Below are 227,465 nucleotides of genomic sequence, written 5' to 3'. Positions count from 1 at the left end.
TGCGCCGCACGACCCACGGCACGAGGTACTCGCGCGCCCATGAGATGTCGTCGACACGTGCCTGGCGCCACGTGCCCGACGGCAGGGGCTCGGGTCGCAGCGGCTCGAGGTCGTGCTCGACGTTCAGCGCGTCGATCACCATGCGCGCGACCGTGTGGTGGCCGAGCGAGTTCAGGTGCAGCCGGTCGGGCGCCCACATGCGCTGGTCCTGAATGGCGGTGAGCGCCCACTGGTCGGCCACGATGCAGTCGTACTTCGCGGCGATCGTGCGCAGGTTCTCGTTGTAGATCGCGACCTTGCCGCGGATGCCGCGGAACACGGGGGAGAAGCCCACGTCGACGCCCGTGAAGATGACGATCGTGGCGTGGTCGCGGGAGAGGCGCTCGATCGCGTACTCGAAGCGCGCCGCGATCTCGTCGGGGTCGGTGCGCGGCCGGATGACGTCGTTGCCGCCCGCGGAGATCGTGACGAGGTCGGGGCGCAGCGCGAGCGCGGGCTCGATCTGCTCGTCGATGATCTGCTGGATGAGCTTGCCGCGCACGGCGAGGTTCGCGTACGCGAAGTCCTCGGTGCCCTGCGCCAGTTCTTCGGCGACGCGGTCGGCCCAGCCGCGGTGTCCGCCGGGCGCGGTCGGCTCGGGGTCGCCGATGCCCTCCGTGAACGAGTCGCCGAGGGCGACGTAGCGGGACCAGGGATGCTGCTGCGTGACCATTCCTCCATTGTGCCAACTCGATGCCGGTTCGGGGATGTCAGGCGCCTCCGCTACGCTCGGATCCAGTGAGTACCGCGATCCCTTTCGGCCCCCAACCGGGCACGTCAGCCGCCGAGCACCTCTCACCCTCGTTCCCCGAACGCGCAGCGTGGGGCACCGCCTCGAAGCTCCGGGCCTGGCAGGCCGAAGCCCTCGAGCAGTACCTCGCCGAGCTGCCCCGCGACTTCCTCGCCGCCGCGACACCGGGCGCAGGCAAGACGACGTTCGCCCTGCGACTCGCGGCCGAGCTGCGTGCGCGGCGCATCATCGACCGCATCACCGTGGTGGCGCCGACCGACCATCTGAAACGCCAGTGGGCGGATGCCGCGGCGCGCGTCGGAATCCGGCTCGACCCGGATTTCCGCAACGCCCACGGGCGCAGCTCCCGCCACTATCACGGCGTCGCCGTGACGTACGCGCAGGTCGCGATGCGGCCGGGGCTGCACCGTGAGGTGACGCTCTCGGGCAAGACCCTCGTGATCCTCGATGAGGTGCACCACGGCGGTGACACGCTCTCGTGGGGCGACGCGATCCGCGAGGCGTTCGAGCGCGCCGAGAAGCGGCTCTCGCTGACCGGCACGCCGTTCCGCTCCGACACCGCGCCGATCCCGTTCGTGCAGTACGCGCCCGACGCGCAGGGTGTACGGCTCTCGAAGACCGACTACGACTACGGCTACGGCCGTGCCCTCGCCGACGGCGTCGTGCGTCCGGTCCTCTTCATGGTCTACGCGGGCCACATGCGCTGGCGCACGAAGGCCGGCGACGAGATGGAGGCGAAGCTCGGCGAGGACAACACCAAGGACATCACCTCCTCGGCCTGGCGCACGGCGCTCGAGCCGAGCGGCGAGTGGATCCCCGCGGTGCTGGCTGCGGCCGACCGGCGTCTCACCGAGGTGCGGCACGGCATCCCCGATGCCGGCGGCCTCGTCATCTCGACCGACCAGACCGTCGCTCGCGCCTACGCGCAGATCCTCGAGCAGATCTGCGGCGAGAAGGTGACGATCGTGCTCTCCGACGAGAAGGAGGCGAGCGCGCGCATCGAGGAGTTCTCGGCGAGCACGACTCGGTGGATGGTCGCCGTGCGCATGGTGTCCGAGGGCGTCGACGTGCCGCGACTCGCGGTGGGCGTCTACGCCACGAGCGCGTCGACGCCGCTCTTCTTCGCGCAGGCGATCGGCCGCTTCGTGCGGGCCCGTCGCCGCGGTGAGACGGCCTCGGTCTTCCTGCCCAACGTGCCCACCCTCATGAACCTCGCGTCGCAGATGGAGCTCGAACGCGACCACGCCCTCGATCGGCGCGGCGGCGATGCCGACGACGACGGGCTCGACGACAGCCTGCTCGAGTCGGCCAATCGCGAGGAGCGCGCCTCCGAGGAGCAGCTGGAGTTCGGCACCTGGGAGGCGATCGGGTCGGATGCCTCGTTCGACCGGGTGCTCTACGACGGCACCGAGTTCGGCACCCTCGCCGAGCCCGGCAGTGACGAGGAGTTCGACTTCATCGGCATCCCCGGCCTGCTCGAGCCCGAGCAGGTCTCCGAGCTGTTGCGGCACCGGCAGGCGCGGCAGGCACGACGTGCGGGGGAGCGGCGCAAGCACGTGGTCGCCGACGAGGACCCCGAACCGGTCGCGCTCTTCCGCACGCTGAAGGAGCAGCGGTCGCTGCTCAACAGCCTCGTGGGCCTCTGGGCGCGGCATACCGGCGAGGCGCACTCGCAGGTGCACGGCGAGCTGCGCCGCGTGTGCGGCGGCCCCGCGGTCGCGCAGGCCACGGTGACGCAGCTGCAGGCGCGCATCGAGTTCCTGCGCAAGCGGCTCGGCAGTCGCTGAGCCGACGACGCAGACCCGGGCCGATCCACCCGAGGGAGCGCGATTTGGACATGTTTTCTACAGCGTGTAGAAATAGAGCGGAATCGGCCATCAGGTCCCGGTTCGACGCTCGAAGGAGAAACGATGCTGTCTGAGAAGTCCCGCCCCGTCATCGAAGCCACACTGCCCGTCATCGCGGGACGCATCGACGAGATCACCCCGAAGTTCTACCGCCGCCTGTTCGCCGCGCATCCCGAGCTGATGGACGGCATGTTCAGCCGCGCCAACCAGCAGAACGGCACCCAGCAGCGGGCCCTCGCCGGCAGCATCGCCGCTTTCGCATCCCACCTGATGGCCCACCCGGGCACGCTTCCCGAGGCCGTGCTGTCGAGGATCGCGCACAAGCACACCTCGCTCGGCATCCCCGAGTCCGGCTACCCGATCGTCTACGAGCACCTCTTCGCCGCGATCGCCGACGACCTGGGCGAAGCCGTCACGCCCGAGGTCGCCGAAGCGTGGACCGAGGTCTACTGGCTCATGGCCGATGCGCTGATCAAGCTCGAGAAGGGCCTCTACGCCCAGCAGGCGAACGATGAGATGTGGACGTCGTGGCGCGTCACCGCGAAGGATGCCGCCGGTGCGGGATCCATCACCTTCCGCCTGACTCCCGCTGACAGCACGCCGGTCACCCGCGCCACCCCCGGCCAGTACGTCTCCGTGCGAGTGCGCCTCGCCGATGGCCTTCGCCAGGCACGCCAGTACTCGCTGTCGGACAGCGTGGACTCGCTCACCGAGCGGGTCTTCACGACCAAGCTCGACGAGGGCGGCGAGGTCTCGCCCCACCTGCACGGCTCGGTGAACGTCGGCGACGTCGTCGAGCTTTCGAACCCGTACGGCGACATCGAACTCGACGACTCGGATGCCCCGATCGTGCTCGCCACCGCGGGGATCGGCTGCACTCCGAGCGCGTCCATCCTGCAATCCCTCGCGCAGCGGGTCTCCGACCGCCGAGTCCTCGTGCTGCACGCCGAGCAGCGCGCCGGGAACTGGGCTCTCGAAGGCCAGATGCGCTCCGCGGTGGAGCAGTTGCCCAACGCCGAGCTGCAGCTCTGGCTGGAGGAGGCCGCGGCGGGTGTCGACGCCGAGTCCGGGTTCATGGACCTGAACGGCATCGACCTGCCGACCGGCGCCAAGCTGTACCTCTGCGGACCGCTGCCCTTCATGCGTTCCATCCGGTCGCAGGCCATCAGCGCAGGCATCCCGGCGACCGACATCCACTACGAGGTGTTCGGGCCCGACGTCTGGCTGGCCGCCTAGCGAGGCCCGCTCCGCGGAGGGCGGTGGTGGCCGGGTCCGGCCGCCACCGCCCTTTTGGCGCGGGCTAGCATGACGAGTATGGAACGCCGCTCCCGGGTGCTCGTCGTCGCGATCGTCGTCGCCTTCATCGCGTTCCTCGACGGTGCGGTCATCAATGTCGCGCTTCCCGCGATCGAGGCGGAGCTCGGTGGAGGGCTCGCCCTGCAGCAATGGGCGGTCGACGCCTACCTGCTGACGCTCGGCTCGCTCATCCTGCTCGCCGGGTCGCTGTCGGACTCCTACGGGCGGCTGCGGATCATCCGGATCGGGCTCTACGGCTTCGCCGCCACCTCGGTGCTGTGCGCCGTCGCGCCCGACGGGCTCGTCTTCGTCATCGGCAGAGGGCTGCAAGGGGCAGCCGGCGCGCTCCTCGTGCCGAGTTCGCTCGCCCTCATCATCGCGACGTTTCCGGCGGCGGAGCAGGGCAAGGCGATCGGGCGCTGGACGGCGTGGACCACCGTCGCGTTCCTCGTCGGACCGCTCCTCGGCGGTCTGCTCGTCGACCTCGTCTCGTGGCGACTCGTCTTCTGGATCAACCTGCTGCCGATCGCATTCGCGCTCGTGCTCATGCGCGTGCTCGGTCGCGACGCGGCCAATCCCGCCAAGGAGCGCATCGACTGGCTGGGCGCCGCCCTCGGCGTCGTCGGCCTCGGCGGCACGGTCTTCGCGCTCATCGAGCAGGGCCGGTTCGGCTGGTCGTCGCCGGTCGTCTACATCCCGCTCATCGTCGGTCTGGTCGCCCTGGTCGTCTTCGTCTGGTGGGAGCATCGGGCGCCGCAGCCGATGCTGCCGCTCAGCCTCTTCCGCGCACGCAACTTCGCTGCTGGCAACCTCGCGACGCTCTTCATCTACGCCGCGTTCTCGCTCGGACCGTTCGCGATCACGATCTTCCTGCAGGAGTACGCCGGATTCTCGGCGACGCTCGCCGGGCTCGCGACGCTGCCGCCGACGATCATGATCGTCTTCCTCGGCTCCTGGTTCGGCGGGTTGTCGACCCGCCTCGGGCCGCGCATCTTCATGACGCTCGGACCGATCACCGTCGCCATCGGGTACCTGCTCACCCTGACAGTCACGACCGAGGTGTCGTACTGGACCCAACTCCTGCCCGGCATCATCGTGATGGGGCTCGGCATGGCGATGACCGTGGCGCCGCTCACCGCGGCGATCCTCGGCGCGGTCGATCCGGCGCGCGCCGGCATCGGCTCCGCCGTCAACAACGCCGTCGCGCGCATCGCAGGACTCGTCGCGATCGCCTCGATCGGCGTCATCGTCGGCGCACAGCTCGACGTCATCGGGTTCCACCGGGCCGCGATCGCGACGGCCATGTTCCTCCTCGTCGGCGGCATCGTGTCGTGGATCGGGATCCGGAACCCCGTGCACACGACCACGATGCCGTCACCCGAACCGGCGCGCGACTGATCCCGAGCGCCGGTCGGGTGACACTTCAGCGGACTTCGACGCGCTCGCGGTCGGCGTCGTCGCTCGGTACGGCCTCGATCCCGCCGAGCTCGGCCGCACGGTCGAGCGCCGCCATGAGGTCGCTCGTGAGATCGTCGACGTGCTCGAGCCCGATCGCGAGGCGCACGATGCCCGCGCCGGGCTTCGCCTCGCCGGCGACCGGTCGATGGGTCAGCGATGCGGGGTGCTGCACGAGCGAGTCGACACCGCCGAGCGAGACGGCATGGGTGACGAGCTCGCAGGACTCCGTGAATCGTGCCGCCGCGTCGTAGCCGCCGACCAGGTCGAGGGCGATGATCGAACCCGGCCCCTCGAGCTGGCGGCCGAGCAGGCCGGCCGGGTCCTGGCCGGGCAGGCCGGGGTAGTGCACGCTCGCCACGGCCGGGTGGGCGAGCAGTCGCTCGGCGAGCACGGCGGCGGTCGCCTGCTGCGCGCGGACCCGCAACGGCAGGGTGCGGAGTCCGCGGTGCAGCAGGTACGCGGCCATCGGATGCAGCAGTCCGCCGGTCAGGGCACGCACCTGTCGCAGTCGCTCCACCCACGCCTGGTCGGCCGCCACGACGCCGCCCATCACGTCGCCGTGACCGCCGAGGTACTTCGTCGCGCTGTGCAGCACGAGCGTCGCGCCGTGCTCGACCGGGCGCTGCAGCACCGGCGTCGCGAACGTGTTGTCGACGAGCAGGGGCACGTCGCCCGCGGCATCCGCGACGGCCCTGATGTCGAGGAGTTCGAGCGTCGGGTTCGCGGGCGTCTCGATGACGACGAGCCCGGTGTCGGGCCGGATGGCACTCGCGATGCCCGCGGCATCCGTCCAGGTCACTTCGGTGCCGAGCAGGCCGCTCGCGAGCACGTGGTCGGTGCCGCCGTAGAGCGGGCGCACCGCGACGACGTGCGGCCGACCGGCAGAGGCCGTGGCGATGAGCGTCGCGGCGAGCGCGGCCATGCCGCTCGCGAAGGCGACGGCGCCCTCGGTGCCCTCGAGCCCTGCGAGCGATTCCTCGAAGCGGGCGACGCCCGGCTGCCAGAGCCGCTGGTACACCGCGGAGCGGCCCTCGCCGAGGTCGTGCCCGGTCGCGAGCTCCTCGTAGGAGGCACCGCCGGTCTCGACGTCGCCGAGCGGATTCGTGGTGGAGAAGTCGATGACGGGCACATGGGATCCGCTCTCTCGAACGCCCGCCATGCCGCCGTGGACGGCGCGGGTCTCGAGGTGCGACGACGATGTCTGCATGGCTTGAATCAAGCAGAATCTGTGACATTCAGCAAACCACGGTGAAGCTTCGATGGGATATGCTCGAAATCTCGAATGTTCTGCATTCCCGATCCCTCAGGAGACCACCAGTGGCGCAGAAACCAGAACTCGACCGCGTCGACCGTGCACTGCTCCAAGCGCTCTCGACCAACGCTCGCGCGTCGGGTGCCGCCCTCGCCGCCGAGGTCGGTGTCGCCGAGTCCACCGTATCGCTTCGTCTCCGCCGGCTGCAGTCCCTCGGCACCGTGCGCGGCTACCGGGTCGACGTGGACCTCGCCTCGCTCGGCGTCTCGCTGCAAGCGCTCATCGCGATCCGGCTCGTCAAGCACGACCGCAGCGAGATCGACGCGTTCCGCCAGGCCGTGCCGCACCTGCCCGGCGTCATCGGCGTCTTCCACATGGCCGGAGCCGAGGACTACCTGATCCACGTCGCGGCACGCGATGCCGAAGAACTGCGCGAGTTCGTGCTCAACTACCTCACGGGGCATCCTGCCGTTGCCCACACCGAGACGAATCTGATCTTCGAGCACGTCGACGGCGACGGCTGGAACAAGCTCGTCGGCTGAACCCGGTTCGGCGCTCCGAAAAGCTGCCAATCCGGGCGAGTCCGGCGCTCGCGACGCACACGCCCGATAGCGTGGCTGAGGCCGCGCGGGCGGCCGCATGCGATGGCGCGGGACGAGTTCAGCCGCGACAGCCGGGCGCCCGCGATGAACGGGAGCACCATGAACGACGTACAGCCGGCAGGCACCGCCGCCGACCGGGCGCGGTGGCGCCGCTACCTCGCCGACGAGCGTGCGGAGGCGGCCGTCTACCGCGAGCTCGCGGCACGGCGTGACGGTGAGGAGCGCGACATCCTCCTCGCCCTCGCCGCGGCGGAGGGTCGCCACGAAGCCCATTGGCTCGCCCTGCTCGGGGGCGACGACAGCGGCGTGCCCCGCGCCGACGTGCGCACGCGCCTGCTCGGAGCGCTCGCCCGCCGATTCGGCTCCATCTTCGTGCTCGCCCTCGCGCAGCGCGCCGAGGCCCGTTCCCCGTACGCCACCGACCCCGACGCGACCGCGGCCATGGCGGCCGACGAGCGCATCCACGGCGAGGTCGTGCGCGGGCTCGCGTCGCGTGGGCGTCGCCGCCTCGCCGGCACGTTCCGCGCCGCGGTCTTCGGCGCCAACGACGGACTCGTCTCGAACCTCGCGCTCGTGCTCGGCATCGGCGCCACCGGCGTGCCTGCGGCCGTCGTGCTGTTCACGGGCATCGCGGGCCTGCTCGCCGGCGCGCTGTCGATGGGTGCGGGGGAGTACGTCTCTGTGCGGTCGCAGCGCGAGCTGCTCGAGGCATCCGCCCCAGACCCCACTGCGCGCGAGGCGCTGCCCGACCTCGACATCGACGCCAACGAACTCGCGCTCGTCTACCGCGCGCGCGGCATGGACGAACAGGATGCCATCGAGCACGCCGCCTTCGTCGTCGCGCGGGTGCACGCCGCCGAACAGGTGCAGGCGCCGACCGACGCGCTCAGCATCGTCGAGCACGACGACGAAGCCGTCGGCACCGGCCTCTCGGCCGCGGTCTCGAGCTTCTGCTTCTTCGCGTCGGGCGCGCTGATCCCCGTGCTGCCGTACCTCTTCGGCATGACGGGCCTGCCGGCGATCCTGACGGCGACGGTGCTCGTCGGCATCGCACTCCTCGCCACCGGAGCGATCGTCGGACTCCTCTCGGGCGCATCACCGCTGAAGCGGGCACTCCGTCAGCTCGGCATCGGCCTCGGAGCTGCGGCGGTCACGTACCTCCTCGGCCTCGCCTTCGGCACCACCATCGTCTAGGAGTCCCATGTCACGACCAGTCGCACTGCTCACCGGCGCCGGCCGCAGCAACGGCATCGCCTGGGCGATCGCCGCCACCCTCGCCGCCGACGGCTGGGACGTCGCGTTCAGTCACCTCGGCGACTACGACCGGCGGATGTCGCTGGGCGGCGACCCCGACCGGGATCCGGCGGCGCTCGCGGCCGCACTCCGCGCACTCGGCGCCCGCACGATCGCCCTCGACACCGACCTCGCCGACCCGGAGGTCCCGGGCCGGCTCGTCGCCGAGGCATCCGCTGCTCTGGGGCCGATCAGTGCGCTCGTGCTCTCGCACGCCGAGGGCGTGGACTCGGGGATCCTCGACACCACGATCGAGAGCTTCGACCGGCACTTCGCGGTCAACACCCGTGCGTCGTGGCTGCTGCTGCAGTCCTTCGCCGCACAGGTGCCGAGCGGCGGCGGCCGTGTCGTCGCCCTCACGAGCGATCACGTCGTCGGCAACGTGCCCTACGGCGCGAGCAAGGGCGCGCTCGACCGCATCGTCATCGCCGCCGCCCGCGAGCTCGCGCCGCTCGGCATCACGGCGAACCTCGTGAACCCCGGGCCGGTCGACACCGGCTGGATGGACGACGAGACGCGCATGGCGCTCACCGCCGCCCAGCCGAGCGGCAGGCTCGGCACGCCCGACGATGCCGCACGCCTCGTGCGCTTCCTCGTCTCCGACGAGGGCCGCTGGGTGACGGGTCAGCTGATCATGAGCGACGGCGGCTTCTCGATCTGACTCGCCGCGACCCGCCGTTGCGACGGCTGCGTCGTCAGCCGGCGGGTGCGGTCACGAAGTCGATGAGCTCCTCGACACGGCCGAGCAGGGCCGGCTCGAGGTCGCCGTAGCCGCGCACCCGGCCGAGGATGTGCTGCCAGGCTCGCGCGATGTCGGCCTGCTCGGCGTGCGGCCAGCCGAACGCGTCGCAGACGCCGTGCTTCCACTCTGTGCCCCGGGGGATCACGGGCCAGGCCTCCTTGCCGAGGCGGGCCGGCTTCACGCCCTGCCAGATGTCGATGAACGGATGCCCCACCACGAGCACGTTCGCCCCGTGCGGGCCGCGCATGACGGCATCGGCGATGCGCTGCTCCTTCGAGCCGGGCACGAGGTGGTCGACGAGCACCCCGGCCTTGCGACCGGGGCCGGGGCGGAACTCCGCGAGCGCGTCGGCGAGCACGTCGACACCCTCGAGGTACTCGACGACGACGCCCTCGATGCGGAGGTCGGCGCCCCAGACCTTCTCGACGAGCTCGGCGTCGTGGCGCCCCTCGACGAAGATCCGGCTCGGCAGCGCGACTCGCGCCGGCGCGGACTCGACGGCGAACGAGCCGGATGCCGTGCGAAGTCGCCCGGCGGGCGCCTTCGGCCTCGGCGCGACGAGCTGCACAGCCTCGCCGTCGACGAGGAAGCCGTGGCCGAGCGGGAACATGCGCTTCGCGCCGAAGCGGTCTTCGAGCACCACGATGTTCTTCTCGATGCCGATCACGGCACCGCAGAACCCGCTCTCGGCGAGCTCGACGACGAGGTCGCGCTCGGCCTCGACCGTCGGGACCACCTTGCGCCCGCGCGCCTTCCAGTCGCCGGCGAGCACATCACCGCTGTACCGGTCGTGGGGGTCGCTGCGGAAGGAATCAGGGGGCGTCGCGGGCACCGATCGAGGCTAACGGATGTCGCGGGGTCGGCGGGGTCCGACACGGGGATGCGGTGAACCTCGCGTGCCGACCTCGCGAGCCCGCGTCAGGCGGGCAGGTTCGTCTGCGGGCGCCGGGCCGACGCACCGGCGCTGCGGAAGAGGAGGAGCGTCCAAACTGCCCCGATACCGGCGACGGCCGCTCCGATGCCGAAGGCCCACGGGAGCCCTGCGGCGTCGGCGACGATGCCGAGCACGATCGGTCCCAGTCCGAGCCCGAGGTCGATGGCGGCACTCGCGGTGCCGGATGCCACGCCGCGCTGCGACGGCGAAGCGGTCGCGAAGATCGCCCCGAAGAACGCGGGAGTGCTGAAGGCGACCCCGATCGCCGCGACGCCCGTGCCGAGCATGAGGCCGATCGGCGATGCCCACGACGCGATGATCACGAGGCCGACGCCGATCGTGAGGAGCGCTGCAGCGCCGAGGGCAAGCGGGGGCAGCCGGTCGGGGACGCGGGCGAAGGCGATGCGGCACACCACGACCACCCCGCCGTAGACGAACAGTGCCGTGCTCGCGTTCCCGGAGCCGACCGCTTCGCCCTGCAGTGCCGCGAAGGCGAGGAAGCCACCGATCGGCACGAGCGACGAGAGGAAGCCGAGCGAGATCGGCAGCGCGGGGCGGTGGATGATTCGTCGATCCGCCTTCGCGGGCGGCGGCCCCTCCCTCGTCTCGCCGATGAGGAGCGAGAGCCCGGCGGCGAGCACGGCGAGCACCGCCGCGCCGTTCCACGCGAGGGCGAACCCCGAGACGCCGACGAGCGCCTCGCCGAGCGGCGGACCGAGGGCGATGCCGAGGTAGAGCCCGAGCGAGTTGTACGACAGCGCCTCGCCCATGCGGTCGCGCGGCGCAAGGTCGGCGAGCGCCGCGAACCCGGCGACGAAGAACGCCGCCTCGGCGACGCCCGCGAGGAGGCGAAGCACGATGATCGTCACGATGTCGCCGGCGATCGCGAGCAGGGCCAGGCTCAGCGCGGCGATGAGCGCGCCCCCGAGGAGCAACGGCCGCCGGCCGAGGGTGTCCGCGAGGCGCCCGGCGACGGGACGCAGCACCAGGGCCGACAGGGCGAACGCTCCGAACGCGAGGCCGGCCATCGCCTCGTCGCCGCCGATCGGACCGGTGATGGTGAGCGGCAGCGCGTAGATCGACACCCCGACGGCCGTGAAGTAGCAGAGCTCCGCGACGCCCAGCGCGATGAAGGCGGGTGAGAACAGGCGCTGCGAGACGGCCCGGCGCGTCATCGCGGGGCGCCTCGGCTCGGCGGTCGTGGATCGCAGCAGTCCACGACCTCAGGCTATTCGCTGGGCCGCTCTTCGGCACGCGAGCGTTCTCGGATGCCGTGCACGATTCTGCGAGGACTAGCTAATCTGGCTATATCGATTTACCATCGACTGCAGTGGACAACTGCTCCGACTGGAATGAGGAACGATGCACCGAGCACGTCAATGGGGAGTGCTCACCACGCTGGCCGTGGGGGCCGGCCTCGTATTGACGGGCTGCAGCAGCCCGGCCCCGGAACCGACGACGTCGCCGGTCGATGAAGGGCTCAGCCTGTCGCCGGCGTCGAACCAGGTCTACGAGTGCTTGACCGTGAGGGGCTGGGACGTCACCATTTCGTGGGACGGCGGAATCGGCACAGACAGTGACAGCATCCCGGCCGAACAGATGGAGTTGTACAAAGCGGACTCCGACGAGTGCTGGGCGCCGATCAACGAGGCCAGCCTGAACATGCCGGTCTCGGACATCGAGACGGTCTACCTCCAGGAGCTCGAGACGCGTGACTGCCTCATCGAGCTCGGCTTCGACGACCTCGACGAGCCGCCGTCGGAGCAGGAGTTCATCGACTCGTTCCCGGGCGCCGGCCGGTGGTCCGCGTACAGCGCCAGCGCCGGCGTCATGGGTATGCCGGACTCGAAGTGGCGTGAGGTCAACGAGGCCTGCCCGCAGCCGGCCTGGTCGTTCGGAACCTGGTAGCGGCGCCCATGCTCCGTCTGCATGTCAATTCGAGGAGGCACATGTTGAACCGCACGCGTCGGAATCTAGGTTGGGTCGTTGCGGGCACCGTCACGTTCCTCGTCGCCAGCTACGCAGGCCAGCCCGCCGACGCGAAGCCGATCCCAGACGCCCTTTCCGCATCGGAATCCGAGCAGATCGTGGAAACCGAACTCGCGGCAATGTGTACCTCTACCGGTACCGGGCGGGTGAGATGCGGCAATGCCTGATCGACCTCGGCCACGAGATCTCCGAACCCACCTCGGAGCAGGTCTTCCTCGACGAGTACCCACGAACGGGCGGGTACAACCCGATCAACGAGGTCGACATGTCGTCCTTCGCTGGGGCCGATGAGACGTGCCCCCAGTTGCCAAAGGGCCTCTGGGGGTGACTGGATCCTCGCGAGAGCCGCACCGGGGGCCCTTCGTCGTCATGGCGCTGGTCGGCGTTGTCGCGCTCAGCGCCATCCCGCTCACGGCGTGCTCAGTGGACGAGTTGCCGCCCGTGCCATCCGTCGCTCCGCTGAGCGAGTCGCAGTCAGAAGCGCTGGCCGCGAGCATCCTCGAGGAGAAGGGGGGGAGAATTCTGTCGCTGTATCCCGGTGCCGTGCTGCCGACCCCTGACCGGGTGCGGTTCGTCACGCAGAGCGAGATCGCTCACGTCAAGGCTGACTGCGTCACCGAGCAGGGATTCCCTGCCCATCCGAATGACGAAGGGGGTATCACCTACTCCCCGGTACCGCCGGATGAGCAGGCAGAAGCTCAGACGCTCGCTGCATACGCCTGCGACGTGATGTACCCACTCGACCCCCGGTTCATTCGCCCGTACACCGAGGCCGAGCTTCGCTACATCTACGCGTACCAAAAGCACACGGTCATCCCCTGCATCGAACAGGCAGGGTCGTCGGCGTCGGCGCTTCCGAGCGAACAAGTCTTCATCGAGGACTGGGAGAACGGTCGGCCCTGGATTCCGTACGGTGACGACGATGCACTGACGATGGAGGAAGCGTCGGAGATTCCCGAGTTGTGCCCGATGGTTCCGGCGGAACTGCACCGGCAGTAGTCGGTGCCGGTGAGGTGGCGAGAGACGAAAACCGGATGTCTCGCCGCACGCGAGGACTCCATATACCGACGCGAGATGCTAGCTAATCCGTCTATATCGACTTACCATCGACCGCAGCGAACGACTGCTCCGACTGGAATGAGGGACGATGCTCACAGCACGTCGAAGGGGAATGCCGACCATGCTGGCGCTCAGCGCCGGGCTCGTGCTGACCGGCTGCGCCGGCCAGAGTGAGAAGCCGGAACCGACCACCTCTCCGGTCGATGAAGGGCTCAGCCTGTCACCGGCGTCGAACGAGGCGTACAGGTGTCTGATCGAGAAGGGTTGGCCCGTCACGATCTCGTGGGACGGGGGCGTCGGCACGGACGCCGGCGACATACCGGACGACCAGTACGAGCTCTACCGTGCAGATGCCGACGAGTGCTGGGCGCCGTACGACGACGCCATCACGAACATGTCGACCGCCGACATGAAGAAGGTCTACGCCCAGGAGCTCGAGACGCGTGACTGCCTCATCGAGCTCGGCTACGACGACATCGACGAGCCGCCGTCGGAGCAGGAGTTCATCGACGCCTTCCCGGGCGCAGGGCGCTGGTCCGCGTACGCCGCAAGTTCGGGCGTCATGGGCATGCCTGACTCGAAGTGGCGCGAGGTCAACGAGGCATGCCCGCAACCAGCCTGGTTCTTCGGTACCTGGTAACAGGGGCGCATTCTTCCGGCACGTCAGGCCTCGCCTCGGAGGCGGCATCGATCCGGTAGACGACCACCCATATTCGACTTATATTGGGTCGCAAGCTGCTGACGAACCGGCTGCCGGTGGGAACCACAGCGCCGAAACAGACAAGAACGCAGGGCCATCTCACCGATGAGTCGCATGAAGGAGTGTCGTGACCGACAATGGCCCGATGAACATGAACGCCGAGAAGCCTCGGCGGCGCTGGTGGCGCATCCCGGTGTTGGTCGTCAGCCTGCTCGCGGTCGGTGCTGTCGCAGGGTGGGCGGTCACCGCGGTGTTCGCGCCGCCGCGTGACGTGCTGTCGGAGACGCCGTATACGTACGTGGAGCTCGTGGACGGTGAGGTCGGCTCGTCGATGCAGCTGAACACGGTCGCGGAGTGGCAGCCGGCGCTTGCCGCTACGAATCAGGCATCGGGAACCGTGACGTCAGTGACTGTCGCGCCTGGGGACGAGGTGCGGGCGGGTTCGGTGCTGTACTCGGTGAACCTCCGGCCGGTCGTCGTGGCGGCCGGTGCGACGCCGGTGTTTCGGCCGCTGAGTCGGGAGGCGAAGGGCTCGGACGTGCAGCAGCTGCAGCAGCTGCTGACCGAGCTCGGGTTTTACTCCGGTGCGGTCGACGGCGAGTTCGGCAGCCGGACGGAGGCTGCCGTGAAGGACTGGCAGGACTCGCTCGGGATTGGGGACGACGGGGTCGTGCAACCGGGTGACGTGGTCTTCGTGCCGACGTTGCCGACCCGGGTCACCCTCGACCCGGAGATCGTGTTCAGGGGCGCGTCGCTGAGCGGCGGCGAAGCGGCGGTGTCGGCGCTGTCTGCTGAGCCGGTGTTCACGATCCCGGTGACGGTGTCGCAGGCGGGGTCGATGCCTGTCGGCACGGCGGTCGAGGTGCAGGCGCCGGACGGAACCGTGTGGGCGGCGGAGGTGGCGAGCCAGAAGCCTTCGGAGGAGTCCGGCGATCAGGTCGATGTCGTGCTGCAGGGCGTGGGCGGCGCGACGATCTGCGGCGCCGGGTGCGGCACCCTCCCTGCCGAAGGCTCGTCCCGGCTGCTGTCGAAGATTGTGACCCAGCCGACGGTGACGGGTGTCGTCGCCCCGTCGGCGGCGCTCCTGTCAGCGACCGACGGAACCATCTCGGTCGTCGACGACGAGGGCGAGCGGCACGAGGTTGCCGTCGTCGCGGCGGCGAAGGGCATGTCGGTCATCGACGGCGCACCGGCCGGCATGCGAGTGCGGGTTCCCGCGTCCGGCGAAGAGGCTGCCGGCGGGAAGTCGTGACCGCGCTGCTCGCCGCTGACGGGCTCTCCTTCGGGTACGATCCGCGTTCCCTGCTCCTCGACGGCTGGTCGGCCGACTTCCATGCCGGTGAAGTCGTCGCCGTCACCGGTCCGTCGGGCCGAGGCAAGTCGACCCTGCTGTACCTGCTCGGCATGATGCTGAAACCAGTCGGCGGGCGAGTGCTCGTCGACGGTGAGGCTGCGCAGGGCCTGCCGGACCGGGACCGCGCGGCACTTCGGAGTTCGACGTTCGGCTTCGTGTTCCAGGATGCTGCGCTGGACGCGTCCCGCACCGTGCTCGACAACATCCTCGAGACGGTGCTGTACCGCGGCGACGACCGCCGCGCCGCGACCGGACGGGCGCACGAGCTGATGGACCAGTTCGGGGTCGCACTCCGCGCCGGCGCCAAGCCCGGGCAGGTCTCCGGCGGCCAGGCGCAACGCATCGCTCTGTGCCGGGCCCTGCTGGGCGACCCTCGGATCCTCCTCGCCGATGAGCCGACCGGTAACCTCGACCCCGCGTCATCCGATGTCGTCGTGACCGCACTGCACGAACAGGCCAGGCGCGGCGCGGCCGTCATCGTCGTCACGCACGACCCGGCGCTGGTCGCCCGCTGCGACCGGGAGCTGATGCTGTGACCACGACCGAGCGAGAACTCGCCGCGAACCCATCGGGCGCGACCGCAAGCGGCGGCCGCGTGCGAAGCACAGGGCGACGCACGCCGTCGTGGTGGGCAGTCGTGCGGGAGGCGCTGGTCTCCGCGCTCACCCAACCGGTCGCATCCGTGCTCACCCTTGTCGTGATCGCCGGGATGTGCGCCGCGGTGCTGCTGACCTCCGGCCGCGCGGTCGGCGCCGAACAAGACGTCATCGGGTCCATCGACTCCGCCGGCACCCGGTCCATCATCGTCCGCGCCGAACCCGCCGCAGGCCTCGACACGACCGTGCTCGACCGGATCAGACACCTCGACGGCATCGAATGGGCCGGCGCATTCAGCCTCGCCCAAGACGTCCGCAACGCCGCATTCGACGACGGCACCCGGGTCCCGCTCCGACAGGTCTGGGCCGACGACTGGACACAGCTCGGCCTGCCGGAGACGCTCCCAGGCGACGGGGATGTCGCGTACGCGTCCGACACCGCACTCGCCCAACTCGGGCTCGACGAACCCATCGGATCGGTCGAGCTCACCGACGGCACCGGCGGCTACGCCGTCGGCGGCCGCATCGCCGTCCCCGAGCACCTCGCGTTCCTCGAACCACTGCTCCTGGCCCCGCAACTGGGGGACGCCCCGCCCGCGCCCGTCGGCGCGCTACTCGTCATCGCCGAACGTCCCGACCTCGTCGCACCCGTCGCCGAAGCTGTCGGCTCCGTGCTCGGCGTCGACGACCCGACGAAGGTCAGCGTGCAGACCAGCGAAGACCTCGCCTCGCTCCGCGCGATCATCGAGGGCCAGCTCGGCAGCTTCGGCCGCACCCTCACCCTCGGCATCCTCGCCGTCACCGCGTTCCTCGTCGCGGTGCTCCTCTACGGCATGGTGATGCTGCGGCGGAAGGACTTCGGCCGCCGCCGTGCACTCGGGGCGTCGCAACGACTCATCGTCGCCCTCATCACCATCCAGACCGCAGCCGTCGCGACCGTCGGCGCCGCCATCGGCTCCGCGACCGCACTCATGGTGCTCGCCGTCACCGGTGACCCGCTCCCGGGATGGAGCTACGTCGCCGGAGTCTGCATCCTCGCCGTGCTCGTCGCGACCGTCTCCGCACTCCTGCCCGCGGTCGCCGCATCCCGGCGGGAGCCGATCAGAGAGCTCCGGGTGCCGTGAACTCGAGCAAGGGACGGCAGCCGTCCGCAGCGCAATCGCGGAAGGACTCACGATCCAGTGGAATGCCTGCGATGATACCGAAGCCGGGTACCGGGCCGTGGCAACGAACGCAGGCTCCGAGATGTTCGGTGCAATCAGGATCTGCATGCTGTGCGGTCGCGTCCCGGACATCGTTGTGCAGGCCCACCCAACCGCTGAGGAGAGTCACGATGACGACCGCCGATGAGCCCAGGAAGCTCCCATCATGGCTGCTCACCTCGACGACAGCCGAACTGCTTCCGCACCTCCGCAAGCTCTGGCCCGACGACGACGACAAGCTCAGGCACGCCCTCAACCGGAAAGTCAGCGGCGAGACCACCTACCTCACGAACGACCCGTATGAGGGCGCGGAGGCAGGACTCCTGGCGGTCTGGGATGCTGGCCAGATCGAAGCCTGGCAGGCGCCGGCCGCCGACACGGAAGAGCGCCGCATCGCGTTCGACCGCTGGCTCCGAAACGTACGAGCAGAGGTCGCAGCCGAACTCGCCCGGGACTTCCAACTCATGAGCAAGGGCGGCGCGCCGGAAGGCATCGATCACGCGAAGGAATGGACGGAGAGCCGCGCGTCAGCAATGCGGGAAGGTCGCGACACCGCAGGCGCGGCACCGACGTTCGCGGAATTCCTCGACGCGATACAGGATCCCTCGGACCCGGCGGCCGGCTGAGGTCGGCTACAGCGGCTTCCTCGACAGGTCATCGTCGATCGATGGTCCGCGCTATTCTATATAGGTCGAGACAGCTGGTACCGTAGCTGAACGCTTGGGACGACCCCTGGCAAGAAGGGCACGAACCATGATCACCGACGCCCAGATCGCACCGGCCGAGGAGGCCCCGAAGCGAGAGCGACCTCGCGACGAGCCACGCACGGGTGGGGCCCTCAGGTTCCTCCGCGACATCCTCGTCATCTTCCTCGTCGCGGTGCTGGTCTCCTTCCTGATCAAGACGTTCGTCATCCGGTCGTTCTACATCCCGTCCGGGTCGATGTCCCACACACTCGAGGTCGACGACCGCATCATCGTGAATCAGCTCAAGCCCGAGGTCAGTCCCATCGAACGCGGCGACGTCGTCGTGTTCAAGGACCCGGGGGAGTGGCTCCCGTACCGCGGGGAAGCCCCCGTCCAGCCGCCCATGGCCGCCGCGTTCGACTGGCTCACCGCGGCCGTGGGCGTGTCCGCACCGGACTCCGACGAGCACCTCGTCAAGCGCGTCATCGGGCTGCCCGGCGACCGGGTGGTCTGCTGCAACGGGCTCGGCCAGATGAGTGTCAACGGGGTGCCGCTCCGGGAGCCGTATGCCATCCACTCGCCGGACGTGACCGAAGCGTCAAGCGTTGACTTCGATGTCGTCGTGCCAGAGGATTCGCTCTGGGTGATGGGCGACAACCGCGAGGACTCCCAAGACTCGCGTTTCCACGCCGACACCCCGACGCACGGCTTCGTCCCCATCGACGACGTCGTCGGCGCCGCGTTCCTCGTGAGCTGGCCGCTGGACCGGTGGGCATGGCTCGGCAACTACCCCGACGTCTTCGACGGCGTCGATCCGACGCGGTAGAGGCGACGACCCACGGAACCTGTGTCGCCGGTACGGGCGAAGTAGCCGGCGGGGCCCGAATCGTGACACTGATGGATATCGGCGGGAATCCATAAAATAGTCACCGCCTCTTATGAAAAACGGCGATTTCCCATAAAATGAGTGCAGTGGGTTATGAACCCGCACGAGGAGAGCGATGAGCGCATTCGACCCCGGGAAGCACGCGCGAGGCCACGCGAGCAACGCGGGCTCGTTCTCCGAGCGAACCCGCTCCGACCCAAAGGCCGCGCTCGGTACGCCGGACTCCTGGCCGGCCATCGGCTCCGAAACCCTCGATTGGGAGAGCCAGTACGCGGAGCCTTCCGCGCTCGAGCGGTACAGCCCCCGCCCGCAGACCTACGACGCCGCCGTGCCGCCGTTCATCTCCGAGCGCGCGCTCCGGCTGAGCCCCCAGACCGCCGCGCTCTCGCGCACCGCCGAGAACGAGCTCATCCGCTTCGACGCGTCCCTGAACGATGAGATGACCGGATTCGCGCCGCTGCTCCTCCGCTCCGAGGCCGCCGCGTCATCGCAGATCGAGCACCTCTCAGCCAGCGCCCGCGCCATCCTCACCGCCGAGATCGGCGACACCGGCAAGCGCAACGCCACCGAGATCGTGGGAAACACCCGAGCGATGCAGTCTGCCCTCGCCCTCGCCGACGAGCTCACCCCGGACTCCGTGCGCAAGATGCACGAAGTCCTCATGGACGGCACGAACCACACACCCGGCGACTGGCGGACCGAACCAGTCTGGATCGGCACGAGCGCGCGCAGTCCCGTCGGCGCCGCGTTCGTCGGCCCCAGGTACGAACGCGTGCCAGCACTCATGGACGACGTCATGACCTTCGCGCGACGTGACGACCTTCCCGTCCTCGCTCAGATCGCCATCGCCCACGCCCAGTTCGAGACCATCCACCCCTTCACCGACGGAAACGGCAGGACCGGCCGTACGCTCGTCCAGTCGATGCTCCGAGGCAAGGACATCACCCGCTCCGTCACCGTCCCTGTCTCCGCAGGGCTCCTCACCGACGTGAACGCGTACCATGACGCGCTCACCGCGTACCGAGCCGGCGACGTCGAGCCCATCGTCGAGCAGATGGCGGTAGCCAGCGACGACGCCATCCGGAACGCCCGGACCCTCGTCGACCAGCTCCGGGAGACGATCACAGGGTGGCGTGAGATGGCGAAGCCTCGCACCGGCTCGCAACTCGAGAAGCTCCTCGACTACGCCGCCCGGCAGCCGGTCTTCACCGCCGCCACGGCGTCCGCGGACCTGGGCATCGGCACGACGAACATCTACCCGCACCTCCGGAAGCTCGCCGAGCTCGGCATCCTCGAGCAGAAGTCCGAGTACAAGATCGGTCAGGTCTGGCGCTCGGACGAGGTGCTCGGTGCGCTCGACCAGTTCGCGGAGCGCGCCAGCCGGCGGCGCAGCTGACCGTGCATCGACGAGGATGACAGCACGTCGCCCGCGCCCGGCGCCCGGCGCCCGGCAGGACCTTACTCATGACCGACGTCTCGTACCGAAGCAAGTCCGCCGCTCTCGCGTTGCAGGCCGCGCGCTTCCGAGGTGGTCACTCCGCCCGAGTGACGACCGACGCCTGACACCGCAGAGCAGGTGAGCGGGCGCTCCTCACCAGTCCCGCCCTTCACACCTACAACCCGGAGGACACCCGCGTGATCCGCACTGCATCATCGCCCCGACCCGACTGGCGCCAGCGCTTCGACAGCATCGGATTCACGTTCTACGACATGGAGTCCGAAGGCGGCAGACCCTACTGGCAGGAGGAGGCCGCCTACGGGTTCACGAGCTCGGAGATCGACCAGCTCGAGCAGGCCACCGCCGAGCTCTTCCAGCTCTGCATGGACGCGTGCGAGCACATCGTCCGCAACCGCCGCTTCACCGAGTTCGGCATCCCGGCCGCCCTGCACGACCTCGTCGCGAAGTCGTGGGACGAAGAAGACCCGACCGTCTACGGCCGATTCGACCTCGGCTACGACGGCCACGGCACCATCAAGATGCTCGAGTTCAACGCCGACACCCCGACCTCGCTCATCGAGTCCGCGGCCGCGCAGTGGCAGTGGCTCGTCGAGACCCGCGGCGAGGACGCCGACCAGTTCAACCTCATCCACGAGCTCCTCGTCGAGCAGTGGGCGCACGTCCGCACCGAACGCCTGGGCCTCCCCGAGGGTGCTCGTCTCCACCTCGTGTCGCTGCACAACAGCGGAGACGGCGAACTCATCGTCGAGGACGCCGACACCGTCGCGTACATGGCGGAGACCGCCCGGCAAGCCGGGTTCGACACCAAGCAGATGTTCATGGAGGACGTCCAGTTCGACACCGCCGCCCACCGCTTCGTCGACGCGGACGGCGAGCCCGTCGAGCGGATCTTCAAGCTGTACCCGTGGGAGTGGATGGTGCACGAGCAGTTCGCCGGCTTCCTCAACTCCACCCGCGACACCACCGTCTGGATCGAGCCGATCTGGAAGATGATGCTCTCGAACAAGCAGCTCCTCGTCGTGCTCTGGGAGCTGTTCCCGGGCCACCCGCTGCTCCTGCCTGCGTTCGCAACCCAGGAGCCGCTGGCCGGTGTCGCACACGTCCAGAAGCCGATGCTCGGCCGCGAGGGCGCCAACGTCACCATCTTCACCGAGCACGGTGACGTGGACGCGCTGAACGGCGGCGACTACGGCGCCGAAGGCTTCATCTACCAGCAGCGAGCCGAACTCGGCCGCGTCGACGGGAAGACCGTCATCATCGGCTCCTGGGTCGTCGGGGAGACTCCTGCCGGCATCGACATCCGCGAAACCAGCGGCCCCATCACCGGCGACCTCGCCGAGTTCGTGCCGCACTACATCATCGACCCCAAGGAGGCCGCGTGAGCGCCGAAGCCCCGACCCGCCGCCGAAGCGGCACCGTGACGCTGTCCGGTGCGACCCGCCCGTCCGCCACGAAGACGGTCGCCGCCATCGGAGTCGCAAGCGCCGTACTGCTCTTCGCCGGCTGCAGCACTTTCCCATCGGACGGCGAAGTGGTCACCGGTGCCGACGGCGAGCAGTACATCCTCCCGGACGGGACCGAACGCCCCGTCTACGCCTCGCGTGATGACTGTATCGCCGACGTCGCCGAACAGCTCGAGAAGCTCCGCCAGGAAGGAGAACCAGTCGATGACTCGCCCGAGAGCCTCTGCGAATCCTCCGACACCTACAACGGCCACTACTCCTCCGGTGTGTGGCTCGGCCCGCTGCTGTTCGCGTCGTCGCGATGGGACAGCCCGCGCGTCTCGTCATGGGCGCCTGTCGCCGGCGGCGGGTTCGCGGCACCAGGATCCGCAGCGCACAGCGACGTCGTGGAGAAGGCGCCCGCAGGCTCGAAGGTCGGCACACGAGCGCCGCTGACCGGCGGGTTCGGCTCGTCCGGCAAAGGCGGGTTCGGGTCCAGCGCGAAAGCCGTCTCCGGAGGGCATGGCACCTTCGGCGGCTGACCGGGCTGTGCCACCTGATCCCATCCGCAGCGATCCGATAGCGCGTCGCGGAGTGGGGTATCAGGTGGGTGATGTTTCGTTGCGCCCCATCACGAACGTTCGACTGAACCGTCTCTCCCATGAGGCCACCGCTGCCATGGCGGTGCGCGTGAAGGAGAGAGATGAGATCGAGAAGTATCAGCAGACGGCCCGGCAAGGTGGGGAGCGCCGTACTCTCGGCTCTCGTTCTCGGTGCCGGGCTCGTGGCGCCGACGTTCGTCGCGCTCGACGGCGCCGGAACCGCGGCACACGCGCTGCCGCCCGGCCCTGGCACGCGCGGGCAGCCCGCTGCGCCGGTGGCCCTGTTCCACGAGGACTTCGAGAACGCGCCCGACAGCGGGCCCTCGACGGACCTGGTGGACTATGTGTCCGCGCCGGACGGGTACCAGTACACCGCTGACGGGGAGTGGGAGGACCCGGTGGCATCTTGCAACGGGTTCGTCCTGTCGGGAGGGAACGACCTGACCGGGCTCTGTGGTGATTCGGCGTCCTCACAGGGTGGCCTGCGCAACCTCACCGACGTGCTCGGCCAGGTCAATGGGTCGGACCCGAAGGCGAACAGCGCGGTCGCCGCCTACACCTCAGGGCGGTCGTATGCACCGGACCAGGTCCAGTTCGCAACCGACGGTGAAGTGATCCCGCTGCCCGCCGCGAACCGGTTCGTGACGTTCTCGGTCAACGCGGCGGCGACGTCATGCTGGGCTGCGCATCCCGAGATGCGGTTCTCCGTCCTCGCCGGCGGTGTCGAGACGCCCATCTCGGGCGGCGGCATCAACCCGTGCACCGACCCGCGTGCTGAGGTCGTCGCGCCGACGCAGCAGCCCGACAGCCCTGTCTACTACGGGGGTGAGTTCGCATCCGACGGCTCGTTCCTGACGAGCGGCTCGCCCGTGGGCATCGTGATGCGCAACGGCAGCGGTGCCACGGCCGGCAACGACGGCGCATTCGACGACATCCGTCTGCTGGATGTGACGCCGCAGCTGGACAAGGCGTTCAGCCCGAAGCGTGTCCCGGTCGGCGGAGTCTCGACCCTGACGTTCACCGTGACGAACACGGCCGAGCTCGCAGCGAAGGACGGCTGGCAGTTCACCGACACGCTCCCGGATGGCCTCGTCGTCGCCGACGACGCGAACGTCGGCGGCACCTGCGACGCGACGACGACCGCGACTGCCGGCGGCAACGCCGTGACGATCACCGGCGGCAAGCTCGACGCAGGCGACGTCTCCTGCACGATCACAGTCGATGTCACCTCCGACGCCCCGCGCGGCGCCGATGCACCGTCGAAGACGTTCGAGAACTGCGCTGCGAACATCGACGGCGTCGTCGGCCTCGACCTTCCCGGCTGCGCGAGCGTCGAGTTCTACAGCGAACCGAAGCTCACGCTCCAGAAGACCTCCGACGCCGTCGCGCCCGGCAAGCCCGGCGACATCGTCACCTACGAAGTGACTGCGACGAACTCCGGAACCGGCGACTACACGGCGGAGCACCCGGCAATCGTCACGGACGACCTCACCGGAGTGCTCGACGACGCCGCGTACCAGAGCGACGCGACCAGCGACCGCGGCGCAGTCACCTTCACCGACCCGAAGCTGCGCTGGTCCGGTGCGCTGCCGGTCGGCGAGTCCGTCACGATCCGGTACTCGGTCGAACTCGGCGCCGAAGGTGACCTGCTCGTGCGCAACGTCGCCTTCGCCGGCGAACCCACCGACAAGACGCCCAAGTGCGATGACCCGACCGATTCGCCGACCCCGTGCGACGCGGTCGAGTTCCCGGTCAAGCTGACGCCGATGCTCGTCATCGACAAAACCTCCGACCAGGCCGACGGCGCGCGAGTGGGCGACACCGTGCACTACACGGTCAAGGTCACGAACGTCGGCGATGGCCCGTACACGGGCGGCGACCCTGCCGCGTTCGTCGACGACATGACCGGCGTCCTGGACGACGCGGACTACAACGGTGACGCGACCGTCACCGACGGCAGCCTGACCTACTCGGAGCCGAAGCTCATCTGGAACGGGCCGCTGGCAGCAGGGGAGTACGTCGAACTCCGGTACAGCGTGACCCTCCACGACGGCGGCGACCAGTCGGTGCGCAACGTCGCCTTCACGGGCCTGCCCACCGACCAGACACCTGAGTGCGCTGACCCGGCCACGTCGGATGTCCCGTGCGATGTCGTCAAGTACCCGGTCAAGCCAACGCCTGTCGTGCCTGGGGTACCTGCGAAGCCCGCAGCGGCCGGTCTGGCAAGCACTGGCGTGAGCCTCGGCGTCTGGGCCGGGATCGGCGGCGGCATCCTCGCTGTCGGTCTCCTGCTGACGCTCCGACGAGTCCGCCGGGCGTAACAGACCCGGGGGAGAAGGTCCCATCCACCCTTCTCCCTCGGCCCATCGAGGCGGGCGGCAGTACATGCCGCCCGCCTCTCGCATGCCCGCGGCAGGTCAGGCAGCTCTCACCGCGGCGACTCGGTCGAGCGTAGGCCGACCTATGTTGGACAGATCGAATTCGTGGGCGATACTACCTCTCGACCCGAGGAATTTCCCTCGAGCACGAGAGGAACAACGATGTCGAAGAAGACCCTGATCGGCGCGGCGCTCATCGCCGGAATCACTATTCTCGGCGCCGCCGCGCCGGCTACCGCAGCACCCCAAACGACTGTGGCCGCGGCCGAGTCAGAAGCCGACGCGCCCCTCGAGAACGTCCACGTGACGCTCGACCCCGCCACCGGCGCCGTCGTCGCCGTGACGGAGCTGATGGTCGCACCTGCCACCATTTCCGGGGCGTGCACCAGCAGCACCGTGTGCCTGCGCAGCAACTTCGGGACGGCAGTCGGGTTCCAGGGGTCCGGCACGACCACAGGCTCATGGAGCAACCGGACCTCCTACGACACCGGCTCATGGACGGCGCAGCTGCGGTGGATCTACAGCGGAAGCACCGTGACCGGCCCGACCCTCGGCCCGGGCTCGAGCGCAGGCTGGGGAGGCTCGGCCGTGACCGTCACGTCGGTCAAGATCTTCTAACCCGAAAGCGAGGCTGCGGCCCATCTACTGCTGCGGCCTCGCTTCCTTCGACCTATTCCGTCCCGATGATCGCGCCGGTCGCAGGGTCGATGATGTAGGTGTTCTTCGTCGGCTTCGGCGGCTCATTCGCACCGGCGGGAGGCTGGTAGACGTTCATCCCAACGATGACGAGCATGGCGGCGAACCCAGGCAACAGCACACCGACGACGAGCAGTCGCATCCGGTCGACGCCTGACCACATTTTGGTGACCTCCGCGGTTGCCGCCGTCCAACGGAGTGAGAACGCGGCGCCGGCAAGCGAGGTGAGCAGCGAACGCTTGGACATGCCGAGCTCCTCGCAGGAGCTGAGGTCTGCCGACCATTCCGCCATCCAACGCTCTCGCCGCTCTCGTGGCACGAGGAGCGCCACAAGCGCGAGGAGCCGCTGGACCCGTGGAGTCATGCCCGCGCGCCTCGCAACACCGCGCCCCGTTCCGGGCTCTGTACCCGGCTCCCGGCGCGTTCCAGCAGCAGCTTGACCGCAGCCTTCCGGCCGTCGGCCGTCAGCTCGTAATAGTGGCGGCGCGGACCGCTACGCTCAGGCTCCGCAGGCCAGTCCGACGTCAACCAGCCCAGTCCCTCGAGACGCTCGAGGATCGGGTAGACGGTACCCGGGTTCCGGCCGGAGTCCTTGATGATCTGGAGGCCCCACATCGGTGACGCCGACTCCACGAGCGCGACAAGCACATCGAGGGTCGGTGGTGTCACGCGTTGGATCGGCTCCATCCGCCCATGATACCGAACGTCACCGCGATTCCGGATGTCGCCGGCAGCGAAGTTCCGCACGCAACCACGGTCGAGTAGCTCGTCCGCATCAGTTTGAAGGCTGCAACAGTCCGGCACGCCATTTTGTCGGCGAGCTCACCTTCGAGACGACCATCGCTGGGGTTGTCGACGAGTATCCGTGCCTTCGGCATGCGCAAGTTCAGTGCGGGCTCCTCGCCGCACGGGACCTCGCCACCGCGGAAGCAGCGGGCCCTCGGTGCTCTGCCCGACCCGCGAGATCGAAGACGCATTCCGCTGGTCGGAGGAGAACCCGCACCTGCAGCGGAAGGCCGAGATCGTCCTCAGCTACTACCGCGGCGACGACCCCCTGAAGCGGAAGGTCGCGTCCACGCTGCTCGAGTCGTTCCTCTTCTACTCGGGCTGCTACCTGCCGATGCACTGGTCGTCGTGGGGCGAAGCTCACCAACACCGCCGATCTCATCCGCCTCATCATCCGCGACGAGGCCGTCCACGGGTACTACATCGGCTACAAGTTCCAGCGCGCGCTCGAGGCGGAGAACCCCGAGCGGCAGGCGGAGTTGAAGGACTACACCTTCGACCTGCTCTACGAGCTCTACGAGAACGAGGTCCGCTACACCGCCGACCTCTACGACCCCGTCGGTCTCACCGAGGACGTGAAGAAGTTCCTCCACGACAACGCGGACAAGGCGCTCATGAACCTCGGGTTCGAGGCCATGTTCCGAAGGAGACCACCGACGTGAACCCCGCCATCCTGTCCGCGCTTTCACCGAACGCGAACGAGAGCCACGACTTCTTCAGCGGGTCGGGAAGTGCCTACAAGATGGGTGCGGCCGCCTCGGAAGCGACGTCCGACAGCGACTGGGCATGGTGATTCGCGGACTACTATTGGGGCGACTTTCGCGGCTGTGAGGTCATCGCTGGGCGCACCCCTCCTGGCTGCCCGGCCGGCGCCCATTCACCGGTCCCCTTTAATGAGGACTGACCCATGAAAGCGGATCACTGCTAGCGTCACAGAACGATATAGCTCGACCAGCTTCGATCCGAGTCGCGATTCGTTCACTTCGTCGGCTCAGGAACATGGCACGCAGAACCGTTCAAGGGAGAAATCGTGCGTAAAATCCGGCGGGAATCGCTGCAGCCGGAGTGGGGCTAGTCTTGGCGGGCGTTGGAGTTTCAGCGCCAGCATGGGCAGACTATTCCACTGCTCGGACGCGGCACAATTGCAGTCAGACGACCCAGATCCGCGTCTCCACGAGTTCCAGCGGTTCCGGCTGGCACGAGTACGACGGTGACGGGCCGCACTGGTCGCGAGAGTACATCGGAGAAGGGTCCCAGATCACCCGGGGCTACACCGGGGCCGGACAGTGGTATTGGTACACGAATGGATTGCCGAACGGCGGGGGTGCTAGTTGCGCGCCGCTCTAGCTCTCCGCCGAACCGCTCTGGCTGGCTTGGCGGGCCTCGCTCTTACCTTGGCAGCTTGCTCCTCGCCGGCGAACGGTCCTGGTTCCTCGAGTATCTCGAGTGCCGTTCCGACCACGATTCAGATGGATCCCGCTCTGTTGAACGAGATTCAAGCGGGATTGGAACGACGGGAACAGGTGTTTCGTGACGTTCTTGCGTGCATGGAAGAGAACGGCTGGCCGGTCGAAGTCGCAGGCAAGGAATCGTTCACGGTGATTGGCGAGACAGAAGAGCAACGTCCAATCGTGGCTGAGGTGTATCGGACGTGCTCTGAGAGTACCGGTTGGAGTGGTCCGGAGGAGGTCGATCCACGTGCCCTCTCAAAGCTGTACTCATATGAGCTGGCAACCCGTGACTGCCTCAGTAGTCTCGGCCTCCCGGTTGACACGCCGCCGTCAGAAGAGGCGTTCATCGAGCGATTCACAACGACCGACCGCTGGTCCGCCTACTCCGGGTTCATTGACGATTTCGGGGTGCTAGAAGCACAAGGCAAGGCACCACCTTGGGATGAGATCAACGCTGTATGTCCTCAGCCCATCCGCTACGTGGATTTGGGGTAGCACTGCTAGCTTTGCCAGGCGTAGTGGGCGCCAGGACTGCGCTCGCTGGCGCGGCGGTAACCGCCCTGTTCTGTCTACTGCTGGCGGGATGCAGCACAGCCGCGCCCGAAGCCAACGAACCAGACGCACCGACCACCGAGGTATCCGAGATCGACCAGCTTGCCGAGTGCGTTCGGGAGGCGGGATTCGACGTGACCGTCTTCCCTCCTGATGGGATGTCCGTCGACGCCCCGCCCGAGCAGCAATCGGAGGTGGCGGCAGTCCAGGAAGCGTGCCGCCAGAGTCTTGGTGTCTTCCAGTTCGAAGAGTTGACCGACGCGGACTATGACACTCTCTACGAGTTGACCTTGGAGAACGCGAAGTGTCTGACTGAGCTCGGATATGACATTCCTCCGGCGCCGTCACGGCAGGTGTTCCAAGACACGTACGACAGCGACCCGTGGCTTCCCTATTCGAGCCCTGAGCTTGCAGAGCTCGGCCCCAAGGAGTTCGCGAAGGCGGAGGAGAAGTGCCCTCAGTCCAGAGTTGAGTAGCGGCCAGCTGCGGTCGATGCCGGCGACGGTCGTCTGACTCGGGAGTTGGAATCGCCTGTGTCGTGGCTTCAGCGCTCGCCGGCGTCGGTCCACGCGTACGTCTCGCCGCTGCGGTCGACGACGATGAACTCTCCGCAATCGAGGGCGTCGTACTGCTCCGGGCCGAGCCGAATCATCTTCTCTGCGAACGCCGGGGGCTCCGGGCTGATGACGCGCTCGCACCCCTCTGGCGGTGGTGTGGCCGTGGTGGAGTTCCATGCCATGGCGGCGGCGCCCGCCGCCGGCTGCCAGATGAGACGGATGTCACGAGACGAGTCGGAGAGCAACTCCACGATGGGCTGTGCTCTCGGCTCCTCATCCAGTTTCGAGAGGGAGTACGCGTAGACGGAGTAGACGCGCTCGGGCTGCGACGAGAACGCGAGGTCGGCGGCTACGAGCAGGCCACCGACCGAGCAGGAGACGATCGCCAGCCAGACGAAGGTGCTCTGCGCGCGGCCGAGCTGCGCGGGACCTTTCGGCGCGCTGACGCCTGGTGGAGGTGAGTCCATCGGTACGCCTTCCGTCCTGGTCGAACTACGAATGGGGGGAGAAGCCGGCGCTGGTGTGGGGAGTACCAGCGCCGGCCCCCGTGGGATCTCACGCGCGGGCCGTGACCGGTCACGGGTGAGACGCCCTGGGTTCGCGCACGTCGGCCGTCGGGTCGGTCACGTGCGCGGGCGCATCCGCTGGATCGCGTGGGGCACGTTCCCGCGGATGCGGCTTGAAGACAGGCCCGCCAGGGGGGAGGGAGTGTGGCGGACCTGCCAGTCCGAGGTCGGCGGCTGAGGCTTCAACCGCGAAGGTGTCGAACTCCTGGCACAGTGCACGCGACTTGAGCGTTTCGAGACGCGGACAGGGCACGCCGCGGACGCGGCGAACGCCATTCCCCGTGCTCGATGCATGTGATCCCCCAGATCTCGCCGCGACGCGGCGCAGAGTTCGGTCCCTACCGAGGAGACGGGGCACCGCGGCCACTATGACGCCCCCGAAGGGCTGCAGCTGCGAACATCACCCACCGAATCACCCACCCGTGCGTGGGAATCGGCCGACGGGGGTGGGATCGATTACGGTACGGGTATCCGGGGGGACCATGCGCTTGATGCCGAGCTCGCGCTGCCCTCCGCCCGGGAACCTGAGGCCACCGCTGTTCCGCCGGCCCGACATCCGATCACGATGAGGTGCGCCATGACCAGACCAGATGACCTCGACGCTGCCCGGCTCGACATGCCGTCTGGCGAGGAGGTCCCTGACGAGGTCGTGCGCGCGACGCTCCGTTCAGGCGACTGGGCGAAGATCGAAATGCTCATCGACGTGATGTGGTACGACCTCCCGGCGCGATTCGCTGATGAGTTCATCGCCGTGCTCGAGGAGGCCTCGCCGGATGAGATCGCCAACCGGCCACGAGTGGTGAGCACAGGCATGCTCGCGTACCAGTTCCGTTCCGGCCGGAGCGACCTGCACCTTCGCAGTCTCGAGCAGTTGTTCATCGCGAGCACTCGGAAGCATGCCGGTCGAAGGCGGCGCACATCGGAGCATCCGCATGATCAGCTCACCGTCGGCCTGACGTCCCTGGCTGCTGCACGCCTCTACGGCGACCTTCAACAAGCGCGAAAGATCGGCGACAACGTTCAAGCGCGACTCGACCACTCGGCGCAGGCGGCACTTCCATGGGAGCCGTCGTTCATCGCCATGCGGCCCGGTCAGCTCAGCTGCCAGCGGGGCCTCACGCTCACCCTCATCGGCGACTTCGGCGGGGCGATGCAGCTGTACCAGCGGGCCATCACCGAGGCCGGCCCAGCGCCCTACCAGCACTACGCCGGCGTCAACGCCGCAGCGAACATGGCGATGCTGACCGCGCAGCAGGGCCATCAACCGCTCGCGCTCGCCTGGCTCGGCCGGCACGCCGAGTTCGGACCCGTTCCGGCTCAGGTGGAGCACCTCACGAACCTCGGCGCGAAGATCGCCCGCGCCCAACTGGCCATCGACCAGCTCGACCGCGCCGGCGCCGAAGCCGCCCTGAGAGAGGTCGGACCTGCAAGCGACTCGGTCGAGCTCTGGCCGTTCGCAGCAGCCGTCCACGCCGCTTTCGACATCGCGTTCGACCGGGCGCCCGCCGGTTTGGAGCGGATCAAGGCGACCGCGCTCGCCCACAATCACCGGCTCGACGGTTCGACCATCGCGGGCCACATGCTGCTCCGCGCCTACCTCGACCTGCTGGTCGAGACCGGTGAAGGGACCATGGTCCTCACGCTCGCTGAGCGGGCGGGAAGACCCGTCGTGATGAAGGTGCCGGTCACGCGGACGAACCTGCTCGCCGGTCGCGACTCCGAAGTCATCCGCATCGCCTCGCGAGCGCTCCGGCGGACCACCCTCAACAGCCGCGACACCCTGGAACTCCGGCTGATGCTCGCAGTGGCTCTGCTCCGACTCGGACGATCCGAGGAAGCGGTGGATGCGTTCGGCGCCGCCCTTCGGCTCGGCATGCCCCAGGACCACCCCGCCGTGTACGCGCGAATCCCGCACGCGGAACTCTCGACACTGCTCGAGACCTCCGGGCACGCCGACGCGACGTCGCTGCCGACCACGCGGGATGCACGGCACGTGCAGTTGGTGCTCCTCACCCCTCGAGAGCTCGAGGTGCTCCGCGCTCTCGCCGGCGGCCTCACGACGAGGGGGATTGCAGACCGCTCGAGCGTCTCGGTGAACACGGTGCGCACACAGGTCAAGCACATCTACCGGAAGCTCGACGTGTCGAGCCGCCACGAGGCCCTGATCCAAGCAGACCGCCATGGGCTCCTGAACGAATAGTCGTTCAGCGGAAGTCGCGCGATCGGTGCGGGGCCGTCACCGTGAGGGGCTCGAATCGATCGGCGACGAGATTGGTGACGCCTTCGCGCGAGCGTTCGAGGATGCCGCGCACGATCATCGCCGGCGCCTCGCGGGCGATGCGGCGGTAGCGGTTCCACACCCCGACGCCCGCGATGACGTTCAGCGTGCCCGACTCGTCTTCGAGGTTGAGGAAGGTGATGCCGCTCGCCGTCGCGGGCCGCTGCCGGTGCGTGACCACTCCGCCCACCTCGATGCGCCGCCCCGACTCCGCCTGCTGCAGCAGATCGATGCGGATGACCCCGCGCTCGTCGAGCCGTTCGCGCACGTGCCTGATGGGGTGGTCGTCGGGCGAGATGCCCGTGGCCCAGAGGTCGTAGACGACCTGCTCGGCCGGGCTCAGCATCGGCAGCAGCGGCGGCTGCACGACGACGACGGAGCCCGCGAGGTACTCCTCGCGGTCGAGGGCCGCCTCGCCAGCCATCCAGAGCGCCTCACGCCGCTCGAGCCCGAAGCCGTCGAACGCGCCCGCCGCGGCGAGCGCCTCGAGCTGCGTGGCGTCGAGTGCCCCTCGGCGCGAGACGTCGGCCATGTCGCGGTACGGGCCGCGGGCCTCGCGCTCGGCGATGAGGCGTTCGGCGACGGTCCGGCCGATGGAGGAGACGTCGGCGAGGCCGAGCCGCACCACGAATGCGCCGTCACGCCGGTGCTCGGCTCCGCGGTCGGGTTCCCGGCGATCGAACTTCCCGACGGGCGGCTGCACGGGCTCGGCGCACGCCTCGAAACCGGTCGGCGCGCGGCATCCGTCACCGAGGTCTGAGACCGCACCGTCTGCGGCCTCGAGCCCAGCGTGCACCCCAGACCGCAGGATGTCTGGCCGTAGCATCTCCACCCCGTGGCGGCGTGCGTCGGCGGTGAGCGTCTGCGGTGAGTAGAAGCCCATGGGCTGGGCGCGGAGCAGCGCCGCGAGGAACGCCGCCGGGTAGTGCAGCTTCAGCCACGAGCTCGCGTAGACGAGCAGCCCGAAGCTCAGCGCGTGACTCTCGGCGAAGCCGAAGTTCGCGAAGGCCTCGATCTTCTCGTAGATCGAGTCGGCGACCTCGCCCTCGATGCCGTTCTCGGCCATTCCGGCGTAGAGCTTCGCCTTCAGCCGCTCGATCTTCTCGACGCCGCGCTTGGAGCCCATGGCGCGCCGCAGCAGGTCGGCGTCGGCGGCGCTGCAGTTGCCGACCGCGACCGCCATCTGCATGAGCTGCTCCTGGAAGAGCGGCACGCCCAGCGTGCGTTCGAGCACCGGTTCGAGCTTCGGATGCAGGTAGCTGACGGCCTCTTCGCCGGTACGACGGCGGATGTACGGATGCACCGCGCCGCCCTGCACCGGACCGGGACGGATGAGCGCGATCTCGACCACGAGATCGTAGAAGCACCGGGGCTTCAGCCGGGGGAGCGTGCCCATCTGCGCCCTGCTCTCCACCTGGAACACGCCGATCGAGTCGGCGCGGCAGAGCATGTCGTAGACCGCGGCCTCCTCCTTCGGCAGGCTCGCAAGCTCCCACACCTCGCCGGTCGAATCGCGCACGAGGTCGAAGGTGTACTGCAGGGCCGCGAGCATGCCGAGGCCCAGCAGGTCGAACTTCACGAGACCCATCCACGCGCAGTCGTCTTTATCCCACTGCACCACGGTTCGGTTCTCTTTGCGGGCGTGCTCGATCGGCACGACCTCGCCGACGGGCCGGTCGGTCAGCACCATGCCGCCCGAGTGGATGCCGAGGTGGCGCGGGAAGGTGAGCACCTGCCCGGCGAGCTCGACGACGGCGTCGGGGATGTCGTGGTCGTCGGTCTCGACGACGGCGCCCCAGCGCTCCACCTGGCGCGACCAGGCGTCTTGCTGGCCCGTGGAGTAGCCGAGCGCCTTCGCCATGTCGCGCACCGCGACCTTCGGCCGGTAGCTGATGACGTTCGCGACCTGCGCCGCGTTCTGGCGGCCGTACTTCGCGTAGACGTACTGGATGATCTCCTCGCGGCGGTCGGAGTCGAAGTCGACGTCGATGTCGGGCTCCTCGTCGCGGAGCGCGGAGAGGAAGCGCTCGAAGGGCAGCCGGTACCCGATCGAGTCGACCGCGGTGATGCGCAGGGCGTAGCAGACCGCCGAGTTCGCCGCCGAGCCGCGGCCCTGGCAGAGGATGCCGCGCCGCCGTGCCTCGGCCACGATGTCGTGCACGATGAGGAAGTAGCCCGAGAAGTCCTTCAGCTCGATGATGTCGAGCTCGCGCTCGAGCCGCTCCCGCACATGCCGGGGCACGCCGGGGTAGAGCTCTTCGGCGCCCTGCCAGACGAGCACCCGCAGCCAGCTCATCGGGGTGTGCCCGGCCGGCACCTCCTGCTTCGGCAGCTTCGGGCGGGCGCTGCGCAGGGTGAAGGCGAGGTCGTCGGCGAGCGTCACCGAGCGCGCGACGGCGCCGGGGTAGCGGGCGAACCGGGCGGCCATCTCGGCGCCGCTGCGGAGGTGCAGCTGGTCGGAGGCCGGGAGCCACCCGTCGAGCTCGTCGAGGCTGCGCCGCGCCCGCACGGCCGCGAGGGCGGCCGCGAGACGATGCTCGGGCGGCGTCGCGTAGTGCACGGCGTTCGTCGCGAGCAGTGGCAGGCCCGCGCGTTCGGCGAGGCCGGCGAGCGCGTCGTTCGCCTCCTGGTCGAACGGATGCCCGTGGTCGAAGAGCTCGACCACGACGTTGTCGCGGCCGAAGAGCGCGGTGAGGCGGTCGAGCTCGCGCGCCGCGGCATCCGCCCCGCCCTCGGCGAGCGCACGGCGCACGGCGCCCTTGCGGCACCCCGTCGGCACGATCCACTCGCCGCCCGCCTGCTCGGCGAGCTCTTCGAGGGAGTACACCGGTCGCCCTTTCTCACCGCCGGCGAGCTGCCCCGCGGTGATCGCACCGGCGAGCCGGTGGTAGCCCGCCTCGCGCCGGGCGAGCACGAGCAGGTGCTCGCCCTCGGGGTCGGCGAAGCCGTTCTGCGGCCCCTGCAGCCCGAGCGAGAGCTCGGCGCCGAAGACCGTCTGCAACTCGGGGAAGCTCTCGGCGGCCTCGGCGAAGTGCACGATGCCGTAGAAGCCGTCGTGGTCGGTGACGGCGAGTCCGGTGAGCCCGAGGCGCTGCGCCTCCTCGACCAGCTGCTCGGGCGAGGAGGCGCCGTCGAGGAAGCTGAAGTTCGAGTGCGCGTGCAGCTCGGCGTAGGGCACGATCGGCCCGGTGGGGGCGGCGAGCCCCTCTGCCGGACGGTACGGGTGGCGCTTCCGGCTCCATGCCGGCGAGTCGCCGCCGTCGCCGATGGTCTTCGGCGCACCCGGCCGGCGCACGTCGGAGAGCTTGCGTTCGAGCTCCGACCACGGGATGCCCGGGTTGTTCCACCCCATCAGCCACCGCCCCCTTCTTCAGCCCCGCCTTCCAGATGATCAGCTCGGCTCAGTCGTACCTCGCCTCGGCCCACCAGCCCTCGTCGTCGCGCACGAGGAGCCACGCGCACCCGTCGTCGTCGACGATCTGGAAGCGGTGCACGCGCCGCGCGTGCTCGGCGTCCCACCAGCGTTCGACGACCGGCCAGGGGCCCGCCCAGGCCCGCACGGGCGCGGCTGCGGCGCCGGCGAGCGCGAAGCGTTCGGGCTTCGCCGAGATCGCACCGCGGGCATCGATCGTGACGACCGCCCCTCCGGCGTCGAGCAGCCCGATCGGCAGTCGCTCGCGGAACACGCTCGCGGGCGCCAGTACGGGCAGACTGCCGGGCCACGGTGCGCCCTCGCCGACGCGTTCGGGTGCCCGGTCGCCCCAGGGCACGAGCACCTGCCGGTCGGCGAGCATGCGGCCCCCGCCGATCGCCGCGGTGACGACCGCGTCGTGGCCGAGCATACTCTGCACCCGGGTGAGCCCGTGATGCACGCGCTCGTCGGGTCCGCCGCCCCAGAGCCCCTCTTCGTGATTGCCGGTCGAATCGATGCGCTCGGGCACCACGCGCAGGCGCACGATCGGCGAGGTGAGCGCGCTGTCGGCGGTGCCGGCGCCCTGCAGCTGCCAGCGCACGCGGTCGACGACGTCGGCGGGGGTGAACCAGCGCGGGTGCAGCCAGCTGCGGCTGGAGTGGCCGCCGGCCTCGTCGTCGATCTCGACGCGGATGCCGGTGCACACGAGCCGCTTCGCCCGCATGCGTTCGATGAACTCGGAGGCTTGCACGCGGAACGCGAAGGCGAGTTGGTCGATGCGGTCGAGCGGCGGCTCGAACTCCTGCGCGACCTCGAACTCGGGCGGCGGGGTGCGGGCGAGCACCCTCGCCTGCTCGCGACCGGCGGCCCGATCGTGCGCGAAGGCGCCGGCCGCGCCGAACCGGCGGCGCACATCGGCCTCGGGCAGGGCCGCGAACTCGCCCAGGGTGCGCACCCCGAGCCGGTTCAGCAGGGTGCCGATGCGGGCATCGACGACGAGGCCCACCGGCAGCGGTGCGATGAAGGCAGCGGATGCCCCGGGCGCGACGATGCCCACGGGCGACCCGCCCGCGGCACCTCCGCCGCCCGCCGCCCGGGCCGCCTGCTCGGCCGCGAACGGCCCGTCGGCGACCCCGACCCGTGCGCCGACCACGTCGAGTGCGGCGACGGTGTCGAGCAGCGCCCGCGCCGCGGCATCCTCACCGCCGTAGTAGCGTGCCGGACCGCGGGCCCGCATGGCGAGCGTGCCGGGCCGGATGAGCTGCACTCCCGGCACCGTCTCTTCGACCCGCCGCACGACCGGCTCGAAGACGCGCATGTCGAGCGAGGCGTCGTAGTCGAGCAGGGCGAGCCCGGGGGAGCGGTACTGCGCCTCGCGGAGCCTCAGTCGGCGCACCACCCCGTCTCGACGGGCTGCCGCCGAGCAGGCGAAGATCTGCCCGCCCTCGGTGAGGGCGACGGGCGTGGCCGGGTCGAGCCCCGATTCGCGGCACGCCGCGAACACGGGCCAGTCGGGGCACCAGAGCACGATCGTGCGGGTGGGATCGACGTGCACCGGGTCGACCGCCATCAGACGGCCCGCCGAACGTACTCGTCGAGTCGCACCGGCTCGTTCAGGGGCGCCGATGCGCCCTGGGGAACCGCCGCATCGGCGGCGACCCGGAACTCGAGGGAATGCCCCGGCAGCTGGAGCCGGGAACGGCCGCGGCGGCCGAACTCCCCGCGCCCGCCCGCCGAGACGACGACGTCGCGGTCGCTGAGGTGCCCGTGCCCGAGCTCGAGCCCGTGCCACTCGCTCGTCTCGACGCCGAGGCTCGCGTCGCTGCCCGGCCACTCGCCAGCGACGAGCAGCACGGTGCCGCGCTGCCTGAGCCGGGCGGTCAACCGCGACGCCTCGGCGGAGGAGACCCGGCCGACCGGTCGCACGGCGACCACGGGGATGACGTCGGCGAGCGCCGCGACCACGGTGAGCCACTGCCGCCCGGGGTCGGGCACGAGCGCGAGCCGCTCGAGGTCGATGCCGAACCGCGAGGCCGCCTCGACGCCGAACTCGGGCATGCCGGCGACCGCGACCCAGCGCCCGCTCGCCGAGGGACCGGCGAGCAGCGCCATGAGCAGGGTCGTCGACCCCTCGACCGAGACGACCGTGCCCTCGCGGAGGCTGCCGCCGGGCAGCACCTGCTCGAAGGCCGGATGCGTGGGCACCGCCTTCGAATCGAGCCGCGTCGCCTGCATGCCCCGGATGCGCGCCTGCAGCTCCTCGACGCGCGACGGCGCTTCGGTCGGAGCGAGGGGAGCGGTCATGGTCACCCTCACAGTTTCGAACACATGTTCGAATACGGCAAGTCGGCAGTGCCGACTGTCCGGAACGTCGGATGACCTCGCGACAGACGTCGGATGAGCGACGAGAAGATGTGCGAAAAGAACTTCGCACCCGCCCCCGGAAATGCGAAAAGGCCGGATCAGAAACTGATCCGGCCTTCTCGACACAAGCGTGCGCGAGGGGGGACTTGAACCCCCACGCCCGTTAGGGCACTAGCACCTCAAGCTAGCGCGTCTGCCATTTCCGCCACCCGCGCTCGTGTCAGGCCATTCCGATCACTCGGTGGCCCGAGAGAAGACATTAGCACGGTTTCAGAGGTGCCTTCGACCACGGTGGCCAACCACGGATGCCCCGGCTACCGTGAAGGGCATGGCCCCGTCTCCCACTGGCACTCCTTCCGATGCAGAACTCGATGAGACGGCGATCGTCGCGCGCGACCTGATCCGCTTCGACACCTCGAACTACGGCGAAGGCCGGGCCAACGGCGAGCGCGAGGCCGCCGAGTACGTCGAGGCGCGCCTGGCCGCGCTCGGGCTCGCCCCGCAGCTCTTCGAACCCGAGCCGCGTCGTACGAGCGTCATCGCACGCGTGCCCGGGCGCGATTCGTCAAAGCCCGCCCTCATCGTGCACGGGCACCTCGACGTCGTGCCCGCCGACGCGCGCAACTGGAGCGTCGACCCGTTCGCGGGCGAGGTGCGCGACGGCATGCTCTGGGGCCGCGGCGCGGTCGACATGAAGGACATGGACGCGATGATGCTGACCGCACTCGGCGACATCATCGGCTCGGGTTCGCAGCCGGCGCGCGACCTCGTGGTCGCCTTCTTCGCCGACGAGGAGGCCGGCGGCGGCGCCGGGTCCGGCTGGCTCGTCGACCACCACCCCGAACTCTTCGACGGCGCCACCGAGGCGATCAGCGAGGTCGGCGGCTACTCGATCACCGTCGACGGCCGCCGCGCCTACCTGCTGCAGACCGGCGAGAAGTCGCTGCTCTGGGTCCGTCTCGTCGCGAAGGGCACCGCTGCGCACGGCTCGCGGCTCATCCGCGACAACGCGATCACGAAGCTCGCCGAAGCGGTCGCGACGCTCGGGCGCACCGAATGGCCGATCCGCCTCACCGGCACCACCCGCGAACTGCTCGCCGAGATCGCCGGCGTGCTCGGCGTCGACCCCGAGCAGGTCTCGCCCGACGAACTCGCCCTCGCCACGGGCTCGGCTTCGGGCTTCATCACCGCGACGTTGCGCACGACGACGAACCCCACGCTCCTCACCGCGGGCTACAAGCACAACGTCATCCCCGATCGCGCCGAGGCGCTCGTCGACATCCGCACCCTGCCCGGCGAGGAGGACGCGGTGCTCGCCGAGGTGCGTGAGCTCGTCGGCGACGAGGTCGAGGTCGAGATCGTGCACCGCGACGTCGGGCTCGAGGCCGCGACATCCGGTGCCCTCGTCGACGCTGTGAAGCACACGCTCGGCGTGCACGATCCCGGTGCCCCGGTCTTCCCCTACCTGCTCTCGGGCGGCACCGACAACAAGGCGCTCAGCCGACTCGGCATCGCCGGCTACGGCTTCGCCCCGCTGAAGCTGCCAGAAGGCTTGGACTTCCCGGCGATGTTCCACGGTGTTGACGAGCGGGTGCCGCTTGACGCATTAGTCTTCGGTAGGCGGGTTCTGCGCGACCTCCTCCTCGACTACTGACCGTATGGGTCGGTCTTCGGCAGGCAGGCGGGCTCAGCGCGACCGCCTCCTCGACGACTGACCGAACTCAGCCCTCTGCTTCGCGGAGGCGGAAGGCGGATGCCACACGTGATCGAAGCGCTCATCCTCGGCCTGGTTCAGGGCCTCACCGAGTTCCTGCCGATCTCCTCGAGCGCTCACCTGCGCATCCTGGGGGAGTTCCTGCCCGGTGCGCAGGACCCGGGAGCCGCCTTCACCGCGATCACGCAGCTCGGCACCGAGACGGCCGTCGTGGTCTTCTTCTGGCGCGACATCGTGCGCATCGTCTCGCACTGGTTCGGCTCGTTCACCGGCCGGGTGCCGCGCAATGACCCCGATGCGCGCATGGGCTGGCTCATCATCATCGGCTCGGTGCCGATCGTCGTGCTCGGCGTCCTGTTCCAGGACCAGATCGAGACGAGCCTGCGTTCGCTCTGGATCGTCGGGACGATGCTCATCGTGTTCGGCCTCATCCTCGGCCTCGCCGACTGGGCGGGCGCCAAGCGCCGCAAGCTCGACGACCTCACGGTGCCGCACGGCATCTTCTTCGGACTCGCCCAGGCGCTCTCCCTCATTCCCGGTGTCTCGCGATCGGGCGGCACCATCACGATGGGGCTCTTCCTGGGCTACGAGCGGGCCGCTGCGGCGCGCTACGCCTTCCTGCTCGCGATTCCTGCGGTCTTCGGCAGCGGATTCTTCCAGCTCGTGAAGAGCCTCGACGAGCCCTCCGTCTACGACCCGATCGAGACGGCCGCGGCGACGCTCGTCGCGTTCGTCGTGGGCCTGCTCGTGATCGCGTTCTTCATGAGCTACATCTCGAAGCGCAGCTTCCTGCCGTTCGTGATCTACCGGGTGCTCCTCGGCACGACGATCCTCGTGCTGCTCGGCACCGGGGCGATCAACGCCTGATCACCCCGGCTCAGCCGAGTACCCGATGCGCGGCGGAGTGCCGCGGCATCCGATCGCATCAGGTGCTCCAGCGCCCAACGGGTACTCCGCAGTGAGCGATGTCTCAGCGCGGCCCTTCGCCGCGTCCGTCGGCGCGGCCGCCCGGCTCCTCGCCCCGACGGCGGAGGTAGCGCTCGAACTCCTGCGCGATGGCCTCGCCGCTCGCCTCGGGGGCGTCGACCGCGTCGCGGGCCTGCTCGAGCTGGGTGATGTAGCCGGCCATCTCGTCGTCTTCGGCGGCGAGGGCGTCGACGCCGGCCTCCCACGCCTTCGCGTCGACCTCGAGGCTGCCGCGGGGGATTGAGAGCCCGATGAGCTCCTCGACCTTGCCGAGGAGCGCCAGCACCGCCTTCGGCGACGGCGCGTTGTGCACGTAGTGCGGCACCGACGCCCAGAGCGAGACCGTGGGGATGCCGGCACGCTCCGCCTGGTCTGCGATGACGCTGAGAATGCCGACGGGGCCCTCGTAGTTCGAGCGTTCGACGCCGAGCGCCGAGCGAACATCGGGGTTCTCGCTCGAGGCGAAGACCGACAGCGGGCGGGTGTGCGGCGCGTCGGCGAGCATGGCGCCCAGCAGCACGATGCCCTCGATGTCGGCGGCGAGCGCGGCGTCGATGAGTTCGGCGGCGAAGCCCTTCCAGCTGCGGGCCGGCTCGGCGCCGATCAGCACGTGCAGCGTTTCGGCGCCCGGGCCGGTGACCCGAGCGTCGTCATCGTCGCCCGCCGGCAGGCCGCCCGGACCCATGATCGCCGCACCCGGCCATTCGAGCCGGCGTGCACCGTCGTCGCCGACGACGATCGTGGGGCGCGTGAACTGGTAGTCGAAGTAGAGTTCGGGGTCGACCGCGGCGATCTCGACGAGGCCGAGTCGCTCGACGAGGAGCTTCGCCGCCCCGGTCGCCGCCTCTCCGGCGTCGTTCCATCCTTCGAATGCGACGACGAGCAGCCTTCCGCCATCGAAACCGGCCGGCTGATTCACTCCTGGTGCCCCGCTTCCCGCCCCGGATCTCCGGGTTCACCTCCACAATAGGCCGTGCCCGTAGACTTGACGGTTGTGACCACTCGCCTCCCCGCCGCAGTCCTCTGGGACATGGACGGCACCCTTGTCGACACCGAGCACTACTGGATGGCCGCAGAGACGGAACTCATGGAGGCCTTCGGACTCCCGTGGAGTCACGACGATGCGCTCGAGCTCGTCGGCAGCGGCCTCTGGGACGGGGCGGCGTACTTCCAGGCGAAGGGCGTCGACCTCGACGCCGACACGATCGTGAACCGCCTCACCGACCGGGTGCGCGAGCAGCTCGAGGAGCACGGCGTGCCGTGGCGGCCAGGGGCCCGCGAGTTGCTGCTGGCGCTGCGCGAGGCATCCGTGCCCACCGCGCTCGTGACCATGTCGATCCGTTCGATGGCTGACGACATCGTCGGCGCCATCCCGTTCGAGGCGTTCGACCTGATCGTCTCCGGCGACAGCGTCGAGAACGCGAAGCCGCACCCCGAGCCCTACCTCACCGCCGCGGCGAAGCTCGGCGTCGACATCGCCGACTGCGTCGCCATCGAGGATTCGCCCACGGGCCTCGCCTCCGCGCACGCATCAGGCGCGATCGCCCTCGCCGTGCCGAACTTCATCCCGCTCGACGGCCTGCCGGCCGCGGCTCTGTGGCCGACGCTCGACGGCACGACCGTCGACGACGTCGCCGCACTCATGACGATTCGCGAGGTCACGGCATGATCGAGAGCAGAGGCGAGCAGAGCGGCCCGTTCCGAGTGGGCGACCGCGTGCAGCTGACCGGTCCCAAGGGCCGGCTCCACACGATCACGCTCCAGCCGGGCGCGCACTTCCACTCGCACAAGGGGCTGCTCGCGCACGACGACCTGATCGGTCGCCCCGACGGCTCCGTCGTCGCGAACCAGGCCGGCGTCGAGTACCTGGCCCTCCGCCCGCTGCTCACCGACTTCGTCATGTCGATGCCGCGCGGCGCCGCGATCGTCTACCCGAAGGACGCAGCGCAGATCCTCGCGCAGGCCGACATCTTCCCGGGCGCCCGCGTGGTCGAAGCCGGCGTCGGATCCGGTGCGCTCTCCCTCTGGCTGCTCCGGGCGATCGGCCCGGCCGGTCATCTGTACTCGTTCGAGCGGCGCGACGACTTCGCGAGCGTCGCCCGCGCCAACGTCGCCACGTTCCACGGCGCCGACCCCGAGAACTGGTCGATCACGCTCGGCGACCTCGCAGAGGTGCTGCCCGAGACGGTCGACGAGGCATCCGTCGACCGTGTCGTGCTCGACATGCTCGCGCCCTGGGAGTGCCTGCAGTCGGTCTCCGCCGCGCTCAAACCCGGCGGCGTGATGCTCTGCTACATCGCCACCGCGACGCAGCTGTCGAGGGTCGCCGAGGCGATCCGCGCCACGGGGGAGTACACCGAGCCGCAGTCCTCCGAGACGATGGTGCGCGGTTGGCACGTGCAGGGTCTCGCCGTGCGCCCCGACCACCGCATGATCGCCCACACGGGCTTCCTCATCACCGCCCGGCGTCTCGCACCCGACACGATCCTGCCCGAGCTGAAGCGCCGCCCGTCGAAGACGGAGTTCAGCGACGAGGACGTCGAGGCCTGGACGCCCGGCGCGCTCGGCGAGCGCAACGTGAGCGACAAGAGCCTGCGAAAGCGCGTTCGACAGGCGGATGCCGCGGCGACCCGGTCGCGCGCCGGCGACGAGTCCGAGGTGCCTGAGACGGCCGGCGACGAGTCGCCCGAGACGGAACCGTCCGGTCTGGACGGGTAGGCTTTCATCGCCCCTCACCGATCACCCAAGAATCGAGGATCAGTGCGCTCGTCATTCGCGCTCATCGCCACGGCCGGCATCATCGCCCTGACGCTGTCGGGTTGCTCGTCGGCACCTGCCGCTCCAGCGGCGGAGTCCGGTGATTCCTCTGACGCTGTCACGGTGACGGGCGACTTCGGCGACGCGCCGCGTGTCGAGTTCCCCACGCCGCTCGTGCCCGCAGAGACGCAGTGCACCGAGATCATCGCCGGCGACGGCGAGCCCCTCGTCGAGGGGCAGCAGACACTCATCGGCCTCGCCCTCTACAACGGCGCCACCGGCGAAAATTTGCAGGTGACCGGCTTCGGCGGCAAGACCGGTGAACCCGTGCAGCTGGCAATCTCCGATGCAGTCACGGGGCTGCCCGGGCTCACCAAGGGCCTCACGTGCGGCTCGGTCGGTTCCAGGGTAGCCGTCGTGATTCCCGCTGAGGACGCCTTCGGGGCAGGTGGCAACGCGCAGCTGGGGGTCGAGCCTGAGGACAGCCTCGTGTTCGTGCTCGACATCCAGCGCGCATTCCCGTTGCGTGCCGACGGCGCGGTGCGTCTCAGCCGTGACGGCTTCCCCGCCGTGGTGCTCGCACCCGACGGACGCCCCGGCATCACGGTGCCGAAGGCCGCTCCGTTCGAGACCACCGAGGTCGAGGTCCTGAAAGAGGGCTCGGGCGAGGTCGTCGAGTCGGGTGACACGGTCGTCGTGCAGTACACGGGCGTGACCTGGGCCGATGGCAAGGTGTTCGACTCGAGCTGGGAGAAGGGCGTACCGGCCATCATGACCGTCTCCGACGGCGCCGACAGCCAGGTCATCCCGGGCTTCTCGAAGGCGATCATCGGGCAGAAGGTCGGCTCGCAGGTCGCGGTCGTGATTCCGCCGAGCGACGGCTACGGCGACCAGGCCAGCGGAAAGATCCCGGCGAACTCGACCCTGTTCTTCGTGATCGACATCCTGGGCGTCATCTGAGCCCCTCGAGGCGGCCTTCGCCGTCACCGCGGTTCAGTAAGATCGCACCTGTGGCAAGCGGCGGAGAGAGCAAGGGCGTGTCGAAGATCCCGGTCGAGGATCGCCTGTTCAGCCTCGTGCTGGCGCTGCTCGCCACCGAGACCGGGCTCCTGAAGTCCGAGATCCTCTCGACGGTGCGCGGCTACGCCGAACGATTCGATTCCGCCGGTCAGAATGCGAATCTCGAGCGTCAGTTCGAGCGCGACAAAGACGACATCCGCGAGCTCGGCATCCCGCTCGAGACCGTCGAGTCGCCCGATCGACCCGGCGACAACCAGGCGCTGCGCTATCGCATCCCCAAGGGCCAGTACGACCTGCCGGGCGACATCCGTTTCACTCCCGACGAGCTCGCCCTGCTCGGCCTCGCCGCCGAGGTCTGGCGCGAGGCATCGCTCTCCGCGGACTCGCAGCGCGCGCTCACGAAGCTCCGCTCACTCGGCATCGAGCCGCGTGAACCGGTGATCGGCTACGCTCCGCGCCTGCGCGTGCGCGACACCGCCTTCGAGCCGCTCCGCCAGGCGCTCGATCGCCGTCAGTCGGTGCGGTTCCGCTACTTCAAGCCCGGTGAGGCCGAGCCCCGCCAGCGCACGGTCGATCCGCTCGCAGTGGTGCTGCACGACGGTCGCTGGCACCTGCACGCCTACGATCACGACGCAGCGGGCTCCCGTACTTTCCTGCTGTCGCGCATCCTCGGTGACGTGACGCCGGTGCCCGGGTCTTCGTTCGAGGCGCCGCCGCTCGGCGTTCAGGACCGCATCATCGCCGAACTGCAGGAGCTGCACGAGCGCAACGTCGCCGACCTCGCCGTCACCAGCGGCAGCGACGCCGAGGTGCGGCTCGGCAAGCGCGCGATCGAGGGCGATGAAGACGCCGGCGTCATCCGCCTGCACTACACGGATGCCGCGGTGTTCGCCGATGAACTGGCCGCCTATGGGCCCGAGGTGCGCGTGCTGTCGCCGGCATCGCTGCGCGACGCCGTGCGCGACCGACTGCGCGCCGTCGCCGTGGCGCATCGCGATGGAGCCGCCGGTACGGCAGGGGAGGGGCAGCGATGATGGCCAAGCGGTCGAAGCCGTTGAAGGCACCCGACAAGCTCGTCTTCCTGCTCTCGTTCGTGCCGTACCTGCTCGAGCAGCGCGTCGTCGACGTGGCAGAGGCGGCGACGCACTTCGGACTCTCCGAAGACGAGATCCGTCACGCCGTGCGACTCATCGCGACGTCCGGGCTGCCCGGTGAGACCGGCACCTACCAGCCGAACGACCTCTTCGACATCGACTGGGACGCCTTCGAGGAAGACGACGTCATCGTCATCGTGCATCACGTCGCGATCGATGACGCGCCGCGACTGTCGGCCCGCGAGGCCGCCGCACTCATCGCCGGCCTCCAGTACCTCTCGGCGTCGCCCGAGAACGCCGGCCGGGCGTCACTCGCCTCCCTCATGGCGAAGCTCACGGCCGGGGCATCCGCTGCACCCAGCCGCCTGGCGGTCGCAGAATCCGAAGCGGATGCCTCGCTGGCACTGATCCGCGAAGCGGTGACCGGCGGTCGCCAGCTCGAGTTCGACTACCGCAACGCGCTCGGCGTCGCGGGGCGTCGACGTGTCGACCCGCTGCGCATCCTGTCGCAGGACGCCGACTGGTACCTCCAGGCGTACTGCCACACCCGCGAAGACGTGCGCAACTTCCGCGTCGATCGCATGAGCGAGCTGCTCGTCTCCGATACGCCGATCGAAGACCACTCCGACCGCATCGTGCCCGACACGCTCTTCCAGAGCTCGGATTCCGACCTCGACGTCGTGGTCGACGTGGCGCCCGAGACGTTGCCGCTCCTCGCCGACTACCTCGCCGACTCCCGCACGGAGCAGGTCGACGGGCGCCTGCGCGTGACGTTGCGCCTCGCGCACGTGCACGGTCTCAAGCGCCTGGTCGCCGGGCTTCCGGGGCTCGTGACCGTCGTGTCGCCGGCCGAGGCACGAGCCGTCGTCGCGGAGTGGGCGGCAGCCGGTCTGGCAGGCTACGCTGATTCCGTACCCTCCGATGTCGGGCGGCAACAGCCTGACATCGACGACAGGTAGACTGTCGTCACCCTCACCGACGAAACGGACGAACCCCCATGTGGCAAGGCTTCACTGGTTGGCACGCGCTGATCATCCTCGTGGTCATCCTCTTGCTTTTCGGAGCTCCCAAGCTTCCCGCGCTCGCCCGTAGCCTCGGACAGTCGATGAAGATCCTCAAGACGGAGGTTCGCTCCGACAAGGCCGATCCCGACGTGCCCGGCGACGAGACGCCGAAGGCCGACGCCCCGGATTCCGGCAAGAACTCCTGACTACGGTGACCGCGGTGAAAGATCGCGGTGAGAAGGACCGCGAGAAGCGGATGTCGCTCGGTCAGCATCTGATCGAGCTCCGCAAGCGCCTCTTCATCTCTGCGATCGCGATTGTGGTCGGTGCTGCGCTCGGATGGTGGTTGACCGACCTCTTCGTTTGGGATGCGCTGCAGGAGCCGGTGAATCGGGTCGCAGAGGCTCGAGCGAACGAGACGTCCCTCGTCTTTCCGACGATCTCAAGCGGTTTCGATCTGTACCTCCAGATCGCGTTCACGCTCGGGATCGTTCTCTCGAGTCCGGTCTGGCTCTACCAGATCTTCGCGTTCCTGGTTCCCGGGCTGAACAAGAAGGAGCGACGCTTCACACTTGTATTCTTCGCCACCGCGATTCCGCTGTTCTTCGCGGGCTGTGCGGCCGGTTGGTTCGTGCTGCCGAACATCGTGAAGCTCATGACGGGATTCGTTCCCGAAGGATCGTTGTCGCTGCTCACCGCGAAGGAGTACATCGACTTCGTCTTGAAGCTCGTCGTGGCGATCGGCATCGCATTCGTCGTGCCCGTGTTCGTCGTGCTGCTGAATTTCGCCGGCGTCATCAGTGCCGCGTCCATCATCAAGTCGTGGCGGGTCGCGATCCTCGTGATCGTGCTCTTCACCGCCGTCGCGACGCCGTCGGCCGATGTCGTGTCGATGTTCATGCTCGCGATCCCGATGATCGGCCTGTACTTCCTGGCCTGGTTCATCGCGCACCTGCACGATCGTCGTGTCGCACGCCGTAACGTCCTCGAATTCGGGGAGCCTGTCTAGGCTGGAGTGGTGATGAGCCTCTCGCCGGCCGAGCGTTACGCGCTCTCTCGCCAGCAACGCCGCCAGCCGCGTCTCGCCGACTTCGTCGCGGGTCAGCGATTCGACCTCGACCCGTTCCAGCTCGCCGCCTGCGGTGCGCTCGACGAGGGACGCAGCGTGCTCGTCGCGGCGCCGACCGGTGCCGGCAAGACGGTCGTCGCCGAGTTCGCGGTGTTCCTGGCCATGCAGGAAGCCGGCGCGAAGGTGTTCTACACGACGCCGATCAAGGCGCTCTCGAACCAGAAGTACCAGGAGTTCGTCGACACCTGGGGGGCCGATTCGGTCGGCCTCCTCACCGGCGACACCAACGTCAACTCGGGTGCCCGCATCGTCGTGATGACGACCGAGGTGCTGCGCAACATGCTCTACGCCGACTCGCCGCTGCTCGACCGGCTCGCGTACGTGGTCATGGACGAGGTGCACTACCTCGCCGACCGCTTCCGCGGGGCCGTCTGGGAAGAGGTGATCATCCACCTGCCCGAGGCGGTGCGACTCGTCTCCCTCTCGGCCACCGTCTCGAACGCCGAGGAGTTCGGCGACTGGCTGCAGGCGGTGCGCGGGGACACCGACGTGATCGTCTCCGAGGAGCGGCCCGTGCCCCTCGAGCAGCACGTCATCGTGAAGTCGAAGATGCTCGACCTCTTCGACTCATCCGGCCAGGCATCGACGAACCGGGTGAACCCCGAGCTCAAGCAGCTCGCACGCGCCGGCGGGCGCTCGATCTCTGGCCGGTCCACCCGCGGGCAGCGGGGCGGCGACCGCGGCCGATACCACCGCGACGCGCGCAGCGGCAGCGGCCGTGCGGACCGCCCGGAGGTCGTGGCGATGCTGCAGGGCAAGAACCTGCTGCCGGCGATCGTGTTCATCTTCTCTCGTGTCGGGTGCGACCAGGCGGTGCGGCAGGTGCTGCGCAGCGGCATCCGTCTCACCGAATCCGTTGAGCGCGCCGAGATCCGGCAGATCGTCGAGTCCCGTGCGCGCATGCTGCGCGATGAGGACCTCGCGGTGCTCGGCTACTGGGAGTGGCTCGAGGGACTCGAACGCGGCGTCGCCGCTCACCACGCCGGTATGCTGCCGGCGTTCAAGGAGATCGTCGAGGAGCTCTTCCAGCTGAAGCTGCTGAAAGTGGTCTTCGCGACCGAGACGCTCGCGCTCGGCGTCAACATGCCGGCGCGCTCGGTGGTGCTCGAGAAGCTCGAGAAGTTCAACGGCGAAGCACGGGTGCCGATCACGCCGGGGGAGTACACCCAGCTGACCGGCCGAGCGGGTCGACGCGGCATCGACGTCGAGGGGCACTCGGTCATCCAGTGGGTCGACGGGCTCGATCCCGAGGCAGTCGCTGCACTTGCGTCTCGCCGCAGCTACCCGATGAACTCGAGCTTCCGGCCGACGTACAACATGGCCGTGAATCTCATCGACCAGTTCGGGCGCGAGCGCACCCGGCAGATCCTCGAGCTCTCGTTCGCGCAGTTCCAGGCCGACCGTGCCGTCGTCGACCTCGCCCGCACCCTGCGCAAGCAGGAGGAGTCGATGGCGGGCTTCGAGCAGGCCATGAGCTGCCACCTGGGCGACTTCGGCGAATATGCGGCCCTCAGGCGACGCATCGGCGAGATCGAACGGCAGTCGTCGAAGGGCAATCCCACGCACGCCCAGCGCGATCGGATGCAGCGCGATCTCGCCGCGGCACGCAAGGCCATGCGCGCGCACCCGTGCCACGGCTGCGCCGAGCGGGAATCGCATGCGAGGTGGGCCGAGCGCTGGTGGCGGCTCAAGCAGGAGCACGAGCAGCTCTCCCGCCAGATCCGCACCCGCACCGGGCAGGTCGCCAAGCGCTTCGACCGGGTCACCGAGGTGCTCGAGTCGCTCGGCTACCTCGACCGCGACGCATCCGGTGTGCTCGTCTCGACCTCGGCCGGCCGCGTGCTGAAGCGCATCTACGGCGAACGCGACCTGCTGGTGGCCGAGTGCCTGCGGCGCGGCATCTGGGACGGCCTCGACGAGGCCGGGCTCGCCGCCATGGCGGCCTCGCTCGTCTACGAACCCCGTCGCGACGACAGCGGCGTCGAGTACCGACTGCCGCGCGGCCGGTTCCGAGAGGCGTTCGAGCGCACAACCGACACCTGGAGCGTGCTCGACGACCTCGAGCGCGATCACCGGCTGCCGGGCAGCGAGGTGCCCTCACCCGCCCTCGCCTCCGCGATGCACGCCTGGGCGCGCGGCGCCGGCCTCGGCACGGTGCTCGCCGACACCGAACTCGCCGCCGGCGACTTCGTGCGGCTCACGAAACAGGTCGTCGACCTGCTCGACCAGGTGTCGATCGTCGCCGACGCGGAGCTCGGGGCCACGGCGCGCGCTGCGATAGATTCGGTGCGGCGCGGGGTCGTGGCGTACGGCGCCGTCACATGAGCGGCACCCGCGGTCGCCTAGGCTGAGCTGGTGCCCGAGAAGACCCATCGCCCTCTGCTGCCGCTGTGGGGCGCGGTGCTCGCCGCCGCAGCCGGAGGATTCGCGTACGACCTCGGCTTCCCGGGCGCGAGCATCTGGCCCCTCGCGTTCCTCGGCATCGCCCTGGCACTGATCAGCCTCATCGGCCGCTCCTCATGGGGTGCGGCGCTCGTCGGCCTCGTCTTCGGCCTCTCGTTCTACCTGCTGCAGGTCTCATGGACCTCGCTCTACCTCGGCCCGGTGCCCTGGATCGCGCTCTCCGTGCTCGAGGCCCTCTTCGTGGCCGGTGGCGGTGTGCTGATCGCGCTCGCCTACCGATGGCTGCCGCGGGTCAGCGGTTCGCAGTGGATCCGGCTGGTCGCTCTGCCTCTGCTCGTCGCCGGCCTCTGGTGCGTACGCGAGGCCGCCACCGGCAGCATGCCCTACGGCGGGTTCCCTTGGGGCAGGGCGGCGCTCAGCCAGTCCGAGAGCCCATTCGCCCAGGTCGTGTCGTGGGTCGGCTCCACCGGCCTGAGCTTCGTGATGGTCGCCATCGTGGCCGGCGTGATCGAGTGGGTGCGGCTTGCCGGGTGGCGTCGGCCGGTCACCGTGCTGCCGGTCGTCGGGCTCCTCGCGGTCACGATGCTCGTGCCCGCCTGGCAGACCACGCCCGCCGGTGAACTCCGGGTCGCGAGTGTGCAGGGCGACGGGCCCTCCGGCTACTTCGACGAGCGGGAGCCGGGCGATGTGCTGGCCGCGCAACTCGCGGCGACCGAGCCGATCCTCGACGAGCCCGGCATCGACGTGCTGCTCTGGCCCGAGGGCGGCTCCGACATCGATCCGACGCGGAGCGCCTCCGTTGCCGGCATCTTCGACCGACTGAGCGAAGAACTCGACGCGCCACTCGTGCTGAACACGGTCACGGTGCGCGCCGACGAGTACTTCAACACCTCGATGCTGTGGCGGGCGGGGGAGGGCGCCGTCGACCTCTACGACAAGCGGCACCCGGTGCCCTTCGGCGAGTACATCCCCGACCGGGACTTCTGGTACGCCCTCGCGCCCGACCTGATCGGCCTCGTGCAGCGCGGATACACCCCGGGCACGAACGCGCCGGTCTTCGATCTCGGTGACGCCGTCACCGGCCTCGCGATCTGCTTCGATGTCATCTACGACGACGTCATCTGGGAGGGCGCCCGCGATGGCGCCCAGCTCTACATGCTCCAGACGAACAACGCCGACTTCCGCGGCACCGACGAGAACCAGCAGCAGCTCGCGATCGCCCGGCTCCGGGCGATCGAGACCGGTCGCTCGGTCGTGAACATCTCGACCGTCGGCACGAGCCAGGTGATCGACCCGTCAGGGAGCACCATCGATTCGCTGCCGGCCTACGAACCGGGTGCGATGGTGACCGATGTCGAGCTGCGCGACGGATTGACGCCGTCGGTGGTGCTCGGCTCGAGCGTGCCGTTCGTGATCGTGATCGGTTCGCTGGCAGCACTCGTCGCAGCCGGAATCATCGCGCGCCGACGGTCTCGCGACCGGGGCGGCGATTTGCCGTCGGATCGGATGCTGCCTAAGCGCCGATCTTCTGCTGGCCGCGACGGGCTCGCAGGTAGCTGAGCCGCTCTTCGAGAAGCTCTTCGAGCTCGGCACGGGTGCGACGCTCGAGCAGCATGTCCCAGTGGGTGCGGGCGACCTTCTCGCCCGAACGGTCGATCTCGACCGGCTTCGAGTCCACGAGCAGCACGGCGGATGCGCCGCAGTGCTTGCACTCCCACGACTCCGGCACTTCGGCCTCGGCCGAGAACGTCATCACGGTCTCACGACCGCAGGTCTCGCAGCGATAGGCGTACTCCGCACGGTCCGCGAACACCACGCCGTCTTCACTCTGCAGGCTCTGTGCGCCGATGCGCATGCCTCGAAGGCTCCTGTCCGCCATGGCGTACTCCTCTCGCTCGCTACATGTCTAAACGATCAAGCTGGGCATTCCCTTTCCGGACCCTGAGGTTTACCGGGGAATTCTCAGCTTCGTGCGGCGATGAGGGGGAGTGCGAGGTCGGCGCGGTCGGTCACGAGCCCGTCGACACCGAGGTCGAGCAGTCTCGTCATGTCAGCGGTGTCGTTGATGGTCCAGACGTGCACCTCTGCGCCCGCGCGATGCACCGCGGCCACGAACCGCTCGGTCACGAGCGGCACGGCGCCGAGCCGCTCCGGCACCTGCAGGGCGCGCGCGCCGCGGAGTGCGTTCTCGAGCAGACTGCTCGAGCCGAGGAGCGAAGCCAGACGAGCACGGATGACTCCGGCTCCGCCGGCCGAGGTCACCGCATCGGGGACGAGTCCGGCGAGCCGGAGCCGCCGGCGTTCGGAGAAGCTCGTGAGGAGCACGCGAGAATCGGCCCGCACCGCGGCGATCGCCGCGACGGTCGCCTCGACGGCGTCTTCGGACTTCACGTCGATGTTGAACCGCGTCTCGGGGAAGGCGTCGAGCGCCTCCTCGAGCGAGCAGAACCCCTGGCCGTGACCGAGGTCGATGCGGCGCAGCTCGGCCATCGTGAGCTTCGAGACCTCGGCCGCGCGGCCGGCGACGCGGTCCAGCGTGGGGTCGTGTGCGATGACGGAGACGCCGTCCGCGGTGAGGTGCACATCGGTCTCCACGAACTCGGAGCCGATCGCGACCGCCTTCGCGAAGGAGAGGAGGGTGTTCTCTGGTGCGTCGAGCGCGAGGCCGCGGTGCGCGAGCACTCGCGGCCTCGGAGGCGCGAAATAGGTGGAGACCACGAACCGGCTCTCAGAGACGTGGACCGGTCGCCCCTGGGGCGTCCGGCGCGGCCTGGGCCGGTGCGGTGGGAGTGAACGCCTTGCCGATGCCCTTGAGCGCCTCGGTGAGTTCGCTCGGCACGATCCAGAGCTTGTTCGACTCGCCCTGGGCGATCTGCGGCAGCATCTGCAGGTACTGGTAGCCGAGCAGCTTCGGGTCGGCGTCGCCCTTGTGGATGGCGTCGAAGACCGTGAGGATCGCCTCGGCCTCACCCTGAGCCCGGAGCACAGCGGCCTTCGCATCACCCTCGGCCTCGAGGATGGCGGCCTGACGCGCACCCTCCGCGGTGAGGATCGCGGACTGCTTGGTGCCCTCGGCGGTCAGGATGAGCGCGCGGCGGTCCCGCTCGGCGCGCATCTGCTTCTCCATCGAATCCTGGATCGAGTGGGGCGGGTCGATCGCCTTGAGTTCGACGCGCCCGACACGGATGCCCCACTTGCCCGTCGCCTCGTCGAGGACGATGCGCAGCTGGCCGTTGATGTTGTCGCGCGAGGTGAGCGCCTCTTCGAGGTTCAGCCCGCCGACGACGTTGCGGAGGGTCGTCGTGGTGAGCTGCTCCACGGCGCCGAGGTAGTTCGCGATCTCGTAGGTCGCTGCCCGGGCGTCGGTCACCTGGAAGTAGACGACCGTGTCGATCGAGACGACGAGGTTGTCCTCGGTGATGACCGGTTGCGGCGGGAACGAGACGACCGTCTCGCGCATGTCGACGAGCGGGCGCAGCCGGTCGATGAACGGCACGAGGATGTTGAGTCCGGGGCTGAGGGTCTTGTGGTAGCGGCCGAGCCGCTCGACCACGCCCGAGTACGCCTGGGGGATGATGCGGATCGACTTCGCCAACACGACGATGACGAAGATGACGATCGCGACGATGACGACCGTCGCGATGATCGTGGAAACTTCCATCAGGCCCCAGTGCTCCTCTCCATCGGGACGACGACGGCCGTCGCCCCGTCGATGCCGGTGACGAGCACACGCTCGCCGACCGCGACATCTGTCTGCTCGGTGATGGGCGACAGTCGAGCCGTCCACACGTCGCCGTTCTGCAGGCGCACCTGTCCGCCGGCCGGGGTCACGGTGCGGACCACCTGGCCGTCGGCGCCGATGAGCGCGTCGATGTTGCTCCGTGCGGGATCGCCGCCGCGCCGCAGCATCCGCAGCAATGACGGCCTGAGCGTCAGGATCAGCGCGACCGCGACGAGCGCGGCGATGATGAACTGCGCCCACCACGGGATCCCGAAGAGACCGGAGAGCAACCCGGCGACGCTGCCGAGAGCCAGCATGAGGAACGTCATCTCGAGCGTGAAGACCTCGATGGTCGCGAACGCCAGTATCAAGACCAGCCAGACGATCCACGCGTACTGGGTCAGCACATCCAATTCGTTCTCCTTCGCACGGCCTGTACTGAAACTATCAGGGCGCCTGACCCAGTGGGACGCCCCTGCGGACTTGATAGTCTCGGTTCGCCTGTTCCGTGCGGACCGTCGTCCGTCAAGCCTCGAGGAGTTCCACTGTGACCAACCCGCTCGCCCCCGGATCGCTCGACGGCCGCGTCGCCCTCGTCACCGGCTCCTCGCGTGGAATCGGCGCCGACACCGCCCGCTACCTCGCGGCGGCCGGCGCCTCCGTCGTCATCAACTACCGCAGCAAGGCGCCCCGCGCAGAGAAGGTCGTCGGCGAGATCACCGCGGCCGGCGGCACGGCAATCGCCGTCGGCGCCGACCTCACCGACGCGGCATCCGTCGCCTCGATGTTCGAGCGCGCCGCGGCCGAGCTCGGACCGATCGACATCCTCGTGCTCAACGCCTCGGGCGGCATGGAGACCGGCATGGGCGAGGACTACGCCATGCGGCTGAACCGTGACGCGCAGGTCAACGTCGTCGAGGGCGCGCTGCCGCACCTCGCACCCGGCGCGCGGATCGTGTTCGTCACGAGCCACCAGGCCCACTTCATCCGCACCACCCCGACGATGCCCGAGTACGAGGCCGTGGCGCTCTCCAAGCGCGCCGGAGAAGACGCGCTGCGCGCCAAGCGGCCCGAGCTCGAGGCCGCCGGCTTCGAGTTCGTCGTCGTCTCGGGCGACATGATCGAGGGCACCATCACGGCGACCCTGCTCGAGCGGGCGAACCCCGGTGCGATCGAGGCCCGCAAGCAGGACGCAGGCCGGCTCTTCAACGTCGCCGAGTTCGCAGCCGAGGTGGCGTCGGCCGCGGTCGACCCGGTGCCGGCAGAGAACACGCGCTATGTGGGCGACACCTCGGGCTTCGCTCGCGAGGGCGACGCCTGATCATGCTCTGCTGAGCCGGCTCAGCCGAGACGGCGAAAGGCCCGCCGAAGCGATCGCTCCGGCGGGCCTTTCGAGTGTTCGGGCTATTCCGCCGCAGGCGTGACGCCGCGTCCGAAGGTGAACGCGCGCACGATCTGCACGATGCCGAGCACGATGAGGCTGATGCCGGCGATGATGAAGAGGATTGCGATTCCCCACAGCGGCGAGAACAGCACCACGATGCCGGCGACGATGCTCAGGATGCCGAAGAAGATCGCCCAACCGCGTGAGCCTGCGTCACCCGACTGAGCCAGGGTGACGATCCCCTCGACGATCCAGAGGATGCCGACGAGGATGCCGAGGAAGATCCCGAAGAAGACCGCGGATTCGCTCGGGTTGGCGAGCACGATGATGCCGCCGATCACGAACAGCAGGCCGAGGATGATGTCGAGCGTGCGTGCGCCGCCCGAGATGCCCTTCGAGAAGACACCGAGTCCGAGGTAGGCGATGCCGGCGATCAGGAAGTAGAGGCCGAACAGCACCGTGATCACGACGGCGGAGTTCTTCGGCCAGAAGGTGATCAGGAGGCCGAAGATGAGCGCGACGGCGCCGCTGATGCCGAGCGTCGCGCGGATGGTGTTGATCGCCGACTTCGTGAGCGACGAAGCGTCGAGCGAGAATGACGCGAAAACCCCACTGGGTTGCGACGTAGACATGGTGTGTCCCCTTCCGGCGGCGGGTGCCGCGCAAGGGTCAGGCTATGGCCGACCGTCGGCTGAGTGTTGGATGTGAATCCGCGAGTCTTCGGATGTCCCGGCACCGACCGTGCTCGGGTGCGAGGATCGGGAGATGGATGAAGAGCTCCTGAGCGGCGGAAACATGGAGCCCGTTGTGCGGGTCGGCGACACCGTGCGCCGAGTGCCGGGCGAGTGGACCCCGACGGTGCACGCATGGCTGCGGGCGCTTCGCACCGGCGGAATCGTGGAGGTGCCCGAACCGCGGGGGAGCGACCACCGCGGTCGGGAGGTGCTCAGCTACCTCTCAGGATCGATGCTCGACCGCGCCGACCCGGCCGTGCGCTGGTCGCCGGGGGTGCTCGAGCAGGCCGGCCGTCTGCTGCGACGGATCCACGACGTTGACCTGGCGTTCGACGCCGAATCTGCCGTCTGGAGATCACCGGCGCACGAGCCGGTCGAGGTGATCTGCCACAACGACTTCGCGCCGTACAACCTGCTGGTCGACGGCGATCGACTCGTCGGTGTGATCGACTTCGACATGGCGTCGCCGGGGCCGCGCATCTGGGACCTGGCGTACCTCGCCTATCGGCTCGCGCCATTCGCCGAGGATGCCGAAGGGTTCGACGAGCTCGAGGCGAGCGGCGGTGAACCGCGGATGGCGCGGTTGGATCGGCTGATCTCGTCGTACGGCGTGCCGTACGAGGCATCCGCTGTGCTGGCGGCCGCGGTCGAACGGCTCCTGGACCTCGCCGCATTCACCGATGCCCGCGCGGGGGAGACCGGGCGCGCCGACCTCGCAGCGCACGCCGCGATGTACCGCCGTGACGCCGAGCGCCTCCGTCATCTTCTCGAGGGGTCGGCACGGTGACGGCTGAGACCGCGACCGTGCTGGCCCTGCCGTTCACCGGGCTGTGGATGGCACAGAACAGCCCTGCCCGCCGGGTGCCGAGCCACGGGGTCGACCTCTTCGGCGAGCGGTACGCCATCGATTTCGTGGCGGTCGATGAGCGGCGTCGATCGGCGGAGCGGCGTGACTGGCGCACCCTGTTCTCGACCGAGCCCGCCGAGCGGTTCCGCGGGTTCGGGCGCCCCGTCCTCGCGCCCGCCGACGGCGTCGTCGTCGGCCTCCACGACGGCGAGCCCGATCACGAGGGCCGTCGATCGCAGCTCGCGCTGGTGCCGTACGCGATCGGGCAGGCAGCGCGCCTTCGGCAGGGTTTGCACGCCATTGCAGGAAACACGGTGACGATCGCACTGAACGACGGACGGGTGTTCGTCTCACTGGCACACCTGCGACTCGGTTCGATCCGAGTCGAGGTCGGCGACACGGTGACGAGCGGGCAGGCGATCGCCGAGTGCGGCAACTCCGGCAACTCGACCGAGCCTCACGTGCACCTGCAGGTGATGAACCGGGCAGATCCCTCGAGCGCCGAAGGTCTTCCATTGGCGTTCAGGAGCTTCAGGGAGTGGCGAAGCGACTCGGCGCAGCCGCTCACCGTCGAGACCGGTATCCCCGGCGAACGGTCGATCGTCGAGCCCGTCGCCTGAACCAGGCAGGAATCGAGAAGCGGTAGCGGCAGCGGGCGGCTAGCGTGACGCCATGGACATCACGATTCACTCGAGTTTCCTGCCGCACACGGACCCCGACGCATCCGTGGCCTTCTACCGCGACGCCCTCGGATTCGAGGTCCGCAGCGATGTCGAGTACGAGGGGATGCGCTGGATCACGGTCGGTGCGCCCGATCAGCCCGCGACCTCCATCGTGCTCGAACCGCCGGCCGCGGACCCCGGGATCACCGACGACGAACGCGACCTCATCGTCGAGATGATGGCCAAGGGCACCTACGCCGGGATCCTCCTCGCCACGAGCGATCTCGATGTCGCGTTCGCGCGGCTGCAGGAGGCCGGTGCGGAGATCGTGCAGGAGCCGCTCGAACAGGGGTGGGGCGTCCGCGATTGCGCGGTGCGCGACCCGGCGGGCAACATGATCCGCATCCAGGAGGCGCGCTGAGCGATGCTCGGGCGGTCTACTCCGTCGCTGCGAGCGCGCGATCGAGTGCCGCGCGGATGTCGTCGGGAGACGTCAGCGGAACGAGCTCGTCGTTGATGAAGATCGTCGGTGTGCCCTGGGCGCCGAGCGCCACGGCGGCATCGAAGTCGTACTGCACCCGCGCTTCGGTGGCGGGGTCGGCGACGGCCTCGTCGTAGGCGTCCATGTCGACCCCGAGGTCTGCGGCGTACTGGCGGAACACGTCGGCCTTCGAGACCTGCTGCTCGCCCCACTCGGCCTGGGTCTCGAACATGCGGTCGTACATCTCCTCGAACTTGCCCTGCTGTGCAGCGGCCTCGACGGCGATCGCGGCGGTGCGCGAGTTCGTGTGCCCGGGCATCGGGAAGTACCGCGTCACGAAGGTCACCTCGCCGGCGTAGTCCGCGCGGAGCTCCTCGACGAACGGGTTGACCGCGCCGCACACCTCGCACTCGAAGTCGAGGAACTCGGTGAATGTCACGGTGCTGCCCTCGGCGACATCGAGGCGGTGGCTGTTCTCGGCGACGACGGGGGTCGTCGGAGCCGGGGTGCCCGGCGCCGCCGCCGGAGCCTGGTTCGCGGTGACGGCGATGATGATGCCTGCAGCGGCGAGCACGAGACCCCCGATCACGGCGAGCTGGATCTTCGTGCTGTTCTTCATCGCCATGGGGAGTGCCTCTCACGCCGGTGCAGGGCGGATGCCTCGGAGAGTCGCTCTTCCGAGGCATCCGTTGGTCTCGATACAGCGTACGGGAGCGGCCATCGAGCCAGCAGGGCGGATCGGATCGCGCTATTCCGCCCAGCGCTCTCTCAGCCATTCCATTCCGGCGACCGCCTCGCGTCGCTGGAATGCGCGGAGCGTCGGCATGTTCTCCGGCGAGGGGAGTCGGGCCTTGTTGAAGAACGCGCCGGTCGTCGCCGCGAGCACGGCGTCGAGATCGCTCGGAGCGACGCCGTCGAACATCGGGTGGGTGGCGATGACTGAGTCCGCGTCGAACGTCTCGCCGCGGAGCCGCGCATCGAGCAGGTAGCTCATGCCGTCGAACCACGGCGCACCGATCGCGGCCCACGGCCAGTCGACGAGCCAGACACGGCCGCCATCGTCGAGCAGCATGTTGTCGGCGCGGCAGTCGAAGTGCACGAGGTGATCGCCCGCGACCGCCGCTCCGGCTCGGCTCGAAGTCGTCGCGAGCCGGTCGAGGTTGGTGCGAGCCCACTCGGGCAGGTGGTCGACCGCGCCGTCGGCGACGATCGCGTCCCAGCTCTCGCTGTCGGCCGAGACCTCATCGGCGATGTTCGGCAGCTCGATCGACATGCTGCCGCGAACACGTGGCAGGGCGTGCAGCATGTCCAGCACGCGGTGCACATCCGATCCGTCCAGACGAGCGCCGGGATGGGAACCTTCGATGTCGGAGAAGACGAGCGCGACCCAGCCGTCGTGCTCGATCCCGCCGAGCAGCTCAGGGGAGGGCAGGCCGCTCGGGGCGGCGCGCATGAAGGCGAGCTCTTGCCGGTGCAGCGCTGTCGTTCCCGCGTTGTGATCGACGTGCGCCGCCTTCACGAAAGCGCGAACCCCGTCGCCGGTCCGGATGCGGTCCGCACTGCCGGAGGAGAAGCCGCTCGGCTGGCTGCGCGCCTCGACGACCGGTGCTCCCAGCAGGCTCTCGATCTCACCGGTGAGCTCGGGCGGCAGCGCCGCCCATTCGAGGCGCTGCTGCACGTGATGGTTCATCGCACCATCGTAGGGGGCACTCGCGCGACCGGCACCCGGCCTGACAGCCGCGTCGCTCAGTCTTCGGGGATGACCCGCCCGGACGTCGCGAGCGTGATGTGCTCAGGCTCGGGGCCGCCGCGCACGCCCGTGTCGAGCGCATCGATCGCGGCGAGCTGTTCGCCAGTCAGCTCGAAGTCGAACACGTCGAAGTTCTCGGCGATGCGCTCAGCGCGTACCGACTTGGGGATCGCTGAGCGACCCTGCTGCAGATGCCAGCGCAGCATCACCTGCGCCGCCGACTTGCCGTACTGCTCGCCGATGCCGACGATGACCGGCTCATTGAAGGTGCTGCGGCTCGAGTCGCCACGATAGGAGGTGATGCCGCCGATGGGGGACCACGCCTGGGTGAGGATGCCGCGCTCGGTGTCGGCCGTCCGCACGGCCGGCTGGCTGAAGTACGGGTGCATCTCGACCTGGTTCACGGCGGGCACGACCTCGGTGCGCTCGAGCAGCGTGTCGAGGTGATCGGGCATGAAGTTGCTGACGCCGATGGCGCGCACCCGACCTTCAGCGAGCAGGCGTTCGAGCGCGCGGTACGCGTCGACCGTCCTGTCGAACTCGCTCGGCAGCGCCTGATGGAGGATGAACAGGTCGATCGTGTCCACGCCGAGTTTGCGGGCGCTCTTCTCGAACGCGTGCAGCGTCTCGTCGTAGCCGTAGTCGCTGATCCAGACCTTGGTCTCGATGAAGACGTCGTCGCGGGCCAGGCCGGAGTTGCGGATGGCGTCACCGACGCCGCGCTCGTTCCCGTATGCGGCTGCCGTGTCGATGAGGCGGTAGCCCGTGGCGAGGGCGGTCACGACCGCCTGCGTCGTGACCTCGGGCGGGGTCTGGAAGACGCCGAAGCCGAGCGCCGGCATCGTGACGCCGTTGTTGAGGGTGACGGTCGTGGGAGTCATGGCTCCATCAGACACCCCGCGGAAATACCGGGGGAGTCCCCGTCGTGACGAGTACTGGCAGTACCTCCCTCACGGCGACACGGCGGCATACGCTCGTGTCATGGACAACCGAGGCGAGGTGCGCGAGTTCCTTCGCACGAGACGCGCCCGCATCACGCCTGAGGAGGCGGGCCTACCGGCGTACGGCGGCAACCGCAGGGTGTCAGGACTGCGCCGCGAAGAGGTGTCGATGCTCGCCGGTGTGAGTGTCGACTATTACACGCGTCTCGAGCGCGGCAATCTCGCCGGGGCATCCGACACTGTGCTCGAATCACTCGCCAGGGCGCTGCAGCTCGACGACGCCGAGTCCGCCCACCTGTTCGACCTCGCCCGGGCCGCCAACGCCTCGCCGACCTCGCGCCGCCCGCGCGCGAAGACGGGTGAGATTCGCCCGAGTCTGCAGCGCGTGCTGGATGCGATCACCGAGGCGCCCGCGATCATCAGCACCGCCCGCACCGACTACCTCGCCGCGAATCCGCTCGGTCGGGCCCTCTATTCCGTGGTCTTCGCCGCGTCGCAGCCGAATGGCGCGAGGTTCGCCTTCCTCGATCCGGTCGCTCAGGAGTTCTATCCCGATTGGGATCGCGTCACCCAGGACGTCGTCGCAGCCCTCCGCGGCGAAGCCGGCCGCAACCCGTACGACAAGCGGCTCACCGATCTCGTCGGCGAGCTCTCGACGCGGAGTGAACACTTCCGCACGCTCTGGGCGGCTCACAACGTGCGCTACCACCGCACCGGGGTCAAGCGCCTCCACCATCCCGTCGTCGGCGACCTCGAGCTGAGCTTCGAGGCGATGGAGCTCCCCGCCGACCCCGGGCTCAAGCTCTCGATCTTCACCGCCGAGCCGAACTCGGTGTCGGACGACGCACTGAAACTGCTGGCGAGCTGGGCTGCAACAGCGGATGCCGCGGCTCACGCCCCTCGTGTCGACGGGGCCTGAAGGAAAGCGGCCGTCGGGGGAGCGGCCGTCATAAATAGTCCTTGACGTGAATATTCATGATGATGAATACTCAGGCTATGCACGAACAGCTCGCCGCACTCGCAGACGCCGCCCGGTGGAGGATCATCGAACTCCTCGCGGAGCGACCCCGCTCGGTCGGGGTGGTGGGGGAGCTCACCGGATTGCGACAGCCGCAGGCCAGCAAGCACCTGCAGACCTTGGAACGGGCGGGGCTCGTCATCTCGCGGCGATCCGGCCAACGGCGCATCTACGCACTGCAGACCGAGGTGCTGCACGCGGTCATCGCCGAGTTGAGGCGGGTCGCGGCCCTCGCCGACACCAATCGCGGCGGGCGCGACGCATTCGTTCAGTACGTCGCCGCGATCGATGCGGAAACCACAGCGGCCGCCGACGAGGGATGGGCAGACGAACGCGAGTACGTGTTCCGCCGAAGGCTCCGGGCATCTCGCGAGGTGATCTGGAGCCATCTCACCGACCCGGCACTGCTCGCCGAATGGTGGACGACCGGGGATCTTCGGCTCGCACGCATCGAGTTCGGCACCCACCCGGGCGACCGACTGCTGCAGGAGTACACCGACGTCGACGATCGCTCCGGAGCCGACGGCGTGATCGGACGCGCCGAGGGGGTCATCGAGGCCGTCACGGCGAACGAGCGACTCGCGTTCCAGCTCTCGCCAGTGCTGCCCGATGGCGGTGCGGCCTTCACCGGGCACTACACGTACACTCTCGCCGCCGCGGGGGAGTCGACCGACCTCGAGGTGCGCCTGCGCATCACCGACAGCACGGTTCCATCGGCGGAGTTCATCGCAGGCATCCGTCTCGGGTGGGAGCAGTGCTTGCACAACCTTGCCGCGATCGTCGCGGCGAACTCGATCACCAATGAGGAAGAAGCATGAACACCACCGAACGCCGTGTCGTCGTCAACACCTGCCTCAGTATCGACGGTTCCTATATCGGGCCGGGAGGCCCGCAGGACTTCGGCTGGGCGATGCCGTACGTGACGCTCGACGTGTCGCGCGATCACCTGACCAGGCTCTGGGAGCCCGCCACGACGGCACTGCTCGGCCGCACGAACGCCGAGGGCTTCATGAGCTACTGGCCGGCGGTCGCCGAGCAGGAGGACGCGGAACCGCGCGATCGCGCGTACGGCGCCTGGCTGCGCGACGCGGAGAAGGTCGTGCTGTCCAGCACGCTCTCCGAGGCGCCATGGGAGCGAACTCGCATCTTCGACGAGCCCGCCGCGAACGTCGTCGACCGGTTGAAGGCCGAGGAGGGCGGCGACATCGTCGTCTTCGCGAGCGCGAGCGTGATCAAGGCCCTGCTCCTCGCCGACAGGGTCGACCGGCTCTCGTTCATGGTCTTCCCCGAGATCCTTGGCGGCGGTCTGCGCTTGTTCGACGAGGGACTGCCGGCCACGAGCTGGAGGCTCAGCAGCAACGTGACCGGTGAGCGCGGCGTCATCGCCCTCACCTATGACCGGTTGCGCACCGCCGACTGAGTGGCGACGGTGACCGTGTCGCGCACGAGCCGAGGTCGGCCAGCAGCCGAGAGGTTATCCTGGGGCTATGCGAGACGAGGATGACTCAGCACGGCGCAGCGACCCGATCACGGGTCAGGCCGAGCCGCCGTACCAAGCGCTGCTCCCGAACCTCGACCGCATGTCGCATTCCTCGTTCGCCGCAGGAACGGTGAGCAGGCGCCGCATCACGCGAGCGCTGCTCGTCCTCGCGGTGGTGACAGTCGCGATTCTCGCTGCAGTCGTCGTGGCGCCGATCGTCGGTCTGTGAGTCTGCGCCCGGGTTCTGATTCGCCCCGATAGTGTGCGGCCATGGATACCCACTTCACGGTCCGGCCGGCCCGGGTCGAAGACGTCGCCGCCATGGCGCGAGTGCTCGTCGCGTCATGGCGAGAGACCTACCGCGGGTTGATGTCCGACGATGTGCTCGACGATCCGGGTCTCGTCGCGGCTCGCGAACGGTTCTGGACGGCCGCCCTCGTCGATGAGCGGTATCGGGCGAACCGAGTCGCGCTGGCCGAACGCGACGGTGCGGTGATCGGAGTCGCGATGGCGGGCCCGCCGGAGGCGCAGGCATCCGAATGGAGTTCGCATCTCTACGTTCTGTACGTGCTCGCGGCCGAGCACGGAACCGGCGCCGGGGCGGCCCTGCTGAACTGCGTCGTCGAGCCGCACGAATCAGTGGCGCTGTGGGTGGCTGATCCCAATCCGCGAGCGCAGGCGTTCTACCTGAAGCACGGCTTCGTTCGCGACAGTGCTGTGCAGAACGTGGAGGGAGTGCGGTCGATCCACATGGTCCGGGGCGCTCACGGTCGCGACTGAACACCCGCGAGCTCGTGGCGACGATGGGGGAGAGGACCATACAGTTGGACCGTGAGCCCGCGCCCCGTGACATCCTCTGTCGTGTTCTGGGACTTCGACGGGACGCTCGCTCGGCGTGACGATCTGTGGGCTGGGGCGCTCCTCGACGCGCTCACGGTGGTGGACCCGAAGGCGAACGTGACGCTCGATCGTCTTCGACCAGGGCTCTCGACCGGGTTCCCCTGGCACACGCCCGATGAGGTGGTCGATGCGCGAACTCCTGACGGATGGTGGTGGTCACTTCGACCGACGTTCCTCGCGGCGTACCACGGCGCCGGGGTACATCCGAGCACCGCCCGCGCTGCGGCGGATCGAGTCCGTGAGGAGTTCTACCGCCAGGACGCGTGGGAATTGATCGACGGTTCCCTCGAGGCGCTTTCGACCACGCGCAGCGCCGGATACCGCAATGTGATTCTCAGCAATCACGGTCCCGAGCTTCCGCAGCTGGTCGAAGCCCTCGGACTGGCGGACTTCGTCGACCTGACGATCACGAGTGCCGCGGTGGGCGCCGAGAAGCCCAATCCGCGCATCTTTGAGTTCGCGCTTGCGAAGGTCGGCGTGCACGCCCACAGCGACGTCTGGATGGTGGGTGACAATCCGATTGCCGACGTGGAGGGCGCCGAACGGCTCGGGATCCGCGCTATCCTCGCCGATGGCGCCGGCCCCGGCTCGAGGGGGCGCACTGTGCTCAGCGCAGCTGAGCACATCGCGAGCGAAAGCGAGTGATAGTCGCTTCGCCAATGCGCGCAGATACGGGCGATACCGGCGCCTGCGAGGCCGATAGCATCGCGGCATGCGCCCGCCAGCTCACGTCCTCGATGCGTTCGGCGCCACCGGCCCGGCTGCGAGGCTGACAGGCGGTAGGGGGACTGCGTGGCGTGTCGGGAACGTCCTACTCAAACCTCTCGATGTGCTGCCCGAAGAGCTCGACTGGTTGCACCTCGCGTCGAGGAACGTGAATGCCGCGGAGATCCGACTGAGCCTACCGATCATGAGTCGGGCGGGGGAGCTGGTCGTCGACGGGTGGACGGCGTCTCCCGTGCTCGAAGGCGAGCACCGAGCGGGCAAGTGGACAGAAATCGCGAGGGTCGCTTTCGAGTTTGCAGACCAGTTCCGAGGAGTCGATCGACCGGCCTTTCTCGATGAGCGGACTCACGCATGGTCCCGCGCTGATCGTCTCGCGTGGGGTGAGCGCGAACCCGCCGATATCGACGGCGCACCGTTTCTCGCGGATCTGCTCGCCGCGCGTCTGGCCATCTCGGAGCCTCCGGGCATCGTCCATGGAGATCTCAGCGGGAACGTCCTGTTCGATGAGATGCATGTGCCGTCGGTTATCGATCTCACACTGTACTGGCGGCCCGTCAAGTACTCCGTAGCGATCGTCGCTGTGGACGGAGCGTGCTTCGAAGGAGCGCCCGTTTCGTTGCTCGAGACGATCGAACCTTCCGAACATTTCTCGCAGTACCTCGTGCGTGCACTGATCTTTCGGATCGCGACCGATTGGTTCAACAAGCTCACCGCTTCACAGCTGACCATCTACGAGGACGTCAGTAGGCGTGTGCTGGAACTTGTGTCCGCTGACGGTCGGATCCGACACGAGTAATGTGCCACTCATCAGGTGAAACTCGCAATCATGCTTCCGAAAGAGCCTCGTACTCGAAAAGAGGCGCTCGAGTTCGGCGACGGTGTGATCACTGCAAGGCTGCGATGTGCTCCGTCAGCGTCTCGACCAATGACGGCACATCCACCGCCGTTGTCGTCTCAACTGCGATCACAGGCAGGCCTGAGATCGGAGCTGCGGACGAGCTGAGCGCCTCCCACTCTGGAAGGCGCCCAGCGTCGGAATGCGCAATGTGGCGATCACGCGTGAGGAACCGTTCCCGTGCAACTTCGAGCGAGGTGTGGCACCAGATCTCGACGCCACGCGGTGCACCCAGCGCGGTGAAGCCGCGACGAAAATACGAGTCGTCGCGACCTGCCGCCCAGAAGGATTCGACGATGACCGTTCCGCTGAGCATCCCAGCGATCGCCCAGACGTTCTCAGCGGCGACCGCTCCCAGCTGTGACGTCGGCAACGGGACATTCATCGCGTCGCTGAGCGCCTCTTTGATCGCATCCTTTGCGACCAAAGGAAGCGCGAGGTCTCGTGCGAGCGAACTGGCCAACGTCGTCTTGCCTGCACCCGGAATGCCGTTTACAACGATCAAGAAGTCGATCATGATTTCGAGCGTAGATGCTTCCTAGCCGCAGCTGCGCAGGTGGCTTGAACCGGCTCTGTGATCCCGTCCAATTGAACGGTCAGATCAGCTGTCGCTCACTGATCATGTCGCTATCTCGGAGCGCCGATAATGCACATTATGTCGGAACGAGAAGAGGCAAAGGTCAGGTTTTGCACTTTGTTGAAAGCCCGTGCGCACGTACCAGGTCGAGGCGTTCTGCAGCTTCTCCACGAGCCCTGCGTACGACTCGGCTGAGCAATCCGCGGCGATGTTCGGTCAGGTGTTCTCGCAGGTGATCACTGAGTTCACGCTCTGGATGAGCTCGGGTTCCCCGCCGGCTTGGACTTTCACTCGCTGCGTCGCTCGTACGCGACTCACCTCCTGACGGAGTTCCGATACGACCTGAAGTTCGTACAAATGCAGCTCGGCCACGAACATGCTGCAACCACGTCGATCTACACACTGCCCGCCGCGGACTTTCAAATCGAAGAACTCGCGCGAGTCCATCGTGAGTCTCTCGCCGCTACGGGGTCCACTCCCCCACTTCCACCGAAGAGACTCAAGCTCCCGCCGCTGCCGCCGCTGCGGCACAGTCGAAAGCAGAAGAAGGGCGGCTCATGAGACGCGAGATCGAGTACCAGTGGCGCATCCGCGAGCTGATGGCAAAGCGCCGGATCAAAAACAGCACCGAGCTCGTCGAGCCACTCCGTGAACGCGGCATCACCCTCTCGACGTCGCAGGTATACCGCCTCGTGGCCCAAGACCCCGAGCGCATCGCGTTCAAGGTCTTGGTTGCACTGTGCGACATCCTGCAGTGCGAAGTGAACGACCTCGTGACGTTCACGGCCGTCGGCACCCGCACGATGTGCCGACTGCGGTCCCACTGGGTCGAGCGGGTCGTGGGGGGAGCCTCCGATGCTGAGTTTGACGTGCTTCGCGGTGAGCTCGTCGACGATGTCCTTCGCGTCACGGAGTGAGCGCGCGAGCCGGTCGAGCTTTGCAACGACGAGGGTGTCGCCGTTTCGGCAGGCGGCGAGGGCTTCGCGGAGGCCGGGCCGGGCACGGTTGGTTCCTGTTAGCCCGTGGTCGGTGAAGATGTAGTCGGGATCGACGCCGAGTCGCTCGAGGGCGATCCGTTGTGCGGTGAGGTCTTGTTCGTATGTGGACACGCGTGCGTATCCGATCAGTAGTGCGTTCATGCGCGAAGTCTCGTCTCGGACATCGTCGCCGGCCAGAGCCAACGCCGATGAGAGGTCCGGTGGCGGACCGGCAACCGGGCGAGCGGCGATCGCTCGGCGTTCAGCCGTTTGGGCGAAGCAGACGCAGGTACAGGGGCCTGATCGAAGCCGACGCCCGCGCGGCGGCACTGGTGCGGGTCTATGCTGACGGCGTCGAAGGAGGATCACCGTGACTGTCGACATCGAGGTCGTCCCGCTCGAGAAGCCGGACGACGTGAACGTCATCGTCGGTCAATCTCATTTCATCAAGACGGTCGAAGACCTGCACGAGGTGCTCGCCGGGGTCGGCGGCACCCTGAAGTTCGGAGTCGCGTTCTGTGAAGCTTCCGGTGCGCGGCTGGTCAGGCGCACCGGCAACGACGGCCCACTCGTGGACCTCGCGGTCGCGGCAGCGATGGCCGTCGGTGCCGGGCACTCCTTCGTGATCATGTTGCGTGACGGGTTCCCCGTGAACGTGCTCAACCAGGTCAAAGCGGTGCCAGAGGTGTGCTCGATCTACTGCGCCACGGCGAATCCGGTGCAGATCCTCGTCGCCGTCACCGACGCCGGCCGCGGCGTGGCAGGAGTGATCGACGGCGAACCCCCGGTCGGTGTCGAGAACGAGCAGGATGTCGCGGACCGCAAGGACCTGCTGCGCGCGATCGGCTACAAGCTCTGACGCGGGTCAGACCGACGGGCGCAGAGGGACCCCCTTGCGGCGTCCGAGACGGCCACGTAGCGTCGCGAGAACCTGGCCATTTGTCGTAGTGACTCACAGTTGATGGAGCGCTGAGGTCGAGACAGTTACCGCTCCCGGACGGCGTAGGTCAGGTGCGTCACCCTCGGGGAGGGCTCCGCGCGGACCGGGACCAGGGCCACGCGGCCCGCGTCCACGCCCTCGAAAAGGCGGATTCCGGAGCCGAACAGCACGGGTGATAGCGCAATGGTGAACTCGTCGATCAGGCCGGCGTTCACGTACTCCAGGATGGTCGCGCCGCCGCCGGCGATGCGGACGTCTCGGTCGCCGGCGGCCTCGCGGGCCTGGTCGAGCGCGGGCACGATGCCGTCGTTGACGAAGTGGAATGTGGTCCCACCCGGCCGCTCCCAAGGGTCACGCTGCTCGTGCGTCACGACGAAGACCGGCGTGTGGAACGGCGCCTCCTCCGGCCACATCTGCTCGCCGGCGTCGAACATGCGCTTGCCCATGATGCTCGCGCCGGTGCGCTCGAACGTCTCCCGCGCGATGTCGTTGTCACGTCCCTCCTCGCCGCCCTTGCCGAGCTTCAAGTTCTCCCGGAAGAACCGCAGCGGGAAGGCCCACCGCTGCAGTTCCACCCACTGCTGCCCCATCAAGTCCTCGGTGGACTCCGGCGCGATAAACCCGTCCAGCGACATCGACACGCTGAAGAAAACCCTGCCGGCCATTAGCTTTCAGCTCTCTTCCGAACAATCTCGGTGACGTAGGCAACCAGGTTGCTCAGGGTCTGCTGGCCGCCCTCGATCGCGTGGTACTTGTCGACCGCCTCGTCGCGCAGCTCCTTGGTGGGGAACACCGTGCGCATCTCGATCCGGGTCTCGTCTCCGGCCGGCTCGAACGTGAGCATCGACTCGAAGGCGTTCGGGTCGTCTCGGGACTCGCCGTGGAGCCACGCGATCCGCCCCGACGGGACGATCTCGGTCCAGGTGATCCACTCCTGGTAGTCCGTCCCGTCCGGTCCGTGCATCACGAAGTCCCACTCCCCGTCGACGCGGAACTCGAAGAACCGCGTGGTGGTGGTGAATCCTTCCGGCCCCCACCACCGCGACAGATGCCGCACCTCGGTGAACGCCTCGAACACCAGCTCCCGTGGGGCGTCGATGACCCGGGAGATCACAATCTCGCGGTCGGCCGTCGCGGACTGCGCCGGCATTCCTTGTTCTGTCCTGTTCATCAGCTACTCCTCCTGCTTTGCCTGCTTGATGTCCTGCAAATACGTGTCCAGCCGGTCGAAGCTCTCGTTCCAGAACCGCTCGAACCCGCCGGTCCACTCATGAACCGCTCGCAGCTCGCGGGCGTCAAGGCTGTACAGCCGCTGCTTGCCTGACTTGCGGTCCCGCACCAGCCCGACCTCCCGAAGCACCCGCAGGTGTTTGGACGCCCCAGGCTGGGGCATCCCCAGCTCCTGGGCCAACTCGGTCACCGGCCGCTCACCCGCCCGCAACAGCACCAGGATCTCCCGGCGCCGCGGCTCGGCGATCGCGTTGAAGACATCCGACGTCGTCGCTGCTCGTGCCATGCAGTCATCATATACCCATATGGGTACGCGTCAAGCCGAGAGGAATCAACTCCCTGGCGGTTGTCACGACCGCCAGGATCGCGATTAAGACGAGGGCCCTAACACTGCGCTGGCTCCGTCCTGCGACGCGCGGCGGTTGACCCGGAAGACCACGCGCGCCACAGTGGAATCGTGCAGTGGGCGCTGGCCATCGTCACCGTCGTCGCGTACGTGACGCTGCCGCTCGGGTCCGCGAGCTTCGAGCAGCAGCCCTTGGCGACGCTGCTCGTCGGGCTCGTGTATTCCGTGATCGCGATCTTCGGGTTCTGCTTCGTCCAGGAGCGCTCGGTCTGGTGGGCGGTGGGATTCGTCTGCGTGCAGCTGCCGCTCGGCTTCGTGGTGTTCTCGCTCTCCGGGGCGGCGGTCGGCGCCGTCCTGCTTCTCGTGGTCCTCGTCTCGCAGAGCGTCCTGCTCCTGCCGCTGCCGGTCGCGGCCGTCGTGGCTGCCGTGATCCCGCTCGCGCACCTCGGCATGGAGTGGCCGCACGTCCTCCGCGAGGGCCTCGGGACTCTCGCCGTCACGACCTTCACGGTCGTGGTGACAGAGCTCCTCGTGCGAGAACGCAAGGTCCGGGCTGAGTTCGCTGAGCCGCACGAGCGGTTGCGCGGCAGACCCTCGCCACCGAGGCGACCGAGGCGGGCGTTCCGACCGAGCTCGAAGTGCGCGGTCGGCCACGCCCGATCCGTACGGAGGCGGACGAGTCGCTGTTCCGGGCGGCTCAGGAGGGTCTCACGAACGTCCGCAAGTGCGCGGACGCGAGCACGAAGACACGCGTCCTAGAATCAGACGATGTCGATGCCCGCCTCTCTGCCCGACGACGGCATCGACCATGACTGGGTTCATCGCGGAACGCGAGTATCGCCGTCAGGAACAGCGCCGCGGGCGACGCCATGCCTACGAGCACGTTGATCCGCGGCGAACCGCTCTCGTGGTGATCGATCTCGTCCCGTTCTTCGTTGAGCAGTCTCGGTATGCTCGCGGAATCGTGCCGAGGGTGAACCGGCTCGCCGCAACAGTCCGCGACACTGCGGGCACCGTGGCATGGGTCGTCCCGGGATATCGCGCGCCGACCGCGAAGGATCTCGAGTTTCTCGGCGAAGAGGCCGCCGAAGTCTACGCACGTTCCGGCGGCACCGGTGATCCGAGCACGCGGCTCTGGCACGAACTGGCATACGCCGAAGGTGATCTCGCCGTGGAAAAGACCGCACACAGCGCGTTCGCTCCCGGTCGCAGTCCGCTCCCCGACCTTCTCGCGGCTCGCCACATCGAGACCCTCGTTGTCACGGGTGCCGTAACCAACGTCTGCGTCGAAGCGACTGTGCGCGACGCCAGCACTCAGGACCTCCGGGTCATCCTGGCTGCTGACGCGTGCGCTGCCGCGCGCGACGAGGACCACAATGCCTCGCTCCACACCGTCTACCGCAGCTATGGTGACGTCCGCACCACTGACGAGATCATCCGTCTGCTTCACGCGTCCCGGTGACGATTACAAGAAGGGAACTCCGCTCAGCTCGGCTCGAGTCACGTCAGCCAGATATCGAAGGCCATGCTGGCGTGCCCGAGCAGGCGCCGCACGACATTGGGAGTCACGCCCTAGGACAACCAGCCGGCCGAGATTCCCGTATGACCCGCCCGCGACGATGCCCCGGTGACGGTGCCCTTAACGCGTCAAGCGTGAGCGAGCTTTGTGGAAAATCGGTTGTGAGACTTCACCATCAGTAGATCCCCTAACTGCGAGAAATGCAGATTCGGGAAGGCTGGTTACGGTCGGCATGGACGTTTCGGGCACCAGCGGACATGTATGTGTAAGTCGAACGAAATGGACGGGGCCACGCGGTGACCGATGATCTGGACGAACTGCTGCGTCGCTCGCAGCCCGAGCTGGCCGAGCGCAGCCCAAATCTGACCTTTGCGCTGGATGACCTGGTGAGCGCACATCCGGTCACCGTCAAACGTCGATGGCGTCCGATGATAGCCGGCAGCTTCATCGTGTTCGCACTTGCGGGTGGCGCCTCGATCGCCGCGGCGACGCCCGGCGTGCTCGCGTGGTTCGGGTGGACGGACAACACGACGTCCTACTCGCGGGGCGAAGAGCTCTGCAATGAAGGATTCCGCGTCGTGTCAGCCTCGAAACAGGACTCGGATTCGGACTCGCTACACGCTGCTCGGGAGTACCTCGCGACTCTCGATATCCGCGCCGTCGACATCAGCGCGCAACTTGCCGAACAGATCCAGGACGGTGGAGGACCGAGGAACCCTGAGTCCGTGGCGCGCAGCACGGCCATCTACGAGCTGACCGTCGAGCACGTCGCGAGCCTAGGCCTCCCAACCAAGGATCTGTCCATCGAATCGGGCGGCCTTTGCGACGGGGGCGAGCGATGACCCGGGCATCGAGCCACCGCGAGGCAGAGCTGACCAGCGCACTTCGCGCCAATTCATCCGATCTGCTCGCCTACTTCGAACGACGCACCGAGCCCCGTGCCGACGCGGCCGATCTGCTCAGCGACACCATGATCGTCGCTTGGAAGCGAGTCGACCGCCTCCCCGCCGACGAAACAGATGCCCGAAAGTGGCTATTCGGGATCGCGTCCCGGGTCCTGTCTGCTTCCCACCGCGCAAGCCGGCGCCGGCACGCTGCCGTCGAGCGGCTTCGCGATGAACTCACCCGCGCAAGGCTGGTCACACCGAGCGAGGTGGAGTCGCTCGAGGAGTCCGAGCACATACGTGCCGCGATAGCGAGACTGCCTCGCCAACTCCAGGAACTTGTCCGACTGGTGCACTGGGACGGATTCAGCCTGGTCGACGCGGCCACCGTGACAGGAACCCCCGCATCGACCGCGCGCTCACGGTACGCCCGCGCCCGTGAGCTGCTGCGCGACCATCTCGGCCAAACAGCCACTGAGATGCGAACAACGACCGCCGTGACCGAGCAGTAGCAACACTCGACGCACACAGGAGTCCACACATGAATGTTCAGCCGATCGATCCCGCCGCTATCGACCTGCCCGCCACCCAGCCAATCGATCTGACCGCCTACCTGCGAGAGGCTCTCGTCGCTGATGCAGCCCGACCCGCATTCACTGACGATGGAGTGTGACGCTGTCAAACTGCTTCGTGATCTCTTCGACGTCCACGTCCGACAGTTTGTCGCGCATCGCGTTCAAGAAATCCACACGAGTGGCCCGCTTGAGATTCGGCAGGACCCTCAGCGAATAGTTGAAGGCCCAGTTGCGATTCCAAAGCGCGGGATCATCATCAAACAACTCTGCCTCAGCCTGCCAAGCGTCGAACCTCTTCCTCGAGGTGGGATCGCCTTCGCGAGCGGCATTCAAATCGTCGTTCAGTAAAAGCAATCCGTCGTGGACCAACTCCTCAGGTCCGTAGTCGGCAATGCGAACATCGATGAACTCGGCAGTCATTGCGTGGTCCGCGTCGCCCTCCAGAAACGCGGTCCATAGGGCGACAAGCTCCTGGCCATACGGATTCGGGCTTGCTGGAATGAAATTCAGCTTAGAGACGTCCGCGCGCGAACTCCTTCAGAGGATTGGCCGGTCAAGAATTCGCCGGGGCGACAACGTTCGTGACTGAATGCCGCCCACGCCGCAAAGCTCGTCCCACCGCCCAGTAGGATCCCGCAAGCCGATCGACCATCGGGCAGAATCACTCCATGACGAAGTGGCGAGCCTACCCGGCGTGGATTGGTCGATCGCATCGGCGGCGGTACGGAAAGCTATTGCTCGCGGCATCCGTCGCATTGCTCATGGCCGGATGCGCTCCGTACTGGGCTGCCAGTGGCGACACGTTCGTCGAGTACAGCGGAAGCGATCAGGGCAAGGTTCAGGCTTGCGCCGATTTCTCCGCCGACCCTGAGCACGGAGCGAGCACGGAAATCCCCTTGTACGAAGTGGTCACCGACATCCAGGTCGAGCGGGCGGACCGAGTCTGGGAGATCTCCGGCACCACGCTCCTCGCCAAAGACGATGACGAGTATCTCGATTGGTCATGCCGAGTGAGCGTCGACGTCGACAGCCGCACCATGCGTGCCGAACTCGTCGATACCGGACCTGGACAGGAAGTCTCCGTCTGCGGGACGACCTGCTCGGAACCGTCGCGCGACTCGATCGACATCGAAGAATCGGACGATCTCGTCAACCGTGACAGCTCTCTGCCGTGCATCGACCTCGCCGCTGCGGTCGCATCACCCGATCGCGTCGAGCCTCTTCACGCAACGGTGAGAGGCGATCATGACGCGCCGACCCGACGGTTCCACGGGACGCTGGAGGTTGATTCGCACGCGGCGTACGAGTGGACCTGTGAGCTCTCCAAGGCCTACGATCCGTGGGCGCTCGATTACGTGCTGACTTCGTTTGAAGCGATGTGATCCATCGCCGCGCTTGAAAGTCATGCGCCCCATATCCGCTCCCCCACCGGCGCTCACCTGGAGGTCGAGCCCGCCGAGACCCGCCAGACCTACCAGACGATGCCGCCCCCAACCGAGATGCCGCCCCAGGTGAGCGCGATGAAGATTGCGGCGAACACGACGGGCGCGATGCCCTTGCCGCTGCGCGCGAGCCCCTTGAAGAGGGCGATCACGGCGAGGATTGCGGCGATGATCGAGAGGACACCGCCGAGGATCAGCCCGATGAACAGCGGGATGGGCATGAGTACGAGGCCGGCCAGCGCGAACCAGAACGCGGCCCAGGCCGCCGGATTGGAGCGGCGTTCGACGGAGGAAGACATGCTTCATTATCTCGAGTCCGCAGTCCGCAGCCTGTGAGACCCGCGGTGTGCGGGTCGCAGCGTGGCTGGAACAATCTGATGGAGACGCGGACGTTTCCCGGCGGGGTCGTCATGACCAGGTACGAGACGAAGTGCTAGACGCGGCAACTCCAACCGGAACTCCCCCGCATGTCACCCCTCATCGCGCATGTTCGACGGCGAATCACCGACTCTGCGCGTGGTGGTCCCTAGCTCCGCCGCATCAGTAGCTTCACGGGCAAACGCGAACCCTGCGTCCATCGAAGCTGACGATGTCTCCGAGCTGCAGCTGTCGTCCGCGTCGGCGATCGACCTCTCCGTTCACGGCCACATTGCCGTCGATGATGGCCTCCTTCACGTTTCCTCCGGAGTCGAAGAGCCCAGCGAACTTCAGGAACTGCCCGAGGCGAATGACCTCACCACCGATTGGGACGTCGTCGATAGGAGCCGGATTCGTCATCCCCGAATGTTAGTCGACCATGTGCCCGTGACCCGGTCCCCCACCAACGCACACCCGGTGCCGGCCCGACGGTCGAGCTCCGCGTGCGACCCGACCGCGACGAGGACCGGTGAGCGCGTCCCGAATGACGCAAGCCCGGAGCGAGCTTTGTGAAGTCTGTGCGGAATCCGTTCACCACGATGTGGCTCGGGGTCGGCATGTGCGACGGATAACGACGCACACAGTGGCGCGGAGCACCCTCCAATGATACCTTGCAGCTCTAGGTATCTAGATGCTCTAGGTATCGCTGAAGTAGCGTTGGAGCTCGCATGCGCATCGGCAAGGACCTGGTGGCTGCGGCGGCCACCCCGGTGGTCCTCGGCATCCTGGCCGAGGGCGAGTCGTACGGCTATGCGATCCTGCAGCGGATCACCGAGCTTTCAGGCGGTGAGCTCGAGTGGAGCGACGGCATGCTCTATCCCCTGCTGCACCGGCTCGAGCGACTCGGCCACGTCGACTCCGAATGGCGCCAGTCCCCCGGCGGTCGGCCGCGCAAGCACTATCGCCTGAGCGAGCAGGGCGCGTCGACGCTCGCCGAGCATCGCCGGCAGTGGTCGACGATCGGTGGGGTGCTCGACCAGATCTGGCCCGACGCTCCCGACAACCGGCGGCCGCGGCTCGCACTCGGACTGGACTGAACGATGACGACCGAACAGTCCCCCGCGCTCGACGAGCTCATCGCTTCATGGCGCGCCTGGATCGAGCGGCGCGACGCCCTGAGCCTCTGCGACGTCGACGAACTCGAATCGCACCTCCGCGATCGTGTCGAGGCCCTCACGACAGCGGGGCTCACCGATGACGAGGCGTTCCTCATTGCCGTCAAGCGACTCGGCAGCATGGATGAGCTCTCGCGCGAGTATGCCGCGGAGCATTCGGGCCGGCTCTGGAAGCAGCTCGTTCTCCATGACTCGTCGGACATCGAGGGCGCGGATGCCGCGAACGGCACGATGCCGTTCGTGCGCCGCGCCAACGGGCTCGTGGTCGCCCTCCTGCTCGGCGTCGGCGCCGGGATCGCGGTGAAGGCGACCGAGCTGCTCACCGACGATCCCGAACTCGTCTTCCGGAACATCGCCGTCCTCGTACTCCCGTTCCTGGCCGCGTGGTTCGCCTGGCGGCGGCGACCGCCCGTCGGCACGCTTCTCGGCGTCGCCGCGGCCTTCGCAGTCGCGGCGCTCGCACTGAACTTCTACCCGTTCGACGGAGGATCTTCGACCGTCACGGTCGCAACGCAGAACTCCGCGACCGCCGTGCTCGCGACCATCGGCTCGATCGTCGGACTCTGGCTCGTCACGGGCATCGTCGACGCCGGTGGCGTCTGGCGGAGCGATCGCACCCGGATGGACTTCCTGCGCTTCAGTGGCGAGTGGCTCGTCTATTACGTGCTCATCGCGATCGTTGGCGGTGCCCTGAGCGGGCTCACCATCGCCGTGTTCGCTTCGATCCAGGTCGACGTCACGCCGTTCATCGGCGAGTGGGTGCTGCCGTGCGGTGCAGCGGGCGCGGTCCTCGTCTCCGCCTGGCTCGTTGGCGCGAAGCAGCACGTCATCGAGAACATCGCCCCGGTGCTCACGAAGGTGTTCACCCCGCTCTTCACACTCATGATGCTCGCGCTCATCGTGGCATCCGTCATGCAATGGAACCTCGTCGACGGCAGCCGCGACCTGCTCATCGCCTTCGACCTCGTACTCGTCGTGGTCGTCGCGCTCCTCGTGTACTCGATCTCGGCTCGCGACCCCGCAGCTCCTCCCGGCTGGTTCGATCGACTGCAGGTGCTCATGCTCGCTGCCGCGCTCGTCGTCGACATCATCGTGCTCGTCGCGATGATCGCCCGGACCGGCGAGTTCGGGTTCAGCGCGAACAAGACGGCCTCGCTCGGACTCAACCTCATCCTCCTCGCAAACCTCGCATGGGCCACGTGGCTGCAGATCGGCTTCGTGCGCCGGCGCGTGCCGTTCGGACGTGTCGAGTCCTGGCAGACCGGATACCTCCCGGTCTACCTCGGCTGGGCGGCGATCCTCGTGTTCGCCTTCCCGCCGATATTCGCCTTCGCATGACCGGTGCGGCTCAGCCGCCTGTGGTCGAGAAGATCGCGAGTTCGGAGAGATTCGATGCGCACGCTTCGCGCACAGGGGTGAGTACCTCGTAGTACCCAGGGGCGGTGGGGGTGAACCTGGCTCCGGTGGCGGTGGCGGTGGCGGTGGCGGTGTCGGGGTTGTCTTCGATGAACGCCACGATCGCCTCGAACTCATCGCGAAGGCCGCGTTGCGATTCGGGGAATGCCGTCAGGGATGCATAGCCGGTGTAGACCGACTCGATGAGGGCGTTGTACTGCTCGGGGGTGATCGTGCCGAGCGAGAGATCTTGGCGGGCGTTGCGTCGTACCCCGTTCTCGTCTTCGGTCAGGTGAGACGAGTATGCCGAAGTGAGGGGCGCTCTCGGGCAGGTATCGAGCGATGCGGAGAAATTCCCTCGATCGTCGACCTTTCTTCGCGACGTGGCTCGCCACCCGTGGCGCGGCTGGCTATCGCGGCGATCCGCTGCTCGAGACCCGCCTTGACAGTGGGCCACTCGTCCGCCAGCACGGAGTAGACGGCTGTGTCCCGCCAACTGCCATCCGCTCTCTTCTGGTCGCGCCGCAGGACTCCCTCGAACTCGGCGCCCAGTCGTTCTATCGCGCTGCGGGATCGTGAGTTCACTGAATCCGCTTGTATCTTCACCCGACTGAAGCCGTGGCCGAACGCGAGCCCGAGCGTCAGCAGCTTGGTTTCGGGGTTCACGACCGTTCCCCATTCCTCTGGACTGTATGCGGTGGCTCCGAGGTGCACACTCTCGTTCCCGAGATCGAACTCCCCCATCCAGGTTGCCCCGACGATCCTGGGTTCCCCTGTCCCGGTCAGATTCCGGATGGTCCAAGCCAGCGACGGCGCAGCACCGTCGAGATAGTACGCGGCGACGAACGCCCGGAAGGCGACGAGATCGGTCGGCAGTGCCGCGATGCCGCCACCGTATCCGCCCTCGAAAACCTCCCTGCGGGCGAGGGCCCGGTAGAGGCCGGGGATGTCCGCAGCCGACATCGGAGTCAGTTTCACGGCGGAACCGACGAGGTCGATCGGCTCGGGCAGGATGGCGGTCATCGAACCAGTTTCACACTCCAACGAGGCAGCCCCATCCCCAACGCGGCCGGAGCTGCTCCCGAGCAAGTTCGATCTCCTTGATCTGCTGAGTCCGTGACGTCCCACCGTTCCGTCAACGTACGCTCACTCCCCCGGCGATCAGATGACGATGAAGCCCGACGCGAACAGGGTCGCGATCATCGCGATGACGCCTGCCAGCACGACGGCGATCATCGCCGTGGTCATCGCCCGATATCGCCAACGGAATGGTACGGCGTACGTCGATACGACCCCGGTGGTGGCCACGACAGCGACCAGGAGCCCGACGCCCACGGCGGTCGATCCCCGCGCGTCGGAGCGGCAGCTCGCTGGTGCGGGATCGATCGCCGGGCAGATCTCCGGCATCAGCGAGATGAGGAACACCGTGACCATCATGACTGCGGCGGTCGCCGCGATCGGCTGCCACACCCTGCTCGCCTCGGTGATGGACGTCACGCCCCCAGCTTGTCGAGCCGTCGAAGCTCAGTGTGCGCTTTCACAGCTTCCGTTACGGGATCGTGAGCCGCTCCCCCGCGTGAGGTCAATCTCTGAACGCCGCCAGGAACACGCGAACGCCCGACTCCAACCCGGACTCGACCTCCGCTTCGGAGATGGCATCGAACCGGCCGGTCATCATGATCCGGTTGCTGGGGATCCAGAGCAGCAGCCCGGCCAGCTGATTCGCAGCGATTCGCGGCTCGTCGATGTGCAGCAGGCCCCGCTCGCTCGCACTGGCGAGCAGGTCGGCCATGCGGCCGAGCGTGTGCTCGAACGCTCCTTCGTAGTACGCGCGGCCGATGTCGGGGAAGCGAGCAGCCTCAGCGATCACGAGGCGACGGAATCGTTGGACACGACGGTCGAGCACCGAGTCGGTGAGCAGCCTGGCAAGCGCCCGCACGACCGCTTCCCCATCCTCGTAGGCGTCGATGTCGAGGCGCACGATGGAATCGTGCACCCGGTCGACGACGTCTGAGATCAGCGCTCGGAAGAGCCCCTCCTTGTCGCCGAAGTACTTGTAGACGGTCTGCTTCGATGCCGCCGCAGCTGCTGCGATCACGTCAGTACTCGCGCCCGTGTACCCGTCGAGGACGAATGCATCCAGGGCGGCGTTCAGGATTCGGGCCCGCGTCGCCTCGACACGTGGATTGGTAATCATCACTTGACTCCTCCGGTACCTGCCAGTACTGTACCACTCAGTACCGTACTGAACGGTACCGTTCATATGAAGGGAAGTTCTCATGACTCAGTTCATCCACTCCGCAGATGGCACGCGGATCGGGTTCGACGACCTCGGCACGACGGATGCCCCTGTGGTGATCTATGTGCACGGTGCAACTGCCTACCGAGCCATCTCCTCCGGTCCCGCGGCGCTGGCCGCGACCGGTGGTCTCCGCGTCCTCACCTACGATCGCCGCGGTCGCGGCGAGAGCGGTGATGCCGAGACGTACGCCATCGAACGCGAGATCGAGGACATCGCCGCGCTCGTCGAACACGTCGGCGGAAACGCGATCCTGCTCGGCGAGTCCTCCGGTGCCGTCCTCGCGCTCGAGGCCGCGCTCGCCGGTGTGCCGGTCGCAGCGGTCGCCGCCTTCGAGCCGCCGTTCATCGCCGACGACGCGCGTCCGCCGATTCCGGTGGACTACATCGCGCGGCTCGATGCGTTCGCAGCCGCCGGCGATCGGCTCGGAGCCCTTCGGTACTTCTCGCTCGAGGCAGTCGGACTGCCGCCGGAGATGGTCGACCAGATGATGGCGTCACCGTTCATCGCCGCAGTGGAGCCCTTCGCCGGCACCCTGCGCTACGACGCACGCATCATGGGCGACACCATGTCGGGCGATGTCGCCGCGCTCGAACGCTACGTGCCGATCCCCGTTCCCATCACGGTCCTGGTCGGCGAATCGACGTTCCCGTCCATCCGATCCGGCGCTGAGGCATTCGCCGAGGTCGTACCCGGAAGCGAGCTGGTCATCGTGCCCGGTGGAGACCACCAGCTTCCGGCAGACGCGGTCGCTCCCGTCATCCGTTCGATCGCTGTGAGTGCCTGACATGACCAGGACGATCACCGCGGAACTGTTCGCGAGCCTCGACCTCGTCGTCGAAGCCCCCGAGACATGGCACTTCCCCTGGGTGGGCCAAGAGATGCTCGCCGAGGTGACACGCGAGCAGGGCGAGGCATCCGCGCTCTTGCTGGGCCGCCGAACCTACGAGGTGTTCGCCGGCTCGTGGCCCGATCGCGGCGACGACGTGCCCCTCGCCCGTCAGCTCAACGCGATGCCGAAGATCGTCGTGTCGAGCACGCTCGGCTCTCCGACCTGGCACAACTCCGAGGTGGTGGGCTTCGACGACCTCGCTGCGCTGAAGGAGAGCGGGGAAGGCCGGGTCACCGTGGCTGGAAGCATCCGTCTCGTCGAATCCCTGATCGCGGGCGGCCTCCTCGACGAGCTCCGCATCCTCACTCACCCGGTCGTTCTCGGCGAAGGCCGACGCCTGTTCGACACCTACGCCGGGCCGCGTGTCGACCTCGAACTCGTCGAGTCGCGCACGCTCGAACGCGGCGTCCAGCTGACTGTCCACCGCCCGAGCACGCACCACGAATAGGAGCACGAACATGTCCAAAGGACAGGCATACCTCGACAACGTCGAAACCTCGACGGGCCTCACGCCGCGCCGCTTCATCGAACTCGCCGATGAATGCGGACTCGGCAGCGCCGGCACCAAGACCGGCGAGGTCATCGCGTGGCTGAAATCCGAGTACGCACTCGGGCACGGCCACGCCATGGCCATCGCCCAGGTCATCAAGCACCGCGACACCATCGACATCAAGAACGCCGAGACGACGCCCGAACCGCCGACCAGCATCGGCCGGCTCTGGCTCGACGGCAAGGACACCAGGCCCTGGTGATGCCGACCACCGCTCCCCCGCTGTCCCTGCTATCGTCGCGACCATGACCGGCGAGCTGATCATCTTCGACTGCGATGGCGTACTCGTCGACAGCGAGCGACTGCTGCAACGGGTCGATCTCGAGATGATCGCCGAGCTGGGGTGGCCGATCACCGTCCCAGAGATCTACGACGAGCATCTCGGCCGGAGCACTGGTGATTTCGTCGCCAACGTGGAGCGGCACATCGGCCGGGCGGTTCCCGACGGCTGGCTCGAGCTGCGGCGGAATGCGCACCGGGCCCTGTTCGAACGCGAACTCGCACCTGTTCCGGGAATCAATCAGGCGATCTCAGCGCTGCAGGCCGCCGGATCGGCGACGTGCGTCGGGTCTTCTGGAAGTCACGACGCGATCAGGCACTCGCTGAACCTGACCGGACTCTGGGACAACTTCCGAGGCCGCATCTACAGCGCGGAAGATGTCGAGCGCGGCAAGCCGGCACCCGACCTCTTCCTCCACGCCGCGGCTTCGATGGGGTATCGGCCCGGAGCCTGCGTCGTCGTCGAAGACAGCCCGGCCGGAGTCGAGGCCGCCCGGGCAGCTGGGATGACCGTCGTCGGGTACGCGGGTCTCACGCCGGCTCCGCTGCTGGGCAAGGCGGACGTGGTGATCACGCGGATGAGCGACCTGACGACCGCGATCACCTCGACCGCGGTCCGGTCGTCATGAAGCTCCGCCGACGCCCGTAGGCGCCACGAAACGCTCGTCACCGACGATCGGCGGCCGAGAGTTCCCGCTAGTTCACGGCGTGGCGTTCGGCGTACTTCTCGAGTCGCCGGCCGGTGGCCGGCATTCCGAGCTCGTTGTACGGTCCCTCGACCTCGTGCTCCGGCAGCCGCTCGTCGGTCGGGCAGACCAGCACGGTGTTGGAGGAGGAGTGATCGATGACGTGCTCGAACATGGGGTGTCCGCAGATCGGACACGCCTTTCCATCGTTCGGCTCGAGCACCCCGTCGTCCGCCGTCAGCGGCGGCGGACCGAACACGGGCAGCAACGCCCGGTCGATCCGGTCGAAGAAGTGCGTGAACGCATTGCCGTCTTCGCGGCTCGCTGTGTCGCGTGCCATGCGCCCGATGGTACGCCCGCGATGTGGGCGCGCGCCAGTGTCATCTGGCCAGGGCAGGCGCGTGCAGGTGCCGGTACGCGCGAATAGGGTGAAGGCATGACGGATGTCCCAGCCACACGCCCGGTCACGATCATCACCGGTGCGAGCCGCGGAATCGGCGCTGCGATCGCCGAACGCCTCGCCGCAGACGGTCACGATCTCGTGCTGACGTTCCGTGAGCGCCGCGACGAGGCCGACGCGGTGGCGCGTCGATGCGCGGCATCCGGTGCGCGAGTGCTGCTCCTGCAGATCGATCTCGGCGACCTCGAGGCCGCAGCCACGGTCATCCCGGCGGCGATCGCCGAGTTCGGCCGCGTGACCGGTCTCGTCAACAACGCCGGCATCACCGGCCGCATCAGCGGGTTCCTCGACGCGAGCATCGAGGAGAGCGACGAGTTGTTCCGGGTGAACGTGCTCGCGCCCATCGTGCTCACTCGCGCGGCGATCGCGCACATGGCCACCGATCGCGGCGGGGCCGGCGGCAGCATCGTGAACATCTCCTCCGGAGCGGCGCGGAGCGGCGCTCCGAACACGTACATCCCTTACGCCATGAGCAAGGCGGCGCTCAATGCGCTCACGACCGGCACCTCGAAGGAGTTCGGTCCGGTCGGCGTACGGGTGAACACGGTCTCCCCCGGCACCACGCACACCGAGATCCATGCTGCGGCCGGTCGTCCGAACGCGCCCGAGGAACGGGCTCCGAACATCCCGATGCGACGGGCCGGCGAGCCGCACGAGATCGCCGGCGCAGTCGCCTACCTCTTCTCGGCGGATGCCGCCTACACCTCGGGTGCCGACATCCGCGTCGCCGGCGGCAACTGACCGGCTCTGCGGTCAGGCCTCCCCGAAGCCCGATTCGGCGAGTGCCGCCAACGCGTCGACCGCTTCACGTCCGCTGAGGTCCTTGCTCGTGATGTCGACCTGGGCTCCCTTCGTGAGTCCCAGCGACATGATGCCGAGCAGGCTCTTGGCGTCGGTGCCGTTCACGGTGACCTTCTGCGGAAAGGTGCTCGCGAGTTTCACGAGTTCGGCAGCCGGTCGCGCGTGCAGGCCGTCGGAGTTCACGAGACGGATGCTTCGGGTGTAGCCGGATGCCGCGGGCTGGGGTGCCGCGGTATCCGTCGTTCCTCCCGCATTCGCGCCGACCACTGTTGCACCGGTCGGTTCACCGTCGCCCGCGGCCCATCGCGCGGACTCCGCCGCGGCGACGACGCGATCGAGCGCATCGCCCGATTCGGCGGCCACCGCGGCTGCGACGCCACCCTCCACGAGCGGTGCGTCGACGATGCGCACGCGGTCGCGGCTCTCGTCGTCGAGGAAGTCGAGGGCGGTCTCCGCCGTGAGGATGGCAGACCCGAGGTCGCACAGCACGACCACGCCCGAGCCGGAATCGGCCTCGGCGATGCCGGCGGTCACGAGATCGAAACTCGTGCCGATGCGGCCGTCGTCGGTGCCACCGGCGGCGAACAACGTCGCCGTCGGCGCCATCTGGCGCGCGAGCTGGACGAGCCCGTCGGCGATGCCCGCCGAGTGCGAGACGAAGACGATGCCGACCTTGCCTGGCGTGCCCATGTCAGGCCCCAGCGGAAGCCGCCGCTGATTCGGCGGCCGCTCTGAGGAGGAGCGCACTCGATTCGGCACCCGGGTCGCGATGTCCGGCCGAGCGCTCGCCGAGGTAGCTGGCGCGACCCTTGCGAGCGACGAGCGGTTCGGTGGCCAGTGCGCCGGCCTCGGCGGCCTCGGCGGCGGCGTCGAGCACCCCGGCCGAATCGGTGCCGGCGGCCGCTGCGGCATCCGCTGCCTCGACGGCGGGAGTCCACGCGTCGATCATGGTCTTGTCGCCGGATTCCGCTTTGCCGCGGGCCACGACGCCATCGCGCGCCGCCCTCAGGATGGCGGCGACCGCCGGGCCGTCGAGCGAGACGGCGCTTCCGGCGGCCGCAGCGGCCTTCAGGTACGCCGTGCCGTACAACGGCCCGGCCGCGCCGCCGACCGTCGAGATGAGCGTCGTCGCGACGAGCTTCAGCACATCACCGGGCGTCGAACCGGCGGCGAGGTCGTCGAGCTTCGGCAGCACCGCCTGAAAGCCCCGATCCATGTTCTCGCCGTGATCGCCGTCGCCGATCTCGCGATCGAGCGTGATCAGCGCGACACGATGCTCCGAAATGACCTGCGCGCTCCGTCTGACCCAGTCCACCGCCCAGGTGATGTCCAATCCCACCGAGATTCCCCCTTCGATCCGTCTATCTGCCCCATCGCAGTGCAGCCGTCTGCACCGGGGCATCCCACAATTCGACCATCTCGTCGTCGAGCTTCAGCAGCGTGATCGACATGCCCTGCATCTCGAGCGACGTGATGAAGTTGCCCACGAGCGAGCGAGCGATGTCGATGCCGCGCTCCTCGAGCACCTCCGCCGCTCGCCGATACGCGAGGTACAGCTCGATCTGCGGGGTGCCGCCCATGCCGTTGACGAACAGCAGCGTGCGTTCGCCGCGCTCGTACGGCAGGTCCTCGAGGATCGGCTCGAGCAGCCGGTCCACGAGCCGGTCGGCCGGCTCGAGCTTGACGCGCTCGCGACCTGGTTCGCCGTGGATGCCGATGCCGATCTCGATCTCGTCTTCGGCGAGGGTGAAGCTCGGCTCGCCGGCGTGCGGCACGGTGCACGGCGTCAAGGCGAGGCCCATCGACCGGGCGTTGGCGTTCACGCGTTCCGCGACCGCGACGACCTCGTCGAGCGAGTCACCCCGCTCGGCCGCGGCACCGGCGATCTTCTCGACGAGGACGGTGCCCGCGACGCCGCGGCGGCCCGCGGTGTAGAGCGAGTCCTTGACGGCGACGTCGTCGTTGGTGACGACGGCACGCACCTCGATGCCATCGGCGGCCGCCAGATCCGCTGCCGTCTCGAAGTTGAGCACGTCGCCCGTGTAGTTCTTCACGATGTGGAGCACGCCGGCCCCGCCGTCGACCGCCTTCGTCGCGGCGAGGATCGGGTCGGGCGTCGGTGAGGTGAACACCGCGCCGGGCACGGCGGCATCGAGCATGCCGAAGCCGACATAGCCGGCGTGCAGCGGCTCGTGCCCGCTGCCACCGCCGCTCACGATGCCGACCTTGCCTGCGACCGGCGCGTCGGCGCGCACGACATGGACCGGATCGAACGCGATGCGCACGATGTCGGCATGGGCGAGACCGAACCCGGCGACCGACTCGTCGACGACCCGCTTGGGATCGTTGATGATTTTCTTCACGACATCCCTTCCCCTCAGCTGCCGGGCGCGGTGCAGCCGTGCATCGACGTCGACGCAGCATTCCCCCGCCAACCTACGCCCGACGTGCTCTCAACCGTAAGGGGCTGTGCGAAATCTCGCCGCCCCCATTCCCCGCCGATGCCGGTCTGAGTATCGTGGGCAGTGTTCCGCCCCTGGGCGAAGCCCTCGGGCTAGCGAAAAGGATGGATGGTCAACGTGGACAATCTCGGAGTGTTGTTCCTCAGCGAGCTCGTCGGTACCGCGATGCTCGTGCTCCTCGGCTGTGGTGTCGTGGCCAACGTGGCCCTCGCCAAGACGAAGGGCTTCAACGGCGGATTCCTCATGGTGACCATCGGCTGGGGCCTCGCGGTCTTCGCCGGTGTCATCGTCGCGTACGCATCGGGCGCGCACATCAACCCCGCAGTCACGCTGGGTCTCGTCGCAAACGGCGCCACCGAGTTCGGCAACGCAGGGCTCGGCCTCACTGTGCCGGTCGACCCCGTCTCCGTGAGCGCCTACATCGGCGCCCAGTTCATCGGAGCGATCATCGGCGCCGTGATCGTGTGGCTCGCGTACAAGCAGCACTTCGATGCGGAGCCCCAGCCGGCCTCGAAGCTCGGCGTCTTCTCGACGGGCCCCGGCATCCGCAACTACGCCTGGAACCTCGTGACCGAGATCATCGGCACCTTCGTGCTGGTGTTCGTCGTGATCGGCTTCGGCGGCGGCAGGCAAGGCGACGGCGGACTCGCCGCGCTCGGCGCGCTGCCCGTGGCGCTGCTCGTGATCGGTATCGGCGTCTCGCTCGGTGGCCCGACGGGCTACGCGATCAACCCGGCCCGTGACCTCGGACCGCGCATCGCTCATGCGATCCTGCCGATCCACGGCAAGGGCGGCAGCGACTGGTCGTACTCGTGGGTGCCCGTGGTCGGCCCGGTCATCGGCGGCCTGCTCGCCGGATGGCTGGCGATCCCGCTGCTTCCCATCATCACCTGATGAGGGCGGGGCCGACCCGACGGGCCGGCCCCGCCCTCATCCCCGGTACGTATGCCGGCCTCGGCCGGCTGAGCAGATTGAGAGAGAAACCGAATGGCCGACTACATCCTCGCGATCGACCAGGGCACGACCTCGTCGCGCGCGATCATCTTCGACAAGGCCGGGTCCATCGTCTCGACCGGGCAGCTCGAGCACGAGCAGATCCTCCCCAAGGCAGGCTGGGTCGAGCACGACCCGATGGAGATCTGGCACAACACGCGCGAGGTGATCGGCCAGGCCCTCGGCAGGGCCGACCTCACCCGGCACGACATCGCCGCCGTGGGTATCACCAACCAGCGCGAGACCTCGGTGGTGTGGGACAAGAACACCGGTGAGCCGGTGTACAACGCGATCGTCTGGCAGGACACGCGCACCCAGTCGATCGTCGACCGCCTCGCGGCCGACGGCGGCGTCGAGCGGTTCAAGCCGATCGTCGGACTGCCGCTGGCGACCTACTTCTCGGGCACGAAGATCGTCTGGATCCTCGAGAACGTGCCCGGCGCGCGCGAGCGTGCCGAGGCCGGCGACCTGCTGTTCGGCACGACCGACACCTGGGTGCTCTGGAACCTCACGGGCGGCCATGAGGGCGGCGTGCACGCGACCGATGTCACGAACGCGTCGCGCACGATGTTCATGGACCTCGAGACGCTCCAGTGGCGCGACGACATCCTCGCCGCGTTCGGCGTGCCGAAGTCGATGCTCCCCGAGATCAAGGCGTCCTCCGAGGTCTACGGCACGGTCGAGCCGTCGAGCCTCCTCCGCGAAGTGCCGGTCGCCGGCATCCTCGGCGACCAGCAGGCCGCCACCTTCGGCCAGGCCGCATTCGACGCGGGCGAATCGAAGAACACGTACGGCACGGGCAACTTCCTGATCTTCAACACGGGCGAGGAGATCGTCCACTCGAAGAACGGCCTGCTCACCACGCTCGGGTACAAGCTCGGCGACGACGCCCCCCATTACGCGCTCGAGGGTTCGATCGCGGTCACGGGTTCGCTCATCCAGTGGCTCCGCGACAACCTCGGCATGTTCTCGAGTGCTCCAGAAGTGGAGGAGCTCGCGAAGACGGTCGAGGACAACGGCGGTGCGTACTTCGTGCCCGCGTTCTCGGGCCTGTTCGCGCCGTACTGGCGCTCCGACGCCCGCGGCGCGCTCGTCGGCCTGACCAGGTTCGTGAACAAGGGTCACATCGCCCGCGCTGCACTCGAGGCGACGGCGTTCCAGACGCGCGAGGTCCTCGACGCGGTGAACGCCGACTCCGGGGTCGATCTGACCGAACTCAAGGTGGATGGCGGCATGATCGCCAACAACACCCTCATGCAGTTCCAGGCCGACATCCTCGGCGTGCCCGTTGTGCGACCGGTCGTGGCGGAGACGACCGCGCTCGGCGCTGCGTACGCGGCCGGTCTCGCGGTCGGTTTCTGGTCGAGCCTCGACGAGCTGCGTGCCAACTGGCAGGAGGACTCGCGCTGGGAGCCGACGATGGATCCCGCCGAGCGCGAACGTCAGATCCGGCTCTGGAAGAAGGCCGTCACGAAGACCTTCGACTGGGTCGACGACGACGTGCGATGACGGATGCGGCGGCGGGACCGGGTTCGGTTCCGCCGCCGCTTTCCGTGACCGGTCAGGACTTCGTGGCCGTGATCCACTCGTCGAGCTTGCGCGCCGCTGCGCCGCTGTCGATCGCCGCTTCGGCGACGGCGATCTTCTCGGTGAACCGCTCGAGGATCGCGCGCTGGAACTGACTCGGGTCCTTGGCCAGTTCGAACGCGACGAGTCCGGCGGCTGCGTTCAGCACCACGATGTCGCGAACCGGACCGCGGGCCCCGGCCAGGACGTCGCGCACGACGCCGGCGTTGTGCTGGGCGTCGCCGCCCGCGAGCTGATCGATCGTCGCGCGGGCGATGCCGAGATCACGCGGGTCGAGGTCGTGCTCCTTGACAGTGCCGAGCGAGACCTCCCACATGTGACTGTGTCCGGTCGTCGTCAGTTCGTCGAGTCCGTCGTCGCCGCGGAAGACGAGCGCCGTCGCCCCACGGGTCTGGAAGACGCCGACGATGAGCGGAACCCGGTCGAGCTGCGCCACCCCGACCGCCGAGGCCTCCGGACGGGCGGGGTTGACGAGCGGACCGAGGAAGTTGAAGACGGTCGGAACGCCGAGCTCGGCGCGGACCCGACCGGCATGACGGAAGCCCGGATGGAACGCGGCCGCGTAGGCGAACGTGATGCCCGCCTCGCCGAGCACACCGGCGACCCGCTCGGCCGGCAGGTCGAGATCGAGGCCGAGTGCGGCGAGCACGTCCGACGAACCCGATGACGAACTCGCGGCGCGGTTGCCGTGCTTGATCACCGGAACACCGGATGCCGCTGCGACGATCGATGCCATCGTCGACACGTTGACCGTGCCGAAACGGTCGCCGCCGGTTCCGACGATGTCGAGCGCCATGGGGTCGACCGGCAACGCCACCGCGTGGTCGAGGATCGCGTCGCGGAAGCCGACGATCTCGTCGACGGTCTCCCCCTTCACGCGGAGGGCGATGAGGAATCCGGCCAGCTGGGCTTCGCTGATCGCGCCCGTCATGACCTGTTCCATGCACCACGCGGCATCCGAAACACTCAGATCGGACCCCTCGAGAAGGGAATTCAAAACGTCTGGCCAGTTCTGTCCTGCGGGCATGCGTCGATCCTATCTGCGGGATTCACGGCGGATTCGCGGCCTTCGCACAGCGCAACTTAGGTTCGCCTTACCCGACGAGAGCGACACGACTCCCCCGGATGACGAAAACTCAGCCCTCGTTTCAGCCATAATAGGAGGGTGACGAGCACCTCAATCACTTATCAGGCGAGCGCGCCCCTGATCAAACGACCGAACACCGTAGCGGTGGGAACGATCGTCTGGCTCGGCAGCGAGGTCATGTTCTTCGCGGGACTCTTCGCGATCTACTTCACGCTGCGGTCGACATCACCAGAGCTCTGGGCCTTCGAGGCGGATCGGCTGAACCTTCCGTTCTCGCTGACCAACACGATCATCCTCGTGCTCTCCTCCTTCACCTGCCAGTTCGGCGTCTTCGCGGCAGAGCGGCTCCAGCCGTACGCCACGGGATGGAAGCCGACCCAGTGGGGCGTGGTCGAGTGGTTCTTCCTCACCTACGCCATGGGCGCGATCTTCGTCGCCGGCCAGATCTGGGAGTACGCGACCCTGGTCTCCGAGGGCATCGCGATCGACTCCAACGCCTACGGTTCGGCGTTCTACCTCACGACCGGCTTCCACGGCCTGCACGTGACCGGTGGTCTGATCGCCTTCCTCTTCGTGATCGGCCGCGTCTTCGCGGTCAAGAACTTCGGACACCGCGAGGCGACCAGCGCGATCGCCATCTCGTACTACTGGCACTTCGTCGACGTCGTGTGGATCGGGCTGTTCCTCGTCATCTACGTCCTCAAGTAAGTCGCATCAGGAGCGTCAGCACAGCATGCCCGTGAACAGGAAGATACCCATGACTCGCCAGAAGCGACGCACCGGACGTCGGCACCCGCTCGCCACCGTCGCGCTCCTCGCACTCGGCCTCGTCTTCACCGGTGGTGCATACGCCGCGCTGAGCAGCGGCACCATCGCGCAGGCCGAAGTGGACCCGAACTCGCAGCAGACCATCGAAGAGGGCAAGAAGCTCTTCCAGGCCAACTGCGCGACCTGCCATGGAATGTCCGCCGAAGGCACCGGCGAAGGCCCGAGCCTCATCGGCGTCGGCGCGGCCGCCGTCGACTTCCAGGTCGGCACCGGCCGCATGCCGATGCAGATGCAGGGCCCGCAGGCGCAGCAGAAGCCCGTGCAGTTCACCGACGAGCAGATCCAGCAGCTGGCCTACTACGTCGCGTCGCTCGGCCCCGGCCCCGAGATCCCCAGCGACCACCTCGTCAACGGCGGCGGCGACGCGGCGAACGGCGCAGAGCTCTTCCGCATCAACTGCGCGATGTGCCATAACGTGGCCGGTGCCGGTGGTGCGCTCACCGAAGGCAAGTTCGCTCCCCCGCTGACCGACGTCTCGGGCGTGCACATCTACGAGGCCATGGTCACCGGCCCGCAGAACATGCCGGTCTTCAACGACCTGAACATCTCGCCCGAAGACAAGCGCGATGTCATCACGTACCTCAAGTACCTGCAGGACAACCGCTCGCCCGGCGGTATCGAACTCGGCTCCCTCGGGCCGGTCGCAGAGGGTCTGTTCATCTGGATCTTCGGTCTCGGCGCGATCGTCGCGATCACCGTGTGGATCACGGCGAAGTCCAACTAGCGCACGCCCCGGCACAGAAGTACTGAAGAAGGAGAACCATGGCACAGGACGACCACAGCGGCGCAGAGCTCGCCGCTGCCGACTCGTCGCACGCCGCGCACGACATTGCCGTCTCGCCGGGTACTGCGGTCATCGCAGCCGACTCGTTCGAGAACCCCGGCTTCCCGCCGCACCGCACCCGAGTCACCGACGAGAACCCGAAGCGTGAGAAGCGTGCCCAGCGTACCGTCTACACGCTGTTCTACCTGTCGATCCTCGGAAGCGTCTGGGCGATCGCTGCGTACATGCTGTTCCCGATCGAGTCGAACGACGTCGGCGCGGTCCGCCTGAACAACATGTTCTTCGGCCTCGGTGCCACGCTCGCCCTGCTCGCCATCGGCTTCGGCGTTGTGCACTGGGGCAAGGCGATCATGGCGGACGTCGAACTCATCGACGAGCGTCACCCGATCGGCGGTTCGCCCGAGACCCAGGCTGCTGCGGTCAAGGTGTTCACCGATTCGGACCAGGAGTCCGGCTTCACCCGCCGTGCTGCGATCCGCAACAGCCTCATCGGTGCGCTGCTCGTCTTCCCGCTGCCGGCCGTCGTCCTCTTCCGCGGCTTCGCACCGCAGGACCAGGTGCCGGTCGAGCTGCTCAGCCACACGATGTGGAAGAAGGGCACCCGCCTCGCGCTCGACCCGTCCGGCGTGCCCATCAAGGCCGCCGATGTCACGATCGGCAGCGCGTTCCACGTCATCCCCGAGGGCCTCCAGGACCTCGAGCACGGCAAGCTCGAAGAGAAGGCCAAGGCAGCGGTGCTGCTCATGCGCCTCGAGCCGAGCGAGCTCAACGAGGCTCCCGGCAAGGAGAACTGGTCGTACGAGGGCATCGTCGCGTACTCCAAGATCTGCACCCACGTCGGATGCCCTGTGGCACTGTACGAACAGCACACGCACCACCTGCTGTGCCCGTGCCACCAGTCGCAGTTCGACGTCGCCAACCACTGCGAGGTCATCTTCGGCCCGGCAGCGCGTCCCTTGCCCCAGCTTGCGATCGCCGTCGACGATGAGGGATACCTCATCGCGCAGCACGACTTCAAAGAACCCGTCGGCCCGAGCTTCTGGGAGCGCAATTGACCACCGCACCGTCCGCAACCGCGCCGCAGAAGCGGTCGTTCACGTCAGCTGCGTCCGTGTACGTCAACGAGCGCACGAGCATCGCGGGATTCGTCAAGGAACTCGGTCGTAAGGCCTTCCCCGACCACTGGTCGTTCCTGCTCGGCGAGGTTGCGCTCTTCAGCTTCGTCGTCGTGCTCATCTCGGGCACCTTCCTGACGTTCTTCTTCCAGGCCTCGATGGTCGAGGTGCATTACGACGGTTCGTACGTGCCGCTCAAGGGCGTCGAGATGTCGGTCGCCATGGCGTCGACACTCGACATCTCCTTCGACATCCGCGGCGGCCTCTTCGTGCGCCAGATGCACCACTGGGCTGCGCTGCTCTTCGTTGCGGCCATCGGCCTGCACATGCTGCGCATCTTCTTCACGGGTGCGTTCCGCAAGCCGCGCGAGCTGAACTGGGTGATCGGATTCACTCTCTTCATCCTCGCGATGGCCGAGGGCTTCACCGGCTACTCGCTCCCCGACGACCTGCTCTCGGGCAACGGCCTCCGCATCATCGACGGCATGGTCAAGGGCATCCCGCTGATCGGAACCTGGACCTCGTTCCTGCTCTTCGGCGGCGAGTTCCCCGGCACCCAGATCGTCGGCCGTCTCTACACGCTGCACATCCTGCTGCTTCCGGCGCTCGTCGTCGCCCTGGTCGCGCTCCACCTGGTGTTCGTCGTCGTGCACAAGCACACGCAGTACGCCGGCCCGGGCAAGACCCAGCAGAACGCGGTCGGCCCGCCCATCCTCCCGATCTACGCGGCCAAGGCCGGCGGGTTCTTCTTCATCATCTTCGGTGTGCTCGCGCTCATCGCCTCGATGTTCACGATCAACCCGATCTGGAACTACGGCCCGTACGACCCCTCCCCCGTCTCCGCCGGTACCCAGCCCGACTGGTACATCGGCTTCGCCGACGGCGCCCTGCGACTCATCCCGCCGGGCTGGGAGTTCGTCTGGCTCGACCGCACGTGGTCGTTCAACATCCTCGTGCCGCTCATCGTCATCGGTGTGTTCATCGTGCTGGTGCTGATCTACCCGTTCATCGAGGCCTGGATCAAGGGCGACAGGCGCGAGCACCACATCGCAGACCGTCCGCGCAACGCTCCGACCCGCACGGCGATCGGTGCAGCAGGTGTCACGTTCTACGCAGGCCTCTGGGCTGCGGCGAGCTCCGACATCCTGGCGACGCACTTCTCGCTCACTATGGAGGGCGTCATCCACGCACTCCAGGCCGTCGTCATCATCGGCCCGTTCGTCGCCTACTTCATCGCGAAGCGCGTCTGCATCGCGCTGCAGAAGAAGGACCGCGAGATCGTGCTGCACGGTTACGAGTCCGGACGCATCGTGAAGCTGCCGGGCGGCGAGTTCATCGAGGTGCACCAGCCCCTCGACGAGTACGACCGCTGGAAGCTCGTCAGCTACGAGAGCTACGCGCCGCTCATGATCCGTCCGAACGCGCGTGGCAAGATCACGGTCGGACAGCGTCTGCGCGCATCGTTCTCGCGCTGGTTCTTCGAAGACCGCATCGCGCCGGTCACGAGGGGCGAGCTCGAGTCCGGCCACGACACCCACCACTGACGATCCCGTCAGACGGATTCGGGCACCGCGCCATGTCGATCGACTCGACGTGGCTGCGGTGCCCGAACTGCTTTCACGACCTCGAACCGATCACCGACCGGGTCCTCGGCTGCTCGCTCGGGCATCGCTTCGACCTTGCCAAGCACGGCGCCGTCACGCTGCTTCCCCCGAAAGCGCCTCGCACCGTCGGCGATGATCGTCACATGCTCGAGGCCCGCGCCGGCCTTCTCGAGTCCGGCGCCTATGCGCCGATCGTCGACGCTCTCGTCGCATCCGTGCGTGGTTCGATCGCGCGCGGAGACGACGACGCTCCTCCCCCGATCGGGTCGAGTGCGGATGCCGACGTCGTCGGAACGCAGTCCGACCTGAGGATCGCAGATCTCGGTTGCGGCACGGGCTACTATGCTCACGGCCTGGCAGCAGCGGTGGAGAGCGGCTCCGTGCTGCTCGCCGACCGTTCACCGACGGCCGTACGCATGGCCATGCGCGCCGTGCCCGGCTCGACCGGAGTCGTGCTCGACCTCTGGCGTCCGCTCCCCCTCCGCGACGTCAGCGCCGATGTCGCCATCAACGTCTTCGCCCCACGCAATCCTCCCGAGTTCGCGCGCATCGTGCGCACTGGTGGCCTCCTGCTCATCGTCGTGCCGACAGCCGACCACTTCATCGAACTGCGACGTCTGGGCGCTGCGCTCGACGTCCCCGAGGGCAAGGCCGAGCTCGTCACGACGCAGTTCAGCGCGGTGGGCTTCACCCCGCTGCAGACGACGAGGGTCGAGTACCGACTCACCACCGATGTCGGCATTCGCGAGTTGCTGGTCGACATGGGACCGGCCGCACATCATCGCAGCGATGGCGGGACTTCCCATGGTGACCTCGCCGTCACCGTATCGATCGACGTCGTCGCGTTCGCACGGGCGTAGCCGGCACCTCGGCGAGAAGCGGACGACCCGACCTGATTCCTATTCGGGGCCGTACTCCTGCGCGCACTTCGTCGGGTCCAGACCTGATTCGAGGATCTGCGCCCAGACGTCCTCGGTTGTCGTCTTCGGTGTCACACCGGCTGCGGTCAGGCACGCTCGGTTGGCACGATTCGCGACGGATTCGTCCTTGTTCAGGAACTGCCACCGCTCGTCGACCTGCTGGAACTCGGCGATGTAGCACCGGTCGCTCACGCCTGCGTCGTACGCCTCAGCCCGCATCGAGTACTCGATCATGGAGTCGTTCCGGTGAACCCGGACCAGAGGAGAGCCGGCGTCGTCCATGCATGCTTCGAACCGGGTGAAGGCTGCGCGATACTCCTCTTCCGTCACGCCGTCCTCCAGCTCGCTCTCCTGCTGCGATGATGCCTCGATCGACGGCAGGGCTTCGCGGATGAGCGGCGCGACACCGGCGGAAGCAGCCGCCTCTGCGCATCCTGCGAGAACGACCACCGCGCACAGCGCTGCAGTCAGGTTCGAGAGTCGCCGTCTCATCATGATCTCCTTGCAGGCCGAGAATGCTGCCATGCCGATGATTCGCTCTGGATGCGACCGGGCTGCACACTGACCCACCAGTGCGAGGTCAACACGACCGCGAAACGGACGTTACTCTCCCGTTCATGCCGCCGTCAATGAGCCCACACACACACGGAAAACGGCCCCGTGCGCGATGCGCACGGGGCCGTTCGATCAGCCGGCTGAGATCAGCGGGCGAAGTTGCCGCGGTAGTACTCGTACACCCAGCCGACGAGGGCGATGATGCCGAGTCCGACGGCGATGAACGAGATCCAGAAGCCGACAGCGAGTCCGAGGAACATCAGCGACGCTGCGCCGGCGAGCACGATCGGCCACCAGCTCCACGGGCTGAAGAAGCCGAGCTCGGGGTCGCCGTCGTCGATGTTCGCGTCGAGGCGGTCCTCAGGCAGCTCGGCGCCCTGTGCCTTGTGCACACGACCGAGGTAGAACGCGATGAACGCGCTCAGTATCGCCGTGAGGGCGATGGTGATGGTGCCCGCCCACTCGGGCTGCCCCGTGACCGACTCGGCTGCCGACCAGAAGCCGTACACCGCCGCGACGATCGCGAGGAAGACCGTCAGGATCCAGAAGAGGTTGACGTTGGCGCGCATTACTTGATCTCCTCCGAAGCAGCGTCATACGTTGGCGACTGCGGTGCATCCTTCGCCGGACCGATGCCGACCGGGATGCCGGCCTCGGGGTGGTTGAGGTCGAACGCGGGACGCTCCGAACGGATGCGCGGAATCGACGTGAAGTTGTGACGCGGCGGCGGGCAGCTGGTCGCCCACTCGAGCGATCCGCCGTAGCCCCACGGGTCGTTCACGGTCACCTTCGGTGCCCGACGAGCAGTGATGTAGACGTTCAGGAAGAACGGGATCATCGAGACCGCCAGGATCCCGGCGCCGATGGTCGACAGCTGGTTCATCCAGGTGATGTTGTCTTCAGGCAGGTACGAGTAGTACCGGCGGGGCATCGCCACGACTCCGAGCCAGTGCTGGATGAGGAACGTGGTGTGGAAGCCGATGAAGAGCAGCCAGAAGTGCCACTTGCCGAGCGTCTCATTCAGCATCTTGCCGGTCCACTTCGGCCACCAGAAGTAGAAGCCGGCGAACATCGCGAACACGACGGTACCGAAGACGACGTAGTGGAAGTGAGCGACGACGAAGTACGTGTCGGACACGTGGAAGTCGAGCGGCGGCGACGCGAGGATGACACCGGTGAGGCCACCGAACACGAAGGTGATGAGGAAGCCGAGCGACCAGATGAGCGGCGTCTCGAACGTGATCGAGCCCCGCCACATCGTGCCGATCCAGTTGAAGATCTTCACACCTGTGGGCACGGCGATCAGCATCGTCATGAGCGCGAAGAACGGCAGCAGGACCGAACCGGTGACGTACATGTGGTGCGCCCACACCGTGACCGAGAGCGCGGCGATCGCGATGGTCGCGTAGATCAGCGTCTTGTATCCGAAGATCGGCTTGCGGCTGAAGACCGGGAAGATCTCGGAGACGATGCCGAAGAACGGCAAGGCGATGATGTACACCTCGGGGTGGCCGAAGAACCAGAAGAGGTGCTGCCACAGGATGACGCCGCCGTTGGCGGGGTCGTACACGTGGGCTCCGAAGATGCGGTCGGCACCCGCGGCCAGGAGCGCCGCGGCGAGCACCGGGAAGGCCATGAGCACGAGGATCGAGGTCACGAGGGTGTTCCACGTGAAGATCGGCATGCGGAACATCGTCATGCCCGGGGCACGCATCGTGATGATGGTGGTGATGAAGTTCACCGCACCGAGGATCGTGCCGAAGCCCGAGAGACCGAGACCGAGCATCCAGAGGTTGCCGCCGACACCTGGTGAGAACGTCGTCGATGCGAGCGGTTGATAGGCGAACCAACCGAACGACGCGGCGCCCTGCGGGGTGAAGAAGCCGGCCACGGCCATCAGCGAACCGAAGTTGAAGAGCCAGTACGCGAAGGCGTTCAGTCGCGGGAACGCGACGTCGGGCGCACCGATCTGGAGCGGCATGAGTACGTTCGCGAAGCCCGCGAAGAGCGGGGTCGCGAACATCAGCAGCATGATCGTGCCGTGCATCGTGAAGAGCTGGTTGTACTGCTCACGCGTCTGGATGATCTCGAGGCCCGGCTCGAAGAGCTGTGCCCTGATGATCAGCGCCATGACGCCGCCGATGCAGAAGTAGATGAACGCGGTGATCAGGTACATGTACCCGATGACCTTGTGATCGGTGGACGTGATCCACTTGACGAGGATGTTGCCCTTGCGTTCGACCTTGGAAGCGCCGAACGGAAGCGTGCTCGCTGAGGGGCGAGCCGGTGCGGTCGTGGTGCTCATCGCGGCTTAGTGCTCCTCTTTCAATTCGGGCGCGCCCGTTCCGGGCAGGTTCTGGTTGCGGTCGTACTCGTTCGACAGCTGGCCTTCCTGGCCGGCGTCGCGAAGCGACTCGATGTAGTCGTCGTACTCGGCCTGAGAGACGACCTCGACGTTGAAGAGCATGAGCGAGTGGTACTCACCGCAGAGCTCGGCGCACTTGCCGGCGAAGGTGCCCTCGCGCTCGGGCACGAACGACATGTAGTTGGTCTTGCCCGGGAACATGTCCTTCTTGTAGAGGAAGTCCACGACCCAGAACGAGTGGATGACGTCGCGCGATTCGAGTTCGATCTCGACGTTCGCACCGACGGGCAGGTACAGGGTCGGCAGCTCCTCCTGGACGAGCGAGCCCTTGGGCCCCTCTTCGGAGAGCTGGCCCTGGATGCCGGGCGAGTACACGTCTTCGTTGACGTAGTTGAAGTCCCATGCCCACTGCTTGGCGATGACCTCGACCTTGACGTCGATGTCCTCTTCAGCGAAGCGCTGCTCGATCGCCTGCTGGTCGCGTGCCGTGAAGGCGAAGAAACCGAGCACGAGGATCAGCGGGATCACCGTGTAGAAGATCTCGATCGGCATGTTGTAGCGGAGCTGGACCGGCAGGCCGGTCTGGCCCTTGCGGCGACGGTAGGCGATGACGGCCCAGATCGTCAGACCCCAGGTGATGACACCCACGATCAGCAGCACGATCCACGAGGTGACCCAGAGGCCTGAGACACGCTCGGTATGGTTCGTTACCGGCGCCTCCCCCTCGACGAATCCGGGGAGGAATCCGTTCAGCTGGGCCTGTGTGCACCCTGCGAGGACGAGACTGAGCGACGCTGCGATCGGGATTGCAGCCCATCGGAGACGGCGGTTGTTGCGCACCGGTAACCTTTCGGGAGACTCGAAGGCGCTTCACAGTGAAGCGCGGTGATCGTTGTCTAGCCTACTCCGACTCGACCCCCGGGGTGTGCACTCAGGCCCGGTGTCGGGCGCGTCGAATCACCGATTTCCGGCTCGATCGGCGGAAACAACGAAGGGAGGTCGCATCAGCGACCTCCCTTCGGAGTGTTTCCCGGTGGCTCAGTGGAACGAGTCACCACACGCGCAGCTGCCCTGAGCGCTCGGATTGTCGATCGTGAATCCCTGCTTCTGGATGGTGTCCTCGAAGTCGATCGAGGCACCGTCGAGGTACGGCACGCTCATCTTGTCGACGACCACCTCGACGCCCTCGAAGTCCACGACGGCGTCGCCGTCGAGCAGGCGCTCGTCGAAGTAGAGCTGGTAGATGAGGCCCGAGCAACCGCCGGGCTGCACCGCAACGCGCAGACGGAGGTCGTCGCGACCCTCCTGCTCGAGAAGGCTGCGCACCTTGTCGGCGGCGGGGTCGCTCAGCTTCACGCCGTGCGCGGTCTCGGTGATCGTGTCGCTCATGTCTCTCCTCGGTGCGTCAGGGAACGCGGAACCTTCTTCTATGGTAACCGCCGGAGCGGAGACCGCATCCTGCGCGCTCTCAGGAATCTTCGGACCGCGCGTCGAGTCGGGCGAGGAACAGCGCCTCGCTCAGCAGCGCACGCTGGAAGACGCCGAGGTGCAACGACTCGTTGGGGCTGTGCGCCCGCGAGTCGGGGTCCTCGACGCCGGTCACCAGGATCTGCGCGGCGGGGAACTCGGCGACGAGCTCCGCGATGAACGGGATCGAGCCGCCGACGCCGATCTCGACCGGCTCCTTGCCCCAGGCCTCCGCCATCGCCGCGTTCGACTCTGCGACCGCCCATCCCGAGGTGTCCACGAGGAACGGGTTGCCGAGCTCGACCGCATCGAACTCGAGCTGCGCGCCGAACGGCGCGTGCTGCTCCAGGTGGCTGCGGATCGCCGCGAGTGCGTCGACATCGCGCTGGCCGGGCGCGACTCGGGCGCTGACGCGCACCGCGACGCTCGGGACGAGCGTGTTGGAGGCATTGGCCACTGTGGGCGCGTCGATGCCGGTGACGGTGATCGCGGGCTGCGCCCAGATGCGCGAGAGGATCTCGCCGCGCCCGATCGGCGAGACGCCGTCGAGCAGGCCGGTCTCGGCGCGGAGCTGCGCCTCGTCGTAGGCCGGCGTCTCGAGGTCCGCCGACGTCAGCCCGGCCACCGCGACGGAGCCGTCGGCGTCGTGCAGCGTCGCGAGCAGCTGGATGGCCGCAAGCATCGCGTCGGGCACCGCGCCGCCGTACATGCCGGAGTGCGAGGCGTGCGCGAGCGTGGACACCCGCATGCGGAAGGCCACGGCTCCGCGGAGCGCGACCGTCAGCGCGGGCGTCTCGAGGTCCCAGTTGCCCGAATCGGCGACGACGATCGCATCCGCCTCGAGCAGCTCTCGGTTCTCGCGCAGGAAGTTGGCGAACGAGAGCGAGCCCGACTCCTCCTCCCCCTCGATGAAGAGGGCGATGCCGAGGTCGAAGTCGGTGCCGAGCACCTCGGTGAGCGCGCGGATGGCGCCGATGTGGGCCATCACGCCGGCCTTGTCGTCGGCCGCGCCGCGTCCGTACAGGCGGTCGCCGCGGAGCGTCGGCTCGAACGGCGCGGACTCCCAGTCCGCGTCCTCTCCGGGGGGCTGCACGTCGTGGTGCGCGTAGAGCAGCACCGTCGGCCGCCCGTTGCGGGCGGCGCGGCGCGCCACGACCGCAGGCTTGCCGAGCGGGGCATCCGCGCCCTCGCCCTCGCCGATCGCGGCACGGCGGATCTCGACGAGGTCGAAGACGCCGAGCCCGCGCACGAGCTCGGCGACGGCATCGGCGCTCGCCTCGACGTGCGCGTCGTCGAACGCGGCCCACGACACCGAGGGGATCTTCACGAGCCGCGTGAGATCGGCGATCGTGGCTGGGAAGGCGGCTTCGACGGCACCGCGCAGGGCGTCGCTCGTGGAGGAGGGGTCGGAAGTTCCGCCGGCGGCGGGATGAGACTCGGTCATGCCGGTAATCTTAAGGGGAACCGATTCGAGGAATCCCGTGGCCAAGAACCCGAACAACACCGAAGAACCGAGCGCCGAGACGCTCGAAGAGACCCAGGCTCGCCTGAAGGCCGGCAAGGGTGCTCCCACGCCGAGCCGGGCGCAGCAGGAGGCGGCGCGCAAGCGTCCGCTCGTGCCGAACGACCGCAAGGAAGCGGCGAAGCAGGCCCGTGCCAAGGCGGCGGAGTCGCGCGAACGCGCCCGCGTCGGCATGGCTGTCGGCGACGAGCGCTACCTGCCGGCTCGCGACCGCGGCCCGCAGAAGAAGTTCGTGCGCGACTACGTCGACGCGCGGTTCAGCATCGGCGAGATCCTCATCCCCGTGATGTTCGCCGTGATCCTGCTGACGTTCGTGCCGAGCCCCGAGGTGCAGTCCATCGGCATCCTCTCGCTCTGGGCCTTCTTCCTCGTCGCGGTCATCGACTCCGTCGTGCTCGGCTTCATCCTCACGAAGAAGCTCGCCGCGAAGTTCGGCGCCGACAAGGTCGAGCGCGTTCGCTGGTACGCCGCGATGCGCGCGCTGCAGCTCCGCCCGCTCCGCCTGCCGAAGCCGCAGGTCAAGCGCTGGAACTACCCAGAATGATCCGGATGGCTCGGGGCGGCGTCATCGCCCGCCTCGAGCTTCCGTGAACGTCCCCCGCATCAGTTGCGGCTGAAGACTCCCCCGCGGATGAGCGGCACCCGGGTCTCCTCGTCGCTGAGCGACCCGTGCTGCCCGATCATGGCCTCGGCCTGACGGTTCGCCTCCCTGCCGTCGTAGTACGCGATGCCCGCCCGTGCGGCGACGATGACGTCGCCGATGCGATCGCGCACCTCGTCGTCGACGGGACCGTAGAGCCCCGCCTCGATCGCCTCGTCGCGGCTCAGCACCCACGAGCGGTGCCCTTCGGCTTCACGCCAGCGCTCGACGAGCGCGGTGCGAGCGGATGCCTCGAGCCCGGGTTCGAAGTAGAGGGCGAGGCACCGCGGCTCTCCCCCGACATACCGCACGCCGACGAGCAGCTCGGGCCGGTCGTCGACGAACACGTGGCGATGCGCCGGCACGTCGACGACGCCGTGGTCGGCGGTGACGAGGAGACCGGCGCCACGGGGCATCCGTCGCTCGAAGGCCGCGAGTTCGCTGTCAAGCGTCTCGAGCTGGCCCAGCCACTTGTCGGACTCCCAGCCGTGCGCGTGCGCGGCCTGGTCGAGTTCCGGGACGTACAGGTAGACGACCGCGTGCTCGCCCGTGGCGAGGATGCGATCGGCCTCGGCGAAGCGGTCGGCGATCGAGGCTCCCGAGCGGTATTCGGCCCCGCGCAGCACGGCGTTCGTGAAGCCCGAGTCGGCGTAGCGGGCCGCGCCGATCGCGTAGCTCGGGATGCCCGCCGCCCGCATCGTCTCGAAGAGGGTCGGCACGCGCTGCCAGACCTCGGGGCGCATGCCGGCGTCCCATCCGCTCAACTGGTTCACGAGCCGATCGTGGGCGGCGTCGAGCACGCGGTAGCCGACGAGTCCATGTTCGCCGGGTGCACGGCCCGTCGCGAACGTCGCGATCGCCGCCGCGGTCGTCGACGGGAAGACCGTGCGGAGCACATCGCGCTTGGCCATGCGTGAGGCGAGGAACCTGGCGTGACCCGCCCGCGTCTGGATGTTCGAGGCGCCGAGCCCGTCGACGAGCACGACGACGACGGCCGTCGCCTGCGGCAGGCCCAGATCGTTCGGGACGCCCTGGACGGCGGACATCGAACTGCCGAGCACTCCGGCAAGGCGCGGGGCGGTGTCGGCGGGCACCGGTAGCATGGCAGACATCGCGCCCAGTCTGGCATAGGCCGGGCGCGCCCCTGTTCCCTGCGTGCACGGCACGCCCGCCCCAGAGACGACGGATGACCCGAGCAAAGAATCAGCCCGCTGAAGACCCGATCGTCGAGCGCATCGAAGACGTCGACGTCGCCGCAGAGATGCAGGGCTCGTTCCTCGAGTACGCGTACTCCGTCATCTACTCGCGAGCGCTGCCCGACGCCCGCGACGGTCTCAAGCCCGTGCAGCGGCGCATCCTGTACCAGATGAACGAGATGGGGCTCCGGCCCGATCGCGGCCACGTGAAGTCGGCGCGCGTCGTCGGCGAGGTCATGGGAAAGCTCCACCCGCACGGCGACACGGCGATCTACGACACCCTCGTGCGCATGGCGCAGGCCTTCACCCTGCGAGTGCCGCTCGTCGACGGTCACGGCAACTTCGGCTCGCTCGACGACGGCCCCGCCGCGTCGCGCTACACCGAGGCCCGCCTCGCCTCCCCCGCGCTCGCGATGACCGAGGGACTCGACGAGAACGTCGTCGACTTCGTGCCGAACTACGACAACCAGCTCACCCAGCCCGAGGTGCTCCCCGCCGCCTACCCGAACCTGCTCGTCAACGGCGCCAGCGGCATCGCGGTCGGCATGGCGACCAATATGGCCCCGCACAACCTCATCGAGGTCGTCGGCGCCGCACGGCATCTCATCGCGCACCCGAACGCGACGCTCGACGAACTCATGGAGTTCGTGCCCGGTCCCGACCTTCCCACGGGCGGCACGATCGTCGGCCTCTCGGGCATCAAGGACGCCTACGCCACCGGCCGTGGCAGCTTCAAAACCCGCGCCAGGGTCAGCGTCGAGTCGATCACCGCCCGCAAGACGGGCCTCGTCGTCACCGAACTGCCCTACCTCGTCGGCCCCGAGAAGGTCATCGAGAAGATCAAGGACGGCGTCAACGCCAAGAAGATCAACGGCATCTCCGACGTCACCGACCTCACCGACCGCACGAACGGGTTGCGGCTCGTCATCGGTATCAAGACAGGCTTCAGCCCCGACGCCGTGCTCGAACAGCTCTACCGGCTCACGCCGCTCGAGGACTCGTTCAACATCAACAACGTCGCACTCGTCGACGGCGGCCCGCAGACGCTCGGCCTGCGCGAGCTCCTCCAGGTCTACGTGGCGCACCGCATCTCCGTCGTCACCCGTCGCTCCGAGTACCGGCTCGCCCGCCGGCGCGAGCGTCTGCACCTCGTCGACGGCCTCCTCATCGCGATCCTCGACATCGACGAGGTCATCCAGCTCATCCGCGGCAGCGACGACACCGCCGCCGCCCGTGCACGACTGATCGAGGTCTTCGACCTCAGCCAGGTGCAGGCCGACTACATCCTCGAGCTGCAGCTGCGCCGTCTCACGAAGTTCTCGCGCATCGAACTCGAGGCCGAGCGCGACAAGCTGCGCGCCGAGATCGAAGAGCTCGAGGCGCTGCTCGCCAGCCGCCACCGCATCGAAGCCCTCGTCTCCGACGAGCTCGCCGAGATCGCCGAGCGCTTCGGCACCCCACGGCGGACGCTCCTCACCGACGCTCGCCCGAGCATCGCCGGCGCCGCCGCCAAGCGCGCCGCCGCCGTGCTCGAGGTCGCAGATGTCCCGTGCCGGGTCTTCCTCTCGGCCACCGGGCGCATCGCACGCGTCGACCTGCCGGTCGGCGACGAGGGCGCGCCCGTCATCACCGTTCCCGCCCGTCGCAGCAAGCACGACGCGATCCGCTCGACCCTCGACACGACGAGCCGCGCCGAGATCGGCGCCGTCACGAGCCTCGGCCGACTCATCCGCTTCACGCCCGTCGATCTGCCGATGCTGCCGCCGACCTCGGTGCAGCTCGGCGCCGGCGTCAAGATCGGCGACTACCTCGCGTTGCCGAACCGCGACGAGAAGGTCCTCGCGATCGTCTCGCTCGATTCCGACCGCTCCATCGCGCTCGGAACGAAACAGGGCGTCGTCAAGCGTGTCGCCACCGGGGCATACCCGAACAAGCCGGAGTTCGAGGTGATCGGGCTGAAGGCCGGCGACGAGGTCGTCGGAGCCGTGCAGGGCGATGAGACCGACGAGCTCGTGTTCGTCGCCACCGACGCGCAACTGCTGCGCTTCCCCGCCGCGATCGTGCGGCCGCAGGGCTGCCCCGCCGGCGGCATGGCCGGCATCAACCTCGGCAGCGGCGCGCATGTCGTGCACTTCACGAGCATCGCAGCAGACGACGTGCCCGAGGCGGTCGTCGTCACGATCGCGGCGACGACCGACACCCTGCTCGGCACCGACCCTGGCAGCGCGAAGGTCAGCGACTTCGACGAGTTCCCGGCCAAGGGCCGCGCGACCGGTGGCGTGCGTGCACAGCGCTTCCTGAAGGGCGAGGACGCATTGCACCTCGCCTGGGTCGGCCGCTCCCCCGCACTGGCGGTCGGTCCCGACGGCACGGCGCGCACCCTGCCCGACAGCGGCGCGAAGCGTGACGCGTCGGGCCAGCCCCTCGAGGCGGTCGTCGGCGCGATCGGTACGCGCATCGGCTGACGCCGCGCTCCAGGGCTTGACGCCGGCGCGGCAGAGGGGCATATTCGGCCGTGCCGGCCGACGAGCGCCTCACTCGTTCATGCACCCGGCTCACGGGGAACGGGAGAGCCATTCATGGCGCACACGACCTTGCGCGACATCGCCGGCACCGTGTTGGAGCCCGGGCATGACGGCTACGACGCGGCCCGTGCCGTCTGGAACGGCATGATCGACCGGCGGCCGCGTTACATCGTGCGGTGCGCAGACACAGCCGACGTCGCCACCGCCGTGCAGTTCGCCACCCGGAACGAGCTCGAGATCGGCGTGCGCTGCGGCGGGCACGGGATCGTCGGACATGCCGTGCCCGACGACGGCGTCATGATCGACCTTCGGCCGATGGGCGACGTGCAGGTCGACCCGACCGGGCGTCGCGCGCGAGTGCAGGGCGGCGCTCTCCTCGGCGCGCTCGACCGCGAATCGCAGCGGCACGGCCTCGCGACGACGGCGGGGAACGTCTCGCACACCGGTGTCGGCGGACTCACCCTCGGTGGCGGAATGGGGTGGCTCGCGAGACGTCACGGGCTCGCCTGCGACAACGTGGTCGCGTTCGAGCTCGTCACGGCGACCGGTGAGCGACTGCGAATCGACCGCGACTCCCATTCCGAACTCGACTGGGCGTTGCGAGGCGGCGGTGGCAACTTCGGCGTCGTCACCGAGTTCGAGTTCGCCCTGCACCCCGAACCCGGCGACGCGATCGCCGTCGAGTTCCACTACCCGATCGAGCATGTCGCGGACGCTGTGGCGGCCGCGACCGCGATGCGCGCCTGGCGCGACCTCAGCATCGACGCGCCACGCGAATCGACCTTCACCGCGACGATCTCAGGCGGAACGGTGGCGCTCGGGTTCGTGTGGGTCGGTGATCCCATCGTTGCTCGTGAGGAGATCGTCGAGCTCGAGCAGCGCCTCGACCGGGCCGCCGCGCCCGCTGCGAGATCGGTCGATTCGCTCAGCTACCTGCAGCTGCAGACCCGCGAGGACGACACCGAGGGTCACGCATGGCGCCGCTATTGGAAGGGGCACTACTTCCGTGCGCTCGACGACGACCTCATCGAGGCACTCCTCGCTCGCGACGGCGAGCTGCTCCCCGACGTCAGCCTGCAGGCATACGGCGGGGCCATCGCAGATGTTCCCGGGGACGCCACCGCCTTCTCGAGGCGCGACACGGCGTTCGAGTTCGTGGCCGCCTCCCGCTGGCGCTCGCCCGACGAGGATGCGCCGCGGATGGCGGCCGCTCGACGCTACGCGAGCACGATGGACGAGTACTCGAGCGGCGCGTATGTCAACGTGCTCGGCGATGATGGAGACGCAGGGCTCCGGCGTGCGTACTCGACCGATCAACTGACACGACTGACCGCCGTCAAGGACGCGTACGATCCCGGCAACGTCTTCCACCTGAACCAGAACATCCGACCGACGGCGGGGTGAAACGTCACGCGTCGATGCGGACGAGCGGCACGCCCTGAAATCCTTGACACGATCGAATCGTGCAGGCTACGTTGTGCCTACTTCGGGGGACAGGCAACGACGCCCGTCCACAGGCAACGACGCCTGTTCTCTGGATCCGAAGCCGCTCGCCGACCAGGCGAACGGAGATCGCTCGTTTCAGAAGGAGCACACTGCATGCGAATCACGAGAACACTCGCGCTCGCCGCCACCGCGGCCGCCGCGCTCGCTGTCGGCACGGTAATCCCGGCCGCCGGCGCAACCCCGCTCGACGACTCCGACGTTCCCTCCTACCAGGAGTTCGCGGAATCGACCTACCGAGACGTCGATGGCAGCTACATCGTCAACGGTGACGAGGTGATCTCGGACAAGGGCGACCTGCGGAAGTTCTACGACCTGCTCGCCGGTCCCGAGACGCCGACCGACGGTCTCATCGTCAACACGGTCAACGGCGCCGACGACAAGTGGTCGGCCTCGCAGGTCGGCGACCTCACCTATTGCGTCAGCACGAAGTTCGGCACGCGTCACGCCGACGTCGTCAACGCGATGGCGAGCGGCGCGGCCCTCTGGGAGTCCGCGTCATCGAAGATCGACTTCGTGTACGTGAGCAGCGCCGACGGCCAGTGCACGACGCGCAACAAGTCGGTACTGTTCTCGGTCGAGCCGGTGCAGACCTCGCAGTACATCGCCCGCGCGTTCTTCCCGAGCACGCCCGACCGTCAGCAGAACGTGCTCATCGACGACTCGATCTGGGGCTCGGGCGCCTGGACGCCGACCAACATCCTCGGCCACGAACTCGGCCACACCCTCGGGTTCCGGCACGAGCACACGCGCCCTGAATCGGGCACGTGCTTCGAAGACAACAACTGGCGTCCGCTGACGCCGTACGACTCGGCATCGATCATGCACTACCCGCAGTGCAACGGTTCGTCCGACGATCTGACGATGACGAACTCCGACCGCACTGGGGCCGTCGCACTCTACGGCAACTGAGTCACCGCTCTCGTCGGAGCGCTGTCAGAGTCCGCTGGGCTCGGTCGTATTCGACCGGGCCCAGCGGCACGTCGTGAAGCGGGGCGAGTCGACGCCGTACCTCACGCGTCGATGCGGTCGCGCTCGAGCGTGTCGGAGCTCTCGATGATGAACTCCTTGCGCGGCGCGACATCCGTGCCCATCAGGAGCTCGAACACGCGCCCGGCGTTCTCGGCATCGCCGATGCCGACACGGCGGAGCGTGCGGTGACGACGATCCATCGTGGTCGTCGCGAGCTGGTCGGCATCCATCTCACCGAGGCCCTTGTAGCGCTGGATCGGGTCCTGATAGCGCTTCTTCTGCCGGTCGAGCGTCGCGAGCACGCCCTTCAGCTCGGCCTCGGAATAGGTGTAGATGGTCTCGTTCGGCTTCGAGCCGGGGTTCATCACCACGACGCGGTGCAGCGGCGGCACAGCGGCGAACACCCGGCCGTGCTCGATCATCGGCCGCATGTAGCGGAAGAAGAGCGTGAGCAGCAGCGTGCGGATGTGCGCACCGTCGACGTCGGCGTCGGCCATCAGGATGACCTTGCCGTAGCGCGCCGCCTCGAGGTCGAAGCTCCGGCCCGAGCCGGCGCCGATGACCTGGATGATCGAGGCGCACTCGGTGTTCGCGAGCATGTCGGCGACGCTGGCCTTCTGCACGTTGAGGATCTTGCCGCGGATCGGCAGCAGCGCCTGGTGCTCGCTGTCGCGGGCGAGCTTGGCGGTGCCGAGTGCGGAGTCGCCCTCGACGATGAACAGCTCGCTGTGCGCGACATCGTTCGAGCGGCAGTCGACGAGCTTCGCCGGAAGCGAGGAGCTCTCGAGCGCGTTCTTGCGCCGCTGGGTCTCCTTGTGGGCCCGCGCGGAGATGCGGGACTTCATCTCGGCGACGACCTTGTCGAGCAGCAGCGAGGACTGCGCCTTGTCATCGCGCTTGGTCGACGAGAATCGTGCGCCGAGCTCCTTCGTCAGCACGCTGGCGACGATGGCGCGCACGGCGGGAGTGCCGAGCACCTCCTTCGTCTGGCCCTCGAACTGCGGTTCGGGCAGACGCACGGTGACGACGGCGGTGAGGCCCGCGAGCACGTCGTCCTTCTCGAGCTTGTCGTTGCCGGCCTTCAGCCTCCGCGCGTTCTGCTCGACCTGCTGGCGCAGGAACTTCAGCAGTCCCTGGTCGAATCCGGCCTGGTGCGTGCCGCCCTTCGGCGTCGCGATGATGTTCACGAACGAGCGGATGACCGTGTCGTAGCCGGTGCCCCAGCGCAGGGCGATGTCGACGACGCACTCGCGCTTCAGCTCGGTCGGCACCATGGCGCCGCCCTCGGTGAGCACGGGAACGGTCTCGGTGAACTGGCCCGTTCCGGTCAGGCGCCACACGTCGGTGAGCGCAGCATCCGTCGCGAGGTGCTCGACGAACTCGGAGATGCCGCCGTCGAACTGGAACGACGTCGTGTGGGGTGCCTCGCCGCGCTCGTCGGTGACGTCGATCGCGAGCCCGGGCACGAGGAAGGCCGTCTGCCGGGCGCGGCCGAGGAGCTCTTCGGTCTGGAACTCGGCCCCCTTCGTGAAGATCTGGCGGTCGGCCCAGTAGCGGATGCGCGTGCCGGTGACGCCCTTGGCGACCTTGCCGACGACGCGCAGCTCGCTGCGGTTCTCGAACGGCGTGAACGGCGCATCGGGCGACGGTGCGCCCGAATCTGCGAAGTTACCCGGCTCTCCGCGGTGGAACGACATGGCCCAGGTCTTGCCGTTGCGGTCGACCTCGACGTCGAGGCGCTCGGAGAGCGCGTTGACCACCGATGCGCCGACACCGTGCAGACCGCCGGAGGCGGCGTAGGAGCCTGAGCCGAACTTGCCGCCGGCGTGGAGCTTCGTGAACACGACCTCGACGCCCGACAATCCGGTCTTCGGTTCGATGTCGACGGGGATGCCCCGGGCGCGGTCGCGCACCTCGACGCTGCCATCGGGGTGAAGGGTCACCCCGATCTCATTGCCATGGCCGGCGAGCGACTCGTCGACCGAGTTGTCGATGATCTCCCAGAGGCAGTGCATGAGGCCACGGGAGTCGGTCGAACCGATGTACATGCCGGGTCGCTTGCGCACGGCCTCGAGGCCCTCGAGCACGGAGAGATGGCGGGCGGAATAGTCGGAGCTCACGTCGAACAAGCCTACTGAGCCGCGCCGACACATCCGCTCAGCCACTACGCGCTGAGCGAAATGCCCGGCCCAACGGAAGGAACAGGGCCGCTCTCGTGTTTTCATTGATGAACGGAACACCGAGCATGAGCACGAAGGAGGAGCCATGACCCAGTCCACCGAGACCACCGGTGCGGTCGATGAACTCGAGACCCCTTACGAGCTCACCGCGCTCGACCGATGCGATGCGTGCGGCGCCCAGGCGTACATCCGCGTCGTCGTCGCGAGCGGCGAACTGCTGTTCTGCGCCCACCACGGCCGCAAGCACCAGGAGAAGCTCTCGCAGATCGCGCACAGCTGGCACGACGAGTCGAGCAAGCTGCTCGCCGACGACCGTCACTGACCGACCGACTCCACGAACGCCCCGGCTCGCCGGGGCGTTCGTCGTTTCCGGCTCAGGCCTCGGGAATCGAGACGCCGGCTGCAGTCAGCTGCGCAGCACGAGCGGCCGACGCGTAGGCATCGACCGTCTGGGCACGCGCGCCCGGCATGTACTCGAGCCCGGCACGAGTGGCCATGGTCTCGAGGAGCCGGTCGGCGAACTCGGGGTTCTTCGCGAGCACCGGTCCGTGCAGGTGGGTGCCGTAGACGTCGCCCATGACCGCACCCTCCTGGCCCGAGTCACGCCCGTTGCCGTGCCCGGCACGGAGGCGACCCAGCGGGGACGCCTCGGCGCCGACGTAGTCGCGTGCGTGGTTCTCGAAGCCGACGAGCACGCCGAAGCGCGGGCTCTTCACCACCACATCACCGGTCACGCGGTTCGCGCGCGGAACCGCGCGGCCGGGCAGGATGCCGAGACCCTCGATGCTGCGGCCGCTCGCGAGCTCGATGCCCCAGCTGAGCAGCTCCCAGCCGGTGCCGATCGAGAGGATCGGGACGCCCTCGGTACCCCACCGGCGGAACTCGTCGTGCATCGTGAGGAGCAGTTCGCGGCTCTCGTCGAGCGACGAGTCGCTGCCCGAGCCGAGCACGATCGCGTCGACCCGCTGCGGAAGCTGCTCCGCCGTCTCGACCTCGACGACCGTGGCGTCGAGCCCGGCCCATCGAGCCCGCGTCGCGAGCACCCGGGCGTTCTCGGCGTCGCCGTTCGTGTTCTGCAGTCGGGGAAGCAACGAGACGATCGTGAGGGTCATTCTGCTCCAGCGAGTCCGAGGTGGGTGCGGGTGCGCCGCATCGCATCGGCGGTGAAGACGATCGTCTTGACGCCGGATGCCGGCGCCGGCATCGCGAGGAAGTCGTCGAGGGCACTGCCGAGGTCGGGCTCCACACGGTCGATCTCGACACCGTCGTAGGCGAGCATGAGCGCCGCCTCGGCGGACTTCGAGCCCGTCACGATCGAGACCCGCTCGAGTGACGCTGCATCCGTCGGCCAGAAGTACGACGGGTCGCGCACGTCGGAACCGATCGCGAAGAGGATCTGCTCGGTGCCCGGTGCGATGCTGTCGACGTTCAACTGATAGCTCGACGGGTTCTGCACGAGCACGAACTCGACGTCCTGTCCGCGAACCGTGGTGCGCTCTCCCCGCCCGAACACGGCAGGGATCGCGCTCAGCGCATCGGCAGCTGTCGAGCTCGAGAAGCGTTCGCCGAGCACCGCCTTGGCGGTGGCGTAAGCGGCCGCCGCATCGACGGCGTAGTGCACGCCGCGCGCCGGAAGACCGATCGAGACGGATGCCCCGGCGTCATCGAGCACCGCGGACGCACCGTCGACCGTCTGCACGAGCACGTCGGTGCCGCTCGACAGTCGGGCATCGCTCGTCTGGGTGTAGCCGAGGCCGCGCGGTGATGCCGCGAACACCGCGTCGGTGACGCCGAAGCGGTGGACCGCGACGCCCGGCCGCACTCGTGCGGCGAGCCGTTCGAGATAGGCGTCGTCGGCGTTCACGACGATCGACTCGCCGGCCCGCGCCGCGATGCGGGCGAGCATGGAGGCGACCATCTCGGAGTCGTGGAACCGGTCGATCTGGTCGACCATGACGTTCGTCAGGCACACGACTCGGGCGTCGACGCCCTGCATGACGAGCGCACCATGGCCCTCGTCCATCTCGAGCACCGCGACGTCGCCGGGCACGCGCCCGCGCCAGTCGGCCTGCTCGAGCAGTGCGGAGGTGAGGCCCTGGCTGATGTTCGCCGTCGACGGGTTGGTGAACACGTCGACGTCGTGGGCGCGGAGTATCGCGACGAGCATCTTCGTGGTCGTCGACTTGCCGCTCGAGCCCGAGACGACGACGAGCCCCTGCGGGAAGCCCGAGAGCGTGCGCTTCAGGTACTTCGGGGCGATGCGGTTGACGATGAGGCCCGGAACAGCCGATCCGCCGCCGGGCTTGCGCAGCCGGGCGGCGAATCGGGTGAGTCTGCCGACGAGGATCGCCGGCGCGTAGCGCACCGGCGGCCTACTCGAGGTAGTCGCGGAGCGACTGCGAACGCGAGGGGTGACGAAGCTTCGCCATCGTCTTCGACTCGATCTGGCGGATGCGCTCGCGCGTGACGCCGAACGTGTCGCCGATCTGGTCGAGGGTCTTCGGCATGCCGTCGCCGAGACCGAAGCGCATGCGGATGACGCCCGCCTCGCGCTCGCTCAGCGAGTCGAGGAGCGACTCGAGCTGCTTCTGCAGCATCGTGAAGCCCACGGCGTCGGCCGGCACGACGGCCTCGGTGTCCTCGATGAGGTCGCCGAACTCGCTGTCGCCGTCTTCACCGAGGGGCGTGTGCAGCGAGATGGGCTCACGGCCGTACTTCTGCACCTCGATGACCTTCTCGGGGGTCATGTCGAGTTCGCGGCTCAGCTCTTCGGGCGTGGGCTCGCGGCCCAGGTCCTGCAGCATCTGGCGCTGCACGCGGGCGAGCTTGTTGATGACCTCGACCATGTGCACCGGGATGCGGATCGTGCGGGCCTGGTCGGCCATGGCGCGCGTGATCGCCTGGCGGATCCACCAGGTGGCGTAGGTCGAGAACTTGAAGCCCTTGGTGTAGTCGAACTTCTCGACTGCACGGATGAGGCCCAGGTTGCCCTCCTGGATCAGGTCGAGGAACTGCATGCCACGACCCGTGTAGCGCTTGGCGAGCGAGACGACGAGACGGAGGTTCGCGCCGAGCAGGTGGCTCTTGGCGCGCTGGCCGTCCTTCGCGACCCACTGCAGTTCGCGACCGAGCTGCGAACGCTTCTCGGCGTCGGTCATGTGCGAGAGCTTCTCTTCGGCGAAGAGGCCCGCCTCGATGCGCATCGCGAGCTCGACCTCTTCGGCCGCGTTGAGGAGCGCGACCTTTCCGATCTGCTTCAGGTAGTCCTTGACGGGGTCGGCCGTCGCACCGGTGATGGCGCTCGAGTAGACCGGGACCTCGTCTTCGTCGTCGACCGCACGCAGCACGAGCGCACCGGTGGGGTGCGGCTCGACCGCGACGGGCTTCGCGTCGTCGTCATCGGTGTCGGTGGAGGTGTCGTCGCCCTCGTGGAGCTCCACGACCTCGACCTCGTCTTCGTCTTCGTCGCTCTTGGCCTTGGCCTTCGCGCGGGGCTTCGTCGCGGTCTTCGCGGTAGCGGCGCGCGGCGTCTTGGCTGCGGGGGTCGCCGCAGCCTTCGCCGTCGTCTTCGCGGCGGTCGACTTCGCGGCGGTCGCACGCTTCGCAGCAGGCTTCTCCGCCTCGCTCGCAGCCTTCGTCGCGGCTTTCGTCGTTGCCATTCGTTGAACCTCTCCTACCGTCGTGCCCGTGTGCCCTCGCGGACTCGGCTCATGCACTCGGCCCGGTCGTTTTCGGACACTATGAGGACCCATGTCAAGTCCGCTTCATCGGCACGGTGTTCACCACGCCAGCGGACCAGAACGGGTCCTGCCACCATTATACAGACCTGCGCACCGCATCACGCCTGATCGAGGCTGTCTCGCCCTGCGTTCTCTACAACAGTCGAGCCCCGGCGGGCATTCCCCTGGCGCTACAGCCCGCGCGGCGTGTCGTCGTCGGTGGCCCGTCGGAACGCGAGGAACTTCTCGAGCTCTGCGGCGATCTCGTCGGCGGAGGGCAGCTCACCGTCTTCATCGGTGAGCGGCGATCGAAGCGTCGTGCCCTCCATGTAGGCGTCGTGGCGTTGTTCGAGGGTGCCGACGAGCTTGGCCAGCTCGCCGTTCTCCGCAACCTGCTCGTCGATGCGGGCGACGAAGTCGCGCCCCTGCTCGCGCAGTGCATCGGTCGGGAAGATGCGACCGGTCGCTGCACTGATCGCCTCGAGCGCGGTGATCGCCGCAGAGGGGTACTCGGCGTCGGAGAGGTAGTGCGGAATCAGCAGTACGAATCCGGTGGTCGGGTGGTCCAGCTCCTGGAGCCGGAACTCGACGAGATGCAGCACGTTCGCCGGAACCTGCGTCGTCGGCCGCCAGATCGACATCGCCTCGATCAGCTCGGTGCGGTTGCCGCTCACGGTGACGCCGACGGGCCGCGTGTGCGGCACCGGCATGGGGATGGAGTTGATCCACGTGGTCGACGACACCTCGAACCGCTCGATGAGTTCGAGCACGGCCGAGCTGAACCGCTGCCACTGGTAGTCGGGCTCGAAGCCGGTGAGCAGCAGGAACTGCTGGCCGAGCTCGTCGACGGCCAGGTCGAGGCTCAGCCGCGGCGGCGTGTAGTCGGCGAGGTGGTCGGCCTCGAAGAGGATGATCGGCCGGCGGGCACGGTAGTCCAGCAGCTCGTCGGCGTCGAAGGAGGCCACGACCGTGCTGTCGAGCGTCGAGAGCAGGTACTCGGTGGTCTGCGCGACGGCGGCACCGGCATCGGCGTAGCCCGTGAGCCCCGCGACGAGCGGCAGCCCGGTGGGCACCGACACATCGGGGTTCAGCTCGTACAGGGAACGGGGATCGCGCATGGTTCCAGCCTACTGAGGCCCGCCGGGACCTCCCCCGGATCGACGTCCGACGCCGTGATGCCCAGAGCGAACACGTACGATCGCTCCATGGCTGTTCCCACCCTCACCGTGACCGACTCCCCCGCCTCCGCATCCGACGCCGACGTCGTCCTGCTCGCTGCCCGGAAGGGCACCGACGGGCCCGAGCTCCTCGCCGAGGCGGGTTTCGAATGGGTGGCTCCCGTGCTCGAGGCGCTCGACGCCGGCGGCGCTGCCGAAGAGCTCATCCGCGTTCCCGGGCCGGCAGACGGACCGCGCGTCGTCGCAGTGGTCGGGATCGGCGATCGAGCGGATGCCGCGAGCCTCCGTCTCGCCGCGGGCAGCGCGCTGCGCCAGCTGAAGGGTGCGGTCGCAGTGGCGATCGCCATCCCGACCGACGACGCCGATGCCGCCGCGGCCCTGCTCGAGGGCGCCGCTCTGGGCGCCTACGGCTATGACGGGTTCCGCTCCGAGACGAAGCCGCGGCCGACCCGGATCGCGCTGCACTCCGCCTTCGACGAGGCCGCCGTCGGCATCGACCGCCTGCGTGCCGTGACCGCCGCGGTGGCCCGCACGAAGGACCTCGTCAACATGCCGCCCGCCGACCTGTTCCCCGCCCGCCTCGCCGACATCGCTGTGGAGGCCGCAGCGGCCGCCGGCATCGGCTCGAAGGTCTGGGACGAGGCGGCGCTCGCCGCCGACGGGTTCGGCGGCATCCTCGCGGTGGGCCAGGGGTCCAGCCGCGGGCCCCGGCTCGTGCGCCTCGACTACACGCCGGCCGGGGCATCCGTTCACCTCGCCCTCGTCGGCAAGGGCATCACCTACGACTCGGGCGGCATCTCGCTGAAGCCGATGACGGCGCTCGTCGGCATGAAGACCGATATGGCCGGCGCAGCAGCCGTGCTCTCCGCGATGGTCGCCCTGGCCGAGCTCGAGGTGCCGATCCGGGTCACGGGGTGGCTCTGCATCGCCGAGAACCTGCCCTCCTCGACCGCCGTCCGGCCGAACGACGTGCTGCGGATCCGCGGCGGCAAGACCGTCGAGGTCATCAACACCGACGCAGAGGGCCGCCTCGTGCTCGCCGACGGCCTCGTCGCGGCGAGCGAGGAGCAGCCCGACGCGATCGTCGACGTCGCGACGCTCACCGGCGCGCAGATGGTGGCACTCGGCCACCGCATCGCGGGCCTCATGGGCGACGATGCGCTCGTCGGGCAGGTGCGTGCGGCCGCCGACGCGGTCGACGAGTCGACCTGGCCGATGCCGCTGCCCAACGACCTCGCGCAGTACCTGAAGTCGGATGTCGCGGACCTCGCGAACACCAAGCTCGGCATGACGGTGCCCGGGATGCTCCTCGCCGGCGTCTTCCTGCAGGAGTTCGTCGGCGTGCGCGAAGGCGCCGACACGCGCATCCCGTGGGCCCACCTCGACATCGCCGGCCCCTCGCACAACACCGCGGCAGGGTACGGGTTCACCGGTTCGGGGGCTACGGGTGCCGCAGTGCGCACCCTCGTCCGGCTGGGCGAGCAGCTCGCCGCAGAGTAGTAAGGTCGTATGGGCGAGAACCTCGCCCATACAGCCTGTCCCGGCAACGAACCGGGAGCAGTCCGTGTCGCAGATCTGGTGCGCAAGGGAGAGAGCGTTTGTCCGAGCAGAACTTTGACATTGTCGTCCTGGGTGGAGGCAGCGCGGGCTACGCCGCTGCGATCCGCGCCGTCGAACTCGGCATGACCGCCGTGGTGATCGAGAAGGACAAGCTCGGCGGCACATGTCTCCACCGCGGCTGCATCCCCACGAAGGCCCTGCTGCACTCCGCAGAGGTCGCAGAGGTGGCGCGCGAGTCCGCGAAGTATGGCGTCAAGACCGCGTTCGAGGGCATCGACATCGCCGGGGTCTCCGCCTACCGCGAGGGCATCGTCGCGAGCAAGTGGAAGGGCCTGCAGGGCCTGCTGAAGGCACGCGGCATCCCCGTGGTCGCCGGTGAGGGCCGACTCGTCGGCGCGAACACCGTGGCCGTCGGCGACGACCGCTACGTCGGCAAGAACGTCGTGCTCGCCACCGGTTCCTACTCGCGCTCGCTCCCCGGTCTCGAGATCGGCGGCCGCGTCATCACGAGCGAGCAGGCCCTCGAGCTCGACTTCATCCCCAAGAAGGTCGCCGTGCTCGGCGGCGGCGTCATCGGCGTCGAGTTCGCCAGCGTGTGGAACTCCTTCGGCGCCGAGGTCACCATCATCGAGGCACTGCCTCACCTCGTGCCCAACGAGGAGGAGACGATCTCCAAGCAGCTCGAGCGCGCCTTCCGCAAGCGCGGCATCGAGTACTCGCTCGGCGTCCGCTTCCAGAGCGTGACCCAGAACGACGAGGGCGTCGTCGTGACGCTCGAGAACGGCACCACCTACGAGGCCGAGCTGCTGCTCGTCGCCGTCGGCCGTGGGCCCGTCACGCAGAACCTCGGATACGAAGAGGCCGGCATCACGATCGACCGCGGCTTCGTCATCACGAACGACCGCCTCGAGACGAGCGTCCCGGGCGTCTACGCAGCCGGCGACATCGTCCCCGGCCTCCAGCTCGCGCACCGCAGCTACCAGCAGGGCATCTTCATCGCCGAGGAGATCGCGGGCCTCGCCCCGATCGTCGTCGAAGACGTGAACATCCCGAAGATCACCTACTGCGAGCCCGAGGTCGCGTCGGTCGGATACACCGAGGCCAAGGCAGCCGAGAAGTTCGGCGCCGACCAGGTGTCGTCGTTCGAGTACAACCTCGCCGGCAACGGCAAGAGCTCGATCCTCGGCACGTCCGGCTCGATCAAGGTCGTCCGGGTGAACGAGGGACCGATCGTCGGCGTGCACATGATCGGCGGCCGAGTCGGCGAGCTGATCGCCGAGGCGCAGCTCGCAGTGAACTGGGAGGCGTACCCCGAGGACATCGCCCCGTTCATCCACGCCCACCCGACCCAGGGCGAGGCGTTCGGCGAGGCCGTGCTGAAGCTGGCCGGCAAGCCGCTCCACGCCATCTGATCCCGTCGCCCCAATCCACGACTGCAATAAGCTAGAAAGCGTTCCCACGCTGTGAAGGAGACAAGCGCATGAGCGAATCCGTCAGCCTCCCGGCACTCGGAGAGAGTGTCACTGAGGGCACGGTCACCCGCTGGCTGAAGAATGTCGGCGACCGTGTCGAGGTCGACGAGCCGCTGCTCGAGGTCTCGACCGACAAGGTCGACACCGAGATCCCGTCGCCCGTCGCGGGTGTCATCGAGGCGATCCTCGTCCAGGAGGACGAGACCGTCGAGGTCGGCACCGCACTGGTGACCATCGGCGATGGTTCGGGTGCAGCTGCTGCTCCGGCCGCCCCCGAGGCCGCAGCGACCGTGGCCGAGGCTGCTCCGGCAGCAGCCCCCGCACTGCCCGCGGCTCCGGTCGCGGAGCCCGTCGCCCAGGCGCCGGCAGCTCCGGCGGCTCCCGTCGCGGAGCCCGCTCCGGTGGCCCAGCCCGTGGCACCGGCGGCTCCGGTCGCGGAGCCCGTCGCCCAGGCGCCGGCAGCTCCCGTCGCTCCGGCGGCTCCGGTCGCGGAGCCTGCTCCGGTGGCCCAGCCCGTCGCACCGGCGGCACCCGTCGCCGAGCCCGTCGTACAGGCGCCGGCAGCTCCGGCAGCCCCGACCGGCGGCTCGCACGCCGGCCCCGCCGGCTACGTCACGCCGATCGTCCGCAAGCTCGCCAACGAGCAGGGCGTCGACCTCGCGAGCGTCACCGGCACCGGCGTCGGCGGCCGCATCCGCAAGCAGGACGTCATCTCGGCGAACGTCGCTCCCGCGGCATCCGCTGCAGCTGCGCCCGCGCGCCAGGAGCTCGAGGTCTCGCCGCTGCGCGGCACGACCGTGCCCATGACGCGTCTGCGCAAGGTCGTCGCCGAGCGTGCCGTCGTCTCCATGACGTCGACCGCTCAGCTCACGACCGTCGTCGAGGTCGACGTGACCCGCGTTGCGCGTCTGCGCGACAAGGTCAAGGGCGACTTCCTCGCCAAGACCGGCAACAAGCTCTCGTTCCTGCCGTTCTTCGCGATGGCCGCCGCCGAGGCGCTGCGCGCGTACCCGATCATCAACTCGACGGTCGACGGCGACAGCATCGTCTACCCGGCTCAAGAGAACATGAGCATCGCGGTCGACACCGAGCGCGGCCTGCTCACCCCGGTGATCCGCGACTCGGCCGAGCTCGACATCGCCGGCCTGGCCGCGCAGATCGCGGACCTCGCCGAGCGCACGCGCAACAACCAGCTGAAGCCCGATGAGCTCTCGGGGGGCACCTTCACCCTGACGAACACGGGTTCGCGCGGCGCGCTCTTCGACACGCCGGTCGTGTTCCTGCCCCAGTCGGCGATCCTCGGCACCGGCACCGTCGTGAAGCGCCCCGTGGTCGTCTCGACCGACGGCGCCGACGCGATCGCCGTTCGCTCGATGGTCTACCTGGCCCTCTCGTACGATCACCGCATCATCGACGGCGCCGACGCGGCCCGCTTCCTGACCGCGGTCAAGCAGCGCCTCGAAGAGGGCGCGTTCGAGGCGGACCTCGGCATCTAGTCGAAGATCTCCCGCAGTCGCCAACCGGCCTCGCTTCTCATCACGAGCAGCGAGGCCGGTTCGCGTTCGGCTGTCGCATAGGGAACGGTCAGGAGCACCGCCGACCCCATGTCGGTGACGATGTCCACCCGAGTCGAGTCGAGCTCCGCCGGCACGTCGCCACCGTCGCGTGCCACGGTCATCGCCGAGGCATCCGCTGTCTCGAGTGCCGACCCGGGCTGCAGCACGTCGGCCAGGCACGCCAGGTCGAGCGCGTCGAAGCACGCCTCCCGCCGAGTCAGGAGCTGCTGGGCGGCGGCCACGACGTCATCCTCCGGCCCAGCCGTGGGCCCGACGTCGGACGCCTCATCGGCATCGATCGCTTCGGACTCCGGAGGCGGCACCGGCACGCCATCGGTTCCTCCGACGTGTTCGCCGCCCGCGGCGCGATCATCACCCGCGGTGGCAGGAGGCACCAGCGTCAGGAGGAGCGCGAGCGCTCCCCCGCCCACCAGGCCGGCGACGAGCAGTGCGGGACGACGCAGGCGTACCGCCGCCCTGAGACGCGACCCCGCACCCGCGCGCTCCGCCTCACGACCGGACGCGGTCGGATCGCCGCCGTCGCGGATCCGCCCGGCGAGGAAGGAGGGCCACTGCGCGAGTTCGAGCAGGGTGCGCCTGCTGTTGCGTGCTGCAGCTCCGGATGGTCCGGAGGCGTCGGACGACGTCGCTCGAGTCGGTGGCTCGGACGACGCCGGGTCGAGTGGTGCGGTCATCCTCGCCGGCAGGGAGGTGCGTCGAACGGCCGCTGCGACGCCAGTGACGGGCGTCGGATCGGCAGCCGCGAAGAGCGCACGCTCCAGCTCGGCTTCACACGGAGTGAACGGCCGGGCCGACAGTCGGTCGTGCAGGAGTTCCGCGACGGGAGCGAATTGCACCGGCCGCTCGGTGGCGGCGACGACGACGTCGATCAGGTCGGCGAGGGCGGCGTGTCCGTCGCGGAGCAACGGAGTGCGCTCGTGCGCGCTCGTCGACAGTCTCGCGAGACCGCCGAGTCCGATGAGCCGCGGACGCCCTCGGCCGTCGAGGAGCACGTCACCGGCCGTGAGCCTCGTGTGCACGAATCCGAGTCGTGCGAGTTCGCCGAGGGCGACCACGATCGGAGCGAGGATCGTGACCGCCTCGCCCGGAGCGAGGCGGCGTTCGGCGATGAGACGCGCGAGCGATGGTCCTGCGAGCCGCTCGACGGCCAGCGCGCAGCGCCCGTCGTCGAGAGTGGCGACGTCGAAGAGCTCGGGCAGCGAGCCCGAGGCATCCGTCGACATGGCCTCGACCTCGACGGCGATCGCCTCCCCCGCAGCCGACCCGTCGTAGACCCGCACCACCACGAGCGGCGACGCCTCGTCGGGAGCAGACTCGGCGGGGGCGTCCACGGTGGCGAGGAAGACGTCGGCACGCTCACCGGAGGCGATGCGCCGGAGCAGCCGGTAGCCGGCGAGGGTCGCCTCCATCGGCGCCGGCCGAACGGTCGCCGGTTCAGCGTCTGGAACTCGTCTGCCATGTCGCACCATGCGGTTCAGCCTGTCGGGCGCATGGAGGTCGTCACCTGAACCGGCCATCGAGTGTGGATGACGGCGTGCAACGGACGGATGTCGAGGACGAGTGACCTAAGCTGAATCCCATGCTCGACATCGTCGTCACGGGGCTAAGCGCCAACTCCGTGCCGTACAGCGAGGGTCTCGACCTTCAGCGCGCCGTCCATCGCGCGGTTGTCGGGGGCGAACGCCCCGACACCGTACTCCTTCTGGAGCACCCCTCCGTCTACACCGCCGGGAAGCGTACAACGCCCGACGAACGGCCGACCGACGGGACTCCCGTCATCGACGTCGACCGCGGCGGCAAGATCACCTGGCACGGCCCCGGCCAGCTCGTCGGGTACCCGATCCTGCATCTGCCGGAACCCATCGACGTCGTCGGATACGTGCGACGACTCGAGGGCATCATCATCGACGTGCTCGCCGAGATCGGACTCGAGTCGCATCGCGTCGACGGCAGGTCGGGCGTCTGGGTCGGCCCGCCCGGTCGCGAGAACAAGATCGCCGCAATCGGCATCCGCGTCGAGAGCGGCGTCACGATGCACGGCTTCGCCCTGAACGCGAGCAACGAGCTCGATGCCTACGAGCGGATCGTCGCCTGCGGCATCCGCGATGCCGGAGTGACCACCATCAGCCGCGAACTGGGTCGCACCGTGACCCCGGCCGACCTGGTCGAACCGATCTCCGCGCGCTTCCGCGCCGAGGAGGCGATCGCGGCGTGAGCACGACACCCGAGGGGCGCAGGATGCTGCGCCTCGAAGTCCGCAACGCCCAGACGCCGATCGCGCGCAAGCCCGAGTGGATCAAGACCCGCGCGAAGATGGGGCCCGAGTACCGCGCGCTGCAGTCGCTCGTGAAGAGCGAAGACCTGCACACCGTGTGCCAGGAAGCCGGCTGCCCGAACATCTACGAGTGCTGGGAGGATCGCGAGGCGACCTTCCTGATCGGCGGGGCGCAGTGCACGCGTCGCTGCGACTTCTGCCAGATCGACACCGGAAAGCCGGCCGACTACGACGCCGACGAACCACGTCGCGTCGGCGAGTCGGTGGTGAAGATGCAGCTGCGGTACTCGACGGTCACGGGCGTCGCCCGCGACGACCTGCCCGACGGGGGTGCGTGGCTCTACGCCGAGACGATCCGGCAGATCCACGTCCAGTCCCCCGGCACGGGAGTCGAGATCCTCGTGCCCGACTTCAACGGAGAGCCCGAGTTGCTCCGGCAGGTGTTCTCGGCGGAGCCCGAGGTATTCGCGCACAACGTCGAAACCGTGCCGCGCATCTTCAAACGCATCCGGCCCGCGTTCCGCTACGAGCGCTCACTCGACGTGATCACCCAGGGCCGCGACGCCGGGCTCATCACGAAGTCGAACCTCATCCTCGGCATGGGCGAGGAACGAGCGGAGATCTCGCAGGCTCTGCAGGACCTGCACGACGCCGGAACCGACATCATCACGGTGACGCAGTACCTGCGGCCGAGTCCGCGCCATCTGCCGGTCGCCCGCTGGGTGCGGCCGGAGGAGTTCGTCGAGATCAAGGAGGAGGCCGAGGCGATCGGATTCCTCGGAGTGCTCGCCGGACCGCTCGTCCGCTCCTCCTACCGGGCCGGCCGTCTCTGGGCGCAGTCGATGCAGGCGAAGGGCCGGCCGTTGCCGAGCGAACTCAGCCACCTGGCCGACGCGTCGCTCGGATTCGCGCAGGCCGTCGGGTAGCGGTCGGCCTCGTCTCGGATCGCGTGCACATCGCGGTCCGAGACGGCCCTTCGCGCCGGTATCCTTGAGACCATGGCACGTACCAAGGACGCATCGAAGGCTCAGAAGGAGCCCGGCCGCTTGAAGCAGATGTGGCAGGTCTTCCAGATGACCCGCCGCTACGATTCCACCGCGCAGTGGCTGATGCTCCTCGGATTCCTCGCCCCCGTGCTCGTGGGCCTGGGCTTCGCGCTCTGGCTCGGCGAGGGCAACGGATTCACGATCGCCCTCTGGATCGTCGCGGGCGTGCTCGCCGGCCTCCTCATCGCGCTCGTGATCCTCGGCCGTCGTGCCGAGCGTGCGGCCTACTCGCAGATCGAGGGCCAGCCCGGCGCCGTCGGCGCGGTGCTCCGCAGCGGCCTGCGCGGCGGATGGGTCGGCAACGAGATGCCCGTCGCCGTGAACGGTAAGACGCAGGACGCCGTCTACCGCGCCGTCGGCCGTGGCGGCGTCGCGCTGATCAGCGAAGGCCCCGCGTCGCGCACGAAGCGCATGCTCGACGACGAGCAGCGCAAGGTCGCCCGCATCCTGCCCAACGTGCCGGTCATGCTCATCTCTGTGGGCGACGACGAGGGCTCGATCGCCCTGCACAAGCTCCCGGTGACGCTCCGCAAGACGAAGAAGGCGCTCACCAAGCCGGAGGTGCTCGCCGTGAGCAACCGCCTCAACTCGCTCCAGACCTCCCTGCCGATCCCGAAGGGCATCGACCCGATGAAGGCCCGGCCCCAGCGCGGCAAGATGCGCTGATCCGAGACAGCACGAACGCGGCATCCGTCATCGGCGGATGCCGCGTTCTCGTCTCTGCCGATGGTGCGCGGCGTCCGATCCGTTTGGCCACGCGCGTGTCGCCCGCCTGTAGCCTCTCAGGGTGCGCCTTCTCCCCCTCGCCGTTCCCGTCGTGGCTGTCGTGGCTGTCGTGGCTGTCGCAACCGTCTTCGCCTGGGCTGAGATCGTGCATCTCAGGGCGAGCCGCCGGCGGCTCGGCACTGCCGGTCGGACGGGCACGACCGAGGCCGTCGTCGTGCTCGGCTACCGGAATCGCGGTGCGCGCGCCAATCACCTGAACCGGTACCGGGTGCGCGCCGGACTCCGTTCCCTGCATCCGCACGCGACGGAGAGCGTGCTCGTGCTGTGCGGTGGCGGCGTCGCCGGCACCGTTCCCGAAGCGGAGCTGATGGCGCGCTACGCCCGCCGACGCGGCTGCGCGGGCACGATCCGACTGGACCGCGAGAGCACCACCACATGGGAGAACATCCAGAACGCGATCCCGCTGATCGAGCACGCGGACGCGATCAAGATCGTCTCCAACTCGCTCCACGCCGAGAAGGGTCGGGCGTACCTGTGGAAGTTGCGGCCGGACCTCGCCGCACGACTCGTGCGCGCGGAGGACCACCGGTTCGGTGAGCTCGCACTGGTCAAACCGCTCGCGGCCGTCCTCGGGTTGCGGAGTCTGCGCGGGCAGTGAAACGGGGCTGCAGGCGCGCGGCGCCTAGTAGCGGATGAGCACCGTGCCGGCGACCTTGTCGTGGAAGCCGCGCTGGTCGGAGTCCCAGACGAGGGCGGGAACGACGACGACGAGCAGCGCGGTGCGCACGACGGGGCGCCACAGACCGATCCAACCGCCCTCGAGCGGAATGACCCGCATGCCGAAGAGCCGGTGCCCGAGGCTGCCGCCGATCGTCGGGATGAACACGATCTGCAGCACGGCGAAGACGAGCGGGGTCACCCACGTGTACTCGAAGGATTCGTACGGCGTGAAGGCCAAGGCGACGAGCATCGCGCTCGCCCAGTCGGCGCCCAGAGCGAGAAGACGACGACCGGCGCGGGCGACGGAACCGCGTCCATCGCTCGGCAGCCCGAGCCGCTCCCCCGGCCACCTACTCGGCTCGAGGTCTCCGAAGGTCTGGGGTTTCGCGTCAGGCACCAGATGAGTCTACCGAGCCGGACTGGGCGTAACATGGCCGAAACATTCCGGTCACGGCAGGGAAACGGCACCCGGCTAGCGTCGCTACCGGCTCTGAAAGTCCGTCCGGTTCTACATCCTCTTGGAGACTGCGCAACATGTTCAGCGATTCGTCCGAAGTTCTCAAGTTCATCAAGGAGACGGATGTCAAGTTCCTCGACATCCGCTTCACCGATCTTCCGGGCGTGCAGCAGCACTTCAACATCCCGGCTTCCACCGTCGATGAGGAGTTCTTCACCGTCGGCCAGCTCTTCGACGGCTCCTCGATCCGCGGCTTCGCGAACATCCACGAGTCCGACATGCAGCTCGTCCCCGACGTGACGACCGCGTACGTCGACCAGTTCCGCGCCGAGCGCACGCTCGTCATGGTCTTCGACATCTACAACCCGCGCAACGGCGAGATCTACTCGAAGGACCCGCGTCAGGTCGCCAAGAAGGCCGAGAAGTACCTCGCCTCGACCGGCATCGCCGACACCGCGTACTTCGCCCCCGAGGCCGAGTTCTACATCTTCGACGACGTGCGCTACGAGGTCAACCAGCACTCGAGCTTCTACTCGGTCGACTCCGAAGAGGGCGCGTGGAACAGCGGCCGCAAGGAGGAGGGCGGCAACCTCGCCAACAAGACGCCATTCAAGGGCGGCTACTTCCCCGTCAGCCCGGTCGACAAGACCGCCGACCTGCGCGACGACATCTCGCTCAAGCTCATCGAGGCGGGCTTCCACCTCGAGCGTTCGCACCACGAGGTGGGCACCGGCGGTCAGCAGGAGATCAACTACCGCTTCGACACGATGGTGCACGCGGCCGACGACATCCTGAAGTTCAAGTACATCGTCAAGAACACGGCCGATCAGTGGGGCAAGACCGCGACGTTCATGCCGAAGCCGCTCTTCGGCGACAACGGTTCGGGCATGCACACCCACCAGTCGCTCTGGAACGACGGCAAGCCGCTGTTCTACGACGAGGCCGGCTACGGTGGTCTCAGCGATCTCGCGCGCTGGTACATCGGCGGCCTGCTGAAGCACGCTCCGGCCGTGCTCGCCTTCACCAACCCGAGCGTCAACTCCTTCCGTCGCCTGGTTCCCGGCTTCGAGGCTCCCGTCAACCTCGTGTACTCGGCGGGCAACCGCTCGGCGTGCATCCGCATTCCGATCACCGGCACCAACCCGAAGGCCAAGCGCATCGAGTTCCGCGTGCCCGACGGCGCGAGCAACCCGTACCTCGCCTTCGCCGCACAGCTCATGGCCGGTCTCGACGGCATCAAGAACCGCATCGAGCCCCACGAGCCCGTCGACAAGGACCTCTACGAACTCCCGCCCGAGGAGGCCAAGTCGATCCCGCAGCTGCCGGGCTCGCTGGGTGAGGCTCTCGACGCTCTTGAGGCCGACCACGACTTCCTCCTCGAGGGCGGCGTGTTCACCAAGGAGCTCATCGAGACCTGGATCGACTACAAGCGCGAGAAGGAGCTGAAGCCGCTGGCTCAGCGTCCCCACCCGTTCGAGTTCGAGCTCTACTACGGCGTCTGATCCTGCAGCCCCCTCTGCAGTCCCCAGGATCCGAGCCTGCATCCCCCCTGCAGTCGTAGGATCCGACCTGGATGGGCCCGCACCGCTTCGGCGGCGCGGGCCCATTCGCCGTTCCGGGCGCGAGGATTCGAACCGATCGCACTTGCGGGCACCGACCGGCTGGGCCGGCTCGCCGCGCAAGTGGGCTCGAGGTTCAGCCCGCGGTGGGTTCGCGGCGCGGCTCGACGCCGTAGAAGCCGCGATCGAAGACGGCGCGGGCACGCCGGGTGAGGTGCAGGTAGTCGTGCTCGAGCTGCGTCGCCGACCCGGGCGGATAGCCCATGATGCGCGCGACGCCCTCGAGCTGCGAGCGCTCGACGGGCAGTACGTCGGTCGTGCGGTCGAGCCAGAGCGTGAGCGCCGAGCGCGCACGCGAGGCGAACACCCATGCGGCGCGCAGGGTTTCGGCATCGGATGCCTCGACGAGACCGTGTTCGACCGCCGCCGCGAGGGCGTCGAGGGTCGAGGTCGTGCGCAGGGCCGGAACCGCGGCGGCGTGCTGCAGCTGCGCGAGCTGCACGAACCACTCCACGTCGGAGAGCGATCCGCGACCCAGCTTCAGGTGCCTGGTCGGGTCGGCGCCCTGCGGCAGCCGTTCGTTCTCGACGCGCGCCTTGATGCGCTTGACCTCGCGCACGTCGCGTTCGCTGATCGCCTCGGGGTATCGCACCGTGTCGGCGAGCTCGGTGAACTCGTCGATGAGCGCGGCATCGCCGGCGACGCCGCGCGCCCGGAGCAGCGCCTGCGCCTCCCAGGTCAGCGACCAGCGTGCGTAGTACGCGCGGTACGCGTCGAGCGAGCGGGCCACGACGCCGTTGCGCCCCTCGGGTCTCAGGTCGGCGTCGAGGTCGAACGGCAGGCGCGCGTCCTCGGTGAGGCGCACGAGTTCGGCGACGATGCGCAACGCCCGCGAGTGGGCGGGGTCGGCCGCGGCATCCGTCGCCCGGTAGACGTAGATGATGTCGGCGTCGGAGCCGATGCCGAGCTCGCGGCCGCCGAACCGGCCCATGCCGATCACGGCGAACTCGATGCCATCGGGTTCGCCGCCGCGGATCGCCGCGACGAGGGCGGCGATGTGGTTCTCGGTGACGTCGCTCAGCGCGTGGCCGAGCTCCTCGACCGTGCAGACGTCGAGGATGCCCGAGAGCGCCAGCCGCAGCACCTCACGGCGGCGGATGGCGCGGAAGATCTTGCCCGCGACGTCGGGTTGCTCATGACGGCGGAGCACCGCCCGGGTCTCGTCCTCGAGCGAGGCGAGGGTGCGCGGGCGCAGCTCGTCGAGGTCTTCGAGCCACGCCACGGACTCGGGGCTGCGCTCGAGCAGCTCGGCGGCGAAGCGCGAGCCCGAGAGCACCCGGGTCAGGCGCAGCGCAGCGTCGGAGGAGTCGCGGAGCAGACGCAGGTACCAGTGCGTGGTGCCGAGGGTGTCGCTGAGGCGCCGGAAGGAGAGCAGCCCGAAGTCGGGGTCGGTGCCGTCGGCGAACCACGAGATGAGTACCGGCATGAGATTGCGCTGAATCTGCGCGCGCCGTGAGACGCCGGTCGTGAGCGCCGCGATGTGCGCGAGCGCACCCCGCGGGTCGCGGAACCCGATGGCCGCGAGACGCGCCTCGGCCTGGGCGCTCGTCAGTCCGAGGCCCGACGCCGGCAGGGCTGCGACGGCCGACAGCAGCGGTCGGTAGAAGAGCCGCTCGTGCAGGCCGCGCACCCGATGGCGCGTGCTCTGCCACACGGCCGTGAGCTCGCCCGAGGTGCGGCCGAGACCCGATGCGCGGGCCAGCACGCGGAGCCGGTGCTCGTCGCGCGGCATGAGGTGCGTGCGGCGCAGCCGTTCGAGCTGCACGCGATGCTCGAGCACGCGCAGCACTCGGTAGTCGCGCGCGAACTCGGCCGCCTCGTCGCGGCCGACGTAGCCGAGCTCGGCGAGGGCGGCGAGGGCGGGCAGCGTGCCGCGCTGGTGGATGCCGTCGTCGGAGGCGCCGTGCACGAGCTGCAGCAGCTGCACCGTGAACTCGATGTCGCGGATGCCCCCGGGCCCGAGCTTGATCTGCACGTCGACCTCGTCGGCCGGAATGTGCTGGGTGACGCGCTCGCGCATCGCCTGCACCGACTCGACGAATCCCTCACGACTCGAACTCGTCCACACCTTGGGCGCGACGCCGGCGATGTAGCTGCCGCCGAGCTCGAGGTCGCCCGCGAGCGGACGAGCCTTCAGGAGCGCCTGGAACTCCCAGCTCTTCGCCCAACGGTCGTAGTACTGCAGGTGCGACTCGAGCGTGCGCACGAGCGCGCCGTCCTTGCCCTCCGGGCGGAGGTTCGGGTCGACCTCCCAGAGCGGCGGCTCGACACCGGGCTCGCCGATGATGCGCATGGTCAGCATGGCGAGCCGGGTGGCGATCTCGAGCGCTCGCGCCGTGGAGACGACGTCCTCGTCGGCGGACTCGGCGACGTAGATGACGTCGACATCGCTCACGTAGTTGAGCTCGCGGGCGCCGGCCTTGCCCATGCCGATGATCGCGAGCCTCGTGGCCTCGACCTCGGCGGCCGGATAGCGACCGGGCGATGCCGGCTCCCCCGGCTCTCTCCCGACCACGCGACGGGCGGCCGCGAGGGCCGCATCGAGCGTCGCTCCGGCGAGGTCGGCGAGACCCGCGGCGACGACATCGACCACGTCGACGGCATCGGCGCGGGTGAGGTCGTACACCGCGACGTCGGCGAGGAGTCGACGGTACCTGATGCGGATCGCCTTGGCGGCCGCCTCCGTCAGGTCGACGGGAGCGGAGTCGACCTCGTCGAGCGCCGCGAGCAACGAGGCGCGCGCCTCGGCGACGCTCGGCGGTGCGATCGGGACCTGCGCGAACATCGCGAGCTCGGACGGATGCCGCAGCAGGAAGTCGGCGAAGCCTCGAGACGCACCGACGAGTCTGGCCAGGCGCACCGCGGCATGCTCATGGGCGATCACGCCCGCGAGTTCGGTCGGCGCCTGCTCGTGGAGTCGCGTGACGAGCGCGAGCGCCGCGTCGGGGTCGGCGGCCTGGGTGAACATCGCGAGCAGTTCGTCGAACTCGACGCCGGTCTCGGCCGACAGCGATTCCAGTGACGCCGCGGCGCCGCCCAGATCGGCGAAGCCCGCACGAGCGACTCTTCCGAGCGTGGGGGCCTGACGAGACATCCGCTGCGTCAGAGGATTTCGAGGTTGCGCTGCAGCTCGAACGGCGTGACCTGCGAACGGTAGTCGCGCCACTCGGCCCGCTTGTTCGCGAGCACGTAGTTGAAGACCTGCTCGCCGAGGGTCTCGGCGACGAGCTCCGACTCCTCCATGAACTGGATCGCGTGGTCGAGGCTCGCGGGCAGCGGGTCGTACCCGAGCGCGCGACGCTCGCGATCGGTCAGCGCCCACACATCGTCTTCGGCCTCGGGCGGAAGCTCGTATCCCTCTTCGACGCCCTTCATACCTGCGGCGAGCAGGAGCGAGAACGCGAGGTACGGGTTCGCTGCCGAGTCGATGGCACGGTACTCGACGCGCGCGCTCTGGCCCTTGTTGGGCTTGTACAGCGGCACCCGCACGAGGGCCGAGCGGTTGTTGTGCCCCCAGCAGACGAAGCTGGGCGCCTCGTCGCCGCCCCAGAGACGCTTGTACGAGTTCACGAACTGGTTCGTCACTGCCGAGATCTCGGCCGAGTGGCGCAGGAGGCCGGCGATGAACTGGCGCCCGATCTTCGAGAGCTGGTACTGCGCGCCGGGCTCGTAGAAGGCGTTGGCGTCGCCCTCGAAGAGCGAGAGGTGCGTGTGCATGCCGGAGCCCGGGTACTGCGAGAACGGCTTCGGCATGAACGTCGCGTAGACGCCCTGCTCGATCGCCACCTCTTTGATCACCGTGCGGAAGGTCATGATGTTGTCGGCCGTCGTCAGTGCGTCGGCGTAGCGCAGGTCGATCTCGTTCTGACCCGGCCCGGCCTCGTGGTGGCTGAACTCGACCGAGATGCCGAGGTCTTCGAGCATGCGCACCGAACGACGACGGAAGTCGTGCGCGGTGCCGCCCGGCACATTGTCGAAGTACCCGGCGGAGTCGACGGGCTCGGGGCCCGACGGGCCGTACTTCGACGACTTGAGCAGGTAGAACTCGATCTCGGGGTGCGTGTAGAAGGTGAAGCCGCGATCGGCCGCTCGCGCGAGGGTGCGCTTCAGCACGTTGCGCGGGTCGGAGACCGCCGGCTCGCCGTCGGGCGTCGTGATGTCGCAGAACATGCGCGCGGTCGGGTCGACGTCGCCGCGCCACGGGAGCGTCTGGAACGTCGTGGGATCGGGGTAGGCCAGCAGATCGGACTCGAACGTGCGGCTGAGCCCCTCGATCGCCGAGCCGTCGAAGCCGATGCCCTCGGTGAAGGCACCCTCGACCTCGGCCGGTGCGATCGCCACCGACTTCAGGGTTCCGACCACGTCGGTGAACCAGAGCCTGACGAACTTGACCCCTCGCTCCTCGATCGTGCGAAGAACGAAGTCGCGCTGCTTATCCATCCACACCCTCTCTCGCACCTCTCAGCGTACTGGCTCGTGCACGCCCGCGAGGCCGGACGGGCATGCGGCGTGTGCCAGACTTGCCCCATGTCAGGCGAGCCCCAGAACGCATCATCCGACACGTCGGCCGGCACCGAGCAGAACCCCTACGGCGGTGCCGCCGCAACCGGAGGGCCGAAGCGCGTTCGCACCCGGCACTTCCAGAACGCGAAGCGCGACGGCATCAAGATCACGGGCCTCACGAGCTACGACCAGCTCACCGCGCGAATCTTCGACGAGGCGGGCATCGACTTCCTGCTCGTCGGCGACTCCGCCGGCAACAACGTCTTCGGCTACGAGACCACCCTTCCCGTCACGGTCGACGAGCTCATCCCGCTCACGCGAGCGGTCGCCGGGGCGGTCAAGCGCGCCTTCGTCGTCGCGGACATGCCGTTCGGCTCCTACGAGAACGGCCCCGAGGACGCGCTGCACACGGCGGTGCGCTTCATGAAGGAGACCGGCGCTCACGCCGTCAAGCTCGAGGGCGGTGAGCGCAGCCACAAGCAGATCCGGCGCATCGTCGGCGCCGGCATCCCCGTGATGGCCCACATCGGGTACACGCCGCAGAGCGAGCACGGTCTGGGCGGCCACGTCATCCAGGGCCGCGGCGAAGGCGTCAAGCGCCTCCTCGCGGACGCGAAGGCCGTGCAGGACGCGGGCGCGTTCGCCGTCGTGCTCGAAATGGTGCCGGCAGATGCCGCACGGCAGGTCACCGAACTCCTCGACATTCCGACCATCAGCGTGGGAGCCGGGCCGCACACCGACGGTCAGCTGCTCGTCTGGACCGACTGGGCCGGCCTCACGATCGGTCGCGTGCCGAAGTTCGTGAAGCAGTACGCCGACCTCTCGGGCATCCTGAGCGCGGCCGCGAAGGAATGGCGCACCGACGTCGAAGCGGGCGTGTACCCGAACTCCGAGCACTCCTACGAGTAGCGCCGGGCACGCCGCTCAGTCTTCGGCGGCGTCTTCCTCGGCCCACTTCGCGCTGTTCGCACGCAGGATCTCGAGTGCCCGCTCGGCCTCGGCGCGGGTCTCGAACGGACCCACCCGGTCGACCGACGGCGACACGAATCCCTGCTCCACCTCACCGGTGTTCAGGTTGTACCAGAACATGTGCTCGACATCCTCGGCCATAGGCTGATCCTATGCCCAAGGACGCCTCAGGCCACCTGATCCCCGGCCGTCTGTCGCCGCTTCGCGCGGTGCCCGCGACCATCCCGCGACCCGAGTACGTCGGCAAGCGCGCGCCGGCTCCGTACTCCGGCGGTGACCGCTACACGCCCGAGGAGGTCGAGCGCATCCGTGCGGCCGGGCGTGTCGCGGCCGGGGCGATCGAGGCGGCCTCCGCAGCGATCCGGCCGGGAGTCACGACCGACGAGCTCGACCGCATCGCGCACGACTTCGTCGTCTCGCACGGCGCCTACCCGTCGACGCTCGGCTACCGGGGCTTCCCGAAGTCGTCGTGCACCTCGGTCAACGAGGTCATCTGCCACGGCATCCCCGACGACACGGTGCTCGCCGACGGCGACCTCGTCAACATCGACGTCACGGCCTACCTCGACGGATTCCACGGCGACCTGAACCACACGTTCGTGGTCGGCGAGGCCGACGACGCGACCACCCAGCTCGTCGACCGCACCAGGGAGGCGCTGCGCCGCGGCATCCGCGCCGTCGCACCGGGTCGCGAGGTCAACGTGATCGGCCGGGCGATCGAGGCGTACGCGAAGCGGTTCGGCTACGGGGTCGTGCGCGACTACACGGGTCACGGGGTCGGACGCGCGTTCCACTCGGGGCTCATCATCCCCCACTACGACGCTCCCGAGTTCGACACGGTCATGGAACCCGGCATGGTCTTCACGATCGAACCGATGCTCACGCTCGGCACGATCGAGTGGGACGTCTGGGCAGACGACTGGACCGTCGTGACGCGCGATCGCTCCCTGACGGCCCAGTTCGAGCACACGCTCGTCGTCACCGAACGCGGCGCGGAGATCCTGACCCTTCCCTGAACGCCGCCCGAATGGGCCGCGATAGTGTGGCCGCTATGGCGACACAGCACGCGATCGGGATCGACATCGGCGGCACGGGCATCAAGGGCGCGGTCGTCGACCTCGGCACCGGCCAGCTCGTCTCCAATCGGCGCAAGGTGGCGACGCCCGAGGGCGGCCGCCCCGCCGACATCCTGACCGCGACCGGTGAACTGCTCGCCGGCCTCTCCGACGAGTTCGGCGACGAGCTGCCCATCGGCTTGTGCTTCCCGGCGATCGTCAAGCACGGCCGCACGCTCTCTGCGGCGAACATCTCGAAGGAATGGATCGGCCTGCCCGCAGAGCAGCTCTTCGAGGACGCGTTCGGTCGCGAGATCCACTTCATCAACGATGCGGATGCCGCCGGCTACGCCGAAGCGCGCTACGGCGCAGCGGTCGGCGCCGAAGGCCTCGTCATCCTGACGACGCTCGGCACCGGCATCGGCTCGGCATTCCTCTACGAGGGCGTGCTCATGCCGAACACGGAGCTCGGACACATCGAGCTCGACGGGCGCGAAGCCGAGAAGAGCGCCGCGTACTCGGCGATGGAACGGGACTCGCTCGACTGGCCGGAATGGGCGGCGAGGCTGCAGCGGTTCTACTCGCACGTCGAGTTCATCTTCTCCCCCGACCTCTTCGTGGTCGGCGGCGGCGTCTCGAAGCACCACGCGCAGTTCCTGCCGATGCTCGACCTGAAGACGCCGATCGTTCCGGCGGTGCACCGTAACAACGCGGGGATCCTCGGGGCGGCGTCGCTCGCGGTGCACTGAGCTCGGCCGCACCAGGCGCGACTGAACAGCCGACCGACGCCGTTCTCGGAGCGCACCGAGTTACGACCGCTCTGACGTGTTGTCGCTCGAGGCGTTGCTCGCCGCATCATGTGGCGTGTCGGCGCTGCGATCGATGCGCGACCGCCTGAGCAGGTGGCGACTGACGCCGTCCTCGGTGCGCACCGAGTTTCGACTGCTCCGCCGTCTCTTCGCTCGAGGCGTTGCTCGCCGCACCACGTGGCGTGTCGCCGCTGCGATCGCTGCGCGATCGCCTGAGCGGCGCCACGCCTCGTGGTGCGAATGGGCCGGCTGATACGCCGGGTTCTGTTCACCGGGCGCTTTCGCGACACCGGCTGGACGGCCATCTCTCTCGGGACTACGTTGCCGCAGCCCTCCAGCGGTCTACCCGGGAACGGGACGGGCAGCCCCATCGTTCCCTGTCTGACCTTGCTCCGGACGAGGTTTACCGAGCCGGCCGCGTCACCGCGGCCGCTGGTGGGCTCTTACCCCACCGTTTCACCCTTACCCGGCGCTTGCGCACCGGGCGGTCTGCTTTCTGTGGCACTGTCTCGCGGGTTGCCCCGGGTGGGAGTTACCCACCGTCCTGCCCTGTGGAGCCCGGACGTTCCTCGGCGCACGATCGGAACCGTGCGACGCGACCGTCTTGCCGACCCACTCGCACTCCGAGTCTAGCGTTGGCGGGCGGCACCCGGATCGCCGCGGCATCCGGGTGCCGCCGCCGACAGACTTGATGTCGGTGCGGTCAGAGGCCGGACTCGTCGGTGCGCACCAGGATGCGGTCGCACTCGGGGCACAGCACGACCTCGTCGGGGGCCGAACGTCGCACGGACTCGAGGTCCGAGCCGGTCAGCGTGATGCCGCAGCCGCCGCAGGTGCGGGCGCGCAGCAGCGCGGCGCCGACTCCCCCGCCGCGTACCCGTCGCTGCTCGTAGAAGGCGAGCAGCGGCTCCGCGACGCCCTCGGCGACGACGGCGCGATCGCGCTCTGTCTGCTCTCGTTCCACGCCGAGGCCGCCTGCGGCCGCATCGCGCTCGGCCTCGAGTGCGGCGACGTCGGTGACGATCGCGGCACGCTGGAGGTCGATGCTCGACAGGGCCACCTCCGCCTCATCGACGCGTTCCATGACGACGAGTTCCTGCTCCTCGAGGTCGCTCAGGCGACGACGCAGCGAGACGAGTTCGGCCTCGAGTGCCGAGACGTCCTTCACCGAGGACGTGTGCTGCAACCGCTCGCTGTCGCGTGCGATGCGCGCCTCGACCACGGCGACGTCGGACTCGAGACGCTTCAGCTCGATGCGTGCGTCTTCGAGCGTGCCGAGGGCCTCGGCACGGGTGCCGCGCACGGCCTGGTCGTGCGCGGCGAGCTCTGCGAGCGGCCCGGCCTGGGGCAGCGAACCGAGGCGGTGCGCGAGCTGCGCGAGGCGGGTGTCGAGCGACTGGAGCCGCAGCAGATGTTCTTGTTCGGCGGGGCTGGCCTTCACGTGGTGCTCCTCATGGGATCGGGTCGTCGGTGAGGACGGTGGTCTGGTGTGCTGCTCACTGCACGATCTGGAAGTCCCAGGGGTCGGTGCGGAGTTCGGAGACGATGACGGTGAGCTCGGGGTGCGCGGCGCGCAACTGCGCGGCGGCGACATCGAGCCAGAGCCACTCGCTCGCCCAGTGCGAGACATCGACGAGCACCGGGCCACCGGTGAGCTTCGCCTGCTCGCGGGCTTCGGATGCCGGGTGGTGGCGCAGGTCCGCGGTGATGTACGCGTCGGCGGCGCGAACGGCTGGGTCGCCGAGCAGCGAGTCGCCCGCGCCACCGCAGACCGCGACCGTCTCGACGGGGTCATCGAATCCGCCGGAGACGCGCACGCCCGTCGCCGTCGGCGGAAGGAGCTCGGCGAGCGTCCTGGCGAGGCGCCCGACCGTCGTGGGCTCGGGCAGGCGCCCGACGCGACCGAGGCCGAGCGCGGCATCGATCGACGGCTGGATGGGCTTCGTGTCGACGAGGCCCAGGCGATCGGCGAGCACCGCCGAGGTGCCGTCCGCGACGACATCCGCGTTGGTGTGCGCCGCGACGAGGGCGCAGTCGGCGCGGATGAGTCGTGCGAGGATCGAGCCCTTGTACCGGTCTTCGGCGACCGAGGTGACCCCGCGCAGCAGTAGGGGGTGGTGGGCGATGACGAGGTCGGCACGCTCCGAGATCGCCTCGTCGATCGTCTCGGAGACGGCATCGACGGTGAACAGCACTCGGCGCACTTCGGCAGCGGGGTCACCGGTCACGAGGCCGGAGGCGTCCCACGACTCGGCGCCCGCGATCGGCCAGAGACGTTCGATCGTCGTCAGCATGTCGGCGAGGGTGTCGGTCACCCGCCCAGCCTACCTTCGGAGCGCCCGCCGGCACGGCGCGCCGCTGCGCTGCATCCGCTCTGCAACCGCGTCGATCAGGTGTCAGCGGGGATCAGGTGCCCCATGCGGTCGCGCTTCGCACGAAGGTAGGCGAGGTTCGACGGTCCGGCACCGGTCACGAGTGGCACGCGTTCGACGACGTCGATGCCGTGCTCGGTCAGTTGTGCGATCTTGTCGGGGTTGTTCGTGAGGAGCCGCACCGAGGTCAGCCCGAGATCGGCGAGGATCGCAGCGGCGGACGCGTACTCGCGGTCGTCGGCCGGCAGCCCGAGCGCCGTGTTCGCGTCGAGCGTGTCGAGCCCCGACTGCTGCAGACGATAGGCCTTGAGCTTCGCGATCAGGCCGATGCCCCGGCCCTCGTGGCCACGGAGGTAGATGACGACTCCCCCGGCCGCGATGCGTTCGAGGGCGAGGTCGAGCTGCGGCCCGCATTCGCACTTCTCCGACGAGAACACCTCGCCCGTCAGGCATTCGGAGTGCACGCGCACGAGCGCGCCCTGCGTCACGGGAGCCATCGAGACGATCGCGAGGTGCTCATCGCCCGTGACGAGGTCGCGATAGGCGCGGAATCGGAAGCGTCCGTGGGCGGTCGGGATCTCGGTCTCCACCTCGAACGCGACGCGCTCCGCGATCGTGTGCGCGTGCGCGGCCTCACGAGTGGACTCGGACTGGTGCAGCATCCGTCATCGCCTTTCGGTTCGTGCGGTCTCGAGCGCCGCCGCGACGGTCGCGACGAGTCGGACTCCGGATTCCCGGAACTTGGCGACGCCCTCGCGTTCGAGGGTCGCGGTGACGTCGTCGTAGGAGATGCCGAGGTCGGCGAGGGCGGCGAGCACCGTGCGGGACTCGTCGGCGGTGCCCGTGACCGTGTCGCCGCGGATCCTTCCGTGGTCGAAGACGGCCTCGAGGGTCTTCTCGGGCATCGTGTTGACGACGTCGCGCGCCACGAGCTCCTCGACGTACATGGTGTCGGGCAGTGACGGATCCTTCACCCCGGTGGATGCCCAGAGCGGCCGCTGCACGTTCGCGCCGAGCGCCACGAGGCGCCGCGCCCGATTGCCGGCGAACTCCCGGGTGAAGGTCTCGTAGGCGAGCCGGGCGTTGGCGATGCCGGCGCGACTCCTGAGCGCGTGAGCCTCGCTCGACCCGATCTCGTCGAGCCGGCGGTCGACCTCGGTGTCGACGCGCGACACGAAGAACGACGCGACCGAGCGGATGCCTCGGAGGTCGATGCCCGCCTCGTGGGCTCGTTCCAGTCCCGTGAGATACGCGTCGATCACGGCGCGATACCGGTCGAGACCGAAGATCAGGGTGACGTTGACGCTGATTCCGAGCGCGATCGCCGCTGTGATGGCCGGCACCCCCTCGGCGGTCGCGGGGATCTTCACGAACACGTTCGGGCGATCGATGTGCTCGGAGAGCGACCCTGCCTCGACGAGCGTCGCCAGCGCGTCGTGCGCCGCGTCGGCCCCGACCTCGATCGAGACCCAGCCGTCGACGCCTCCGGTGGCATCGAAGACCGGCCGCAGGATGTCGGCCGCGCGGGCCACGTCGTCCGTCGTGAGCGCGAAGACGACGTCCTCCGCCGACATGTTCCCGTCGGCGAGGGCGGCGATCTGCTCGTCGTAGGAATCGCTCCCGCCCACGGCCGCGGCGAAGATCGTCGGATTGGTGGTGACGCCGACGACGTCGCGCTGCGCGATGAGGCGCTGCAGGTCGCCGCTGAGGATGCGCTGCCGCGACAGGTCGTCGAGCCAGATGCTGACGCCGGCGTTCGCAAGCGCCGCGGTCGGCGTCGGCGGCGGTGGTTGCGAGCCGGCGCGGGCGCTCACAATTCCTCCAGCGGAACGCCCTCGTCGGCGAGACGCAGCGGGTCGACCCGGTCGCCCCGGCTGATGATGCCCTGCACTGCTTCGTTCACGTCCCAGACGTTCACGTTCATTCCGGCGACGACTCGGCCGTCGACGACCCAGAACGAGATGAACTCACGGCGGGCCCGGTCGCCGCGGTAGACGATCTCGGCGCCACGGGTCAGCGGGCCGAAGCCCGAGTACTCCATGCCGAGGTCGTACTGGTCGGTGTAGAAGTACGGGATGTCGTCGTAGGACTCGAGTTCTCCGAGCATCGAACGGGCGGCCGCCGCGCCGCCGTGCAGCGCGTTGGCCCAGTGCTCACTGCGCAACCTCATGTCGGCGAGCGGATGGTAGGCCTCGGCGATGTCGCCCGCGGCGTAGACGTTCGGCAGGTCGGTGCGAAGCGCGGCATCCGTCAGCACCCCGGAGTCGATCGCGGCTCCAGCGCCCCGTGCGAGGTCGAGGTTCGGGCTGGCGCCGACGCCCACCAGCACGAGGTCGGCGTCGAACTGCTCACCGGTGTCGAGCCGCACCCCGGTGACACGGCCGCGCTCCCCCACGATCTCGGAGACGACGACCGACGGACGCAGGTCGACGCCGTGCTCGACGTGCAGCTCGGCGAACATGCTGCCGAGCTCGTCGCCGAGTGCGTTCGCGAGGGGAATGGGGTCGCGCTCGAGCACAGTCACGTCGTTGCCGAGCGTGCGTGCCGTGGCGGCGACCTCCATGCCGATCCAGCCCGAGCCGATCAGCACGAGGCGTCTGCCGCCAGGGGCGAGCTCGGCGTGCAGCGCCTCGGAGTCGTCGAGTGTGCGGAGCGTGCGCACGCCGTGCAGCTCGGCGCCGGGAATCGCGAGCCGTCGCGCGGTCGATCCGGTCGCGAGCAGCACGGCGTCGTACGCGATCGAGTCGCCTGAATCGAGTTCGACGCGCTGGGCGCTCGGGTCGAGCGCGGTGGCTGCTGTGCCGAGGCGGAGGTCGATGTCGTGCTTGCGATACCAAGCGGATGACTCGACGAAGACCGAGTCGCGGTCATCGGTTCCGGCCAGGAACCCCTTCGACAGGGGCGGCCGGATGTACGGGAGGTGCAGCTCGGCTCCGATCAGGTGGATGCCGCCGTCGAAGCCCTCCTCGCGGAGCGTCCTTGCTGCGGTGGCTCCGGCGAGACCCGCTCCGACGATCACGAAGTTCGATGCGCTGCTCACGACCACCCGCCTCCGATGCGACGCGGTCGCACCTCATGCTCTCGACTGTACGAGCGCGAATTTCTTAAGTCAACGATTCTTGTTTTAGATGGATCTCTTTCGTCAAGAAGTGCCGTTTTAGAGTTAAGCTGGCACGCATGGACGACTCCGCACGCCAGGACGACCTCGCGGCCGTCGCCTCGATCGCGGACCCGCAGCGACGGGCCCTGTTCGAGTTCGTGGCGCGGCATCCTGAGCCCGTCGGGCGCGATCAGGCCGCCGGCGCACTCGGCATGGCCCGCGGAACCGCGGCCTTCCATCTCGACCGGCTGGTGGAGGCGGGCCTGCTCTCCACGGAGTTCCAACGGCGTACGGGGAGGTCGGGGCCCGGCGCCGGTCGCCCCGCGAAGCTCTACCGTGCGGTCCCCGGCGAGATCTCGGTGTCGGTGCCCGAGCGTCACTACGACCTCGCGGCGGAGCTGCTGAGCCGTGCGGTCGAAGAGTCCGACCGCACCGGTGACGCCGTCCGTCCGACGCTCGAGCGCGTGTCGGCGAGGCTCGGTCGTGCGCTCGGCAGGACGTCCGACTCGATGACCGAAGTGCTGGAGCGACTCGGCTACGCCCCCGTCGACGACGGCGCCGACGGAATGCTGCTCACGAACTGCCCGTTCCATCGGGTGGCGCAGAACCACACGTCGACGATCTGCGCGGCGAACGCGGCCCTGCTGCGTGGCGCGTCCGAAGGACTCGAGGAGAGCCGGTGCAGGGCCGTGCTCGAGCCTCGCGACGGCTACTGCTGCGTGCGGCTCGTGGCGACCAGGTCGGATGGCACGGTCAGCTCGCGGGCAGGAGGTTGATGCTCGGACGGCTCGAGAGAGACCCGTCCCACTCGACGTCGAACCCCGCCTCGGCGCACGCGGCGACGACACCGTGCCCGGCTTCGAGCATGACGGCCGCTCCTCCATCGGGCGCGCCCCAGAACGCCAGGTCGAGGTGGCCGGTCGCGCGTGCTCTGCTGGAATCCTGTCGCGTATAGAAGCAGAACCCGACGATCTCCGTCGCGCCGAGCCCCCGGGCGTGCACGATCGCCGTGCAGTCGTCGAATCCGTCGGACTGCGTCGTCCCCGCGTCGGCGGCCGTCACGTATCCGCGATCCTCGAGCTGCTCGAAGATCGCGGCGATCTGACGCTCGGCCGCCTTCCACTCGGCAGGAGTGAGTCGCCGCTCGAACCGAACGGGCTGCACCGTGGCAGGAACGGCGCGACCCGTGAGCTCGGCGAGGTACTCGACCACAACGGCGGCATCCGCGTTCTCGGTGATGTGATTGCCGTACTCGTCGCTGACATCCGGGTTCGCACCCGCGGCGATGAGGGCTTCGAGCGGGCCGATCGAAGGAGAGAACTCGGCAGCGAGATACAAGGCCGTACGACCGTCGGCGGTGAGCAGGTCCACCGTCGCGCCGGCGTCGACGAGCGCCTCGATCACGACGGTGGCCGCTTCGGCGCTCGCCTCGGATGCGGCAGCCGCTCGGTGGAGCGCCGTCCAACCGTGTGCATCGACGGCGTCGGGGTCTTCGCCGCGTCCGAGCGCCCGAACAACGCCCGACCGATCGGCCAGCTCCGCGGCGGTGTGGAGTCTCATCGTGCCACCGTAGCTGCAGGGTCGTCCGGCCACTCATTGGGTTCTCTCATGGGGTGAGATGCGATTCGCAAGTTGAATTCAGGTGGTCGCGGCGTTGCAGCGATTCATCAGGAAGTGACCTCGTCATCCGCTCCACCAACAAGATCGTGGGCTATGCGTGGCGCAGCGCATACCCGATCGGCTCCAGGTCCACCCACCAGGCAAGCGAATCACCTTTGTCGAGCACGGGAACCCGGTCCATGCGCACCGCGGTCTCGAGTGAGTCGAAGTAGCCCGTGGATGGCTCGATCGCGATCACCGGTACGGGGCTGTAGGCGCCGGCGTCGAACCAGAGGCCCAAATACGGACATGCCGCCGACCACCGCATACCGAGTTCAGCACCGTCCGGCCGGACGAGCCGCGCCTCATTCACGGGGAACCCGGGATCCGCGTAGAGCTTGCGACATCCGCCGGCAGCGACGGAATCGATGGTCGCGAGCAGCGGATCCCAGTCGACGGTCGGGGTGGCCGGGTCGAGCACGTCCACGACGCGGGCCACGGAGGCCGGCACCTCGACCCGCGTGCCAGCCGGCGCATCGAACTGAGGGTGCGCGGCCCACAGGAACGGCATTCGACGTTCCAGCGCTGTCGCACGGTACTCGAGTCTGAGTCCTGCGATCGTCGGCCGGATGCGCCGCTCGAATCGGTACCCGAGCGAGTCGCCGATGGCACGAACCGTGTCATCGGCGACCTCAAACTCGCGATCCCAGAGATCACCGTGGTCGGGTACGTTCCGCCCGTCGATTCGGCATCCGACGATGGATGGGGCGCATTCGTCCCACCCGCGCATCTCTGCGTCGACGAATACCCGACCTCGACCGGCCGCGCGTTCCGGATCCCCCTGCGACAACCATTCAGTGCCGTCGGCACCGAGCAGCGAGCAGATCTTCGCGCCCCGCGCCGGGTCGATCGTGGCCGTGAGGTCGCCGCCGCGAACCGTGATCACTTTCTGGCCCTCGTAATGGCGTCGAGCAGGCTTCGGGCGGCGACCGCGGGGTCGTCCGCCCGCGTCAATGCCGAACCGATCCCGACAGCAGTGGCTCCGGCGCGAATCCATTCGGGAGCGGTTGTTGGAGACACCCCTCCGGTCGGCACAGTTTCGAGCCACGGCAATGCACGCCGCACCTCGTCGAGCGCCATCGGGGTCCACAGCGACGCCGGGAACAGCTTCACTGCCGTCGCCCCAGCGCGTACGGCGCTGACCGCTTCGGTCGGCGTCGCGACTCCGGGGAGCACGTCGAGCCGCGCCTCCACTGCGCCGCGCACGACCTCGGGGTCGAAGACGGGCGACACGATGAAACGCGCCCCAGCCTCGGCCGCCGCGGCAACCTCGGCCGATGTGAGCACTGTGCCGACACCGATCGCGACGCCCGAGGGCGCCTCTGCGGCGGCGTCGCGCACTACATTGAGCGCGTCGGGGGTGACGAGCGATACCTCTATTGCGCGAAGCCCGGCTTCGATGAGGGTCGCCACGGAGGTCGCTGCAGTCTCGGGCGAGCCTGCACGCACAATCGCAACGATGCCCTGCTCGCGGATGACATCGAGCGCTCGGGGGACGTCACTTGATGCCACGCGGACCGTCATCGCGAATCCTCGGACAGCCGCGGGATGTCCCCGCGCGTGAGCACGACCTCTGCGGCGGCGTGCGTCGCTCGCTTCAACGCCTGCTCCAGCGTCGCCGACTCGAGCATGCCTGCCAGGAACCCTGCCGCGAAGGCATCACCAGCCCCGACCGTGTCGACGACATCGGCGGCGGCGACGAGGGCGCCGACCGTAGCGGTGCCGGAGTCATCGATCGCGACCGCCCCGTCGGGACCTCGTTTGACGACGACGACCCGGCATCCCTGAGCCCGGAGCGCCTCAACGACTGTGTCTACCGCGACGTCTGAGGCTGGCGTGAGACCCGCGAGGACGGCCAGCTCATCGACGTCGCCGATCGCGATGTCGACGCAGCCGCGCAGTGGCGCGAGGGCCGCGGCGAACGCGGCTCGATCGGCCAGCGCGGGTCGCAAATTCGGATCGACCGCGATCAAGGCTCCCGACTGTCGCCCGAGCTCCACGGCGCGCTGCACCGCCGCGGCGGCAGATGCCGATCGAACCGCGGTGATGCCGGTGACGAACACCACGTCGATGTAGGGGGTCCACGCGTTGTCGACGTCGGCGGGGCTGATCGCCTCAGCGGCGGCGCCGTTGCGCAGGTGCACGGCCTCGCCGCGCTCGACACCGCCGATCGTGCGCACGAGCACTCCGGTCGGGCGCGTATCGAAGCCGACGCTCGCGTCGAGGCGGAGTCCGTCGAGCTGATCGGCGACGGCTTGGCCGAGCGCGTCGTGGCCGACACGGGTGACGATCGTCGCACGGTGCCCTGCGGCGACGAACCCTGCAGCCACGTTCACCTCCGCGCCCGAGACGATTCGCGTGAAGCGCGTCGCCTTTGCGAGTCGACCAGGCGGGTCCGCGTGTGCCTCGGCTCCCCCGACGTCTCCGGTCGTCCGGTCTACCGCATCGGCGAGGAAGACGGCGAGCGCCTCGCCGACGCTGAACAGGCGGCGGGTCACGTGGCCACCGTCGTACTCAGACCGCCATCGACCGGCATGACGATGCCTGTGACAAACGAGGCATCGTCTCCTGCGAGAAATACCACCACGGACGCCACCTCTTCGGGACGGCCGAATCGGCCGAGCGTTGCTTGGCGCATGGCGGCGGCACGGTCGGCATCATCGACTGAATCCCAGACCCTCGTCATGATCGATCCGGGCAGCACCGCGTTCACGCGAACGTGCGGCGCGTACTCGAGCGAGAGTTGCCGGGTCAGCGCAACGACCCCGCCTTTCGCGGCCGCATACGCCGGGTGTCCTGGCCATGCGAACAACGCATGCATGCTGGCGACGTTCACGACTGCCCCACGGGCGGCTGTGAGCGAGTCATGGAACGTCCGCACCGATCGATACACGCCACCGAGGGTGACGTCGAGGATCGCATGCCAGGCGGCCGGATCGAGTTCGTGCGCGGGCGCGACCACGTTCATGAAAGCGTTGTTCACGATCACGGCTGGAGCGCGGCCGGCGCCTCGCAATTCGGCGGAGAGGGCCGCCCACGAATCATCCGCTGCGACATCGAGGACGTGCGCGGTCGCGCTGTGTCCCGCATCGCGGAGCTGGCCAGTGACGGCGTTCGCGGCTTCGCCGTCGAGGTCGGTGACCACCACGTCGTCGCCTCGCTCACCGAACGCCCGTGCGATGGCAGCCCCTATGCCGTGGCCCGCTCCCGTGACGAGCACCACGCGGCTCATCGGGCGTACTCCCGGGACACGAGCGCGAGCAGTGCAGGGCCTTGTCCCCACGGCACGACGTAGCCACGGGGCACTGCGAGGTAGTGGTCAGCGACCGTGCTCGCATAGACCGCGGCCGAGACGTCTCGCAGCTGCGCATCGGCATCGAGCGAGCACAGCACCGCATCGCGGGCGCGCCGGGACGCCGGTCGGAGGACCTCGGCGTCGCCGATGCCGAGGGCGACGGCCTCGCTCATCGCGTATGCCATGAACGCGGCAGTCGACGCCTCATCGCCGGTGCCGGGCCGGTCGACGAGCACATCCCAGTGTCCGTCGTTGCGCTGCAGTGCGGCCATCCGATGGAGCAACCGGGCCGCGGATGCCACGAGGCGCTGCTCCCCCGCGTCGAGGTCGCTCAGGGTGCCCGGCGCAACAATGCGATGCGCACGGAGCTCGGCCACCACCTCGAGCAGCCCGAGTGCCGCCCATCCCTGGCCGCGGCCCCAGCCCGGCCCGAACGACCCGGGTTCACCCTGCAGGGCGAAATGGTCGAACAATCCGTCATCGCGCTGCAGCAGCCGGACATATCCCTCGGCCTGGGCGACGCCGTCCCACAGGAGCGTCGCGTCGCCGGTGACGCGGCCCAGCGCGGCGAAGAACGGCGGATCGAAGTGCAGGCAGTCGACGAAGACGCCCGCAGGCGGGTCGTCGAGGAGCGCGCGATCACGGGCAGTCGTCGGAGGGTCTCCGTACGGCTCGAGCAAGGGTGACGTGTCCCACGTCACATACACACCAGCGAGCGTACGCCGCGTACGCAGGTACTCGGCGAGCTCTCGCAGCGTATCAAGGAGCTGCGCATCGGCATGACGTTCTGCGAGCCGGACCAGCGCGCGACCGGGTACCGTGCAGTCGAGCCTCGCGAACGGCTTCGCCCGGGTGGCCCAAGCGCGAGCCCACCCGTGCGCGAACCGTTCCCAGCGGTCGTCGCCGAGGTCTTCGGATGCCGCCATCAGCGCCTCGAACGCGACCGAGTCGCCGAAATCCCAGGTCTTGAACTGAAGGTTCAGGAGGGCATCCGCAACTCGACGCGCGAGCTCCGGAGTATCGGCCTGATCGGCGCGGGGCCCTGCCCGCCGGGTGTTGCGGAGCGCGTCCTCGGCGTGCGATTCGGCGGCGTACTCGTCAGCGCCCCAGGCGACGCCGGTCATCGCGCTGCCCAAACAGCCGCAGAGCCGAGCGCACCGGCCCGGTGCGCGCGGCCGGACTTCACTAGCCGCTCGAGGTGCCCGGCGACGGGGAACGCCAGGGCCCCCTGGGTGCCATGCTCGGGCCAGTCACCGGCGATCGGGTTGAGCTCGGCGACGAGCTCGGCGAGTGTGCGACCACCGGGTCGGGAGATCGCGACAGCCACGAGCGACTCGAGACGCCCGACGAAGGCTCGGCTCTCGGCCAGGAACTCCCGCGCGCGGTCGCCGCGCATCGTCGGATAGTGTGCGGTGAGCAGCAGTTCACGATCGGTCAGCTCGAGCGCGGCAATCGTGTCGAGGTAGTCGTCGACGTAGCGATAGGTCGGCGGGAATGCCGGGGAGCCGTCGGCGAGACGCACCGACGATCCCAGGACGGCATCGGCCACGAGCAGTGCATCTGCCCAAGGGGCATCCACTGCGACGTGCCCGCGCGTGTGGCCGGGCACTGCGCGGATCACCGCGATCCGCCCTCCGCCGAGGTCGACCTCGGCGCCGTCGTCCGCGGTGCCGTCGAGGCGAGACTCCCGGGTCACCGAACGGCACCACTCGAGCACCGCAGGATCTTCATCCCACCCGAAGTCGTCGACGAGGCCGCGTGCGCGATGCGCGAGGTAGTCGTCGAAGTCCTCGATGGCAGCGCGGTCGGCGGGCCCGGCCACGATCCGGGCATTCGCGAATGCTGCCCGCGCGTCGGCGACACCACCGAAGTGGTCGACGTCGCAGTGCGACACGACGACGGTCGTCACGCTCGTCGCATCGATCCCCAGAAGGTCGAGCGCTGGCAGGACATGGTCGGGGATCGTGCCATCGACGCCGGTGTCGTAGAGGAGCGCCGTGTCATCTCCGGCGAGGATGTAAAGACTCGCGTACCGGTCGCCGAGTGGGGTGTCGATGCGATGGACGCCCGGCGCGAGCTCGACAGGATGCGCCTTGTGGTCGACCGTCATCATCGCCCCTTGAACGTTGGTTGCCGCTTCTCGGCGAACGCCGCCTGCCCTTCGACGGCGTCCTCGGTCGTCATCAGGTACGAGAACGAGTCGTTCTCGATGTGCAGCGCCGCGTCGATCCCCACATTCTGGGCGACCCTCACCATGTACTTCGTCCGCTGCGTGGCGATCGGGGCGAGGGTCGCGATCCGCTCAGCGACGTTCGATGCCGACTCGAGGAGCTGCTCGCGCGGCACGAGTTGCTGCACGAGACCGATGCGGTGCGCCTCGTCGCCGTCGATCCGGTCGCCGGTGAGGAGGATTCGCGAGGCGTGGCCCGGGCCGATGAGGCGGGTCAGGAACTGCGTCTGACCCGAACCCCCGTGCCAGCCCCAGCGGATCTCACCCGCGCCGAAAGAGGCGTCGGGACTCGCGATGCGAATGTCGCATGCACTCGCCATCTCGAGGCCCCCGCCGATGCAGTATCCATGGACTGCCGCGACGGCCGGCTTGCGGATCAACCACACGGCCCGGGCGTAGTCGGTGCGGTTGTCGAAGCGGTTGCGGTAGCTCCAGTTGTCGCCGTACTCATCGAGGTCGGTGATGTCGCTGCCGGCGCTGAATGCACGATCTCCCGCGCCGTACAGCAGCACGGCACGGATCTCGGGGTCGTTGTTGATCTCGAAGACGAGATCGTTCATCCGGTGGTCCATCGCGACCGTCATGGCGTTGAGCTTGGCGGGGCGGTCGAGGACGAGGTGCGCGACGTGGCCGTGGCGCTCGAGGCGGACTTCGCCGTCGGTGTGTCCGTTCATCGTGTGTTCTCCAGGTTGCGGTGAGTGTGGATCGAGGGAGCTTCGCGGCGACGCGGTGGCATCCGTCGGGTCAGGCGGGCAGGCCGACGGCGCGCTGTCCGCTGCGCCGCTGCTGGATGACGACCGCGATGACGAGCAATGCGCCCTTTGCGACGTTCTGCCAGAACGGGTTGACGCCGAGGACGGTGAGTCCGTTCGAGAGCACGCCGAGCAGGATCACGGCGAGCACGGTGCCCGTGATCGTGCCTTTGCCGCCCGTGAGCGCAGCGCCGCCGAGCGCCGCGGCGGTGATCGACTCGAGTTCAAGGCCCTCACTTCCGGACACCGGCTGACCACTACCGGTGCGCGCGGTGAGCAGCACGCCCGCGAGTCCGGCCACTGTTCCGACCAAAACGTAGACGCCGACGATGTAGCGATTGAGGTTGATGCCGGACAGGCGTGCGGCAGTCGGGTTCCCGCCGATGGCGTAGATGTTGCGGCCGATGTCGGTGTACTTCAGCACGAGCGCGGCGGCGACCGCGATGAACACGAACAGGTAGATGAGCACCGGGATGCCGAGGAACGTGCCGCGGCCAAGTGCGGTGAAGACCGGGTCGTTGCCGGTGTAGCCCTGCGACCGGCCGCCGGAGAGAATCTGCGCGAGCCCCTTGAAGGCGGCGAGCGTCGCGAGCGTCGCGATGACCGCGTTCACCCGGCCGTACACGATGATGAGCCCGTTCACGAGCCCGCAGGCCAGGCCTGCGGCGAGGGCCGCGCCGATCCCCATCCAGGATGAGGCGGTGCTCGTGAAGACCATCGCGCTCACGACCGAGGTGAGCCCGGCGACGGATCCGACCGAGATGTCCAGCGCACCGAGGAGGATCACGAGCGTCTGCACGATCGCCAGGATGCCGAACACCGTGATCGACGTGCCGATCGACAACAGGTTCTGGTAGCGGAAGAAGTTGGGGTCCTGCCAACCGATGACGGCGATGAGCAGGATGAGGGCGATGACAAGGCTGAGGTTCTGCACGCCGATTCGGGCGAACAGGCTGCGAGCCGGGCTCTTGGGTCGCGGCGGGGATTCTGGGGCGCGCAGAGCGGGCGGCTGGGTGGTAGCGGACACGCGGGTCTCCTTCGATGCGGTCATGCCGAAACGATCGGCTCGGATTTGGGCAATGCGAGCGCGAGGATCGCCTCTTCAGTCGCATCGGCGTGATCAACCTCGCCGACGATGCGCCCGCCTTGCATGACGAGGATGCGGTCGGCCAAGCCGATCACCTCCGGGAGTTCTGACGAGATCACGAGCACGGCGGTGCCGCTGCTAGCGAGCTCATCGATGACGGCGTAGATCTCGGCCTTCGCGCCGACATCGACGCCGCGAGTCGGTTCGTCGAGGATGAGCACCTTCGGCCTGCGGGCCAGCCAGCGGCCGAGGACGACCTTCTGCTGGTTCCCGCCCGAGAGCGTGCGCACCTCGGTCTCCATGTCGGGAGTGCGGACGCGCATCCGATCGATGAGCGCAGCGACGATGCGCCGTTCCTCTCGACGTCGCACGACGCGCACGCGCGAGATGCGGTCGAGGATGGCGAGGCTCATGTTGTCGCGCACCGACCGCTGCAGGAGGAGCGCCTGCGCCTTTCGCTCCTCTGGGGCGAGCCCGATACCGGCGCGAATCGCATCGGCGGGCGAGCCGAGCGTCACCCGGACCCCATCGACCGATACCGAACCCTCGCGGTGTGGGAGGTCGCCGATGATGGTGCGGGCCAACTCGGAGCGGCCGGCGCCGATGAGTCCGGCGAGCGCAACGACTTCGCCGGCGCGCACGGTCAGGTTCACGTCGTGAACGTCGTCGTTCTCGAGACCCTCGACGCGGAGCACCTCGGCGCCGTCAACGACGCGCGTCCGCTGGAAGAGCGATCCGAGATCGCGTCCGACCATCAGCCGCACCAGCTCGGCCTCGTCGGTCTCGGCGAGCTCGCGCACGCCGGCGAGCTCACCGTCACGCAGTACGGCGACGCGGTCGGCGATCCGGAAGATCTCGTGCATTCGATGCGACACGTAGACGACGGCGACGCCATCGTCTCGCAGCCGGCGAATGAGCCGGAAGAGCGCCTCGACCTCGTTCTCGGTCAGCGACGAGGTGGGCTCATCAAATGCGATGACCTCCGGACGGTCGACCAGCCCACGCATGATCTCGACGAGCTGACGTTGCGCGGGCGACAGGGTCCCACCGAGTGCAGCCGCGTCGAGGGTGTCCGAGAATCCGTACTCGGCGAGTGCATCGCGAGTGTTCGCGCGGACCCGGCCCGCCGAGAACGCCCGGGCCCTTCGCGGAAGGTTACCGATGAAGATGTTCTCGGCGACGGTGACGTCGTGGACGATCTCAGGCTCCTGGGCGATGACCCGGATGCCCCGCCGACGCGCATCGATCGAGGAGCGGAGGACAACGTGCTCACCATTCAGGGCGATCGTGCCGTCATCGGGCGCGTAGTCGCCGCTCAGGATCTTGAGCATCGTCGACTTGCCGGCGCCATTCTCTCCGAGCAGGGCCAGCACCTCGCCGGCCCGGATCTCGAGGTTTATGCCGCGAAGCGCGCGGACGCCGGTGAATGTCTTGGTAAGGCCGGAGATGGCAACCGTCGTGGTCATGGGTCGAGTCCCTTGTCAGTTTGCGATGGTCGATCGTGGTGGCGGGCGGATGACGCTCGTCGCGTCTCCGCCCGCTCACGATGGATCAGGTGCAGACGACTCCCGCGTCCTCCCATGTGTCGGGTCCGACGATCGTCGTGTCGGCGATCGTATTCGCCGGGAGTTCGACGCCGTTCTTCACCTGATCGACGAGCACCTCGACGGCCGCCTTGCCGACGTCGACTCCGCTGATGAACAGCGCGGCCTTGTTGCCCGACTCCACTCCGGCGGCCCAGTCCTTGCAGGTGAGGTACGCGCCGAGGCCGACGCCGATGATGTTGTCGGGGCTGAACCCTGCGTTCTGCAGGGCGGTCACCGCACCGGTCTCCGACTCGTCGTTGCAACCCCACACCACCCAGTTCGTGACGTCAGGGTTCGCGGTGATCGCGGCGGCGGTCTTGTCCTGCGCCTCGATGTTGGTAGCGTCGGTGCCGACGCGGACGACCTCGAGTTCGACGCCGGTCGCCTCCGTGAAGGTGTCGTATGCGCCGTCGTTGCGGTCTTCGCAGGTCTGCAGGTCTTCCTTCGATACGCGGATGATCTTCGTGTTCTCCGCGGTCCAGTCGGTCTCCGCGAACAGTCGCGCCGCTTCGGTGCCGACCTGCTCGCCCATCGAGCGGCCATCGAACCCGACGAAGGGCGCCGCATTGCCGTCGGCGTCCTCGATCGCGTCGTCGGTCGCGACGAGGGGAATGCCGGCCTTCTTCGCCGCCTCGATCACCTGAGGACCGATCTTCTGGTCGGGGACGACGATCGCGATGGCGTCGTAGCCCTGCGAGATGATCGTGTCGAGTTGGCTGATGGTCTCGTTGGCGTCGTCGCCGACGTTGATCGCGGTGACCTCAGCGCCGAGCTCGGCGGCTGCCTCCGAGGCACCGTCGATCTCGTCGATGAAGTACTGCTGGTCGCCCTGCTTCTGGATGTAGGCGATCCTGATCGTGCCGTCGTCGCCGGCGTCGTCACCTGAGGCGGCGCCGCCGTCAACCGTGCCACAGGCTGTGAGGGCGGCGGCGAGGCCGAGAATGCCAATCGCGCCGAGGGCCTTCGCTCCTCGACGCCGCGTGTGCTGCGATTGCATGTTGCTCCTTTGCGACATTGAATGCGTTCGTGAGCGGGATCCCTTCCGGCTCATTCATAATATAAACATACAATATGGTTCACGTGCAAGCTTGCCCCGCTTCTGATTTCGAGGACGGCCCTCGAGTCCCGGAGAAGCACACACCGGCGGCCCCGCCGGCCCGCATCGCTGGCGTGCCCCGTCGTCGAGACGCCGTTCACGGCGGGCGGCGACGCCGACGCGGCGGCCCTCGCCGCACTCGTCGACGATCTCTCCAGCGTCGGCACGCCGGGCATCATGCACCCCGGGTTCGCGTTCCGAGGCGCTTGCCTTGAGCGCCTCGGAACGCAACGAGCTCACTTCGGTGATCATCGATGGCGCCCACCGCGGCGGCATGCTGGCCGTCGCCTCCTTCTTCGATCACGCCACGCGGGTCGCCGTCGAACGCGCGGTGAGCGTCGCCGAACGTGGCGCCGATCTCATGAACGTGCTGGTTCTGCATCAACGCGGCGCCGACGCAACATCGGTCCACGAGCACGTTGAGTCGGTGCTCACGGCGATCTCGCCGACGCCGACCATCCTGCAGGTCGTTCCGTCGCAAGACGGCGCTTCGCTCGATGCGGGCCCCATTGCCGCGATCGCGTCGCGCGCGCCGAACCTCGTGTGCGTGAAGGTGGAGTCGACACAGCCCGTCCCACTGATCACGGCGCTGGCCGAGGCGGCGCCGCGGCTCGGCTGCCTTGTCGGCTCCGCCGGCGTGCAGATCATCGACGGACTGCGGCGGGGGCGGTGGGCGTCCAGTCCGGGTGTTCCTTCACCGAGCTGTACCTCGCCTGTTGGCGACGATGGTCCACCGGCGACACCGCCGGTGCGATCGTATTGCACACCCGGGTGCTGCCGAACTTGTCGCATTGGATGCAAGACGTCGACCTCATCGTCGCTGCGGAAGCGGATCTCACGCCTTCGCGGCCGCTTCCTCTCGGAGTTCGAATCCGAGCTCGCTTCACAACGGGGCGCCGCGGACCCTCACCATTCGGCGAATCCGCCGTCGGCGTGATGCCAACGCGGCGATCGCCAGGCATGGCCGCGCCGGTCGGCGTCGCGCACGGCAGTCTCGTCGATCTCAACACCGAGGCCGGCGCCGACGAAGCGATCGAAGGAACCGTCGACCAGGGCGAACGGCGACCGGTCGACGACGTAGTCGAGCAAATCAGCGTCGCCGTTGTAGTGGATCCCCATGCCATGTTCCTGAATGAGGAGGTTCGGGCTGGCGAACCCGATCTGGAGGCTCGCTGCAAGGGCGATCGGGCCGAGGGGGCAGTGCGGGGCGATCCTCGCGTCGAAGGTCTCGGCGAGAGCGGCGATGCGACGCGTCTCGGAGATGCCTCCGGCGTGGCAGACGTCCGGTTGCACGACCGCGACGCCCTGCTGCAGCACCGGCAGGAACTCCTGACGCGAGTACAGCCGCTCCCCCGTCGCGATGGGCACCGTCGTCGCATCGACGACGCGGTGCAACTGAGCGGATGCCTCGGGCACGACCGGCTCCTCGACGAAGAGCGGATGCAGCGGCTCGAGCAGCGGGACAACTCGGCGGCTGTCGGCGAGTGTGAGTCGGCCATGGAAGTCCAGCGCGAAATCGCGGCCCGGCCCGAGAACGTCGCGCGCGACCTGAGCACGTTCGACGATCGCCCGGGTCTCGGCGAGTGCGGCCAGCGGGGGCATCCGCCCGCTGGCATTCATCTTCACAGCGGTCATCCCAGCGGCTATGCGGCGCTCGATGTCGTCGGCGAGGGCCTCGGGCTCATCGCCGCCGACCCAGGCGTAGGCACGGACCCGATCGCGCACCGCGCCGCCGAGCAGCTCGTGCACCGGTCGACCGAGCCGTTTCCCGGCGATATCCCAGAGCGCCTGGTCGACTCCGGCCGCAGCACTGTTGAACACGGGACCGCCGCGGTAGAACCCGCCCTTGGTCATGGCGAGCCAGTGGTGCTCGATGCGACCTTCATCCGTGCCAAGGAGAAGCTCAGCGAACTCGGCGACGGCGACGCGAACGACCTCGGCGTGGCCTTCCACGATCGGCTCGCCCCAGCCGACCAGTCCGTCTTCGGTCTCGATCCGAACGAAGAGCCACCGCGGAGGAACCAGGAACGTCTCGATCCGTCCAATCGCCATGAGCGTCGCCTTTCTCAACCGAAGCAAAACGTGTAATAGTATTATCTTACTAATAAGGAGATGAGATGACCGAATCAATCGCTCAGGCCGGCGCCCTCGACGGGATCCGCGTGCTCGATGCCACTCAGATGCTCGCCGGGCCCCTCGCCGGCACCCGCCTGGGCGATCTCGGCGCCGACGTCATCAAGATCGAGTCGCCCCGCGGCGGCGAATTCAATCGCACGCACGGGTTCGACGACATCCGCGTGCACGGCGAGATGACCACCTTCCTCGCGGTCAATCGCAACAAGCGCTCGCTCGCGATCGACCTCAAGCACGCTGCGTCGCGCGAGATCATCTACGACATCGTTCGCGAGTCCGATGTGTTCCTGCAGAACTTCCGGCACGGCACCGCCGAGCGCCTCGGCATCGGCTACGAGCAGCTGCGCGAGATCAACCCACGGCTTGTGTACTGCTCGATCTCCGGCTACGGCCCCGTCGGCCCGTACCGTGACCGCCCGGGCCAGGACCTCGTCGTGCAGGGCTACTCGGGGTCGATGTTCTCCGTGGGCAGTGCCGAGGACGCACCGGAGCCCGGCGCACTTTGGGCGGCCGATGTCATGACCGGGTACCAGGCGGCGATCGGTATCCTCGCCGCGCTGGCTGCACGGACCCGTCTCGGCGTCGGCCAGAAGGTCGAGGTCGACATGCTCTCGATCGTGCTCGACGCCCAGTTGCAGGAGCTCGTCACCTACCTCAACACCGGTCGGCAGCCCGCCCGCGGCGCTGAGGCATCCGCGCACGCGTTCATCCCAGCACCGTATGGCGTCTACCGCACGAGCGACGGCTGGCTCACGCTCGCGATGGCTCCGTTGGCCTCGCTAGGCGAAGTGCTCGACGACGACTGGCTGCGATCGCTGACCGATTACAACGATGGACACGCGCTCCGCGACGACGTGTACCGGCACATCCGGCATGCCTTCGAGCACCAGACCACCGCGCACTGGATCGAACTGTGCGACCGCGTCAATGTTTGGGCGGGTCCGGTGCACGACTACGCCGGCGTCGCGAATGACCCGCATGTCGTCGAGACAGGCATGCTCGTCGAGCAGCCCTATGGCGAGGACGGGGCAACCGTCCGCACCGTCCGGCCACCCCTGCAGATGTCCGTCACACCGCCGACGATCCGCCGCGGTGCACCGGCACTCGGTGCCGACACCACTGCCATCCTCGCCGAACTCGGCTGGACCGACGAGCAGATCGCCGATGCAGTCCGATCCGGGGCGCTCGGCGTCGCGCCCGACGCCCTTGCACGTGTGTCCCAGTAGGCTCACCTCGTGAACAACTTCGGCGGACGCGGCCTGCACGGGCAGGTAGTCAACGAGCTGGGCACGCGCATCATGCGCGGAGAACTTCTGCCGGGCGACACGATCGATCCCGAACAGATCGCGCTCGAGTTCCAGGTGAGCCGCACCGTCGTGAGGGAGGCCCTGAAGGTACTCACGGCGAAGGGGCTGGTCGGTGCACGCCCCCGGTTCGGAACGTTCGTCACTGACCGCGCGAACTGGCAGCTCCTCGACGGCGATGTGATGAGTTGGCGGTCGTCCGATCAACCTGATCCACGGCTCGTGATGGAACTCGGCGAGGTGCGCCGACTCATCGAACCCGCCGCCGCCGGCATGGCGGCCGAGCGGCGCGACGCCGCGCAGCTCGAGCGCATCCGCGTGGCGTTCGATGCACTCGACCGGTCGTATCGTACCGACGACCCAGATCGCCCCGATCACACCGAGGCCGACCTCGAGTTCCATCGGGCACTGCTCGCGGCGTCGGGCAACGAACTGCTCGAGCGGTTCGAAGTAGTCCTCGCGCCGGCGCTTCAAGCGCGAGACCGCCTCGCCCACCAACACATGACCACGCTCGACTTCCTCGACGGGCATCGCGCCGTATATGACGCGGTCGCCGCGGGTGATGCGGCCGCCGCCGCCGAGCGGATGAGAGAACTGATGGACCTCTCCGCGAGCGACTCCGCCATCGCGCTCGGGCTATCACTCGGTGCCGCCGACCTCGCACACCCTTCGACACTGTCAACGTCGTCCAAAAGGTTGCACCGCTGATTCCTGACCGAAGCCGATGGATGCAGCGGATCCGGGCCAAAGACGTGCCGTTTGGCCAGATCCTGGGTGATGCGTCCACTCACTCGGAACGCGACGAGACATCCCAGTTCTGAGACAGCTGGCGCCGGCGACCTGTGCGTTGCATCGCGGATCTATAGTCCCGCTGCGCCGTTCTAGCCAAACTCGTGCCCTGCCCATGCCCCTCAATGATCGCGAGGTGCGGTCGCTGCGCGAGCCGCAGCCTCCGCTGGTGCAGTTTGATTAGGCCCCGCCAGGTAGTTTGCGGCGCTTCGTGGGTGAGTCGTGGGCGGTGATCGGCTGCTGTTCTCGCGTGTGGTGTCACGTCACCACTGGATAGGGTTGTCGGGTGAGCGAGGAAGCATTGGTCATGGGAATGCGGCTGCTTCCCGAGTCCGCTCGCCGACCAGCGCAGCTTCCGTCCGGAGCGGCGACGATCATCGGCGACATCCACGGCGGCGAGCTCTGGATCGTCGAGCGTGCCGACGGCAGTACCGCGGTCTACGACGAGCGCACTGGACGCGTGGAACGACTCAACACGAATCGCGCCGCGACGTCCGAGTGCCTTGCGGCGTTCGCCGCCTACTTCGATCCAGATCGGGCAGATGAGCCCAGCGTCATGACCGCGGCTCAGGCCGCCGAGCGCCTTGCAGCGCTGCGCGCCGGACGGACCCGTCCGGCAATGCGTTCGCAGAACGGGGACTCGCGCCGTGATCGCGTGACGATCCTGCGTCGTCGTCTGACGCAGATCGACGCGAAGGCGCTGGGACGCGACTCGTGGTGGCGCATCTGCATGGAACAGATCCAGGATGACATCCTCTGATCGACCGGCAGCTCACTGTGTCGCGATGGAACAGGTCGCGTTGTCCGCGGATCTGTTCAGAACCTACCCACCGCTGGGAGCACAGGAGATCACCGGGCGGCGGCGGGAGAGGACACCATGAAGAGAGATGGATCGCACATCCCTCCGGGCTTCGCCGTCGTCTGGGTTCGGCCGGTAGGTGACCTCGCGACGACATCGGCCGTTTTGGGAAGAGCCTTGGGAGGGCTGACTTTCGAGCCGGCCGACCCCGGTATGTTCGACGAGTTTCCCGCTCAGGTTGCGTACTCGGTCGACATGCGTTTCGCACTACTCTCCCCGCCAGAGGATGAAGACCCTAGCGTCGGCTACCAGCTGTACGTCGAGCCGCTGGCCGACGCCGAGTACGACTCCGCTGCGACCATCTCAGACGTGCTGATCTCCCGGATCTCAGCGCAGAGCGACCTGGTTTGCTGGGAGGTTGAATAGGCGGCTATCCCGGCAGCAGACCCAGCCAGTCCTTCAGGCTCGCCGCATCTTCATCGAAGTACCGAGGGCTCAAGTCCCCAAGATCTGAGCTGAATACCCGACCGTCACCATCATTCAAGCTCATCAGAAATCCGCGCCCACCGCTGTCATCCCCGAAGAGAACATATCCGGGAGCGTAGACCTCGATCTCGGCTGTTTCATTTCTCTCAAGAAGAGAACTCGCCTCGTACACAGCAATGCCGGACGGGCTGACGAATCCGTCAGTGAGCTTGTAGAACTCCTCCAGCGGGCATGGCAGATCGGCTCCGATGCGCCGACGTACCCGATCGAGGTCTTCTTCGCTTGCCGGTCTCGTCGCCAATCCCAGCCGAACAACGCTTGAAATATCCATGGGCTCTCTCATTTCTCAGTTCACGCCTCGCGAGCTGTCGCCAAGGCGTCCCTGACAATGGTCCGCGCTGAAGTCGGCTTGCAGCAGGGCTGGGTTCTCCCGCATCAGCCGTTGCCGATAGCGATCGAGCTCCCCCTCGGTGACGAACACCTGGTCATCTCGAACAATCTCATCGCGCTCGTCCTTGTTGATCAACAGCGGCATCACCGCCAACAGATGCTGCGCTGCCAGGGCTCGATCGCTCGGAGCAACTTCCCGCAGGAATGCCCCGATGACATCGACTCCGACGTACTTGTAGAGCAGCTTGACATCATCGCAGTACTGGGATGTCGCACTCCAGACGCGCGCGATCGTAGATCGCGTCCTCCGCATCCATGCGATTGAGGATGGGTAAGAGGTCCGTCACGTCGCGCCGGCGTGCGGCGCCTCCCAGATCATTCATCGCGTCGACTCCGATTCTCCGAGTCCTTCATGTGAACGCGTCGTTGAGGACGCGGATTCGAGTCAACTGACCCAGTTCGGCGCGACGGAGATAGCTCGGTCGGGTCCAACATCAGCATCCGCGACCGCACAGAAGCCGCGCGCGATTCATCGTCATCGCTTCTCCCGTACAGCATCACGACGGTGAATCCGTCGCCACGTCCAGACGCCGAGAAGTCAAGCGAGCGTCCGTTGGCGAACACCACACAGCCGAGATTCTGGTACTCGTCGTCGTACCGGTACACCGAGTACTCGCGGAGACCTGGGTCTGCCATCGTCGAGCAGCGCGATAGGAGTTGCTCGAGCGGAATCTCGCACCAGCACACCTCGATGGCGTCGTGGCGGACTTCTCCGTTGACGGCGTAGAACTTGAAGGCGAACTCGTACTGAAGGCGGCGAAACATTCGCCGACGGTGGAAGAAGAAGATCTCGTGGCCGTCGATACGGTCGGAACCATAGTCGGCGGCGCGCTTGATCTGCTCGTACAACTCGTGCGAATCGGCAAAGACCGGGTCGCATGCCGCCATCGAGCCCGCAGCCAGATATCGGGTCAACATGTCCAACGGTCGCAAACGCGCGGCCGTCCCGATCGCTTGGTCGACGACCGAGCGCGAACGGCGGGCAGCCGCGATCGCTCGCATCGCGGTCAGAGGTCGCATAGAGAGAATTCTCACCTGAATCATGACTCAGAGCCTCAGCTGTGCGCCGAACAAAGCACGGCACGGGCGGCGTCGTCGACGACGCGCGCCGCTCCACCGCCGAATGGGTCGATGTGCTCACGGAAACGGCTCGCAAGGACGTGCTCATCTTCCCTGGCGGCCGGGCAACCAGCGCGGGCTTCGAGGTTCGAGGTGTTCGGTCGACCGTGGTCGACCCAAACATGGATCGTTCCCCTACCCGCGGAGTGTGGTCGCAATCGCGGGCGACCATGCTTCGTCGTCTGCATACGGGCGGCGTCCGAGGCGGCAGCATCGGCGCACGCATCTGTCCGACGGGCGTCGACCCCGCGGTAGTGCTCGGCTCGAAGCTGCCGCGAGTTCGCCCGTGTTTTGGACACCACTCCAACTCGATCGTCGCCGGTTCCGGCCGCTGAGCATTTCCTGAGTGCGCCTTGACTTCGAGTGCACTCAAAGTTTTATGGTGGGCGTGTGAAGTCGGTCGAACACTCAATGTCCATTGCGGAAGCCGCCGAACACACGGGTCTCAGCACGCACACCCTGCGGTATTACGAACGCGCCGGGCTCATGTTGACACCGGTCGATCGTGCCTCGTCGAGGCATCGGCGATACAGCGATGACGACATCGAGTGGGTGGGGTTCCTGACGAAGCTCCGGTCCGCGCTGATGCCGATCGCACAAGTGCGCGAGTACGTCGACCTCGTCCGGCTCGGCGAAGCGACCACGGCGGCCCGGCTCGACATGCTTCAGCGGCATCGCGTGAGCGTCGCCGCGAAACTCGATGACATCTCGCAGGCCCTCACCGCCATCGACGCGAAGATCGCCATCTACTCGAAGAGAAATGGAAACGAATGAAGCACATCGCACTTGGAACGCTCGACGTCTCACGCCTCGGCCTCGGCTGCATGGGAATGTCGGCCTACTACGCGGGGGCCGGCACCGACGACGCAGAGTCCATCCGCACGATCCATCGCGCGATCGACCTCGGCGTCACGTTGTTCGACACAGCCGAAATCTACGGACCGTACGCAAACGAGGAACTGCTCGGGCGCGCGCTCCGCGACCGACGCGACGGTGTCGTGATTGCCACCAAGTTCGGCTCCATCCGCCATCGCACCGACGGTTCGATGGGACTGGACGGCAGCCCCGAGAACGTCCGGCTCTCGGTCGAGGGCTCGCTCGCGCGGCTCGGTGTCGATCACATCGACCTGTACTACCAGCACCGGATGGATCCGGCGACGCCGATCGAGGAAACAGTGGGCGCTCTGGCCGAGGTGATCGGCGAGGGCAAGATCGCGGGCTACGGTCTCTCTGAGGCGGCACCGGCGACGATCCGGCGCGCGCACGAGGTGCATCCGGTGACTGCAGTGCAGACCGAGTACTCGCTCTGGACGCGCGATCCCGAGCAGGAGGTGCTCCCTACAGTGCGCGAGCTCGGCATCGGGTTCGTGCCGTACTCGCCACTCGGGCGCGGCTTCCTCACGGGGGCGATCCGTTCGACAGACGCGCTCGATCCTGGCGACTTCCGGCGCACCACCCCGCGCTTCGCGGGCGAGAACCTCGACCAGAACCTCCGCATCGTCGAGACCGTCGAATCGGTTGCCGCCGAAGTGGGCGCGACTCCCGCCCAGGTCGCGCTCGCGTGGCTCCTCGCCCAGGGCAACGACATCGCACCCATCCCAGGAACGAAGCGGGTGAGCCGGCTCGAAGAGAACATCGCGGCCGACGACATCACGCTGACACCTGCTCAGCTCGCGGCGCTCAATGCCGTGCCCGCACCGTCAGGCGACCGGTACACCGACATGTCGTCAATCAACCGCTGAGTCGACCGCCCCCACAGAGACGACTCGAGCCCGGACGGTTTCAGAGCGCCATCGCAACAACTGGTGCCGTTCGCCCATGTTTCGCACCGGCGTCGCTGCCTCTCCGAGCCGGAGGCCGCTTCCGGAACTGCGTGTGGAGTTTCCTCCCCACCGGCTCGCTATCATGCCGTCTATGGAAAGGCAGGTACTTGAGCAGATCGCGCGCCTCGGCGGGGAAACGGGATTGCCAGGGGGAACAATGACAGAGCAATTGATGTCATTGCGTTTCGATCACGCGCTGCAAAAGCGTCCCGAGCCGCTGCCATGGGACTCGAGTGGTCTGGACATCTTCCGACCCGTGTTCGAAGCCCACCCGGAGATCGAGATCGACGGAAACCTGGATACCGAAGCGCTGATAGGCCATGTCTTCGGGCCGGAAGAGCTCTACAACCAGGTCCGCTACGTTCCACGCATCTTCGCGCCCTTCACAGAAGGCGACCCGATGTTCGGCGAACTCGAGGGGCTGGTGACCGAGGATGCACTGCGACGGACCTTCTCGGTACCGGAAGGTCCGTTGGAGTTCGTCTTCGTCGGCACCTCAGACAGCTTTCCGAATTACTATGTGGTCGCGACTGGAGACCAGAGTCCCGGCAACCCGTCGGTCTTCCAGACGGATCATGAGACGTTCTTCTGGACCGACGTCGACCGGGTCGGTAGCTTCGCCGACTACCTGGCTGGCTTCACCACTGCCGACGAGTTGCGTGCCTACCTGGGGTCGCAGCAGCCGTAGCGCGAAACCCTACGGTGGCGACCGAACAGATGACACTGGCTTGACCAGTAGTTTCAAACGAGCAAGATCGCCCCAAGGTTTGTCACCCGCCGTCCTCCACCTGCCTCTTCCGTAATGAATCCAGTAGCACTCAGGACATCAAGAAGCTCCTCAACCGACGGCGGAACGTTGTCACGGGGAAGTACAGCTACCCCAGGCGTGCGGTGGACGAGCGCACGATCAGCCGGGTCGACAATTCGGTGTGCGCGGTCGGCGCCAGCCCCGCCCGGATCCGGATCAGCAGTTCGACGGCGCCATCGCCCATCTCGGCCAGCGGCTGACGGATCGTCGTCAGCGGAGGATCCGTCCACTGTGAGTACGGCAGGTCGTCGAACCCGATCACGGAAATGTCGTCGGGGACATGCAACCCGCGCTCGCGGATGGCTCGGATCGCACCGAGGGCGCTGTCGTCGCTCGCGGCAAAGATGGCGGTCGGCGGGTCCGCTTCGTTCAGCAGCGCTCGCATCGCGTCGTACCCGTTAGGGATCCCGTAGCCGGAACGATCGACCAGCCCGGGATCGACAGGCTGCCCGGATTGCAGCATCGCGGCTTGAAACCCGGCGAAGCGGGCGATCGCGTTGTCCTGGTCGAATGGGCCGGTGACGGTGGCGATGCGGCGATGCCCGAGCGCGAGCAGGTGGTTGGTCGCATCGAATGCGCCCTGAAAGTTGGTGGCGGAGATCGACATTGTGCCATCGGGCACTCGGTGCAGCGGATCGACGACGACAAGCGGGACACCGCTGTCGGCAAGTCCGCGCCGAGCGTCTTCGCTCGGCACGGCGACGAAGCTCACGAGTCCATCCGTGCCACGCGCCAATGCCCGCCGAACCCAGCCGTCGCAGTCGTCTGGGTCCGGGTCGACGGTGAGGACGAGGTCCTTGTCGTGCCGTCGAGCGGCAGCGGCGGCACCTCGTACGACTGTTTCGGCCCACGCGCCGTCCAAGTTGACGATGCGCGCATCGAGCAGGCCGGTGGTCGCACGCGGGCGGGTTCGGATCGCGAGACCGTGCTGCTCGAGGACAGCAGTCACACGTTCTCGCGTCGTCGGCGAGACATCCGCCCTCGCGTTCAGCACTTTGGAGACGGTGGGGACGGACACCCCGGCCTCTGCTGCGATCTGCGCTAGCTGCGTGGCCATCCAGACTCCTTCGCGGTGACTTTCCGAAAATCCTAGCAAACTTGGCGACGGAACTGTGGCCAAAAGATGCCGAGGATGAGTGGACAGCCTGGGGCGCCGACCCTAAGCTCTTTCGTAATGTGTCATCAAAATTTCGAAGATGCTATCGAAACACAAGGGAGTGAGCATGCGCAGGTTGACAGTCGCTCGGGCCACAGCGATAGCCGTCGCCGCAGCCCTGGTCTTCAGTGGTTGCGGACGTGGCGGCGACGCCGGCACATCGGATGGCGCCGCCGACGGACCCGCGCCCGCAGGGCAGGCATCCGGCGAAATCCAGGTGTGGACCGCGGGCGGACACGCAGACAACCTCAAGAAGCTCGCTGCGACGTGGCTCGAGGCGAACCCGGAGGCATCGCTGACTGTGACGGACGTACCGTGGGACCAGGTGATCACGAAGCTCCAGACGGCCACTGCGGCAGGGAAGGGGCCGGACATCATCATGACCGGCGCGGACCAGACCGCGACCGCGATCGGCATGGGCGCGTTCGACAAGCTGCCGGGAGGCGTCTACGACGACAGCGACTTTTACCCCGCGGCCGTCGACTCCGTCAAGGGCGACAAGGACGCGCTCTACGCGATGCCCTGGTATGTGGAGACGCGATTCCTCTTCTACCGGAAGGACATCGCGAGCCAGCTCGGCCTGTCCGCACCGACCACGTGGGAGGAGATGCAGGAGATGGCGGCCGCGTTCAAGTCGCGTCCGGGTGGGACCTATGGGCTCAACCTTCCGAGGCCCACGGAGCAGCCCGCGCAGGTGATCGTGCCCTTCGTCGCCCAGGCGGGCGGGTCCATGGCCGACGGCAAGCAGTGGACGATCGATAACAAGGAGTTCATCAGCGCACTGGACTACTACGCCGGGTACTTCAAGCGGGGAGAGGCGCCGATTGAGGCATCCACCGACGCGACGTTCGAGAACGGCGGCGCCCCGATGTTCATCTCGGGTCCGTGGATGCTGGACATCTACAAGGACCAGATCGAGAACGGAACCGCGCCCGCCGGGTTCACGATGGACTCCGTCGGCTACGCCGTCGCACCGAAGGGCCCTGCGGGCAACAACAACCAGTACATCGGCGGCGGCAACCTCGGCGTCTTCTCGGCATCCAAGAACAAGGCATCCGCCTGGTCCCTGGTGTCGTGGATGGGGAAGACCCAGCAGCAGGAGCAGTGGTACGACCTTCAGGGCGAGCTTCCTGCGAACACGGGCGCGGCTGATTACAAGCCGATCCAGGACAACCCCGTCACAAGCACGCTGATGACGCAGATGAAGGACACCGTGGCGACGCCGAACTACCCCGCGTGGTCCCAGGTGTCGGATCTGATCAGCAAATACTCCGAAATGGTCGCGCGCGGCACGATGTCGGCGGAGGACGCCGCGAAGGAGATTCAATCGAAGGCGACCGCGATCGGCTTCGGCTGGTGACGATCACCCAGAGGCGGCCGGGGAAAGTGGGTTCCCTGGCCGCCCAGCGGCGGCGCTCGAGTCTGAACGCCTGGATCTTCGTATCGCCATTCGTCCTGACCTTCGGGGTGTTCGGCCTCATCCCGCTCGTGAGTTCGCTCGTGATGTCGTTCACCGACCTCAAGGCGCGCGACATCCGCAACCCGCTCAACGTGGATTTCGTCGGGTTCGACAACTTCGTCACGGTGCTGACGGACGAGACGTTTCAACGCGCGCTGCTCAACACGTTGATCTTCGTCGCGATCGGAGTGCCGACGACGTTGTTCATCGCGCTCGTGCTCGCCGTCATGCTCAACTCGGTCGGTCCTAGGCTGGCCACGTTCTTCCGTGTGGGCTACTACACGCCGGTGATCACCACCATCGTCGCGGTTGCGATCGTGTGGCGGATCATGTACCAGAACACCGGGGTGTTCAACACGATCCTCGGATGGTTCGGAGTCACCGGACCCAACTGGCTTTCGGATCCGAACACCGCACTCCTGGCCATCACGATCATGGCGATCTGGCGCAACATCGGGGTGTCGATGGTGATCTTCCTCGCTGGGCTCCAGGGCATCCCGAGCGACGTCCATGAGGCGGCCGCCCTCGACGGTGTGAACGCAGCCCAGAAGTTCTTCCGCATCACGATTCCCTTGATGATGCCGACAATTCTGCTGAACGCGATCCTCGTGACCACCGGCCATATGCAGTTCTTCGATGAGCCGTTCGTCATGACCGAGGGCGGGCCGCTCGACTCGACGACGTCGGTCGCGCTGCAGGTCTACAACCAGTTCAAGTACGGCAACTACTCGGTCGGCGCCGCGGGGGCCTACGTGCTCTTCGCGCTGATCGGCATCCTTGCGATCGTGCAATTCCGCTTCTTCCGGCAGAGGACCTGACATGACCACAGTTGAGCGACGAGCAACCGCCGGTGCGTCGGCAGCCGTCAGTCGGCGACGACTACGCCCGATCAGGTGGGGCAATCTGATCATCCTGGCGATTCTGGCGGTGGGACTCGCGGCGACGATCCTGCCGTTCGTGTGGATGGTGCTCGGGTCCTTCAAGTCGAATGCCGAGCTATTGGCCCGACCGATCACCTGGTGGCCGCAAGCGCCCACACTGGACAACTTCAAGGCGTGGTTCTTCGAGTTCGACATCCTGCGACCGTTCCTGAACTCCGTCATCGTCGCGCTTGTCACCGTCTTCGCGACGCTGCTGCTCTCGTCGATGGTCGGCTGGGCGCTGGCGAAGATGAACTTCCCGGGCAAGAGGGCGATCACCGTCGTCGTGCTTGCGACCCTGTTCGTGCCGGGGATCGTGATGCTCATCCCGCAGTTCGTGCTGGTGGCGAACCTCGGCATGGTCAACACGTACTGGGGGCTCATCCTGCCTGGCATGGTCGGCGCGTTCGGCGTCTTCCTGATGCGTCAATTCATGCTCGAGATCCCGGACGCACTGCTTGATGCGGCACGCATCGACGGCGCGGGCGACTTCCGGATCTTCTTCCAGATCGTGCTTCCCCTGTGCAAGGCTCCGCTGGCGACGCTGGCGATCTTCACCTTCATGGGTTCGTGGAACGGCTTCGTCTGGCCGCTGATCATCGCCCAAGACGACTCGATGTACACGCTCCCGGTGTCGCTCGCGCTCTTCTCGGCGGAGTCGGGAGGTCATGGCACGGACTTCGGACTACAGATGGCCGGGTCTTTCCTGATCGTGATCCCGGTACTCGTGCTGTTCGTCGCGATGCAACGGCACTTCATCCAGGGAATCACCATGACTGGCATCAAGTGACCATCGAGCCGGTGCCCGACCGAGTCCACTGACTCACCGTGGCCACGTCCGCACCGTGCGGGCAGCCGCATCCCATTCATCCGGAGCCGGAGTGGCTCCGCAGAACGCAGAACTGAGGAAACCGATGACCGGTACCACCAACGTCCCCGAAGGATTCCTGTGGGGAGCGGCCACCGCCGCCCACCAGATCGAGGGCGGCAACGTGAACTCGACGAACTGGGTGGACGAGTACCACCCGCGGGCGACGGTCTCGGAGCCGTCAGGTGACGCCTGCGATTCGTACCATCGCTACCCGGAGGACATCGCGCTGCTCGCCGCGTCAGGTCTCCGCGCCTATCGGTTCTCGATCGAGTGGGCGCGCATCGAACCGGAGGAGGGTATCGTCTCGCTGGCTCAGCTCGCGCACTACCGGCGCATGATCGACACGTGCCGCGAGCTCGGCGTGGAACCGATCGTCACGCTGCATCACTTCAGCTTCCCCCGCTGGTGGCGGGCTCGCGGCGGATGGGCTGCGTCCGACAGTGCGACCGTGTTCGCGAACTTCGCACGCATCGCCAGCAGCATCCTGACAGATGTCTCGTGGGTCATCACGATCAACGAACCGAACATGCTGGTCACCAACCTGGAGACCACCGTCGACACGGGTACCGGGGTCAACTATCCGGACGATCCGGATCCTGTGGTGGCCCGTGCGATCGCCGCTGCACATCGCGCGGCGGTCGATGTCCTCCATGAGGCGCTTCCCGACGCGAAGGTGGGATGGACCGTCGCCAATCAGGTGTACCAGGCGATGCCGGGCTGGGAGGCTCAGCGCGATGCGTGGCAGTACTGGCGAGAGGACTTCTTCCTCGAACAGGCGCGGGACGATGACTTCATCGGGGTGCAGTCGTACCTGCGCACGGTGATCGGACCGACGGACGATGAGCGCGGCTACGGCCCGCAGGCGTGGCCGCAGGGCACGGACGTCACTCTGACCGGGTGGGAGTACTACCCGGAGGCGCTCGGGCATGCGCTGCGCCACACGTGGGAGGTCACCGGCGGCGTCCCGATGATGGTCACCGAGAACGGCATCGCCACGTCTGATGACGAACGCCGGGTCGCCTATACGAGGGGGGCGCTCATCGCCATGAGCGAGGCCATGGACGACGGGTGCGATGTGCGCGGTTACCTGCACTGGTCGCTGCTGGACAACTACGAGTGGGGATCGTTCATGCCCACGTTCGGCCTCATCGCGGTGGATCGCGCAACCTTCGAGCGCACGCCGAAGCCAAGCCTGGCATGGCTGGGTGACATCGCACGGAGCGGCGCTCTGCCGATCGCAGCTCGTTGACGGCCTCGGGGGCGCGCACCGGGCGCGCCGAGACACTCGACTATCGAGATCGACGACTTCCCGTCGCTGACCGCGTGGCCGATCTGATCGGCCGGATGACGCTCGACGAGAAGATCGGGCAGATGATGCAGTTGGACGCCCGGGACGATCTCGAGCGTTCGATCCTGGACATGCATGTCGGATCGCTGCTGCACGCGTCGCCGGATCGGCTGCGCCTGGCGCACGAACTGGTCGCGAGCACTCGGCTCGGGATCCCCCTCCTGGTGGCGGATGACTGCATCCACGGGCACTCGTTCTGGGAGGGGGCGACCATCTTCCCCACACAGCTCGCGATGGCCGCGTCGTGGAACCCGCCCCTGCTGGAGGCGGTTGCGCGTTCGACGGCGGTCGAAGCAGCGGCGACGGGTATCCACTGGACGTTCTCGCCGGTTCTCTGCATCGCACGAGACCTGCGATGGGGGCGGATCGGGGAGACGTTCGGCGAGGATCCGTACCTCATCGGGGAACTCGCATCGGCGATGGTGAAGGGATACCAAGGGCGTGGACTGGCGGACACCTCCGCGATCCTCGCAACGGCGAAGCACTTCGCGGGCTACTCCGAGACCCAGGGCGGACGGGATGCGAGCGAAGGCGACCTGTCGCGCAGGAAGTTGCGAAGCTGGTTCCTTCCGCCGTTCGAGCGTGTGGCGCGCGAGGGCTGCGCGAGCTTCATGCTCGGCTATCAGTCCATCGACGGCGTGCCGATCACGATGGACGACTGGCTACTGGGCGACGTTCTGCGCGGCGAGTGGGGTTTCACCGGAACACTCGTGACCGACTGGGACAACGTCGGCCGGATGGTCTGGGAGCAACGGGTCCACCCGAGTCATGTCGAAGCGTCAGCGGCCGCGGTCCGCGCAGGCAACGACGTCATCATGGCGACTCCGGGCTTCTTCGCGGGAGCACAGGAGGCGTTCCGACGCGGACTGATCCGGGAAGCCGATCTCGATCGTGCGGTCGCCCGCATACTCCGGCTGAAGTTCGAGCTCGGGCTGTTCGAGAACCCGCGTGTCCCAGACGAGGAGGCCATCGCGGTGACGATCGGATGCGATGCCCATCGTGAGGTGAACCTCGAGATCGCGCGTCGCTCCGTCACCCTTCTGCGCAATGACGGGACACTGCCGTTGGCCGACCATGAGCGGCGCGGACCCGCGCGAATCGCTGTCATCGGACCGCTCGCGGACGATGCCCAGAACCAGCTCGGTGACTGGGCGGGCGGATCGGGCCAGGCCGGATGGCTTGAGGGACAGCCGCGGGATCTCATCTGCACGGTGCTCGACGGGCTGCGTGAACGCGCCCCCGCTGGATGCACCGTCGAATACGCGCGGGGCGCGGAGATCGTCGCGCTCATGCCCGATCCCGCAGGCGAGCACTTCCCCGACGGACAGCCGCGGCCTCGCGTGGCCACGTCGGTTCCCGTGGACGAACGTCAGCTCGCGGAAGCCGTCGCGTGCGCCCGTTCGGCGGATGTGATCGTGTGCGTTGTCGGCGACACGATCGATCTCGTCGGTGAAGGGCGTTCGACCGCGACGCTCGAGCTGCTGGGCGGTCAAATCGCGTTGCTGGACGCCCTCGCAGCCACGGGAGTTCCGTTGGTCGTCGTGCTGATGGCGTCGAAGCCGATGGTTCTGCCCGCGTCGGCGCTGAACGCGAATGCTCTGCTCTGGGTGGGCAGCCCGGGGATGGAAGGTGGCAGGGCCCTGGCGGAGGTTCTGTTCGGCGAATGCGAACCGAGCGGGCGGCTTCCGATCTCGGTCGCCCGTCACGTCGGGCAACAGCCCACCTACTACAACCAGGTGCGCGGGCAGCACGGCGATCGGTACGCAGACCTCACCCAAGAGCCTGCCTTCGTGTTCGGCGAGGGGATGTCGTACTCCACGATCGAATACGGGCCTGTGCAGCTCGCGTCCGCAGACGTCGGGGTCGACGATTGCGTGAACGCTTCGATTGAAGTGGTGAACACCGGATCGCGACCGGCGCGCGAGACCGTTCAGCTGTATGTCAGCGATCTCGTCACCTCGGTCAGCTGGGCCGACCAGGAGCTGAAGGCGTTCCAACAGATCGACGTGGCTCCCGGTGAACGGACGACGGTCGACTTCGCTGTCCCTGTAGCGGACCTGACCATCGTGGATGCGATGGGCCGGCGCGTTGTCGAGCCGGGCGAGTTCGAACTACGGGTCGGAGCCTCGTCGCTGGCCGCGACCTGTCAGCGCGCGCGCTTCCGCGTGGTCGCGTAACGAGGTTGCCGCCCGGCGGCCTGCGCTCGGGGCGAAATGGAATGCAGGAAGCGGGCAGGGGTCGATACTGGGCACGACGATCATCACGGGCGTAACGAAGGCCCCGTCGCGCACCTGCCTCCCTGAGCCGATTGGCGAACTCTCCCTGCGCATTCTGGACGGGCTCGATGTGCCCAGACGCTAGCGCCGCATGCACCGACGAATGGAGGCCACGGAAGACCTGCAACTGGCGCCGTTCACCCGGCAAGGAGAGCTGCATCTGTTGCCCGACATATTCGCCGAGGTCAGTACCACGCCGCCGAACGGAATCCCGGACGCGACGCTTCGATGACAGTGACGACGGCAGCCACCAATCTGCGGTCTCCAGGTCGCCTGCATACGCAGCGAGCGCGAACCGAAGGTTGCGCCCGATCTTCATGGAGTTCGGACCCTCGCCGCGCGAGAGTAGGTGGTACATCGTGCTGAGGGGGTCTGCGTGAGGTTGCAGAGCTCTTCGATGCTGAGGAGCTTCGGGATCATGATCTCGACCCCTGAGGCCGGAGCGAGTGCTTTCTTCATGATCCGCATAAGGGCGGCGAATTCTCGAACTCTGCCACCAAATGTCGTTTTCCACTGACACGACACCGACAAATCCAAGTGTTCGCCGATCCCAGCATTTCGGGGATCGAAAAGAAAGTCTGGGTTGACCAGTATTTTCAAACGGTGGGCCCTGCCGGGCTCGAACCGACGACATCCACGGTGTAAACGTGGCGCTCTACCAACTGAGCTAAAGGCCCGCGACCGCGCGCGGCGCACGCCCATGCTATCGCGAGCTGCCTAGACTCACGGCCATGGAGCCGATGCAGCAGCATCCCAGTCGAAGCACGCCGTCGGAGCACCGATGGCCGTCGGTCGTCGCGCTCGTCGTCGTGTTGGGCCTCTACGCAGCACTGCCGAACGCATTCCTCGGGCCGCAGCGCTTCGTCGTCGTCGTCTTCGGCCTGGCGCTGCTGGTGCCGCTCGTGATCGCGAATCCGCACCGGCTCACACGGCGCTCCCCGTTCACGAAATGGGCGTCGATCACCCTCGCGGGCGGACTCGTCGTCGCGAACCAGATCACGCTCGTGTTCCTGCTCGTGGCCCTCGCCGGCGGCAAGGCCGACGATGCGCCCGGCCTGCTCCTCTCGGCACTGCAGGTCTGGGTCGCGAACGTGATCGGGTTCACGCTGCTGTACTGGGAGCTCGACCGGGGCGGTCCGGTCATGCGCACGATGGCGGCACGTGCCGACCTGCCGCCCGCGGACTTGCGGTTCCCCCAGGACGAGGACGACGACGCCGTCACCGAGGTCGCCGCACGATCGTCGGCGGTGCGCGACTGGATGCCCCGCTTCGTGGACTACTTCTACTCGGCACTCTCGAACTCGATGGCGTTCAGCGCCACCGACGCGATGCCGTTGTCGCCGCGGTTCAAGCTCCTCATGGCCCTGCAGGCCTTCGGCGGCTTCCTGATCCTCGCGCTCGTCATCGCGCGATCGGTCAACATCCTCGGCTGACTCGCACGAGCGGCGAGCGGATGTCTCACCTCCCCGCTCAGAGCGCCGTGAGCGCCTCTCGGTACTGCTCGAGCGACCGCGCCTCACCGCGAGGCGTCGCGAAGCTCGCGGCGACGACGCCCTGCGCGTCGATCACGAAGGTCGCCCGCTCGGCGAGCCCCGTGCCGTCGTCGAAGGCGCCATAGGCCGCCGCGACCGCCCCGTGCGGCCAGAAGTCGGAGAGCAGCGGGAACTCGTATCCCTCGCGTTCAGCCCAGGCGCGCAGGGTGTGCTTGGAGTCGACCGAGATCGCGAGGAGTGCGACATCCGGCCCTTCGAACAGGGCGATGTTGTCGCGGAGTTCGCAGAGTTCGCCGTGGCAGATTCCGGAGAAGGCCAGCGGGAAGAAGACGAGCGCGACCGGGCGTCCTCGGAGATCCGAAAGCCGCACAGGCTGGCCGAACTGGTTCACGAGTTCGAAGTCGGGCGCGGCGCTGCCGGGAGCGAGGATCACGGGACGGGTACCTTCCAATGGACGTTCGGTCGAACCGAGGCCCCAGCCTAACCCCCACCCGGCTGGCATAGAATCACTAGGATGGCGTGGTGCCACCCGGCCGCGAACCGGCCCCTTCGGCGTGCGCACATCCCACACCCCGCAGGCACGATCTGCTGAAGAGAGAGGTCGAGTGTGACTGTCAACGACCAGGATCCCTACTCGGTCGAGGCGATGGACGCCGATCCGGAAGAGACTTCCGAATGGGCCGAATCCCTTGATGCGCTTGTCGCCGAGAAGGGACACCAGCGCGCGCGAGAGATCATGCTGAGCCTGCTGAAGCGCTCCAAGGAACTCCACCTCGGCGTGCCGATGGTTCCGACCACCGACTACCTCAACACGATCGCTCCCGAGAACGAGCCCGCATTCCCGGGCGACGAGGAGATCGAGCGTCGCTACCGCGCCTGGATCCGCTGGAACGCCGCCGTGCTCGTGCACCGCGCCCAGCGCCCCGGCATCGCCGTCGGCGGCCACATCTCGACGTACGCGTCGTCGGCCGCCCTCTACGAGGTCGGCTTCAACCACTTCTTCCGCGGCCAGGACCACCCCGGCGGCGGCGACCAGATCTTCGTGCAGGGCCACGCCTCCCCCGGCACCTACGCCCGCGCCTTCCTCGAAGGCCGCCTGTCGACCGACCAGCTCGACGGCTTCCGTCAAGAGAAGTCGCACGCGCCCAACGGCCTCTCGTCGTACCCGCACCCGCGTCTCATGCCCGAGTTCTGGCAGTTCCCGACCGTGTCGATGGGCCTCGGCCCGATCAACGCGATCTACCAGGCGCAGCTCAACCGGTACCTGACGAACCGCGGCATCAAGGACGCCAGCGACCAGCAGGTGTGGGCGTTCCTCGGCGATGGCGAGATGGACGAGGTCGAGAGCCGCGGCCAGCTCCAGGTCGCCGCGAACGAGGGCCTCGACAACCTCAACTTCGTGATCAACTGCAACCTGCAGCGTCTCGACGGCCCGGTGCGCGGCAACGGCAAGATCATCCAGGAGCTCGAGAGCTTCTTCCGCGGTGCCGGCTGGAACGTCATCAAGGTCGTCTGGGGCCGCGAGTGGGACGACCTCCTCGCCCGCGACCACGACGGTGCACTGCGCAACCTGATGAACGTCACCCCCGACGGCGACTACCAGACCTACAAGGCCGAGTCGGGCGCCTACGTGCGCGAGAACTTCTTCGGCCGCGACCCGCGCGCCCTCGAGCTCGTCTCCCACCTCTCCGACGACGAGGTGTGGGGCCTGAAGCGCGGCGGCCACGACTACCGCAAGGTCTACGCAGCCTTCAAGGCCGCGAGCGAGCACAAGGGCCAGCCGACGGTCATCCTGGCGAAGACGATCAAGGGCTACGGCCTGGGTCCGGCCTTCGAGGGGCGCAACGCGACCCACCAGATGAAGAAGATGACCCTCGACAACCTCAAGACGTTCCGCGACCAGATGCGCATCCCGATCACGGACGCGCAGCTCGAGGAGAACCCCTACCTTCCGCCGTACTACACGCCCGGCGACCAGGACGAGGCGATCCAGTACATGCACGAGCGTCGTCGCGAGCTCGGCGGCTACCTGCCGGAGCGCCGGTCGAACCACACGGCGATCTCGCTGCCCGACGACTCGGTGTACGCGATCGCGAAGAAGGGCTCCGGCACGCAGGAGATCGCCACGACCATGGCGTTCGTGCGACTGCTGAAGGACCTCATCCGCTCGAAGGACTTCGGCCACCGCATCGTGCCGATCATCCCCGACGAGGCGCGCACCTTCGGCATCGACGCGTTCTTCCCGACCGCGAAGATCTACAACCCGAACGGCCAGCACTACACGTCGGTCGACCGCGAACTCCTCCTCGCCTACAAGGAGAGCCCGCAGGGCCAGATCCTGCACGTCGGCATCAACGAGGCCGGCGCAATGGCCGCGTTCACGAACGTCGGCACGTCGTACTCGACGCAGGGCGAGCCGCTCATCCCGGTCTACGTCTTCTACTCGATGTTCGGCTTCCAGCGCACGGGCGACGCCATGTGGGCGGCCGGCGACCAGATGGCCCGCGGGTTCATCATCGGCGCGACGGCCGGTCGCACGACGCTCACGGGCGAAGGCCTCCAGCACGCCGACGGCCACTCGCCCCTGCTCGCATCGACGAACCCGGCCGTCGTCTCGTACGACGCGGCGTACGGCTACGAGATCGGGCACATCATGCGCTCGGGTCTCGAGCGCATGTACGGCGGCTCGCACGCCGACCCGAACGTCATGTACTACCTGACGGTCTACAACGAGCCGCTCGTGCAGCCCGTCGAGCCCGAGGGTGTCGACGTCGACGGCATCGTGCGCGGCATCCACCGCCTGAACGAGTCGGGTGCTGCCGGCCCCAAGGCGCAGCTGCTCGCGTCCGGTGTCTCGGTGCCGTGGATCCTCGAGGCGCAGCAGTTCCTCGCAGAGGACTGGGGCGTGTCGGCCGACGTGTGGTCGGTCACGAGCTGGGCCGAGCTGCGCCGCGACGGACTCGCCGCCGACGAGCACAACTTCCTGAACCCCGACGCCGAGCGCCGCGTGCCGTACGTGACGCAGAAGCTCAGCGGGGCGAACGGCCCGTTCGTCGCGGTCTCGGACTTCATGCACGCGGTGCCCGACCAGATCCGCGCCTACGTGCCCGGTCAGTACGCCACCCTCGGCGCCGACGACTTCGGGTTCTCCGACACGCGCCCGGCCGCGCGTCGCTTCTTCAAGATCGACGGTCCGTCGGTCGTCGTCCGCACGCTCGAACTGCTCGCAGACCGCGGTGAGGTCGACCGTTCGCTCCCCGCCCAGGCGATCGAGAAGTACCGCCTGTACGACGTGAATGCCGGAACCACCGGATCGGCCGGCGGAGAGAGCTAGCAGGCGACGAAGTGGCGACGAGGCCCAAGACGAAGGCGGAGACGCTCGCATGGTTGCGCACCATCGCGGGCGAACTCGCGACGGCGACGCTCAAGCGTCTCGAAGACACGTTGCCGTGGTACGGCGACATGCCGCCGAGCCGTCGCTCCGCCGTGGGCCTCGTCGCCCAAGCCGGCATCTCCTCGTTCGTCGCCTGGTTCGACGATCCGCGGTCCACCCCGTGGATCGCGGCGGATGTCTTCGGCGCGGCCCCTCGTGAGCTGCTGCGCTCGGTGAGCCTGCAGCAGACGCTGCAGCTGATCCGAGTGACGGTCGAGGTCGTCGAGGATCGGGTGAAGGACGGCGGTGAGCCGCTGCGCGAAGCGATCCTCCTCTATTCGCGGGAGATCGCCTTCGCGGCAGCCGACGTCTACGCGCGTGCCGCCGAGGCGCGAGGCCTGTGGGATGCACGTCTCGAAGCGCTCGTGGTCGACTCGATCCTCTCGGGCGAGGCCGACGATGAGCTGCCGAGTCGCATCGCGGCCCTCGGCTGGCACGGTCACGGCGAGGTGTCGGTGCTCGTCGGCACCGCGCCGAAGCAGCTCGACGTCGACCACGTGCGCCGAGCGGCCCGCCACATGCACGCCGACGTGCTGATCGGGGTGCAGGGCAACCGGCTCGTGCTCGTGATCGGCCGAGCCGACCCGCTCGCCCGGGAGGCGGACGAGTCGATCGGCACTGCCCCTGCGCTCACCTTCATGGAGATCGCCGCGCAGCTCGAACCGCACTTCGGCCCCGGTCATCTCGTGCTCGGGCATGCGGTGCCCAATCTCGTCGATGCGTCGAAGAGCGCGAAGGCGGCGCTCGCCGGCTTCGCCGTGGCGCGGTCCTGGCGCCACGCGCCTCGCCCGGTGCACGCCGACGACCTGCTGCCCGAACGCGCGCTCGCGGGCGACCCGCTCGCGCGAGCGACGCTCGTGCACCGCATCTACCGGCCGCTGCAGGCGCACTCGACCGAGCTGCTCACGACACTGTGGAGCTACCTCGACAACGGCCGCTCGCTCGAGGCGACGGCACGCGAGCTCTTCGTGCACCCGAACACCGTGCGCTACCGCCTCAAGCGCGTCTCCGACGTCATCGGCTGGGACGCGACGGGTGCGCGCGAAGCGCTCATCCTGCAGTCGGCGCTCATCATCGGTTCGATGAGCGACCACGAGCTGGCTCCGCGTCGGCGACCGACCAACTGATCCGCTTTCTGTACCGTTCGTACAAGGCTTTCGCCGAGAGCTTGTCGCGTGTGCACACCAGTCACCGGCCCATGCTTGGCAGACTGGGGTGGTGATCGTCGTCGTCTGCCCTGGACAGGGCTCTCAGACCCCCGGATTCCTCGCCCCCTGGCTCGCCGAGTCGGCCTATGCCGAACGGCTGTCGGTGCTGTCGGATGCCGCCGGGCTCGACCTCGCGCACTTCGGCACGGAGGCCGACGCCGACACGATCCGCGACACCGCGATCGCACAGCCGCTCATCGTCGCGGCCGGCATCCTCACGCTCGGCACCCTCCTCGCAGACGGCCGTGCCGAACGCATCAGCGGCATCGCCGGGCACTCCGTGGGTGAGATCACCGCTGCGGCGGGCACCGGCGTGCTCAGCGAGGCCGATGCGATCCGCTTCGTGACCGAGCGCGGCCGTGCCATGGCGGATGCCGCTGCGCTCGTGCCGACCGGCATGAGCGCGGTCATCGGCGCCGATGAAGCGGCATTGCTCCCCCGTCTCGAGGAGCTCGGCCTCGAGCCGGCGAACTTCAACGGCGGCGGCCAGATCGTCGTGGCCGGCGCACTCGACGCGCTCGAGGCGCTGAAGACCGAGCCGCCCGCCGGAGCCCGGGTCATCCCGCTGCAGGTCGCGGGCGCCTTCCACACGCGGTACATGCGGCCGGCGGTCGACCGCCTCGCCGACGTCGCGGCCGGCCTCTCGCCCGCCGATCCGACGCTCCCGCTCTGGACGAACCGCGACGGCAGCCCCGTGACATCCGGTGCCGCATTCCTCGACCTGCTCGTCGGCCAGGTCTCCTCCCCCGTACGCTGGGATCGCTGCATGGAGTCCTTCCAGGCGGCAGGAGTCACCGGCATCATCGAGCTCGCCCCCGCCGGCGCGCTCGTCGGTCTCGCGAAGCGCGCACTCAAGGGCGTGCCGACCGTCGCCGTCAAGACTCCCGAAGACCTGTCGGCAGCGATCGAGCTCATCGAGCAGCACGCCTGAGCCGACGAAGCAGACGAAGCAGACGAGAAAGCCGAGCATGACGAACCCCACCCTCCAGCAGTCGCACGGGCCTGCCTTCACGCGCATCTACGCCGTCGGCGCCGCTCGCGGCGAGAACGCGGTGCCGAACGACGACCTGGTCGGCCCGATCGACTCCTCCGACGAGTGGATCCAGCAGCGCACGGGTATCATCACCCGCACTCGTGCCGGCGCCGAGGTCTCGGCGACCGACCTCGCGACCAACGCAGCACGTGAGGCGATCGAGAAGTCGGGGCTCGACCCCGCGCTCATCGACCTCGTCATCATCGCGACGATCTCGAACGTGCAGCAGACGCCGTCGATGGCCGCCGTCGTCGCCGACCGCGTCGGCGCGAACCCCGCCGCCGCCTACGACATGAACGCCGCCTGCGCGGGCTACGCCTACGCGGTCGCCCAGGCCGACGCCCTCATCCGCTCGGGGGCTGCGACGTACGCCCTCGTCATCGGCGCAGAGAAGCTCTCCGACGTCGTCGACCCGACCGACCGCTCGATCTCCTTCCTCCTGGGCGACGGTGCAGGCGCCGTCGTGATCGGCCCGAGCGACACGCCCGGCATCGCACGTACGATCTGGGGCTCCGACGGCTCGAAGGCGGGCGCGGTCGGCATGAACCACACCCTCACCGAGTTCCGCCACGGGGCATCCGAGTGGCCGACGCTGCGCCAGGAGGGCCAGACGGTCTTCCGCTGGGCCGTGTGGGACATGGCGAAGGTCGCGAAGCAGGCGCTGGATGCCGCGGGCGTGACCGCCGACGACCTCGCCGCGTTCATCCCCCACCAGGCGAACATGCGCATCATCGACGAGTTCGCCAAGCAGCTGAAGCTGCCCGAGACGGTCGTCATCGCCCGTGACATCGCGACGACGGGCAACACCTCGGCCGCCTCGATCCCGCTCGCGACGCACCGTCTGCTCGCCGAGCACCCCGAGCTTTCCGGAGGCCTCGCCCTCCAGATCGGCTTCGGCGCCGGACTCGTGTTCGGCGCCCAAGTGGTGGTTCTTCCCTGAACCACCTCCCCCTGTCCATCTAGACTGTCTCTCGGTCAAACGAGACACCCCCAAGGAGAAGAACAATGGCATTGTCCACCGAAGAAGTGCTTGCCGGCCTGGCCGAGCTCATCAACGACGAGACCGGCATTGCGACCGACACGGTTGAGCTGGACAAGTCGTTCACCGACGACCTCGACATCGACTCGATCTCCATGATGACGATCGTCGTCAACGCCGAAGAGAAGTTCGACGTGAAGATCCCCGACGAAGAGGTCAAGAACCTGAAGACCGTCGGCGACGCCGTCACCTTCATCGTCAAGGCCCAGGCCTAACAGCTGCGTGGAGCGGGCCGGCGCCAACGCCCGGCCCGCTCGATCAGTGTGACCATTCTCTCCATCGGAGTGTTTCTCGAATGACCAAGAAGATCGTCATCACCGGCATCGGTGCGACCTCGCCGCTCGGCGGCACCGCCTCTGAGAGCTGGAACGCCCTGCTCGCCGGTGAGTCCGGCGCGCGCACGCTCGAGCACGACTGGGTCGCCGAATACGAGCTGCCCGTCACCTTCGCCGCCGAGGCGAAGGTGCGGCCCGAAGAGGTGCTCGACCGCCCCGTCGCGAAGCGACTCGACCCCTCGAGCCAGTTCGCCCTGATCTCGGCGAAGGAGGCGTGGGCCGACGCCGGCGCACCCGACGTCGCTCCCGAACGCCTCGGCGTCGACTACGCGACTGGCATCGGCGGCATCTGGACCCTGCTCGACGCCTGGGACACGCTGCGGGAACGCGGCCCCCGTCGCGTGCTGCCGATGACGGTGCCGATGCTCATGCCGAACGCCGCGTCCGCGGCGATCTCGATGCACTTCGGGGCACGCGCCTTCGCGCGCACCGTCGCCTCGGCCTGCGCTTCGAGCACCGAGTCGCTCGCGAACGCCTACGAGCACCTGCAGCTCGGCTTCGCCGACGTCGTCATCGCCGGCGGCGCCGAATCCGCCGTGCATCCGATCACGCTCGCCTCGTTCTCGTCGATGCAGGCCCTCTCCCGGCGCAACGACGACCCGGCTCACGCCTCGCGTCCGTACAGCATCGACCGTGACGGATTCGTCATGGGCGAAGGTGCCGCGAGCCTCGTGCTCGAGACCGAGGAGCACGCCCTCGCACGCGGCGCCCGCATCTACGCCGAGCTCGCGGGCGGGTCGGTGAGCGCCGACTCGTACCACATCACGGCGAACGACCCCGAGGGCCGCGGAGCGAGCCGAGCGGTGCTCGACGCACTCGCGCAGGCCGGAGCGTCGGTCGACGACGTGACGCACATCAACGCGCACGCGACGAGCACGCCGGTCGGCGACATCGCCGAGTACACGGCGCTCCGCAGCGTCTTCGGCGATCGCGTGCACGAGATCCCGGTCTCGGCCACCAAGGCGTCGACCGGCCACCTGCTGGGCGGCACCGGTGCGCTCGAGGCGGTGTTCACGATCCTCGCGATCCAGAACCGTCTCGCTCCGCCGACGATCAACCTCACCACTCAGGACCCCGAGATCCCGCTGCTCGTCTCCGGCGAACCGCAGCCGCTCGGCGACGGGCCGCAGCTCGCGATCAGCAACTCCTTCGGCTTCGGCGGCCACAACGCCGTCGTCGCGATCCGCACGCCGTAGGCGTCGCCTGGGCGCACGCCCGCATGAGAAGACCCCGGTCGCAGTCCCTGCGCCGGGGTCTTCTCGTGCACGGTCCGAGGGTTTCGCTCGTGCGCTGCCGGGAAGAGTCATCCGACCTCGCGTCACGCCGCCGGCGGACCGAGGTTCGCTCAGCCCACCTGGTGCAACCAGACGACCGGGGCGAAGTCGCTCGCGTGACGGAACGGTTCGAGTTCGTCGTCCCACGCCTGCCCGAGGGCGAGGCGCAGTTCGCGGTGCAGCTCGATCGGGTCGGTGCCGCCGACCGCCATCGCGTACCGGATGCGGTCCTCGGGCACCACCGTGTTGCCGGCGGTGTCGGTCTGCGCGAAGAAGACGCCCAGTTCGGGCGTGTGCATCCACCGGGCGCCGTCGGAGCCCGGGGTGGGGTCTTCACTCACCTCGAAGCGCAGCTGCTCCCAACCGCGCAGCGCCGAGGCGAGCTTGGCGCCGCTCCCGGCCTCGCCCTCCCAGTAGAACTCCGCGCGCATGGCACCGCGAAGCACCGGCTGCTCGCTCCAGTCGAAGTTCACGGCGACACCGAGCGCACTGCCGGCCGCCCACTCGACATGCGGACACAGCGCCTTCGGCGAGGAGTGCACGAACAGCACGCCTCGCGCGGTGCGCACTGCCCGCGTGGCATTCTTCGTCATCTCATACTCCGTTCTCGAGGTGCGTCTTCCCCAACGACCTCTGACGGACAGATGACGGTATTCGGTTGTCGACGAGCGAGCCGTCATCGCCGATTATGCCCCGCATCAGGCTCATTGACAAGGTTCGAAACCATATACTCGGTGAAACGTTGACTTCGATCGGAGTTCGAATGGCCGTCCGCGACGCACTGCTCGCCCTGCTCTCCGCAGGCCCGGGATACGGGTTCCAGCTGCACGGCGACCTCGCCGAGCGCACCGGAGGGCGGCGCAGCGTGAACGTCGGCCAGAGCTACGCCACGCTCGAGCGGCTCGGCAAGCAGGGCCTCGTGGAGTCGGCCGGCGCCACCGATGACGGGCTCCCTCTCTACCGGGCGACGGCGGCGGGTTCCGCGGCGACGTCGGCCTGGTTCGCCGGCGCGGATGCCTCGGGCAGCGACCCGTGGGACGAGACCGTCGACCGGGTCCTCGTGGCCGCGTCGCTCCCGGGCGTCGACGCCGGTCCGATCGTCGCGGCGGAACGCGTGCGCTGGCGCGAGCGGGAGCGCGAGGCATCCGCTCGCTCACGTCCGACGAGAGCTTCGGAGCAGCCGTCCTCCACTGAGACCGGTGCCTCCGCACGGCTCGCCGGCCTCGCGGCCGTGGCCGAGTCGGCCCGGGCGAGCGCGGCGCTGCGCTGGCTCGACGAGGTGGAGCAGGAGCTCGGCGCGCACGATCTCGCCTTCGCCCCGCGTATGGAGCGACCGCGGCGCGGACGTCGCCCCTCTGCGTCGACGCCCGCGGCGGAGGACGCTCAGGCGTCGGCCGACGCGTAGCTCTCGACGACCGCGAGATCGAGCGGGAACTCCACGGGGAACTCTCCGAAGAGCAGCCGCCCTGCCTCGGTCGCCGCGTCGGCGACGGCGACGGCGACCTGGTCGGCGAGCTCGGAGGGCGTGTGCACGATGATCTCGTCGTGCAGGTAGTAGACGAGGTGCGGCATCCGCTCGAAGGCCGGGCCTGAACGGTGCGCAGCCACGGCGGGCACGGGGGACGCACCTGCGATGGCGCCGAGCTTGGAGCGGAGACCCGCCATCCAGCAGAGCGCCCATTCGGCGGCGGTGCCCTGCACGACGAAATTGCGCGTGAACCGGCCCCAGTCGCGTGCACGCGACCGCGCACGTCGTTCGTCGGCCGACGTCGCCTCGGGCTGCGAGGCCAGTGACTGCGTCGCGCGCCAGTCGACGCCCGGCAGCGGTGACGACCGCCCGAGCAGCGTAGTGACGCTCGCCCCGCGCTCCCCCTCTGCCGCGGCCCGATCGACGAGCGCCATCGCGCGCGGATACGCCCGCGCCAGACGCGGCACGAGGCGACCGCTCTCGCCGGTCGTCGCGCCGTACATCGCACCGAGGATGGCCACCTTCGCCTGGTCGCGGGTCTCGACGACCCCTGCGCCGACGATGCCGCTGTAGAAGTCGCGCCCGCGCCCGGCCTCGGCCATCGCCTGGTCGTGCGCGAGACCGGCGAGGACCCGCGGTTCGAGTTGCGCCGCATCGGCGACCACGAGCGACCAGCCGGGGTCGGCGACGACGGCACTGCGCACGTTCTTCGGCAGTTGCAGCGCCCCGCCGCCCGCGGTCGCCCAGCGGCCGGTGGCCGTGCCGCCCGGCACGTAGTCGGGGCGGAAGCGGCCGTCGACGATCCACTCGTCGAGCCACGACCACGCGTTCGCGCTGAGCAGCCGGGCGAGCTTCTTGTATGCGACGAGCGGCTCGATCGCCGGGTGCTCGTGCTCGCGCAGTTCCCACCGGCTCGTCGACTCGACCTGGATGCCGGCTCGGCGCAGCGCCTTCAGCAGGTCGACCTGCGAGTCGAGGTTCACCGCGGGGGCGCCGAGCAGCGCGCGCACCTCGGTCGCGAGCTCCTCCATGCGGGCCGGCTTGCGGCCCGGCGCGGGCTTCGGACCGAGCTCGGTCGCGAGCACGGCCTCATGCACTCCGCGATGCCACGGCAACCCGGCTGCGTGCAGTTCGGCGCCGATCAGGGCGCCGGCGGACTCGGCCGCGATCAGGAGCCTCAGCGCGCCCGGCCGCTCCGACGCCGCGACGAGCGCGAGCTGCCGCGCGTGCTCGGCGAGCACGGCATCGACCGGAACCGCGAGCACATCGCGCGGGCCTGCGGGCTCGACGGGCTCGGAGGCATTCGTCTCGCCGTCGAAGTCGTCGAATTCGAAGAGGGGCGAATGCACAGCGGATGCCGCGGGCACGACCACACCCGCCTGCCCGGCTTCGGCGGGCCCGGCGGGCAGCCAATCGGGGCGGGCTCTCACCCCATCGCCGCGAGCGGCGGCGGTGGTGGTGGACTGGTCGAGGATCGCTGCCGCGAGCACGAGATCGTGGCAGCGATCGACGCGAACCCCCTCGGCAAGGAGTCGCGGGTACCAACGCCGGGTGTCGGCCCAGATCCATCGCGGACGACGCGACGACTCGAGTGCCTGCACGAGACCAGGGAACTCCCGCATCGTCACCGAGTCGAACGGATCGCTCGAGACGGAGGGGTCGACGAGGGCGACCCGGCCGGGCCCCATCGCACCGACCACGATCCGCATGCTCCCATTCTCGCCGGTGCAGCCGACATCGCGATCGTCTCCATGTCGGTGGCGCGGGCGATGATCTCACCATGAACGAGATCGAACGGCACCGATGGTCGCCGTGAGCTTCCGGTGCGGGCACGGCGCCGAGGCGGGGGCCTCCGGCTCGGTGCAGCTCGCCCGGGTGTGCCCGCTCTGCATGCTGCTGCACGAGACCCAGCGCTCCCGCGCCGAGCTCCTCGGTCGAGTGGCCCCGCCGCAACGCGCCGCGCTCGCCCGCGAGACGCGCATCGGCGCGAGCTACGAGTGGCGGTGCGCCCGCGGCCACGATCGCTACGCGGCGACGGTCGGCGAGGTGCTGACCGGTCCGAGTTGTGCGAAATGCCGGGCGAACGCCGCAGCACCCGGTGCCCGCCGCGAGGCCGGGGTCGCGTTCATGAAGCCCGGACTCAAGGTCGGCACCTCGCAGATCGAGCAGCGTCTGCGCATGCTGCTCGGCGAGCGCATCCGCCTGCACCATCGCGTGAACGCGGTGCGCATCGCCCGCATGTTCTACGGCAAGCAGGAGGTGTGGCCCGACATCCTCGTGCCGCAGCTGCGCATCGCCGTCGAGTACGACGATCCGGGGCGGTCGAGGCGCGCCCATCTCGGACTGAAGGCGGGTTCCGACCTCGAGAAGGACGAGGCGCTGCGCGAGGTCGGTTGGGAGGTCATCCGCATCCGGGCCGGCGGGCTCGACGCCCTCGGCCCCTACAGCATCGTCTGCCGCGGGCTCACGATCGCCGTCGTCGACGAGATCGTCTCGCTCATGCGAACCATTCGCGGCGTCGACGCCGTCGACGCGCTGCTCGTGCCGCAGCAGCACGCGGTCTGAGCCCCGGGCGCTACGATCGGCGCTCGACGCCGCTCCTCGCAACTGCCCTGTGGAGACCAGGCTGCACGGTGTTCGTCCACCCGATAGGGTGGGTCGACCCGAGCACACCTCCCGCCCGGGCTTTCGCGCGCGCAGAGAGGCAGTCGATGCTCCTTCCGTTCCTCATCGTCGGAGGCATCGGCCTCGTCCTCCTCGTCATCTCGCTTGTGCTCGGCGATATCTTCGACCACCTCGAGATCGGCGACGGCGCACTCTCGGGCACCGCGCTCGCCGTCGGCATGGTCGTCTTCGGCGCATCCGGCGCGCTCGTCGCGAGCATGGGACTCGAACTCGTCTGGGTCTACGTGCTGTCGGTCGTGCTCGCCGCGGTCGCCTACGTGCTGTGCGTGCTCGCGATCCGCAACCTGACCCGAAGCTCCGACGGGGTGCCCGCCTCGGCGGTGGGACTCTCGGGCGTCGCGAAGTCGGATGTCACCACCGCCGGTGGCGAGGTGAGCCTCGACGGCCCCGGCGAGGTCGAACGCCGGCTCGCCTACTCCGATGAGCCGATCGCCGAAGGCGCCCGCATCCGCGTCGTCGAGCACGCCGGCAGCCGGGTGAAGGTCGTCGCGGGCTGAGCCCGCGTATCGCGCTCCTTCCCGCCCCACCGTCTCTTCCCGCTCGAACCCTGATCGACCACTGCACCATCACGTCCCAGCGATTCCTCCCGAAAGGAACCCAATGCTCTCCCCCATACTGATCCAAGTCATCTCCGTCGTCGCGATCGTCGTCGCGCTGCTCGCCCTCCTGACGTTCATCGCCCGCCGAATCCGGCGCGTCCCGCCGAACGAGGCGCTCGTCATCGTCGGCCGCGGTGCCGGCCGTGCGGCACCCGAGCAGTCGTCCGCGCAGCGCGTGGTCATCGGCGGGCGCACCTTCATCTGGCCGATCCTGCAGCAGGGCTTCGCGATCTCGCTCGAGCAGCGCCAGATCGGCATCACCGTCGAGGGCGTCGACAAGAACCGCATCAAGATCGCGATCAAGGCCTCGATCAACTTCAAGGTCAGCGGCACCGAAGACGGCGTGCGCCGAGCGGCCCAGCGCTTCCTCTCGCAGCAGAGCCTGCTCACCGAGATCATCAAGGAATCCCTCGAGGGCTCGCTGCGTTCGATCGTCGGCGACATGACGATCGAGCAGATCATCTCCGACCGCAAGAGCCTCTCCGACCGGGTCGTCGCCGAGACGAAGACCGACCTCGTCGAGCAGGGCCTGCAAGTCGACCTGCTGAACATCTCCGACATCTCCACGCCCGGCAGCGAGTACCTCGCGAACCTCGGTCGCGCCGAGGCCGCCCGCGCGCGTCAGGTCGCCGAGGTGAGCGAGGCAGAAGCCGCGCGGGTCAGCGAGTTCGCGCGCATCGAAGCGGCCGAGCAGGTCGCCGAGCGGCAGAAGGCGCTGAGCCTGAAGCAGGCCACGATCAAGGCCGAGACCGATCGGGCCAACGCAGAGGCCGAGGCATCCGGTCAGCTCGCGAAGGCCGAACAGGACAAGCTCGTCGCCGTGCAGGAGCGCGACGCCCTCTCGGAACAGGCGCTCGTGACGCAGGAGCGGCTCGACATCGAGATCCGCAAGCCCGCCGAGGCCGAGGCGTACGCCGAGGTGCAGCGCGCCACCGCCCTCCGCGACGCCGCCAACGCGAGCACCGAGGCCGAGGCCTACAAGCGCACGAAGATCGCCGAGGCCAACAAGGTCGCGGCGGTGCAGGACGCCGAGGCGTCGGCGACCTCCGTGCGCTTCGCCGGTGAGGCCGAGCGCGATCGCCAGGTGGCGCTCGCCGCCGGTATCCGCGCCGACGGTGAAGCCCGCGCCTCGGCGATCCAGGCCGAAGGTCTCGCCGAGGCCGCCGCCACCGACGCGAAGGCCATGGCCCTGAAGAAGTACGGCGAGGCCGCCCTCGCGCAGGAGATCATCTCGCGCCTGCCCGAGATCGTACGGGCCGCGGCGGAGCCGATCTCGAACATCAAGACGCTGACCGTCGTCTCGACCGACGGCGCGAGCGCGGTCACGAAGACCGTCGGCCAGGTGCTCGGCGAGGGCACCGAGGTCGTCAAGTCGCTGACCGGGCTCGATGTCGGCTCGATCCTCGCCGGGCTCGCCGGCGGGCAGCTCGTGAAGGCTGACACCCCGGCGGAGTGAGCCCGGCTTCCCGGGGCGGTCGTCAGGCCGCTCCGGGGAGCCTTCCCATCCCGTCGGCGACCGGAATCGCCGCGAGCAGGCGTTGGGTGTACGGCTCCTGCGGAGCGGTCCACACCCGGTCGACCGGTCCGCGTTCGACGATCCGGCCGGCGTTCATCACCGCGACATCGTCGGCGATCACCCGGACGACCGAGAGGTCGTGGCTGATGAAGAGCAGCGCAGCGCCGGTCTCGAGGGCGAGGTTGCGCATGAGGATCGCGATGCGCGCCTGCAGCGACGCGTCGAGCGAGGCGATCGGCTCGTCGCCGATCAGGAGTTCAGGACCGGCTGCGATGGCACGCGCGATCGCGACGCGCTGCCGCTGACCGCCCGAGAACTGGTGCGGGTACCTCGTGCGGCTGGCGGGATCCATCTCGACGTGTTCGAGCAGATCGGCGACGTTCCACGCGTCGCGATCGGGGTTCACCCGAAGTCCGTCCTCGATCTGACTCCCGATCGTGCGTCGCGGATTCAGCGACGCGAAGGGATTCTGGAAGACCATCTGGATGCGCATGAGCCGCGGATCGCGCTTGCGGAGACCCAGCTTGCCGATCGGGGCGCCGTTGAAGGCGATGCTCCCGCCCGACGTCGGCACGAGCCCGCAGACCGCCTTCGCCAGTGTGGACTTGCCGCACCCGGACTCACCGACCAACCCGAGCACCTGGCGCGGTTCGAGGTCGAAGCTCACACCATCGACGGCTCGCAGCGTTCCCCGGCCCGGCAACTTGTACGAGACCTGGAGTCCATCGACTTCGAGGAGGGTCATGCTGCCGTCTCGCTTCCGGACGCATCATGCAGGAGCGAACCGGTGTCCGTCTCAGGCAGGGCATCGATGAGGGACTTCGTGTAGGGGTGCTGCGGGGCGGTGATGACCTGATGGCGGTCGCCGTGCTCGACGATCTCGCCCATCCGCATCACCGCGATGGTGTCCGCCAGGGCCGACATCACGCCGAGGTCGTGCGTCACGAGGACGATCGCGATGCCGAGCTCGTCGCAGAGCCTGCGCAGCAGCCTGAGGATGCCGGCCTGCACCGTGACGTCGAGTGCCGTGGTCGGTTCATCGGCGATCAGCACCGACGGCTCGCACATCAGTGCGCTCGCGATCGCGATGCGCTGGAGTTGTCCGCCCGAGAACTGGTGCGGGTACTTCCGCAGTGCCGCTCGGGGGTCGGGCACCGCGACGAGACCGAGCATCTCGAGCGCTCGCGTTCGAGCGGCGCGCTTGGAGGCACCTCGGTGATAGCGGTAGTGATCGATCAGTTGCGCTTCGATCGTGAGCATCGGATGCAGGCTCGCGGTGGGGTCCTGGAAGATCATGGCGATCTTCGCTCCGCGGTAGCGATTCATCCGTCGCTGGGAGAGACCGATGAGCTCGGTTCCGTCGAACCGGATGCTGCCGCCGAGGTCCGCCCCGGCTGGCAGGAGCCCGCACACCGCGAGCCCGGTCATGGTCTTGCCCGAACCCGACTCGCCGGCGAGGCCCGTGATCTCGCCGGCCGGGATCACGAGATCGATGCCCCGGAGGATCTCCTTGCGCGCCTCGCCTCGCCCGAAGCCGAGCGTGAGGCCCGAGATGGCGACGCCTCCGGTCGTCGGTGCCGTCTCCGTCACGGTGGTTCCCTTCGTGATCGTCACAGCGATCGCCCCTGAACGGCTTCCTGCGATCGGGGATCGAGTGCGTCCCGCAGCGCATCGCCGAGGAAGTTGAACGCGAGCACGACGGTGAGGATGGCGAGGCCCGGGAACACCGAGATCCACCACGACGAGAAGTTCTGGACGCCCTCGGCCACCATCGCACCCCAGTCGGGTGTCGGCGGGATCGCTCCCAGCCCGAGGAACGACAGACCGGACAGGAGCAGGATGGCCGTGCCGACATCGAGCGTGGCGAGCACGACGACCGGCGAGACCACGTTCGGCAGGATGTCCTTGCGCAACGAGGTGAAGGGCCCGTTGCCGAGCAGGCGACCGGCCACCACGTACTCCGCGTCGCGTGCGCCGAGCACGAGCGATCGGCTGACTCGGGCGTACGCGGGCCACGACACGATGAGCATCGCGATCACCGCGTTCGTCAGGCTCGGGCCGAGTGCCGCAGCGATGACCATGGCGAGGATGATCGTCGGAAACGCGAACACGAGGTCCGCGATCCGCATGATCACTTCATCGATCGCCTTGCCGAAGTAGCCCGCGATCGCTCCGAGCAGCGAGCCGATGAGCATCGCGAACACGACGAGCATGAGCGCGAGCGGGATCGAGACCTGCGCACCCGTGATCACGCGGGAGAGCACGTCGCGACCGACCTGGTCGGTGCCGAACCAGTGTTCCGCATTCGGCGCGAGCAGGCGCGGGAAGTCCTGCGCGAGCGGGTCGTACGGACGGATCCACTGTGCGAACACGGCGACGAGGAGCCAGAACACGACGATCGCGGCGCCGGTGACGGCGAGCGGCGTGCGCAACTGCTTGGAGACGCGCAGTCGGCCCTTCCGCCGTGTCTGCTCCGCGATGACGTCCCGTCCGGCGATGACGTCCCGTTCTGCGATGACCTCGTTCTCTTCGATGACGTCGGTCATGCGACCCTCACTCTCGGGTCGATGACGCCGTACAGCACGTCGATGATGAAGTTGAGTCCGATGTAGACGAACCCGACCACGAGCCCGACGCCCATGATCGCCGGGAGGTCGAGCTTCGTCGCGGCCGAGTATGCGTATTCGCCGAGGCCGTGCCACGAGTAGACCTTCTCGACCAGCACCGTTCCGGAGAGCAACGAGCCGAAGGCGACGCCGAGCACCGTGATGATCGGCACGAGCGCGCCGCGCAGCACGTAGCGGTTGACCACGATGTGCCCGGGCAAGCCCTTCGCCCTGGCCGCGCGCACGTAGTCGAGGTCGAGCACCTCCAGGATGGCGGAGCGCGCGAAACGAGTCAGCAGGCCGATCGTGTAGAGCGCGAGCACGGCTGCGGGCAGGATCAGGTGCGACACGGCATCGGCGAACGTCGCCCATTGGCCGGCGAGCAGTGAGTCGACGGTGTACATGCCGGTGACTTGGGGCGGCGGGACCGCCGCCGGCGAGAGCCTGCCCGATCCGGGGAACCAGTGCAGTTGGGAGAAGAAGACGAAGTAGACCACGAGTGCGAGCCAGAATGAGGGCACCGAGATGCCGATGAGGCTCACGACGCGGATCACCTGATCCGTGACCTTGTGTCGGCGGAGCGCCGCCCACATGCCGAGCCCGACGCCGAGGACGATCGAGATGAGGATGGCCGCGATCGCGAGTTCTGCCGTGGCTGGGAACGCCGTGCCGAGGTCGTCTGCGACCGGGGCGTGCGTCTGCTGCGACATCCCGAGGTCGCCGTGCAGCAGGTTGCCGAGATAGGTGAGGTACTGCACCGGGAGCGGCTGGTCGAGACCGGCGTCTTCGCGGAACTTCTGCACGATCTCGGGGTCGGCCGCGGCCTGCTCCCCCAGCGCCGCCTGCACGGGGTCGGCCGGGACGAGATTCGTGAGCGTGAAGGTGACGAGCGTGACGCCGAACAGCAGGAGGACGGTCAGCCCTGCCCTGATGCCGAGGTAGCGCGCGAGCGGGTGGACTCCCGCTCGCGCGCGTCGCTCGTTCGGAGCGGTGCTACTTGATTCCGGCAAGATCGACGGTCCAGGTCGGGTTCAACGGCACGACCGTGATGCTCGGCGCGGTCACGACGTTCTGCGCGGGCTGCAGGAGCGGGATGAAGGGTCCGCTCGCGTTCTGCGCCTTCTGCAGCTCTTCGTACGCGGTTGCGCGTGCAGCAGGGTCGGTCGCGGCGACGGCGGCAGCAGCGAGGTCGGTGACAGTGGGGTCGGCACCGGCCGCCCACCCTGCGCGCAGGCCCACGAGCTCACCCGGCGTGAAGGCGAGGTAGTTCGAGGGGTCCGGGAAGTCGGGGCCCCAGTACCAGAGACCGACCGTCTCCTTGCCGTTGCGGTAGGCGTCGAGTTCGGTCGCGACCGGCGCGGGTGCGAGCGTGACGGTGATGCCCACCGACTTCAGCTGCGCCTGGATCGACTCCGCGATGCTCTGCAATGACAGGCCCTGCACGGTGATGTCGTTCGGGAAGTTCAGCGTGACCTCCTCGCCGGCGTACCCCGACTCGGCAAGCGCGGCCGCTGCGGCATCGGCATCGAACTGGTTGCCGTCCGCTGCGTCGAGTGCGCCGTTGAAGATCGACGGGATGAAGCCGCCCGGCCGGACCGAGCCGTCACCGGCGAGCTCGACGATCTTGTCGTAGTCGATGCCGAGCTTGACCGCTTCGAGGAACTTCGGGTTGCTGGTGATCTCGCTGACCGAGGCGTCCTGGTTGAGCAGGAGGAAGATCATGTACCGCGAGGGGTTCGCGATGATCGAGACCTTGGAGGCGTCGAGCTCGGCGACCTGGTCGGGATTGAGGTCGAGCGCCACCTGCGAGTCGCCGGCCTCGACGTTCAGCTTCTGCGTCGGCCCCTGCACGTTGCGGAGCACGACGCGCTCGTAGGCGGGCTTCTCTCCCGTGTACTCGGGGTTCGCGGTGAAGACCACCTGCGAAGCGGCATCGAACGACTCGAGCATGTACGGGCCCGAGCCCGCCGACGTCGAGTTGAGGAAGGCCTCTGCGGAGTCGTCGGCGGTCGTGCTGCCGCCGTTCTCCTCGACGATCTCCTGGTTGACCACGCCGAGTGCCGGGTTCGGCAGGATGAACGGGAGGGCGGGGTTCGGTGTCGCCGACGTCAACGTGAGCGTCGTATCCGAGGTCTTCTCGATCGTCACCCCGTCGAGCAGGAACGAGGGGTTGCCCTTCACTCCCTGCACGCGCTGCAGCGAGAACACCGCGTCGTCGACCGTGACCTCCGTGCCGTCGGAGAACTTGTGCCCGGGCTTCATGGTGAGCGTCACGACGGTGTTGTCCGCGTTGATCTCATAGCTCGCGAGTCCGTCGATCGGCGCGGTGACGTCGTCGCCGTCGAAGGTGAGCAGCGTCTCGTAGAGCGCCTTCGCGACGATCGAGCCGGTCGTCTCGTACTCGCGGTTCGGGTCGGCCGTCTTCAGGTCGAACGATGCATCGACGACGAGCGAGCCGCCTGCGGGCGCTGCGGCGGGCGCGCCCGCCGAGCAGGCACTGAATGTCAGCGCGGCCGCGACGGCCAGGCCGAGCGCAGTGGTGCCACGCCGAGCGGCGCGGTGGAACGATCGTGACAAGGTGGTGCTCCTTATCGATTGGAGGGATGAGTGAGAAAGTAGTGCGTATTCAGATCATTCGTCAATGAGAACCCACCAATCAGGAACATATGTCTAGCAATGCTCCGTCCCGTGGCATATTCTCTCCAGTACTGGCCCTCCCCGTAGCTGTGACTGGACAGATGGAGTCTCGGATGCACCTCGACGACACGCATATTCGGATGCTCGAACTCCTGCGAGAGGACGGCCGGACTTCGGTCGCTGCGCTCGCCGAGCACCTCGGAATCTCTCGATCCAACGCGTACACGCGATACGAGGCCCTCGTTCGGGCGGGCATCATCCGCGGCGTCCATGCTGAGATCGACCCGGCAGCGGTCGGCATCGGCGTCGCGGCCATGGTGTTCATCACGCTCCGGCAGAGCCAGTGGGCGGATTTCCGGGCGCGCCTCTCCTCGGTCAGCGAACTCGAGTACTTCGCGGTGACGACCGGCGAACACGACGCGATGCTCCTCGTGCGCGCCCCCGACGTGGCGGCGATCCACGAGCTCGTCGCCACTCGCCTGGCCCAGTGGCCGTCGATCAAGGCGACGACGACGGTCTTCCTCATGGACGAGGAACGCGCTCACGTGTCCCTGCGGATGCCGCGCACCGAGCGCTCCTCGGTCGAGGACTCCGGAGAACGATTCGGCATGACCCGGTTCGTTCGCACGAGCGATGACCGGGTCGAGCGCGTGCCGGACCGACGTCGGCGCTGATCAGGCGCTGACCACCTCGCGGCAGATGCTCGTGTGGAGGTTCCCGTCCGGCGCGACGAACTCCTCGGTCAGCAGCAACGCGCCCTCGTCGTCGACCGAGATGACCGACGATGCCGTTCCCGTCGTAGTGCCGGCGTCGTGACCGCGGTGGACGAACGAGATGTCGATACGCCCCTGCGTGCGCACTCCGCAGAACCGGCCGATCGCGACCGTGTCGCCGACGTACTCCCCCCACAGCACGCCGCCCGACTCCCGGTAGACGAAGCGGGTCGGCGCCGTCGTGTCGACGACGCTCGCGGTTGAGGAGACCATGTCGAACACCCGCCGATCCAGGTCGATGTCGAGTGCTGCTGCGGTGGGCTGGGGGTTGGTACCGGTCATGTCCACATTGTGTTGAGGCGCCGCAGCGGGTGTCAATCGAACTGCATTCCGTCCCGTCAAGTGCCATTCAGGCGAGGTGCATTGAGACATTCTGTTTGCAATGCGCGTAGTCCACCGGATGTTTCGCTCGACTGATTGCGCGCTTCTTGACGCTCGTTCGCCCCGATGGCTTACTGGTCACCATGCGTCCAGAGCCTCAGACCTTCCGCGACCCACGTACCCAGCCTCTCCCAGAGACCCAGGCCTTTCGCGACTACATGGCGTCGGGATGGGGCCCGGCCGATCGACGCGTCGATATCGTCGCCGGAGCGCCCGCGTCGGCGCATGGACATCGTTCGCTCATCAGCGCGCAGTTCACCGGGAGGACGATCATCGTGGCGTCCGGGCGATCGCACGTGCGCTCGAACGACACCGAGTTCGGCTTCCGCGCCGACAGCGACTTCGTCTGGTTGACGGCCTGCCAGTCGGAGGGCGCCGTACTCGTCATGACCCCTGCCCCAGGAGGGCACGACGCCGTCCTCTACCTCCCGGAACCCGTGGGCCCCGGCCAGGACGCGTTCTACGCCGATGCCCTGCGCGGCGAGCTCTGGATCGGCCCCGCCGCCGACCTGGCCGACTGGTCGAGCGCCCTCGACCTCGAGGTGCGATCGCTCGACGCCCTCGACGCCGCGCTGGAGGCCGCCCCGTCTGGTGCCCTCGTCGCGGGCGCACCGGAGCCTCGACTGCCGCGTCGGCTCGAGGCATCCGCAGCCCTTGCCGTCGCGCTCTCCGCAGCCAAGCTCGTGAAGGACGTGTGGGAGATCGCCCAGCTCCGCGCAGCGGTCGACGCCACGGTCGCCGGATTCCGCGCGGTCGCCGCGGAGCTCCCGGCGGCCGTGGAGTTCGGAGGCGAACGCTGGTTGCAGGCGACCTTCGACCGCCATGCCAGGACCTTCGGCAACGGAGTCGGCTACTCGACCGTCGTGGGCAGCGGGCCGCATGCCCCGACCCTGCACTGGACGCGCTGCGACGGCCCGGTGCTTCCCGGCCACGTCGTGCTCGTGGATGCCGGCGTCGAGGCGCGATCGCTCTACACGGCCGACGTCACACGCACTCTTCCCGTGGACGGCACGTTCTCCCCCGCACAGCGAGAGGTGCACGCGCTGGTCGAGCGGGCGCATCGAGCCGCGATGTCGAAAGTCGGCCCCGGCGCATCCTTCCGCGACATGCGAAGCACCGCCTACGAGTCGATCGCGACCGCGCTGCACGAGCTCGGGATCCTGCGCGTCTCGGTCGACGAGGCGATGTCCCCGACCGGGCAGCAGCATCGTCGTTACCTGCCGTGCGGCACCGGACACCACATCGGATTGGACGTCCACGACTGCGCCCGGATCGGCGACGAACGCTACCTCGATGAGCCGCTGCGCCCCGGCTCGGTTCTCGCAGTCGAGCCGGGCCTCTACTTCCACGCCAACGACCTCACGGTCCCGCCCGAGCTTCGCGGCATCGGCATTCGCATCGAGGACGACCTGCTCGTGACGGAGACCGGCCACGAGGTGCTCTCGGCTGCGCTGCCGATCGACGCCGCCGGAATCGAGAAATGGGTCGCCGCCCTGAGATGAGCCGCATGTCCGGCTCGGTCATTTGTCTTCGGGCCGGGCCGCTGCCAAGGTGAGAGCAGCATTTCGATCGAGGGGGAACATGTCAGTAGAACGCCGCCCAGGACTCACCGCTGACGAGATGGCGGAGGCCGTCGCCTCACTGAGCACGCCGGACTCCGTGTCATCGCCGTTCGGCGAGTTGCGATTCTTCGACGGGGTGCCGTTGCCCGAGACCGTCGAGACCGCGTACAACGCGCTCGACTTGATCCGCGGCATCGACGTGTTCCTGAACGCCGTCCCCGGCGCGTCGCTCGTGGCGTTCCGTGCGGGCCTCCGCGTCGCAGGTGTCACCTCGGCCAGGCAGATCGGCATCACCGAACCACGGGCGACGTCGAAGGGGCTGTTCCTCACGCCGAACACCGAGACGACGTACGGCACGACCATGCTCGACCTGAAGTCGTGGGGACCCACCGTCATCGAGGCGCCGCCGCAGTCGCTCTGCGTCGTCGACGACTTCTGGTTCCGCTACGTCGCCGACATGGGCATCGCCGGACCTGACAAGGGTGCAGGCGGCAAATACCTCTTCCTGCCGCCTGGCTACGACGGCGAGGTGCCCGACGGGTACTTCGTCTACCGCACGCCGACGTACACGAACTTCGTCGTGCTGCGCGCGCTCGGCGGCGTGCCCGCGATGAAGCAGACGCGCATCTACCCGCTCGCCGAGGCCGCGAACCCCGAGGCGAACGAGTTCATCGACCTCGCCGAGACACCGTTCAACACCGTGCACGCGAACGACTTCTCGTTCTACGAAGAGGTGGCCGTGCTCGTGCAGGAGGAGCCGGTCGAGGCCCTCGACGCGGAGCGTGCCGGTCAGCTCGCCGCGATCGGCATCGCGAACGGTCAGCCGTTCGAGCCCGATGCGCGGCTTCGCGGCATTCTCGAGCAGGCGGCACTGATCGCCGCCGGGCTCGCCCGGTCGGTCACGTACGAACCGCGCGATCCCGAGGCCGTGCTGTACGGCTCGTGGCGCAACGCCTTCGTCGGCGGCGACTACGAGTTCCTGCGGAACGGGGCGCGACTGCTCGATGCCCGCACGCAGTTCCACTACCTCGCGACCGTGATCACCCCGGCGATGGCGCACGCACAGGTCGGCGCGGGCTCGGCGTACGCCTACACGGTGCACGACGCCGAAGGGCAGCTGCTCGACGGTGCACGCAATTACCGCCTGCGCGTCGACGCCAATCCCCCAGCGAAGAATTTCTGGGCCGTCGACCTCTACGACACGCAGACGCGCTCGCTGCTCGTCATCCCGTCGACGCCGTATCCCGCACTCGCGAGCAACGACGGCAAGCTCCAGGCCAACGACGACGGCTCGTTCGACCTCTACTTCGGCCCGACCGCACCAGCCGGCAAGGAGTCGAACTGGGTCGAGACGCTGCCAGGAAAGTCCTGGTTCCCGCTCATTCGTCTCTACGGCCCGCTCGAGCCCTGGTTCGATCAGACCTGGCGGCTCAACGAGTTCGAGCCGCTCGGCTGAGGGCACCGGCGCGAGGCTCGCCCGAGCCCGCACGTCGAGTCGTCACCACTGGCGGATGCCCGTTAGCGTTGTGCAGGTGCATACGCCTGTCAACGCCGCCGTCGTCGGCCAACTCGGCCACCTGAGTCTCAACCGTCCGGAGTCGATCAACGCGATCGACCTCGAGATGATGCGTGCCATGACCGAGACGCTCGACGCGTGGGCCGTCGATCCCGCCGTCACGGCGATCCTGCTGGACGGAGTCGGCGACTTCGGATTCTGCGCGGGCGGCGACTTCCGCGAGATCCTGGAGCGTGCGGCCGAGGGCATGACGATCGGCGCGGTGTTCTTCCGCGACGAGTACCGTCTGATCGCGAAGCTCGCCGAGTACCCCAAGCCGGTCGTGTCGATCATGCACGGAATGACGATGGGCAGCGGCATCTCGCTCGCCGGGCACGTCTCCACACGGGTGGTGACCGACCGGGTCAAGCTCGGCCAGCCGGAGACCGGCTACGGCTTCGTTCCCGACGGAGGTGCCACCTGGCGGCTCGCTCGCACCCCGGGTGAGGTCGGCACATACCTGGCCCTGAACTCCGTCGACCTGACCGCGGCGGACGCCGTCGCTCTCGGCTTCGCCGACGTGATGGTGCCGACCGAGCGGGTCGGCGAAATGACCGCGGCGCTCGAGGACGCCGACGATGCCTCCGCACCCGATGAGAAGGTTCGGCGATTCGCCGTCGACCCCGGCCCCTCGACGGTGCTCGCACGTCGTGACTGGATCGACGCCTGCTATGCGGCCGACACGGTCCAGGCGATCCTCGAGCACCTCTGGGCGTTCTCGAACGGCGAAATGGTCGCGGGACTGCGCGCCGCCGATTCGAGTGACCCCGAGGCTGCCGGAAATGCGGCCGCGGCCGCCGACATGCTGCTCCGGCTCTCGCCGACGGCTCTCGCTGCGACCTTGCGCTCCGTGCGCGCCGCGCGCGACGGCGAAACGCTGCGCGAGGCGCTCGAGCGCGAGCTCCGCCTGGCACGCTGGTTCACCACGCAGCCCGACCTGTTCACCGGGGTGCAGGCGCTGGTGGCGCAGAACACCGGCTCGCTCCACCAGGACGTCTTGCCGGATTGGCGGCCTGCAGATCTTGCAGCCGTCGACATCGCAGACATCGTCGGGGCCATGGAGACCCAGCTCCGCCACAGCGTGTTCCCCCGCGGTCTCGGCATCCCCGAGGAGGAGGAGGCGGCGTAGCAGGCACGCTCACTCGGATGCGGCCATTGTGCGCCGGCCGTTGCTCGCCTCGCGAGTGTCGAACTCGTTCCTCAGATACTTCGGAGCCTGCACTCTCCACGCCTCGGTCACGAGCTCGGCGAGATGCTGCTCATCGATGCCGGCCATGCGGAACGCGACCTTCGGCTCGCCCCAGGCCGTCGTCGTTCGCAGGAACACGTCGGGCGCCATCTCGACGAGCGCGAGCGCGTCGATGGGATCGGCGACCTTCACCCCGACCACGAGCTCGGCCGCGATGATCGCACGCATGTCTTCGGGGATGCTCGGCCATGGGTGGCACTCCCACGCATAGAGCTTGCCGCGCACGAACCACGCGGCACCACCTGTCGTCGCACGCTCCTCGCTCCCGGGCAAACCGGCAGCGGCGCGGCGGAGATCATCAACAGTGGCCACGCGGCAAGCCTATGACGTACGTCCGACCACGGTCATCCGGAGGATCGGCGACCAGTTCCACGCCGTGAGATCGCGAGAGTACGGTTGGTCCCGAACGGAGCGCCCTGACCTACTGCGCTCCAACCGCTCGGCACGAACGAGGTGGCGCCGCTCAGTCTTGCGGGCGCGTTCGCCGGCGTGTGACGTTCGCTCCGACTTCAGTCGTCAGAGTCGCAGCGGCGTCCATACCACCGGCGGCGCCATCGCAGGCAGGTCGAACGCCCACGATGAGATCACGGCGTGCGCCGTTCGCATGTCCGTCGCGTTGGTCGTGCAGTGACTGTCGGGTCCACCGTCACGTCGCTCGACGCAATAGCTGCCGTCATCATTGCGAATGGTCTGGATGTACGTCTGCTGGGACGCATCGCTCAGTCGCTCCAGGATCAGGAACTGCTCCCTCCCACCCTCGATGTCCTCGAGCAGAATGAAGAGGAGATCCTCGGATGGGTCGTCCCACGTCTCACCCGACTCGGTAGACGCACGGAGTATCGATCGCATACACATACCCTGCACTACGGATGGGGTTCGGATCGAGCCGCGCTCACGTCGACGCGACCGCGACATCCGCTGAGTTCACCGCCCGGCCACTCGCTTCGAGGAGACTGGTACGCATGAGCTCGAAACCCCACGTCGTCGTCGGTGCCGGACCGATCGGGACGGCCCTCGCGCTCGAGTTGGCCGGCGGCGGCCACACAGTGCACGTGGTGACCCGGTCGGGCCGCGGCCCCGAGGATCCGTCGATCGAGCGGATCGCGCTCGACGCTGCCGACCGCGATGCCCTGACGCGCGCGTCCGAGGGTGCTGCCGTGCTCTACAACTGCGCCAACCCCGGCGCGTATACCGAATGGGAACGTTTGTGGCCGCCGCTCGCCGCCTCGATCCTCGCGGCCGCTGAGGCATCCGGAGCCGTCCTCGTGACGCTCGGCAACCTCTACGGGTATGGCCCGATCGACGGCCCGATGACGCGAGACCGGCCACTCGCGCCGTCCGACCACAAGGGCGTGCTGCGGGCGCGGATGTGGCAGAGCGCGCTCGATGCACATCACGCCGGTCTGGTGCGGGCGACCGAGGTGCGTGCCTCCGACTACATCGGACCGACCACGCCCGTTGCCAACGGTCTCCTGCCGCGGTACGCGGCGGCGACGCTGGCGGGCCGAACCGCCTCAGTATTCGGCGACCCCGACCAGCCGCACTCCTGGACCGCGGTCGAGGATATCGCGCGCACGCTCGCCGCCGCGGGCGGCGACGAACGCGCCTGGGGCAGCGCGTGGCTCGTCCCGTCGAATCCGCCGGTGAGCGTGCGCGAGGTCCTGAGACAGCTCGGCGCCCACGCCGGCACCGGTGAACCGCAGCTGCGCACGGTGCCTCGCTGGGTGCTCACCGCCGGAGGAACGGTGATTCCGTTGCTGCGCGAGGTCGCCGGCGTGCTCTACCAGTTCGAGCGGCCGTTCATCGTCGATGCATCCGACACCACGGCGGCATTCGGGATCGAGCCCTCCGCATGGGCGCCGCTCGTCGAGGCCACGGCCGTCGCCTGGGCGGAGCGAGCAACCCGAGCCCGGGGTTGAGGCGCACCGCCGTCGTCACGCGTCGAGCATGGACGTGGCCGGCTCAGCGACATGGGCGCACCTGTCGCCGGTTCGACCTCGATCCGCATCCACGAAGCGCGCCGTGTCCGACACGGCGGCGGTGAGCAGGGCGACGAGACGATCGTCGGGATCCCCGACGCACGCCCGGGAGATCCCATCGACGGCGCCGGTCACGAGAGCCCAGCACTGCCGCACGGTCATGCCCGGGCGGCCCGGACCGACTTCCTCGATGAACCGGATTGCCCAGGTATCGGCGGCAGGGGCGGCGCGGAGGGCAGCCTCCGCCAGCTCGCGCAACTCCGCGGCGAGCTCGTCGTCGCGATCCGCGAGGACCTCGAGGGCGACGCGCACCCCCACCGCCAGCGAATGCTGGCGCTCCTCAGCGGCGATCGGCAGGGCGGCAGTGGCAGCTCGCACGGCGAGCAGGACGTCGAGCAGCGGGTCGTCGCTCGTCAGGCCGATGACCGTCGGGATGAGCGGCGTGAGCCGGGCGCGGCCGGCCTCGCTCGTTTGGTCGTTCACCATCCTCGCGAGATGCGCAAGGGTGCGGTGCGTGCATGCGGGATGGTCGCTCCAACGCTCCCCCGCGAGATACGACGCGAATTCCATGAAGCAGGCCCCACGCCGTGGCGAGCGGTGCCGGCCCGGGGACAGGATCGGCATGACATCCGGGTGAGCCATCCAGTCGCGCATTCGGCCTCCCTCTCTCCTTCCACTGTGCGCCGGTCGCGGCCACGATTCAAGCACTTCGGCCGGATGTCCCTGGGCGGGTGGCAGCGGACGAAATCGCCTTGGGCGGGGTCGCAGTAGGTTGGCCGATCCGTCTGCACGCGCATCTCGAGCGCAACGAGGATGATGGATCCATGCCCGCATCCCACCGTCCCGGTCTTCGGATCGACTCAGGACTCACGATCCCCGAGTCTGAGCTGTCCTGGCGGTTCTCGCGGTCATCCGGTCCCGGCGGGCAAGGCGTCAACACTGCCGACTCCCGAGTGGAACTCGTCTGGGATATGGCCGGCTCGACCGCCCTCTCTCCGCTCCAGCGAGAGCGACTCCTCGAGCGCCTGAGCAGTCGCGTCGCCGACGGAGTACTGACGATCACGGCATCCGAGCACCGCGCGCAACTGCGCAACAGGGATGCTGCGCGCGCTCGGCTCGCCGCCGTCGTGGCCGACGCTCTGCGGCCACCGTCACCGTCGCGACGCCCGACGAAGCCGAGTCGCGGTGCCAAGGAACGGCGCTTGGAAGCGAAGAAGCGGCGCACCGACGTCAAGCGACTGCGTCGCCCACCTCACGACTGACACCGAGTGGCGATCGGCGACCTGAGCGTGGCAGCCGGTGGCTGAGGCGACCTCGCCGGTGCCGCAGCAGGCTACTTCGCCCGGCCCACTTCGGCCACGATTTCCAAGAGCGACAGCTCACGACACGCTAAACTTGCGGGCACTCCAGAGCAAAGGAGAGCCCCGTGGGCAAGGTGGTCATGTACGGCTCGGTGTCGGTGGACGGCTTCATCGCGGATGAGAATGACCAGCCCGGCCCGCTGTTCGACTGGTTGTCCAGCGGTGACGTCCCGTTGGACGACAGCGGCGTTCTGACGGTATCGCAGACGTCCTACGACTACACCCGTCCGTACTGGGACCAGATCGGGGTGACAGTCGCCGGCCGTCACGTCTTCGACCTGACGGACGGCTGGGACGGGAAGCCTCCGAGCGGGATCGACCACGTGGTCGTCGTGACGCACCGGCAGCAGCCCGAGGGATGGGACCGCGAGGCACCGTTCCACTTCGTCGAGGGCGTCGAAGCAGCCATGGCCATGGCGCAAGAGCTTGCGGGTGACCGCATCGTCGAGGTCGCCGCTGGTGACGTCGGTGGCCAGATGCTTGCCGCGGGCCTGGTCGACGAGGTGCGCATGGACGTCGCACCCGTCGTGTTCGGGTCCGGCAAGCGCTACTTCGGGTCGGTCCACGCACAGCATCTGCTGGAGGATCCTGACGTGGTGATTCAGGGCGACCGGGTGCTTCACCTGCGCTATCGGGTGCGCCGTTGACCGATCTGAGCGGGTACGTCTGGTCGTCGATGGCGTTCTTGTAACCCTTCCCGAAGAAGGGCTACACCGCGCGGCATCCCAGCAATGAACGGTGAAGAAGTGGAGAGCGCAACACGCCTCTGCCTTTCAGTGAAGGCAAGAAGCGCTGATCAGATCTCTGCGTGTGCAGTCGTGTGTGTGTCACAGGCACGAGTGTTTGTGACATCGCCGTGACAAGAACACCCCACTCCTCCCGAATCGAAACGACGTTCAGTGCTCGTCGCGCTGGCCGTCTTCGCGCTCGAGTGGTGGCGCGCCGAGATCGCGGTCGGGCGTTGCGCCTAGCGGTAGGATCTGGCAGCGATGAGAAACCGGAAGCTCAAGACGATCGCCCGACGATGGTGGAACGCCGAAGGCGGCGACTACGACTGGGAACGCGTCGATCACATCGTCCGAGAGCGACACGATCTCGTCCCCCGGCTCATCAAGGCCCTCTACGAGACCTCGCCACCTGGATGGGAGCCGTACATCGGGTGCGTGGTGGTCGAGGACTTGGAGATTTCCTCGCCGAGTTCGAAGGTCGACGATCTCCCACTCTCCGGATCGTGCTCGCGTCGGGGTTGCGAAAGGAGCCGCTCGTGAAGGTGCTGAGCGGCGCCTACTCGACGCACCTCGAAGCAATGAACATCCGTGAGGGGCTCGCTGGCGTGCTCGAGCCCGACGAGATTGCTTGGTTGCTCGACGATGCGTCACCCGGGCGTTTCGACTATCCCGTTCGAACCGACACGAAGGCGAAGCCGAAGGGCCAGTGACGAGATCTCAGGCTTGAGATCAAGCCCCCCCACCCCCAACGGGCCTGGCGCTTTCGCGTGCAGACTCGGGCAGGATGGCGAAATGGGGATTCGATACGTGCGGTTCGTTGGAGATTCGTTCGACGGACGAGAAGCGCCGGTGACGGAAGACGAATGGGGCGGCCTCCAGGCTAGGTAGTCGTCGAGTCCAGGGGCGAGGTGTACAGATTGAAGGCGCGGGAGACGCGGATAGCGGCCCGGACGGAGTATGTGGTCCCGTGGTACGAGCCGGTCGGGTAGACCCCGTGCCAGACCGCGAAGTGGTACGGCGCGAACTCACATACGAGGTCGTTGTTCTGGAGTATTGCTACTCTGCGCTGCTCGCGGGCTGGAGACCTGCTGAGAGCGCCGAGGGCATCGTCCATCTGGCGGGCGAACAATGGCACAGGCTGGAACTTGGATTCAGGTGGGGAAATGAACCCGTGGACGCAGTCGAATGACGCCGCCCGAGTGCGTTCGACCCCTCCCAACTAAGAGTTCGACCCCGCCCTGACTAAGAGGAGAACTAGGGCGTGTCTGACAATTCGGGCTGGAATGGGTGCGGGATTCTGCCAAGATGCTGGCGTGCAGTACCTGACGATCGAGATGCCCGTGCGTTTGTGGCAGCGCGTGGACGGTTGCGTGGATAACTCGATGGCTGTCGATGTTGTCGATGGAATCATGGAGTCGGTGAGCGCCGGATCCTGTGTTCGGGATGCGGGCTGGCGCGCGTCGGCGGCCTACTCGGGCGACCGTGACCAGTTCGGCTGGCCGCCGTCCGAGCATCTGTTGCCGATCACCCTTCGGCGCTCGCACTGGGACTGGACCCTGTCTCAGTTGGAACGCTGGGAGCCGTACGAAACGGATGGCGTCGTGGCCGACGCGCGCGCGGTCATCGGCGAAGCGATCAGGGCTGCGTAGTCGGGTATGACACCTGCGAGATAGTGAGTACAGGAGAATCGAAATAGCTCCTGACCTGGGGTACCGCCCTCAGCTTGCTCCTCGAACAGGGCGTGCCGGTGCCGGTCGTCGCGCGTATCGCCGGGCACGATCCGAGCGTCACGGTGCGCACGTATGCACACGCTCAGGACGACACCACAGGAGCCGCCGTTGACGCTCTCGGCGCTGTCTACGCAGAGCGTTGGTGACAGATTCGCCACGTCTCGTGACATCGCTACGGCGGGAGACGATCAGCAGTCCGCTGGAAATCCCCGTTTGATCGGATACTTCTGGGAGTAGGGCGGACGGGACTTGAACCCGTGACCGATGGCTTACGCCGGAAGCCACTCTCCAGGCGTGAAAGTCTCGCGATACCTCGAGAGATCTCGACCTGATCAGGTTCTTCTCGTCGAACCTGAATCGAGTGTATCGAAACACCTCGGCTCCCCTCGAGCCAGATCGAGTAGATAAACGACCAATAACCGTCCACGCATCAAGTGACTTCCGCTCTCGGCATCCGTCGAGGCCTGCCCGAAATTCACCTGAACCACCCGCTTGCCGCCGAGGAGACGCGACGAGCCGCCAGGCTCGCGTCACACGACAAGCGAAGTATCGGATTCAGTTCGCCTCACGCACGCATGGAGCAAACACAGACCGACTGCTCGAATTCGTCCGCGAACCCAAAAGAGAACACACGGTGGTGCAGTCGCGGGCCAATTCCACGCGCTCGATTGCTTATGTGTCGGACCATCGACTGGGCTCACGAAATCGGTGTACGGATGACTCACCCGCGGTTGCGTTGAGGAAGATCAACTCGCGATCAAACGCCGCAGTGGCGCTTCGACGGTGAATCCGCGACCTTCACTCGCCGTCGCTATGCACATCGAAATGCTGAGTGAGTCGTTCGAGCGTGGACTCCTGTCGGAGCTTGCAAGCGCTGTTCTGCTTCGCGAACAGTCCCTTCTCCCCCAGTACGCGTCCTTCTGGGGGACGGTCCGGACCCACTTAACCGGGACCACCCACTCGGCGTCGTCGTCCGCCGCGGCGTCTCGATTACTGCTCGGTTGCTGCCATGACTCTCATCCCCATGGATCAGACCCGCCACCGGACCCGGGCCCGCGGCCGGGGCCCGCACGCTCTGATGCAGAAGAGACATCCGGCTCAGTTCGCGAAGGACGCTTCGTATGAAGAGTGTGATGCCGGGCACACGCGGTCGCAATACCGTGCAGACCGGTCGCCGCAGCAGTGCCTGGCCGCAACGGCGCGGTAGCCAACGGCGCCCGACCCACATCGAAACAGGAGAACGCCATGACAAATAGACCAGGCTCGACACGCGACGCCTTCGAACGGGCACGACCGTTCGCCCTGACGCTCCTGTTCGGCGCAGCTGCCTTCACCATCACCGTCACCGGGACCAGGGCCATCGCCGACATCATCGGGCCGGTCTTCTTGGCCCTGGTCATCACGATCAGCCTGCATCCGATCCGCCTCTGGCTAGAGGGGACGCGCCTTCCGAAATGGGCCATCTCACTCGTGATGCTGGTGGCCGCCTACCTGCTGATCTTCCTCCTCACCCTCGCGCTGATCGTCTCCGTCGCGCAGGTCGCCGCGTTGCTCCCCCAGTACACCGACCAGCTCGACGAGGCCGTCGTGAACGCGGGGAACGCACTCAGCCAGCTCGGAGTCGAGCCGGATCAGATCCACGCCGTCGTCGACGCCATCGACCCCGGGCAGATCGCGGCGCTCGCGACGTCCCTGTTGAGCGGCACACTTGGCGTGTTGACCAACCTCGTGTTCCTCATCACCGTGCTGTTCTTCCTGGTGTTCGATACGGATGCCACCCGACAGGTCCTGCGTTCCTTGGGGAATCGGTTTCCCAACCCGGTCGCCGCGCTCAATAACTTCGCAGCCAGCACGCGGAACTACATGGGCGTCAACACCGTGTTCGGACTCGGCGTCGCGGTCGTCGACGGCGTCGCCCTGTTGATCCTGGGCGTCCCCGGCGCATTCGTGTGGGCCGTCCTCGCCTTCGTCACCAGCTTCATCCCCAACGTCGGCTTCATCATCGGAGTGATCCCGCCCGCCCTCATCGCGCTGTTGCACGGTGGCCCCGGGCTCATGATCGCGGTCATCGTCGTCTACACCGCGGTCAACTTCCTGAGCGACAGTGTGATCAAGCCCCGCGTAGTCGGCGACACCGTGGGCCTGTCGACGACCATCACGTTTCTCTCACTCGTGTTCTGGACCTGGGTCATCGGGCCGCTGGGCGCGCTCCTGGCCGTGCCGCTCACCCTGCTAACCAGGGCGCTTCTGGTCGAAGCGGACCCCCGCACCCGATGGGCCCTTCCCCTGATCTCCGGCAAGCCGGACCCCGTTGACGAGCCGGAGTCGGAACCGGTGGAATGAGTCAGAACGCGGCCCACCAGGCCGCGGTCAGGAACGCAATTGGAGCGAGACCGGTGCAGACCAGCCCGACGACCCAGAATGCGTCGGCGTGCCGGGGCGGGCGACGGTTGCCGATCCGTGTCGTCGCCAGGTCACCGCGACGTTCGATGGCCTCCTCGATGCGCTCCGACTCTTCCTGAAAGCGCATCCAGGCGAACGCGAGGCCGCTGCCCGCGATGATGATGAACGTGAAGATCATCGCGCGCAGCCAGCCCGGTACCTCGTTGTAGATGCCGGCGGCGGCGCCACCCGCGGCGACGGCGACCACGAAAGCGGTGAGCGCCGCGCCCACCGCCAGGACGTCGCGGCGGCGCTGCTTGAGCCGGCTCAGGCGCGTGGCGTAGGTGTCCTCACGCCACGATGTCAGATCGTCATCGTGCTTGTCGCCTTCCTCGATGGTCATCGAGGGTTCCCTCCCATCCGCATCCGATCGCAACGGATCAGGCGCATCGACCACGACATCGCGTGCCAGCGCCCCGTGCTAGATCGGCTGGATCTCGCTGGGCTGCCAGGTCTTGTCGAAGAACGACTCGAGGGGGTTGTACAGGCGGAGGATCGTCCACCACCCCTTCCCGGGAACGGTCTGGAGCCAGTTGCTCTCCATGCCGGTGGGCGCGGTGGGTCCGAAGTAGATGTCGGTCGAGCCGTCCGCGTTCGACTGGATCGTGCCGGACTGACTTCCGACACGCGGGAACTGCTGATCCGTTCGCAGCATCGATCGGGTCTGGTTGTCGTACAGCAGCAGCGACCAGAAGCGAGACTCGGGGATGTCGCGTGGCAGGGTCAGTCGATAACTCCGACCGCCGTCCAGGAATTCACCCCGGCTGTCTCGCATCGCGAAGATGTACTGGGAGCCGATGCCGGTGAGCCGCATGCACATGGCGGGGGTGATGCCCGTCGCCATGTAGAAGAAGTTGGTCGCGGAGTCGAGCTTGCGCGCTCCGCTGCGCACGGCGGGCACTGGCCCCTCGGGGGTGATGGCGGGGGGCGGGTCGAGGAACTCGTAGCCGCCCACGAAGAGCGCGCTCTGCCATTGCGAGTCGGGGTAGTACGCAAAGCCCTCTTCCGGTCGGGCGGCGAAGGTGACCGTCCGCGCGGTGGCGTTGCCGACCTCCACGGCGTCTTCCAAGATCTTCCGCATCCGGGCGTCGGGCACGAAGGGTTCGCCGTGGGCGATGCCGACCGAAGCGAGCAGACCGAGGAGTTCGGGGTCTCCCGCATCGGGCGGGTCGTCCTGCAGCGCCTGGTGCACGAGCTCCCAGTAGCCGAAATCGTTCGGGAAGAGCGTGTTCACCGGTATTCCGGTGGCCTCGACGAACCGTGTCTCCGGCGCGGGCCGAGCGGCGGCGAGTGGCGCCCGTCCATCGAGGAAGCTCGCGACCGCCGTGCCGAATGCTCCGGGCACGTACGGCGAGACCTTGACCCCCTCCCGGATCACCTGAACCGGGACCGCCGGATCGTTGTCGATCATGAACGCCCGCCCGATGAGGGTCACCCGTCGGGTCCGGGAATGGAACACGTGGAAGCCGCTGTCGGGAAGTGGACCGTCGTAGTCGGGAGCAACGAGAAGGTAGCGTCCGCCTTCTCCGCGATCCGGACCAGGAAGGCCGACATCGGTGACCCATCGGAACCACATGTCGTCGATCGTGCCGAGGATCCCGCTCGGAGCGCCAAGCGCAGGGATCTCGAGGACCACGGGTCCGTTGCCGAGGTCGATGAAGCCCCAGAAGTAGACCGTGTCGCAGTTCGCCGTCAGGAACAGCGATGACGAATCCATCAGCTCGGGAAAGAGCATGAACTCGCCGTCTTCGACGCCGGCACCCAGGAAACCACGGCGTACCGCGGCGAGAGAGGCGACGCGCAGCGACCCCAGGAATGCCTCCACACCGTGCAGGAAGTCGAGGTGATCGTAGAGCAGCGCCGCTGTCGCGTCCGCCGGGGCGCCGTCGCGGAACTCCAACGTGCCCACTCTGCTGTCCACCGTGTCGGGAGTCGAAAACGGTGTCAGATCCTCCATGCCCCCCAAGGGCCTCGTGCCGTCCATGGGTTTTCCCTTCTTATGTACGCAACCCGTCGAGGCGAGGTGCTTCGTCGCCGGAGAGGACATCTGTCCGCTGATTGCGCATGAGGGTCGAAGTCTCTTCGCGCCGACCGAAGGCCGGATCACCCAATGTGAACGATCCGCGATATACGGCTCGGGACACCGTCACCGCCGGCTCCGTACGAGGGTTCGAACCGCATCTCACTGCACGCCACGGGGTTTCACTCGATGTGAGTGATGTGACGCAGGATGCCGGGGCGTCCAATGACGCGTGGAGTCTTGCAACGCTCCAAGTGCACATCAAACAGGGGGAAGGACCCATCATGACTGACGCAACTGACGACGACGCTCCCGTGCTCGAGCTGCTCGCACGAATGACCGAAGACTCGTTGGAAGCCTCCAGCCTCGACGTCCAGACGCTCGTTCTGGTGCGCGTTGCCGCGCTGGTCGCCGTCGGAGCCCCTCCGGTTTCCTATGCACTCAACCTGGAGGCAGCGGGGGAAGTCGGGCTCGATGCTGAGCGCCTCCGTGGAGTCCTCACGGCGATCGCGCCCATCGTCGGAACGGCGCGAGTCGCGGCGGCGACGGGCAACATCGTCAAGGCTCTCGCGGCCGAGATCGCGCTGGAGGAGCTCGAAGTCGCCGAGCTCGAGGACGAGGCCCAAGGGGATCAGTCATGATTCACTCCGACCGCACGATCCCGGCCCTCCCGGACACGGTGGACTCTCGAATCGGCCCGCTGCACTACGACGTGGGGTGTCCGACTCCCGACACCTCTCAGCGGCTCTTCGACGAGATGGACTTCCAGCGCGCCGTGCAGGCCTACCTCTGGGCCTACCCGGCCGTGTCATTCGAGTCCATCCGCTTGGTCGCAAAGGACGACCTCGGGATCGACGCCTTCGATCTCGGAATCGCGGACAACTTCGTCGATCCGAAATCGCTGTGGCTCACCGCCAACGACACCACGATCTACGCCTTCGTCAACTTCGACGTCTCACGAGGACCGGTAGTCATCGAGATCCCGCCCGGGGCCATCGTCGGGCTCGTCGATGACTTCTGGCAGAAATCGCTCGTCGACGTCGGCCTCCCCGGGCCTTACGCCGGCGACGGCGGAAAGTTCCTCGTGCTGCCGCCCGGCCATGAGGGCGACGAAGTGCACGAGGGGTACTACACGGTGCGTGCGCACATGCACGACCACAACATGCTGGTCCGCGGCATCATCGTGGACGGCGACGTTCCGGACGCCGTGCAGCGCATCCGGAACGTCAAGGTCTACCCATGGAGCGATCGCGAGGCCCCTACGCCGAACCGATTCGTCTCGATCTCGGGCGCTCCCATCGATACGAGACCTCCGGGCGGAATGGAGTTCTGGAAACGACTGTCGCGCGTCATCGACAACAACCCTGTCCAGGAGCACGACCGGTTCCACATGGCGATGCTCAAGCCGCTCGGAATCGAGAAGGGCAAGCCGTTCCGGCCCGACGACCGTCAGACGAGGATCCTGGAAGAGGCCTTGGAGCTCGGCGATGCCATGGCCCGCAACGTCATGTACGAGAACTCCTCGCGCATCAGCGGAGCTACGGCGTTCCCGGGCACGCAATGGGACTGGGTGATCCTCGTCAGGCCCGATCAAGAAGCCGAGCACTACAGCCAGCTCGACGAACGCCTGCAGTACACGTATGGCGCAATCTATCTTTCCCCGGGAATCGGGCGGATGGAGCCGGGGCCTGGAGCGACGTACATCCAGGCGTTCAAGGATCGGGACGGCAACCATTTCGACGGGGGAAGGTCCTATCGACTGCACATCCCGGCGAATCCCCCGGCCGCAGCGTTCTGGTCGCTCACGCTCTACGACACTGCGACACGCTCGATGGTGCAGAACGCCACGAACGATGCTGCACGCTCCGGGTATGACGATCTCGCAGTGAATGCGGACGGTTCGCTCGACCTGTTCCTCGCGCCCGAACCGGCCGATTCGCCGGAGACGAACTGGATTCAAACGGTACCGGGGCGGGGGTTCTACCCGATGTTCCGCCTGTACAGTCCGACCGCACCGGCGTTCGACGGCACGTGGGCACTGCCCGACGTGGATCCGGCATGACGCGGAGACGAGCCGTGACTCTCACCGGCACAGCGTCCTCGGCACCGGGGACGCACTCATGAGCGAGCAGTTCCCCATCATCGCCGGAATCGTGGTGGTGCTCGATTTCGCGATCCGCATCGCCGCGCTCTTCATCGTGCCCCGCGGCCGGAAACCGACCGCGGCGATGGCCTGGCTGCTCGCGATCTTCCTGATCCCGTTCGTGGGCATCATCCTCTTCCTCCTCATCGGCAACTCGAAGCTCCCGAAGAAGCGGAGAGAGCGTCAGGACGAGCTGAACCGGATCATCAAGGAGAAGGCCGAGGGAGTCGAGCTCGTCACCGACCGATCGACCTGGCCCGACTGGTTCTCCGCCCTCGTGCGCCAGAACCAGGATCTGGGGGCGCTGCCCGCCGTCGGCGGCAACACCGCCACGCTGATCGGCGACTACGAGTCGTCGATCGATGCCATGGCGGACGAGATCGACACCGCAACGCGATTCGTGAATGTCGAGTTCTACATCGCCTCGTTCGACGCGACGACGAAGGGATTCTTCGGGGCCATGGAACGCGCGGTCCAGCGTGGGGTGCGGGTCCGGCTCCTCATGGACTTCATCGCATCGAGGAACGTGACCGGGCACGAGGAGACCGTGGCCGAACTCGATCGGATCGGGGTGCCGTGGAGTTACATGCTGCCCGTCAGACCGTTCAAGGGCCAGTACCAACGACCGGACCTCCGCAACCACCGCAAGCTGCTCGTGGTCGACGGGTACGTCGGCTTCATGGGTTCGCAGAACCTCATCGACCGCACCTACAACGCGCCGAAGAACCTCAAGCGCGGACTGAAGTGGCAGGAACTGGTGACCCGGGTCACGGGCCCGATCGTGCCGGCGATCAACGGGGTCTTCCTCTCCGACTGGTACACCGAGACCGGCGAACTCCTCGGCGACGAGGCGCACTTGCGCGCCGCCGACGTGCCTGCCGATACATCCGATCGGACGCTCGTGTGCCAGGTCGTGCCGAGCGGTCCCGGCTACGACGACGAGAACAACCTGCGCCACTTCCTGACCCTGGTCACCTCCGCACAGCGGAAGGTGATCATCACGAGTCCGTATTTCGTGCCCGACGAGGCGATGATGTATGCCATCACGTCGGCGTGCAAGCGAGGCCTCGACGTGCAGTTGTTCGTCTCGGAGATCGGCGACCAGGGTTCCGTGTGGCACGCCCAGCGGTCGTACTACGAGCCGCTGCTGCGCGCGGGGGTGCAGATCTGGCTCTACCCGGCGCCGTTCATCCTTCATTCCAAGCATCTGTCGATTGACGAAGAGGTCGCCGTGATCGGCTCGAGCAACATGGATATCCGCTCGTTCGCGCTCAACGCCGAGGTGACCCTGCTCGTGCGGGGTCGTTCGTTCGTCGAGGAGATGCGCGCCGTCGAGCAGGGCTACCGCGACGCCGGCCGCCGTCTCACGCTCGAGGAGTGGGAGAAGGAGCCCGCGTCGGCCACGTTCCTCGACGGGGTCGCCCGGCTCACCTCCGCGCTGCAATAGGAGGAGGGCCATGACCTGGCGCACCCGTTTCCGCCGAAGGGAGAACATCCTCGAGGGCCTCTGGGCCATCCCCATTCTCGGAGCGCTCGCAGGGGTGATGCTCGGCTCAGCCGTGTCCATCGTCGACGACCTCCTCACGACACCGTTCGTGTGGCAGTACTCGCCGTCGACGGCAAGCGCCGTGCTGACCTCGATCGTGGGTGCCACGGCCGCGCTCACCGGCTTCGTCGTCACCGTCACGGTGCTCGTGGTGCAGATGGCGACCGGAACGTTCTCGGCTCGCATCATGCGCCTCTGGTACCGCGACCCCTTGTTGAAGACGACGCTCGCGATCCTCGTCGGCACGCTCACGTTCTCATTCGCGGTCCTCTCGCGGATCGGCGACGACTTCGTGCCGAACCTCGGGGTCACGTTGTCGGGCGTCCTGGTCTCGTTGTGCCTCCTCGTCTTCATCGTCTTCTTCGATCGCTGCATCCGCCGACTCAGGCCAGCAGCGGTCGCCGCGGACGTCGCACGCACAGCTCGCGCGACATTCATGCAGACGGTGCGCCTCGCCGACCGGGCCGACATCCGATGGGAGTACGCCTCGTTGCGCGCGGATCCAGTGCTCATCGTGGGGGCGAGCCGTGGCGGCGCCATTCAGGCCATCGACCCCGACGGGCTGGTCGTATGGGCCCGTACGCATGGCTCCGAACTCGTGCTGCCTCATCCGGTCGGTGATTTCGTGCACACCGGCGAACCGGTCGTGCTCGTGTTCGGAGGCGAGTTCGGAAGCAGCGCAGCCGCCGAGCTCGAAGGGATGATTGCCTTGGGCGACGAGCGCACATTCGATCAGGATCCGACGTTCGCATTGCGGATGATGGTCGACATCGCCAACAAGGCGCTCTCGCCGGCCGTGAACGATCCGACGACCGCCGTGCAAGTGCTCGACCACATCGGAGACGTTCTCGGATTGGTCGGCCGGACCGACCTCGAGTTGCGGACGAAGACCACCGAACCCGGTGTGACCGCCGCGGTCGTCATCGTGACACGCCGCTGGGAGGACCTCGTGATGCTCGGGCTCACGGAGATCCGCGAGTTCGGTGCCACGTCGGTACAGGTCATGCGACGGCTCCGCGCAGTGCTCGAGGAGCTCCTCGCAACGGTGCGGCCCGAGCACCGGGCGGCGATCGAGGAAGAACTCCGGCGCCTCGACGCGACCGTCATGAGCGTCTGGCGCACCTCGGTCGATCTCGATCGCGCGAGCGGAGCGGATCGTCAAGGTCTCGGCGGGATCGGGCAGGAAACCCTCGGCCGTGGCGAGTGACGACGCGGGCCGGGAGCTCTGAAACGGAGGGACGGCCCCCATTTAGGGCTATTGAGCGCCACCCTCCCGAACAAATAGGCTTCGATCGTGCTTGAAGATGCCCCGGCGCTGCACATGTCGGAGGTCGAGCTTGAACGTCAATTGCTCGACGCGAAACTCACCGCTCCCCGACCTGGTCGTCGGAGTTCGGTCAGTCGCGCCGCCATCATCGACGCCGCGCGATCCGGAGACCGGCGCGTTGTCGCCGTCACAGCGCCCGCCGGATATGGGAAGTCGACACTCCTGGCGCAGTGGGCGGACACCGAGACCCGTCCGGTCGCATGGGTGTCGCTCGACCGCTTCGACGACGACCCGATCGCATTGCTCGTCATGCTCGCGTCGGCTTACGACCGGATCACGCCTGGCACGGAGCACCTCGCAGATATCGTACGCAGACACCGCGGATCAGCCCTCGGCCGTGCTGCGCCATTGGTGGCCACGGCCTTTCGAACGAGTCCGGCGCCGTTCGTGCTGATGCTCGACGACCTCCAGGAGCTGCGGGATCCCGCGTGCCACGACGTCCTGACCGTCGTGATCGCTGGGATCGCGCCCGGTCGACAACTCGTGACGGCGAGCAGAGCGGAGCAACCGCATCTGACCCACGCGCGGGCGTCCGGCGATTCGCTGGAGATCACCGCGACCGATCTCGCTCTCGATGCGGTCGGCGCAGCCGCAATCTTCGCCGATGCAGACCTGACGCTGAGCCCCGAAGCGGCCGGAGATCTCGTCGAGCGCACCGAGGGGTGGCCGGTCGGTGTCTTCCTCGCCGCCGAGATCACCCGCGACGGCGGAACTCTGGATGTCTCAGGAGACGATCGCTTCATCGCGGACTACCTGTACCAGGAATCGCTCATGAACCTCCCCGAGCACCAGCAGCGGTTCCTTCGCCGAACTGCGGTGCTGCATCGCTTGTCCGCCCCACTGTGCGACGCGATTCTCGGCAGCGATGACGCACAGGTCGTCCTGCACGAGCTGGCAGCATCCAACGTGTTCCTCGTTCCACTCGACCGTCGGCGGGAGTGGTATCGGTATCACGATCTCTATCGGGAGTTCCAGCTCGGCGAGCTGACCCGCGTGGAGCCTGAAATGGAAGCCGAGCTGAGAGTTCGCGCCGCAGAGTGGTTCGAGGAGCACCGGGCGCCCGCCGTCGCTGTCGAGTACCTGCTCGAAGTTCCGAGCGAACGGAAGCGAGCGAATCGCCTGGTTGCCGCCACCACGCTCGAGGTCTATCAGCTCGGGCTGCTCACGACGGTTCAGCGTTGGTACCAGACGATCGGCGACCGCGCGATCGAGGAGTACCCGCCACTCGCGGTGTTCGCCGGGTGGATCACGGCGCTGGTGGGCCAAGCGGACGACGCGGATCGATGGGCAGCCGTGCTGGCTGACGCCTCATACGACCTCCCGCCCGACGACGGCTCCGCATCGTTCGACTCCGACCGGGCGATGCTCAGGTCATTCATGTGCGCGGCAGGGCCGGCCCAAGCGATGGCAGATGCCCGATTCGCCGTCGCATCCGAATCGAGTGTGAGCCCGTGGCGCGATCAGGCGCTCATCCTTCTTGGTGAGGCTCATTTGCTCGTCGGGGACCTCGACCAGGCGGAGGCCGCCTTCAGAGAGGGCACAGCGGTGGCGGTGGCTCATGGCAATACTGACGGTGTCGTACTGAGCGAGTCGGAGCTGGCGCTCATCACCATGGACGACGGCCGATGGGTCGAGGCAGCAGGGCATGTCGACACCGCGCTGGAATCCATCGACGAGCATGGGTTGGACGACTACTCCGTCTCGGTGATGGCATTCGCCATGGCCGCACGGTTCGCGCTCCACCGAGGCGACATGCCAGCTGTGCACCGGCTGATCGCTCGCGCCATGCGGGCTCGCCCGGCGTGCACGTTCGCGATGCCGTACGTCTCAGTGCGTGCACGCTTGCAACTCGCGAAGCTGCACTGGGCCCTCAATGACCACACGGCCGCGCACCACCTGCTCCGAGAGGTCGAGGACATCCTGGTTCGACGACCGCAACTCGGCGCGCTCGTCGATCAGGTGGAGGATTTCCGACGACTGGTCGCGTCGAGTGAACAGTCCGGCTGGAAGGGCGGTCCGCCATTGACGCCGGCAGAGCTTCGACTCCTCCCGTACCTCCAAACCCACCTCTCACTCCGCGAGATAGCGGAGCGACTCTACGTCTCGCGGAACACGGTGAGCTCGGAGCTGGCCAGCATCTACCGCAAGTTCGACGTGTCAAGGCGAGCTGAAGCGGTACAACGCGCCACAGTGGCCGGCCTGCTCGGCGCTTAGCCCCGCCATACGCCGGCACCCCCTCCCCTGTCGCCGCCCTCGTCGAGGTCGTAGCCGAGCGCCATCGCCAGCTGAGGCGCGGCGACGACCGCTCGAGGAACACCCACGATGTCGATGATGCCGGTGAGCACATCCACCATCTCAACGGCCGTGGCTCCAGCACTCACCGCCGCATCAGCCAATGATCCGAACGACGGCTCGGCGCCGCCCATTGCGACGAGAGCCGCGATCCTGGCGAGAGCCAGTGCTTTGGCATCGAGCACAGAAGCATCACCTGTGCCGACGCCTTCGGCGCTGGTCTCTCCCAGTCTCTCGGCGTTGATCGCCAAGCGACGCAGCCGTTCGGTGTAGTCCACGATTTGCCTCCCCGGCTACCGATGGGTCGGGCGAGACGCGTCAGTCGAGGACGCGCTCCCCTCGCGCGGGGTCGGACGGGGCGGCGCGTCCTCCGGAACTCCATTCGGCTTCACGACACTTCGAGACATGCGCTCAGCCTTGGCCTCGGCGTCGAATCTCGCCATTGCCTCCTTCGTCTCGTCGAGTTCGCCGAGCAGCGGGCGGATCCAGCTCATCTGCGGGTTCGAGTCGACGAGGATCAGGCGTACCAGGAGCGTCAGCGGGATCGCGAGGATCGCGCCGATCGGGCCGATCACGACGGCCCAGAACAGCACCGAGAAGAACGTGATCGTCTGGCTCAGGTTGACGGCCTTGCCGATGACGCGCGGCTGTATCACCGACTGGATGACGCCGTTGATGACGGCATACACGACGATGACGACGATGACCATCGGCCACCCACCGACCAGTGCGGCGAAGATGATCGGCGGAATGAGCGCAAGGAAGTACCCGACGTTCGGGATGAACGAGCAGACGAACGCGAGCAGGCCCCAGATGAATGCGCCTGGCACGCCGATGATGACCAATGCGATCCAATCGACCACGCCCTGGGCGATCCCGAGCACGGTGGTCGCGACCATGTACCGACGCACGTTCGCGCCGTAGGTCACGAGTGAGGCGACGACGAGCGGGCGTGCCGGGTACAGCTGCTTGAGCAGCGTCGGCACGAACGCGGCGTCCATGCCCATGAGCAGCAGCATGGTGAACACGATGACGAGGAGCGAGGTCAAGCCCGTGATGCCGCCGATCAGACCGCCGACGAACCCGACCACTGTCGACGGGTCGAAACTCGCGGAGAGGTCGTCGACCTCGCCGGCGGCGACGCCGATCGAGGACAGCCAGGCCGCGACATCCTGCCCGAACGCGGCGATCTGGTCGCTGAACTCCGCCAGCAGGGCGCCGAACTGCCCGAACGCGACCAGCATCGCGTACCCGAGTGCGAGCAGCAGGCCGATGACGGTGATGATCACGGCCCCGGTCGCGATGCCGCGGGAGACGCCGTGCTTCTCGAGCCACACGCGGAGCGGGTGCACGCAGATCGTCAGCACGACGCCGAGGAAGAACGGGGCGAAGACGCCGGCGATCGCCGCGAGGCCGAAGGCCGCGATGGTCGCCCCTCCGAGTCCCATCATGATGAACGCGTTGCGGTGCGCATTCGGAGGCTCTGCAGGCGCCGGAGCGTAAGTCCGGTCTCCCCCGCTCGGCGCTTCCTTCGATCGCTTCCTGTTCCACCGCATGATGTCTCCGATCTCGGTTCATGGGTCCGCTCACGATGCAGTCGGTCCCTGACCAAAGCCCCATCGCGTTCGCCGACGACGGTAGCCACCGCTTCGAATGTCCGAATCACTTAAAGAGAGTGATGCCGCTTGTGGCCCCTCCGGATGTACTGATCGCGGCCTACAGCCATGCAGGAACGCGCTCCGACAGCGGCGACTCGTGAGATCGAACCGCCCGTTGCCGTGGAGTCGCCGACGGATGGGAGCTTCCGGAAATGACCACGCAGACCGCAATCGCTGATCAGGAACCATCCAACGAGCTTCCATCGATGGCCGGCGATTTCGCCGCTCGGGTCGAGTACGGCCGAGAAGCGCGGCGGCGCACGCCTCGCTCCACCCACGAGGGCTGGACGCCCCCGCCAGGTCGGCCCGATCCGGTCGCCCTGCTCGAGGAGCAGGCGACGACTCGCGTGCCGGAACTGGTACCGATCCGACATGCGCGCATGCTCGTGTCGCCATTCACGTTCTACCGCGGCGCGGCGCTGCTGATGGCGGCCGATCTGGCGGGAACACCGGTGTCAGGAATCACGACCCAGATCTGCGGGGACGCGCACCTGTCGAACTTCGGCGTCTTCGGCACGCCCGAACGCACCCTCATATTCGATATGAACGATTTCGACGAGACGCTGCCCGGGCCGTGGGAGTGGGATGTCAAGAGACTCGCGGCGAGCTTCGAGGTCGCCGGCCGGAGTCGTGACTTCACCGACGAACAGCGCCGAGAAATCAACCTCACCGTCGTGCGCGGCTATCGCGAGCGGATGCTGCAGCTGGCGGAGAACCGAGTACTCGACGCCTGGTACGACCGGCTCGACGCAGACCGGATACTCGATGTGATCACAGCCGGGCAGTCCAAGCGCACCGCTGACAAGCTGGCGAAGCGCACCGACGCCGCACTCGCGAAGGCACGCACGAAGGACAGCACTCGCGCCGTCGCCAAGCTCGTCGAGGTGATCGATGGCGAGCTCCGGATCGCCGCTGATCCCCCGCTCATCGTTCCGATCGAGCAGCTCCTCCCACAGGGCCGCACGAGGGATCAGGAGGAGGAATGGATGCGGGAGGTGCTGGCCACCTACCAGTCGACGCTGCATCAGCAGAATCATCCGATGCGTGAATTCTCGTACGTGCACATGGCTCGTAAAGTCGTGGGCGTCGGCAGCGTCGGCACACGCGCGTGGATCGTCCTGTTGCGCGGTCGCGACGATCAGGACCCGCTCCTCCTGCAGGCCAAGCAAGCCGAGGCGTCAGTGCTGGAGCGATTCCTGCCGCCGAGCAGATACGAGAACCACGGCGAACGCGTGGTCAGAGGGCAACGTCTGATGCAGGCGGCCAGCGACCTCTTCCTCGGCTGGCGCCGCGAGCCAGGCGTGGATGGAATCGAACGCGACTTCTACATTCGGCAGCTGCACGACTGGAAGGGCTCCGCCGACGTCGACACCATGAATGCTGCGGCCGCCAAAGCCTACGCACACATCTGCGGCGAGACCCTCGCTCGCGCCCATTCACGTGCAGGCGACCGTGTCGCCATCGCCGCATATCTGGGCCGGAGCGACCGCTTCGACCATGCGATCGCTGCGTTCGCTCGGGACTACGCCGACCAGAATGATCGTGACTACTCGGCCTTCGCCGATGCAGTGGCATCGGGGCGGCTCGAAGCAGCCGACCCTGCGTGAGCATGCTCGCCGAGGACGCAGGGACGACGCACAGCTGGGAGCGGAGGGCGAGATGACCGGGACGATCACATCAGACATGTCGCGTGCCGAGCGCCGTCGGTTCATCCTGCGCGGGTTGCTCCAGGCCCTCATCATGACCGTCATGCTCGTGGCTCTCTACTTTCTGGCCCCACTCACCTGGATCGACGGAGTGCCCATCTCCGTCGTTCTGGTGCTGGCCCCGCTGGTGTTGGTCGCCGCATCGTGGTGGCAGATCCGTGCGATCCTCCGGTCGCCGCAACCGGGACGTCGCGGGATCGTGGCACTCGCCGTCATCGTCCCCCTGTACCTCCTGCTGTTCGCCGCCACATACTTCCTGATGGCACGCGACGACCCCGCGAGCTTCAGCACCGATCCCCTCAGCCGCGTCGACACCCTGTACTTCACTGTCACCGTGTTCTCCACGGTCGGCTTCGGCGACATCAGCCCGGCCAGCGAGTCCGCGCGTGTCCTCGCCATGATCCAGATGATCTTGAACCTGGTCGTCCTGGGCGCCGGCGTCCGACTGCTCACCGCCGCGGTCCAACGGGGTCGAGCGACCAAGGACACTGATGCCGACGAAGGGGACGAATCATGAGCCCGCATCGGCGACCGGAGCCACTGCAGGTCGAATTGCTTGATCGGATCACGCACTCCGTGCGTGGATCACATTCGGTGCCCACCATCTGGCGCACCAAATTCGGAGGGTGCTCCAACCGGGCGCACCCGGATCGGGGAAGTCACCATGAATGGAACCAGCACGACCACCGCACTCGCCTTCGCAGCTGCACTCGTGCTCTCGGGCTGCGCCGCCGATGGCACCGCTCCCACGTCGGTCGCCGACGCGTGCGCGACGATTCAGGATGCGCTGCGCGACCTGTCGAACGGCGCGCAGAACGCACTCGCGTCGGCCGACGACCCCGCCGAGATTCAGGCGACCCTCGAGGGGTACGGCGAGCGCGCGGGAACGTTGGCCGAGAAGGCCGACAACCCCGACAGCGCCAACGCACTGGAAGCGCTTGATGCGACGCTCAGCGAGGCGGCGGTGGCGGTCGGCGCGCTACCGACCGACCCAGAGGGTGAACTCGACGTCGACGCGATGGCGGAGCAACAGACGGAGATCCGGGAGGCGGTTGAGAAGATCAACGCAGCGTGCGCTACTCAGCAGCCTGAAGGCTGAGTCCGGAGCCGTGTCGCGACGCTGTATCACGCCCGCGTGGATCGCCTTCGCGGGCGCGGCTCATTTCCGGTCCCTGTCTGTCGATGTGCGAGCTTCGGCCGCTTCGCCTGAGCGGCTCCACAACTGCCCGATCAAGGCCAAGTGAATGACGCGACCGATGGTCACCGCGACAAGGAGCACTGACATCAGCACGAACAACCACCCGATGTATGAGAAGGCGAGTCCGAGTACGCCGAATTGCTCGGCGGAGGCAGCGAGCGCCCCCGGCAGATATGCGCGGCCCACAACCGTGGCCACGGCGAATCCGAGCCCGGCGAGCACCGATCCCGGCAGAAGCGCCCGCAGGCTGATGCTGCGGTTGACCACGACCCAGGACGCGATCCACCACAGCGCACTCCAGATCGCCGCCTCGAGGATGAACTCGAGCACCGAGATGGCATCCGTGCCGCGCACGATGTTGCGAGTCGCGACCACGACGAGCAATCCGATGACGATCGCGACGATCCCGGCGACCCAACGCCACGCGAAGCGGATGCTGGCCTTCGGCGTCTTCCAGATCCTCAGGAAGCAACGCTCGAGCGCGCGGGCGAAGGAGGTCGCGGCGACGATGAGCAGCAGTGCGGCGATGACTTGCGTGAGCGTCACGCCCTCGACCTGCTGAGGCATGGACTGCTGCACCAGGTCTGCGGTGCGATCATCGAGGCCGAGATTGTTGGCGACCAACGAATTCGCCTCTGGATTCAAGCTCCCCCGCAACGAGCCAGCGACGATCAGAACCGGAAGGATGGAGGTGAACGCCTGTGCAGCGAGCGTCATCGCTCGATCGAACAGTTCGAGCTCACGGATGTCTCGGAGAGCGCGCATCACGAAGCGACCGCCAGCCGAGCGCACGCCCGCCCGCGCCAGTCGGTTCACCGGCAACTGAGCCATGGGATACCTCGTAACTTACGCATTCGAATGGGCGAGACCGTCGACTGCTCAAGCACCTCGACCGTCTGCTCGCTGTTCGGGACCACACATCGGCGCTCCCGCTGCAGCTCATGAGGGAGGAGCCGATTGCGCGACCCACCTTCGGGCTTCACTGTCGCCCTGACTCCGATGGGTCGCATCACTTGATTCGTGTGATCCCGAATCGGCGGGGAGAGCCAGCGACACACGAACTCAAGAGTCACTCAGGCGCAACTCAGTCAATGCCTTCCGCTGGAGGCAAGAAAGGCTGATCACATCCATTTACGGTAGGGCGGACGGGACTTGAACCCGTGACCGATGGATTATGAGTCCACTGCTCTGACCAGCTGAGCTACCGCCCCACGCGCCGGATCACTCGGGAGCGACGGCCGGTGCGACATCGGTGACCGGGTCGGTCACCGGCTTCCCACGATACAGACTCTCGAAGGTGGAGATCGTGCGCTGGATGTCGTGTGCCGCGATGAGCCGGATCGAGCCCTCCTTCAGGGCGCGGTACTCGGCGGGCGACGCCTCGAGAACGATGCGGAGCTTCGCGGCGAGGTCTTCTGCGCTGCCGGGCTCGAAGAGGTAGCCGTTCTCGCCGTCGTGCACGAGGTGCGGGAGCGCCATCGCGTTCGCCGCGACGACCGGCAGCGCCGAGGCCATGGCCTCCATGGTGACGATGCTCTGCAGCTCCGCGATCGACGGCATCGCGAGCACCGTCGCGCGGTGGTACGCCTCACGCAGCTGCTCGTCGGTCACGTAGCCGGTGAACGTCACCCGGTCGGCGATGCCGAGGTCGACCGCCATGTGCTCGAGGTGCTTCTTCTGGTCACCACCGCCGACGATCTCGACCTTCGCGTCGAGCTCCTTCGGCAGCAGGGTGAGCGCGCGCAGGAGCACGTCGATCTGCTTCTCGCCGGTCACCCGGCCGACGAAGATGATGCGGTTCTCGGTGCGCGGCTCCCAGTTCGGCGAGTACTTGTGCGCATCGATGCCGCACGAGATCGCGTGCACGCCGACGAGGCCGGTGTGCTTCTCGAGGAATTGCGCGGCCTTGCGGGTGGGCGTCGTGACGGACTCAGCGCGGCCGAACGTGCGACCGGCGGCCTTCCAGGCAAGTCCCACCGCCCACTCCTGCCACGCCGAGGGCAGCAGGGTGAACTCGAGCATGTTCTCGGGCATGAAGTGGTTGGTGCCGATGATGCGGATGCCGCGCTTCTCGGCTTCGACCGAGAGACCGCGACCGGTGATGATGTGCGACTGGAAGTGCACGACGTCGGGCTTGACCTGGTCGATGACCCTGGCGCTGTTCTGCCTGATGCGCCACGGCAACGCGAACCGCAGCCAGTCGTGCGGATACCAGCGCCAGCTGCGCAGGCGGTGCGCGGTGATCTCCTGACCCTCGTGCACCTCCTTCCAGGTTCCGTGCTTGCGGTTGCCGGCCGGGGCCATGACATGAACGTCGTGACCTCGCTCTGCGAGTCCGGCGGCGAGGCGCTCGGCGAACCGTGCGGCGCCGTTGACGTTGGGGGCGAAGGTGTCGGCGCCGATCAGGACCGTGAGCGGTCGCTCGGTCTCGGCTCCGGCGGTGCCGGCGGTACTCGCACCGGGGGTGTCAGACACGTGGGGTTGTTCCTCACCATTCAAGGGATCGAGGGCGATCGGCCCTCGTCGGGGCGCCGCGACAGGCGGATCGGCGCGCGGACTGAATCCGACGATAGTCTACGCAGCGCAGGAGGTCCTCCCCTGCACTCGCATGTCGCCGGAGCAGCGCTCGCTCAGCTCACAGGCGCGTCTGGGGGTGGTTGCGGGCGAGCTGGAAGACGCCCCACACGGCGATGACCCCGGCCACGATGAACACGCCGATCGCCCAGAGGGGCGCCTGCGAGGCCTCGCCGAGCACGGCGATGCCGATCGCGACGGCGACCATCGGGTCGACGACCGTCAGCCCGGCGATGACCAGGTCGGGCGGGCCCGAGGCGTACGCGTTCTGCACGAAGTACGCGCCGAGGGCGGCCGCGCCGAGCAGTCCGATCACGCAGAGGGCGGTGAGCCACTCGAACTCCCCCTGCTCCACCCGGCCGATCACGACCTTGGCGAGGGTGGCCACGAAGCCGTAGAGCACGCCGGCCATGATGACGTAGTAGATCGCACGGATGTGCTGGCGGAACAGCGCGAACGTGACACCGGCGGCCGCGAGCACGACGGCGAGGATGATGAGGATCGTGATGAGCTGCCGGTCGGTGACCGGCTTGTCGACCGCCGTGAATGCGGCGACGCCGACGAAGAGGAACACGCCGCCCACGCACATCACGATCGCCGTGATCGACTTCCGATTCAGCTTCACGTGATTGATGCGCGAGTTGAGGATCGAGGTGATGACGAGCGCGATGGCCCCGAGCGGCTGCACCACGATCAGCGGGGCGAAGTAGAGGCTCGACAGCTGGAAGACGATCGCGAGGCCCAGCATGACGGTGCCGAGGACCCACGAGGGCCGGGCCAGCAGCAGCGTGAGCTGCTTGAAGTTCAGCCCCTTGCCGAAACTGTCGACGGTGCGCGACTCGACCTTGACCACGCCCCGGTGCTGGAACTGCGCTCCGAGGGAGAGGAACACCGCGCCGACGAGGGCCAGCGGGATCCCGATGAACTGGGTGGGGTCGAGTGCGATCTGCTCGGTGAGGTCGCTCAGGTCCGGTTCCACGCATCGACCCTACCCGTTCCGTGACGGATATCCTTGCCGAATGGCCGTGCTCCCCATTCGAATCACCGGCGACCCGGTGCTGCATTCCCCCGCCCTCCCCGTCGAGCAGATCGACGACGAGATCCGCGCCCTCGTGGCCGACATGTTCGAGACGATGGATGCCGCGCCCGGCGTCGGTCTCGCCGGCCCGCAGGTCGGTGTGGGGCTGCGTCTGTTCACCTACGGATGGGTCGACGAGGCCGGCACTCGCTGGCGGGGAGTCGCGATCAACCCCGAGCTGTGGATCTCGCCGCCGCCGGCGGGCGAGCCCGATCTCGACGAGGAGTCCGAGGGGTGCCTCTCGGTCCCCGGTGAGCGCTTCGGGCTCCGCCGGGCCGACCGTGCGATCCTCCGTGCGACCGATCTCGACGGCGAACGCTTCGAGATCGAGGCAGAGGGATGGCTCGCCCGCATCTTCCAGCACGAGTACGACCACCTCGACGGAACGCTCTACACCGACCGCCTCGGTGAGCGCGATCAGCGCATCCTCGCGAAGATCATCCGCAAGCTCGGCTGGGGCAAGCCCGGCCAGCAGTGGATGCCCGGGGTCGACGACCTCGACGCCTGAGCAGGCGCACGACGACGGATGTCTCGCGGCGACGAGTCATCCGAGTGCGCGGATGCCGGCGGCGACCAATGCGGCGACGGCGACGACCACGATGAACGGCACCCTGAGCGCGTACAGCGCCGCGGCGACGATCAGCGCGGGCACCCGTGCGTCGACCACGATCTCCTGCCCGGCGCCGAGCGTCTGCACCGCGATGAGCGCGGCGAGCAGCGCCACCGTCAGGAGGTCCGCGATCCGCGCCGGCCGCTCGCGCTCGAGGAATCCGGCGGGCACGAGATGGCCCACGAGCTTGAGCGCGAGCGTCGCCGCACTGGCGATGAGGATGATGTGCCAGGTGGTCACGATGCGCGCCGCCGATCGAAGAGGTTGAACCAGCCGACGACGACGGCGACGACCGCTGCGACGAGCACGGGGAGTCCGGGCATGAGCACCGGGGTGGCGAGTGTCGCGACGACCGCGGCCGCCACTGCCACGGCACCCGCCTGGAATCGCTTCAGACGCGGCCACAGGAGGCCGAGGAATGCCGCGGCTGCCGCGGCATCCAGCCCCCACGCCCGCGTGTCGCCGATGGCATCGCCGATGAGTGCGCCGGCGAGGGTCGTCAGGTTCCAGCCGACGAAGATCGTGATACCCGTCACCCAGAAACCCACACGGGCGGCGCGATCGTTCGGCTGCGCGAGCGCCACCGCCGTCGACTCGTCGATGGTGACCCAGGCCGCGGCGACCCGCAGCCAGATGCTGCCGCGCCCGGTCACCGGGTCGACATCGTCGACGATCGGCTTCATGCGCATGCCGTAGACGACGTTCCGGATGCCGAGCATCGCCGCGGTCGCGATCGCCGAGCCGCCCGCCGCGACTCCCCCGCTCGCGAGCACCCCGACGAGCGCGAACTGCGAGCCGCCGGTGAACATCACGAGGCTGAGGAAGCACGTCTGCCAGACATCGAGCCCTGCGGCGACCGCGAGGGCTCCGAAGGAGATGCCGTAGATCGCGGTCGCGATGCCGACGGCGAGACTATCGCGGACCGCCGTCGAACGCTCGGACGCGGCACCATCGCCCTCGCCGGCGGCAGGCGCGTCGGCAGCGGTGCGTTCGTCCACGGGCTCTCCTGTTCCCTTGACAGAATATCCGGACGCTGTCGCCCTGCCTGTCCGCGCGTCGGGTCTCGACTAGCGTGAGCGAGTGCTCTCCTTCGTTCAGGTCGACCCGACGACCGAAGCCTCGCTCCTGGTCCTCCGCCGCTACTACGACGACATCATCGGCCGCTACTACGGTCGTCCCTCGACGGCCGCCGAGATCGAGGAGACGCTCGTCGATGAGCCGAGCGACGATCTCCGGGGCGGGACCGGAGCATTCGTACTCGCGCTCGATGGTGCGCAGGTACTCGGTTGCGCCGGCGTACGGTACGTGGATGCCGAGGTCGGCGAGCTCACCCGTGTGTTCATCGCCTCGGAGGCGCGCGGCCGCGGAATCGGTGCAGCCCTGATCGGCGAGGTCGAACGCGTCGCTCGGCAGGCCGGCCGGACCCGCATCCGACTCGAGGTGCGCGGCGATCTGGTCGAGGCGCAGCGCCTGTACCGCCGCGCGGGATACCGCGAGGTGCCGGCGTTCAGTGACGCGCCCTACGCGGACCACTGGATGGTGAAGGATCTCGTCGGGCCCGAGTGAGCCGAGGCCGTCGCGGTGAACGTGGGCGCCGACGAATCGACGACCCGAGCAGACGACGGGAACGGCAGAACCCCGCCCTTCGGAGAAGGACGGGGTTCTGCTGCTCGTCGAACGACTACGAGGTCTGCAGCGCCTTCGCCTTGAGGGCGTCGTACTCGGCCTGCGTGATGGCACCCGTGTCGAGGAGTTGCTTGCTCTTCTCGATCTCCGCCGCCGCCGACGACGACGAGGTACCGGCGACCGTCCGGATGTAGTCGGCGCTCGCCGCCTGCGACTGGGCCGCCCTGGCGGCGTTCCGTTCGGCCATGCCCTGGCCCCGCGCGATCAGGTAGATGAAGGCCGCGAGGAACGGGACGAAGACGAGGAACAGGACCCAGAGCGCCTTTCCCCAGCCGTTCAGGGAGTGGTCCCGGAAGATGTCCATGATCACCGTGATGAAGACCCAGATGCACGCGATGACCACGTAGAACCAGAAGAGCCAGATCAGGAAGTCCCAGAAGGTGTTCATATCGACGGCCTTTCGTTTCGCTTGACGTTGTCCACCGCAACTGAACGGAGGCTATGGCCTCGAGCGTCGGCGCGCATCATCCGATTCGAGTGATTCGCGTGCGTGCCGGTCAGCTGAGATGCGGGGCGGTCGGCGCGCTGGTGCCGACCGCCCCGAACGCGGGCTAGCTGCAGGATCTCTGCTCGTACTCCACGACGCGGGTGGTGGTCACTTCCTCCCCGTCGATCTCGGCGGACGCCGTGACCGTCACTTCTCCGCTCGACAGTTCCCGCTGGCGAGTCGAGAACGGGTGGAACGCCTTCTTCCCGGGGGCGACATCGTCGAAGGACTTCTTTCCGAACTCGGTCGCGATCGAGATGTCGATCGGAACACCCTCAGCGTTGTCCACCCTGACGGACAGCTTCGCCTTCGGACCGGCGCAGCGACTCTCAGCCGTCACGTTCATGGCGAGCTCTCGCGCGGCCGTCGCGGTGAACGCATGGATCGATCCGTCGTCGGTCAGCGCGTACAGCCAGTCACCGCTCACCGAGAGCGCGGAAGCGACTCCTCCGCCGAGGTCGTACGACGAGATCAGCGAACCGGTCGCCCGGTCGAGGGCGAGAAGCCGGCCGTCCCACGTCCCGGCGTAGACCATGGTCTCGGTGACGAGCGGATGCATCGCCGGAGAGCCGACTGCGGTCGAACTGCACCCGGCCCTTCCGGGGTCGTCCGACGGCGCCTCACCAGGCAGGTACCCGACCTCTGTCGCCCAGATCGGGGTGCTCGGCGTCTGCGATGCGGTGTCGTACGCCCTGATGACCCCGTCGATCGCCGCGACGTAGGCGATCTCGCCGCGGATCGCCGGACTCGTGACCGGCGGCGGGCCGGGCTCGCACTTCTCGCCGGAGAGCGCCGCGCGCCAGAGCACGTGCCCGTCGCCGGGATCGTGCGCACGGACGCCGTCCTTCGTCACGGTCACGACCTTGGGTTCGCCCTGTTCGGGATCGGTCAGCGCCGGTGAGGACATGCTCTGCAGGCCTCCGTTCGTCGCCGTGGAGCTGGTCTGCTGACAGGTCGACACGTCGAACCCGATGAGCGTCTCGCTCGAACCGCTGTGCATCCAGGCGCGGTTGCTCCCGGGCACTCTCACCGCTGTGCTGTGGAACTCGCCCCATGCCGCCCCAGCGGAGAAGCCACCGGGCAGGATGCTGCCATCCGCCGCATCTCGACAGATCACGCGGTTCCACTCCTGGTACACCGCGACGGCGCGACCCTCGGCAGGGAGGTCGAAGACGCTCACCGGGCCACCGGCGCGTCCGTACCGACGCACGGACGAGTCGAGGCGATGCTCGTCGTCGATGGTCTCCCACGCGACGGCTCCTGTTGCGGCATCGAGCGCGTAGAGCCGGGCGTTCGACGTCGTGATGTACACCTTGCCCTCGTGCAGGGTCGGTGCCGACTCCGCATCGCCGTCGAGGTAGGTGCGCCAGACCTCGGCACCGGTGCGGGCGTCGTAGGCCAGCATCATGCTGTAGGGCGAATCGAATGCCTGCGATGCGACGATGACCCGCCCGTCGGCGATGACCGAGCCATTGAGGTTGAACTGTTCACCCGTGTTCTGGACCCACTGCAGGTCGAGTTCGGCGCCCGGATCCGTCGCCGCCGACGACCGTCCGTCCTCGGTACCGCCCTGGCGTACCCAGTCCCCGTCGAACGCAGGTTCCTCGTCGGCTGCCGCCGTGACGCTGAACGACGTCGACCGCTCGGGCCATCCGTTCCCGTCGGTGCCGACGACCGATACCGCGGCGGTGTAGTCCCCGAAACCGAGTGCCGGGATCTCACTCACCGCCCGCGTCCAGGAGATTCGTGCGGGCGGGCATGGTTCGAGCCCATCGCCGCCTGGCTCTGCGTAGCAGTTCTCGAGACCGATCGTGTCGGCGTCCCCGCCGAAGTCGAGGTCCTCGGTCCAGACGAGCTGTCCTGCGGCGTCATGCACCGTGACCGTCGCGACCGCCGGAGTTCGTCCGTCGTCCTCTGCGTAGACCTGCACCGGAACGGGACGGCCCGCATCGAATCGGCCGCCGTCTCCCGGGCTCACGAGCGCGACATCGTCATCGATCTCGAATTGCCGGTGCGTGCCGAACACCAACCCCCGATCCTCGTTCTCGGGCGTCGACTCGTCATCGGTGATGGCCGAGAAGTCCATGATCTTGTAGTCGGGTCGGGCGCCATCGATTCCGTACGTGCCCTGGTTGTTGATCTCGACCGATCGGGCGAACGCACCGCGACGGTACTCGGCCTGCTGATTGTGCCCGGCAGCGAACAGCCGGGTGTCGTACCGTGCGAGTTCATCGACGATCGGCTGCATTCCGGCGCCCGGACCCCACTTCGTGAACAGGGAACGATGCGCGAAGACCAGCACTTGCTTGCCGACAGCGTGACGCTGGAGATCCTCCTTGAGCCACGCGAGCTGAGGCGCGAGGCCGCGTGCATCGTAGTTGTCCTCGAGCACCACGACATGGCGGCCGTTGCGATCGAACGAGTACCACTCGGGGCCCATGTTCTGCCGCCAGAACTCCATACCGCCGCTGTATCCGGAAGAACCGGCGGGACCACCGACGTCGTGATTGCCCATGACGGGATAGAACGGGTGTCCGAGGCCCCCCGCGCGCAACCCGTCGCGCAGCACGTCGTAGCCCTTCTGTCGGCGATCCGTCGCCGCGTAGTCGGTCACGGTGAGGTCACCGGTCGTGATCGTGAAGCTCGCGTCGTCGACCTCGGAGAGCGTTTGGACCCGCGCGGTCCATTCCGCGAGGGATGCCGCCGCCCGCTCGTCGGTGAAGCCGACCACCTCGGTGTCGGAGACCATCAACCACGTCTCCGTCGGGTCGGCGGCGTGCTCGTCGGGGACGAGACCGAGGTCGACACCGTCAGCGGCAGGGCTGCTCGTGTCGACCTTCGCGAAGAACTGCGGCACGAAGTCGTCGCGCAGGGTGGGAGTGAAGCCGTCGGGCGAGACGACGCTCACCAGGTCGGTTCCGCGGCGCGCGGGATCGATGTCGATCTGGTACTGACCGTTCTCATCGGTCGTCGCCCAGACTTCGCCGTCCGTCACCGAGAGACCGGCCATCCCGGGCTCTCCGTCGTCGCGGGTGCCGTCCGCGTCCTGGTCGGTGTAGACGGTTCCGCCGACGGTGACCTTGGCGCCGGAGTTCGCCGGCGGGGCGAGGGTGAAGGTGATGGGAGCGACGATCGGCTCGTACCCGTCATTGGCGAGGAAGTGCGCCGTCCAGGTGCCGGCTCCGAGGGCGCCGCTGTCGAGGCTGACCGTGCCCGACGGCCCGGGGGTGTACTTCCAGACACGTGAAGCCACCGGACCCGGGACATCCGTCGGTCCGTAGAGGCCGACCCAGTTCGTCGACGATGGCGTGTCCGTCTTGTACTCGAACGTCAGGGCATCGCCTGCCTTGGGATTCTGCGTCACGAGCACCAGTTGGTCCGGCGCCTCGTTCGCAGTCGCGGCATACCCCGGCACCAACGCCAGCACGAGCGCGCCGATCAGCACACCGGCGACCCCGCGGAGCCGCGGAGTGCGGAGTGCGCCGCCGCCCGTCGACCTGAGGGCGTTCCGACGCGTGCTCATCTCGACTCGGACCCTCCGAGACCGCATCCACAACACGACCGATGCCACGACGGCCGCAGCCAGCAGGCCTGCGAACACGATCAGGAGGAATGGAATCGACGGCGCAACGGGATGGGCGCCTCTCGCGTCCACCACAGGCGTCGAGGGCTCGGCATTCACGGTCATGCCGTCGAAGTCCGTGACCACCCGGTTCAGGCCCGCTGCGTCGACGAGCGTCGAGAGGTCGAGCGCTGACACGCGGCACGCCCAGTTGAGCTCGACGACGACTCCGCCGGGCGCGCCGACCTCCGAGCCCGGGAAGGCCTCGGCATCGGTCGGACAGGAGGCGGTGATCCGGGTCGCAACGAAGTCGGCAGCGAGGTCGACATCGGCGATGTCCTCGGGCAGCGTCAGCACCGCCATCGATGTCGAGCCCGTGCGAACCACGAGTTCTCCTTGATGCTCACCGACGTGAGCGGAGGCCGGTAACGGGACGAGTGCTGTTGCGAGCGCAACGAGTAGGGAGACGGCCGCGAGCCGCACAGAGGTTTTCACAGCAGCGAGCGTAGGGGCCTCGAGCACCGCACAGGCCGGGTGAACTGAGTGTTCGTCAGGAGTTCACCGGCTCATCCTCATCCGATGCCGAGCACGCGCTGCACGAACCACACGAGACCCGTCACCGCGACCCCTGCCGCGACGACCGCCCCGCCGACGCTCGAACTCGTCGGCGCCTGACGGCGCCACAGCATGAGCAGCGGGAAGAGCACGACGATGATCCCGACCTGCACGGCCTCGATGCCCAGGTTGAACACGAGCAACGACCAGAGGAGCGGCCACGAGAACGGCTCGTCGATGCCGAGTGCACCGGCGAACCCGAGCCCGTGCATGAGCCCGAAACCGAATACGACCGCGAGCCGAGCCCAATCGGCGGCGTCGAGACTCGACTTGCCCGGCGGCACGACGAGTGGCGCCGCCCGATCGCGACGCGCACGCCAGAGGTACCACGACGCGACCACGGCGATCGACAGCGCGATGACCGGCTCGACGATGGTCGCAGGAACCGAGATGATGCCGAGCGCGGCGAAGGTGAACGTGACCGAATGCGCGACCGTGAACGCCGTCGCCGCCAGCACGACGTCTCGAAGCCGCCGCGATCCGACGATGAGCGCGAGCAGGAAGAGGAGGTGATCGATGCCGTAGAGCAGATGCTCGGCACCGAGGACGAAGTACTGCGAGAAGCGCTCGAGCAACGGCTGCTCGGTGTCGAAACCGGGCGCTTCGCGGTTCAGCGTCGCGGTGCTCGTGCGACCGTCGAGGTCGTACTCGACGATCGTGACGGCCGCCCGCACGAACCCTTCCTCATCGGGAAAGAGCGTGCTGCGGAACTCGTGGCTCGTGGCCGCAG

At 68.0% G+C, this 227,465-nt stretch carries 225 protein-coding genes, 4 tRNA genes, 1 other RNA gene and 3 pseudogenes (2 of these 233 running past the window's edge); 130 read left to right on the top strand and 103 right to left on the bottom strand.

The annotated features are described in order from the left end of the window. Positions 1-712, bottom strand: partial view of an SGNH/GDSL hydrolase family protein gene (locus ASE14_RS02510; RefSeq protein ID WP_056650282.1) — the 5' portion only. The gene continues 74 nt to the left of window position 1, outside the view; 712 of the gene's 786 nt are visible here — the first part of the coding sequence; the start codon lies at positions 710-712; the stop codon falls past the left edge of the window. Positions 713-777: 65 nt separating this feature from the next. Here ASE14_RS02510 and ASE14_RS02505 point away from each other — a divergent pair, with 65 nt between their 5' ends. The 3 genes from ASE14_RS02505 (at position 778) to ASE14_RS02495 (ending at position 5,331) form a co-directional block, all read left to right on the top strand. Then, a complete protein-coding gene (locus ASE14_RS02505; protein WP_056650279.1) occupies positions 778-2,577 on the top strand; it encodes a DEAD/DEAH box helicase in 1,800 nt (599 codons plus the stop codon). A 123-nt stretch (positions 2,578-2,700) separates the two neighbouring features. Beyond that, a complete protein-coding gene (locus ASE14_RS02500; RefSeq protein ID WP_056650275.1) occupies positions 2,701-3,873 on the top strand; it encodes a globin domain-containing protein in 1,173 nt (390 codons plus the stop codon). Between the two features lie 78 nt (positions 3,874-3,951). Further along, positions 3,952-5,331, top strand: a complete 1,380-nt coding sequence (locus ASE14_RS02495; RefSeq protein ID WP_235511058.1) for an MFS transporter — start codon at positions 3,952-3,954, stop codon at positions 5,329-5,331. A 25-nt stretch (positions 5,332-5,356) separates the two neighbouring features. Here ASE14_RS02495 and ASE14_RS02490 read toward each other — a convergent pair whose 3' ends face one another. Beyond that, on the bottom strand, positions 5,357-6,598 hold the full coding sequence (locus tag ASE14_RS02490) for a PLP-dependent aspartate aminotransferase family protein (protein ID WP_056650271.1): 1,242 nt from the start codon (positions 6,596-6,598) through the stop codon (positions 5,357-5,359). A 110-nt stretch (positions 6,599-6,708) separates the two neighbouring features. Here ASE14_RS02490 and ASE14_RS02485 point away from each other — a divergent pair, with 110 nt between their 5' ends. The 3 genes from ASE14_RS02485 to ASE14_RS02475 all read left to right on the top strand — a co-directional run bounded on the left by ASE14_RS02485 (position 6,709) and on the right by ASE14_RS02475 (position 9,199). Beyond that, a complete protein-coding gene (locus ASE14_RS02485) occupies positions 6,709-7,185 on the top strand; it encodes an Lrp/AsnC family transcriptional regulator (protein WP_235511057.1) in 477 nt (158 codons plus the stop codon). 159 nt (positions 7,186-7,344) lie between these two features. Next, a complete protein-coding gene (locus tag ASE14_RS02480; protein WP_056651660.1) occupies positions 7,345-8,439 on the top strand; it encodes a VIT1/CCC1 transporter family protein in 1,095 nt (364 codons plus the stop codon). Positions 8,440-8,446: 7 nt separating this feature from the next. Continuing rightward, positions 8,447-9,199, top strand: a complete 753-nt coding sequence (locus tag ASE14_RS02475; protein WP_056650264.1) for an SDR family oxidoreductase — start codon at positions 8,447-8,449, stop codon at positions 9,197-9,199. Between the two features lie 34 nt (positions 9,200-9,233). Here ASE14_RS02475 and ASE14_RS02470 read toward each other — a convergent pair whose 3' ends face one another. Together ASE14_RS02470 and ASE14_RS02465 are read right to left on the bottom strand one after the other, a co-directional pair. Then, positions 9,234-10,112 (bottom strand): DUF3097 domain-containing protein, encoded by an 879-nt coding sequence (locus ASE14_RS02470; RefSeq protein WP_056650261.1) that lies wholly within the window; start codon positions 10,110-10,112, stop codon positions 9,234-9,236. 86 nt (positions 10,113-10,198) lie between these two features. Continuing rightward, on the bottom strand, positions 10,199-11,389 hold the full coding sequence (locus ASE14_RS02465) for an MFS transporter (RefSeq protein ID WP_056650259.1): 1,191 nt from the start codon (positions 11,387-11,389) through the stop codon (positions 10,199-10,201). Positions 11,390-11,576: 187 nt separating this feature from the next. Between ASE14_RS02465 and ASE14_RS02460 the strand changes: the two genes are divergently transcribed. The 14 genes from ASE14_RS02460 (at position 11,577) to ASE14_RS02395 (ending at position 25,185) form a co-directional block, all read left to right on the top strand. Next, the gene (locus ASE14_RS02460; protein WP_157372744.1) at positions 11,577-12,122 is read left to right on the top strand and encodes a hypothetical protein; all 546 of its coding nucleotides are present in this window, start codon (positions 11,577-11,579) and stop codon (positions 12,120-12,122) included. Positions 12,123-12,324: 202 nt separating this feature from the next. Continuing rightward, positions 12,325-12,531, top strand: coding sequence for a hypothetical protein (locus tag ASE14_RS02455; RefSeq protein WP_056650253.1), 207 nt, complete (start codon positions 12,325-12,327; stop codon positions 12,529-12,531). Between the two features lie 41 nt (positions 12,532-12,572). After that, the gene (locus ASE14_RS02450) at positions 12,573-13,202 is read left to right on the top strand and encodes a hypothetical protein (RefSeq protein WP_056650248.1); all 630 of its coding nucleotides are present in this window, start codon (positions 12,573-12,575) and stop codon (positions 13,200-13,202) included. A 172-nt stretch (positions 13,203-13,374) separates the two neighbouring features. Next, positions 13,375-13,902, top strand: a complete 528-nt coding sequence (locus ASE14_RS02445) for a hypothetical protein (RefSeq protein WP_056650245.1) — start codon at positions 13,375-13,377, stop codon at positions 13,900-13,902. Positions 13,903-14,089: 187 nt separating this feature from the next. After that, a complete protein-coding gene (locus ASE14_RS02440; RefSeq protein ID WP_157372738.1) occupies positions 14,090-15,214 on the top strand; it encodes a peptidoglycan-binding protein in 1,125 nt (374 codons plus the stop codon). After that, positions 15,211-15,852 (top strand): ABC transporter ATP-binding protein, encoded by a 642-nt coding sequence (locus ASE14_RS02435; RefSeq protein ID WP_056650241.1) that lies wholly within the window; start codon positions 15,211-15,213, stop codon positions 15,850-15,852. The genes ASE14_RS02440 and ASE14_RS02435 overlap by 4 nt, the downstream gene beginning before the upstream one ends. Beyond that, entirely contained in the window at positions 15,849-17,036 is a 1,188-nt protein-coding gene (locus tag ASE14_RS02430; RefSeq protein ID WP_235511056.1) for an FtsX-like permease family protein, read from the top strand. Before ASE14_RS02435 ends, ASE14_RS02430 begins: the two co-directional genes overlap by 4 nt. 209 nt (positions 17,037-17,245) lie before the next feature. Then, positions 17,246-17,740, top strand: a complete 495-nt coding sequence (locus ASE14_RS02425; protein WP_056650238.1) for a hypothetical protein — start codon at positions 17,246-17,248, stop codon at positions 17,738-17,740. A gap of 127 nt (positions 17,741-17,867) precedes the next feature. Beyond that, the gene (gene lepB, locus ASE14_RS02420; protein WP_056650235.1) at positions 17,868-18,626 is read left to right on the top strand and encodes a signal peptidase I; all 759 of its coding nucleotides are present in this window, start codon (positions 17,868-17,870) and stop codon (positions 18,624-18,626) included. A 175-nt stretch (positions 18,627-18,801) separates the two neighbouring features. Beyond that, positions 18,802-20,082, top strand: a complete 1,281-nt coding sequence (locus tag ASE14_RS02415) for a Fic family protein (protein WP_082599966.1) — start codon at positions 18,802-18,804, stop codon at positions 20,080-20,082. A gap of 239 nt (positions 20,083-20,321) precedes the next feature. Then, complete coding sequence (locus ASE14_RS02410) at positions 20,322-21,527, top strand: glutathionylspermidine synthase family protein (RefSeq protein ID WP_056650232.1); 1,206 nt, start codon at positions 20,322-20,324, stop codon at positions 21,525-21,527. Next, a complete protein-coding gene (locus ASE14_RS02405) occupies positions 21,524-22,129 on the top strand; it encodes a hypothetical protein (RefSeq protein WP_056650229.1) in 606 nt (201 codons plus the stop codon). Before ASE14_RS02410 ends, ASE14_RS02405 begins: the two co-directional genes overlap by 4 nt. Before the next feature lie 161 nt (positions 22,130-22,290). After that, positions 22,291-24,510, top strand: a complete 2,220-nt coding sequence (locus tag ASE14_RS02400; protein WP_157372736.1) for a DUF11 domain-containing protein — start codon at positions 22,291-22,293, stop codon at positions 24,508-24,510. Between the two features lie 219 nt (positions 24,511-24,729). After that, a complete protein-coding gene (locus tag ASE14_RS02395; RefSeq protein WP_056650222.1) occupies positions 24,730-25,185 on the top strand; it encodes a hypothetical protein in 456 nt (151 codons plus the stop codon). A 52-nt stretch (positions 25,186-25,237) separates the two neighbouring features. On the opposite strand, the gene ASE14_RS02390 is transcribed toward ASE14_RS02395, so the two are convergent. Both ASE14_RS02390 and ASE14_RS02385 read right to left on the bottom strand, forming a co-directional pair. After that, on the bottom strand, positions 25,238-25,510 hold the full coding sequence (locus ASE14_RS02390) for a hypothetical protein (protein WP_157372734.1): 273 nt from the start codon (positions 25,508-25,510) through the stop codon (positions 25,238-25,240). A gap of 113 nt (positions 25,511-25,623) precedes the next feature. Then, a complete protein-coding gene (locus ASE14_RS02385; RefSeq protein ID WP_056650216.1) occupies positions 25,624-25,950 on the bottom strand; it encodes a PadR family transcriptional regulator in 327 nt (108 codons plus the stop codon). 253 nt (positions 25,951-26,203) lie between these two features. Here ASE14_RS02385 and ASE14_RS02380 point away from each other — a divergent pair. The 3 genes and pseudogenes from ASE14_RS02380 to ASE14_RS02375 form a co-directional block, all read left to right on the top strand. After that, positions 26,204-26,842: pseudogene (locus tag ASE14_RS02380) on the top strand (ribonucleotide-diphosphate reductase subunit beta); the annotation flags it as partial. 676 nt (positions 26,843-27,518) lie between these two features. Continuing rightward, positions 27,519-27,995: a hypothetical protein gene (locus tag ASE14_RS20290; RefSeq protein ID WP_157372732.1), complete on the top strand. Its 477-nt coding sequence runs from the start codon at positions 27,519-27,521 to the stop codon at positions 27,993-27,995. A gap of 23 nt (positions 27,996-28,018) precedes the next feature. Then, on the top strand, positions 28,019-28,528 hold the full coding sequence (locus tag ASE14_RS02375; protein ID WP_056650213.1) for a hypothetical protein: 510 nt from the start codon (positions 28,019-28,021) through the stop codon (positions 28,526-28,528). Between the two features lie 68 nt (positions 28,529-28,596). Here the strand turns inward: ASE14_RS02375 and ASE14_RS02370 are convergent, their stop codons facing one another. After that, positions 28,597-29,076 carry a hypothetical protein gene (locus ASE14_RS02370; RefSeq protein WP_056650210.1) on the bottom strand — a complete coding sequence of 160 codons (480 nt, stop codon included), beginning with the start codon at positions 29,074-29,076 and terminating at the stop codon, positions 28,597-28,599. 676 nt (positions 29,077-29,752) lie between these two features. Here ASE14_RS02370 and ASE14_RS02365 point away from each other — a divergent pair. Further along, complete coding sequence (locus ASE14_RS02365) at positions 29,753-31,375, top strand: response regulator transcription factor (RefSeq protein ID WP_056650207.1); 1,623 nt, start codon at positions 29,753-29,755, stop codon at positions 31,373-31,375. A gap of 4 nt (positions 31,376-31,379) precedes the next feature. On the opposite strand, the gene ASE14_RS02360 is transcribed toward ASE14_RS02365, so the two are convergent. From ASE14_RS02360 to ASE14_RS02345, 4 genes are all read right to left on the bottom strand, one after another. Further along, complete coding sequence (locus tag ASE14_RS02360) at positions 31,380-34,805, bottom strand: error-prone DNA polymerase (protein WP_056650204.1); 3,426 nt, start codon at positions 34,803-34,805, stop codon at positions 31,380-31,382. 49 nt (positions 34,806-34,854) lie between these two features. Continuing rightward, the gene (locus tag ASE14_RS02355) at positions 34,855-36,435 is read right to left on the bottom strand and encodes a DNA polymerase Y family protein (protein WP_056650201.1); all 1,581 of its coding nucleotides are present in this window, start codon (positions 36,433-36,435) and stop codon (positions 34,855-34,857) included. Further along, positions 36,435-37,169, bottom strand: a complete 735-nt coding sequence (locus ASE14_RS02350; protein WP_157372728.1) for a hypothetical protein — start codon at positions 37,167-37,169, stop codon at positions 36,435-36,437. The genes ASE14_RS02355 and ASE14_RS02350 overlap by 1 nt, the downstream gene beginning before the upstream one ends. Before the next feature lie 191 nt (positions 37,170-37,360). Further along, positions 37,361-37,444 (bottom strand) — tRNA-Leu (locus tag ASE14_RS02345). Between the two features lie 113 nt (positions 37,445-37,557). Between ASE14_RS02345 and ASE14_RS02340 the strand changes: the two genes are divergently transcribed. Further along, positions 37,558-38,883: a M20/M25/M40 family metallo-hydrolase gene (locus ASE14_RS02340; protein ID WP_056651651.1), complete on the top strand. Its 1,326-nt coding sequence runs from the start codon at positions 37,558-37,560 to the stop codon at positions 38,881-38,883. Positions 38,884-38,982: 99 nt separating this feature from the next. Beyond that, positions 38,983-39,810 carry an undecaprenyl-diphosphate phosphatase gene (locus ASE14_RS02335; RefSeq protein ID WP_056650198.1) on the top strand — a complete coding sequence of 276 codons (828 nt, stop codon included), beginning with the start codon at positions 38,983-38,985 and terminating at the stop codon, positions 39,808-39,810. A gap of 103 nt (positions 39,811-39,913) precedes the next feature. On the opposite strand, the gene ASE14_RS02330 is transcribed toward ASE14_RS02335, so the two are convergent. Further along, a complete protein-coding gene (locus tag ASE14_RS02330; protein ID WP_056650195.1) occupies positions 39,914-40,828 on the bottom strand; it encodes a PAC2 family protein in 915 nt (304 codons plus the stop codon). A gap of 75 nt (positions 40,829-40,903) precedes the next feature. Between ASE14_RS02330 and ASE14_RS02325 the strand changes: the two genes are divergently transcribed. From ASE14_RS02325 to lnt, 9 genes are read left to right on the top strand one after another with little or no spacing between them, the layout of a single operon-like run. Beyond that, positions 40,904-41,578, top strand: coding sequence for an HAD family phosphatase (locus tag ASE14_RS02325; RefSeq protein WP_056650192.1), 675 nt, complete (start codon positions 40,904-40,906; stop codon positions 41,576-41,578). Further along, on the top strand, positions 41,575-42,627 hold the full coding sequence (locus tag ASE14_RS02320; protein ID WP_056650189.1) for a tRNA (adenine-N1)-methyltransferase: 1,053 nt from the start codon (positions 41,575-41,577) through the stop codon (positions 42,625-42,627). Before ASE14_RS02325 ends, ASE14_RS02320 begins: the two co-directional genes overlap by 4 nt. A 42-nt stretch (positions 42,628-42,669) precedes the next feature. Beyond that, positions 42,670-43,626 carry an FKBP-type peptidyl-prolyl cis-trans isomerase gene (locus tag ASE14_RS02315; protein ID WP_056650186.1) on the top strand — a complete coding sequence of 319 codons (957 nt, stop codon included), beginning with the start codon at positions 42,670-42,672 and terminating at the stop codon, positions 43,624-43,626. A 50-nt stretch (positions 43,627-43,676) separates the two neighbouring features. Next, a complete protein-coding gene (locus ASE14_RS02310; protein WP_235511054.1) occupies positions 43,677-44,720 on the top strand; it encodes a YafY family protein in 1,044 nt (347 codons plus the stop codon). Further along, the gene (locus ASE14_RS02305) at positions 44,717-45,739 is read left to right on the top strand and encodes a YafY family protein (protein WP_235511053.1); all 1,023 of its coding nucleotides are present in this window, start codon (positions 44,717-44,719) and stop codon (positions 45,737-45,739) included. The genes ASE14_RS02310 and ASE14_RS02305 overlap by 4 nt, the downstream gene beginning before the upstream one ends. Before the next feature lie 38 nt (positions 45,740-45,777). Continuing rightward, positions 45,778-45,990 carry a twin-arginine translocase TatA/TatE family subunit gene (gene tatA, locus ASE14_RS02300; RefSeq protein ID WP_056650176.1) on the top strand — a complete coding sequence of 71 codons (213 nt, stop codon included), beginning with the start codon at positions 45,778-45,780 and terminating at the stop codon, positions 45,988-45,990. Positions 45,991-46,040: 50 nt separating this feature from the next. Beyond that, positions 46,041-46,793 (top strand): twin-arginine translocase subunit TatC, encoded by a 753-nt coding sequence (gene tatC / locus ASE14_RS02295; RefSeq protein WP_056651648.1) that lies wholly within the window; start codon positions 46,041-46,043, stop codon positions 46,791-46,793. A 12-nt stretch (positions 46,794-46,805) separates the two neighbouring features. After that, positions 46,806-49,238 (top strand): RNA helicase, encoded by a 2,433-nt coding sequence (locus tag ASE14_RS02290; protein WP_056650175.1) that lies wholly within the window; start codon positions 46,806-46,808, stop codon positions 49,236-49,238. Positions 49,239-49,268: 30 nt separating this feature from the next. Continuing rightward, on the top strand, positions 49,269-50,876 hold the full coding sequence (gene lnt, locus ASE14_RS02285; RefSeq protein WP_082599960.1) for an apolipoprotein N-acyltransferase: 1,608 nt from the start codon (positions 49,269-49,271) through the stop codon (positions 50,874-50,876). Here the strand turns inward: lnt and ASE14_RS02280 are convergent. From ASE14_RS02280 to ASE14_RS02265, 4 genes are all read right to left on the bottom strand, one after another. Next, on the bottom strand, positions 50,830-51,195 hold the full coding sequence (locus ASE14_RS02280) for an RNA polymerase-binding protein RbpA (RefSeq protein WP_056650172.1): 366 nt from the start codon (positions 51,193-51,195) through the stop codon (positions 50,830-50,832). The genes lnt and ASE14_RS02280 overlap by 47 nt on opposite strands. Before the next feature lie 83 nt (positions 51,196-51,278). Beyond that, entirely contained in the window at positions 51,279-52,034 is a 756-nt protein-coding gene (locus ASE14_RS02275; RefSeq protein ID WP_056650169.1) for a glycerophosphodiester phosphodiesterase family protein, read from the bottom strand. Positions 52,035-52,044: 10 nt separating this feature from the next. Continuing rightward, complete coding sequence (locus tag ASE14_RS02270; RefSeq protein WP_056650164.1) at positions 52,045-52,977, bottom strand: SPFH domain-containing protein; 933 nt, start codon at positions 52,975-52,977, stop codon at positions 52,045-52,047. Further along, positions 52,977-53,444, bottom strand: a complete 468-nt coding sequence (locus tag ASE14_RS02265) for an NfeD family protein (RefSeq protein ID WP_235511099.1) — start codon at positions 53,442-53,444, stop codon at positions 52,977-52,979. The genes ASE14_RS02270 and ASE14_RS02265 overlap by 1 nt, the downstream gene beginning before the upstream one ends. 140 nt (positions 53,445-53,584) lie before the next feature. Between ASE14_RS02265 and ASE14_RS02260 the strand changes: the two genes are divergently transcribed. Continuing rightward, positions 53,585-54,358: an SDR family oxidoreductase gene (locus ASE14_RS02260; protein ID WP_056650159.1), complete on the top strand. Its 774-nt coding sequence runs from the start codon at positions 53,585-53,587 to the stop codon at positions 54,356-54,358. Positions 54,359-54,441: 83 nt separating this feature from the next. On the opposite strand, the gene ASE14_RS02255 is transcribed toward ASE14_RS02260, so the two are convergent. Next, positions 54,442-55,053, bottom strand: coding sequence for an HdeD family acid-resistance protein (locus ASE14_RS02255; protein WP_056650155.1), 612 nt, complete (start codon positions 55,051-55,053; stop codon positions 54,442-54,444). 133 nt (positions 55,054-55,186) lie between these two features. Between ASE14_RS02255 and ASE14_RS02250 the strand changes: the two genes are divergently transcribed. The 3 genes from ASE14_RS02250 to ASE14_RS02240 are packed head-to-tail and all read left to right on the top strand — an operon-like array spanning position 55,187 to position 57,085. Next, positions 55,187-55,942: a phosphotransferase gene (locus ASE14_RS02250; protein WP_056650151.1), complete on the top strand. Its 756-nt coding sequence runs from the start codon at positions 55,187-55,189 to the stop codon at positions 55,940-55,942. Further along, positions 55,939-56,622, top strand: coding sequence for a M23 family metallopeptidase (locus ASE14_RS02245; protein ID WP_235511052.1), 684 nt, complete (start codon positions 55,939-55,941; stop codon positions 56,620-56,622). Before ASE14_RS02250 ends, ASE14_RS02245 begins: the two co-directional genes overlap by 4 nt. 52 nt (positions 56,623-56,674) lie before the next feature. Beyond that, a complete protein-coding gene (locus ASE14_RS02240; RefSeq protein ID WP_056650146.1) occupies positions 56,675-57,085 on the top strand; it encodes a VOC family protein in 411 nt (136 codons plus the stop codon). Positions 57,086-57,101: 16 nt separating this feature from the next. On the opposite strand, the gene ASE14_RS02235 is transcribed toward ASE14_RS02240, so the two are convergent. From ASE14_RS02235 to ASE14_RS02225, 3 genes are all read right to left on the bottom strand, one after another. Next, positions 57,102-57,770, bottom strand: coding sequence for a thioredoxin domain-containing protein (locus ASE14_RS02235; RefSeq protein WP_235511051.1), 669 nt, complete (start codon positions 57,768-57,770; stop codon positions 57,102-57,104). Positions 57,771-57,893: 123 nt separating this feature from the next. After that, on the bottom strand, positions 57,894-58,835 hold the full coding sequence (locus ASE14_RS02230) for a phosphotransferase family protein (protein ID WP_056650143.1): 942 nt from the start codon (positions 58,833-58,835) through the stop codon (positions 57,894-57,896). A 56-nt stretch (positions 58,836-58,891) separates the two neighbouring features. Further along, the gene (locus ASE14_RS02225) at positions 58,892-59,776 is read right to left on the bottom strand and encodes an aldo/keto reductase (RefSeq protein ID WP_056650140.1); all 885 of its coding nucleotides are present in this window, start codon (positions 59,774-59,776) and stop codon (positions 58,892-58,894) included. A 100-nt stretch (positions 59,777-59,876) separates the two neighbouring features. On the opposite strand from ASE14_RS02225, the gene ASE14_RS02220 reads away from it, so the two are divergent. The 7 genes from ASE14_RS02220 to ASE14_RS02190 all read left to right on the top strand — a co-directional run bounded on the left by ASE14_RS02220 (position 59,877) and on the right by ASE14_RS02190 (position 64,756). Next, positions 59,877-60,755 (top strand): helix-turn-helix transcriptional regulator, encoded by an 879-nt coding sequence (locus ASE14_RS02220; RefSeq protein WP_056650138.1) that lies wholly within the window; start codon positions 59,877-59,879, stop codon positions 60,753-60,755. Positions 60,756-60,832: 77 nt separating this feature from the next. Next, on the top strand, positions 60,833-61,672 hold the full coding sequence (locus ASE14_RS02215; RefSeq protein WP_056650135.1) for a metalloregulator ArsR/SmtB family transcription factor: 840 nt from the start codon (positions 60,833-60,835) through the stop codon (positions 61,670-61,672). Further along, positions 61,669-62,274, top strand: coding sequence for a dihydrofolate reductase family protein (locus ASE14_RS02210; RefSeq protein WP_056650130.1), 606 nt, complete (start codon positions 61,669-61,671; stop codon positions 62,272-62,274). The genes ASE14_RS02215 and ASE14_RS02210 overlap by 4 nt, the downstream gene beginning before the upstream one ends. 67 nt (positions 62,275-62,341) lie before the next feature. Then, complete coding sequence (locus tag ASE14_RS02205; protein WP_056650126.1) at positions 62,342-62,563, top strand: hypothetical protein; 222 nt, start codon at positions 62,342-62,344, stop codon at positions 62,561-62,563. A 41-nt stretch (positions 62,564-62,604) separates the two neighbouring features. Next, a complete protein-coding gene (locus tag ASE14_RS02200; RefSeq protein ID WP_200953249.1) occupies positions 62,605-63,114 on the top strand; it encodes a GNAT family N-acetyltransferase in 510 nt (169 codons plus the stop codon). Positions 63,115-63,165: 51 nt separating this feature from the next. Next, complete coding sequence (locus ASE14_RS02195; protein WP_082599957.1) at positions 63,166-63,879, top strand: HAD-IA family hydrolase; 714 nt, start codon at positions 63,166-63,168, stop codon at positions 63,877-63,879. A 67-nt stretch (positions 63,880-63,946) separates the two neighbouring features. Continuing rightward, positions 63,947-64,756, top strand: a complete 810-nt coding sequence (locus tag ASE14_RS02190; protein ID WP_157372726.1) for a phosphotransferase — start codon at positions 63,947-63,949, stop codon at positions 64,754-64,756. A gap of 88 nt (positions 64,757-64,844) precedes the next feature. Here ASE14_RS02190 and ASE14_RS02185 read toward each other — a convergent pair whose 3' ends face one another. Continuing rightward, positions 64,845-65,372: an AAA family ATPase gene (locus ASE14_RS02185; protein ID WP_056650118.1), complete on the bottom strand. Its 528-nt coding sequence runs from the start codon at positions 65,370-65,372 to the stop codon at positions 64,845-64,847. 339 nt (positions 65,373-65,711) lie between these two features. Here ASE14_RS02185 and ASE14_RS21075 point away from each other — a divergent pair, with 339 nt between their 5' ends. Then, a complete protein-coding gene (locus ASE14_RS21075; RefSeq protein WP_369816438.1) occupies positions 65,712-65,993 on the top strand; it encodes a tyrosine-type recombinase/integrase in 282 nt (93 codons plus the stop codon). Then, entirely contained in the window at positions 65,990-66,349 is a 360-nt protein-coding gene (locus ASE14_RS21070; protein ID WP_056650113.1) for a helix-turn-helix transcriptional regulator, read from the top strand. The genes ASE14_RS21075 and ASE14_RS21070 overlap by 4 nt, the downstream gene beginning before the upstream one ends. On the opposite strand, the pseudogene ASE14_RS21065 reads toward ASE14_RS21070, so the two are convergent. Continuing rightward, positions 66,251-66,571: pseudogene (locus ASE14_RS21065) on the bottom strand (recombinase family protein); the annotation flags it as partial. The gene ASE14_RS21070 and the pseudogene ASE14_RS21065 sit on opposite strands and share 99 nt — an antisense overlap. 208 nt (positions 66,572-66,779) lie before the next feature. Here ASE14_RS21065 and ASE14_RS02170 point away from each other — a divergent pair. Next, complete coding sequence (locus ASE14_RS02170; protein WP_056650109.1) at positions 66,780-67,268, top strand: adenosine-specific kinase; 489 nt, start codon at positions 66,780-66,782, stop codon at positions 67,266-67,268. Between the two features lie 125 nt (positions 67,269-67,393). Here the strand turns inward: ASE14_RS02170 and ASE14_RS02165 are convergent, their stop codons facing one another. The 3 genes from ASE14_RS02165 to ASE14_RS02155 are packed head-to-tail and all read right to left on the bottom strand — an operon-like array spanning position 67,394 to position 68,865. Next, positions 67,394-68,014 (bottom strand): dihydrofolate reductase family protein, encoded by a 621-nt coding sequence (locus ASE14_RS02165; RefSeq protein ID WP_056650107.1) that lies wholly within the window; start codon positions 68,012-68,014, stop codon positions 67,394-67,396. Then, on the bottom strand, positions 68,014-68,520 hold the full coding sequence (locus ASE14_RS02160) for an SRPBCC domain-containing protein (protein WP_056650102.1): 507 nt from the start codon (positions 68,518-68,520) through the stop codon (positions 68,014-68,016). Before ASE14_RS02160 ends, ASE14_RS02165 begins: the two co-directional genes overlap by 1 nt. Positions 68,521-68,523: 3 nt before the next feature. Continuing rightward, positions 68,524-68,865: a helix-turn-helix transcriptional regulator gene (locus ASE14_RS02155; RefSeq protein WP_056650099.1), complete on the bottom strand. Its 342-nt coding sequence runs from the start codon at positions 68,863-68,865 to the stop codon at positions 68,524-68,526. Positions 68,866-69,036: 171 nt separating this feature from the next. On the opposite strand from ASE14_RS02155, the gene ASE14_RS02150 reads away from it, so the two are divergent. From ASE14_RS02150 to ASE14_RS02135, 4 genes are all read left to right on the top strand, one after another. Next, positions 69,037-69,684, top strand: coding sequence for a hypothetical protein (locus ASE14_RS02150; protein ID WP_056650095.1), 648 nt, complete (start codon positions 69,037-69,039; stop codon positions 69,682-69,684). Between the two features lie 49 nt (positions 69,685-69,733). Next, positions 69,734-70,387 (top strand): isochorismatase family cysteine hydrolase, encoded by a 654-nt coding sequence (locus tag ASE14_RS02145; RefSeq protein ID WP_056650091.1) that lies wholly within the window; start codon positions 69,734-69,736, stop codon positions 70,385-70,387. 353 nt (positions 70,388-70,740) lie between these two features. Continuing rightward, complete coding sequence (locus ASE14_RS02140; RefSeq protein ID WP_157372724.1) at positions 70,741-71,286, top strand: hypothetical protein; 546 nt, start codon at positions 70,741-70,743, stop codon at positions 71,284-71,286. Further along, positions 71,283-71,840 carry an RNA polymerase sigma factor gene (locus ASE14_RS02135; protein ID WP_056650085.1) on the top strand — a complete coding sequence of 186 codons (558 nt, stop codon included), beginning with the start codon at positions 71,283-71,285 and terminating at the stop codon, positions 71,838-71,840. The genes ASE14_RS02140 and ASE14_RS02135 overlap by 4 nt, the downstream gene beginning before the upstream one ends. Positions 71,841-71,981: 141 nt before the next feature. Here ASE14_RS02135 and ASE14_RS02130 read toward each other — a convergent pair whose 3' ends face one another. Beyond that, positions 71,982-72,323 carry a hypothetical protein gene (locus ASE14_RS02130; RefSeq protein WP_056650082.1) on the bottom strand — a complete coding sequence of 114 codons (342 nt, stop codon included), beginning with the start codon at positions 72,321-72,323 and terminating at the stop codon, positions 71,982-71,984. Between the two features lie 248 nt (positions 72,324-72,571). Here ASE14_RS02130 and ASE14_RS02125 point away from each other — a divergent pair, with 248 nt between their 5' ends. Beyond that, complete coding sequence (locus ASE14_RS02125) at positions 72,572-73,285, top strand: hypothetical protein (protein WP_157372722.1); 714 nt, start codon at positions 72,572-72,574, stop codon at positions 73,283-73,285. Positions 73,286-73,374: 89 nt separating this feature from the next. On the opposite strand, the gene ASE14_RS02120 is transcribed toward ASE14_RS02125, so the two are convergent. Together ASE14_RS02120 and ASE14_RS02115 are read right to left on the bottom strand one after the other, a co-directional pair. Continuing rightward, positions 73,375-73,644 (bottom strand): hypothetical protein, encoded by a 270-nt coding sequence (locus ASE14_RS02120; RefSeq protein WP_056650076.1) that lies wholly within the window; start codon positions 73,642-73,644, stop codon positions 73,375-73,377. 250 nt (positions 73,645-73,894) lie between these two features. After that, on the bottom strand, positions 73,895-74,122 hold the full coding sequence (locus ASE14_RS02115) for an RNA-binding S4 domain-containing protein (protein WP_056650074.1): 228 nt from the start codon (positions 74,120-74,122) through the stop codon (positions 73,895-73,897). 308 nt (positions 74,123-74,430) lie between these two features. Here ASE14_RS02115 and ASE14_RS02110 point away from each other — a divergent pair, with 308 nt between their 5' ends. Together ASE14_RS02110 and ASE14_RS02105 are read left to right on the top strand one after the other, a co-directional pair. Further along, on the top strand, positions 74,431-74,799 hold the full coding sequence (locus ASE14_RS02110; protein ID WP_056650071.1) for a PadR family transcriptional regulator: 369 nt from the start codon (positions 74,431-74,433) through the stop codon (positions 74,797-74,799). Between the two features lie 3 nt (positions 74,800-74,802). Next, on the top strand, positions 74,803-76,215 hold the full coding sequence (locus ASE14_RS02105) for a permease prefix domain 1-containing protein (protein WP_056650070.1): 1,413 nt from the start codon (positions 74,803-74,805) through the stop codon (positions 76,213-76,215). 10 nt (positions 76,216-76,225) lie between these two features. On the opposite strand, the gene ASE14_RS20285 is transcribed toward ASE14_RS02105, so the two are convergent. From ASE14_RS20285 to ASE14_RS02090, 4 genes are all read right to left on the bottom strand, one after another. Continuing rightward, positions 76,226-76,393 carry a hypothetical protein gene (locus tag ASE14_RS20285; protein ID WP_157372721.1) on the bottom strand — a complete coding sequence of 56 codons (168 nt, stop codon included), beginning with the start codon at positions 76,391-76,393 and terminating at the stop codon, positions 76,226-76,228. Positions 76,394-76,560: 167 nt separating this feature from the next. Then, the gene (locus ASE14_RS02100; RefSeq protein ID WP_082599950.1) at positions 76,561-77,295 is read right to left on the bottom strand and encodes a GNAT family N-acetyltransferase; all 735 of its coding nucleotides are present in this window, start codon (positions 77,293-77,295) and stop codon (positions 76,561-76,563) included. A gap of 138 nt (positions 77,296-77,433) precedes the next feature. Further along, a complete protein-coding gene (locus ASE14_RS02095) occupies positions 77,434-77,769 on the bottom strand; it encodes a hypothetical protein (protein WP_056650068.1) in 336 nt (111 codons plus the stop codon). 85 nt (positions 77,770-77,854) lie between these two features. Beyond that, a complete protein-coding gene (locus ASE14_RS02090) occupies positions 77,855-78,469 on the bottom strand; it encodes a TetR/AcrR family transcriptional regulator (protein ID WP_056650064.1) in 615 nt (204 codons plus the stop codon). A gap of 82 nt (positions 78,470-78,551) precedes the next feature. Here ASE14_RS02090 and ASE14_RS02085 point away from each other — a divergent pair, with 82 nt between their 5' ends. Genes ASE14_RS02085 through ASE14_RS02070 form a run of 4 tightly spaced genes read left to right on the top strand, consistent with a single transcriptional unit; the run spans position 78,552 to position 80,921 of the window. Continuing rightward, positions 78,552-79,358: an alpha/beta fold hydrolase gene (locus ASE14_RS02085; RefSeq protein WP_056650061.1), complete on the top strand. Its 807-nt coding sequence runs from the start codon at positions 78,552-78,554 to the stop codon at positions 79,356-79,358. Between the two features lies 1 nt (position 79,359). Continuing rightward, entirely contained in the window at positions 79,360-79,911 is a 552-nt protein-coding gene (locus ASE14_RS02080; protein ID WP_056650057.1) for a dihydrofolate reductase family protein, read from the top strand. Between the two features lie 10 nt (positions 79,912-79,921). After that, positions 79,922-80,215, top strand: a complete 294-nt coding sequence (locus tag ASE14_RS02075) for a DUF4287 domain-containing protein (protein WP_056650054.1) — start codon at positions 79,922-79,924, stop codon at positions 80,213-80,215. Between the two features lie 43 nt (positions 80,216-80,258). After that, a complete protein-coding gene (locus ASE14_RS02070) occupies positions 80,259-80,921 on the top strand; it encodes an HAD family phosphatase (RefSeq protein WP_056650051.1) in 663 nt (220 codons plus the stop codon). Between the two features lie 67 nt (positions 80,922-80,988). Here ASE14_RS02070 and ASE14_RS02065 read toward each other — a convergent pair whose 3' ends face one another. Then, complete coding sequence (locus ASE14_RS02065) at positions 80,989-81,318, bottom strand: hypothetical protein (RefSeq protein WP_056650049.1); 330 nt, start codon at positions 81,316-81,318, stop codon at positions 80,989-80,991. A gap of 96 nt (positions 81,319-81,414) precedes the next feature. Here ASE14_RS02065 and ASE14_RS02060 point away from each other — a divergent pair, with 96 nt between their 5' ends. Beyond that, on the top strand, positions 81,415-82,179 hold the full coding sequence (locus ASE14_RS02060; protein ID WP_056650046.1) for an SDR family NAD(P)-dependent oxidoreductase: 765 nt from the start codon (positions 81,415-81,417) through the stop codon (positions 82,177-82,179). Positions 82,180-82,191: 12 nt separating this feature from the next. Here the strand turns inward: ASE14_RS02060 and dhaM are convergent, their stop codons facing one another. From dhaM to dhaK, 3 genes are read right to left on the bottom strand one after another with little or no spacing between them, the layout of a single operon-like run. Continuing rightward, entirely contained in the window at positions 82,192-82,929 is a 738-nt protein-coding gene (dhaM, locus tag ASE14_RS02055; RefSeq protein ID WP_056650044.1) for a dihydroxyacetone kinase phosphoryl donor subunit DhaM, read from the bottom strand. Between the two features lies 1 nt (position 82,930). After that, positions 82,931-83,578 carry a dihydroxyacetone kinase subunit DhaL gene (gene dhaL, locus ASE14_RS02050; protein ID WP_056650041.1) on the bottom strand — a complete coding sequence of 216 codons (648 nt, stop codon included), beginning with the start codon at positions 83,576-83,578 and terminating at the stop codon, positions 82,931-82,933. Positions 83,579-83,600: 22 nt separating this feature from the next. Beyond that, positions 83,601-84,602, bottom strand: coding sequence for a dihydroxyacetone kinase subunit DhaK (gene dhaK, locus ASE14_RS02045; RefSeq protein WP_056650039.1), 1,002 nt, complete (start codon positions 84,600-84,602; stop codon positions 83,601-83,603). 207 nt (positions 84,603-84,809) lie between these two features. On the opposite strand from dhaK, the gene ASE14_RS02040 reads away from it, so the two are divergent. Continuing rightward, positions 84,810-85,595 carry an MIP/aquaporin family protein gene (locus tag ASE14_RS02040; RefSeq protein ID WP_082599947.1) on the top strand — a complete coding sequence of 262 codons (786 nt, stop codon included), beginning with the start codon at positions 84,810-84,812 and terminating at the stop codon, positions 85,593-85,595. A 93-nt stretch (positions 85,596-85,688) separates the two neighbouring features. Beyond that, a complete protein-coding gene (glpK, locus tag ASE14_RS02035; RefSeq protein ID WP_056650037.1) occupies positions 85,689-87,203 on the top strand; it encodes a glycerol kinase GlpK in 1,515 nt (504 codons plus the stop codon). Between the two features lie 52 nt (positions 87,204-87,255). Here glpK and trpD read toward each other — a convergent pair whose 3' ends face one another. Further along, positions 87,256-88,308: an anthranilate phosphoribosyltransferase gene (trpD, locus tag ASE14_RS02030; RefSeq protein ID WP_056650034.1), complete on the bottom strand. Its 1,053-nt coding sequence runs from the start codon at positions 88,306-88,308 to the stop codon at positions 87,256-87,258. A gap of 138 nt (positions 88,309-88,446) precedes the next feature. Here trpD and ASE14_RS02025 point away from each other — a divergent pair, with 138 nt between their 5' ends. From ASE14_RS02025 to ASE14_RS02005, 5 genes are read left to right on the top strand one after another with little or no spacing between them, the layout of a single operon-like run. Next, a complete protein-coding gene (locus ASE14_RS02025; protein ID WP_082599945.1) occupies positions 88,447-89,076 on the top strand; it encodes a heme-copper oxidase subunit III in 630 nt (209 codons plus the stop codon). Positions 89,077-89,125: 49 nt separating this feature from the next. After that, the gene (locus ASE14_RS02020) at positions 89,126-89,920 is read left to right on the top strand and encodes a c-type cytochrome (protein WP_056650031.1); all 795 of its coding nucleotides are present in this window, start codon (positions 89,126-89,128) and stop codon (positions 89,918-89,920) included. Positions 89,921-89,958: 38 nt separating this feature from the next. Further along, a complete protein-coding gene (locus ASE14_RS02015; RefSeq protein ID WP_056650028.1) occupies positions 89,959-91,035 on the top strand; it encodes a ubiquinol-cytochrome c reductase iron-sulfur subunit in 1,077 nt (358 codons plus the stop codon). Next, positions 91,032-92,639, top strand: coding sequence for a cytochrome bc complex cytochrome b subunit (locus ASE14_RS02010; protein WP_056650026.1), 1,608 nt, complete (start codon positions 91,032-91,034; stop codon positions 92,637-92,639). The genes ASE14_RS02015 and ASE14_RS02010 overlap by 4 nt, the downstream gene beginning before the upstream one ends. A gap of 32 nt (positions 92,640-92,671) precedes the next feature. After that, on the top strand, positions 92,672-93,559 hold the full coding sequence (locus tag ASE14_RS02005; protein ID WP_056650023.1) for a putative RNA methyltransferase: 888 nt from the start codon (positions 92,672-92,674) through the stop codon (positions 93,557-93,559). Between the two features lie 39 nt (positions 93,560-93,598). On the opposite strand, the gene ASE14_RS02000 is transcribed toward ASE14_RS02005, so the two are convergent. The 6 genes from ASE14_RS02000 to ASE14_RS01975 all read right to left on the bottom strand — a co-directional run bounded on the left by ASE14_RS02000 (position 93,599) and on the right by ASE14_RS01975 (position 99,450). Next, positions 93,599-94,144: a hypothetical protein gene (locus ASE14_RS02000; protein ID WP_056650020.1), complete on the bottom strand. Its 546-nt coding sequence runs from the start codon at positions 94,142-94,144 to the stop codon at positions 93,599-93,601. Between the two features lie 176 nt (positions 94,145-94,320). Then, a complete protein-coding gene (locus tag ASE14_RS01995; protein WP_056650017.1) occupies positions 94,321-94,743 on the bottom strand; it encodes a cytochrome c oxidase subunit 4 in 423 nt (140 codons plus the stop codon). Beyond that, positions 94,743-96,479 carry a cytochrome c oxidase subunit I gene (gene ctaD / locus ASE14_RS01990; protein ID WP_056650014.1) on the bottom strand — a complete coding sequence of 579 codons (1,737 nt, stop codon included), beginning with the start codon at positions 96,477-96,479 and terminating at the stop codon, positions 94,743-94,745. Before ctaD ends, ASE14_RS01995 begins: the two co-directional genes overlap by 1 nt. 6 nt (positions 96,480-96,485) lie before the next feature. Next, positions 96,486-97,379, bottom strand: a complete 894-nt coding sequence (coxB, locus tag ASE14_RS01985) for a cytochrome c oxidase subunit II (RefSeq protein ID WP_056650011.1) — start codon at positions 97,377-97,379, stop codon at positions 96,486-96,488. A gap of 198 nt (positions 97,380-97,577) precedes the next feature. Next, complete coding sequence (erpA, locus tag ASE14_RS01980; RefSeq protein WP_056650008.1) at positions 97,578-97,928, bottom strand: iron-sulfur cluster insertion protein ErpA; 351 nt, start codon at positions 97,926-97,928, stop codon at positions 97,578-97,580. A gap of 79 nt (positions 97,929-98,007) precedes the next feature. Then, on the bottom strand, positions 98,008-99,450 hold the full coding sequence (locus tag ASE14_RS01975; RefSeq protein WP_056650005.1) for a dipeptidase: 1,443 nt from the start codon (positions 99,448-99,450) through the stop codon (positions 98,008-98,010). Positions 99,451-99,487: 37 nt separating this feature from the next. Between ASE14_RS01975 and ASE14_RS01970 the strand changes: the two genes are divergently transcribed. Further along, complete coding sequence (locus ASE14_RS01970; protein WP_056650001.1) at positions 99,488-100,072, top strand: DUF3043 domain-containing protein; 585 nt, start codon at positions 99,488-99,490, stop codon at positions 100,070-100,072. A 59-nt stretch (positions 100,073-100,131) separates the two neighbouring features. Here ASE14_RS01970 and ASE14_RS01965 read toward each other — a convergent pair whose 3' ends face one another. Next, positions 100,132-101,280: an alkaline phosphatase family protein gene (locus ASE14_RS01965; RefSeq protein WP_056649998.1), complete on the bottom strand. Its 1,149-nt coding sequence runs from the start codon at positions 101,278-101,280 to the stop codon at positions 100,132-100,134. A gap of 74 nt (positions 101,281-101,354) precedes the next feature. Between ASE14_RS01965 and ASE14_RS01960 the strand changes: the two genes are divergently transcribed. The 3 genes from ASE14_RS01960 (at position 101,355) to ASE14_RS01950 (ending at position 106,304) form a co-directional block, all read left to right on the top strand. Then, positions 101,355-103,829 (top strand): DNA topoisomerase (ATP-hydrolyzing) subunit A, encoded by a 2,475-nt coding sequence (locus ASE14_RS01960; RefSeq protein ID WP_056649996.1) that lies wholly within the window; start codon positions 101,355-101,357, stop codon positions 103,827-103,829. A gap of 114 nt (positions 103,830-103,943) precedes the next feature. Further along, on the top strand, positions 103,944-105,293 hold the full coding sequence (locus tag ASE14_RS01955; RefSeq protein ID WP_056649993.1) for an FAD-binding oxidoreductase: 1,350 nt from the start codon (positions 103,944-103,946) through the stop codon (positions 105,291-105,293). Positions 105,294-105,488: 195 nt separating this feature from the next. Then, the gene (locus tag ASE14_RS01950) at positions 105,489-106,304 is read left to right on the top strand and encodes a M57 family metalloprotease (RefSeq protein ID WP_056649990.1); all 816 of its coding nucleotides are present in this window, start codon (positions 105,489-105,491) and stop codon (positions 106,302-106,304) included. Between the two features lie 101 nt (positions 106,305-106,405). On the opposite strand, the gene ASE14_RS01945 is transcribed toward ASE14_RS01950, so the two are convergent. Continuing rightward, entirely contained in the window at positions 106,406-108,517 is a 2,112-nt protein-coding gene (locus ASE14_RS01945; RefSeq protein ID WP_056649987.1) for a type IIA DNA topoisomerase subunit B, read from the bottom strand. A 112-nt stretch (positions 108,518-108,629) separates the two neighbouring features. Here ASE14_RS01945 and ASE14_RS01940 point away from each other — a divergent pair, with 112 nt between their 5' ends. Then, positions 108,630-108,866: a hypothetical protein gene (locus ASE14_RS01940; RefSeq protein ID WP_056649984.1), complete on the top strand. Its 237-nt coding sequence runs from the start codon at positions 108,630-108,632 to the stop codon at positions 108,864-108,866. A gap of 52 nt (positions 108,867-108,918) precedes the next feature. Here the strand turns inward: ASE14_RS01940 and ASE14_RS01935 are convergent, their stop codons facing one another. The 4 genes from ASE14_RS01935 to ASE14_RS01920 all read right to left on the bottom strand — a co-directional run bounded on the left by ASE14_RS01935 (position 108,919) and on the right by ASE14_RS01920 (position 113,381). Next, a complete protein-coding gene (locus tag ASE14_RS01935; protein WP_056649981.1) occupies positions 108,919-109,656 on the bottom strand; it encodes a type 1 glutamine amidotransferase in 738 nt (245 codons plus the stop codon). Further along, on the bottom strand, positions 109,653-110,909 hold the full coding sequence (locus tag ASE14_RS01930) for a Mur ligase family protein (protein ID WP_056649978.1): 1,257 nt from the start codon (positions 110,907-110,909) through the stop codon (positions 109,653-109,655). The genes ASE14_RS01935 and ASE14_RS01930 overlap by 4 nt, the downstream gene beginning before the upstream one ends. A gap of 7 nt (positions 110,910-110,916) precedes the next feature. After that, the gene (locus ASE14_RS01925; protein WP_369816436.1) at positions 110,917-112,296 is read right to left on the bottom strand and encodes an RNA polymerase sigma factor; all 1,380 of its coding nucleotides are present in this window, start codon (positions 112,294-112,296) and stop codon (positions 110,917-110,919) included. Positions 112,297-112,454: 158 nt separating this feature from the next. Further along, a complete protein-coding gene (locus ASE14_RS01920) occupies positions 112,455-113,381 on the bottom strand; it encodes a proteasome assembly chaperone family protein (RefSeq protein ID WP_056649972.1) in 927 nt (308 codons plus the stop codon). Positions 113,382-113,468: 87 nt separating this feature from the next. Here ASE14_RS01920 and ASE14_RS01915 point away from each other — a divergent pair, with 87 nt between their 5' ends. The 3 genes from ASE14_RS01915 (at position 113,469) to sucB (ending at position 117,969) form a co-directional block, all read left to right on the top strand. After that, positions 113,469-114,941, top strand: coding sequence for a leucyl aminopeptidase (locus tag ASE14_RS01915; RefSeq protein ID WP_056649969.1), 1,473 nt, complete (start codon positions 113,469-113,471; stop codon positions 114,939-114,941). Positions 114,942-115,039: 98 nt separating this feature from the next. Then, positions 115,040-116,413 (top strand): dihydrolipoyl dehydrogenase, encoded by a 1,374-nt coding sequence (gene lpdA, locus ASE14_RS01910; RefSeq protein WP_056649965.1) that lies wholly within the window; start codon positions 115,040-115,042, stop codon positions 116,411-116,413. 68 nt (positions 116,414-116,481) lie between these two features. Continuing rightward, positions 116,482-117,969 (top strand): 2-oxoglutarate dehydrogenase, E2 component, dihydrolipoamide succinyltransferase, encoded by a 1,488-nt coding sequence (gene sucB / locus ASE14_RS01905; protein ID WP_056649962.1) that lies wholly within the window; start codon positions 116,482-116,484, stop codon positions 117,967-117,969. Here the strand turns inward: sucB and ASE14_RS01900 are convergent. Next, positions 117,966-119,459, bottom strand: a complete 1,494-nt coding sequence (locus ASE14_RS01900) for a serine/threonine-protein kinase (RefSeq protein WP_056649960.1) — start codon at positions 119,457-119,459, stop codon at positions 117,966-117,968. The genes sucB and ASE14_RS01900 overlap by 4 nt on opposite strands. 170 nt (positions 119,460-119,629) lie before the next feature. Between ASE14_RS01900 and lipB the strand changes: the two genes are divergently transcribed. From lipB to ASE14_RS01880, 4 genes are all read left to right on the top strand, one after another. After that, positions 119,630-120,265, top strand: coding sequence for a lipoyl(octanoyl) transferase LipB (lipB, locus tag ASE14_RS01895; RefSeq protein ID WP_056649957.1), 636 nt, complete (start codon positions 119,630-119,632; stop codon positions 120,263-120,265). Then, positions 120,262-121,251 carry a lipoyl synthase gene (gene lipA / locus ASE14_RS01890; RefSeq protein WP_056649953.1) on the top strand — a complete coding sequence of 330 codons (990 nt, stop codon included), beginning with the start codon at positions 120,262-120,264 and terminating at the stop codon, positions 121,249-121,251. Before lipB ends, lipA begins: the two co-directional genes overlap by 4 nt. 72 nt (positions 121,252-121,323) lie before the next feature. Then, entirely contained in the window at positions 121,324-122,037 is a 714-nt protein-coding gene (locus tag ASE14_RS01885) for a DUF4191 domain-containing protein (protein WP_056649950.1), read from the top strand. Between the two features lie 121 nt (positions 122,038-122,158). Beyond that, positions 122,159-122,755 carry a YdcF family protein gene (locus tag ASE14_RS01880; protein WP_200953248.1) on the top strand — a complete coding sequence of 199 codons (597 nt, stop codon included), beginning with the start codon at positions 122,159-122,161 and terminating at the stop codon, positions 122,753-122,755. Positions 122,756-122,779: 24 nt separating this feature from the next. Here the strand turns inward: ASE14_RS01880 and ASE14_RS01875 are convergent, their stop codons facing one another. After that, positions 122,780-123,214 (bottom strand): RDD family protein, encoded by a 435-nt coding sequence (locus ASE14_RS01875; RefSeq protein ID WP_056649947.1) that lies wholly within the window; start codon positions 123,212-123,214, stop codon positions 122,780-122,782. A 137-nt stretch (positions 123,215-123,351) separates the two neighbouring features. Here ASE14_RS01875 and glnA point away from each other — a divergent pair, with 137 nt between their 5' ends. Then, positions 123,352-124,776, top strand: coding sequence for a type I glutamate--ammonia ligase (glnA, locus tag ASE14_RS01870; protein WP_056649944.1), 1,425 nt, complete (start codon positions 123,352-123,354; stop codon positions 124,774-124,776). 193 nt (positions 124,777-124,969) lie between these two features. Here the strand turns inward: glnA and ASE14_RS01865 are convergent, their stop codons facing one another. Together ASE14_RS01865 and ASE14_RS01860 are read right to left on the bottom strand one after the other, a co-directional pair. Next, entirely contained in the window at positions 124,970-127,987 is a 3,018-nt protein-coding gene (locus tag ASE14_RS01865; RefSeq protein WP_056649941.1) for a bifunctional [glutamine synthetase] adenylyltransferase/[glutamine synthetase]-adenylyl-L-tyrosine phosphorylase, read from the bottom strand. Between the two features lie 8 nt (positions 127,988-127,995). Continuing rightward, positions 127,996-129,333, bottom strand: coding sequence for a glutamine synthetase family protein (locus ASE14_RS01860; RefSeq protein WP_056649938.1), 1,338 nt, complete (start codon positions 129,331-129,333; stop codon positions 127,996-127,998). 87 nt (positions 129,334-129,420) lie between these two features. Between ASE14_RS01860 and panB the strand changes: the two genes are divergently transcribed. Next, positions 129,421-130,305, top strand: coding sequence for a 3-methyl-2-oxobutanoate hydroxymethyltransferase (panB, locus tag ASE14_RS01855; RefSeq protein WP_056649935.1), 885 nt, complete (start codon positions 129,421-129,423; stop codon positions 130,303-130,305). A gap of 15 nt (positions 130,306-130,320) precedes the next feature. Here panB and ASE14_RS01850 read toward each other — a convergent pair whose 3' ends face one another. Next, on the bottom strand, positions 130,321-130,506 hold the full coding sequence (locus ASE14_RS01850) for an SPOR domain-containing protein (RefSeq protein WP_056649932.1): 186 nt from the start codon (positions 130,504-130,506) through the stop codon (positions 130,321-130,323). Between the two features lie 11 nt (positions 130,507-130,517). On the opposite strand from ASE14_RS01850, the gene map reads away from it, so the two are divergent. Continuing rightward, on the top strand, positions 130,518-131,381 hold the full coding sequence (gene map, locus ASE14_RS01845; protein ID WP_056649929.1) for a type I methionyl aminopeptidase: 864 nt from the start codon (positions 130,518-130,520) through the stop codon (positions 131,379-131,381). Between the two features lie 35 nt (positions 131,382-131,416). Further along, positions 131,417-132,169 (top strand): polyphosphate--glucose phosphotransferase, encoded by a 753-nt coding sequence (ppgK, locus tag ASE14_RS01840; RefSeq protein WP_056649926.1) that lies wholly within the window; start codon positions 131,417-131,419, stop codon positions 132,167-132,169. 297 nt (positions 132,170-132,466) lie between these two features. Here the strand turns inward: ppgK and rnpB are convergent. The 6 genes and pseudogenes from rnpB to ASE14_RS01815 form a co-directional block, all read right to left on the bottom strand. Then, positions 132,467-132,844, bottom strand: an RNA gene (gene rnpB / locus ASE14_RS05020) — RNase P RNA component class A. Between the two features lie 88 nt (positions 132,845-132,932). Beyond that, entirely contained in the window at positions 132,933-133,670 is a 738-nt protein-coding gene (locus tag ASE14_RS01835; protein WP_056649922.1) for a zinc ribbon domain-containing protein, read from the bottom strand. A gap of 55 nt (positions 133,671-133,725) precedes the next feature. After that, positions 133,726-134,544 carry a Nif3-like dinuclear metal center hexameric protein gene (locus ASE14_RS01830; protein WP_056649920.1) on the bottom strand — a complete coding sequence of 273 codons (819 nt, stop codon included), beginning with the start codon at positions 134,542-134,544 and terminating at the stop codon, positions 133,726-133,728. Between the two features lie 74 nt (positions 134,545-134,618). After that, positions 134,619-135,212 (bottom strand): annotated as a pseudogene (gene ribA, locus ASE14_RS01825) (GTP cyclohydrolase II); the annotation flags it as partial. Between the two features lie 54 nt (positions 135,213-135,266). Next, positions 135,267-136,415, bottom strand: coding sequence for a transaldolase (tal, locus tag ASE14_RS01820; RefSeq protein ID WP_056649915.1), 1,149 nt, complete (start codon positions 136,413-136,415; stop codon positions 135,267-135,269). Continuing rightward, complete coding sequence (locus ASE14_RS01815) at positions 136,412-137,641, bottom strand: NAD(P)/FAD-dependent oxidoreductase (RefSeq protein ID WP_056651628.1); 1,230 nt, start codon at positions 137,639-137,641, stop codon at positions 136,412-136,414. Before ASE14_RS01815 ends, tal begins: the two co-directional genes overlap by 4 nt. A gap of 137 nt (positions 137,642-137,778) precedes the next feature. Between ASE14_RS01815 and ASE14_RS01810 the strand changes: the two genes are divergently transcribed. Further along, on the top strand, positions 137,779-138,477 hold the full coding sequence (locus ASE14_RS01810) for a metalloregulator ArsR/SmtB family transcription factor (RefSeq protein WP_056649913.1): 699 nt from the start codon (positions 137,779-137,781) through the stop codon (positions 138,475-138,477). On the opposite strand, the gene ASE14_RS01805 is transcribed toward ASE14_RS01810, so the two are convergent. From ASE14_RS01805 to ASE14_RS01755, 11 genes are all read right to left on the bottom strand, one after another. After that, the gene (locus ASE14_RS01805; RefSeq protein ID WP_056649909.1) at positions 138,455-139,261 is read right to left on the bottom strand and encodes an ankyrin repeat domain-containing protein; all 807 of its coding nucleotides are present in this window, start codon (positions 139,259-139,261) and stop codon (positions 138,455-138,457) included. The two genes, ASE14_RS01810 and ASE14_RS01805, sit on opposite strands and share 23 nt — an antisense overlap. Before the next feature lie 151 nt (positions 139,262-139,412). After that, positions 139,413-140,357 (bottom strand): hypothetical protein, encoded by a 945-nt coding sequence (locus ASE14_RS01800; protein ID WP_157372718.1) that lies wholly within the window; start codon positions 140,355-140,357, stop codon positions 139,413-139,415. Then, positions 140,243-140,884, bottom strand: coding sequence for a bifunctional 4-hydroxy-2-oxoglutarate aldolase/2-dehydro-3-deoxy-phosphogluconate aldolase (locus ASE14_RS01795; RefSeq protein ID WP_056649904.1), 642 nt, complete (start codon positions 140,882-140,884; stop codon positions 140,243-140,245). The genes ASE14_RS01800 and ASE14_RS01795 overlap by 115 nt, the downstream gene beginning before the upstream one ends. Continuing rightward, complete coding sequence (locus tag ASE14_RS01790; protein WP_056649902.1) at positions 140,881-141,858, bottom strand: PfkB family carbohydrate kinase; 978 nt, start codon at positions 141,856-141,858, stop codon at positions 140,881-140,883. Before ASE14_RS01790 ends, ASE14_RS01795 begins: the two co-directional genes overlap by 4 nt. After that, a complete protein-coding gene (locus ASE14_RS01785; protein WP_056649899.1) occupies positions 141,855-142,592 on the bottom strand; it encodes an SDR family NAD(P)-dependent oxidoreductase in 738 nt (245 codons plus the stop codon). The genes ASE14_RS01790 and ASE14_RS01785 overlap by 4 nt, the downstream gene beginning before the upstream one ends. Further along, the gene (locus tag ASE14_RS01780; protein WP_056649895.1) at positions 142,589-143,779 is read right to left on the bottom strand and encodes a glycoside hydrolase family 88 protein; all 1,191 of its coding nucleotides are present in this window, start codon (positions 143,777-143,779) and stop codon (positions 142,589-142,591) included. Before ASE14_RS01780 ends, ASE14_RS01785 begins: the two co-directional genes overlap by 4 nt. Next, on the bottom strand, positions 143,776-144,765 hold the full coding sequence (locus ASE14_RS01775; RefSeq protein WP_056649892.1) for an MBL fold metallo-hydrolase: 990 nt from the start codon (positions 144,763-144,765) through the stop codon (positions 143,776-143,778). Before ASE14_RS01775 ends, ASE14_RS01780 begins: the two co-directional genes overlap by 4 nt. Continuing rightward, positions 144,765-145,559, bottom strand: a complete 795-nt coding sequence (locus ASE14_RS01770) for an enoyl-CoA hydratase/isomerase family protein (protein ID WP_056649889.1) — start codon at positions 145,557-145,559, stop codon at positions 144,765-144,767. Before ASE14_RS01770 ends, ASE14_RS01775 begins: the two co-directional genes overlap by 1 nt. A 70-nt stretch (positions 145,560-145,629) precedes the next feature. Then, on the bottom strand, positions 145,630-146,688 hold the full coding sequence (locus tag ASE14_RS01765; protein WP_056649886.1) for an ABC transporter permease: 1,059 nt from the start codon (positions 146,686-146,688) through the stop codon (positions 145,630-145,632). Then, entirely contained in the window at positions 146,685-148,190 is a 1,506-nt protein-coding gene (locus tag ASE14_RS01760) for a sugar ABC transporter ATP-binding protein (protein WP_056649885.1), read from the bottom strand. The genes ASE14_RS01765 and ASE14_RS01760 overlap by 4 nt, the downstream gene beginning before the upstream one ends. An 85-nt stretch (positions 148,191-148,275) precedes the next feature. After that, positions 148,276-149,307: a substrate-binding domain-containing protein gene (locus ASE14_RS01755; RefSeq protein ID WP_082599931.1), complete on the bottom strand. Its 1,032-nt coding sequence runs from the start codon at positions 149,305-149,307 to the stop codon at positions 148,276-148,278. Positions 149,308-149,617: 310 nt separating this feature from the next. Between ASE14_RS01755 and ASE14_RS20280 the strand changes: the two genes are divergently transcribed. Then, positions 149,618-150,343: a hypothetical protein gene (locus ASE14_RS20280; RefSeq protein WP_157372717.1), complete on the top strand. Its 726-nt coding sequence runs from the start codon at positions 149,618-149,620 to the stop codon at positions 150,341-150,343. Here the strand turns inward: ASE14_RS20280 and dgoD are convergent. Beyond that, positions 150,313-151,458: a galactonate dehydratase gene (gene dgoD / locus ASE14_RS01740; protein ID WP_056649874.1), complete on the bottom strand. Its 1,146-nt coding sequence runs from the start codon at positions 151,456-151,458 to the stop codon at positions 150,313-150,315. The two genes, ASE14_RS20280 and dgoD, sit on opposite strands and share 31 nt — an antisense overlap. A gap of 65 nt (positions 151,459-151,523) precedes the next feature. Between dgoD and ASE14_RS01735 the strand changes: the two genes are divergently transcribed. The 4 genes from ASE14_RS01735 (at position 151,524) to ASE14_RS20275 (ending at position 154,857) form a co-directional block, all read left to right on the top strand. Then, on the top strand, positions 151,524-152,765 hold the full coding sequence (locus tag ASE14_RS01735) for a CaiB/BaiF CoA-transferase family protein (protein WP_056649871.1): 1,242 nt from the start codon (positions 151,524-151,526) through the stop codon (positions 152,763-152,765). Between the two features lie 9 nt (positions 152,766-152,774). Beyond that, a complete protein-coding gene (locus ASE14_RS01730; protein WP_056649869.1) occupies positions 152,775-153,551 on the top strand; it encodes a FadR/GntR family transcriptional regulator in 777 nt (258 codons plus the stop codon). 367 nt (positions 153,552-153,918) lie between these two features. After that, entirely contained in the window at positions 153,919-154,392 is a 474-nt protein-coding gene (locus ASE14_RS01725; protein ID WP_157372716.1) for a hypothetical protein, read from the top strand. A gap of 117 nt (positions 154,393-154,509) precedes the next feature. Continuing rightward, the gene (locus ASE14_RS20275; protein ID WP_157372715.1) at positions 154,510-154,857 is read left to right on the top strand and encodes a hypothetical protein; all 348 of its coding nucleotides are present in this window, start codon (positions 154,510-154,512) and stop codon (positions 154,855-154,857) included. Positions 154,858-154,861: 4 nt separating this feature from the next. Here the strand turns inward: ASE14_RS20275 and ASE14_RS19870 are convergent, their stop codons facing one another. The 3 genes from ASE14_RS19870 to ASE14_RS01710 all read right to left on the bottom strand — a co-directional run bounded on the left by ASE14_RS19870 (position 154,862) and on the right by ASE14_RS01710 (position 156,411). Further along, the gene (locus ASE14_RS19870; protein ID WP_082600136.1) at positions 154,862-155,248 is read right to left on the bottom strand and encodes an SMI1/KNR4 family protein; all 387 of its coding nucleotides are present in this window, start codon (positions 155,246-155,248) and stop codon (positions 154,862-154,864) included. A gap of 15 nt (positions 155,249-155,263) precedes the next feature. Continuing rightward, positions 155,264-155,620 (bottom strand): hypothetical protein, encoded by a 357-nt coding sequence (locus ASE14_RS01715; protein ID WP_056649860.1) that lies wholly within the window; start codon positions 155,618-155,620, stop codon positions 155,264-155,266. A gap of 62 nt (positions 155,621-155,682) precedes the next feature. Further along, on the bottom strand, positions 155,683-156,411 hold the full coding sequence (locus ASE14_RS01710) for a hypothetical protein (RefSeq protein ID WP_056649857.1): 729 nt from the start codon (positions 156,409-156,411) through the stop codon (positions 155,683-155,685). Positions 156,412-156,897: 486 nt separating this feature from the next. Between ASE14_RS01710 and ASE14_RS01705 the strand changes: the two genes are divergently transcribed. The 3 genes from ASE14_RS01705 to ASE14_RS01695 all read left to right on the top strand — a co-directional run bounded on the left by ASE14_RS01705 (position 156,898) and on the right by ASE14_RS01695 (position 158,997). Beyond that, complete coding sequence (locus ASE14_RS01705; protein WP_056649854.1) at positions 156,898-157,260, top strand: MerR family transcriptional regulator; 363 nt, start codon at positions 156,898-156,900, stop codon at positions 157,258-157,260. Beyond that, the gene (locus ASE14_RS01700) at positions 157,257-158,228 is read left to right on the top strand and encodes an aldo/keto reductase (RefSeq protein ID WP_056649851.1); all 972 of its coding nucleotides are present in this window, start codon (positions 157,257-157,259) and stop codon (positions 158,226-158,228) included. The genes ASE14_RS01705 and ASE14_RS01700 overlap by 4 nt, the downstream gene beginning before the upstream one ends. Positions 158,229-158,400: 172 nt before the next feature. Next, complete coding sequence (locus tag ASE14_RS01695; protein WP_157372713.1) at positions 158,401-158,997, top strand: hypothetical protein; 597 nt, start codon at positions 158,401-158,403, stop codon at positions 158,995-158,997. A gap of 187 nt (positions 158,998-159,184) precedes the next feature. Here the strand turns inward: ASE14_RS01695 and ASE14_RS01690 are convergent, their stop codons facing one another. Further along, positions 159,185-160,174, bottom strand: coding sequence for a LacI family DNA-binding transcriptional regulator (locus tag ASE14_RS01690; protein WP_056649845.1), 990 nt, complete (start codon positions 160,172-160,174; stop codon positions 159,185-159,187). Positions 160,175-160,340: 166 nt separating this feature from the next. On the opposite strand from ASE14_RS01690, the gene ASE14_RS01685 reads away from it, so the two are divergent. From ASE14_RS01685 to ASE14_RS21330, 6 genes are all read left to right on the top strand, one after another. Next, a complete protein-coding gene (locus ASE14_RS01685) occupies positions 160,341-161,633 on the top strand; it encodes an extracellular solute-binding protein (RefSeq protein ID WP_162257686.1) in 1,293 nt (430 codons plus the stop codon). Continuing rightward, positions 161,630-162,550: a carbohydrate ABC transporter permease gene (locus tag ASE14_RS01680; RefSeq protein ID WP_369816430.1), complete on the top strand. Its 921-nt coding sequence runs from the start codon at positions 161,630-161,632 to the stop codon at positions 162,548-162,550. Before ASE14_RS01685 ends, ASE14_RS01680 begins: the two co-directional genes overlap by 4 nt. Position 162,551: 1 nt before the next feature. Further along, positions 162,552-163,442, top strand: a complete 891-nt coding sequence (locus ASE14_RS01675) for a carbohydrate ABC transporter permease (RefSeq protein WP_056649839.1) — start codon at positions 162,552-162,554, stop codon at positions 163,440-163,442. Positions 163,443-163,566: 124 nt separating this feature from the next. After that, complete coding sequence (locus tag ASE14_RS01670) at positions 163,567-164,772, top strand: glycoside hydrolase family 1 protein (protein WP_056649836.1); 1,206 nt, start codon at positions 163,567-163,569, stop codon at positions 164,770-164,772. 95 nt (positions 164,773-164,867) lie between these two features. Next, positions 164,868-167,048, top strand: a complete 2,181-nt coding sequence (locus ASE14_RS01665) for a glycoside hydrolase family 3 N-terminal domain-containing protein (RefSeq protein ID WP_082600134.1) — start codon at positions 164,868-164,870, stop codon at positions 167,046-167,048. Between the two features lie 202 nt (positions 167,049-167,250). Beyond that, positions 167,251-167,379, top strand: coding sequence for a hypothetical protein (locus ASE14_RS21330; protein WP_255356060.1), 129 nt, complete (start codon positions 167,251-167,253; stop codon positions 167,377-167,379). A gap of 372 nt (positions 167,380-167,751) precedes the next feature. On the opposite strand, the gene ASE14_RS01660 is transcribed toward ASE14_RS21330, so the two are convergent. Next, positions 167,752-167,824 (bottom strand) — tRNA-Val (locus tag ASE14_RS01660). Positions 167,825-167,878: 54 nt separating this feature from the next. Between ASE14_RS01660 and ASE14_RS01655 the strand changes: the two genes are divergently transcribed. Continuing rightward, positions 167,879-168,580, top strand: coding sequence for a hypothetical protein (locus tag ASE14_RS01655; RefSeq protein ID WP_235511049.1), 702 nt, complete (start codon positions 167,879-167,881; stop codon positions 168,578-168,580). A 37-nt stretch (positions 168,581-168,617) separates the two neighbouring features. On the opposite strand, the gene ASE14_RS01650 is transcribed toward ASE14_RS01655, so the two are convergent. Then, positions 168,618-169,070 (bottom strand): peroxiredoxin, encoded by a 453-nt coding sequence (locus ASE14_RS01650; RefSeq protein WP_235511098.1) that lies wholly within the window; start codon positions 169,068-169,070, stop codon positions 168,618-168,620. A gap of 177 nt (positions 169,071-169,247) precedes the next feature. Between ASE14_RS01650 and aceE the strand changes: the two genes are divergently transcribed. The 6 genes from aceE to ASE14_RS01620 all read left to right on the top strand — a co-directional run bounded on the left by aceE (position 169,248) and on the right by ASE14_RS01620 (position 176,884). Further along, complete coding sequence (aceE, locus tag ASE14_RS01645) at positions 169,248-171,974, top strand: pyruvate dehydrogenase (acetyl-transferring), homodimeric type (protein WP_056649828.1); 2,727 nt, start codon at positions 169,248-169,250, stop codon at positions 171,972-171,974. 11 nt (positions 171,975-171,985) lie between these two features. After that, on the top strand, positions 171,986-173,200 hold the full coding sequence (locus tag ASE14_RS01640; protein ID WP_056649826.1) for a CdaR family transcriptional regulator: 1,215 nt from the start codon (positions 171,986-171,988) through the stop codon (positions 173,198-173,200). A gap of 91 nt (positions 173,201-173,291) precedes the next feature. Continuing rightward, positions 173,292-174,212 (top strand): ACP S-malonyltransferase, encoded by a 921-nt coding sequence (locus tag ASE14_RS01635; protein ID WP_056651625.1) that lies wholly within the window; start codon positions 173,292-173,294, stop codon positions 174,210-174,212. Positions 174,213-174,249: 37 nt separating this feature from the next. After that, positions 174,250-175,254, top strand: a complete 1,005-nt coding sequence (locus tag ASE14_RS01630; protein WP_056649823.1) for a beta-ketoacyl-ACP synthase III — start codon at positions 174,250-174,252, stop codon at positions 175,252-175,254. A 65-nt stretch (positions 175,255-175,319) separates the two neighbouring features. Next, positions 175,320-175,568, top strand: coding sequence for an acyl carrier protein (locus tag ASE14_RS01625; protein ID WP_056008597.1), 249 nt, complete (start codon positions 175,320-175,322; stop codon positions 175,566-175,568). A gap of 80 nt (positions 175,569-175,648) precedes the next feature. After that, positions 175,649-176,884 carry a beta-ketoacyl synthase gene (locus ASE14_RS01620; protein WP_056649819.1) on the top strand — a complete coding sequence of 412 codons (1,236 nt, stop codon included), beginning with the start codon at positions 175,649-175,651 and terminating at the stop codon, positions 176,882-176,884. A gap of 149 nt (positions 176,885-177,033) precedes the next feature. Here the strand turns inward: ASE14_RS01620 and ASE14_RS01615 are convergent, their stop codons facing one another. Continuing rightward, positions 177,034-177,555, bottom strand: a complete 522-nt coding sequence (locus tag ASE14_RS01615; protein ID WP_056649815.1) for a DUF3145 domain-containing protein — start codon at positions 177,553-177,555, stop codon at positions 177,034-177,036. Positions 177,556-177,725: 170 nt separating this feature from the next. Between ASE14_RS01615 and ASE14_RS01610 the strand changes: the two genes are divergently transcribed. Continuing rightward, a complete protein-coding gene (locus tag ASE14_RS01610) occupies positions 177,726-178,367 on the top strand; it encodes a PadR family transcriptional regulator (protein ID WP_056649812.1) in 642 nt (213 codons plus the stop codon). Here ASE14_RS01610 and ASE14_RS01605 read toward each other — a convergent pair. Continuing rightward, positions 178,346-180,139 (bottom strand): bifunctional 3'-5' exonuclease/DNA polymerase, encoded by a 1,794-nt coding sequence (locus tag ASE14_RS01605; protein WP_056649809.1) that lies wholly within the window; start codon positions 180,137-180,139, stop codon positions 178,346-178,348. The two genes, ASE14_RS01610 and ASE14_RS01605, sit on opposite strands and share 22 nt — an antisense overlap. Before the next feature lie 94 nt (positions 180,140-180,233). On the opposite strand from ASE14_RS01605, the gene ASE14_RS01600 reads away from it, so the two are divergent. The 3 genes from ASE14_RS01600 (at position 180,234) to ASE14_RS01590 (ending at position 183,170) form a co-directional block, all read left to right on the top strand. Continuing rightward, entirely contained in the window at positions 180,234-180,995 is a 762-nt protein-coding gene (locus tag ASE14_RS01600; protein WP_056649808.1) for a hypothetical protein, read from the top strand. Between the two features lie 146 nt (positions 180,996-181,141). Continuing rightward, entirely contained in the window at positions 181,142-181,612 is a 471-nt protein-coding gene (locus ASE14_RS01595) for an NfeD family protein (RefSeq protein ID WP_056649805.1), read from the top strand. A 103-nt stretch (positions 181,613-181,715) separates the two neighbouring features. Then, positions 181,716-183,170: a flotillin family protein gene (locus ASE14_RS01590; protein ID WP_056649802.1), complete on the top strand. Its 1,455-nt coding sequence runs from the start codon at positions 181,716-181,718 to the stop codon at positions 183,168-183,170. 22 nt (positions 183,171-183,192) lie between these two features. On the opposite strand, the gene ASE14_RS01585 is transcribed toward ASE14_RS01590, so the two are convergent. Genes ASE14_RS01585 through ASE14_RS01565 form a run of 5 tightly spaced genes read right to left on the bottom strand, consistent with a single transcriptional unit; the run spans position 183,193 to position 188,413 of the window. Then, complete coding sequence (locus ASE14_RS01585) at positions 183,193-183,975, bottom strand: ABC transporter ATP-binding protein (protein ID WP_056649799.1); 783 nt, start codon at positions 183,973-183,975, stop codon at positions 183,193-183,195. Next, positions 183,972-184,820: an ABC transporter ATP-binding protein gene (locus ASE14_RS01580; protein ID WP_056651624.1), complete on the bottom strand. Its 849-nt coding sequence runs from the start codon at positions 184,818-184,820 to the stop codon at positions 183,972-183,974. Before ASE14_RS01580 ends, ASE14_RS01585 begins: the two co-directional genes overlap by 4 nt. Before the next feature lie 20 nt (positions 184,821-184,840). Beyond that, positions 184,841-185,776: an ABC transporter permease gene (locus ASE14_RS01575; protein WP_082599925.1), complete on the bottom strand. Its 936-nt coding sequence runs from the start codon at positions 185,774-185,776 to the stop codon at positions 184,841-184,843. Further along, entirely contained in the window at positions 185,773-186,846 is a 1,074-nt protein-coding gene (locus ASE14_RS01570; RefSeq protein WP_056649796.1) for an ABC transporter permease, read from the bottom strand. Before ASE14_RS01570 ends, ASE14_RS01575 begins: the two co-directional genes overlap by 4 nt. Further along, complete coding sequence (locus tag ASE14_RS01565) at positions 186,830-188,413, bottom strand: ABC transporter substrate-binding protein (protein ID WP_056649792.1); 1,584 nt, start codon at positions 188,411-188,413, stop codon at positions 186,830-186,832. The genes ASE14_RS01570 and ASE14_RS01565 overlap by 17 nt, the downstream gene beginning before the upstream one ends. A 173-nt stretch (positions 188,414-188,586) precedes the next feature. Here ASE14_RS01565 and ASE14_RS01560 point away from each other — a divergent pair, with 173 nt between their 5' ends. Next, positions 188,587-189,147, top strand: coding sequence for an Lrp/AsnC family transcriptional regulator (locus ASE14_RS01560; protein ID WP_162257685.1), 561 nt, complete (start codon positions 188,587-188,589; stop codon positions 189,145-189,147). On the opposite strand, the gene ASE14_RS01555 is transcribed toward ASE14_RS01560, so the two are convergent. Then, a complete protein-coding gene (locus ASE14_RS01555; protein WP_056649788.1) occupies positions 189,148-189,528 on the bottom strand; it encodes a hypothetical protein in 381 nt (126 codons plus the stop codon). It lies immediately after the preceding gene. 182 nt (positions 189,529-189,710) lie between these two features. Here ASE14_RS01555 and ASE14_RS01550 point away from each other — a divergent pair, with 182 nt between their 5' ends. From ASE14_RS01550 to ASE14_RS01540, 3 genes are all read left to right on the top strand, one after another. Beyond that, entirely contained in the window at positions 189,711-191,129 is a 1,419-nt protein-coding gene (locus tag ASE14_RS01550) for an aminopeptidase P family protein (RefSeq protein ID WP_056649785.1), read from the top strand. A 79-nt stretch (positions 191,130-191,208) separates the two neighbouring features. Further along, positions 191,209-192,645 carry a DUF1254 domain-containing protein gene (locus ASE14_RS01545; RefSeq protein WP_082599920.1) on the top strand — a complete coding sequence of 479 codons (1,437 nt, stop codon included), beginning with the start codon at positions 191,209-191,211 and terminating at the stop codon, positions 192,643-192,645. A gap of 76 nt (positions 192,646-192,721) precedes the next feature. Continuing rightward, complete coding sequence (locus tag ASE14_RS01540) at positions 192,722-193,873, top strand: enoyl-CoA hydratase/isomerase family protein (protein WP_235511047.1); 1,152 nt, start codon at positions 192,722-192,724, stop codon at positions 193,871-193,873. Positions 193,874-193,882: 9 nt separating this feature from the next. On the opposite strand, the gene ASE14_RS01535 is transcribed toward ASE14_RS01540, so the two are convergent. Together ASE14_RS01535 and ASE14_RS01530 are read right to left on the bottom strand one after the other, a co-directional pair. Then, positions 193,883-194,305, bottom strand: coding sequence for an MmcQ/YjbR family DNA-binding protein (locus ASE14_RS01535; RefSeq protein WP_056649778.1), 423 nt, complete (start codon positions 194,303-194,305; stop codon positions 193,883-193,885). Between the two features lie 204 nt (positions 194,306-194,509). Then, positions 194,510-194,842: a hypothetical protein gene (locus tag ASE14_RS01530; protein WP_200953246.1), complete on the bottom strand. Its 333-nt coding sequence runs from the start codon at positions 194,840-194,842 to the stop codon at positions 194,510-194,512. Between the two features lie 113 nt (positions 194,843-194,955). On the opposite strand from ASE14_RS01530, the gene ASE14_RS01525 reads away from it, so the two are divergent. Beyond that, positions 194,956-195,912, top strand: coding sequence for an NAD-dependent epimerase/dehydratase family protein (locus tag ASE14_RS01525; RefSeq protein WP_056651621.1), 957 nt, complete (start codon positions 194,956-194,958; stop codon positions 195,910-195,912). A 15-nt stretch (positions 195,913-195,927) separates the two neighbouring features. On the opposite strand, the gene ASE14_RS01520 is transcribed toward ASE14_RS01525, so the two are convergent. Next, a complete protein-coding gene (locus ASE14_RS01520) occupies positions 195,928-196,458 on the bottom strand; it encodes a hypothetical protein (RefSeq protein WP_235511045.1) in 531 nt (176 codons plus the stop codon). Between the two features lie 338 nt (positions 196,459-196,796). Here ASE14_RS01520 and arfB point away from each other — a divergent pair, with 338 nt between their 5' ends. From arfB to ASE14_RS01495, 4 genes are all read left to right on the top strand, one after another. Further along, positions 196,797-197,234: an alternative ribosome rescue aminoacyl-tRNA hydrolase ArfB gene (gene arfB / locus ASE14_RS01515; RefSeq protein WP_056649770.1), complete on the top strand. Its 438-nt coding sequence runs from the start codon at positions 196,797-196,799 to the stop codon at positions 197,232-197,234. 164 nt (positions 197,235-197,398) lie between these two features. After that, the gene (locus ASE14_RS01510; protein ID WP_056649767.1) at positions 197,399-197,980 is read left to right on the top strand and encodes a dihydrofolate reductase family protein; all 582 of its coding nucleotides are present in this window, start codon (positions 197,399-197,401) and stop codon (positions 197,978-197,980) included. Positions 197,981-198,597: 617 nt separating this feature from the next. Next, positions 198,598-198,771 (top strand): hypothetical protein, encoded by a 174-nt coding sequence (locus ASE14_RS01505; protein WP_157372712.1) that lies wholly within the window; start codon positions 198,598-198,600, stop codon positions 198,769-198,771. Positions 198,772-199,374: 603 nt separating this feature from the next. Further along, positions 199,375-199,710: a hypothetical protein gene (locus ASE14_RS01495; RefSeq protein WP_056649760.1), complete on the top strand. Its 336-nt coding sequence runs from the start codon at positions 199,375-199,377 to the stop codon at positions 199,708-199,710. A 315-nt stretch (positions 199,711-200,025) separates the two neighbouring features. On the opposite strand, the gene ASE14_RS20270 is transcribed toward ASE14_RS01495, so the two are convergent. Continuing rightward, positions 200,026-200,121 (bottom strand) — tRNA-OTHER (locus ASE14_RS20270). A gap of 852 nt (positions 200,122-200,973) precedes the next feature. Between ASE14_RS20270 and ASE14_RS01490 the strand changes: the two genes are divergently transcribed. After that, positions 200,974-202,134, top strand: a complete 1,161-nt coding sequence (locus ASE14_RS01490; protein ID WP_157372711.1) for an AI-2E family transporter — start codon at positions 200,974-200,976, stop codon at positions 202,132-202,134. 1 nt (position 202,135) lies between these two features. Here the strand turns inward: ASE14_RS01490 and ASE14_RS01485 are convergent, their stop codons facing one another. Both ASE14_RS01485 and ASE14_RS01480 read right to left on the bottom strand, forming a co-directional pair. Next, positions 202,136-202,630 (bottom strand): hypothetical protein, encoded by a 495-nt coding sequence (locus ASE14_RS01485; RefSeq protein ID WP_157372710.1) that lies wholly within the window; start codon positions 202,628-202,630, stop codon positions 202,136-202,138. Between the two features lie 24 nt (positions 202,631-202,654). Next, positions 202,655-204,154 (bottom strand): DUF1254 domain-containing protein, encoded by a 1,500-nt coding sequence (locus ASE14_RS01480; RefSeq protein WP_200953245.1) that lies wholly within the window; start codon positions 204,152-204,154, stop codon positions 202,655-202,657. A gap of 143 nt (positions 204,155-204,297) precedes the next feature. Between ASE14_RS01480 and ASE14_RS21060 the strand changes: the two genes are divergently transcribed. The 5 genes from ASE14_RS21060 (at position 204,298) to ASE14_RS01455 (ending at position 211,483) form a co-directional block, all read left to right on the top strand. Continuing rightward, positions 204,298-204,894: a carboxymuconolactone decarboxylase family protein gene (locus ASE14_RS21060; protein WP_235511044.1), complete on the top strand. Its 597-nt coding sequence runs from the start codon at positions 204,298-204,300 to the stop codon at positions 204,892-204,894. Beyond that, positions 204,891-206,315 carry a DUF1254 domain-containing protein gene (locus ASE14_RS01470; protein ID WP_056649750.1) on the top strand — a complete coding sequence of 475 codons (1,425 nt, stop codon included), beginning with the start codon at positions 204,891-204,893 and terminating at the stop codon, positions 206,313-206,315. Before ASE14_RS21060 ends, ASE14_RS01470 begins: the two co-directional genes overlap by 4 nt. A gap of 58 nt (positions 206,316-206,373) precedes the next feature. Beyond that, positions 206,374-207,843, top strand: a complete 1,470-nt coding sequence (gene cls / locus ASE14_RS01465; protein WP_056649747.1) for a cardiolipin synthase — start codon at positions 206,374-206,376, stop codon at positions 207,841-207,843. A 10-nt stretch (positions 207,844-207,853) separates the two neighbouring features. After that, on the top strand, positions 207,854-209,149 hold the full coding sequence (locus tag ASE14_RS01460) for a DUF2254 domain-containing protein (RefSeq protein WP_056649744.1): 1,296 nt from the start codon (positions 207,854-207,856) through the stop codon (positions 209,147-209,149). 114 nt (positions 209,150-209,263) lie between these two features. Beyond that, positions 209,264-211,483: a LuxR C-terminal-related transcriptional regulator gene (locus tag ASE14_RS01455; RefSeq protein ID WP_056649741.1), complete on the top strand. Its 2,220-nt coding sequence runs from the start codon at positions 209,264-209,266 to the stop codon at positions 211,481-211,483. On the opposite strand, the gene ASE14_RS01450 is transcribed toward ASE14_RS01455, so the two are convergent. Both ASE14_RS01450 and ASE14_RS01445 read right to left on the bottom strand, forming a co-directional pair. Next, the gene (locus ASE14_RS01450) at positions 211,480-211,839 is read right to left on the bottom strand and encodes a carboxymuconolactone decarboxylase family protein (protein ID WP_056649739.1); all 360 of its coding nucleotides are present in this window, start codon (positions 211,837-211,839) and stop codon (positions 211,480-211,482) included. The genes ASE14_RS01455 and ASE14_RS01450 overlap by 4 nt on opposite strands. A gap of 15 nt (positions 211,840-211,854) precedes the next feature. After that, a complete protein-coding gene (locus ASE14_RS01445) occupies positions 211,855-213,012 on the bottom strand; it encodes an AI-2E family transporter (RefSeq protein WP_162257684.1) in 1,158 nt (385 codons plus the stop codon). A 359-nt stretch (positions 213,013-213,371) separates the two neighbouring features. On the opposite strand from ASE14_RS01445, the gene ASE14_RS01440 reads away from it, so the two are divergent. The 3 genes from ASE14_RS01440 to ASE14_RS01430 all read left to right on the top strand — a co-directional run bounded on the left by ASE14_RS01440 (position 213,372) and on the right by ASE14_RS01430 (position 216,024). After that, complete coding sequence (locus ASE14_RS01440; protein WP_056649734.1) at positions 213,372-214,826, top strand: DUF2252 domain-containing protein; 1,455 nt, start codon at positions 213,372-213,374, stop codon at positions 214,824-214,826. Positions 214,827-214,878: 52 nt separating this feature from the next. Then, positions 214,879-215,442: a potassium channel family protein gene (locus ASE14_RS01435; protein ID WP_200953244.1), complete on the top strand. Its 564-nt coding sequence runs from the start codon at positions 214,879-214,881 to the stop codon at positions 215,440-215,442. Between the two features lie 147 nt (positions 215,443-215,589). Further along, complete coding sequence (locus ASE14_RS01430) at positions 215,590-216,024, top strand: hypothetical protein (protein ID WP_056649731.1); 435 nt, start codon at positions 215,590-215,592, stop codon at positions 216,022-216,024. Between the two features lie 60 nt (positions 216,025-216,084). Here ASE14_RS01430 and ASE14_RS01425 read toward each other — a convergent pair whose 3' ends face one another. The 4 genes from ASE14_RS01425 to ASE14_RS01410 form a co-directional block, all read right to left on the bottom strand. Next, positions 216,085-216,954, bottom strand: a complete 870-nt coding sequence (locus ASE14_RS01425) for a YhjD/YihY/BrkB family envelope integrity protein (RefSeq protein ID WP_056649727.1) — start codon at positions 216,952-216,954, stop codon at positions 216,085-216,087. 306 nt (positions 216,955-217,260) lie between these two features. Then, positions 217,261-217,334 (bottom strand) — tRNA-Ile (locus ASE14_RS01420). A gap of 10 nt (positions 217,335-217,344) precedes the next feature. Beyond that, complete coding sequence (locus tag ASE14_RS01415; protein WP_056649724.1) at positions 217,345-218,598, bottom strand: glycosyltransferase; 1,254 nt, start codon at positions 218,596-218,598, stop codon at positions 217,345-217,347. A gap of 160 nt (positions 218,599-218,758) precedes the next feature. Continuing rightward, a complete protein-coding gene (locus ASE14_RS01410) occupies positions 218,759-219,676 on the bottom strand; it encodes a DMT family transporter (protein WP_056649721.1) in 918 nt (305 codons plus the stop codon). A 40-nt stretch (positions 219,677-219,716) separates the two neighbouring features. On the opposite strand from ASE14_RS01410, the gene def reads away from it, so the two are divergent. Further along, the gene (def, locus tag ASE14_RS01405; protein WP_056649718.1) at positions 219,717-220,283 is read left to right on the top strand and encodes a peptide deformylase; all 567 of its coding nucleotides are present in this window, start codon (positions 219,717-219,719) and stop codon (positions 220,281-220,283) included. A gap of 36 nt (positions 220,284-220,319) precedes the next feature. Here the strand turns inward: def and ASE14_RS01400 are convergent, their stop codons facing one another. Next, the gene (locus ASE14_RS01400) at positions 220,320-220,625 is read right to left on the bottom strand and encodes an AzlD domain-containing protein (protein WP_056649715.1); all 306 of its coding nucleotides are present in this window, start codon (positions 220,623-220,625) and stop codon (positions 220,320-220,322) included. After that, positions 220,622-221,284: an AzlC family ABC transporter permease gene (locus tag ASE14_RS01395; RefSeq protein ID WP_056651614.1), complete on the bottom strand. Its 663-nt coding sequence runs from the start codon at positions 221,282-221,284 to the stop codon at positions 220,622-220,624. The genes ASE14_RS01400 and ASE14_RS01395 overlap by 4 nt, the downstream gene beginning before the upstream one ends. Before the next feature lie 181 nt (positions 221,285-221,465). Here ASE14_RS01395 and ASE14_RS01390 point away from each other — a divergent pair, with 181 nt between their 5' ends. Then, complete coding sequence (locus ASE14_RS01390) at positions 221,466-221,951, top strand: GNAT family N-acetyltransferase (RefSeq protein ID WP_056649712.1); 486 nt, start codon at positions 221,466-221,468, stop codon at positions 221,949-221,951. Between the two features lie 115 nt (positions 221,952-222,066). Here ASE14_RS01390 and ASE14_RS01385 read toward each other — a convergent pair whose 3' ends face one another. The 3 genes from ASE14_RS01385 to ASE14_RS01375 all read right to left on the bottom strand — a co-directional run. Further along, on the bottom strand, positions 222,067-222,459 hold the full coding sequence (locus tag ASE14_RS01385; protein ID WP_056649709.1) for an SHOCT domain-containing protein: 393 nt from the start codon (positions 222,457-222,459) through the stop codon (positions 222,067-222,069). 163 nt (positions 222,460-222,622) lie between these two features. Beyond that, positions 222,623-226,507 carry a PQQ-binding-like beta-propeller repeat protein gene (locus ASE14_RS01380; RefSeq protein WP_200953243.1) on the bottom strand — a complete coding sequence of 1,295 codons (3,885 nt, stop codon included), beginning with the start codon at positions 226,505-226,507 and terminating at the stop codon, positions 222,623-222,625. 185 nt (positions 226,508-226,692) lie between these two features. Beyond that, on the bottom strand, positions 226,693-227,465 hold the 3' portion of the coding sequence (locus tag ASE14_RS01375; RefSeq protein ID WP_056649701.1) for a HupE/UreJ family protein. Its footprint extends 433 nt past the window's final position; 773 of the gene's 1,206 nt are visible here — the last part of the coding sequence; its start codon lies beyond the right edge, outside the window; it ends in the stop codon at positions 226,693-226,695.

Origin of the sequence: Agromyces sp. Root81 (assembly GCF_001429165.1) — a bacterium.
Taxonomy (GTDB): domain Bacteria; phylum Actinomycetota; class Actinomycetes; order Actinomycetales; family Microbacteriaceae; genus Agromyces.
The sequence above is the reverse complement of the archived record's forward strand: the minus strand, read 5'-3'. Positions and strand labels throughout refer to the sequence as shown.

Bases quoted from the DNA above. Each gene is read 5' to 3' on its own strand.
- ASE14_RS02500 (WP_056650275.1), top strand. From the start codon at position 2,701: ATGCTGTCTGAGAAGTCCCGCCCCGTCATCGAAGCCACACTGCCCGTC.
- ASE14_RS02495 (WP_235511058.1), top strand. From the start codon at position 3,952: ATGGAACGCCGCTCCCGGGTGCTCGTCGTCGCGATCGTCGTCGCCTTC.
- ASE14_RS02490 (WP_056650271.1), bottom strand. From the start codon at position 6,598: ATGCAGACATCGTCGTCGCACCTCGAGACCCGCGCCGTCCACGGCGGC.
- ASE14_RS02480 (WP_056651660.1), top strand. From the start codon at position 7,345: ATGAACGACGTACAGCCGGCAGGCACCGCCGCCGACCGGGCGCGGTGG.
- ASE14_RS02475 (WP_056650264.1), top strand. From the start codon at position 8,447: ATGTCACGACCAGTCGCACTGCTCACCGGCGCCGGCCGCAGCAACGGC.
- ASE14_RS02465 (WP_056650259.1), bottom strand. From the start codon at position 11,389: ATGACGCGCCGGGCCGTCTCGCAGCGCCTGTTCTCACCCGCCTTCATC.
- ASE14_RS02460 (WP_157372744.1), top strand. From the start codon at position 11,577: ATGCACCGAGCACGTCAATGGGGAGTGCTCACCACGCTGGCCGTGGGG.
- ASE14_RS02450 (WP_056650248.1), top strand. From the start codon at position 12,573: ATGGCGCTGGTCGGCGTTGTCGCGCTCAGCGCCATCCCGCTCACGGCG.
- ASE14_RS02445 (WP_056650245.1), top strand. From the start codon at position 13,375: ATGCCGACCATGCTGGCGCTCAGCGCCGGGCTCGTGCTGACCGGCTGC.
- ASE14_RS02425 (WP_056650238.1), top strand. From the start codon at position 17,246: ATGACGACCGCCGATGAGCCCAGGAAGCTCCCATCATGGCTGCTCACC.
- lepB (WP_056650235.1), top strand. From the start codon at position 17,868: ATGATCACCGACGCCCAGATCGCACCGGCCGAGGAGGCCCCGAAGCGA.
- ASE14_RS02415 (WP_082599966.1), top strand. From the start codon at position 18,802: ATGAGCGCATTCGACCCCGGGAAGCACGCGCGAGGCCACGCGAGCAAC.
- ASE14_RS02400 (WP_157372736.1), top strand. From the start codon at position 22,291: ATGAGATCGAGAAGTATCAGCAGACGGCCCGGCAAGGTGGGGAGCGCC.
- ASE14_RS02395 (WP_056650222.1), top strand. From the start codon at position 24,730: ATGTCGAAGAAGACCCTGATCGGCGCGGCGCTCATCGCCGGAATCACT.
- ASE14_RS02390 (WP_157372734.1), bottom strand. From the start codon at position 25,510: ATGTCCAAGCGTTCGCTGCTCACCTCGCTTGCCGGCGCCGCGTTCTCA.
- ASE14_RS02385 (WP_056650216.1), bottom strand. From the start codon at position 25,950: ATGGAGCCGATCCAACGCGTGACACCACCGACCCTCGATGTGCTTGTC.
- ASE14_RS20290 (WP_157372732.1), top strand. From the start codon at position 27,519: ATGGATCCCGCTCTGTTGAACGAGATTCAAGCGGGATTGGAACGACGG.
- ASE14_RS02370 (WP_056650210.1), bottom strand. From the start codon at position 29,076: ATGGACTCACCTCCACCAGGCGTCAGCGCGCCGAAAGGTCCCGCGCAG.
- ASE14_RS02365 (WP_056650207.1), top strand. From the start codon at position 29,753: ATGACCAGACCAGATGACCTCGACGCTGCCCGGCTCGACATGCCGTCT.
- ASE14_RS02360 (WP_056650204.1), bottom strand. From the start codon at position 34,805: ATGGGGTGGAACAACCCGGGCATCCCGTGGTCGGAGCTCGAACGCAAG.
- ASE14_RS02355 (WP_056650201.1), bottom strand. From the start codon at position 36,435: ATGGCGGTCGACCCGGTGCACGTCGATCCCACCCGCACGATCGTGCTC.
- ASE14_RS02350 (WP_157372728.1), bottom strand. From the start codon at position 37,169: ATGACCGCTCCCCTCGCTCCGACCGAAGCGCCGTCGCGCGTCGAGGAG.
- ASE14_RS02340 (WP_056651651.1), top strand. From the start codon at position 37,558: ATGGCCCCGTCTCCCACTGGCACTCCTTCCGATGCAGAACTCGATGAG.
- ASE14_RS02335 (WP_056650198.1), top strand. From the start codon at position 38,983: ATGCCACACGTGATCGAAGCGCTCATCCTCGGCCTGGTTCAGGGCCTC.
- ASE14_RS02320 (WP_056650189.1), top strand. From the start codon at position 41,575: ATGATCGAGAGCAGAGGCGAGCAGAGCGGCCCGTTCCGAGTGGGCGAC.
- ASE14_RS02305 (WP_235511053.1), top strand. From the start codon at position 44,717: ATGATGGCCAAGCGGTCGAAGCCGTTGAAGGCACCCGACAAGCTCGTC.
- tatA (WP_056650176.1), top strand. From the start codon at position 45,778: ATGTGGCAAGGCTTCACTGGTTGGCACGCGCTGATCATCCTCGTGGTC.
- tatC (WP_056651648.1), top strand. From the start codon at position 46,041: ATGTCGCTCGGTCAGCATCTGATCGAGCTCCGCAAGCGCCTCTTCATC.
- ASE14_RS02290 (WP_056650175.1), top strand. From the start codon at position 46,806: ATGAGCCTCTCGCCGGCCGAGCGTTACGCGCTCTCTCGCCAGCAACGC.
- ASE14_RS02280 (WP_056650172.1), bottom strand. From the start codon at position 51,195: ATGGCGGACAGGAGCCTTCGAGGCATGCGCATCGGCGCACAGAGCCTG.
- ASE14_RS02270 (WP_056650164.1), bottom strand. From the start codon at position 52,977: ATGGAAGTTTCCACGATCATCGCGACGGTCGTCATCGTCGCGATCGTC.
- ASE14_RS02255 (WP_056650155.1), bottom strand. From the start codon at position 55,053: ATGTCTACGTCGCAACCCAGTGGGGTTTTCGCGTCATTCTCGCTCGAC.
- ASE14_RS02250 (WP_056650151.1), top strand. From the start codon at position 55,187: ATGGATGAAGAGCTCCTGAGCGGCGGAAACATGGAGCCCGTTGTGCGG.
- ASE14_RS02240 (WP_056650146.1), top strand. From the start codon at position 56,675: ATGGACATCACGATTCACTCGAGTTTCCTGCCGCACACGGACCCCGAC.
- ASE14_RS02235 (WP_235511051.1), bottom strand. From the start codon at position 57,770: ATGGCGATGAAGAACAGCACGAAGATCCAGCTCGCCGTGATCGGGGGT.
- ASE14_RS02230 (WP_056650143.1), bottom strand. From the start codon at position 58,835: ATGAACCATCACGTGCAGCAGCGCCTCGAATGGGCGGCGCTGCCGCCC.
- ASE14_RS02225 (WP_056650140.1), bottom strand. From the start codon at position 59,776: ATGACTCCCACGACCGTCACCCTCAACAACGGCGTCACGATGCCGGCG.
- ASE14_RS02220 (WP_056650138.1), top strand. From the start codon at position 59,877: ATGGACAACCGAGGCGAGGTGCGCGAGTTCCTTCGCACGAGACGCGCC.
- ASE14_RS02215 (WP_056650135.1), top strand. From the start codon at position 60,833: ATGCACGAACAGCTCGCCGCACTCGCAGACGCCGCCCGGTGGAGGATC.
- ASE14_RS02210 (WP_056650130.1), top strand. From the start codon at position 61,669: ATGAACACCACCGAACGCCGTGTCGTCGTCAACACCTGCCTCAGTATC.
- ASE14_RS02205 (WP_056650126.1), top strand. From the start codon at position 62,342: ATGCGAGACGAGGATGACTCAGCACGGCGCAGCGACCCGATCACGGGT.
- ASE14_RS02200 (WP_200953249.1), top strand. From the start codon at position 62,605: ATGGATACCCACTTCACGGTCCGGCCGGCCCGGGTCGAAGACGTCGCC.
- ASE14_RS02190 (WP_157372726.1), top strand. From the start codon at position 63,947: ATGCGCCCGCCAGCTCACGTCCTCGATGCGTTCGGCGCCACCGGCCCG.
- ASE14_RS02185 (WP_056650118.1), bottom strand. From the start codon at position 65,372: ATGATCGACTTCTTGATCGTTGTAAACGGCATTCCGGGTGCAGGCAAG.
- ASE14_RS21070 (WP_056650113.1), top strand. From the start codon at position 65,990: ATGAGACGCGAGATCGAGTACCAGTGGCGCATCCGCGAGCTGATGGCA.
- ASE14_RS02165 (WP_056650107.1), bottom strand. From the start codon at position 68,014: ATGGCCGGCAGGGTTTTCTTCAGCGTGTCGATGTCGCTGGACGGGTTT.
- ASE14_RS02160 (WP_056650102.1), bottom strand. From the start codon at position 68,520: ATGAACAGGACAGAACAAGGAATGCCGGCGCAGTCCGCGACGGCCGAC.
- ASE14_RS02155 (WP_056650099.1), bottom strand. From the start codon at position 68,865: ATGGCACGAGCAGCGACGACGTCGGATGTCTTCAACGCGATCGCCGAG.
- ASE14_RS02145 (WP_056650091.1), top strand. From the start codon at position 69,734: ATGACTGGGTTCATCGCGGAACGCGAGTATCGCCGTCAGGAACAGCGC.
- ASE14_RS02135 (WP_056650085.1), top strand. From the start codon at position 71,283: ATGACCCGGGCATCGAGCCACCGCGAGGCAGAGCTGACCAGCGCACTT.
- ASE14_RS02130 (WP_056650082.1), bottom strand. From the start codon at position 72,323: ATGACTGCCGAGTTCATCGATGTTCGCATTGCCGACTACGGACCTGAG.
- ASE14_RS02125 (WP_157372722.1), top strand. From the start codon at position 72,572: ATGACGAAGTGGCGAGCCTACCCGGCGTGGATTGGTCGATCGCATCGG.
- ASE14_RS02120 (WP_056650076.1), bottom strand. From the start codon at position 73,644: ATGTCTTCCTCCGTCGAACGCCGCTCCAATCCGGCGGCCTGGGCCGCG.
- ASE14_RS02115 (WP_056650074.1), bottom strand. From the start codon at position 74,122: ATGACGAATCCGGCTCCTATCGACGACGTCCCAATCGGTGGTGAGGTC.
- ASE14_RS02110 (WP_056650071.1), top strand. From the start codon at position 74,431: ATGCGCATCGGCAAGGACCTGGTGGCTGCGGCGGCCACCCCGGTGGTC.
- ASE14_RS02105 (WP_056650070.1), top strand. From the start codon at position 74,803: ATGACGACCGAACAGTCCCCCGCGCTCGACGAGCTCATCGCTTCATGG.
- ASE14_RS02100 (WP_082599950.1), bottom strand. From the start codon at position 77,295: ATGACCGCCATCCTGCCCGAGCCGATCGACCTCGTCGGTTCCGCCGTG.
- ASE14_RS02090 (WP_056650064.1), bottom strand. From the start codon at position 78,469: ATGATTACCAATCCACGTGTCGAGGCGACGCGGGCCCGAATCCTGAAC.
- ASE14_RS02085 (WP_056650061.1), top strand. From the start codon at position 78,552: ATGACTCAGTTCATCCACTCCGCAGATGGCACGCGGATCGGGTTCGAC.
- ASE14_RS02080 (WP_056650057.1), top strand. From the start codon at position 79,360: ATGACCAGGACGATCACCGCGGAACTGTTCGCGAGCCTCGACCTCGTC.
- ASE14_RS02075 (WP_056650054.1), top strand. From the start codon at position 79,922: ATGTCCAAAGGACAGGCATACCTCGACAACGTCGAAACCTCGACGGGC.
- ASE14_RS02070 (WP_056650051.1), top strand. From the start codon at position 80,259: ATGACCGGCGAGCTGATCATCTTCGACTGCGATGGCGTACTCGTCGAC.
- ASE14_RS02065 (WP_056650049.1), bottom strand. From the start codon at position 81,318: ATGGCACGCGACACAGCGAGCCGCGAAGACGGCAATGCGTTCACGCAC.
- ASE14_RS02060 (WP_056650046.1), top strand. From the start codon at position 81,415: ATGACGGATGTCCCAGCCACACGCCCGGTCACGATCATCACCGGTGCG.
- dhaM (WP_056650044.1), bottom strand. From the start codon at position 82,929: ATGGGCACGCCAGGCAAGGTCGGCATCGTCTTCGTCTCGCACTCGGCG.
- ASE14_RS02040 (WP_082599947.1), top strand. From the start codon at position 84,810: ATGGTCAACGTGGACAATCTCGGAGTGTTGTTCCTCAGCGAGCTCGTC.
- glpK (WP_056650037.1), top strand. From the start codon at position 85,689: ATGGCCGACTACATCCTCGCGATCGACCAGGGCACGACCTCGTCGCGC.
- trpD (WP_056650034.1), bottom strand. From the start codon at position 88,308: ATGCCCGCAGGACAGAACTGGCCAGACGTTTTGAATTCCCTTCTCGAG.
- ASE14_RS02020 (WP_056650031.1), top strand. From the start codon at position 89,126: ATGACTCGCCAGAAGCGACGCACCGGACGTCGGCACCCGCTCGCCACC.
- ASE14_RS02015 (WP_056650028.1), top strand. From the start codon at position 89,959: ATGGCACAGGACGACCACAGCGGCGCAGAGCTCGCCGCTGCCGACTCG.
- ASE14_RS02005 (WP_056650023.1), top strand. From the start codon at position 92,672: ATGTCGATCGACTCGACGTGGCTGCGGTGCCCGAACTGCTTTCACGAC.
- ASE14_RS02000 (WP_056650020.1), bottom strand. From the start codon at position 94,144: ATGGCAGCATTCTCGGCCTGCAAGGAGATCATGATGAGACGGCGACTC.
- ASE14_RS01995 (WP_056650017.1), bottom strand. From the start codon at position 94,743: ATGCGCGCCAACGTCAACCTCTTCTGGATCCTGACGGTCTTCCTCGCG.
- ctaD (WP_056650014.1), bottom strand. From the start codon at position 96,479: ATGAGCACCACGACCGCACCGGCTCGCCCCTCAGCGAGCACGCTTCCG.
- erpA (WP_056650008.1), bottom strand. From the start codon at position 97,928: ATGAGCGACACGATCACCGAGACCGCGCACGGCGTGAAGCTGAGCGAC.
- ASE14_RS01975 (WP_056650005.1), bottom strand. From the start codon at position 99,450: ATGACCGAGTCTCATCCCGCCGCCGGCGGAACTTCCGACCCCTCCTCC.
- ASE14_RS01965 (WP_056649998.1), bottom strand. From the start codon at position 101,280: ATGTCTGCCATGCTACCGGTGCCCGCCGACACCGCCCCGCGCCTTGCC.
- ASE14_RS01960 (WP_056649996.1), top strand. From the start codon at position 101,355: ATGACCCGAGCAAAGAATCAGCCCGCTGAAGACCCGATCGTCGAGCGC.
- ASE14_RS01955 (WP_056649993.1), top strand. From the start codon at position 103,944: ATGGCGCACACGACCTTGCGCGACATCGCCGGCACCGTGTTGGAGCCC.
- ASE14_RS01950 (WP_056649990.1), top strand. From the start codon at position 105,489: ATGCGAATCACGAGAACACTCGCGCTCGCCGCCACCGCGGCCGCCGCG.
- ASE14_RS01945 (WP_056649987.1), bottom strand. From the start codon at position 108,517: ATGTGTCGGCGCGGCTCAGTAGGCTTGTTCGACGTGAGCTCCGACTAT.
- ASE14_RS01940 (WP_056649984.1), top strand. From the start codon at position 108,630: ATGACCCAGTCCACCGAGACCACCGGTGCGGTCGATGAACTCGAGACC.
- ASE14_RS01935 (WP_056649981.1), bottom strand. From the start codon at position 109,656: ATGACCCTCACGATCGTCTCGTTGCTTCCCCGACTGCAGAACACGAAC.
- ASE14_RS01925 (WP_369816436.1), bottom strand. From the start codon at position 112,296: ATGGGTCCTCATAGTGTCCGAAAACGACCGGGCCGAGTGCATGAGCCG.
- ASE14_RS01920 (WP_056649972.1), bottom strand. From the start codon at position 113,381: ATGCGCGATCCCCGTTCCCTGTACGAGCTGAACCCCGATGTGTCGGTG.
- ASE14_RS01915 (WP_056649969.1), top strand. From the start codon at position 113,469: ATGGCTGTTCCCACCCTCACCGTGACCGACTCCCCCGCCTCCGCATCC.
- sucB (WP_056649962.1), top strand. From the start codon at position 116,482: ATGAGCGAATCCGTCAGCCTCCCGGCACTCGGAGAGAGTGTCACTGAG.
- ASE14_RS01900 (WP_056649960.1), bottom strand. From the start codon at position 119,459: ATGGAGGCGACCCTCGCCGGCTACCGGCTGCTCCGGCGCATCGCCTCC.
- lipB (WP_056649957.1), top strand. From the start codon at position 119,630: ATGCTCGACATCGTCGTCACGGGGCTAAGCGCCAACTCCGTGCCGTAC.
- ASE14_RS01885 (WP_056649950.1), top strand. From the start codon at position 121,324: ATGGCACGTACCAAGGACGCATCGAAGGCTCAGAAGGAGCCCGGCCGC.
- glnA (WP_056649944.1), top strand. From the start codon at position 123,352: ATGTTCAGCGATTCGTCCGAAGTTCTCAAGTTCATCAAGGAGACGGAT.
- ASE14_RS01865 (WP_056649941.1), bottom strand. From the start codon at position 127,987: ATGTCTCGTCAGGCCCCCACGCTCGGAAGAGTCGCTCGTGCGGGCTTC.
- ASE14_RS01860 (WP_056649938.1), bottom strand. From the start codon at position 129,333: ATGGATAAGCAGCGCGACTTCGTTCTTCGCACGATCGAGGAGCGAGGG.
- panB (WP_056649935.1), top strand. From the start codon at position 129,421: ATGTCAGGCGAGCCCCAGAACGCATCATCCGACACGTCGGCCGGCACC.
- ASE14_RS01850 (WP_056649932.1), bottom strand. From the start codon at position 130,506: ATGGCCGAGGATGTCGAGCACATGTTCTGGTACAACCTGAACACCGGT.
- map (WP_056649929.1), top strand. From the start codon at position 130,518: ATGCCCAAGGACGCCTCAGGCCACCTGATCCCCGGCCGTCTGTCGCCG.
- ppgK (WP_056649926.1), top strand. From the start codon at position 131,417: ATGGCGACACAGCACGCGATCGGGATCGACATCGGCGGCACGGGCATC.
- ASE14_RS01810 (WP_056649913.1), top strand. From the start codon at position 137,779: ATGGACGACTCCGCACGCCAGGACGACCTCGCGGCCGTCGCCTCGATC.
- ASE14_RS01805 (WP_056649909.1), bottom strand. From the start codon at position 139,261: ATGAGACTCCACACCGCCGCGGAGCTGGCCGATCGGTCGGGCGTTGTT.
- ASE14_RS01800 (WP_157372718.1), bottom strand. From the start codon at position 140,357: ATGGATTCGCGCCGGAGCCACTGCTGTCGGGATCGGTTCGGCATTGAC.
- ASE14_RS01795 (WP_056649904.1), bottom strand. From the start codon at position 140,884: ATGACGGTCCGCGTGGCATCAAGTGACGTCCCCCGAGCGCTCGATGTC.
- ASE14_RS01785 (WP_056649899.1), bottom strand. From the start codon at position 142,592: ATGAGCCGCGTGGTGCTCGTCACGGGAGCGGGCCACGGCATAGGGGCT.
- ASE14_RS01780 (WP_056649895.1), bottom strand. From the start codon at position 143,779: ATGACCGGCGTCGCCTGGGGCGCTGACGAGTACGCCGCCGAATCGCAC.
- ASE14_RS01775 (WP_056649892.1), bottom strand. From the start codon at position 144,765: ATGACGGTCGACCACAAGGCGCATCCTGTCGAGCTCGCGCCGGGCGTC.
- ASE14_RS01770 (WP_056649889.1), bottom strand. From the start codon at position 145,559: ATGAACGGACACACCGACGGCGAAGTCCGCCTCGAGCGCCACGGCCAC.
- ASE14_RS01765 (WP_056649886.1), bottom strand. From the start codon at position 146,688: ATGACCGCATCGAAGGAGACCCGCGTGTCCGCTACCACCCAGCCGCCC.
- ASE14_RS01760 (WP_056649885.1), bottom strand. From the start codon at position 148,190: ATGACCACGACGGTTGCCATCTCCGGCCTTACCAAGACATTCACCGGC.
- ASE14_RS01755 (WP_082599931.1), bottom strand. From the start codon at position 149,307: ATGCAATCGCAGCACACGCGGCGTCGAGGAGCGAAGGCCCTCGGCGCG.
- dgoD (WP_056649874.1), bottom strand. From the start codon at position 151,458: ATGGCGATTGGACGGATCGAGACGTTCCTGGTTCCTCCGCGGTGGCTC.
- ASE14_RS01735 (WP_056649871.1), top strand. From the start codon at position 151,524: ATGACCGAATCAATCGCTCAGGCCGGCGCCCTCGACGGGATCCGCGTG.
- ASE14_RS20275 (WP_157372715.1), top strand. From the start codon at position 154,510: ATGAAGAGAGATGGATCGCACATCCCTCCGGGCTTCGCCGTCGTCTGG.
- ASE14_RS19870 (WP_082600136.1), bottom strand. From the start codon at position 155,248: ATGGATATTTCAAGCGTTGTTCGGCTGGGATTGGCGACGAGACCGGCA.
- ASE14_RS01715 (WP_056649860.1), bottom strand. From the start codon at position 155,620: ATGCGGAGGACGCGATCTACGATCGCGCGCGTCTGGAGTGCGACATCC.
- ASE14_RS01710 (WP_056649857.1), bottom strand. From the start codon at position 156,411: ATGATTCAGGTGAGAATTCTCTCTATGCGACCTCTGACCGCGATGCGA.
- ASE14_RS01705 (WP_056649854.1), top strand. From the start codon at position 156,898: ATGTCCATTGCGGAAGCCGCCGAACACACGGGTCTCAGCACGCACACC.
- ASE14_RS01700 (WP_056649851.1), top strand. From the start codon at position 157,257: ATGAAGCACATCGCACTTGGAACGCTCGACGTCTCACGCCTCGGCCTC.
- ASE14_RS01695 (WP_157372713.1), top strand. From the start codon at position 158,401: ATGGAAAGGCAGGTACTTGAGCAGATCGCGCGCCTCGGCGGGGAAACG.
- ASE14_RS01690 (WP_056649845.1), bottom strand. From the start codon at position 160,174: ATGGCCACGCAGCTAGCGCAGATCGCAGCAGAGGCCGGGGTGTCCGTC.
- ASE14_RS01685 (WP_162257686.1), top strand. From the start codon at position 160,341: ATGCGCAGGTTGACAGTCGCTCGGGCCACAGCGATAGCCGTCGCCGCA.
- ASE14_RS01675 (WP_056649839.1), top strand. From the start codon at position 162,552: ATGACCACAGTTGAGCGACGAGCAACCGCCGGTGCGTCGGCAGCCGTC.
- ASE14_RS01670 (WP_056649836.1), top strand. From the start codon at position 163,567: ATGACCGGTACCACCAACGTCCCCGAAGGATTCCTGTGGGGAGCGGCC.
- ASE14_RS01665 (WP_082600134.1), top strand. From the start codon at position 164,868: ATGACGCTCGACGAGAAGATCGGGCAGATGATGCAGTTGGACGCCCGG.
- ASE14_RS21330 (WP_255356060.1), top strand. From the start codon at position 167,251: ATGGAGGCCACGGAAGACCTGCAACTGGCGCCGTTCACCCGGCAAGGA.
- ASE14_RS01655 (WP_235511049.1), top strand. From the start codon at position 167,879: ATGGAGCCGATGCAGCAGCATCCCAGTCGAAGCACGCCGTCGGAGCAC.
- ASE14_RS01630 (WP_056649823.1), top strand. From the start codon at position 174,250: ATGACGAACCCCACCCTCCAGCAGTCGCACGGGCCTGCCTTCACGCGC.
- ASE14_RS01625 (WP_056008597.1), top strand. From the start codon at position 175,320: ATGGCATTGTCCACCGAAGAAGTGCTTGCCGGCCTGGCCGAGCTCATC.
- ASE14_RS01620 (WP_056649819.1), top strand. From the start codon at position 175,649: ATGACCAAGAAGATCGTCATCACCGGCATCGGTGCGACCTCGCCGCTC.
- ASE14_RS01615 (WP_056649815.1), bottom strand. From the start codon at position 177,555: ATGACGAAGAATGCCACGCGGGCAGTGCGCACCGCGCGAGGCGTGCTG.
- ASE14_RS01610 (WP_056649812.1), top strand. From the start codon at position 177,726: ATGGCCGTCCGCGACGCACTGCTCGCCCTGCTCTCCGCAGGCCCGGGA.
- ASE14_RS01605 (WP_056649809.1), bottom strand. From the start codon at position 180,139: ATGCGGATCGTGGTCGGTGCGATGGGGCCCGGCCGGGTCGCCCTCGTC.
- ASE14_RS01600 (WP_056649808.1), top strand. From the start codon at position 180,234: ATGGTCGCCGTGAGCTTCCGGTGCGGGCACGGCGCCGAGGCGGGGGCC.
- ASE14_RS01595 (WP_056649805.1), top strand. From the start codon at position 181,142: ATGCTCCTTCCGTTCCTCATCGTCGGAGGCATCGGCCTCGTCCTCCTC.
- ASE14_RS01590 (WP_056649802.1), top strand. From the start codon at position 181,716: ATGCTCTCCCCCATACTGATCCAAGTCATCTCCGTCGTCGCGATCGTC.
- ASE14_RS01585 (WP_056649799.1), bottom strand. From the start codon at position 183,975: ATGACCCTCCTCGAAGTCGATGGACTCCAGGTCTCGTACAAGTTGCCG.
- ASE14_RS01575 (WP_082599925.1), bottom strand. From the start codon at position 185,776: ATGACCGACGTCATCGAAGAGAACGAGGTCATCGCAGAACGGGACGTC.
- ASE14_RS01560 (WP_162257685.1), top strand. From the start codon at position 188,587: ATGCACCTCGACGACACGCATATTCGGATGCTCGAACTCCTGCGAGAG.
- ASE14_RS01555 (WP_056649788.1), bottom strand. From the start codon at position 189,528: ATGACCGGTACCAACCCCCAGCCCACCGCAGCAGCACTCGACATCGAC.
- ASE14_RS01550 (WP_056649785.1), top strand. From the start codon at position 189,711: ATGCGTCCAGAGCCTCAGACCTTCCGCGACCCACGTACCCAGCCTCTC.
- ASE14_RS01545 (WP_082599920.1), top strand. From the start codon at position 191,209: ATGTCAGTAGAACGCCGCCCAGGACTCACCGCTGACGAGATGGCGGAG.
- ASE14_RS01530 (WP_200953246.1), bottom strand. From the start codon at position 194,842: ATGCGATCGATACTCCGTGCGTCTACCGAGTCGGGTGAGACGTGGGAC.
- ASE14_RS01525 (WP_056651621.1), top strand. From the start codon at position 194,956: ATGAGCTCGAAACCCCACGTCGTCGTCGGTGCCGGACCGATCGGGACG.
- ASE14_RS01520 (WP_235511045.1), bottom strand. From the start codon at position 196,458: ATGGTGAACGACCAAACGAGCGAGGCCGGCCGCGCCCGGCTCACGCCG.
- arfB (WP_056649770.1), top strand. From the start codon at position 196,797: ATGCCCGCATCCCACCGTCCCGGTCTTCGGATCGACTCAGGACTCACG.
- ASE14_RS21060 (WP_235511044.1), top strand. From the start codon at position 204,298: ATGAGGGTCGAAGTCTCTTCGCGCCGACCGAAGGCCGGATCACCCAAT.
- ASE14_RS01470 (WP_056649750.1), top strand. From the start codon at position 204,891: ATGATTCACTCCGACCGCACGATCCCGGCCCTCCCGGACACGGTGGAC.
- cls (WP_056649747.1), top strand. From the start codon at position 206,374: ATGAGCGAGCAGTTCCCCATCATCGCCGGAATCGTGGTGGTGCTCGAT.
- ASE14_RS01460 (WP_056649744.1), top strand. From the start codon at position 207,854: ATGACCTGGCGCACCCGTTTCCGCCGAAGGGAGAACATCCTCGAGGGC.
- ASE14_RS01455 (WP_056649741.1), top strand. From the start codon at position 209,264: ATGTCGGAGGTCGAGCTTGAACGTCAATTGCTCGACGCGAAACTCACC.
- ASE14_RS01445 (WP_162257684.1), bottom strand. From the start codon at position 213,012: ATGATGGGACTCGGAGGGGCGACCATCGCGGCCTTCGGCCTCGCGGCG.
- ASE14_RS01440 (WP_056649734.1), top strand. From the start codon at position 213,372: ATGACCACGCAGACCGCAATCGCTGATCAGGAACCATCCAACGAGCTT.
- ASE14_RS01435 (WP_200953244.1), top strand. From the start codon at position 214,879: ATGACCGGGACGATCACATCAGACATGTCGCGTGCCGAGCGCCGTCGG.
- ASE14_RS01430 (WP_056649731.1), top strand. From the start codon at position 215,590: ATGAATGGAACCAGCACGACCACCGCACTCGCCTTCGCAGCTGCACTC.
- ASE14_RS01425 (WP_056649727.1), bottom strand. From the start codon at position 216,954: ATGGCTCAGTTGCCGGTGAACCGACTGGCGCGGGCGGGCGTGCGCTCG.
- def (WP_056649718.1), top strand. From the start codon at position 219,717: ATGGCCGTGCTCCCCATTCGAATCACCGGCGACCCGGTGCTGCATTCC.
- ASE14_RS01385 (WP_056649709.1), bottom strand. From the start codon at position 222,459: ATGAACACCTTCTGGGACTTCCTGATCTGGCTCTTCTGGTTCTACGTG.